Source organism: Pedobacter sp. (assembly GCF_037719805.1).
Classification (GTDB): domain Bacteria; phylum Bacteroidota; class Bacteroidia; order Sphingobacteriales; family Sphingobacteriaceae; genus Pedobacter.
Genome location: NZ_JBBJLZ010000003.1, coordinates 230,687 through 461,372, shown reverse-complemented (window position 1 = coordinate 461,372; position 230,686 = coordinate 230,687). Strand labels below are relative to the sequence as shown.

The window sequence follows — 230,686 nt, the reverse complement described above, 5'->3', positions numbered from 1 at the left end:
TAAAAAAACCTTTTTACGCTTAAAGCTGCAGGAGGTAGCGGCAGATGAAGATCTTGCGTTGTTAAACGTACAAGCTAATAATGCGGATACTGCTAACAAAATACAGGTCATCACTGGCTTATATGACCAGTATGAGATCAGAATGCTCGCCTCAACCAGGATGAAGCACTATCTTGATCTTGCCTTCCAGGCGTTAGCTAAGATTAATACTTCTGAAGAGCGCAAAACTGAGCTCATAAATATCGCAAACCTGTTAATGAACAGAGAGCAGTAGCGCTGAATCCTTTTAAAGAATTTCCTGCTACACGAAAAAGCCCTTAACACATGATGTGCTAAGGGCTTTTTTATGATTTAGACTAGCTTATATTGCTTGTGTAGCTTTTTCAGTTTCTTCAGTTTCTTCAGCTTGAACTGCTTCTGCAGCAGTTGCTTCAACAACTGGTGTTTCTTCAACAAGTGGAGCCTCAGCTTCTGCAGCTAGAACAGCGACAGGGATTTCAGCAGCAACTTCTTTAACAACAGCAGTAGGAAGAATAGAAACGTATGATTTGTTGTCTTGTTTCTTTTTGAAGATAACAGTTCCGTCAACCAAAGCGAACAATGTATGGTCTTTTCCAATACCTACTCCTTTATCAGGATGGTGTTTTGTACCGCGCTGACGTACTAAAATGTTTCCAGCGATAGCTGCTTGTCCACCAAATATCTTGATACCTAAACGCTTGCTATGGGACTCGCGTCCGTTTCTGGAACTACCGGCTCCTTTTTTGTGTGCCATGATTTATATTTTATAAATTACCTGTAATGGATAATTTGTGTTAATAACTAATTATAAACTGATACCAGAGATCTGGATTTTAGTGAAATACTGACGGTGTCCGTTTTTCTTTTTGTAACCCTTTCTACGTTTCTTCTTGAAAACGATCACTTTATCACCTTTCAAATGAGACACGATCGTAGCGGAAACTGTTGCGCCGGTTAATGCAGGAGCTCCTACAGAAATGACACCACCATCTTCAACCAACAATACATTGTCAAATTCAATACTAGCGCCTTCATCTCCTTGTAAACGGTGTACAAAAAGGTGCTGGTCTTTTGCAACTTTGAATTGCTGCCCTGCTATATTTACTATTGCGTACATTGTTAATTATTTATTTTTTAAATTGTTTATTTTTAACGAGGTGCAAATATAGAATTTATTTTATAAAATACACAAGCAATATTATTATTTACCATAACGCTCTTCTGCGTCGTTAATGCTTTGGGTAATCAATTTCTGCATCTGCGCTGCAACATCCCTAAGCTTAGGCATTTCATTGTAGTTCGTCATGTAAAGCACCTTCTTCGACTTCCTCTTGTAATTGAACTGAATCTCGTAGCGTAAGATCTTGTCAGACTTCAGATTCTCCCCGTCATTGGCAATAACCTCAGGAAAATTCCACAAGCCCAATTCATTGGCTTTATTGTGAAGATAAATGATATCATTGTGCCTCAACTTGACATTCGTGTGGATCAAAGAATCTCTATTGTCAACATACTGATAGTTTCCAGTAGCGGAATCGTAAGTGTTTTGCAGTACTGGACCTACGCCCCATCTGAATTGCAAAGACACAAATTCATTGGATCTGTACTTCGCATTCTTAAGCATTGGCGTATAATAAATTACGCAATAGATCAGGAAAGGAAGTACAATGGTTAACGCAAGAAAGATTTTTTTACCCCTAAAAGTCATGTTTTATATATCTTATTCTAATTAATCTGATGCATCGGTTAGTTCACCTTCCCACTTACTTACCACTGCAGTGGCTAAACTATTGCCAATTACATTGGTTGCAGATCTACCCATATCCAACAATGGATCAATCCCGATCAGTAAGGCTAAACCTGCTTCAGGGATATTGAATGTAGCTATGGTGCCTGCAATTACTACCAGCGACGCGCGGGGTACACCTGCAATTCCTTTACTGGTAAGCATCAGAATCAACAACATCGTGATCTGCTGTTCAAAAGACAGATGGATACCGTAGGCCTGGGCAATAAACAACGACGCAAAGGTCATATAAAGCATAGAACCATCCAAGTTAAAAGAGTAACCCAACGGTAATACGAAACTCACAATTTTATCCTTACAGCCAAATCGTTCCAGCTGCATCATCGTTTTCGGATAGGCAGCTTCACTGCTGGCAGTACTAAAGGCCAGCATTACTGGCTGTTTCATTCTGTTGATCAGGTTGAATACACGCTTCTTTAAGACAAAGAAACCTACAAGGATCAGCAGGCCCCAAAGAAGTAGCATGGTAAAGTAAAACTCGCCAATAAATAGTGCGTAGGTCGACAATACACCCAGGCCCTGTTTGGCCACAATAGCAGCCATGGCACCAAAGACCGCGAAGGGTGCAAAATTCATTACATACCCTGTCACTTTTAAGATCACGTGTGCAACACTATCAAAAAATATAATGATAATTTGTCCCTTCTCCCCAATTGCAGCTGTAGCCACACCAAAGAACAAAGAGAATACAACGATCTGAAGTATTTCATTAGTTGCCATCGCTTCCACCATACTCTTTGGGAAGATGTGGGATATAAAGTCTTTCATGGACAAGGCAACCTTCTGTATTCCGGTATCTACATTACTTGGAGGCAATGGTAGATTCATTGCTTCTCCTGGCCGGAAAATATTGACCATGATCATCCCCAACACCAATGAGAGTAATGAAGCGCTCAAGAACCAGAGCATAGTTTTACCTCCAATTCTGCCTACTGCATTGATATCTCCTACTTTAGCTACACCAACCACGAGCGTGGTGAATACAAGTGGAGCTACAATCATCTTAATGAGCCGCAGAAAAATGTCACTCAATAGTGTTAATGGCTCCAGTTTTTTTTCCCTTAATACTTCGTTATCTTTTCTAATCTGTTCAGCGGCCTTTTTCTGAGCTATTAACGTGCTGTAAGCAACAGACGCGGTATCAGTCACTTTAAGCAATTGACCGTCGATGGCTTTCACCCTGACTTCCGAATCAGCGATCTTCTTATTAAAATCAGTAAATGACTGTACATTTAAATAGTATCCAAGTGCTACTCCAAGTATGAGTGCAAGGAAGATAAAGAACGTTAACCTGTTATTTTTCGACATTTAAGTTAGTTTAATTATTATCTCCGCCGTAAAACTACAATAATTAAATTATTCTATAAAGTTTGTTGAGAAAGCAATAAATTGCACAAGGCCGTAACAAAACGTCTCCGATGGCTTCTAAAAGAAACAAAGCATAATCAGTGGACAATAAGGAAAAGCTATTTAAAGAGATTTTCGACACCAATTCTAAGAAGATCTTCCATCTATGCTATGGATATACGGGAGATGAAGATTCGGCGAACGACCTCCTTCAGGAAACATTCCTTAAAGTCTGGCAGAACCTTGATAAGTTCAGAAACAAATCACTCATCTCTACCTGGATCTATCGAATAGCCGTAAATACTTGTCTTACCTATCTCAGATCTGAGAAAAGGCAGGCAAAAGATGAATTGACTGATAACATTATCGAAAACAGAGCAGAGGAATTCTCTGAGAAAAATGAGCAGGTTGCGTTACTTTACAAATCAATTGCTAAACTGGAAGAGAATGACCGTCTGATCATCACCATGGTACTAGACGAACTACCCTACCATGAAATCGCCGAAATTTCGGGAATCAGCGAAGGAAACCTCAGAGTTAGAATCCATCGCATCAAATCAAAACTTACGGAATTATACAATCAGCATGCAAGAATTTGATCACATACAATCGCTTTGGCAATCACATTCTGTTGAGGTAAAGATCTCATCTGAGGAAATGCTGCTGCAATCAAAGAAGGAAGTGTCAGGCATCAGGGCTAAATCACGCCTTAACCTGCTCGGAATGATTGGCTCATTAGCTACCCTCGGAGCGCTACTTTTATTTGCAGAGTTTCAATCATGGACTACGCTTGCAGGCTTAAGCATCATCGTTATTTTAGTCGCTACCTATACATTTATCCTCTATAAGGATTACAAATTGATCGCCAAAAACGACTTTACAGAACACCCGAGGGCCTTTTTAGATAATTTGAAAGCTTATCAGGTGAATAAATTCACCTTGTACAATAAGCTGTACTGGGTTTACATCACCGCTTTATCAATAGGAGTCATTCTATATGGTTATGAAAAGCTGAATCAGATGTCGCCTGTGATGCAGATCATCTTAATAGTCTTCACTATCTTATGGATGGTTCTTTGCGCAACGGTATTCCGGAAGGCCTATTTAAAAGGAGAGAAAGAACGTATAGCGCTACTGATTGAGAAATTTGAACGAATAAGCGAACAGTTTAAAGATAGCCATTAGACTTATTCCTCTACTTCAGAAGGTGAGAAAGTATTGCTGGATAACCTGTATTTTATTCGTTTAACATCACCTGCCTTTTCTGAGGTGTCCCTCGGATTTACAATTGGAAAGGCACGGAATAACTCCCCTTCTTTAATGGTAAACTTATCATTTCCAGCATAGATCTTCTTCATATTGTTACTTAAGCCAGGGAACGTTATCTTGTTGAAGCTACCCCCTGAGTACTCAAATACATTCAGATCAGAAAAATTCTTCCTGGTCTGGAGTTCAATGTAGATCTCTGGGTTGCCATCGTTATCCATATCCATATTCCATGCATCTGTGATAATCCCTTCCCGCTCGTTTGACAACGATTTATAGTTGTTTTTCAAAGAATCAGAAAGTAATACCAGATAGCCCCCAAGAGAATCCACTCCCTTGCCCCAACTTACGATCTCAAAATTCAGTCCCGGACGGATTTGTATATCTTTATAAAACGGGAATTGATCTTTTTTAGCGGGGGCTACATCTTGCCGGCTTGCGGTTGACGTTTCTTTACCCCCATCGCTACAGGACGCCAATAAAAATACTACCGCAACAACTGCATAGGCACTCGATATCATTTTAGTCATTTTCATTCTCCTTATTTTGCTTTTTCATCTGGAGCACCATTATTCATAACGGTCTCGGTAACCACACTTGTTCTGCTTCCCTGCGTAATCACAATGGTTTTCAATACCCTCTTACTCCCTGCCGGCACTGTTATTTTTAACGGTGCAGTGTACAAGGTCGCATTGTGCGATGGTCTTGAGAGATCAAGTGTATAGTAAATCTTTGAACCTGGCATTGGCTCCTTTAATGTAATCGTAAAATTGTCACCAGTCAGCACTTTATCAGATTGCCCTATCGGAGTTGGCACCCAGTAATTCGTGTTTGTTTTATCCAGCCTGCTTAAATGAACGGGTAAACGTTCTTCAGTAAAATTGACAAGGTCTTTTCTGGCAACAGGACTCCAGGCTATTTCAGATAAAGCAAACATTCTTGGTATAATCATGTACTCTACTTTTTCTGGTGTCCTGATATATTCCGTCCAGACATTCCCTTGAACCCCGATAATGTGAGATTGCTGCTCAGGAGTCAGATCTTTTGGGACAGGATCATAGCCATAGATGATGGAATAGTTGGAGAACCCTCCAATATTTGTCGGTTCGTCTTTCGAATTAGATTGCTTATTATCCAAGTATAAGCCGATTGGTCCACTCGGACTCATAATTACATCATGATTTTGTTTTGCTGCTGATATCCCTCCTTCAGTGCCCCTCCATGACATCACAGTAGCATTTGGCGCTAAGCCACCTTCCAAAATCTCGTCCCAGCCAATTATAGACCGCCCTTTACCATTTATGTATTTTTCAATTCTTTGGATGAAATAGCTCTGTAGTTCATGTTCGTCTTTTAAGCCAAGTTTCTTTATCAGGTCCTGACAAAATGCACTTTCTTTCCAAAACTCTTTAGGACTTTCGTCTCCTCCAATATGGATGTACTTAGAGGGAAACAGTGCAATCACTTCATCTAATACATTTTCCAGAAATTTGAAGGTGTTTTCAGAGGGCACGAAAACGTCTTGATAAACACCCCAGGTCTGTTGAACCTGTTTACCTTTTCTTGACCCGGCCCAGGTGGTCCGATCACTCACAAAGGTATCTCTGTCAGGAAAGCAGCTTAGCTCCGGATAAGCTGCTATTGCCGCGGAGCTATGCCCTGGAAGTTCAATCTCAGGAATAACATTTATAAACCGTTGGCTCGCGTAGGCAACGATGTCTTTAACTTCATCTTGTGTGTAAAAACCTTTATAAACAATGTTATCGTTACCTGTTCCCGGATAGTTACCTATGATCGTACCATTCCGGCTAGAACCAATGGTAGTTAGTTTAGGATATTTCTTGATTTCAATTCGCCATCCCTGATCTTCCGTAAGGTGCCAATGAAAATTGTTGAGCTTATATTGAGACATCAGGTCGATGTACTTCTTCACAAATGCAACCGGAAACATGTGTCTTCCTACGTCAAGATGTAATCCACGGTATTTAAATCTAGGATAATCATTGATCTCCGCAGCATTAATCACTACAGTACCGCCTTTTTGAGCTGGATCAGGCATGAGTTGCATAGCGGACTGCAGACCATAAAATAGTCCTGCGCCTTTGCCAATAATTGTAAACTGTTTGTTGGTGATGCTGATTTTATATCCCTCTGCTGGTAGTTGATCTGCACCTGTAGAAGTAAGCACTATAGCCTTTGCACCGGGGGTGATTACCTTGGTTTCCCTTAATGCAAATCCTGCTTTAGTAAAAATGTAGGCATTTAATAAATCTGCGATCCTGGCATTTGTGGCATCTGCTGAGACTAAAACCACCGTTTTATCAAGAATAAAATTCCCTTGCTTTTTTACAATCGATACGGGAACGGGAATAATCCCCATGTTGACATCAGTTTGTGCGACCGCGGCAACTGAAATAAAAAAGAGTAGCGTGAAGGATAAGATTTTTTTCATACTATGGTTCTTGTCTTATTGGATATTAAGCCCAATATAACAAAAACCATAGTAATTCAGTTAATGGCTAACTAAAGTAACCAGATCTTCCTTAGCAGCAAGGTAGCGTTCCGCATCTAAAGAAGCCATACAGCCAGAACCCGCAGCAGTAATCGCCTGGCGGTAATAATGGTCCTGCACATCACCGCAAGCAAAAACACCTTCAACATTTGTTTTTGTAGTACCTGGAATGGTTTTTAAATAGCCAGTCTCATCCATATCCAACCATCCTTTAAAGATGTCTGTATTTGGTTTATGACCAATTGCTACAAAGAATCCTTCCACGGGAATATCAGACTCCTCACCGGTTTGATTATTTAAAACTCTAACCGCAGTAACGTTCTTACCATTACCTATGATCTCCTTTGTCTCTGTATGGTATATAATTTCTATGTTAGGTGTATTCAGCACCCTGTGTACCATAGCTTTAGATGCTCTGAATTCATCTCTCCTAACCAACATATAAACTTTTCTACAAAGTTTAGCGAGATAAGTCGCCTCTTCGGCAGCGGTATCACCTGCGCCAACAATAGCTACGTCCTGACCTTTGAAAAAGAATCCGTCACATACTGCGCACGCAGATACACCAAAACCATTGTATTGTTGTTCACTTGGCAAACCAAGCCATTTGGCAGTAGCACCAGTAGAAATGATAACGGTATCAGCAGTGATCGTTTTGATCTCATCTACCACAACTTTGTGCGGCAGGGAAGAGAAATCCACAGAACTCACATACCCAAAGCGAATGTCAGTACCAAAGCGTTCTGCTTGTTTACGGAAATCTTCCATCATCTCCGGACCTGTGATCCCCAAAGGATAACCTGGAAAATTATCAACCTCAGTGGTCTGGGTAAGCTGTCCACCTGGCTCCATACCTGTGTACATTACTGGTTTTAAGTCAGCACGGGCTGCATAAATCGCTGCTGTGTAACCTGCGGGACCTGAACCTATAATTAAACAGGGTACGTGTTCTATTTCTTGAGACATATCTATCATTGTATAACGGTACAAATTTACGCTTTATCCAACTTCAAATCAAGCGGCAAATAGCCCCAGACCTAAGAATGTGATACGCCCATTATAATTGTCTCAGGTTTGGATCACTCCAACGTTAAACTTCTTTATAATAGGCGACTGATTAGCCGCTTCGATGCCCATAGAAATAACTGTTCTCGTTTCTAAGGGATCAATAATTCCATCTACCCAAAGCCGTGCAGCGGCATAATATGGAGTGGTTTGAGAATTGTATTTATCAGTCACCTCCCTAAGCATTTCTTCTTTATTTTCAGGAGTAATGACCTCGCCTTTGGCTTTTAATGAGGCCTCTTGTATTTGCAGTAAAACCTTTGCAGCCTGGGCGCCTCCCATGACTGCTATTTTAGCGCTTGGCCAGGCGTAAATCAGTCTTGGATCATAGGCTTTGCCACACATCGCATAATTGCCGGCACCATAAGAATTGCCTATGATAATAGTAAACTTAGGAACCACTGAGTTGGCTACCGCATTAACCATTTTGGCACCATCTTTAATGATCCCACCATGCTCTGACCGGCTACCGACCATAAAGCCAGTGACATCCTGTAGAAATACCAGTGGAATCTTTTTCTGATTGCAGTTCATGATGAAGCGCGTCGCCTTATCGGCGCTGTCGGAGTAGATCACGCCTCCAAACTGCATCTCGCCTTTCTTAGACTTTACAACTTTACGTTGATTGGCCACAATACCTACCGCCCAACCATCAATGCGGCCTAAACCACATATGATACTTTGGCCGTACAGTTTTTTATACTCTTCGAACTCAGAATCGTCTACAAGCCTGTGGATCACCTCAAGCATGTCGTAAGGCTTTTCTCTACTATCCGGTAGCAGTCCGTAGATTTCGTCCTGATCTGCTTTAGGCAGTACTGCCTTGATACGGTCGAAGCCAGCCTTATCAGGCGCACCGATCATGCTCATAATATTCTTGATACTGTCGAGGCAAGCCTGGTCGTTCCGATGCTTGTAGTCGGTAACCCCGGAAATCTCACAATGTGTGCTGGCACCCCCTAAGGTTTCGTTATCAATATCCTCTCCAATTGCAGATTTAACCAGATAGGAACCTGCCAGAAACACAGATCCGGTACCTTCAACAATCATAGCCTCATCGCTCATAATTGGCAAATACGCGCCACCGGCGACACAGGAGCCCATGATAGCAGAGATCTGAACGATCCCCTCTGATGACATCATTGCATTGTTTCTGAACATCCTTCCAAAGTGCTCTTTGTCGGGGAATATTTCATCCTGCATTGGAAGGTATACACCGGCACTATCCACCAGGTAGATCACCGGGAGTCTGTTCTCCATGGCAATTTCTTGTGCCCGAAGGTTTTTCTTGGCTGTCATAGGAAACCAAGCTCCGGCCTTAACCGTCGCATCATTTGCTACGATCATGCACTGTCTACCGGAAACGTATCCAATTCCGCATACGACCCCAGCAGAAGGGCATCCTCCTTGCTCAGCATACATCCCATCGGCAGCAAAAGCCCCCACTTCTAAAAACTTAGAACCTTCGTCTATCAGGTAATCTACACGCTCACGTGCAAGTAATTTGCCTTTTTCTTTTTGCTTTGCTGCACTTTTTTCTCCTCCCCCGAGATAGATCTTCTTGAGCTTCGTTTTAAGCTCATAGACAGACTGTTTATTAACATCCTCGTTTTTATTGAATTCTATATCCATTAGGTTTGGGGATCAAAGTATATACAAGAAATAATTCAGGTACCTGGGACCGGGGTTTAAGCCTCGTACTTCTTGAATATCGATGTTGCCGTATGGCCACCGAATCCAAAAGTATTGTTTAAGACGTAATTAACAGGCTGATGTATTGATTTCCCTAAAATGATATTTAGTCCCTTAGGAATTTCCGGGTCAAGTGTTTGCGTATTTATTGTTCCAGGTATGGTACTGTTCACAATGGACAACACACTGATTACGCTTTCAATCGCACCTGCACCACCTAATAAGTGACCGGTCATCGATTTGGTAGCACTAATAGCAACTGGAAGATCACCGAATATTTTTTTAATGCCATTTAATTCGCCAACATCACCTAAACCGGTAGAAGTAGCGTGGGCATTGATGTAGTCAATTTTATCAGCGGAAATACCAGCATCCGCTAGGGCTTTAGAGATTCCTAGAGAAGCGCCCAATCCATCCGGAGGTGTACCTGTTAAATGGTAAGCATCAGCGGCCATACCGCCACCTGCCATTTCTGCATAAATGTGTGCGCCACGTGCAATCGCGTGTTCGAGTTCTTCTAAAATTAAAGCTCCTCCACCTTCTCCAATTACAAAACCATCTCTTTCTATGTCAAATGGTCGTGATGCAGTTTGAGGATCATCGTTGCGTTTTGAAAGCGCATGAGCGGAATTGAACCCTCCTACCGATGACTCGGTAATTGCAGCTTCAGAACCTCCGGCTACCATAATTGTAGCTTTTCCTAATCTTATGGTGTCAAAAGCATTTATAATTGCTGTATTTGAAGAAGCACAAGCGGAAACAGTGGCATAGTTTGGACCATGTAATTTATGACGGATAGAAATGACCCCGGCAGCGATGTCGACAATCATCTTTGGTATGAAATAAGGACTGAACCTAGGTGTTCCATCTCCTAAGTGATAGTCCTTTAATTGTTGTTCGAACGTACTTATACCGCCATTTCCTGATGCCCATATTACACCAACTTCATAACGTTCTACTTCAGGCATGGCTTCAAAATCCAACCCAGCATCTTTAATCGCCTGATCGCTGGCCGCAATTGCATATTGAGTATATAAGTCGTACTTTTTTATTTCCTTTTTATCAACATATGCTGTAGCATCGAAATCTTTAACCTCAGCAGCAAAATTGGTTTTAAATTTAGATGTATCGAATTTGGTGATCAACGAAACACCACTTTTACCCGCAACTATATTATCCCAAAATTCATTTACAGTATTACCTAAAGGGGTTACGGCACCTAAACCTGTTACTACTACTCTTTTCATATCCACTATTTATTGATTAAATCTCCTGCGGAGGTTTTCATATATTTTATAAAATTAAGGCTTTTTAACCGTAAGTAGCAACAGTTGATTTCAACAACATCTACAAAGCGCTTGATCAGTTCAGTTTCAGCAATTTAAAACTTTTAGAATCAGCTACAAGGATGTCGGCTCCGCCTGCTGCTTTGGCAAATTTAATCCCAATCAAACCTGTCACACGTGGTGAGACCTTGGTATTGGAGTTGTGCACATGTAATACATACTGCAACCTGCCCGCCTTATCTACAAATAAATCCCCGTGCCCGCTTCCATTCAATCCAAGCATCTTACGGGAAATTATCGGATTTCCGGAATACTTTTTCCAAGGTCCCAATGGAGAATTCGAAGTTGCATAGCCTACTGCATAGTCCTTACTTCTAAAGTCATTTGCAGAGTAGATTAGATAATAAAGATTTTGATGCTTAACTACCGTAGGTCCTTCGGTTACTGGCCAACTGGTTTTCTCCGTGTTCTCCCAAAGCTCCGTTCCAACTATACATTCCTTTTCCGTCCCCGGGATTACATCTGAAAGATCTGGCTTCATCTCCGTCACAAAGATCCTGTTGCCATTCTGCAATTTAACATGGTACAAGTACACTTTGCCACTGGCATCAAAATAAACAAAGGGATCTATCTGTTTGACAGTACTGGAAAGTGACTTCAAAACCGTTTGTTGAAACGGCCCAAGCGGACTGGCGCTCGTCGCAATTGCAATCTGCTCATCAGCGGTATAAGCCATGTAATACAGTCCCTTATGTTTAAATACTTGTGGAGCCCAAAAGCCCTTACTGCCAAAGGCCTCACCTTTTCGAAGTACAATCGATTCCCTAATATCTTTAGGTGCAGACCAATTTTTAAGATCTTTAGATAGATAAGCCTGGAAACCTTTGTCACTACTTGTACCATAAAGATAAAAGGTCCCTTTGTCTAAAAAGATCGTAGGATCTGCCATCAGTAAAGGTTTTTTAACGTCTAGACTATCTTCAACGGAAACCAAATGGCCTTTGATCATCCAGATTTCGCTTCTGTCCGAGAAAGCATTCGTACTTGCAACCGCGATGATCGTATCATCTTCCAACACTGCAAGACTATTCCATAAGCACGATTTGTCGGCGGGTATAACGAACGGCACTGATTTGGCTCCGAAGTTCCGCGCCTGGCCATTGCCGACCACAACCTTCATATCAGCATTTTCCATCTTATTGATTCTTCCTTCGGTTCCCTGATAGGAAAGTATCGTCTCGCCACTTCGTAGTTGCCTCAGGTAGGGCGCCCCCGCATAAATTCTTTTATCGATCTGTTCTATTAAAGCATATTCACGATTTTTACTTTCAGCACTGACCACCCTTGACCAATTGTTTTGTAAACTGTTCCGTATGATATAAGGCTTAAAATTCTCATAACCATTGTCCTCTATCGCAAAAGCTACCTCCTTATTGTTTTTTAGCAGTATTGGTGCCGGCATGCCATCTCTTGACCCTTTACGGAAGCTAATAATTTCTCTATTTTTCGTCCAGGTTTCGCCGTTATCCACCGACCGCAACATTGAAATATTTTGCTCGTTCGAGTTCCTATAATCAGATTCATTAGCAAAAAACACCTGAGTCTCGCCGCTAGGAAGCTGCACTGCAGAAGGCTCCCAGCATCCATTTTCGAACTGCCAGTCGGCGTCATAAAGGACTTGTTCTACAGACCAGGTCTTACCATTATCATCACTCATTTTGCACCTGATGCCAAACTTCTTTTCCGGCGACTTTTGCCCAGGTCTTGGGTTGTAAAAAATGATTAACCTACCGTTTCTTAGTTGGATTATGTCTGGAACAGCCTTACTTATCCCATCGTAGCGGGCAGCTACGGTAGTTGCTGGAGACCATGTTGAGCCGAGGTCATTGCTCTTAACCATGACTGTGCTACCGGAAGATTCGTAAACGCAAATCAACGATTTATTATGCAGCTGGATAATGCGACCATAACCACTATGCTTTTCCCCTTCAGAGGAAGACACTTTACGAAGTGTTTGTTGATCCCATACAATATGTTTCCCTTTAGAAGGAGTCTTATCTAGAAAAATTGGCTTGCTGTTACTACTGAATGCCGGTAATAAAATAACAGATAAAATGAAGAGTCGGGTAACAATAGACATTATGAAAATCTTTATCAAATAAAGATATTGGTAATGGATACAATTAGCAACCGTCAATGTCGTTAAACTTGCTACACTCACATCTATTCACTTCTCCCGATCGCAATATGTCTTAAATTAATTTATCAACAGTGATTGGAAGATGCCTGATTCTTTTACCAGTGGCATGAAATACCGCATTGGCAATGGCAGCAGAAAATCCAATCATCCCGATTTCGCCTAATCCTTTTGCTCCGATGGGATCTAATACCCAATCATCTTTGTCAATGAACTTTACTTTTATATTAGGTACGTCAGCGCAAACGGGTACATGATAGTTTTCAAGGCTATTATTTACAAATCCTCCAGTACGATGGTCAATAATACCTTCTTCCATTAGTGCCACTCCAATTCCCCAAACAATAGATCCAAATACCTGACTTTCCGCTGTTTTGGAATTAATAACCCTTCCACAATCCACTACAGTAACTACCCTGTTAACCTTCACAGTACCAGTTAATGGCTTAACTAAAACCTCCACGAAATTAACGCAAAAGGATTTTCCAGAATGTGTCTTTTCTTCTGTCCCAGCTTTTGATTCTTTGGTAACGACCAATTCGCTTAACCGATTTACTTTAAGTACATCTGTAAAAGATATTTTTTCTTGACCATTTTTCACCTTTACAAATCCTCCAACTGCAGTCAGATCATTTCTCAAGCGTCCTTTAAACTTGGAATTTTCGCTTGAAATACTCAAGTCAATTAAGCGATCTTTCAACGCCAGGCAAGCATCATGAATAGCAGATCCAACTGAAGCCGTAGTATGCGACCCAAATTGTCCAGGCGCTGGCGGGAGATTTGAGTTTCCCCATTGGAAATAAATGTTAGTAACCGTTGTATCCAATCTTTGAGCAGCAATCTGAGCTAAAACTGTTGCTGATCCTGGGCCAGTATCGGCTACAGATGTTTTAATAATAAAGGTTCCATCCGCATTAATCTGCGCACTAGCGGTCGCCGGCTCCCGAGTAGATTTATAAATTCCGGCACTCATTCCCATTCCCAGTAAATGACCTCCAGAAGTCATAGAACCAGGCTCTGGGTTTCTTTTTTCCCAACCGAATAAAACCGCACCCTCTTTATAGCATTCTTTTAAGTGATTACTGGTCCAGGGAATATTCTTTTCAAAGTCTCTTTCGGCAAAGTTTTTCAGCCGTAACACAACAGGATCCATTTTTAATGCATACGCGAGCTCATCAACGGCAGATTCCAGCGCAAAAGACCCGGTAGTTTCACCTGGTCCACGGGTATGGGTAGGCGTACTTACATCTAAGGGAATAAGTTGATACCGTGTTTCCAAATTAGCACAGCGGTACATTGATTTTGTTGGATCAGTTATGCGCTCTACGAATTCCTCATAGGTAGATGTCATTCCAACCGCTTCATGTTTTATCCCTATGATTTCTCCAGTTTTTTTAGCGCCTATACTAAACCGCTGAACAGCATAAGGCCTATAGCCGACCATATTAAAAACCTGTTCTCTTTCCAGTGCAACTTTCACTGGCCTGCCAACTTTTTTCGCTCCAAGGACAGCAGCCATTTCATGCGGCCACACCCTGGATGCACTGCCAAAGGCACCACCTACAAATGGTGAATGTACTTCAACCTTATCATTAGCTAAATTAAAGTAATTGACAAATGCATCTTTAGTAGACTGTACGAACTGGGTTTTGTTAAAAATCAACAACTTACCCGAAGGAAGCCAGTGGGCGGTTGTTGCATGAGGCTCCATACTGTTGTGCACTTGGATAGGCGTATGGTATTCCTGGTCGATTTTTACCTCTGCGTTCTCCCACGCATTTGCATCACCGCGTAGAGAGTCCGAAGAACGATGTGGGGTAGTTCTGAAAGCTAAATTTTCCAGCAAATTTGTTTTGTGTGGCTCCTTAATATAATCAACCTCTACCAATGTAGCAGCGTAGGTTGCCTGCTCCAACGTTTCAGCAATGACTAAAGCAACCGGCTGATTATGATGGTATATTTTTTCATCATAGAACAAGCGATATTCCTGTCCGTAGTATCTCGTCTTCGTCTGATCAACTGGTTTATTATACCCAGGCACCTCCGGTCGGTTTAAATGACTCATTACCTCTATAACGCCAGCAGCTCTTTTTGCTTTCCTGGTTAGTATTGAACGGATTGATCCATTTGCAACTGGACTTGTGATGAAAACACCATATGACATGCCACTTATTAGGTATTCTGCAGCATACTTAGCACTGCCCGTAACTTTCAATACGCCCTCGATCCGGTTTGCGGGCTCACCGATCTGCTTATATGCAGTGTTATCGAAATCTTGTGTTACCATTTTTAAGATGAGTTGGTTTATACGATGCTTCTTATTTGGATCAACATTTCATTTCTTAAGAATGTTTCCTATGCTGTCGGCAATTTCAGTCCATTAGGAAACATCTAAGCCGAACTGTTATTGCGTTTTCTCACTCCCTTTATAAATTAATTAAATAAAATGATAACTTCGAATTTGACAATAGTGCCCTAACACCTAATAAACACATACAATGAAAAAAACAATCTTAACCTTCTGCATTGCGTCGCTAACCTTAACAGGTTTTGCACAAAAACCAGCAGATAAGAAAACTTCCGGCAACCCTATATTTCCGGGCTGGTATGCTGATCCCGAAGGTGCAATATTTGGAAAAGAATACTGGATATATCCCACCTTTTCCGCAAAATATGAAGAGCAGATTTTCATGGATGCTTTCAGTTCAAAAGACTTGGTTACCTGGACAAAACACCCGAATATTTTAAGTAAGGACAATGTTAAATGGGCTAATAAAGCCATGTGGGCGCCTTCAATAACGAAAAAGGGCAATAAATACTACTTGTTTTTTGGAGCTAATGATATTCAAAACAATAAAGAACTCGGCGGTATAGGCGTGGCGGTTTCCAAAAAACCAAGTGGTCCGTTTAAAGACCATATCGGCAAACCACTGATCGACGCCTTTCATAATGGCGCACAGCCTATCGATCAATACGTCTTCAAAGACAAAGACGGACAATACTATCTTTTCTATGGCGGTTGGTCACACTGTAACGTCGTGAAATTAAGCGACGACTTCAAAAGTGTCGTTCCATTTCCTGATGGAACCACTTACAAAGAAGTAACACCTAAAGGCTATGTGGAAGGTGCTTTCATGTTTATAAGGAACGGAAAATACTATTTTATGTGGTCTGAAGGCGGATGGACTGGCCCAAACTATTCCGTTGCATACGCCATAGCTGATTCTCCATTAGGTCCATTCAAACGTATTGATAGAATCTTACAACAAGACCCTAAAATCGCAAGAGGTGCAGGACACAACTCTGTACTCAAAAACCCAAAAACGGGTGAATATTACATGGTGTATCACCGCAGACCACTTGAAGAAACCAATGGCAACCACCGTGTTACCTGCATCGATAAGATGGAATTTGATGAAAATGGCTTAATCAAACCTATCAAAATCACTTTCGAAGGGGTTGCCGCAAGTCCGATGAAATAGTAAATAAGCGTGACCGCGGTCACTATTTGAGGTAACTCAAATCATTTCATAACTACCTCTTTCTACCCACTTTTGGGCTATAGAAATGGGTATGTTAAATGAAACAGAAATCATAACAAGGGCGCAATGTTTTCACTGTGGTGAAGACATTGCTTCTAATGTTTATCAGGCAGACGATAAAGGTTTCTGTTGCCTGGGCTGCCAAACAGTTTATCAGGTTCTCCAAAAACATCAGCTTTCAAGCTACTACGTTTACAATGACGTTCCAGGTCAGACTCAAAATAAGGAACAAGTCAACTTTGATTACCTGGATGTAGTAAGCATCGCCAACCAACTCGTCGACTATCAGGACGAAAGGGTAACTGTCATCACCCTCTACATTCCTTCTATCCACTGCAGTTCCTGCATCTGGCTTCTTGAAAACCTACATCAGCTAAACCCTGCCATTTCTGGATCCAGGGTAGACTTCCTTAAAAAGCAGGATGTCATCACCTTTAAAAACAAGGATGCTTCTCTTAAGGAGATCTTTCAAACGCTAAGTTCCATTGGTTATGCACCTACGATCAGCCTCCAGGATGTCGTAAAAGAAAACCAAAACACCAATCCAGAACGTACACTAATCACTAAAATAGCGGTGGCCGGCTTCTGCTTCGGAAACGTAATGTTACTTAGTTTTCCCGACTACTTTGGTCTGGGTGAATTTGAAAATAACTTTAAAAGTTTCTTCGGCTGGCTGAACCTCGCATTTGCGGTACCAATCGTATTATACAGTGGTACCGATTACTTCAAATCTGCCTACACCAACCTCAAAGCTAAAAGGCTAAACCTTGATTTCCCTTTGGCCCTAGGCATCGCTGTAATGTTCATCCGGTCGGTCTATGAAATCCTGCTTCAAACAGGACCCGGTTTCGTGGACACCTTATGCGGACTGGTTTTCTTTCTGCTCATTGGTAAGTGGATGCAACAAAGAACCTTCCATCATATCTCTTTTGAACGGGACTACAGGTCTTATTTTCCGGTTGCAGTAACAACAATCAACAAAGACATCGAGCAGACTATTCCTTTAGCGGAACTGAAAAGAGGTGATCGCATTCTAATCAGGAGTCAGGAAATAATTCCTGCAGATGCGATCCTCCTGAATGGAGCTGCGGAGATCGACTTTAGTTTTGTAACTGGTGAGTCCCTTCCCGTGAAAAAGGTTTATGGAGAGATCATCTATGCTGGCGGTCGCCAGCTTGGGGGCGTACTCGAAATGGAAGTGATCAAGCCGGTAGCCCAAAGCTACCTCACACAGTTATGGAATAACGAAGCATTTCAGGCACCTAAAAACCCTATAAAAACTTTTAGTGATACGGCTAGCCGTTACTTCAGCATTGTCCTACTGAGTATAGCTTTCGGAGCCGCGCTTTACTGGTCGTTCAGCGATGGTGAAAAAGCACTCGCCTCATTTACTGCAGTACTCATTATCGCCTGTCCATGTGCTTTGGCGCTCAGTTCTCCTTTTACCCTTGCCGCAGTGGTAAGCGTATTTGACAAGAATGGCTTCTACTTAAAAAACACTGCCATTGTAGAGCAATTGGCAAGGATAAACACGTTCGTATTCGACAAGACAGGGACTATTACCAATCCTCAGGCCCAGGGCTTATCGTTTGTAGGCAATATTGATGACGCAGAAAAGCAACTCGTAGGTGATCTCGCCCGCAATTCAGGGCATCCGCTAAGCAGGGAGTTAAGTAGATACCTAAATAGACCGCTGAAGTATGGGGTCGAGAATTATATAGAAAAGATTGGCAGAGGTATCAGTGGAACGATCAACGGAAATATTGTAAAATTGGGAAGTTCTGCATTCCTTGGTCTTCCACTGAAAAACTCGCCAGACAACAGTACCATTCACATCCTGATCAACGATCAGTATCTCGGTTATTTCTTAATCAAACAGCAATGGAGAACAGGGTTTAAGGAAGTGATTTCCAAATTAACCAGATGGGCAACTACCTATCTCCTATCGGGAGACAGCAACCGGGAGTCAAATGCACTGGTCCCCTTCTTTAAAGATTCCGCATCGTTACACTTCAACCAGTCACCACAGAATAAACTGGACTACATTTTAGCGCTTCAAGCCAAAGGAAATAAAGTTGCAATGATCGGCGACGGACTAAATGATTCTGGCGCCTTGAAACAAAGCGATCTTGGTATCGCCGTAACAGATAACATTAACAATTTCTCTCCAAGCTGTGATGCCATTCTTGATGGCAAGAATTTCCATAAGATCCCTCAGTTTATACAACTTGCAAAAGACGGCGTAAAGGTGATCTACTTTTCCTTTGCCATCTCCCTAACCTATAACGTGACCGGCTTGTACTTCGCCGTTCAGGGCATCTTATCACCGCTTATTGCCGCAATACTAATGCCGCTAAGTACCATCACCATTATACTATTCACCACGATTGCCGCGCGTGCATATGCGCATAAAAACAAACTTATATGAACATGATCTTCGTTTTAATCGGTTGCAGTATCCTCCTGGCTCTAATCTTTCTAGCCGCCTTCTTTTGGGCAGTTAAGAGCGGGCAGAACGACGATACCTATACCCCCGCAGTACGAATCTTATTTGACGATGAAATAAAAGACCAAACCAATGACTGAAAAATTTTACTACGACAATAAGACCGTCAGAAACTTTGCAATTGCCACCATAGTTTGGGGCATAATAGGCATGACGGTGGGACTACTGATCGCCCTGCAGCTAATCAAGCCCGCAGCTAATCTGGGTTCTCAATACACTACTTTCGGCCGGATCCGCCCATTACACACCAACGCGGTGATCTTCGCCTTCGTAGGTAATGCAATTTTTATGGGGGTATATTACTCCTTGCAACGCTTGCTCAGGGCAAGAATGTTTAGTGATGTGTTGAGCAAGATCCACTTCTGGGGATGGCAGTTGATCATCGTATCCGCAGTGATCACGCTTCCACTAGGCCTGACTTCTTCACATGAATATGCAGAGCTGGAGTGGCCAATTGACATTGCCATCACCCTGATATGGGTTGTGTTCGGTATCAATATGTTTGGAACCATTATCAAGCGAAGAGAACAGCACATGTACGTAGCGATCTGGTTCTACATTGCCACATTCGTCACAGTGGCCGTTCTTCACATCGTTAACTCCTTCCAGTTACCAATTTCTGCATTTAAAAGTTATTACCTGTATGCAGGCGTTCAGGATGCCTTGGTGCAATGGTGGTATGGCCACAACGCCGTAGCGTTTTTCCTCACCACGCCTTACCTGGGAATGATGTATTACTTCCTTCCTAAAATGGCAAACAGGCCTGTGTACTCCTACAAGCTAAGTATCCTCCATTTTTGGTCGCTCATTTTCATCTATATCTGGGCTGGTCCTCACCATTTGTTATACACTTCATTGCCCTCATGGGCACAATCATTAGGCGTGGCTTTCTCGATCATGCTGATTGCACCAAGCTGGGGAGGTATGATCAATGGCTTACTCACTTTAAGAGGCGCCTGGGATAAAGTAAGAGAAGAACCAACACTTAAATTCATGGTAGTTGCACTAACCGCTTACGGTATGGCAACTTTCGAAGGGCCGATGCTTGCGCTGAAACAGATCAATGCCATCGCACATTATACCGATTGGATAGTAGCTCACGTGCATGTTGGTGCATTGGGTTGGAATGGCTTCTTAACGTTTGGTGTTCTTTACTGGTTGATCCCCCGAATCTACAAAACGGATTTATACTCTAAAAAACTAGCATCCTTCCATTTTTGGATAGGTACGCTGGGAATGATTTTTTATGCCGTTCCATTGTATTTTGCCGGATTTACTCAAGGTCTGATGTGGAAAGAGTTCACAGAAGAAGGGCTTCTTAAATACCCTAACTTCCTGGAAACGGTACTACAGATTATTCCAATGTACATCCTGAGGGCTGCTGGTGGAGCAATGTACCTGGCAGGTGTATTGGTAATGACTTATAACTTAATTAAAACGGTTAATCAAGGCAAACTAGTGGCCGATGAACCCGCTGAAGCGCCTGCACTTCCTGTAAACTATACACCACAGGGTACAGATAAGAAAATGCACCGCTTTTTGGAAAGAAAACCCTTGTTATTCATGGTGATTTCTCTCGTGGTGATTCTGATTGGTGGTATGATAGAGATGATGCCGACTTTCACGATCAAATCTAATATTCCTACTATAAGCACAGTCAAACCTTATTCTCCATTAGAGTTGCAAGGTCGTGACCTTTATATCAGAGAGGGTTGTGTAAACTGTCATTCGCAAATGATCAGGCCGTTCCGTTCTGAGACTGAGCGCTATGGCGAATACAGCAAAGCAGGTGAGTTTGTGTATGATCACCCTTTCCTTTGGGGATCGAAACGTACAGGACCTGACCTGGCAAGGGAAGGCGGCAAGTATTCAAATGCATGGCATTTCAACCACTTGCTTGATCCACAAACCATGTCGCCGGGCAGCATTATGCCTCCATATGAATGGTTGATCAATCAGAAGCTGGATACCACCACAACCATCTCTAAAATAAATGCGATGCGCACACTCGGAGTCCCTTATGAAGAAGGCTATGAGCATCAGGCAAATGCAGATTTGCAAGAGCAGGCCGCAGCAATTGCTGCAGACTTAAAACAAGGTAACCTGAGGGTACAAAGTGACAGGGAGATCATCGCCATTATCGCATACATCCAACGTCTCGGAATAGACATTAGAACTAAATAGAACGCTATGTTTAAGCAATTTTTAACACAGGTCACAGATAGCCAGGTATATCTAATCACCTCTCTAGGCATATTTATGCTGTTTTTCTTATTGGTAGGTCTGTTGCTCATCTTCATGAAAAAAGACGAGATAGATTATATGAGTTCACTCCCTCTTAACGACGACGACAATGGCAATGACTGATATATTTATTTGCTTGTTGCTGCTTACCGCAGTCCTGCTCTTTTTAGTATCCTTACTGGTACTAAGGATTATCAAGGTTTATGCACAGGAAGCGTTAAGTCCAATCCGCTTTTCAACTGCAGAAGAGAAAAAAGTTAGGGCGTTAGAGCTTGAACAGATTGAATCTGCCAAACCACCCAAACCTTCTCTTTGGCTGAAGATAATGAGTCTGAAGCCTATTGATCAAGAAAAGGAGCTGGTGATGGAGCATACCTTTGATGGCATTGAAGAGTTAGACAACCCCACTCCTGCCTGGTTTATGGTACTCTTCTACGGAAGTATCCTCATCGCAATTGGCTATCTGCTTAACTATCACGTTTTCAATTACGGCAAGTTGCAGGATGAAGAATATGTGATCGAAGTTCAACAAGCTGAAGAAGCTAAAACAGCGATGCTGATGAAGCCCGGAAATGCAGCTAACCAAATCAATGAAAACAACGTCACCGTCTCAAAAGACAAAGCACAATTTGCAGACGCAGCTATACTATTTACGAACGCCTGTACCCCATGTCATGGACAACATGCGGAAGGAATAGTTGGACCAAACTTAACCGACGAATACTGGCTCCATGGTGGTACTGTTAAAGACATCTTTAAAACCATTAAATATGGGGTTCCGGATAAGGGAATGATTGCCTGGGAGAAAACAATGAGACCAAAGCAAATTGCTGCAATGGCAAACTACATTTTGTCTCTGCAGGGAAGTAATCCAGCCGGAGCGAAAGCACCGCAAGGAAAAAAACTATAGACAATGCCACAGCCTAAAAGAACATGGATCTACCCTAAAATAATTAAGGGAAAGCTGTACAAATACAGGGCGCTGCTTAGCTACTTCTTATTAGCTGTGTTGTTTTCAGCGCCTTTTGTTAAAGTAAACGGCGAGCAAATGATCTTGTTAAATGTATTAGAAAGAAAGTTCGTGTTCTTTGGCCTGGTGTTCTGGCCGCAAGACTTCTACTTGTTTGTACTTGCGCTGCTTACCTTCATCGTGTTTATTGTGTTGTTTACTGTCGTATTTGGAAGGGTATTCTGTGGCTGGGTTTGTCCGCAGACCATATTCCTCGAAATGGTATTTCGGAGAATTGAAAACTGGATAGAAGGTGACAGAAACCAACAACAAAAGCTCGACAATGGTCCCTTAACGGCCAACAAATTCTTTAAAAAGGCATCAAAGCATACCTTGTTTCTAGTCATTTCATTTCTTATTGCCAATACCTTTCTTGCTTACGTGATTGGCTCAGATTCGCTCATTACCATTATCAGCGAGCCGGTAAATGCTCATCTGTCTGGCTTCGTTTCTATAGGGATATTTTCGCTGTTGTTCTATCTTGTATTTTCCAGAATGCGGGAACTCGTGTGTACGGTTGCCTGCCCATATGGCCGACTACAAGGTGTGCTGTTAGACAACCAGAGTATTCTGGTCGCCTATGATTATGTACGCGGAGAGCCTAGAGAGAAGATTAAAAAGGGAGTAGAGCGTAACCATGGAGATTGTATCGACTGTAATTTATGTGTGCAGGTCTGTCCAACAGGAATCGACATCCGCAACGGTACGCAAATGGAGTGTGTGAATTGCACCGCTTGTATCGACGCCTGCGATATGGTTATGGAGAAGATCAACCGGCCCTCCCGGCTTATTGGCTTTAAATCTGAGACGGAAATAAAAACCAACTCTTCTTTTAAAGTCAGCACGAAGATTTACGGTTACACCGGCGTTTTACTCTCGCTGGTATTCATTCTCTTATTCTTATTATTTACAAGATCTCCAGTTAAAAATAACATCCATCGGGCAAGTGGGACATTGTATCAGCTAAACGACCGCGACGGAACTGTAAGCAATCTGTATACTGCAGAAATGGTGAATAAAACCAATAGTACCATCAGCTTTACTATTGTACCAGATAGCAAATCTGCGAAGATTCAATACATCGAAAAACCGGATAGTATTGTGTACGGAGGAAGAACTAAAACAACCTTCTTTCTTGTGCTGCCACAAACAGGCATTGCCAAATATAAAACGTCGGTAGGCTTTAGGATTCTATCTAACGGAAAGGTCCTTGATCGCTTTGAAACAACTTTTATTGCACCACCAAAACTTTAAGATATGAACTGGGGAACTAAATTAATAATAGGAATGCTTTTATTTATGGCCTTTATTGTTGTTCTAGGCATACTTATGATTAGAAGCGATAGCGATGCCCTGGTAGAAACAAATTACTATGAGAAGGGCCTCAACTATGATGACGAATATGCCGCTAAAACTCAGGTCGGTAAAGACCAGGCTAGTCCCGATGTCAATATCGATGCAACAAGCATCAGCATTATCTTTAAAACGGCTGTGAAAGGACAAGTGAAACTAACCAGAAACGACAGCAAGTCGGCTGATACAACCGTTCGTTTCCTAACAAAAACAGGTAAGCTTAATTTAAACATCAGCAAACTCGCTAAAGGCCGTTGGCACATGATCACCTCCTGGGAGAACCTGGAAGGAATTAAATACTTAAAAGATGAGGAGATTTACCTGCCATGAGTGCTGACCGTTTAGCCTTTTTTATTGGCCTGTTGGGATCGCTGCATTGTATAGGCATGTGCGGCCCTCTGGCATTTGCTGTTCCAGTTCGTCAACCGGGATGGCTGAGCATGATTTGGAATAAACTCCTTTATCAAATGGGGCGAATTATCTCCTATACGCTTTTAGGAGCCTTAGTCGGCCTATTGGGTAAGCAAATATGGCAGGCAGGTTTTCAACAAGGCGTAAGCATAGTCACGGGTTTACTGATCCTGACGGCGGCGCTATCTAAAATACTAAAGCTGAACTTGTTGAAAGGAAATCCAACATTTCTATTAAAGCCAATTACCAACTTGTTTAATTACGCCTTTAATCATAAAGCGAATCATTTGATCATCGGAATGATCAACGGAATCCTACCTTGCGGCTTCGTCTACCTGGCATTGGCTGGCGCGATTAACACGGCAACTATTCAAGAAAGCATGAGTTATATGTTCTGGTTTGGTGCAGGTACTACGCCGCTGATGTTCGCGGCCACCATGATTGTAGGCTTTTCGGGGATGCCATTCCGGAAGCGATTAAACAAATTTGTACCTTATATGATGTTGTTTTTAGGACTTTGGTTCTTCATGAGGGGGCTGGAATTGAATATTCCTTATTTAAGCCCCCAGCGCCCGATGTCTACGACAGTTGAATGTATGTAGCCTTAATCGGCCATGCTAAACAGTTGTTCAGAGAATTTGCGATCCCAGAGTCGGACATCAAATGCCATGCAGATGTTCCTTAGAAACCGCTTACCATGGCTGGTAACCTGTAAACTTTCATCGGAAAGCAGTACCAAGCCATCATCGGCAAGCGCTTCTAAGCGCTGAATAGCGGTAGCTAGTTCCGGAGAAATCTCCTCGGCCGACCATTCCGTAGTTCCTTTACACATGATGTCTAAGATATGTTTACGGATGACCAGATCCGTTGCAGTTAAGATATGTCCCTTAAAAACAGGCAATCTTCCTTCGTTAACGATCTTGACATATTCTTCCACGGTCTTCACATTTTGCGCAAAGCCAGTCCAGCAGTCGCTGATCGCGGAGACACCCAATCCAATCAGTATTTTACTCGGTTGCTCGGTATATCCCATAAAATTACGGTGTAATCTACCCTCTTGCTCTGCCTGGTATAAACTGTCTGTGAGTAACGTGAAATGATCCATGCCTATCTCGAGGTAACCAGCACGGGTTAGCATCCCCCTACCCATTTCATACAAGCTCTTTTTAAGCTCCGCATCTGGAAGATGCGCTTCAGTGTACCTCCGCTGACCAGGTCTTACCCAAGGCGTATGCGCATAGCTATAAAAAGCAATGCGGTCAGGCTTAAGCCGGATTACTTCTTCAATGGTTGCCGACAAGCCTTTCAAGGTTTGCAAGGGCAAACCATAAATTAGATCATAGTTGATAGAATGATAGCCAATTTCGCGGGCTAGATTAGTCGTACTTTCTACCGATTCAACCGTTTGAATCCTGTTGATAATCTTTTGAACCTCCAGATCAAAATCCTGTATGCCTAGGCTAAGCCTTCGGAAACCGAGATTGAAGAGCGTCGTTAAGTGTTCTTTAGTCGTATTGCCGGGATGAGCCTCAAAACTAAACTTAGCTTCCGGGAGAAGTTCCGACTGCTCAAGAATTCCGCAGATGAGCATTTCCAGGTTCTGGGGACTAAAAAACGTTGGTGTGCCTCCTCCGAGATGGATCTCCATGATTGCAGGTACCGAATTCAACTTAGTCACATATAAAGACCATTCTTTTAGTACCGCCTCGATGTAAGGGATCTCGACACCGTGGTTCTTAGTAATTCGAGTATTGCATCCACAGTACGTACAAAGACTTTCGCAAAAAGGCAGATGGATGTACAGACTCAACCCCTCCGGCGAGTTTTGGAAGGAACTCACCAACGTTGCACTCCATTTCTGCTCATCAAAAGTGCTTTCTTCCCAGTAAGGTACGGTTGGGTAACTGGTATATCGGGGTGCAGCAACCCGGTATTTCTCAATTAGCTGATCAATGTTCATGAGCACCTAAATTAGCGGCCGCTGAATCGCATGCTTTGGAGCACACACAAGCATCGCCTAAACACCTCTTGCCTTGCCACTTATCAAGGTTGTTTATGGTCTCGGTAGCCAAAGCCAAAGGAATATCTGCTTCAGACAATCCTACGAAAGCCATTTGCGGAACATTGGCGATCTTTATGTTTCTAATTCCCGCAGCCTCTGAATCGATATGTGATACGTCATTAGACCGAGACGCAATATACTTTACACCGAGATCTGCCAGCTTATCTATCACCTTTGCCGATACTTCATCGCTGGTAAATACGATCACAGCCTCTTTGCCTTGAGCGAAGGAAACGGTTTCAATTGATAAAGCGTTAGATATTAACGTAATCTCATGCTTCTTATGATTCGCGATCGCAAGGGGTTCCTTTTCTGCGGACGTGATACTATAGGCTACAACTCTCATACTTATGATTTGAGTGTCAAAAGTAGCGGCTAATAGAAAGTCAAACAATGAGGTCTGTCACCGACAAACAGTGATCTTCATCAGTTTTTCATATTTCTTAAACGGATGCAGTCTAAAATAACAATCTTACTTCCCGTGCGCTCGATCAAGCCCTCATCCTTGAAGTCACTCAAAATCCTGCTCACCGTTTCCGTTGCAATACCCGCCATAGACGCAAGGTTATCTCTTGATACATTTAAGGACAGTTGACTGTTCTCTCCCTCATCCCCTTTTAGCCGCAAAATAACTTCAGCCATCCTTTTTCTAACGGAATGATAAGCCAACTGTAGAAGCTGCACTTCGTTCTGAAGCACATTATTAGCGAGAAGTTTTATGAATTGTCCGGAAACGTCAGGATATTTGTTCAGTAGCAGCTCCATAAGATCTCTTGGAATAAGGCAAAGCGATGTGTTCTCTACCGCCTCAGCAGTCTCCATGTAGTTTTCTCCGGCTAAAAGCGCAGCGGTTCCGAAATATTCTTCCGGTCCATATAAGCCGGTAAGCAGCTCACGGCCATCTTGTGCAACTTTAAAAGTCTTTACTTTACCTGAAAGGATCAAGTAGAGGCCATTGGCAGTGTCTCCTTCATAATAGATCACTTGTCTCTTCTTAATTTGTCGCACTTTACGTTCAGCGATGTGCCTCTTAAGCTCATCAAGACCGTTTTTACTTCCTATCAAATTGCTTAGATGATCAAGCGAAGGACTATTTATAACCTTGTGGTTCTGGTGCTTTTTTAATCTGATCTCAATGGCATTAAACAATTCTACATCGTCAAACGGCTTAGTCAGATAGTCATCGGCACCCATTTCCATCCCTTTACGCATGTCTTGCCGTTCAGTCCGGGCGGTTAGGAAGATGAAAGGAATGACTGCAGTTTCAGGTTTTTTACTCAGCAGATGCAATACACTGTAGCCGTCCATTTCAGGCATCATAATATCACAAAGAATCAGATCTGGTAAGTCGCTGATCGCCCGGGCAACTCCTTCCTTCCCGTTTACAGCCTGGACAACCGCGTAATTCGCAAGCTCCAATATCTCCGCAGTACTCTCCCGGATATCATCATTATCTTCAATTATTAAAACCCTGATCTTATCCATACCTGCTATTGTTGTCTATTAAATGATATTGTGAATCTTGCCCCTTTATTAACCTCACTCGAAAAGTCTACTGTTCCGTTCATTAGTCGGGCATACCTCAACACGATGTTTAAGCCCAACCCGGTACCTGGAATATTCCCGGTGTTGTTGGCTCTAAAGAAAGGCTGAAACAAGTTTTTCTGGTCGAGGTCAGGTATTCCGATTCCATTGTCGCTCACGGTAATGATATAAGTAGCATCCTGAATCTCCGTGTTGAATTCAATAAAAGTATGCTCTCCCGAGTATTTGATTGCATTTGAGATGAGATTAATCATGCAGTTCCGCAGGAGGTTTTGATCCAGATCTACTAACCGTTCTACTCCCGTGTGCTGATAGATGATATTTTGATCTTCTTTAGCGATCATTTGCATTTCTTCGGTAATTTCTTCTGCAAGTTGAACCAGATCGAAGGATTCTGCCTTAGATTGAACGTTTCCGGCCTCTAAGCGTTCCAATGATAAGAAGTCGTTTAAGATTGTTGTCAGGTTACCAACTGCACTTTTGATCTTGTTAACATGTTTCTTAATGTTTTCATTCTCAAATGGTGCCGCATATTTTTCTATTAGAACGGAAGATAGCTGTACAGAGCTAAGCGGAGTACGGAACTCGTGCGAAGCCATGGAGACGAAGCGGCTCTTCATCTGGTTAAGCTCTTTTTCTTTGATCAGCGATAAACTCACTTCTTCTTTAGCCTCCGATAGGGCGCTTACCAACTTTTTAAGAGATTTCGTACGCTCTTCTACCAGCCCTTCAAGTTCTGCAGCATATTCTTTTAAACGGCGCTCTGCTTCTTTTTCTTTGGAAAGGTCGTGTATGAAACCCGTGTAAATTATACGCTCATCGTATTTAACTTCGCTCACTGCCAATCTGAAAGGAAAAGTAGTGCCGTCTTTTCTCAGCCCTCTTACTTCCCTTCCCTTGCCGATAATCCGTTTCTCTCCAGTATGCTGGTAACGGCTGAGGTACCCGTCATGGCCGCTCTTATCTGGTTCGGGCATCAACATGGAAATGTTTCTACCGATCACCTCTTCCATTTCGTAACCAAAGAGTTTTTGTGCTGCCGGATTTAAGCTCTCCACCTTTCCCCTATCGTCAATTGTAATGATGCCATCAATTGCAGTCTCAATAATCGCCTTTAGAAGTTTAGCGCTTTCCATATTGTGTGTTTTAACAAATATAATCAAACCTTGAGCTTAACGTCAGTTAACATCGTCATGCTGAATTTATTTCAGCACCTTGAACTACCATTGCATCGACACCGAGGTACCGGCGTCCGCCGACATAACGTGCGTTGCATGACGTGCGTTGCCATCCCTCGCCCCCACTCTTACCCCTGCAAAATTGAAACTTAGATCACGAAAAAAACATGACCACCGTCACATTTTTACCCCTCTTTTCTCCACTACTTTGCTAACGAAAGCTAAATCAATAATCATGAATCATACCTTCCACATCCCAGTACTGGGCTTAGGCTACTCCATAGATACCCCTTTAAAAGTTGCACGCTTCGGCATTTCGTCGGTCGTTTCAATTGTGGATGATGAACTGATCGAAAGAATGAGGCAGCACATCTGTGAAATTCATAAAGAGCCTTATCAGGCAATCTTAAAGACAGAGCCTGATGCCAGGGCGAAACGAATCACAGCATACCTAAACTTATTATCCGAGCTGGTTGATGAGCAGATCTCTGCCCTTAAGCTTCAGAGTTTCGAGCCAGAAACGGATCTAAGCAAGTACTTTGACTTGCTACCAGAACACGCTGCCCTTAAAAATTCTTACCATCTGATGCTAAGTATGCCTGCAAGCTATGAGAAAATCGTGTTAGAAGAAAAACTACGTAGCAGCATTGTCGCAGGGAATATTGATGTAAACATCATGTCTAAAGTCGACAAGGCAAACTACCTGAAAGGTGCTTACCTGGGTGATGAAAACACCGATGCGCTTGCAGCATTAAGAGGATTTGCAGATAGCAAGTTAAACTCATCCATTGTGATCTCCGCCGGATTAAACCCAAGACTGTTCTCTTATTTAGAACAGTTCCCTGATTTCCAACCGTCCCAGGACGGAACTTTCAACAAACAAATCATTTTGAAAGTGAGCGACTATCGTTCGGGACTAATTCAGGCAAAAGTGCTGGCTAAGAAAGGCTTGTGGGTATCAGAATTTAGAATTGAGTCAGGATTAAATTGTGGCGGACACGCTTTTGCCACAGAAGGTTTCCTTATTGGTCCCATCCTGCAAGAGTTTAAGGACAATCGAAAAGCGATGCATGCAGAGTTACTTCGACTCTATAGCGCCGCCCGACTAGCAAAAAATGCAATACACTGCCCTATAAATCTACACCATAAAATCACAGTGCAAGGTGGAATAGGCACCGCAGAGGAGCATCGCTTTCTGCTAAATTATTACGAGCTTGATGCCGCCGGGTGGGGCAGCCCCTTTCTCCTGGTCCCTGAGGCAACTAATGTAGACCGCGATACGCTCAATGATCTGCAAAACGCTGACGAAGAAGACTTTGTTATAAGCAATGCATCCCCTTTGGGTGTACTGTTCAACAACTTTAAAAAGAGTTCAGCAGAAATACAACGGCAACAGCGCATTGACAATGGTAAACCAGGAAGTCCCTGTACAAAGAAATATCTATGCACCAACACGGAATTTACTACCGAGCCTATTTGTACTGCCTCTAGAAAGTATCAAACCCTTAAGATCAAACAGCTCAGTGAAACAGAATTAAACCCGGCTCTTCTGAAAAACAAGATTGATCTGGTGACAGAGAAAGTGTGTTTATGCGTAGGCTTATGTACCTCAGCTTACAAGAAATATGATTTGTTAAAGCCAAGGGAAAATACGGCAGTGAGTATTTGTCCGGGACCAAACCTGGTGTATTTCGATAAACAGTACACCCTGAAGCAAATGATTGATCATATTTACGGCCGCAGCGACGTATTGGCCGGAAAAGACAGGCCAAACCTATTTACCAAAGAGTTCACCCTCTATGTTGATTATTTAAAAAAGGAAGCGGAAGGTCTTGTATTAGAGTTTAGTGAAAAGAAGGCAAAATATATCAATAAATTCCAGCAGCAAATGGACAATGGTATTGAGTATTACAGGCACCTGATGGCTGATATCGATCCCATGCTGAACTTATGGAATGAAGATCAGATTGAAAAGTTTGAAGCAGTAGCTGATCATTTCAAACGATTGTTCAGAACGGTATCTCCCGTGAGCTAAGCAAGATCTAATCTCCTGATGAGCTCCGTACTTTGCAACTTGCCATGATTCAGCTTGTCCTTGAAAAACAGTTTTGTGGCATCAAAATGCTGCTTGTAACCATTCATATCGCCGTAACCAATCAAGGAAGACCATTCCCTCACAGCAGAGTGGAATTCAAGGTCGTCGGCACGGATGCTTTTATCATAAAGTGCAGTCTCAATGGACTCTTCCAGCAGGTCATCGTTTTGAAACAGCAATTCCGCAATTCCCAGTCTCAATTTAAAGGGAGGCGTTTCGCATATTAAGTTGTGATATGGATTGATCCCAAGTTGGCACCACGCATCAACCATACTCAACAAACTCAAGTGGGAATTTGGTTTTCTTAAGCCCGAATCCGTAGCAAGTGAAAACTCCTGAATAATCTCGTTACTCAGCATAATCTGCTTATTTTGCTTATCAAATACGAAATCGCGGGCTTTATATAAGCGAGCTTTGAACGCTGCTGCCTCTTCTTTAATCATCAGTTTAAATAGTTCAGATTCCGATTGCGCATATTGCCGCACTTGAGCAGAGGCATAAGGATTTAAGATGGCCAAACCCGCATAGATATGTGCCTTGCTACTAAAAATCCTCAGAGTAGTCAAAATTTTAATGTTGTCAATCCCTCCGTTATAGGAATCATTTTCCCACGGGAAGAACCCTGCTTCCTTCCATGCAGTACCCATACTCTCAAAGCCGAAATGAGTCACTGCCTGTGTATCGGCAACTATTTTATCATGATAGTGGTAATCAGAAATCTCTACAATCTCCGATTTTAATGTTGCAAGAACACCCAGCATTCGTTGGTAAGCTTCATCTGAAGTACGGTGCGGAATGACGATCAGCTTCTGGCCAGTGGTATCGATAACCGGACCATGCAAAGAGTGACAAGGGATAATGTGAACATCCTTTGGAAGGTATTTTTCCATCGCTTCTATCTCAGGATGCTTTACGGAAGTCTGACCAGCCACTATTGCGCCGTATTTTGTGGAAGAACCGTACTGCCTGACTACATCAGCTATCTTTTCTGCTTCTACAGAATAGAAGATCACATCGCATTGTCTGGAGACTTCTTTGCCGTCTTCTATTAGTTCGATATCAAATGGTTCAAGTTTTTCTCTGAGCACTTCTAATTGTTGGGGTAAATCACAGCCGTAAACCTGGTAACCTGCTTTCGCAAAGGATATGGCATATAAGCAACCCATATCTCCCAAACCAATCATTCCAATTTTCATATTTTAAAGGTAAGGTATTTCGTGGAGTGAGAGAGAAGTTGTTTGCTTTAGCCATATCGTATTCGCCCCCGTCTCGTAGCACCTAAAACCGCTTAGTTCATCAACGCTCTGGGGAGAAGCTCTACACTCTTTCTATACACGTAAAATTACAATAGACTGTAAATGAGCCCAGTACCACAAATATGGTCTACTGGCACCATTATGAAGTATAGCTTCATCGTAATTGAGATCAATTACTTAATTAAATCACTAAAATAAAAATTATGAAAAAGATCATTTTATCAGCAGCATTTTTAGCATTAGCAGGATTCACTACAGTAAACGCAAACGAGATCAAAGCAAATACATACACAGTTGCGGTTACCCAAGACAGTACCACTAAAACACCGGTTGAGTTGAAAGATCTACCTGATTCAGTAAAAGCCACCCTTGCATCGGAACCAGTAAAAGTCTGGACACCTACTGCAGCTTTCTTGATCACTAATCCAGATAAAACGTCTTATTATTTAATAAACGTTAAAAAAGAAGCAGAAGAAGGTCAATTGAAAATTGACAAAGACGGTAAAATCATACAATAATCCCAATTGATATATACCCCAGTAAAGCCGGACTTGTCCGGCTTTTTTTATGTCCCAAAATCATCATACCTATACTTTTTCTACCCCTAGCTCGTTGTCTAGGCATATCTATGAAAGTAAACTGCCTCCTTCTCCTTCTCCTAATCCCAAAGCTTGCTCCGGCTCAATCCTTCAAATACCCTTCCGCACCTGAACAAGGCAGAACTATAAAGTCGCTCTTGCCTGCTCAGTGGAAAGTTATTGATTCCATAAAAGGAGATTTAAATAATGATAAATCAGAAGATATGGCTCTGGTATTAGAGTTCTATGCGGCGGTAAAAGAAAGCCGTGCATATGGTGATAATGACACAGAGATTGTCAAGGAACTGCAAAAACCACGTATGCTCGCTATCTATTTTAAACAAGGAAAGAATTACAAACTCGCCCTACAGAATAACAATTTCATTCTACGATCTGAAGAAGGAGGCGCACTGGGGGATCCTCTGAGACCAATGGCCATAAAAGCAAACACGCTTGTCTTAAATTACGAAGGTGGTTCAGGATGGCAATGGAAACTAAGTTATGCGTTCAAGCACATTGGAGGCGCCTGGCAGTTAATCAATGCTGTAAATCTGTCTTTTCAGGATGGATCAGACCAAATGATAAAGAACGAATATGATTTTCTAAACCATAAAAGGAAAGTGACCATCGGGAAAACAACCAATCACGATACCGCAAACCAAACAGAAGAACATGCGCTTACAGGCCTCAAACCCCGAACATTTGCAACGTTTAAAAAACCATGGACCTGGGAAATACGCCCGGGAGAATTTCTTTAGTCCCCAAAGAATGCTGGTTTATTAAGTGAGGTTTCGGTCTTTAAACCAAACTTCGTCCGGTACAGCATCAAATTTATTCATCTTGTCAATCAGTACAGACGCGTCCGACTCATTGAAAACAAGCGCACGGTTTGCCGGCTTTAAAAACCGATGCTCCACCATCATGTCCATTTGCGCAAAGAGTGGATCATAAAACCCACCCACATTTAGTACACCCACAGCCTTACCATGAAGACCAAGCTGCAGCCAGGTTAGCACTTCAAAAAACTCTTCCAAAGTTCCAAAACCACCGGGCAATACAATAAAGCCATCTGAAAGATCTGCCATTGCCTTTTTGCGCTCATGCATATTATCGGTAACAATCATTTGCGTTAAAGACCGGTGACCTACCTCCTTGTCCTGCAGGAATTTAGGAATCACGCCAGTTACTTTTCCATTGCGTTTCAGAACTTCGTCCGCAATAACGCCCATGACGCCAACACTGCCGCCGCCATATACTAAAGTAATATCCTGGTCGGTCATTACTTGCGCTAAATCTTCAATGGCGGCCCTTAGTATAGGATCGCCATTGAAATTAGAACCGCAATAAACACATACTGATCTCATGCTTAATGAATTTTAACGTGAATAATTTGGGGCTTCTTTAGTGATGGAAATATCATGCGGGTGACTTTCTCTCATACCTGCAGCAGTAATGCGAACAAACTTGGCCTTTTGAAGATCATCGATCGTCGCCGCTCCACAATAGTGCATACCTGCTCTTAAACCACCAATGTACTGGTAAATAACCTCCGCTAACGTTCCTTTATAAGGTACGCGACCTACAATTCCTTCCGGAACCAATTTGGTAACAACGTCTTCTTCATCTTGAAAATAACGGTCTTTAGAGCCCAGTTGCATTGCTTCAACGGAACCCATACCACGGTAAGACTTAAACTTTCGTCCTTCATAAATGATAGTTTCACCTGGTGATTCCTCTACTCCTGCGAATAGCGATCCAGCCATAATACAGCTTGCTCCTGCCGCGATCGCTTTTACAATATCACCCGTTTGTTTGATACCACCATCTGCGATGACCGGAATTCCTGTGCCGATTAACGCCTGGGCACATTCAAAAACCGCATATAATTGTGGTACACCAACGCCGGCAATAATTCTGGTGGTACAGATAGAGCCCGGACCAATTCCAACTTTAACTGCATCAGCACCTGCTTCGGCTAAAGCTCTTGCACCATCAGCTGTAGCGATGTTGCCGGCAATTACTTGCAAGTCCGGGAATCTTGCCTTAATGGCTTTCACCATATCAATAACCCCCTTCGAATGCCCGTGTGCAGTATCAACTGTGACTACGTCAACTCCTGCCTCTACAAGTGCAGCAACACGGTCTATATTATCGGCAGCAACACCAACAGCGGCTCCGACACGCAGTCTTCCACGCTCATCTTTACAAGCTTTCGGGTAGTTTTTATATTTTTGAATGTCTTTAAAAGTGATCAGACCGGCAAGGCGACCGTCATTGTCGACGACAGGAAGCTTTTCTATTTTGTAGTCCTGCAAAATTTCTTCTGCCTGTAAAAGGGTCGTACCTTCTGCTGCAGTGATCAGGTTTTCTTTGGTCATCACCTCAGAAACCGGACGTTGCATGTCTTTTTGAAAACGAAGATCTCTGTTGGTGATGATTCCTACCAGTTTATAATCAGCGTCAATTACAGGTATTCCCCCAATTTTAAAGTCTTTCATGATTTGAAAAGCGTCCGCAACCTTCGCTGTAGCACTTAACGTTACCGGATCCTGGATCATGCCGCTTTCAGAGCGCTTTACCTTGCGAACTTGCTCAGCCTGACGCTCAATGGACATGTTCTTATGGAGCATACCAATACCCCCAGCCTGGGCAATGGCAATCGCTAAGCCTGCTTCGGTTACGGTATCCATAGCTGCAGAAATTATAGGGACATTGATGCGGATTTTCCTGGTCAGGTAGCTTCCGGTGTCAACATCACGCGGTAAAACTTCAGAGTAGGCAGGTACTAACAATACGTCATCGTAAGTCAGTCCTTCTGCAATAAATTTATTGGGATCGAGTTGCATAGCAAATAATTTAGGAGTTACTATTTGCGAGGCAAAGATACGATTCTAAACCTGATTACACAATAAGGTTCAGAAGATAGACTGTAGGCGTGGGAAAGATTACACTAATATTAAAGAGTCAAAACCATACACATCCAATTATAAAGCTTATTATTGTTATAACCAACCAAACAAACTAATATTAACGCCCCATCTCATGCTCAAAACGCTCCGTTCTGCCCTGTTTGCCGTATCGATTACTTTAATCTGCTTATCCGCCTTCGGAAGGCAAAAAGAGGGAAAAGTAACACCCTTTAAGTATGGTATAATAGACCCGGCCCATTTCGACCTTAAACTCAGTGGCACAGATTCAGCTGCATCCGCGATAGCGATATTCGATATCGGAAAGGGGTACTTTCAGTATACACAAGATAAAACTTCTTATGTAGTTGAAAGGCACACCAGATATCTGATCATTAATAAACAGGGATACGATTATGCAAATCTCGAACTTCAGACGTATAGAGCAAACGGTGAGGCAACTTTTGTATCCCAGATGGAAGGTGCGACCTACAACCTTGAAAATGGGAAGATTGTGGTGAGTAAAATAAGTAAGGATGCCAAGTTCACTGAAAAGCAGGATAAAAACTATAGTATCAAAAAATTCGCTTTGGCAAATGTTAAAGAAGGATGTATAGTTGAGTTTAAATATACCATCAAAACGGATTTTATATTCAGGCTTAGGCCATGGTCCTTTCAACGTCCTATACCTACACTTTATTCGACTTATACGCTTGCTATCCCAAATGAATTTAAGTATAAAGTGAACTCCAAGGGTTACGAGAAAATAACTTCAGAGACTCTAAAAGGAACAGATGAAGTGCTTTACAGGTATTCTGCAGTAAATGTTCCGGGATTAAGGAAGGAGAATTTCACGACTACCATGAATGATTATGTCACACAAGTTAGCTTCGAACTTGCATCTATAAATAATGATTACGGGACCTCTACTGATTATACCTCTAGCTGGCCCAAAATTGCAAAGAGACTGAAAGAAGAGGAAACGTTCGGCGGATTTATAAACAAAAGCGCTTTCACGAAAACACTGCTCCAAGTGATTTTGAAGGGAGCCACTGACCCGGATTCCATTGTAACAAAAGTATTTGAGTACGTGAAAAATAACATCAAATGGAATAAGGAAGATGAATTCTATGCCTCTGTACCCAATCCTAAAACAATCTTGGAGAAGAAAGTTGGCAACACTGCTGACATCAATTTGTGCCTGCTGATTTTACTGAGGGCCGCAAAAATAGAGGTATCGCCAGTACTCATGAGCACAAGGGACAATGGCGCCCATCCTGGAACGCCTTTGATCACAGGCTTCAATTCGGTTATTGTTGAGGCCGTGATTGGTGAAAAACATTTGCTGCTTGATGCAACAGATAAGAACCATTGTGTGGATATGATCGGCTACAACAACCTCAATCATGAAGGCCTTTGCTTAGATCTGGCGAATGAAACTACCAAATGGATCTCCACAGAGAGAAAGAAATCAAGCAGCAAGGTCTTCAACTATTTGTTAAAACTAGATGAAGCTAACAAGCTGGTAGGGCGATTGTTCATTACCTCGACCGATTATGAAGCCATGAAAGTAAGGAACAAGTACTTGTCGGCGACAAATCAAGCTGAATTCCTAAAAGATTACAAGGGTGATAAACCCGGCCTGGTACTAAAAAATTATGAGATTTTAAATTTAAACAACCCTTATGAACCACTTTCTGAGGCTATGGATGTGGAGATTGAGGACAACGTGGAAGAGGCTGGGGATTTAGCCTATTTTACACCGTTGCTTTATGAGAAAACCAAGGAAAACCCATTCTTATTAGAAGACCGGAAGTTTCCTGTTGATTTTGCATATCCTGTGGAAGAGATCTATCGGATTACCATAGAACTGCCTAAAAACTATAAGGTAGAGAAGGCCCCAAAAAATGAAAAACTAGTACTTCCCAATCAAGATGCTACGTTCTCATTCGTTTTTAGTCAGATAGACAATAAGATCGGACTGATCAGTAGAATATGCATCAATAAATCGATATTCTCACCTGAAGAGTACTTTGACCTAAAGGAGCTTTTTAAAAATATCGTCAGGAAGCAGGCGGAACAAGTAGTCATTAAAAAATCTTAACATGAAACCTACGCTCTTATTTATTTTCCTTTTCTCAATTACTGTAAGCGTTAGTGCGCAAAGCATTTACGATATAGGTAAAATTCCAGAAAACCTCTTGTTAAACGCTTCAGTCGTGGTTAGGAATGAAGAACAAACCTACGATATCAAAAGTCCGGGATCTGCATCTTACACCTTTAAAACAGCGATTACAATCCTGAACAAAAATGGAGAAAGCGCAAGTAATATGAGCGAATATTACGATAAGTTCTCTAGCGTTTCGAACTTGAAAGCAACACTTTACGATGGTAAAGGCATAAAGATCAGAGAGTATAAAACGTCAGATTATAAGGATAGAAGCGCGATCTCAAACGGGTCATTGTACGAAGACAATAGGATCAAGTTTTTGGAAGTGCTGCACACCAGTTACCCTTACACCATTGAATATAGCTATAGTGTAGACTATACCGGAATCCGATTTTATCCGTCATGGAATCCCGTCTCCAACTGGGGATACGCAGTGGAAATGTCCAGCTATATTTTCAAAATACCAGAAGGCATGACTTTTAAATATCTGAAGAGCGAAGGTTTGCAAATAGATTCAAATAAGGTTAAAGACAAAATGAATTATAAATGGTCCTGCAAAAACATCCCTGCCGTTGAATATGAGCCAATGAGCACGGGCTTGTCGGCCATTACACCTTGGTTAAAACTCGCGCCTAACCAATTTGAATATGACGGCTACAAGGCGAGAATAGAGAACTGGAGCAATCTTGGAACCTGGTTGTTCGAACTCAGTAACGGATTACAAGTACTACCAGCTGCTACTAAATTGAGGGTACTGGATTTAGTGAAGGAGGCAAAGACCCAAAAGGAAAAAATAAAGATTTTATATAACTTCCTGCAGTCAAATACCCGATATGTTGGTGTTCAGTTAGGCATCGGGGGTTATCGCCCGATTTCCGCAGATAAAGTTTCAACCGTAAATTATAGTGATTGTAAAGGTCTTTCCAACTATATGAAAGCCTTGTTAGCCGCAGCGGACATCAAGTCTGACCTGGTAGTGATAGGAAATGACAGACCTTCCCTTAATCCCCTATTTGCAAGTTTAACACAAGCCAACCATATGATTTTGTGTGTCCCCATGGAAAAGGATACCACCTGGCTGGAATGCACCAGTCAGTATGTACCCATGGGCTTTATTGGGAATGGAAACTCTGATAGGACAATATTGCTTATCGGTGAAGCGGGTGGAAAGCTTGCTCAAACGCCTAAGTATTCACCAGCTAATAATTACCTAAAGAGACGTACGGACGTGTTGCTTGACGAAGAAGGATCTGCGTTGATCAATATTACTGCCCTATATGGCAGCGCACAGTACGAGGACAATATGGATATGATGGTCATTGAGCCATTAGATCAGCGCAAAAGGGTCATGAACAGCTATACAATTCCCAATATGGAAATTGATAAACTGAGTTATAACCAGCCCAATAAGCAGGAGGCTGTAATGGAGGAAAAGATCAGCCTGAAGTCCTCTCAACTCCTTAGCAAGGGAGGTGACAAGATGTTTCTCACCTTAAATCTGCTGAACCGACAGGGAGGAACTGCCACTAATGTGGAGAACCGCAAAACAGGATTCTCTGTCAATTACAGCTACAATGATGAAGATGAGATCGTATACACTATTCCAAAAGGGTTTAAAGTAGAGTTTTTACCCAAGGATGTTTCGATTGAGTCGGAGTTCGGAAAGTATACGGCGAAAGCGATTGCCAGTGGAAATACCATTACGTATACGCGTACTAAAATGATCACTAATAAAAAATATCCACCTGAAAAGTACAACGAGTATGTCGTGTTTTCGAAAAAAATTTACCAGGCAGATAAATCCAAAGGTATCCTGATTAAAGGCGAATAGCTCCCGTTACTTTCTACCAGCAACTACCTTCGTAAAGTCATCTGAATCCAGGTATTTATGCGCTAGCATTCTCAGGTCATTTGAATCAATACTTTTAACCGTATTGATGTAGCGTTCGTAATAACTGTAATCCAAGCCGGAGAAGTACAGATTCTTAAACTTATCCGCATGCGAAAACGCATTTTCAAGACTTCCCAATAAAGAACCTAGCATGTAGCTTCGTACCAGTTCCAGCTCTTTTTCAGGAACAATATCCGTCTTTAACAAGTTGATTTCCTTGTCAATTTCATTTAAAGCGGACTGACACACGTCAGCCCCAACTTCTGTAGCGATAAAGAAGTAGCCCGTATGAAGCAAAGAAACTACTCCTGAGCCGATGCCATAGGTATAGCCTTTTTCTTCCCTGATGTTCGACATTAACCTGGAGCCAAAGTAACCCCCTAAAACACAGTTCAAAACCTGTAGACCAGCGAAGTCTTCATGACTTCTATTAATGGTTAACATTCCCATTCTGATCGCTGACTGCAAGGCCTCTGGTTTTTCAATCAGGAGCTCGGAACCGATCGCTGAAGAGAATTCAAAGTGATTGTTTATGGAAGCCCCGTTATTTGCCCAGTCTTTACCCACAATCGCGTTTAAAATACCGAACTCTTTCTCTTCAAACTTCCCAGCGACGAAGATCGTACAGTTCTCAGGCTTGTACGCGGAATGAAAGTAATCTAAAAGATCTTGTTGTTTAATGGCGTCATAATGCTCAGCAGAAATATTTGAGCCATAGGGCGTGTCACCAAAAAGTGCATTTGCAAACTCTTTTCTAGCTAAATAGTCATTCTTCTGAAGGCTAACCGATAACGATTGCTTTTGATTTTGAATGAATATGGAAAGTTCCTTTTCCGGGAATATACTGGCGTTTAAGATGGAATAGAGAATAGGTAAAACCTCGGCGAGGTGCTTATTCAACGAGTACAGTTTTACCGTGCACTGGTCAGCACCATATTCCGTCTGCAAAAAAGCACCATAAAAGTCTACCTTTTCAGCGATTTCCTTTGCAGATAGCTCAGGTGTTCCATTGTTGATAAGATGGCTCACCGTAAGTGCCTGAAGTGGTTTTGCCACATCCCAGTTGACGTTTCTGAAAACGAACTCTATGCGGACCAGCTCCTGTTGTCCTGCGTTAACAGTAAAAACAGGGATACCATTATCAAGGTGTTGAGCGATAGGTCTTAAAAAATTTATCTCGGAAACCTGTTTTGACTCCGGGGCCAGGGTACGATTAAGCATCTTGTGTAGTTAAATAATACAAGGTAGAAGATTTTTGTTTCTTGAAAGTATCTTTAGCAGCTGTTAAGATCCGCTGCGGCGTAACTTCCAGGTACTTGTCAATCTCGGTGTTTAAGGTCGCGGCATCGCCCAGAAGCTCGTAATAGGCAAGGTTCATCGCTTTATCCAAAAGGCTCATCTCAGCAAACACCATGATAGATTCAGACTTGTTTTTCACTTTGGTCAGCTCATCCGCTGTAACTTCTTCCTGTGTAAGTTCAAACAATTGTTCCCATACAGCTGCCTCAGCTTCTTCTACAGAAACACCTTCCAGCACTTTTCCTTCCACAATAAACAAGCCTTCATCAATACTGCTGGTGATATAGGCATGAATATCACTAAAAAGCTGTTGTTCTTTTAAAAGACTATTGTATAATCTGGAGGATTGTCCCTGCGAAAGTATATCAGCCATTAAATCATAACATTGATATTCAGAGTTAGCCCTATCAGGCATTTTAAAGGCTATATATATAGCGTTCAAAGGGACTGAAGCATGAACGGTTTCCTGTCTGGCTTCAATTTGTGTTTCTTCTTTAGGTAAGTTTCTATTGTATTTATTTCCTGCCGGAATAGGCTCAAACCACTTTTCTGCCAATGCTTTGACCTCTTCAGTTTTGACGTTTCCGCCAACTACCATGATCGCATTCTGAGGATTGTAATGTTTATGGAAGAATGCTTTTACATCCTCCATCTTAGCTTCTTCGATCTGTTTCAAATCCTGTCCGATGGTGGCCCATTGATACGGATGTTTTTGATAGGTCAATGGCCTCAACTTAAGCCAGACATCACCATAGGGTTGATTAAGGTAACGCTGTTTAAACTCCTCACACACCACATTACGTTGAGTTTCCAAGCTTTTCTCTGAAAAAGCAAGGGATAGCATACGATCACTCTCCAGCCAAAAAGCAGTTTCCAGATTGACAGATGGGAGTGTGATGTAATAATTGGTGATGTCGTTACTCGTAAAGGCATTGTTTTCACCACCTACTCTTTGCAATGGCTCATCATAACTTGGAATGTTGACTGATCCACCAAACATTAAGTGCTCAAATAAGTGCGCGAAACCAGTTTTACCAGCCTCTTCATCACGTGCACCAACATCGTATAAAATATTCAACACTGCCATGGGGGTTGTATCATCTTCGTGAACTAAGACCCGAAGCCCGTTGGCTAATGTGAAACGATTAAAATCTACCATATTTTAGTAATAATGGCGCAAAGATAGGAAATTAAGGTAAGGGCAATTGTGATAATCATGTGAAATAAAAAGAAAAGAAGTAATGGTATATTTGTCCTATGGAAACTGCCGAATTATTAGAAAGGGCCTTGCATTTCGACTTCTTAACCAAAGAAGAAGGCGTTTTTTTATATCACAATGCATCAACCGCTGAGTTGGCTTTTGTAGCAAATGAGCTTCGAAAAAAGCAAGTGCCAAGCGGCAAGGTCACCTGGCAGATCGACAGGAACGTAAATACGACTAATGTTTGTATTGCGAACTGCAAGTTTTGCAATTTCTTCCGGAGACCAGGACATGAAGATAGCTACATCACCGATATTGAGACTTACAAAGTCAAGATAGAGGAAACGTTCAGACTTGGTGGCGATCAGCTGTTATTACAGGGCGGTCACCATCCTGATCTTGGCTTAACTTTCTACGCTGATCTTTTTAGCAAGTTGAAAGAACTATATCCTGATCTGAAACTTCATGCATTAGGTCCGCCGGAGATTGCACACGTAGCAAAGCTGGAAAAATTGAGCCATACGGAAGTTCTTGCAGCTTTAAAAGCTGCAGGGATGGATTCACTACCTGGCGCAGGTGCAGAGATCCTGAACGACAGGGTAAGAAGGTTAATCTCTAAAGGCAAATGTGGTGGTCAGGAATGGTTAGATGTGATGCGTGCTGCACACCAGCTGGACATCACTACCTCAGCTACCATGATGTTCGGGCATGTTGAAACTATTGAAGAACGGTTTGAACACCTGGTATGGATCAGAGAGGTTCAAAGCGAAAAGCCTCCTCATGCAAAAGGCTTCTTAGCCTTTATTCCATGGCCATTTCAGGATGACGGAACCCTTTTAAAAAGGTTAAGAGGAATCAGCAATAACGTCTCCGGCGACGAATATATCAGGATGCTTGCCTTAAGTAGAATCATGCTTCCAAATGTTAAGAATATCCAAGCTTCCTGGCTAACAGTAGGGAAAAACGTTGCTGAATTGTGTTTACATGCTGGAGCAAATGACTTTGGATCTATCATGATTGAAGAGAACGTAGTTTCTGCAGCTGGAGCACCACACCGTTTCACGGCAAAAGGCATCCAGGATGCAATTAAAGAAGCCGGGTTTGAACCACAGCTAAGAGGTCAACAATACAATTATAGAGAAATGCCTGCTGAATTAGAGGAACAGGTCATCACCTATTAAGAGAAGGATACTTTGGCGAAGCGTAATGTCACGATCGTGAAGTTTTGCGTAACTGAGATACATAAATAAGGGAGGGTGCGTAAAGCGCCGCCTCCCTTATTGAACTTAACCTGAGAACGATTACGATAATCTAAACGCAGGTTTTATAAACAAGTTGGCAATAGTTACAACTTCAGCTTTTGTTAGGAACTCATCAAAGCTCTCTGCAGCTGCGACTGCCGTAACTCCTGTAGCGATACCTGTAATAGACACGCCTAACTGAGTAACCGTGTTTTCACGAGCATAAACCGGATCTACCTGTGATACACCAGTATCATTAGATATCCCACCAGCTCCTATACTAATCCAAGGTTTCAAACCTGATGCACCAGTTACATTCGCAGCAACCATCTGACGTAAGTGTGAGGCGTGACGAGCTTCCACAGAATGGATTTGTAGCGCTGTAGTAAGTACAGAAAGGCCTTTCAATACTGGGGCCTGGCCTTTATAAGCTCTAACACCAGTATCTTCAAATGCCAATGCAACCTTTAAGAAGGTTTGGTAATTAGTATATACATCTCCAAAGGTTCCTCCGGCAGTAAAATCAAAATTATCATAAGCTAAAGGTGTCCCGGCAGCTCCACCTAATGCAGCAACTAGTAGCTTTACATGTGCGTCCTCATGATCCCGGATCGTTGTTATAGCTCCATGGGCAGCATTACCTGGAACCAGGTTAGTGGCTAAGCCTGGGGCTGCTCGCAGCGCATGATTGTAAAAGTGATATTCCAGGTATTCTAACGCCAAGGCAAATTTAAGTACATCCTGAACTGGAGTTGGTAATGTCTGTCCATAAGCCTTATTGAACATTGATCCCATTGCCAATGGTAAAGCTGCCATTGATATCTTTTTTCCCACGTTGAAAAAATCCTTCATTGCAGACCTTCTTGGGCTCAATCTATCATAGATTTCCCCGTCAACTTTTTCTATTTCTGTTAATATATTTACAATATTCATGATGTTTATTTTAAGATTAAAGGTTGATAACGTTCACTTTGGTTTTAATATATTTACCAGCTATGGCAAGTACTTTATCTGGTGTTAGTGCCTGATCCAAACCGTTTGAATCAACTACTTCAGAATTGGCAAAACTGCCGTTCGAAATAATATCTCGAATGTAGGCTGCATGACGCGCCTCAACAGATACAATCTGTCCCGCAGCTACCAAATACTTATCATCTTTAATCCTTACCCCAGCACCATTGTAAGCAGCAACTCCTAAATCTTCAAAGGCTTTCGCGGTAGCTAAAACGCTGGTTCTATCAGAGAAACTTATGGATGAGAAATCAACCTCCAAACTACCAATACCTGCACTGCCTAACGCTTTTTTAAAGAATTCTCTGTGTGCAATCTCATGAAGCCTGATGTCATCTAATTTTGCACGCTCAGCTGGGGAGAATCCAGACGCGAAGCTAGAAGCCACCTGAATATAAAAAGCTGCTTCTAATTGCTCTAATGCATATGCATAGTTCAAAACACCGAAGTCATCTTTAAAATCTAAAGTGACACCTGCTGATGGAGCAGCTACAATGCCGTCATCCTTAGTACATCCTGCCGCTAATAATGCCGCACCTGCCAGACCTGCTCCTGCAAACTGCAAGAAAGATCGGCGCTGTAGTGGAGCAGTTAATAGGCTCCTTTCTTCTTGCTCTTCTAATTGTTGTAAGTTTTTCATAGTGATTAAGTTTTTAATTAATTGGTTATTAGGGTCAAACGAACTAGTTATTCTTCCTAGTTGTGTCTTTATAGTGTCACATACGAAGGAATAAAACTTTCGGTTTTCTCAATTAGAAAAAAAACGTTGTTAACCATTCTTATTTTTTGATAAATTCACCTTCTAATATAAGCTATGGCACTTCATGCAATTATTGTTGACGATGAGGAATTCGCACGTTCATCCCTATACTTTCTGCTTCAGGAAAACTGCGAAAACATCCAGATTACCGGTATTGCAAAATCTGTAGCAGAAGCTAGAAATCTTCTCGCACAACATCCCATCGACCTTATCTTCTTAGATATCGCCATGCCTGGCGAAAATGGTTTCGAATTAATAGGTAATGCAAGAGACAGCAAAGCACATGTGATTTTTACAACAGCTTACGACCAGTACGCACTGAAAGCCATCAAAGCAAATGCCCTTGATTATTTATTAAAACCAATCGATATTGATGAACTGAAACAGGCAGTGGACAAGGCCGTTGAATACATTTCTTTGAAAAAAAATGGCCTTGCGCGCAATGATAATCTACAAAATTTAGCTCAACAATTACACGACCGTACAGAGATCCGTAAAATTAGTTTGCCCAATGGACAGGGATATAGCTTGACCAACATTTCCGATATCGTACACATCGCAGCTGATAGCAACTATTCTATTTTCTACCTGGTGACCGGAGAAAAAATTACAGTTTCAAAGGTCCTGAAAGAATATGAAGAGATCCTCCCCGTCAATCAGTTTATCAGAGTGCACAAATCAAGTATTGTCAACCTCGATTATGTATTAGAATATAATTCCAGAAACGGACTGGAAGTAACCCTAAAGAATGGTGACAGAATCGCGGTATCAAGAAGGCGTGCGAGCGACTTCCTGGACAAAGTAAAATCATATACCAGTTTTGAAAGTGAAAAGTAGAACTCAACGCTTCCTGTTTTTCTCTTTATTTATGCTGGCTGGCTTTATCAGCAGCAATTCCTACTCCCAATCGGTGTTTTTGCAACACTTCAGTACCAAGAATGGGCTTCCGAGTAATAATTGTTATTACTCGCTTCAAGATTCAAAAGGATACATCTGGATCGCTACTGATGCCGGCGTTAGCCGATTCGATGGTCGTGTTTTCGAAAACTTCTCGATTGACGATGGGCTGCCAGATAATCAAATACTTCAACTAAAAGAAGACCGAAGTGGCAAGATTTGGTTTCTCGCCTTAAACGGTCAGATCAGCTACTTTTTTAACGGCAAGATCTACAACCAAAGTAACAGTGAGCTGCTCCGACTACTCAGATTCAACTCCATTGTCGTTTCCTTCTTTCAAGACACTAAAGGCAGGATATGGTTTGGAACCAATAGGAACCTTTTGGTGATGTGGGACGGCAAAAGTATCATGAAATACATTTCTGCAAATGAGGACAGGCAATTTATAAATTCATTCATACACGAAGATGCTCAGGGTAAAATATGGGCATATAGCAATACAAGCGTTAGGGTATTAGAAGGAAAGTCCTTTAAAATTGTGCCTCATCATTCCCTGCCAATCTCCTATAAAACGGCAATGAACCTGCCTGATAAAAGCCTTGCTTTTCTTGATAAAACCAGACTCAATGTTCGCTATGGCTACACAGAGACTTTCGAAAGGTCTATTCCAGGGCGAACACTAACAGGAGACTTGGGATATTTTTATCTGGATGAGGATAATGGAATATGGATCCCCAACAATTCAGGAGTACATCATATAGAAAAAAATGGTTTAACCTATGATTACGTGCCTAATATTGCGGCCAGCCAGGTCATAAAAGATGCTAAGAATAACATGTGGTTTACCACCGCTAATGGAATGTACATGCTGCCACGGCGTGATGAACGGCTGTATATTGTCGGGCAAAGAGAAGGCCTCACTCAAGATGCCGTAAAGAGCATCACCAAAGATAGAAACAAGTTCTGGCTGGGGATGGATGACGGAACGATAAACATCCTCAGCGCCCCAGGATACAGGGTTAACAACATCAAATTACCTAACACCGAAAAATATAATGTAATCAAGCAGATCAACTATGATAGCCTGCATAATGCCATCTACTTTTCCAGTGAATATGGATTAGGAAGAATCAACAATGCCGACAATCTAAACTCGCCCATTGATTACCTAAAGGAAAGTAACAACTCGATGTTTGTTATTAAAAGTTTCAGCATCTCTAAAAAAGGAAGCTTGTCGCTCGCCTTATCTTCCGGAGTAGTTATTCTGCCCAACAGCAGTGCTAAATTCGAATTTAACTCCTTCTCTTTCAAAAGAGGCGCCGATTTCTTTCCTGGAAGGGCTTATTGTGTTTTTTACGACAATAAGCAGAATCTTTGGTTTTCCAGCATCAGCGGCTTATCCGAGCTGTCAGACGGCAAAGCATCTAACCATTATAAAACGGATTCACTACTCACCAGAAGGATTAACGACATCCAGCAATTGGAAGATGGAACCATCCTTCTTGCCACTGACGGCTATGGATTGGTTTGTATAAAAGATGGGCGCATTACGAAAGTGATTAGCCAGAAGGATGGCCTGGCTGATAACATCTGTAAAAAGCTGTTCGTTAAAAACGGAAAAATTTGGGTGGTTACTAACGAAGGCATTAATAAGGTGTCGATAAACAACAATGAAACAAGCATCGAAACTTTTGAGTACACCAACTCCTTGCTTAAAGATGACGTCAATGGCCTTTATATAGAAGACCAATACGCCTATTTCGCGACAAACAGTGGCGTTGTTTATTTCCAGATTGCGCCGGTCAAGCCTTACGTTGAAGCGCCAAAAGTCTACATTACCTCTATCGTAAATAACCAGATCAAGCTGGATATTGGTAACCCGGATTATGTGCTTAACCCATCCAACAACAGCATTTCTTTCTACTACAGCGCTGTTGACTTTCAAAATAGGAACATTACCTACAGGTACCGTTTGAAAAGTGACGCCAGCTGGACGGAAACCAGAACGAGACGACTGGAGTTTAGCTCACTGGAACCCGGAAAGTACAGCTTTGAACTCAGCGCTAAGAGCACCGACAGCAGTTGGAGTAAACCTGCCATCGTAATCTTTGAGTTAGAGAAACACTTTTGGCAATCTTTATGGTTCATAGCGCTCCTATTCGTAATCGGGGGACTTATCCTTTATAAAGCCGCAGTTACCGTAACCCGAAGGCAAAAGAATAAAGAGCAGGAAGAGTTGTTGTTAAAGAACAAAATTCTGATGCTCGAACAGCGTGCATTACAGGCAATGATGAATCCTCATTTCGTATTCAATGTAATGAACTCGATTCAACACTACATCAATACGAAAGACACGGGATCAGCAAATAAGGTACTGACGGGTTTTGCCCGGTTAATCAGAAAGAATCTGGAGATCTGTACCAAAAGCTACATCAGCGTTGAGGAAGAAATTGAATACCTGGAGCTTTATTTAAGTCTTGAAAAGAAGAGGTTCGGCGGGAAACTCAACTATAAGATCACCGTTGACCCGCTTATTGATCGGGAGGAGACGCTTATTCCGTCCATGATCCTGCAGCCATATATTGAAAACGCGATATGGCACGGCATTATGCCAAAAGAAGAGGGCGGAACAATAGATGTGGTTATTTCATTAACTTCTAATGACAAGCTGTTGATCCAGGTGAAAGATGATGGGGTGGGAATTGACAATTCTCTGAGAGAAAAAAAGGGCGAACACATCAGTAAAGGAATGAGCTTAACAAAAGAGCGTATCAATTTATTAAATCAAGTAGGCTCAAATCCGATACAGATGGACATCCGCCAAAACGGTGATTCCGGCACTTTTGTATCGATTGAGATCGCCTTTTAAGGTAAAAATACCGTTTACTCAGTGATGTATACCACTTACTAAGTATAAATGAATCACTTTAAGATTTGCCTTAAACTTGTTATAGATATTAAAACAAACCGAGTGTTTGTAAGTACGTTCTTAGAGAATTGATCAAAGATATTTTACCTAACCTAAAACTATATCTCAATTCAGGTTTCATTTGTGTGTTAAAAAATGGTAAAGTCCAAAGCTTTACCATTTTTTTATGCCCTAAATTCTCGCTCAAATAATCTTTTATAAATAAAGTGTTCTAACAAGTTGATTTTTGTTTTATTTTTGGGAACACAAAAAATCTAAATGCGGAGCCGGCATTTTTAAGATGATTTGTATTTTTAATGGTAAGTGCAACCCCTGTAATTTTATTGCATATGAAAACTCCAAACAAACCAGTTACTAAAAGTCCAGCAGAAGATCCCGAAGATGAAATGGACGATTCAATCGAAGAGACTACAAAGGACAAATTTGATGATGATGATGACTTCGACGTCCCTCTGGACGACCTTGAAACATTCGATGCATACCCTGCAGACGATGATGACGACGATTATTAATTAACTATCATTATACGATAACCTATTTTACAGCATCCCCAGGGATGCTTTTTAATTATCATACCATCTGTACTGCATGACCATCAAACCCGTTGAAGATAGAATTAGTAAAAAGCAATTTTTAGACGTAGCACGTTTTCTGTATAAAGACGACATAAATTGGATTTGTCCACTTGACAACGATGTAGAAGACATTTTTAACCCGCAGAAGAATACGTTTTTTAAGCACGGCAAGTGTACAAGATGGATCCTTGAAGACGATAACGGCCAGGTCATCGGTAGAATTGCGGCCTTCATTAATGATAAGAAAGCTTACCAGTACGAAGTCCCAACCGGAGGGATAGGTTTCTTCGAATGCATTGATAGTGTAGAAGCAGCAAACAGATTGTTTGATGAAGCGAAAACATGGTTGATGAGCCATGGAATGCAGGCGACAGACGGACCAATCAACTTTGGAGAGAACGATTCTTTCTGGGGCTTGCTTGTAGAAGGCTTCACCCCTCCTTCTTACGGCATGAACTATAATTTCCCTTACTACCTCGACCTTTTCAAACAGTACGGTTTTGAAAAAGTATACGAACAAATTACCAATCACCTAGCTGTACGGAACCCTTTTCCGGAGCGTTTCACTAAAATAGCAACATGGGTAGCGAACAAACCAGGATATAGCTTCGAACATTTCTCTAAGAAGAATGCCGACAAATACGTGAACGACCTAATGGAGATCTATAACGACGCCTGGAAGGACTTTGAGAACTTCGTTCCCGTAAAAAAAGAAACGCTCTTAGAGAGCTTCAAAAAGATGGAAACCATAATGGATGAAAAACTGATCTGGTTCGCATACCTTAACGGAGAACCGGCATCCTTTGTGGTGATTATTCCTGATGCCAATCAAATGATTAAGGATTTTAATGGAAAGCTGGGTCTTATTGAAAAGCTAAAGTTTGTCTACAAGCGCTGGGTGGGCGTAAACAGAATGCGTGCCATTGTGATGGGAACAAAGCAAGCCTATCAAAAACATGGCCTGGAGTCTGCACTTTTTATCAAACTGAAAGAGTATGTTCTGCCCATGAACCAGTACGATGAACTGGAACTATCGTGGGTAGGTGATTTTAACGACAAAATGCTTGCAATTCATCAAGCAACAGGTGCCACCTTTGGTAAGCGGCACCTTACGATGCGGAAGATTTTCTAAGGCTATCTCTCTCTAATTTCTTCGTAGAGATCAATCACTTTCTTTTGAAGCTTAATGATTTCCTCCTCGCGTAGAGAAAGCTTTTCCTTTAATTTGTTTATCTCTTCAGAATTCAACGATTGTGGGTTTTCTCCCTCTTTAGAGATGATATCCATCGTAGAGACTTCGAATAATGTAGCGATTTGATCTAATCTGGAGATATTAATATCGGTAATACCCGTTTCAATCTTGGAAAACGCAGGAATGGAAATACTTAGGCGTTTGGCTACCTCCCCCTGACTCCAACTTTTCTTTTGACGCAATTGCCTAATGTTCTTACCTATGGTATTCATATTTCAGTTTTAAGTTGATACTTTAATGTGTTACCCAAAGGTATTCAACTCACGTGCCAAATTACCAAGATCTAACCCGCTGTAACTCCCGGAACTCATCATCAACAAGTTTGTATCCTGATAACTCATGCTTGTTAAGTAACTTTCCAATAAAGCAATTTCATCAAAAAACACAATTCTATCATCGTTAAACGCCGATTGTACATCTTCTTCAGTGAAGGGCTCCATTTTCTTATGCAGAAATGTTTTTTTATCTATAAAAACAATTGCCACATCAGCTTTTGCCATACTACTGTCGTATTGGCTTAGAAAACCTTTGTTCAGACTACTAAATGTATGCAACTCAATACAGGCTACAAGCTTCCTTTGTGGGAACTGCATTTTCACTGCTTCAATGGTCGCCTTTAGCTTCGAAGGTGAATGTGCAAAATCCTTATAAACATTGGTATTGTCTCTGATGCTAACGATCTCCAGGCGCTTAGCCGCCCCGGTGAACGAAGAAATCGCCGTATGGAAATCATCTTCTGAAACATCAAGCAGCTGACACACCAACTTAGCTGCATTAAGATTCATCAAATTATGGTCGCCAAACACCTCCAATGGTGTTTCACTTGGAAGAAGGTAAGTAATACCATTGTCGATCCTGTGATCCGGAATGTTATAAGGGATCTTAGTAATAGCTGCCGCAGAGGCTTTAGCAATGACATTCAAATCCTGATCAGCCTCACAGTAGATTAAGGTGCCATTTGGTTGTATGGTATCAATAAAGAGCTCAAATTGTCTGGTGTAGTCGGCGTAGGTAGGAAATACGTTAATGTGATCCCAGGCTATTCCACTGATTACGGCGATATTAGCCTTGTACAGGTGGAACTTTGGTCGCCTGTCTATCGGCGAGGCAAGGTATTCGTCCCCTTCTATAATAATTACCGCCGCATCTTCGGTGATCTTAACCATCGTATCGAAGCCGGCTAATTGTGCACCTACCAGATAATCAATATCTCTGCCGTAATAGTTCAACACATGAAGTATCATCGAGGTGATTGTCGTTTTACCGTGGCTACCGCCAATCACTACCCTGAGCTTGTCTTTAGTTTGTTCATAAATATACTCCGGGTAAGAGTATATCTTAAGGCCAAGTTCTTGAGCCATTAGCAGCTCCGGATTATCGGTCAGCGCATGCATACCTAAGATTACCGCGTCAAGATCTGCTGTAATATTCTCCTTGTACCAGCCCATCCTTTCCGGCAGCAAGCCATAATTAGCCAGACGGGTGCTTGAAGGTTCAAAAATAGCATCATCCGAACCACTTACCTGATACCCCTTTTTATGTAATGCAATAGCAAGGTTGTGCATTGCACTCCCTCCTATCGCTATAAAATGTATGCGCATATATTAGTTTTTAGTAAAGTGGGCGGCTACCCAATCACCTATTATCTTATGGTTGATGTACCCGATTGAAAACTCCGCACAGGCCGCCTTTATCATATCCAGATCCGGATGCTCATAAAAGCCGCTAAAGTAAATGGCGCCGCCTGCTTTAAGCACCTTTGCATAGTCAGCGATCTGATCCAGTAAAATATTTCTGTTGATGTTTGCGAGAATGGCATCAAACTGCTGCTCTGGGATGACTTCTTTTCCACCACATATGGCTTTAATATTGGTAATTTTATTTAAGGCAGCGTTTTCCAGCGTACTCAAGTAACAAACGTCATCATTGTCTATCGCTACCAGGTCTCCTGCACCAAGCTTTGCAGCCAGGATTGCTAAAATTCCCGTACCGCAGCCCATATCCAGGATGGATTTCCCAGAAACATCTGCACTTAAAAGGTATTGCATCATCATCGTAGTTGTTTGATGATGTCCCGTTCCAAACGCCATCTTTGGATCAATGACGATCTCGTAAGGGATTTCCGGCCTCGGCTTATGAAAAGTAGCTCTCACATAACATTGCTCGTCGATTACCAGTGGCTCAAAGTTTTTCTCCCATTCTTCGTTCCAGTTCTCAGCAGCGATCTCAGATACGGTAGTAATGCAGTTTAGATCTGCATCCAATGCAGCAGTAACGGCTTCCAATTGATCCGCGTCATAGGAAGCCAGGTCAATAAAAGCAGCAAAACCACCGGTTACATCCTCGAAAGTGTTGTAACCGATGCTGCCTAGTTCGTCAACCAACAAGTCCTTTTGATACTCTTCAATAGCACTGAACTGGAAAGTAACTTGTATGTATTGCATTAAGAATTGAAAGTTTTAATGATATCCAGGAAATCTCTTGATTTCAAAGATGCTCCACCGATCAAACCACCGTCTATATCCGCTTGCGCAAACAGTTCAGCAGCATTTTTTGGGTTACAGCTTCCACCGTAAAGGATGCTTGTCTCTTCCGCAATTGCAGCATCATATTGTGCAGCGATTTCCTGGCGGATAAACGCATGTACTTCCTGAGCTTGCGCTGATGAAGCCGTTAAGCCTGTTCCTATAGCCCAAACTGGCTCATAAGCAATAACGATCTTAGAGAAATCTTCGCTGGATAAAGCGAACACGCCATGGAGTAATTGTGATTTTAACACCTCAAAGTAGCTGCCGTTATTTCTTTCATCCAGGGTTTCACCGATACAAAATAGTGGCGTCAGGCCGTGCTGCAAGGCAAGAACGGTCTTTTCAGCCAACAATTCATCAGATTCTGCAAAATACTGACGTCTTTCTGAATGGCCAATGATCACATACTCACAACCAACCGACTTAATCATTTTAGCAGAGATCTCTCCAGTGTAAGCACCACTTTCTTTTTGATGACAGTTTTGAGCACCAATGCTCAATGCGGTACCGCCTAGTTTGGCAAGACTGTGTAAATGAATCGAAGGCGCGCAGATAATTGCAATCTGATCACCTTTTTTCTCGTCTTTTACCATGTTAACGATTTCCGAGAACAATGATACGCCTTCCGCATAATCAAGGTTCATTTTCCAGTTTCCTGCTACTATTTTCTTTCTCATAATATGTTTGAATAAATTGATAACGACAATAGACTCTTTAAAAGTGTCGATGGATTTTAGTGTCTGTAAATATCTGTGTTAGTATGTCTTTTTCTACCTGATCAAATAAAAGATCTCTACGCTCGAAGACTTTTGTTGCGGTCTCGAACATTTTGTTTAAGCTATATACCTCAAAGCCTTGTGCCCCTCCCCATGCAAAGTCAGGGATGAAATTCCTTGGAAAACCTGCACCAAAAATATTGGCACTTACCCCGGCAACCGTTCCTGTGTTGAACATGGTGTTAATCCCACACTTGGAATGGTCGGCCATGATCAATCCGCAAAATTGCAGTCCGGTCTTCCTGAAACTGGTCGTTGTATAATCCCAAAGACGAACCTCGGCATAATTGTTCTTCAGATTTGAGTTGTTGCTATCTGCTCCAATATTGCACCATTGTCCCATTACCGAGTTGCCAAGATAACCCTCATGACCCTTAGACGAATATCCCCAAATCACCGCATTGTTGATCTCACCACCCACTCTGCTGAATGGCCCTATCGTCGTTTTCCCATAAATCTTCGTTCCCATTTTGACTTGAGAATCATGGCAAAGGACAAAGGAACCGCGAATGTTACTGCCTTCCCAAACTTCTGAGTTGGCACCTATGTATATTGGTCCGGCAAGGCTGTTGAACGTGGCGCATTCTGCCTGTGCACCTTCTTCCGCAAAGAAATGATCACCAATAAATGTATTTGTGCTACTGAGCGGAGCGGAAGTTCTTCCGGAAGTGATGAGGTTGAAGTCCTTACGGATCTCTTCATCATTGAACTTAAAGATATCTTCAGGATAGGTAATTCTGATGAAGCTTTTCGAATAAGCTACAGGTTGATATTGTGCGGTATCGAAAGTCTTCGAAGCGCCATCTGCGTCGCTCTTATAGACCAGTAAAGTTTCTGCAGCGTATAATGCTTGTCCTGCCTGGAGTTGATCGATGGCTTCTAAAAGATCGGCATCCGGACAAACACTTCCATTTATAAACAGTTCCGCATCGTTTGCCTGAGGATATTTTACCTGGAGATAATCGGCGGTAACAAAGCCAGCTTTCGCTTTTAGGTGCTTTTCCCATTTTTGAGAAATCGTTAAGATCCCTAAGCGTAGATCTGCAACCGGTCTGGTGAAGGTAAGAGGAAGCAGGGTCTGCCATGCAGCATCATCAAACAAATTGATTGTCATAGGCAACAAAAATAGAAAAAGTCCCGATGCAACAGCAAGGGGACTCTAAAAATAATTTGTAAAATGGTAAGATTACTTCTTAGCGTAACGAGTTTTGAATTTATCGATACGACCAGCTGTATCAACCAATTTCATTTTACCAGTATAAAAAGGATGTGAAGTATGAGAAATCTCTAACTTGTAAAGAGGATATTCTTTACCATCTTCCCACTGAACAGACTCTTTAGTATCTACACAAGATTTAGTTAAGAAAGAATATTCGTTTGACATATCTTTAAATACTACAAATCTATAGTTTGACGGATGCAGATCTTTTTTCATATTGTTATATACTTATTTGTCGCTTATTTTCAAAGATGCAAATATCAAGATTTTATTTTTAATTTACAAGGAGGTGTATTAATAAATTCGTAATTGTGTCATATTGCACATCCGTTTGCTCATTGCTTTGCATAAAGCAGCCCCCGATTTTCGTTCGTGGGAACAGGGAGCCTTAAAATTGCTAGCCATTTTCTTCGCCATAAGGTTAGGTCTGCTCGAGTCTTGCTTTGGGTGAGGCCGCCGTGCGGCCGCAGTGAGGCCACGGTGAGGCCGCCTTTTGTTAGAGAAAAGGCGGCCTCACCGTGGGAGCGTGATACGATTACGGCAGCAGCAACCAAAGCGTGACTAGACCCTGGTCCGATCCTGGCACAGCTCAATCAGAACTCCGTTTGTTCCCTTCGGGTGAACAAAACACACCAACTTGTTGTCCGCACCTGGTTTGGGTTGCTCATTCAGCAATGTGAATCCTGCTGCTTTAAGTCGTTCCATCTCTTTCAAGATATCCTCGACTTCAAAAGCAATATGATGGATTCCCTCGCCTTTCTTATCAATAAATTTAGCGATTACACTTTGTTCATCGGTTGCGCTTAGCAACTCGATCTTACTGTCTCCTACCTGAAAAAAAGCCGTTTGAACAGCTTCAGAAGAGACGACTTCAGTCTTGTAACAGGGCACACCAAGTAGCGTCTCATACAGGGCAGAAGACTGCGCGATATCTTTTACGGCTATACCTATGTGCTCGACTTTCTTCATATGGCTTTGAACCGTTATTTGAATGTAAAAATGCAGCTTTTGCCTATAGGCGCATAGCTAAAAATTATAACTATTGGGATACTTTTTACGTATCTTTGTGTATTATTAAGATATATAAAAATAATGGAACTTCCTATTTACTTAGATAATAACGCTACTACGCCTCTAGATCCTAGAGTATTAGATGCGATGCTACCATATTTCACCAGCAAGTTCGGTAATGCTGCTAGTCGTAACCATGCTTTTGGCTGGGTTGCGGAAGAGGGCGTTGATTATGCGCGTGAACAGGCTGCAAAATTGATCGGATGTACTGAAAAAGAAATCATTTTCACATCAGGAGCAACTGAGGCAGATAACCTTGGAATTAAAGGTGTTTTTGAAATGTATGCAGAAAAGGGTAATCACATTATCACTGCAACTACAGAACATAAAGCGGTACTGGATACCTGTAAGCATTTGGAAAAGCTTGGCGCGAGAGTCACTTACTTGAATGTGAAAGAAGACGGACTTATCGATCTTCAGGATTTAGAAGCTGCAATGACCGAACAAACTATTCTGGTTACCATCATGTATGGTAATAATGAAATCGGTGTAATTCAGCCAATTAAAGAAATATCAGCAATCGCGCATAAGTGGGGTGCATTGTTTATGACGGATGCTACACAGGCAGTAGGTAAAATTCCTGTTGATGTGAATGCAGATGGCATAGACCTTTTAGCATTCTCCGCACACAAAATGTACGGTCCGAAAGGTGTTGGTGTTCTTTATGTAAGACGTAAAAATCCAAGAGTTAAAGTTACGGCTCAAATGGATGGCGGCGGTCACGAACGTGGTATGCGTTCCGGTACATTAAATGTACCTGGAATCGTTGGTTTAGGTAAAGCTTGTGAACTATGCCGTCTAGAAATGGACAGCGAAGCAACGCGTTTATCTGCCTTAAGAGATAAACTGGAAAGCTCACTAACCGTGATGGAAGAGAGTTATGTAAACGGAAACGTTCAGCATCGCTTACCGCACGTAGCAAACATCTCTTTCAAATATGTAGAAGGTGAAGGCTTAATGATGGCAATGAAAGATTTGGCAGTTTCTTCGGGGTCTGCCTGTACATCCGCGTCCTTAGAACCGTCTTACGTGTTAAAAAGTCTTGGTTTATCAGACGACTTGGCACACTCTTCGATACGATTCGGCTTAGGTCGCTTTACTACAGAAGCAGAAGTGGATTACGCGATTGAAAATACAAAGAAAGCAGTAAATCACCTGAGAGATCTTTCTCCACTTTGGGAGATGTTTAAAGAAGGTATCGATTTAAGTAAAATAGAGTGGGCAGAACACTAATTAAAAGAAAATAATATGGCTTATTCAGAGAAAGTAATGGAACATTATACCAACCCAAGAAATGTTGGTACTTTAAATAAAGATAGCAAATCAGTTGGAACCGGATTAGTTGGCGCACCTGAGTGTGGAGACGTAATGCGTCTTCAGATCGAGGTTGATGAGAACAACGTGATCACTGATGCTAAATTCAAAACATTTGGTTGCGGATCAGCAATTGCTTCTTCTTCCTTAGCAACAGAGTGGTTGAAGGGTAAAACCGTAGATCAGGCAATGGAAATCGATAACATGGACATCGTTGAAGAATTGGCATTACCACCAGTGAAAATTCACTGTTCTGTATTGGCTGAAGATGCGATCAAATCAGCAATAAACGACTTCCGAGTTAAAAACGGTTTGGCGCCATTAGTATTGGCGAAGTCACATCACTAATAAATACCAATACTATGATCACGATAACTGATAAGGCGAAAAGTAAAATTGACCATTTGATGCAGGATGCAGCTATGGACGAGCATTATTTCTTGCGCGTTTCTGTTAAGGGTGGTGGCTGTTCTGGTCTTTCTTATAATCTTGATTTTGATAATGAAGAACAAAAAGGAGATCAGTTTTTCGAGGACAGAGGAATAAAGATTGCTTTAGACATGAAGTCTTTTCTCTATCTCGCAGGCACTGAACTTGATTTCTCAGATGGTTTGAACGGAAAAGGTTTTGCGTTCAATAATCCAAACGCAAGCCGCTCTTGTGGTTGCGGAGAGAGTTTCTCAGTTTAATATTCATTTACTATATTTGAAAGGGCACTTCGGTGCCCTTTTTTTGTTATACAGATAAACCGTTTTAATACATTAACCGAGCTAATTAACATTTATATGGTATCATTTAATGATTTTTCTACCGTTCCTGGTCTGCTTAGGAACGTTGTTGAGAATATTCATAAACCAGAAGAGACATTTTTAATTCACAAAAAAGGCGATAATTGGGAAGAGATCTCCTACCGGACAACTTTGGATGCTGCTGATGCAGTTTCTGCTTTCTGTATAAAAAGGGGCATAGTTAAAGGAGATAGAATGGGCCTGATGATTGAAAACTCCACTGAGTATGTGTATTACGATCAAGGTATTCAGCAAATAGGTGCCATCAATGTTTCAATCTACCCCACCCTATCGGAACATGAAGTGGAATACATCATCAACGATTCTGGAATCAAGGCGATTTTAATAGGTAATGCCTTTCTGTTAAAGAAAGTATTGAAGATTGCAAACAACTGCAAAGATCTGCTTTATATTATTCCCGCTTTTGAAGAGTACACTAAAGTGACGCTAGCTCCCGATCTAAGGGCAAAGGTCCTTTACTTCAATGATATAATAGCGAACCAAGGCAATTTAGAACCTGAGATTCTTGAACAAATAAATAACCTCAGAACCTCCATAAGACCGGCTGACACTTCTTCTTTGATCTATACTTCAGGGACGACCGGTACTCCAAAAGGAGTCATGCTTTCTCACAATAACTTTGTTCGGAACGTCGAGGTATGCTTGCAGCAAATCCCGGTGATCGACGAAACAGAGACTTTTTTGTCGTTTTTACCACTATCGCATGTGTTTGAGCGCACCGCAACTTACCATGTTTGCTGCGCACAAGGATGTAAAATTGCTTTCGCACAAAGCCTGGAACTCCTGGCTAAGAATATGGGAGAAGTCAGGCCGACGGTAATGAGCTGCGTGCCGAGGTTACTGGAGAAGATCCACGACAAAGCGATTAAAGGCGGAACAGCTGCAGGCGGAACTAAAGCTAAAATCTTTTTGTGGGCACTGGATATCGGACAACAATACCGCCAGAAGAAGGAAGCAGGTACAAACCCTGGAATCCTACTTTCGCTTAAAAAGGCGATCGCGGAAAAACTGGTGTTTAGTAAAATAAAAGAGAAAACCGGTGGCAGGTTGAAATTCATGATCTCTGGAGGTGCAGCCTTACCAAAGAATGTTGGGGAGTTTTTTGGAAATTTGGGCATAAAGATTTTGGAAGGTTTTGGTTTAACCGAAACCTCACCTGTGATGTCGGTCACAGAATACCACAGACAGGTGTACGGAACCGTGGGTCGTGTGATCCCTGGTATAGAAATAGGCATACAAGATATAGACAGCAAACATATGGTAAGCGTGCAAACGCATGAAACCTTCAATGAAGATTTTACCTGCGAGGAAGGCGAGATCATTGTAAGAGGACATTGCGTGATGCAGGGCTATTTTAACAAGCCAGCAGAAACGGCTGAGGCAATTGATAAGGACCAATGGTTCCATACCGGAGATATAGGTAGGTTTTACAAGGGCAATCTCCAGATCACCGATCGCTTAAAAAACATGATCGTTAATGCCTATGGCAAGAATGTATACCCTACTCCGGTAGAGAACATCTACTTAAAAAGCTTGAAGATCGATCAGTTGTTTTTGATTGGAGATAAGCGAGAATATTTAACTGCCATCATTATTCCCAATCACGAAACGTTACAAGAAGCCTTCAATTTGCCAACATCCTTCTTTGCTAAATCAGACGTATTTATTGAGGAAAAAGAAATCGTGGACTGGATTGCAAAGGATGTAAAGAAGTATGCGGCAGATTTAGCCAAGTTTGAGCGCATCAAAAACTTCAAGATTAAACGAATGCCTTTTAGCATGGAAGCCGGCGAAATCACGCCAACTATGAAACCAAAGAGGAAAGTAATTGAAAACAAATATGCAGCTGCAATAAATGATATGTATGCAGAATCTGTCGAGGCGGATTAAATGTAAATGTCTATTTTTGCAGAAATTCGGCGGTAAGCCGGTTACACCACATATATGAGTACAGGACTATCAGAACAAGAAGTATTACGTCGCAGTTCGCTGAATCAGTTGCGCGAACTGGGCATCAATCCTTATCCTGCTGAGGAATTCGAGATCAATGCAAATGCAGCAGGTATATTAGCTAACTACGAAGGTAACAATTCAGCATATCAAAATATTAGTATCGCAGGGAGAATTATGACCCGCCGGATCATGGGTCCTGCTTCTTTTGTTGAACTACAAGATGCGACTGGCAGAATACAGGTATACTTAAAAAGAGATGAGCTTTGTCCTGATGAAGACAAAACGCTTTACAACACAGTTTTTAAGAAACTGATGGATCTTGGCGATTTCATAGGTATAAAGGGATACGCTTTCACTACCCAAACTGGTGAAATATCCATTCACGTTACCGAGCTTACCTTGCTTTCAAAATCATTAAAACCGCTTCCTATTGTTAAAAGAGACGAAGAAGGGAATATATACGATGGCTTTACCGATCCGGAATTGCGTTACAGACAACGTTATGTGGATCTAACGGTTAATCCTGATTTCAAGCAGATCTTCATTAACCGCTCAAAGGTGATCAATACCATGCGGGCATATTTCGATGAGCAAGGATGGATGGAAGTAGAGACGCCGATCTTACAGCCAATTCATGGTGGTGCAGCGGCCCGTCCGTTCAACACCCATCATAATACCCTGGATATGCCTTTGTACCTGCGTATCGCCAACGAATTGTATCTGAAAAGGTTGATCGTTGCTGGTTTCGACGGAGTATACGAGTTTGGGAAGATGTTCAGAAATGAAGGTATGGACCGCACACATAATCCAGAGTATACGTCCATGGAAATCTATGTGGCCTACAAAGACTACATCTGGATGATGGCCATGGTAGAGGCGTGTTTTGAGAAGATCGCGGTCGCTATTCATGGATCTCCAATAGTTACTGTAGGTGAACATCAAATCAACTTTGAAGGACCTTATGAGAAACTCACGATGTATGAGTCTATCGAGAAATACACAGGCATCGATGTTTCAGAAATGACAGAGTTGGAACTTCAGGACATCTGCAAGGGTCTGGGCATTGAGATCGATGCAAGTATGGGTCGTGGAAAGCTGATAGATGAGATATTCAGTGAAAAAGTAGAAGCAAACTTAATCCAACCCACATACATTACCGACTACCCTTTAGAGATGACCCCTTTAGCTAAGAAACACCGTAGCAAAGAAGGTCTGGTAGAAAGATTTGAATTATTCATTCTAGGTAAAGAGATTGGAAATGCTTATTCAGAGCTTAATGATCCAATTGATCAACGCGAGCGCTTTGAAGATCAGCTGAAACTGGCTGCTAGAGGCGACGCAGAAGCAATGGCAATGGATGAAGACTTTATCAGGGCTTTGGAGTATGGAATGCCTCCTACCTCAGGCTTAGGAATTGGAATTGACCGTTTGGTAATGCTGATGACTAACCAGTCGACCATACAGGAAGTCTTATTTTTCCCTCAGATGAGGCCGGAGAAAAAAGCAAAAGTGACCACAGATGAGGACTTCATTAATGAAGGCGTAGCTGCAGAATGGGTCCAGGTGATCCGAAAAATGGGAATTAACAGTATTGAGGAGTTAAAAAGTGCAAATCCAAATAAGGTCTTCTATGACCTGGGCGGGATGCGTAAGAAACTAAAGTTAGACCTTGTGATGCCTTCGAAAGAAGAAGTAACTGCCTGGTTCTCTTAACATAAACATAACAGAAGCTTAAAGCCCTGCCGCATTTATTGTAGCAGGGCTTTCTTAATTTAGGATGTACAATAATTCAATATATATGAACATCTCTAGTCTCGAAATAACCGACAACGAATACTGCATCAAATTGAGCAAAGACTCATTTGACCTTACCCTGATCAGACAGTTGATCAAAAGAATCCAGTCAGAACAACTGTTCTTTACAAAGAGGAACGAATATATGGAAGACGATGTGATCAGCAGATCATCGGACTATGTCATCAACGAAAACTTTGACAGGCTTAGCGAAAAGTAAAAACCACACTTTCCGGGTGTGGCTTTTATATCTTCTATCTGTATCTGATCTGTTGTCTGTCCATTAAGACCATCTGGTCTTTCATCTGTTTAATCTGATCTGCCAGCAACTTGTTCTTATCGGCTTTCTTAGCTTCTGATAGGTACATGGTTGCTTCTCTTTTGTTTCGCTTACCCATTGCTATTCCGGCCAGACTCAGCTTTGCCAATGCAATGTTATGATCCATATGTAAGCCCAGGGATACTGCCTTCTTGAAATACTTCTCTGACTGCATCGGTGCTTTCCTGGATTCAATCAATCCTATTAAAAGGTTGTAATAACCGTGTTGTACACGAATCAATTGCTTTTCATAATCAGTGATCCTTTTTAAGAAGCGCTCTGCTTTTGGCATATCGTCTTTTCTAAGAAACCATTGCGCTAATAACATGTTCTCATTGAAGAAGAAAGTTACGAAGACCAATATACTGATAAAGACACCTAAAATACCCCATCCCCAGAAACCGAAGATCATCAGGGCAATTGAAGCTCCTAATAAAACAAAACCTATAATAAGACGAACTATGTTTGGCATAACCACTATTAATTTTGGGCAAATATCGTGTATAATTACTAAATAACAGATTTAATATTTTTATTTCATCAAATAAATACCTGCTATGAACAGCGTACAAACGATTCATGAAAAGACCATGTTGGTCGGTGATTGTACATTGGAAGGCCTGATTGCTTTCCCCGGTTTTACACACTATTACGATAAAGAAAACGATGGCTACCAGCCTGACGAGGAAACGATAGGGGCGCTTAAACCGTTGGTTCAGGGGTTGAAGATCGTCATTGTTATGGGGACCTGGTGTGGGGACAGCCTGCGGCAGGTACCACGCTTTCTGAAAGTAATCCAAGAGCTGGAAATTCCCGAAAACGATGTTAAGATTATTGCGGTTGATCAAACAAAGCGTAGCTTTGAGGAGCAAGTGGCAGTGCTAAACATTGATAAAGTGCCGACGTTTATCTTCTCATTTGATGGCAGGGAAGTTGGAAGAATTGTAGAAATGCCTATGGAAACCTTGGAAAAAGATTGGTATTACCTTTTAACTAACGAATAAAATATGTCCATTGCATTGGAAAAAAGCTGGCTTAAAGCGCTTGAAGGAGAATTTCAAAAGGATTACATGGTCAAGCTAAAAGCATTCTTATTGGAAGAGAAGCAAACCGGGCATACTGTTTATCCAAAAGGATCAGACATCTTTAACGCGCTTAACCATACACCCTTCGACAAAGTAAAGGTGGTAATTTTAGGACAGGATCCCTATCATGGACAAGGACAAGCTCATGGGCTTTCTTTTTCTGTTCAAAAAGGAGTCGGAATACCACCATCGTTAAAGAATATATATAAGGAACTGGTAGATGACTTCCCCGGATATAGGATGCCTGCTCATGGAGAGCTTACCAAATGGGCAGATGAAGGTGTTTTACTTTTGAATGCAACGCTAACGGTAAGGTCCCATGAAGCTAACTCTCACCAGGGTAAAGGCTGGGAGATCTTTACGGATCGCATCATTATGGAACTTTCTGAAAAAAGGGAAGGAATTGTTTTTTTGTTATGGGGTAAGTATGCGCACAATAAATCTGCGCTGATAGATGGGAACAAGCATGTGATCTTAAAAGCGCCACATCCTTCACCTTTTTCAGCGCATACCGGTTTCCTTGGCTGCAAGCACTTCTCTAAAGCAAATGAGATTCTAGAAAAAGAAGGTAAAGGGCCAATTGACTGGCAAATTGTCTAGTACGCTAAAGGTACAATAGGCTCTTTCTTAGTAGTAGACATGATCATCATGGTCTGAAAGGTTTTAACTACAGAGATTTTACTGATCTTATCCATGATCAGACGCTCATAAGCTTTAATGTCATTGACATACACTTTAAGAAGAAAATCCGCCTGCCCTGTTACATGGTGACATTCTGTAATCTCTTTAATCTGGTTCACTTCGTCCAGGAAGATTTGTATGGTGTTGTTTTTATGGAAATCCAGTTGAACCTGAATGAACGTTTTAATGCCCAGACCAAGCTTTTCTTCGTCAACCAAAGCATGATAGCTTTTGATATAGCCCGACATCTCCAGTTTACGCACGCGTTCAAGTGTTGGAGCAGGAGACAATCCGATTTCCTGAGACAATAACAGGTTGGTAATCCGCCCGTTCTCTTGAAGAAGTTTTAGTATTTTAAGGTCCGTTTTGTCTAATTCTACCGCCATCTGAAATTATTTATCATCAAAGATATAACATCAATGGCAATTCGTCCAAATTTAATTCTATAAAATGAAACAATAAATGTCTTTTATTTGTTGACATATTTTTTAGATATCTCTAAATTAATTGTTAGATTTACTTTAATGCAATCAAATACCGAGGAGAACTATTTAAAAGTAATTTATCATTTGTCGCTTTCAACTGAAGGACTGATCACTACAAATTCGATAGCTGACAAAGTGCAGACTAAGGCAGCTTCCGTGACAGATATGATGAGAAAGTTAGCGGAGAAGCAGCTTGTAAATTACCGAAAATATCAAGGAGTTACCTTAACGGAGACTGGAAAAGCTGTTGCAATAAACATCGTGAGGAAACACCGCTTATGGGAAGTTTTTCTGGTTGATAAGCTTCATTTCAAATGGGATGAGGTTCATGATATTGCGGAAGAACTGGAGCACATCAACTCCTCAGAATTGGTGGAGCGACTGAATGAGTATTTAAAATTTCCAACTAATGATCCACACGGGGACCCGATCCCTGATAAGAATGGCAGGTTCGGCAACGAGATATTTATAAAACTCAGCAAGCTTGACCCCGGGCAGGAAGGAATCATTATGGGTGTCAGTGAACACTCCTCCCCTTTTTTAAAACATCTTGAAAAACTTCAGCTCACCTTAGGAAAGCGCATCAGGCTTTTAGAAATCATAGACTTTGATGGCTCCGTAGAGCTGCTTTTAGAAAGCAATAAGATAAATGTAAGTCGTGAGGTAGCTAAGCATCTTTTGATAAAAATATAATGGCAAATAAAGACAACTCAAAGCATTCTGATTCACTGAGTGAGGTACATAATAGCGTTGACACCAGCAAGAGGACCGGCTGGAAACGGATATTATCTTTCCTTGGTCCCGCTTACCTGGTAAGTGTCGGCTATATGGATCCCGGTAACTGGGCCACGGATATAGCTGGGGGTAGCAAATTCGGCTATCAGCTGATATGGATCTTATTGATGTCCAACTTAATTGCGCTGCTGTTGCAGTCACTAAGTGCGCGACTGGGGATTGTTAGGGGATTGGATTTAGCCCAGGCATCCCGACATGCCTATCCTAAATGGGTTAACTTTCCATTGTTTGGTTTGGCACAAACGGCTATTGTTGCTTGTGATCTGGCCGAGATCATTGGTATGGCAATCGGCTTAAATCTTCTGTTTGGACTTCCTTTGATCTGGGGAATCAGCGTCACGATCTTCGACACCATTCTCCTATTGTTTTTGATGAACAAAGGGATGCGAAAAATGGAAGCGTTCATCGTGTCGATGGTGTTTATCGTTGGTCTCTCCTTTCTTGTAGAAATGTTCATAGTTGAACCTTCATTTTTGGAGATCGCAAAGGGATTTGAACCGTCAATGCTTTCTGGTGATGCTTTGTATATCGCGATAGGAATCATTGGTGCTACTGTAATGCCTCACAACTTATATCTTCACTCATCTTTAGTTCAAACGCGAAAGTTTGAGCGTGACGAAAAAGGGATTAAGGAAGCGATCAAATTTAACTTCATTGATACTGCTGTAGCGCTCAATCTTGCCTTTTTTGTAAACGCGGCAATCTTAATATTAGCTGCCGCCGCCTTTTATACTAACGGGTTGCATGAGGTTGCTGAGATTCAGGATGCACATATGCTGCTTCAAAACATCTTTGGTAATGTAGCTCCAACTTTATTCGCCATCGCGTTGATCGCTGCCGGACAAAGTTCTACAGTAACAGGAACTCTGGCTGGACAGATTATAATGGAAGGTCACCTGAAGCTTAGAATTCAGCCATGGCTAAGGAGAATGATCACCAGGCTTTTGGCGATTATACCTGCATTTTTTACCATCCTCTATTTTGGAGATGATGCTTTGGGTGGCCTATTGATCCTAAGTCAGGTCGTGTTGAGTCTACAGCTAGGTTTTGCGGTGATCCCATTGATACATTTCACTTCGGATAAGAAACTGATGAAGGGATTCGCAATTAAACCATGGGTAAAAATATTAGCCTGGGCTAGCTCGATTGTTATTGTCTCTTTGAACGTAAAACTGGTTATTGAGGAAATTACGACCTGGGGCGCAGATGGCGGATGGTATGTGTATTATCTGATTGTTCCTCTGGCTGTTATGATTGGCTTGTTGCTTGTTTATATATTTGTGTATCCTTTGTTAAAGGAAGCGCGAGCGGAACAAATCATTGCACCACATGGCAATGCACTTAACATCGATCAAATCGAGAAAATAAATTACAAAAGAATAGGGATCACCGTTGATTTCTCTAAACATGATAGAAACACCATCAGACATGCATTGATTCAAGGTGGTAAAGATGCGGACTACTACCTGATCCACGTTGTTGAAACCGCTGTTGCGCGCTATCACGGAAAATCAGCTATGGATCACGAGACAAAAAGCGACGAGCTCAACCTGGAGAAGTACAAATTGAACCTGGAAGAGCTGGGTTACACTTCAACTGCACATATCGGATATGGTGGTACGGTTCAGGCAATCGTTGAAATAAGCAACAAAAATCATCTTGAGCTGTTGGTTATGGGCGCTCATGGTCACAAGGGGCTTAAAGACGTTATTTTGGGCACCACTGTCAACTCTGTTCGTCATAGGGTGACTATCCCTGTCCTTATTGTGAGATAAAAAAACGATATTTGCGCCATTGCTATGAAGAACGATATACAGATAAAAAACAAGAGAGCATACTTCGATTACACTATAATTGAAAAATACAACGCAGGGCTGGCATTGCTTGGTACAGAAATAAAGGCCATCAGGCAGGGCAAAGCGAATATGACTGATGCTTTCTGTATGTTCATTGGCGATACCTTATATGTTAGAAATCTGCATATCTCTGAGTATAGCCACAGTTCTTTTCATCATCATGATATAAAAAGAGACCGTATTCTTTTGCTTCAAAAGAAGGAACTGAAGAAACTAAAAGTAAAAGGAGAAGAAAAAGGCTACACCATTGTGCCTTTAAGGATCTTTACCAATGAAAGGGGTTTTGCAAAAATCGAGATTGCTCTGGCAACTGGTAAGAAAGAGTTCGACAAAAGGGATAGCATTAAAGACAGAGAGTCCAAAAGAGAAATGGACCGGGCAATGAAGGTCTAGTTTTACCAGGCCTGATCACCTACCAGAGGCACAAATCTAAAAGTGTCAAGTTCGATCCGATCAAAATCTGACTCACTCACACGAATTACAGTTACCATTTTCTGTGTACGCTCGTCGCCAACAGGTATAACCAATACGCCTCCTATCTTCAACTGTTTCAAAAGTATCTGTGGAACAAAGGGTGCACCGGCGGTGACAATGATTTTATCATAAGGGGCATGGTCGGCTATTCCTCGTGAGCCATCACCAAAGAAGAAGTGAGCGTTATAACCCATTCCCGGAAGAACTCTGATGGTATGTTTGTAAATGCTTTCCTGTCTTTCGATCGTGTACACATTTGCGCCAAGTTCCATAAGTACGCAGGTTTGGTAGCCTGATCCGGTACCAATTTCGAGCACCTTATCCCCTCTTTTGATATGAAGCAACTCACTCTGATAGGCTACGGTATAGGGCTGAGAGATGGTTTGACCGTCGCCGATAGGGAAAGCGATGTCTTTGTAGGCCTGGTTCCAGAAAGTCTCATCAAAGAAAAAGTGTCTTGGAATTTTACCAATCGCTTTAAGCACATTCTTGTCTTCAATTCCCCTGGATGCAAGGTGTAATACCAGCTTTTTTCTTGCCCCCTGTTCTCTGTAATTATCAACAAATTTGTATGCCATAGCAAGTCAAAAATAGCTTTTTGAAATCTATTAAACGCACTGATGCTCCCTCAACGGCGCAACTTAATTCTAATTCGCACAGAATCAATCCCAATAATTTAATATGGATCTACGTCGATCTGGAAGTTTACACCCCGATATTCTTTTTCGGTCTGAAACTGAAGCACGACTTCTTTGAGAACAGATTTTACTTTCGTAACCGATGTAGTTTTATCGCTTTTAATGATCACCTGCTTAATATAGTAGTTTCTGATTCTCGCGATCATAGGCTGTTCTGGTCCGAGCACGCGAGAGCCAAGGTGTTGCCTTAAGGCTGTGGCAAACTTTTGCGCAGCAACGTTGAGTACATCTGCATCCTTGTGCTTGATATTAATAAAAATGAGTTTGGTAAAAGGCGGATAGTGGAATCGTTTTCGCTCTTCCAGCTCATCATGGTACATTTCCAGATAGTTATTCTCAATAACCTGTCTGATGATCCTATGATTTTGATCATAGGCCTGGATGATGACCTTGCCTTGCTTGTCACGGCGACCAGCCCTGCCCGCCACCTGCGCAAGCAACTGGTAACTTCGTTCAAAGGCCCTGAAGTCTGGGAAGTTGAGCAAGGTATCTGCATTAATAACGCCGATGAGCGTTACATTGTCAAAATCGAGACCTTTGGCCACCATTTGAGTTCCAATCAAAATGTCTGTTTTCTTCTCCTGGAAATCCGAGATAATCTGTTGCAGTCCGTTCTTGGTTCTTGTGCTGTCGACGTCTAGCCGGGCAATTTTCACTTCCGGGAACAGCAGACTCAGTTCTTCCTCTACGCGTTCTGTTCCAAAGCCCTTCTGCTCAATATGTACGGAACCGCAAGCCGGACAAATGTTGATACTGCTCTGATGATACCCGCAGTAGTGGCAGTGAAGTTTTCCGCTCGTCTTATGGTAAGTCAAGCTCACGTCGCAGTTAACGCATTTTGGAGCATAACCACAAGTTGCACAGATAAGAATCGTCGCGTAACCTCTTCTGTTCTGGAACAGAATCACCTGCTCCTTATTCTCCAGGGTAAGGGTGATCTCGTCAATAAGTTTGCTGGAGAAGTACGACACCATCTTTTTACGCTTAGTTTCTTCGGCGATGCTGATGACCTCCTGAATAGGGAGTTCGACACCTCCGAAACGCTGGTTTAGCGTGACCAATCCGTACTTACCTGTGGTAGCGTTGTAATAGCTTTCAATGGATGGCGTAGCTGAGCCCAGAACAACCTTCGAATGGTGAAGGTGCCCCATATAGACTGCGGTATCTCTCGCCTGGTACCTTGGCGAAGGATCATGCTGCTTGTAAGACGATTCATGTTCCTCATCAACGACAATTAATTTAAGTTCCTTGAAGGGTAGGAAAACTGCTGATCTTGCGCCTAAAACCACTCTATATTGGCCATTTAGCACCTTATTCCAGATCTCTACACGTTCATTATTGTTAAATTTCGAATGGTAAACGCCGATAGCATCACCAAAATATCGTTGTATTCGCTCAACTATTTGAGTGGTTAACGCAATTTCAGGAAGTAGAAACAGAACCTGCCCGCCTCTTTCTATCGCCTTTTCAATGAGCTTGATATAAATCTGCGTTTTTCCAGAAGCGGTTACTCCATGAAGTAAAACGACATCTTTATCTATGAAGGATTCTTCTATCTGATTCAGTGCTGCATCCTGGCTTTCACTAAGCTTGAAATTCAAGATAAAATCATCTGAATTGTCTTGCAATCTGCTTACCGGTCTTTTAGTCACCGTGAAGATCTCCTTTTCCTGAAGTGCTTTGAAGGCGGGGTTTCCGCAGTCACTTGCGTCGAGCAGTTCCTGCTTGGATATAAAAGTTTGTTGCTTGGATAGTTTTAAGTATGCAAGAAATGCGTTCAGTTGTTTTGGTGCTCTTTCCAGCACACTGAATAGTTGCTTAAGATTTTCCTCATCCTTATAAAAGGGGTTTAATGAAACAAAAGCTTTTAGCAATGGCTTATACTTTTCCATTACTTCTTCAGCGATGTAGACCATCCCTTTGCCAAGTAACGAATTAATGATAGGATAAACGGTTTTTTGTCCAAGCAAGGCAGACACATCGTCTATGGTTAACCTTGGCCTGTTCCGAAAGGCATCTAAAATAGTTTGTTCCTTCTCCGTGAAGACGAGCTCATCAGGATAAGCATCTTCTTTTAATACAATGATCGTTTCACTGGCAAGCTTTAAACCGGTAGGTAAAGCTGCAGACATGACGTCTCCTTCATTACATAAGTAATAGGTAGTCATCCATTCCCAAAGTTGAAGCTGACTTTCTGTAATAATGGGATGAACGTCTATTACATCAATAATATATTTCGCCTCGTAAACTTCAGGCGCATTGGCACTTATAGCTTTGATCAGGGCTGTATAGATCTTGTTCTTCCCGAACTGAACAACCACCCTCTTCCCTACTGCAATTTGATCATTAAGGTCAAATGGAACCCTATAGGTATAGTTCATAGCCAGGGATAGTGGCAATACGACTTCTATAAAAAGGGTTTCGCGTTCGATAAAATCAGGTTCATGGAGCTCGAGCATTTGTTATTTCTTTAAGGCCGACAATAACAGCATGATCCAGCCTATGATTAGCAATAGTCCACCTATAGGAGTGATCGGTCCAACGTAATTAACAAATATAATTTCTGTAACAGACCTTGTAGCCAAAAGGTATAAAGAGCCAGAGAAGAAAAGTATACCGAAGCTGAAAAAGCCGAATGCAAATTTAGTCCATTTGTTCTCTTTTAGCTGTGACAAAAAAAGCAATGCAAAGGTGTGGTAAAATTGATATTCTACTCCTTTCGCCCAAATTGCCAGTGCGTCTGCAGGAATTATATTCTTTAAGCCATGGGCTCCAAAAGCGCCTAAAACAACCGCTACAGCACCAAACAAAGAGGCGGTAATTAATATCTTTCTGTTCATAACAACCTACTTTTTACAAGGCAAACTTATGTAAAAATGTCTTCTAACACCTACTAAAGACAAACAAAATCTCTAAGTTTGTCTACACAGCACATGAAAAAGATTGGATTTATAATCGCCGCGTTATTTATTGCCATCGTAACCATGGCCTACTTGTATTTCTCAGGGTTAAGTTCGGAACATAAAAAAACTCAGCATAGTTTATACGTAGCAGCAGCCCATTCACCTCTAATTTTTTCGTTTGAAAACGAGCAGAGCATAGTCGACATTTTAAAAGGTCAGAATGTTTTACAAGATCTAATTGGAGAAGAGAAAATTGATCAACTCACAGCTTTAACTAACAATGTGTTAGGTGTTCCTGGCGTACAAAAATTCTTTGAGCGACAAAGTGTTTACATTTCACTTCATCCTGGCGACAACAAGTCGTTCTCCTTCCTTTACAGCACACAGATCAATCCTGACTTTACAACGGAACAGTTGTTACAGACGCTTGCGATTGGGAAAGTGGTCCTGACGCCTGATTTAGGTATCTTCAAGATGTCTCTTAATGACAGTACCAATTTTTTTATCGGAATGGAGGGAAATCTGCTTCTTCTATCAACAGAAAGCAAGTTGGTAAAACGTGGTCTGACGGTATCGAGAGATCAACAGAATAAGTTTGCGGAATTTATCCAAGCGAATAGCAGGATTGCTAAAACAAGTCTGGCAGAGCTCTACTTAAATATTGAAAAACTCCCTCATCTGTTAAAAGTTATGATGCCTGGGAAGCTTCCTGTTGAGCTGACTACCTTGGATCGTCAAAATGCTTACGCTGCTTTAGTCTATAACTTCAGCAAAGAAAAGGTGCTGCTGACAGGGACAACTGTACCTCAAAGTTCAGGCAATTACTACTCCATATTTGCAAATGAGACTTCTCAGAAGATTGACATCACCAACATTTTACCAGACAACACTGCGATTTATACTGCCTATGCGGTAGCCAATCATTTATCATTTAGAAGGGCTTTAAAACAATGGTTTAAAGAAAATCAGGAAGTTAAAGAGATTGACAAGACAATTGAAAATATCAACACCACTAATCGGATAGATTTGGAGAAAGTCTTACCGGCTTACTTTAGAAATCAATTCATCACTTTTCAGTTGAGTAGTTCCGAAAAACTTGCTGCAGTGAACCTAACTAACGGAGATAAACTGGATCAGTTGCTGTTGGAACTGAGCACAAACTATTCCGATGAGATTAAGCGGCTTAAGGTCGCTGGTCTTTTATACGCGTTCTTCGGTGAGCCCTTCCGGAATTTTCAAAGACCCTACTATTTAATTATAGACAACTATATGATTATCGCGAACAGTCCAGAGACTTTAGCGTCCTTTAGCCACAGCTACAGAAACAATGAGCTGCTGATTAACAATGGCGATTTTAGCAATGCGGTAGAACAGTTATCGGCCGGCTCGAACATTGAGGTTTACGTAGATTTCAAAAACTCTGCAAACATTGCACAGAAGAATATATACCTGCCTTTCTTTAGGCACATTTATTCTAAAGAAGGCCTTAAAGACTACTCTTCGCTTTCTTATCAATTGAGCAGTGACAATAAGAAGTTTCTAACGAACCTTTTGATGGTTAAAAAGCAGGCTATAAGCGCTCCGGATTCATTGTCCATCATGAAGTAACACAAAAAATTATTTAACTTTATTGTGTTACTTTTAAATATGCTGAGACAATACGCAATAATCCTCGTACTATGTTTTTCATTTGGTCGAGTCGATGCACAACAATTCGGGCTTTTCAACACGAATACGATGTTTGATGGATTTGAAAACCCTGCGCAAAAGACATTTCAACTTGACTATTCGAAGCAATTCAGTTCTAACTTTCTATTGCCAACCTTCGGAGTCACTGGATCAAACAAGGGTAACAACGACTTTATCCGCAAATTAGTTGGCGAAGGGATATACAGTACAAACAATATTGCGCTTGGTGCGAATCAGTTCAACAGGATCTCTGTAAGTTCAAACATCTACCTGGCGACACTTAGGATTTTTCATTCTTATAAATACCAGAAAGAAATTGGCCTTTCCTGGCAGGTGAGATCAGAAGGGTGGGCAGACTTGACTAATGAAACTCTGGCAATTTTCGACTCTTTCCGAAGGTTTGAGCAAAATGGCTTAACAAACATTGACGGAGCATTCAATAGCAAGGGGCTGGCTCAAAGCTACCACCAGTTTAGTTGGAGCTATCGTGAGAATTACGATAAGCAACTTGCTTTCGGCGCGAAGCTGAGTTTTTTAAGCGGGATCAACTATAACAAACTAGATATTACAGAATCCAGCTTTAGTCAGCCAGGAGTGGGCGAAAATATTGAGGTAAAACTTAACGGAACTTACCGGGCCAGCTTCTTAATAGGTGACGAATTTGAGAGGAACGACCTCAATCCATCTTTCAAAAACCCCGGCTTTTCGATAACATTGGGAACTGCCTACACTGCTAAAAACGGAACTTTTGTGATGGCAAACCTAAAGGATTTAGGTGTAATCAGATGGGGAAAAACCTCAGCGGTAACGAGCTTTAACCACATTATACCTGTAGAACTTGGCCCTAACACAACTTCTAAAGATGTTGAAAATCAGATCACAGATGCTGTTTTACAAGACTCGACAAGGAAGGCATTTTATGCCCCTACCAACGCAAAAGTAGACTTTCTTATTTCTAAGACTTTTGGCTTCTATACACCAAGCATTATACTCTCCAAGAATCTGTTCTATAGAGGTGGCGACGTTGCCTGGGTGAATAAATTTGACTACAATGATTTTTCTTTAAGTGCGGTTCCCAATTACAATATAGACGGTTTAATGTTGTTTGGAATGCAAGGGATGTATAAGACGCCCAACTTCGAGATATACCTTGGTTCAGACAATCTATTTAAAACGATTTCACAATATAACAGTATCACTGCCCAAGATGCCACCATTGGATCAGGGTACAACAGCGCCTCATTTTATATGGGTGTAGGCATAAAATTTGGGAGAATTGTTGAGCACCCGCAAAACAGCAGTACGATGCCCGGAATCAACGGCAACGAGTCCAGCTTTTTTGGACGTATATTCAATATCTTTTCAAGAAGAAGATAAGCCTTACTTTGCTATCTTGGGAGTGGTTAAGACGAAGTCTTTAAGATAAAATGGCTCGAAGTAAGCAAGGTCTTCAAACCTTTGGCTTGAAAATGCTTCGAATGACAGCTGACTCATATTTACTGCTGAATTGAAGTTCTGGTTGGAGAAGCGTGCATTCGGATGAGTGATGGCCACTTTACATTTTTCAGCACCATCGCCAATGAAAGTTACCGGACCTTGTTCCAGTCTGTTTAAAAAGCTTTGCTCATCAATAATTTTTGCTGACACCTCCTCTACCGTTGACAAAGAAGCATCGTACACTGAAGTAAAGACCTCCATCCTTCTGGCATCGATCATAGGACAAACGAGGCCGTCAAAACCGCGGTTCGCCTCCATAAATCCTTTAGCCATCATCTCCAATGTGCCTATTGCGATCAGTGGCTTATCTAATGCGAAACATAACCCCTTGGCAGTGGACACACCGATCCTTAATCCGGTATAAGACCCTGGACCCTTACTCACTGCAATAGCATCTAAATCAGCGTAAGAGAAGCCAGCTATTGTCATCACTTCCTGGATGAATAGTGTAAGACTTCCAGCATGGATGTTACTAGCCAGAAGTTCTTTGACGGCAATCGTTTTACCATTTTGCGACAACGCGGCTGAACATACCTGAGTTGCGGTTTCTATTTGAAGTATTATTGCCATGATGCGAAAGTAACAGTTTTATTTAAGGAACCGGGTCATGGCCGTGACCTCCCCAGGGGTGGCAGCTACCGATACGTTTTAAGGTAAGCCAACCGCCTTTAAAAGGCCCGTATTTTTGGATAGCTTCCAGGCCGTATTGAGAGCAAGTAGGCGTATACCGGCAACTGGCGCCGAGCAATGGGGATAATAGCCACTGATATAGCTTAATGACTCCAATAAGAAGCCATCCGAGCAATGTTAACAAGCCTTTATAGATTCGATAAAGGGGATTCATTAACCGTTATGTTGTTAAGTAGCTTTTTAAAAACACCTGAAAGCTTTTTCTCGAAAAAAGAGTAATCATATATCTGTTTACCAATAAACTGGACAGATAACAACAATAGTTTATCAGAATGGAGGATTGAATTGTAAAGCTGAGCCTGCTTTTGGAGGCGATATGCTTCGCGTGTTCTCCGCTTAATTAGATTGCGGTCCACTGCTCTCTTATAACGCTTCTTTGAGACGTTAATAACAACCTGCACCGGAAAACTGGATGGTGTTTCTGTGAGCAGGTAGGAAACCCGGAAAGGGTATAACAAAAAAGAAGAACCGTTCTTAAATAGCAAATCGATTGACTTTCTGCTACATAACCGTTCTTCTTTAGTGAATGTATTCATATTTTGACTGCAAGCTTGCAGATGTATTAAACTGCTAACATCAACTGCTGCAATCAAGAATTATGCTTTATGACGGCCTTCGCTTGAAACCGTTAATCTTTTTCTTCCTTTTGCACGACGTGAAGCTAATACTCTTCTACCGTTTGCTGTAGCCATTCTTTCGCGGAAGCCATGCTTGTTTCTTCTCTTTCTTTGCGAAGGTTGGAATGTTCTTTTCATAACTGTATTATATCTTAACTATTTTTTTAAATAAGAGGTGCAAATATAGTTTGATTATTTTCTAATTGCAAATAGAATTTTAATTATCTAAAGGCCCAACGCAGCCTTTAATTTACCATATCCTGTTTTGCTAACTGGCAGCCAAATATCTGATTTTAATAGGACAACATAGCTGTCCTTCTCTTTAAGTTCGATTTTGGTAACCTGGGCCAGGTTGATAATATAGGAACGGTGAATCCGGATAAACTGCTCTGTATCTAACGTTCTTTCAAAGAAGCTCATGGTCTTGTTTTTATGGTAAATACCCTCTGTTGTACTCAGTTTGACATAGTCATCATCTGCCTCCAAATAATGAATATCAGAGACAGCAATGATTTTAATGACCCCGTTCTTTTTGACAACTACCCTATTGTGTTGTGCCGGACTCATTGCTGCAGATTCTAGCAACTCATCGTTATTAGCTAGATCGGTTCCAGCATTCAACCTCAAAGGCAGCTTCTGCATCGCAAGATCAAACCTGCTCTTTTCAATGGGCTTTAACAGATAATCAACGGCATTGACTTCAAAAGCTTTGATTGCATATTCATCAAATGCAGTGGTAAATATTACTGCAGGTGGATTCTCAACTAACTCCAGCATTTCGAAACCATTGATCTTAGGCATTTGAATGTCCAGAAATATAAAGTCAGGCTGGTATTGAGTTATTGCTTTGAGTCCTTCAAATCCATCACTGCATTCTGCAACCACCTCAATATCAGGGAAGCTACTCAGGTAATGTTTAACAATGTCTCTCGCAAGTGATTCATCGTCAATTAGTATGGTTCTTATCATGGTGCTGAGGGATTTGTAGCGTGGTAATAAATAGTTTGTCTTCGGTGGTGTTAGTCTTCAATAGGTGTTCATCAGCAAAAAGCAAGTAAAGCCTTCTTCTAATTGCAGTAAGGCCGAAGCCCGTACCTCCCGTTGCCTTCATTTCAGGGTCGTAAGGATTTGTTACCTGGATGGTTAATACCTGATGCTCAACTTTGACGTGAATAGAAATAGTGATGGCTGAAGATGTGTTGTAAAGGCCAAACTTAATGGCATTCTCCACTATCGGCTGCAACAAAGTACCAGGTAAGCAAAGTGGCAGACTGTCTTCGTCGATCACAACATCTATACTAAGCCTATGACTGAATCGTACTTTCTCTATGTCTAGATAAAGCTGGATATATTCCATTTCTTCTTCGACATTAACCCAGACTTCATCATCGCGTTTCAATGTTCCGCGTAAGAAAGCCGCTAACTTAGTGATCATCGTTCCTGCTTCTTTAGGATTAACGATCGTTAACGCATACACAGAGTTGAGGCTATTGAAAAGAAAATGGGGTTGTAACTGATGTCTAAGCTTGTTCAGTTCAGCTTCTTTAGACAGATTTTGAGCTGTTAGCAATCGTTGCTGAGTGGCAGACTGTTCTTCCAGTCGGTACCAGAGAATATTCGCAAGAGCACACCAGGCGAGAAAGACAAATATAATGATGAACCTGATGATCACAGAAAGATCGAGGAAGCTCTGATACGTGACATCGTCTGGAAAGAGCATATTCAGCGCAACCTTACTCACTACGGTGATGATAAGGCCTAACATAATGGTCAGGACAAACACAAACAGTATGGTTTCATTTTTAGGCTGATAGTAGCCAAGCAAATTGCTCAGGATGATGCAGCCAATAGCGAGCAGGCCATTGGTAATTAAGCTATCCACAAAAGATATCAGTAAAGTAAAATTGAGCGAGTAATGAAATAAAAATACAAAAACTGCCACCCATACCGAAAATATGATGGCAGCAATTTGTTGAATTCCGGGTACGGACAGTGGTCTGGTTGTCACGGCTTCAAGGTTTAAAAGTTTCGTATATCGACACCGCCGAAAAGAGCAACACCTTTCACTATAAATATCTTTCTTGATCCCAGAGGAGACACTGGTCCTACGGCACGCTTGTCATCCATCCCTCCGAATATTGCTGTAACCTCAGATTTCACTTCCCATCCAGGGGGTACTATGATTTTACAGCCCCCGAAGATAGCGACCACATCCAGGGTTATGGTATTATTGAAGTCCGCCTGTGTAAGATTGATATCACATCCTCCGAATATCGCAATGACATCTCCCCCTTTGAAGTTTTTAGAGAAGATGCGCTGGTGACTTCCTCCGAACACATTTACTGAATCTATAATATCATTGTCTTCTGTATCAGTAGGTATGTAAGCCTGTTCTGGCTGTTCCGAAGCATCTAAAGCAGTAAAATCTGCAGGTGCTTTCTCACGCATCGCTTTTGCTCTCCTTTTACTTACTCCTTTGGGCTTAAAAATAAGAAAGAGTCCAAGGGCGATAAATGCAATTGAAAAATAGTATTTTGATAAATTGTAATCAGTTATTTTTCCCAGTGTAAAAAAGCCGCCTATTAGTACCATTGCTAACCAGCCCCCACCATGAAAATTACGTTTGTATCCAACTAATAAACCAATTGCAATTAATAACATTGGCCAGCTTAGGATCCATCGTGGAATATCCAGCCCCTGATTTCTCAGAAACAGCACCAATCCGATGAATATGATGATTACCCCTGTCCATATTCTACTTGAATTATTATTTGTGAACTTTTCCATATCTGTGCTTTAAATATATTATTTATCCTTAACTATTTGATTAGACTAGAATATCGTTTGTTTGAAACGATTTATTCCGTTTTTCTAATTCAAATGTAGGCGGTAGCATGATCGCCGGCAACGCTTGCCATTTCTATAGCTGCTAATTATCGGTGAAGCCCATTATTTAATCGGTAAAAAGAAACCGTTTATTTGAAGCAAGAGAAAGCTTCCCATGGCTAATATTTGTTGCAAAGAGATGCAGAAATGCGGTAAATCAGGTTGAATTAACGCGATCAGATAGACTTTGTCTTTAACAAATCTCTTATCTCTGTCAGAAGTATTTCCTCCTTCGTTGAAGCCGGTACGGTAGGTGCCGCGGCAGCTTCCTTCCGTTTAAGAGAATTTATTCCTTTTACAAGCAGAAAAACAGCTAGTGCCAATAGAAAAAAGTTTATTGCTACTGTTATGAAATTGCCATAGGCAAAGATTACAGCATTTTCAACCTTCCTGGCTACCTCAATTGATTCGCCATCCTTCACAACTCCTTTCAACACAAGGTACATGTTACTGAAATCTACAGAGCCTATCACAGAGGACACCAATGGCATAATTAAATCCTTCACTACGCTATCAATGATTTTACCAAAAGCACCACCGATGATAACGCCCACAGCAAGATCCATTACACTTCCTTTGACAGCGAATTCTTTAAACTCTTTAACAAACCCCATTTCTATAAATTTAGACGCAAACTATAGAAAACTCTTCGTAATACAAAAATAATGGTCGGCATGATAGGTCACAATTACTTTAACGCCTGAGAAGGCAATATAGAACCTTTGTAAAATTATGTCTGGTTCAGAACTCTTGACCCTTCAAAGGCTACTTTTGCGATCTTTAAATTCGAACATGAAAAGAAAACTCAACGTCCTTCCATTACTCGCGATCGCGATCATTTTCTTTTTACTAAATTGGTATGTTTTATCCGGCTTTGAGCTTGCCTTTAGAAGCGCTTCGACGCCACTTTTCTTCTGGACTTTTATTGCGTTTTCTACCGCATTGTTAGTGTACGCTATAGCCAGGATCCAAAGCCAGGGAATGGGGCTCCTGTTTAAATTTGCGACGCATCTTTTTCTTGTATTATTTGCTACGGAGCTGTTGTTTGCACTTCTCCTCATCATTGGAGACGCTTATGATTTAATCGCCCAAGTTCCCCGCAGTATAATCTGGATCAAATTTGACCTGATTGTTGCTGGTTTATTAATACTCGTCTTCATTTATGGTATGGTCAGAGGCAAATATGCTTATCGTGTTTTAAAGCACACGCTTTACTTCGACGACTTGCCAGAAAGCTTCGATGGTTTCACCATTACTCAAATTTCAGACGTGCACGCTGGAAGTTTCACGAACACTAAAGCAGTACAAAGAGGAATTGAGATGATCAAAGCGCAAAATTCAGATGTTTTTGTCTTCACGGGCGACCTTGTCAATAATAAAGCGGAGGAGATTAAGCCCTGGATAGCGCATTTTAGTCAGATTAAAGCCCCCTTCGGTCAATTTTCCATTCTGGGTAATCATGATTACGGTGATTACGTAAAGTGGGAGTCAGAACAAAGCAAGCATAAAAACCTTGACTTGTTGAAATCTTATCATAAAGATCTAGGTTACAAACTGCTACTTGATGAACATGTGGAAATTCATAAGGGAAATGAAAAAATCGTGTTAGCGGGAGTAGAAAATTGGGGTATTGGATTTGGGGAACGGGGTGATCTTAAAAAGGCACTATCCGGAACCGCTACAGATGCCTTTAAAGTTTTATTGTCTCATGACCCCTCACATTGGGAAGCAGAAGTAATTAAATACAGCTCAAAAATTCAACTTACCCTCTCCGGTCACACTCATGGTATGCAATTTGGTATAGAAGCATTCGGGTTGAAATGGAGTCCGGTTAAATATCGGTATAAACATTGGGCTGGAATAAAGTACCTTGATGGTATGTATCTGAACATCAACCGTGGCTTTGGATTTATCGGCTTTTCTGGACGTGTGGGTATTTGGCCAGAAATAACGGTCATTGAATTGAAAAGAAAAGAAGGAACAAGTTAAATTATATATTTTTGTACCGCTGTAAAAAAAGCAGAACTGCACATCCGAATGGAAAACAACATAGTGAAAGATATTGACGCAGCCTCCGATGCTGCAACCGGTACTTTAAAGAGAATATTTCAAGATAGAAAAAGAACCAATATATTAAGTATCCCGGAGCAAGCAACAATCTCATATCTCGTAAAGCGGGTTCCTGAGTTTATTTCTTCCAATATGCTTACCGTAATTGGTACTGCAGGCTCATTTCTTGTTCTAGCTGGTTTTATCTTGGCAACATACGTTGATAGATCTTATCTGCTCCTTGGTATCTTAGGCCTGGCTATTAATTGGTTTGGAGATTCTTTGGACGGTCGGATTGCTTATTATCGCAATATTCCAAGAAAGTGGTTCGGATTCTCTCTTGACATCATCATGGATTGGGTTGGCACGGTGCTAATTGGACTTGGATATATGGTCTATGCGCGCAATGAATTCGAGCTTATCGCATTCGTCTTTGTTGTTTTGTATGGATGGGCTATGATCATTTCACAATTGCGGTATAAGATTACAGATATCTATAGTATTGACTCTGGACTGGTCGGCCCGACGGAAGTCCGGGTAATTCTTGCAATTATCTTCACAATAGAAGTTATTCAGCCTCACCTGATTGAATATTTTGCAACGGGTATGTGTATTATTCTTTTCATTATTAATGTTGTGGATACCAGAAAACTTTTGAAACTGGGAGATATCCGTGATAACGCAGAACGGTTAGAAAAACTTGCAGGTAAGAATGCGCTTAATGAATAAAGGCAGCGCTATTTACGTTTTCGTTAAGGCTCAGCTTTCTGCTTTTCTAGGGGGGCTGATTGATTACGGGGTAATGATTTTTTGCACAGAAGTCTTTGGCATATACTATCCCATTTCTATAGCAATCGGTGGAGTAATCGGAGCTATATTTAATTTCACGGTAAACAGGTATTGGACATTTAATACTGAAAAAGCAAGTAAGGCCCCGGTAGGAGCCCAACTTGTAAAGTTTATGTTTGTAGTTGCAGGTAGCATCTTTTTAAAAAGCACTGGAACTTTTTTGTTTACCAGTCGGCTTAACATCGATTATAAAATCTCAAGAATAATTGTAGACATTATAGTTTCACTTGGCTTCAATTATCTTCTGCAAACTTACTGGGTCTTTCGGAAACACCCAATCTAAGCTTACTTTCTACCTAGGGTGGTGTCTGGCCAGGCGTCCGTTTTAAAAGGTGATGCTGGCAATCCTGAGCCATCAACCAGGTTACACACGGGATTATTCGCCCAGGCATACCTTACAGAAACAGGATTAGCTACCGCAGCACTACTTACGACAATCTGATTGCCAATAATTTTCGCTTCTGCCCAATGAAATTTCTGGTCTGAACCAGCAACAATGAATCCTTTAACTTCGCCCCCATCTTTTGTCTTCAATCCGCTTTCAACTCCGATAAAAGTCAGTTTAATGGAATTACCTGTTATCAGCTGCGACTTGTAGACCGGACCTGTAAATGGGATTTTTACTCCATAGTCTTTGGCTAGCGCAATAAGTCCTAATCTCTTTCCAACATCTTGCTTATTCTTTGGGTGGATATCCAGATCGTTACCAACGTCAATCGCAACCGCCATTCCGGTATGTGGCAACGATAGTGTTTGCCTTTGGGCATCTCTCAGTTCCGCCCAGGCAGAGGCCACCGGCTTAGTTTCTACTTTCATGAAATTAGCAAGTTGAACAAAGTAGAATGAAAAGTTAGGCTGGTTCCAGCTCTTTCTCCAGTCTTGAATCATAGCAGGAAATAAAGTACGGTACTGATTGGCACGATCTGCATTACTTTCGCCCTGATACCAAATCGCTCCTTTAATAGGAAATTGTAAATAAGGGTTAATCATCGCATTGTATAAAACAGTTGTTCTGTTTGGCCCATCATTACTTCCTGGCATAGGCGCAATCTTCTTAAAGTCAAGCCCTAGTTTCAGTTTCCACTCCCCATTTAGTGAAATTTCCTCACCATCTGACGATGATAAAGAAAGTACATTTTGTCCACCGTACATACCCCCTCCACCACCAGTGTCTGTTACTCTAATTGCGATAACTAAAGGGCCTGTTTTGACCTTGTCTGCAGATATCACATATACTCTGTCATTTCCATAACCTACAGTCTCGCCAACCTTAAGTCCGTTGACAAAAGTTACGTCATTGTCGTCAATAGGACCAAGATTCAGCTTAAGCTCTTTTCCCGCCCATTTTTCAGGGATAGTAACACTTTTCCTAAACCAGACTACGCCATCCAAATTGTCCATTCCATTGCTTTCCCAATTTGCAGGTAAAGTAATAGATTTCCAGGTACTAGCGTCGAATGAAGCAGATTGCCAACCTGCATTGCCGCCTTGAAGCCCTGCATCGTTAGCTAAAACCAACTTGCTCCAGGTAACCAGCTGTTCCTCCATGGAAGGTGCAGCAGTAGCTTCTGCGGAGCGTTCAATCTTTTTAACCGCGTCAACAAAATCCGGAATAGTTTTTAAAGTCGCTGCACTAGTCCATGCTTCCGCAATTGTTCCACCCCAACTGGTATGGATCAAGCCAATTGGAATGCCTGTCTTCTTAAAGACTTCTCTTGCAAAAAAATAGGCTACTGATGAAAATTCAGGGATGTTTTGTGGTGTACAAGTCCGCCAACCTCCCTCCCATACCTTCGCGTCAGCTAATGGAACGTTACTAGTTACGTGATCTGCTTGTAAAAGCCTTATGTTTGGATAGTTAGCATCTTTGATCTCCTTCTCGTAATTGTCAATCTTACCCCAGCCTGCGAGTGGCATTTCCATGTTCGATTGTCCAGAGCAAATCCAGACGTCACCGATTAATACGTCATTCAACACAGTTTTTTCCCCATCATCAATGGTAACGGTATATGGTCCGCCAAACGAAGGTGTTGTGATACCAACTTTGAAATTGCCGCTTTTATCTGCGACTGCGGAAACTTTTGATTTAGCCCAACTAGCATTCACGTGTACAGTTTTGCCAGCATCTGTCTTACCCCAAATCGAAACTTTAGTCTTCTGTTGAAAAACCATATGGTCTGCAAAAACGGAAGGTAATTTCACTTTTGCCTGGCTGGCTTCGAAGGTTAGGAGTATAGGAAAAAAGAAGAGTCCCGCCCGGAGACTCTTAAGAGATTTATTGCTCATACTTATCAGGTTTACAATATAAACTTACTATTTAATTTCGTCTATTTGTAACACCACACTTGTCCTGCTGGAATTGACATTAGGATTAAAGCCAATTTTCATTAAGAAGTCTCCTGTGTAGGATTTGCTTGCATCAATCATTGAATTCGTCCCGGGATATACATTCAGTTCTTTTACTGAATATCTTTTATCACCATTGAGTCCTTTGAACTTAATAGGCGACTTACTGCTTTCATCATATCTGTTGTTTACCAGGTAGTTAAAAATTACTCCGGATGTTTTCTCCACATTTAAATACAGCATGGACGCTACACTTCCTTCTCTTGGATTTGCGAGTCGATATTGATCTCCGTGCCAGATAATTGGCTTTATAACATTGTAAGTCTTTATAGCCTCCTGGCAGTACTTGAGTTCATTGTCTTTTAGATGACTGACCACAATATCAAAACCCAGTTTGCCCATCATAGCCACATCTGTACGAAACTTAATCGGTTGCTTACCCCAATCCGTCACATGGTTAGAGGAGGTGATCGCCGGATAAAAGTAAGAGTATTCCCATTGTATATAAATACGCTCCAGTGGGTCAGTATTATCACTCGGCCAAAATTCAGTAAAGTACTTTAACGCAGCATAGTCGACCCGTCCGCCGCCTCCTGAACACAGCATCATTGGGACTGTAGGGTATTTTGCACGTATCCTCTCTAGCACTTTGTATAGGCCGCGCATGTACTCGATGTAGAAATGGTTTTGATTACCCAGGGTAGCAGAATAAGCATTGTAAATAACTGCATTACAATCCCATTTGATATAGGCAAGCTCCGGGTTTTTTGTAAACAGGTCATTGACGACGCCAAATACAAAGTCCTGCACTTTGGGGTTGGTCAGATCCAGCACAAGCTGGTTTCGGAAGTAATACTCTTCCCGCTTCGGCTGTTTTACCACCCAATCCGGATGTTTTTCATAAAGCTGACTTTTTGGGTTAACCATTTCTGGCTCAATCCAAATTCCAAACTTCACATCGTTATTTCTTGCTTCCTTAACTAAAGAAGCAACACCATTTGGAAGTTTTGTCTTGTTCTCCTCCCAATCCCCTAACCCTGCAGCGTCTCCATTCCGGGGATATTTATTTGCGAACCAGCCGTCATCCAATAGAAAAAGATCTACGCCTAACTTTTTGGTGTCTTTTAAGAGTTCAAAAAGCTTAGGTTCATTGAAGTCAAAATAAGTCGCTTCCCAATTGTTCAACAAGGTAAGGCGCTCACCTTTCCCGTCTAGAATTCTGTAGTTTCTTGCCCAATTGTGCATATTTCTACTGGCATCTCCTTTTCCGGTTGTTGAAAGTGTATACAGAAATGCGGGGTTAACAAATTCTTCATTCGGCTTTAAAGAATAGGGTGAAGCATAGTTATTGATCCCAGAGATGATTTTTAAATTATTTAAGTAATCCAGCTCAATATCAGTTCGGAAATTGCCGCTGTAAGCCAATGAACCGTATAAAACGGTACCTTCATCTTCTGTAGCGGGTCTATCCATTGAGATCATGAATACAGATGGTTGGAATAGGTTTGCCCGAGTACCTAGTTTGGTATCCAAAGTCTTTATTCCGTGAGTGATCCTGGATTCTTCCGGCTGCATTTCTTTAGCCCAGTCTCCATGATATTGGTTTAACCAAAAGCCACCTGCTTTTAGGTAAAGATTTGCAGAAGCGTATTTCTGTAAAAGAACAGTTCCTTTTTCTTTATGCTTAATTACGCTCCATTGTTCCACCACATCATCTTTATAATAAGACTTGTAAAAAAGTGTTACTTGGAAGTCGTACACAGGATCTTTTAAAATAATACTAAGCAGGGAGACATCATCACTTTCTTTCTTAACGGTATGGCTAACATATCTTAAGTCAAGAGAATTATTGCCATCCGCATGTGTGACTGTGATTGCTGGTTCCAGCAGGCTCTTTGAACCTGATGACGTGTATGCAGAGTTCAAAACCCCTGTATATTCTGACGATTGCTTAAACTGCGACGGAATCAGTTGATATTCGGCAGCACTGTTAAGCTTTTTACCGAAATATATCGTGTTTAGGTTCTTCTTATCGTCTGCCTGTAATACAAGAGCATTACTTTTAGTCTCAATGGAGATGTTTACATTCTGGGCATTCACCTCACTCGTAAACAGTATGATAGCGATTGCCGAACCATGTAAAAGGTTAACAAAAAATGGTTTTTTGAAGTTCATTGTGTGATTATACTTTGGCTGTGTATTTCAAATTTAGTCTTAACTACCCAACTTTTATGTATCGAATTGGCATATTGATATGAAATTTTGCCCCTAGATGTGGCACATCATAAATTACCAATGACCGGAAGCATTTTTACCACCGTCTTGCCGGCGGATGCCGCAACCTCACTTATCAATGTAAAAGGTTTGGCTGAAAGCGCCATTTGCCGCGATGTCCCAGGCTTCTATCCTCACCCATGTACGCCCGCTAAGCTTTGCTTTAAATTGAAACAATTTATCACCAAATGCCCGGGTATCAGAAAGATCAATTTTCTCGTGATAGACCTTTGTGCCATCACCTGATATCACTTCTATAAAGTTCATTGGAAAGGTCCAGTTTAACTTAAGTTTGACACTGGCTCTACCGGTCTTATCAAGGGTAATCGTTTCTCCTGAGATCTCGTTATTGATGGTTAATTGCGGCATTAGTACCTCCCCTGTGCTGGAAAAGAATTTTCCCTTTTGCATCGCCGTTAATACTGGTTGCCAACCCTCGGTATAGGCAGGCATTTTGTCCATCATTAAATAATTAACATTTAAATGTGCATACATTTCATTCTCGGGAGTAATCGTAAACAGATCCGCTTCCGTAATAATTGTTTTCTTTTCTCCCCAATTGTTCATGTCATCGAGCAGATCCAACACCCTTTTACCAAGTTTCGGCTCTGAAAGATCTGCAGGCATCGCTTTCCAAGCAGCACCCATAAATTGTTTGGATTTAAAGAATGCTTCCTCTTTATAAACGTCGGGTGCATTAACGGATCCTTTAGTACGTGCGTGAGCGGTCCAGGCTAGTCCATTTTCTGTCTCCAGAAGTTTCAACATGTCGTCTTTATCTCCAATATGATATATCCGACCATAAACCGGATGGTTCTCAAATAAAGGTTGTCCCTTCTTCCGGGACATAATCCAGTACACTTCTTTTGGAAAAAACTGTAACCAGTGCCCACCAAAGAATTCATTGGGTTCCTCCCCTGGTAACAGCAGCAGTTGGCTATCAGAATATTTTTTACACATCTCAAATAACATTTTCAACTCGAGCAATCTGAGTTCGTCTGGACCTTGAGGGTGAGCGGTATAATGAAACTCTGCAAGATGCACGATATCAATTCCCGTTTTCTTAAAAACTTGAACAAAGTCAGGTACATCAGGCATTTCTTTATTTGCCATCATTACCTTCATCACAAACTCATTATGGAAGTGACTGGACATGGTTTTGAATCCAGGCAACTTCACGTAACTATCATCATGAGTGAACTTCTTAATATTTGTAAAGGCGGACTGCTCATCTTTGTCGCTCAGATAGCAGAAAAAATTTAGTCGTTGCTTCGTTAGTGGCGGCGCATTAAACCATGGAACATATCGATTGTCTCCTTTTAGATCTTGTCTAATTCCTATACCGAAGCCATCGATCATGTTTCGGTAGTTGCTGCCGTACCAGGTAAATTTGAGATTAAATGCTTCGTCAAGAGGATAAAAGTATTGGTGTGGAGCTGGAAAAATAGCGATAGCGCCGTGCTCCCCCTTTGCGGCAACTGCGCGGTATTTAACCGCAAGGTTCCTGGCAGTATCAGCAGAACTTACTGCGCTTGTAGCGAACTGATCACTTGTATTTGTCCAGGACACGTTCTTCCAATTGGACTTCTTGTCAATTAAACCTGCATCATAAACTATAGCAGTGGCATCCTCGCTAGTGCTAACTACGGCTGCGATATTAAATAAAGCGCTACCATTGTAAAACGTAATCTCCAGGTGCCCGGAGAATTTGTCTGCACTTAACGACGATATTTTAATCACCGTTCTGCTGCCTACCGTGATGATCTCTGCATTGGTTTTCTTTAAAACAACGGGATAGGTTTTATACGGTTTAAGCGGTACTCTATCAAAAAAAATGTTCCAACCATTTTGAGATAACAAGTCCCTTTTACCTATACTTAATAAGAAAGCGGGGTCAAGATCAGTCGAAATGACTTTAGCAGCTCCGTCTGTAATTAAACTTAAACTTTTAAACAACGGCTCCGCAGGGTCCATGTTAAGCACAACCTAGGCAATACGCTTGTCTTCCGATGGCCATTTAAAACGGAGTAAATTTCCGCTGGCACTAAAAGTAGCCTCATTTTTACGGTTAAACTTTGTTGTGTTTACTTTTACCTGAGCAAGGAGTATTCCTGGAAGTATAAGGAATAAAGATAAGACGAGTTTGAGCTTCATATCTGGTTATTAAGAATCTCTAACATACGACTTTTGCTTAGATTCCTCAAATCAAGCAGGTTGTTCGCTCTTATTGTTGCTGCTGCTGTTGCTGTTGTTGCTCAGAAATAGCATCCATATAACGCTGATAGCTATTCTTTATAGGCATATTTACGCTTGGTTTATTATAATTTACTTCTTTTGGTTGAACATAAGTGTCTGTATCAAAATCTTCATCTTCAAGACCGTAACCAACTGATACATTTACTTCGAGAACGTGACTTAAACCACCCTTATAAACCCCTTTTACAGGTGAACAGTCGCTAAAATCTCTACCAACAGCGAGTCTGACATGCTTTTCATTCGCAATACAATTATTAGTTGGGTCTAAACCGAGCCATCCGTAGTCAGGCAGATATGCTTCTGCCCATGCATGTGTCGCCCCTTCGCCCCGCATCCCATCTTTATTCGGACAAATGTAACCGCTAACGTATCTTGCAGGTATACCGGCAAACCGCAGCATCGTCGTTAACAAATGGGCAAAATCCTGACAAACGCCTGCCTTTAGTCCAATAATCTCTTCAATGGTTGAATCTACAGTAGTTACTCCTTTGATATAATCAAAATTTGAGAACACATAATTACAAAACTTTACGGCCAGCTTGTATGGTGTATCTTCATTGCTGCGCATATCTTTACAGGCATTCAGCAATAGTTCAGCACTTTCAAATTGGCTTTGCTTTAAATAGTCAAGAAACTGGACCTCGCCGCTGATCATATCCAGCATTCCCCATTGCTCCGATAAAAAAATATCGTCTTGAGGTAGCGGTCTTGCTGATGTCTCCACATAGATCTTCGAATATATTTTCAATTGTGTATGTGGCTCAGTTTGCGTAAAAACGCCAACCTCATTTCCGTAATAATCTAAAAAAATGTCTACATCCGGCGTATTTGAAATGTTCAGGTCATGCAGAATTACTTTTTGAAATTCATCCTTGATAGGGAACAAGATGATTTGATTTGCACTGTCCCTAACAGGTGTTTCGTATTTGTAATTGGTAATGTGCTTTATTTTAAATACAGGCATATGATTAGGATTTGGCAAAATAATATACATCAAGCAAATTGGCTATTCCGTAGAGCTCATTGCGTATTTTTAGCAGATAGTTGTGCAGGCCCTCAGACTTCATTGCATTAACGGAATTGTAGGTCACAGTACTCGTCAACCTACCAATGTTAAAGGAAAGGTTATTATAGTGTTGAATGTTTTTGTCACTTTTCAAACGGACAAAATATCTTTGGATATTATGAACTGCATAAATTGCCGACCGGGGGAAATCCCGGTTTAGCATAACCAATTCGAGGATGTTGTCGGCAGTAAATCCTTCCCTATAAGACTTCAAATACAACTCGTAACCGCCAAGGGATAAGAGTAAATGCTTCCAATAAGAAGTATCTGTAAGCAAGTCGGGATCTGAGCTGACCGAGTTAAATTTGGTGTCTAAAATATCAATGGACTGAATACTGCGCTCCAGATATTTGCCGATACTCATAAAGCTCCTGATTTCGCCACGCTCCATTGTACTATCTGCGGTACCATAATAAAGCATTACTTGTTTGACGAGGATATCCAGCGCTGTAAGCGGATCATCTTTTTGTACATACCATAATAGCTTTGGATCTTTGACGGTATGGTAGTAGTCATTCAAACACTGCCAAAGGTCTTTCGCGATATGCTCCTGAACGCTCCTTGCATTTTCCCGGGCCAATGTAATTATATTCAGAATTGAATTTGGGTTGTTGCGACTGAACAATAAATACTCGATTACCGATCTGCTATCGGTCTTGATCCGTGATATATCCTCTTCATCTCCGCCGCTAAATAACCTGATAACGGGGTTCCAGGTAAACTCCTGAATTGTATCCTGAGAAGAAGCATAATTAATCTTAATCATCCTTAAAATACCATCACTACGTTCAACGTAACGACTCAACCAATATAAACTTGAGGCAACTCTACTTAACATATTTTTTATTTTAAGACGATAAAACCCAGGTATCCTTACTCCCGCCACCCTGAGAACTGTTTACAACCAGTGAACCTTCCTTTAATGCCACACGGGTTAAACCCCCAGGAACAATAGAAATGCCATCTGGCCCATATAAAGCATATGGCCTTAAATCTACCCTTCTGGGTTGAAGCTTGCCATTCATGTAGCATGGGGCGCTTGACAGACTGATCGTAGGCTGGGCAATGAAGTTCCTTGGATCTTTCAATATTTCGATTTTATATTCGTCAATCTCTTCTTCTGTTGCCGCATGACCCATCAACATCCCATACCCTCCGCTTCCATTGGTCTTCTTGATCACCATTTTATTAATGTTTTCAAAAACATAAGCCTGTTCATCAGGACTATCTAAACCAAAGGTCGGTACGTTCTTAAGCAATGGCTCTTCATTTAAATAATATTTGATCATGTCAGGAACATAACTGTAAACGGCTTTATCATCAGCTACGCCATTACCAACAGCATTTATGATCGCAACGTTACCTTTCCTGTAAGCACTCATCAAACCTGCCACGCCTAAAACACTCGATGGATTAAACACCAATGGATCAATAAAGTCATCATCCACCCTGCGGTATATCACATCTACCTGTTGCAGGCCAGTAGTAGTTTTCATAAACACTTTGTGATCACGAACCACTAAATCTCGTCCTTCTACCAGTTCTACTCCCATTAACCTTGCCAGTGTCGTATGCTCATAATAAGCAGAGTTATACATTCCCGGGCTCAGCAATACTATTGTAGGATTTGATACTGCTCTTGGAGAAAGAGAAAGTAGATTTTTATAAAGTATCGATGGATACTCTGTTACGCTTCTTACCTTACATTGAGGAATCAGATCTGGGAACAATCGTTTAGTGATCTCCCGATTCTCCAACATATAGCTTACACCGGAAGGCGTTCTTAGATTATCTTCGAGAACGTAGAACGTACCATCAAAATCTCTGATCAAATCTATCCCTGCAATATGGGTATAAATATCATGAGGCACCTTTAGTTGATACATTTCCCTCAGAAAATGAGGACACGAGTAGATTAAGGATGCAGGAATAACACCATCTTTAATGATGAACTGGGTACTGTAAACATCCTTTAAAAACAAGTTAAGCGCTTTCAGCCTTTGCTTAATCCCTTTTTCTATAAATGACCATTCAGTTGAGGTAATCACCCGCGGAATAATATCGAAAGGAAAGATCTTCTCAATACCTTCGCCACTGTCATACACTGTAAATGTGATACCCTGGCTCATAAAAAGACTCTTTGCAAGCTCTTCCTTTTTATTCAAATCATTCGCAGATTCTTTTTCAAGATAACTGATAATCTTATGATACTGTTCTCGAAGATTATTATCCGAAATATACATTTCATCCCACGTATTTGGAACATTTTGGTAATTATTCAGCTCTATTGTACTCATACCCTAAAAATATTCCTAATAATAAGACATTTTACATTAGTAAAACAAGAAGTGGCTTAAAAAAATGATTTTTTAAATCAATAAACGTGAATAGGAAACTATAATTTCCTGCCTGTATTTATCACGCTTACTCCATTGAAGCGGGTTGTTGCAGAACCATGAGAAACCGCACTTACCTGTCCGGGCTGTCCTTTACCATCAGAAAAGGTTCCGCCAAGTCGATAATCAGATTGACCGCAAAGTTGAGTGCAGGAATTCCAGAACTCCTGCGTATTTGACTGATAAGACGCATCTTTTACCATTCCCACTATCTTCCCTTCTTTTACCTCGTAGGCCAGCTGTCCGCTGAACTGAAAATTATAACGTTGCTGATCTATAGAATAAGAATTACGTCCGAACATGTATATGCCCCTTTCGACGTCTTTAACCATGTCTGCTGCTGTTAAAGCGTCATTTCCCGGGGCCAGGGAAACATTTGGCATTCTTTGAAATTGAATGCTATCCCAGCTGTCTGCGTAACAACAACCCTGGGATTCAGTTAATCCAATGATGTGCGCCTGATCTCTGATTGTTTGATAATTTACAAGCACACCATTTTTAATTAGATCCCATTTCCCACACTTTACACCCTCATCATCATAACCGACTGCACCTAAAGAACCTGTTTCTGTCTTATCAGCTATGACATTTACGAGCTTGCTACCAAAGTTAAACTTCTTGCTTTGCCATTTATCTAACGTTAAGAAACTAGTGCCCGCATAGTTTGCTTCATAGCCCAGTACCCTATCTAATTCCGTTGTATGCCCTACAGACTCATGTATGGTAAGAAATAGATGAGAAGGGTCCAAAATAAGGTCCCACTTACCGGGCATTACTGGCTTTGCTTTTAGTTTTTCGTCAACGTGTGCTGTAGCTTCTCTTACATCCTCGAGGATATCGTAACGCTTTTTGTATAAAGTGACAGGCCCACCTTTGATCTTTTCTTCTTCTTTAGGTGTAAGATATTCAAAACCCATACCCATTGGCGCACTTAGTGCGTTTCTGGTTTCAAATTTACCACCGAGGGCATCTATCTTTGTGACCGTAAAGTTAGGCCAGATGCGGTGGATGTCCTGATCAATATAAGAACCATCAGTTGAGGCAAAGTATTTCTGCTCATTGACCATAAATATACTCGAGTTTACATATTTTGCTCCTAACTTAATCGCTTCGTTATTGACGTTTAGTAGTAGATCAACCTTCTCTTTTATTGGAACTTCAAAAGCATTTCTCTCAATTGGGGTCCTCCAATTTACTTCACCAAAACCTTTTTGAGCGGCAAGTTTCACCGGCTCCAACATCAATTTAGAATTTCCTTTTGCAATCGCAACCGCAGTCTCTGCTGCCTTTGCAATACTATCGGTACTCAAATCGTTTGTAGCTGCAAAGCCCCAACTACCGTTTGCTATTACCCTAACACCGAGCCCGTAGGATTCTGAATTTCCTATGTTTTGAACTTGCGCTTCCCTGGTGGAAATTACCTGGTTTAAGTATCTTCCGATTCGAACATCAACATAGGCAGCGCCTTTAGACCTTGCAGCGTTCAATGCAATATCCGCCATCTTCTTTTTGAGTTGAACATCAACCGGAATAAGCAATTCTTCCACACTTATTTGCCTGCCAAGAACTGAAGTCGTGTTCAGTACGGCAGCGCCCACACCCATACCACTTATATATAGAAAATCTCTTCTTCTCACCTTAATAGTATTTAGTAAAAAAGCGATGGCAGTTTGCCATCGCTGTAGTTTTAAACTGCATCAGAGAGCGATGTAAAGGTGAAATCTCTGATCTTCATAGGAGGAATCATTCCGCTCCCAGTTCTGACAGGCTTACCTAATGCTTCAACGTTATTAAGCATTATTACCGGACTTTCATTGAATCGGAAATTCTTAACAGGAAATTTGATTTCTCCATTTTCAATGTAAAATGTGCCGTCTCTAGTCAAGCCCGTTAGCAATAATGTCTGAGGATCGACAGATCTGATGTACCAGAATCTCGTAACAAGAATCCCTCTTTCGGTGCTCTTGATTAACTCCTCTAAAGACTGAGTGCCACCTTCAACAACAATGCTGCGATTAAAAGGAAGGGGTTGCACTCCTTTTTGCTCAGCCCAATATCTGGAGTAAGACAGATTCTTAACCACTCCTTTTTCTACCCATTGGGTCCGTTTTACCGCTAGTCCATCGCCATTCCATGCAGCCGAAGGTAGTTCTGGATTTACAGGATCGGAATAAATATTGACATTTTCCGAGAAGAGTTGCTCTCCTATTCGCGTTCCTCCGCCTTTCTTACTCATAAAGCTTCTACCCTCGTCCGCACTTCTTGCATCAAAGCCTCTAAACATGTTGCCAAGCATATCACTTGCAGCTAAAGGTTCAAGAATAACAGTATACTTACCTGGCTCTATTGCTTTGGCCGATGCAGAACCAGTTGCTTTTGAAGCAGCAATTTTACTAAGTGCTAACGTGTCCATTTTATCCAGGTCGTTGAAACTTTGTTCAACGTAGCCAGAACCAGTCCCTTCTTTATTTCGAATCGTTACGGAAAATGATACGTCCGTACTTTTATTGTATGCAAATAGGTTCTTTGAATTCATAACCGCGTTGAAACGAGTAGAATTTTCTAAAAATCCAGCTGCCTCTAAATTGGCCGCTTTAGAAATTTGTAAGCTTTTGCCAACCATTTCCGCACGGGTATCAGGGGTTATAGCAGCGGTCTTCTCATTGTATGTAGGTGTCTCTATAAAAGTTTGCTGACCCAATAGCGGCATAAATTCAGGATTTTCAGGAGCAAGCATGGCGAGCTCTTCGGCCCTTTTAACCACTTTCTGCAAGGAAACATCATCAAATTCATTAATGCTCGCCGAACCCGTCTTTTTTCCAAAGGTTGAACTTACCGAAAGGTTCATTACACTTATTTGTCCGGCAGTTGAAACGGCATTCCTGGCATATCTAATGTTGCCACCATCGGATCCCGTTAAATTGATTTCACAAGAATCGGCTTTAGAATAACCTAATACTTTCTTTAAAATTACCTGCGCTTCTTCTTTACTTAATATGGCCATATTAGATTTTTCTAGCTGTGTTAATAACATTTACTCCATTGAAACGAGTAGTAGCACTACCATGTGAAACAGCACTGCTTTGCGCAGGCTGACCTTTACCATCATTAAATGATCCACCTAGACGATAATCACTTTCATCGCAAATTGCGGAACATGAGTTCCAAAATTCCTGTGTATTAGATTGGTAGGCGACATCATTCAACATACCGACAATCTTACCGTTTTTTATCTCATAGTAAGTTTGTCCACCGAACTGGAAGTTATAGCGCTGCTGATCAATAGAAAAACTGCCGTTTCCAATGATGTAAATACCTTTCTCTACGTTCTTAATCATGTCATCGACACTTAACTTTTCTTTTCCCGCCTCTAAAGAGATATTTGGCATGCGCTGAAACTGAACGTCATCCCAACCTTGAGAATAACAGCACCCCTGAGATTCCGTCAACCCAATAATATGCGCCTGATCCCGTATCGCCTGGTAGTTTACCAGGATGCCGTCTTTGATAATGTCCCACTTCTTACACTTAACGCCTTCGTCATCATATCCTACAGCGCCCAAAGAATTAACTTGTGTTTTGTCGGCAATGACATTGACTTTATCGCTACCAAACTTAAAGTTTTTGCTCTTCCATTTATCCAGTGTAAGGAAGCTTGTACCCGCATAATTGGCTTCGTAACCCAATACGCGGTCTAGTTCGGTCGGATGACCAACAGACTCATGGATAGTAAGCCACAAATGCGATGGATCTAATACAAGATCGTATTTTCCTGGTTCCACCGATTTAGCCTTTACTTTTTCACTGGCATTAAGAGCGGCAAACTTCACGTCTTCCAACATGTCATAACGCCCTTTATATCTTGGTACAATGCCCGCCACCCTGTCTTCTGGTCTGGCGTTCATATATTCATAGCCCATGCCCATCGGCGAACTTAATGATGATCTGGTCTGGAATTTACCAGATTCACGGTCGATTTTGGTTACTCCAAACGAAGGGTAAATCCGATGAACATCCTGATCTATGTAAGATCCGTCCGTGGATGCAAAATACTTTTGTTCATTAACTGCAAACATGACTGAATTAACAAAGCTAGCTCCGTTTTGCAATGCGATGTCATTTACATTTAAAAGCAGATCTACCTTTTCTTTTACAGGAACTTCAAATGCGTTGATTTCAATAGGTGTTTTCCAGCTAACTTCACCGAAACCCTTTTGGGGAGCCAACTGAACAGATTCACCCTGAATTTTAGAATTGGCTTTGGCAACAGCGACCGCTTGTTCGGCAGCCTTGGCGATAGCATCCTTTGTAACTACATTCGAAGCTGCAAAACCCCAACAGCCATTAGCCAGCACACGTATGCCAACGCCAAAGGATTCTGTATTTGCAACACCCTGAACTCTTTTTTCACGTGTTGAAACAAATTGGTTTAAATAACGGCCAATGCGAATATCGGCATAGGTTGCCCCTTTGCTTCTAGCAGCGTTCAGCGCTACATCAGCAAGTTCCTTTTTTATTTTTACATCAACTCCTTCCAGAGCTTGTAAGGGATCAATGGGATTGCCAAAAGCAGAAAGATCAGGTAGGATCAAAGCTGCTGCACCTAATCCGGAGAGATACAGAAAGTCTTTTCTTTTCAATGTGGTATAGTTTAGGACGGTTAATAATAATCCCAATTTAAAAATTAATAGCATCGAATACTACAACTTTTAATAACATTTTAGTTTCATTACTGATTTCTAAGCAATAATTTCGGTTCTAACCACAAAAAACCAACTGAAAAAAGAAAGGATATAAAAAATATCCATAAAGGCAGTTTTTTATCAGTCATTCTAGCAATTCCATTAACATCACTAATTGATTCAGACAAGCTAGAAACAGAAACATTCAAAATAGAAGTATTGTTGTTCTTCAGATCCTGCCAGGAGCCCTTGTCAAACACAAAAAAAGATGCTTGTTCCCCATTGATATCTATCTTATTCCAGCCATGTTGCACCGCCAAGCTGATTACATCCCACTCAAAAGGTAAAGCCACATTCTGCCGTGGTGCCAATAATTCTTCATTAAGTTTTATGGTTGGCACATCATTCTTCGATTGCCTAACTACTATACGTATGGGTTCTCCTGATAATGGTACTTGAGGAGATATTTCGTATTGCACTTTATTTGGTTTTATCCGTGCTAAATCGCCTACTACCCCAGACCAGTAGGCATTATACATAGCGGCCTTACCTGCAAGTAACCAGGTGTAAGTATTTAACAACACAGATCCCGCAACATTCCCTCTTCCATGCAAAGTACGCTCAGTTAAAACTCTTCCCAACTCATCTTTCCTAATTTGCAAACTGGCACTAGAAGACTTCAAAAAGAGTTTTTGCTCGTCTTTGTCGCTCATTCCAGGGACCTCATACCTCAAAAATTGTGTAGTAAGATTGGCACCCTTAGGTTGCACTCCTTCTGAAATTCGCACAAGCAAACCCATTCCTTCAGACACCGCCTGCTCAATAAGTCTGGACTCCTGGCTATTCATTAATAAAAATTCTGTCTCATCACCTATTAAAACATCGACTTTGTTTAGCATAGGACCGGTGATCCTATTGAGATCCAAAGGTTTCACATTCAAGAAATCGAAACTTAACGCATTTCTGCTGATACGACTTCGAAGCATTACCGAATGACCTTCGTCAAAAAGCCAGTTCTTTAAGAACTTGTATTCAAAGTCTGGATTAGAGGACAGGAGCAAAATATTTAATGGTTTTGACTCAACCACTTCTATTGGGACCATTTCCCGGGTAAGTAATTGTTCTTGTGAGAAGGCTTGAAGTTCAAAGATTGCTTTACCTGACTGCTTTGGAATACCACTCAGCGAAAACTTAAACGTCTTACCTACTGGAATTCGCACGGAATCCAGGTTAGTACCAAAACCACGAAGTATCAGCCTAACTTCTCGGGAAGAAGAATTCACATAGGTTCCCTGTAGCACTAGCTTCTTGGTGTATATAATTCTCGTATTCCAGTGCACTGAGATTAAGCCTTTCGGCTTCGTAGGATAGTAATGAAAGTCATACCTACTCGTCTGTTCAAGATCTGACGTTTTCAACCCATAACCGAAGACATTAATGCTTTTAATTTCAGGCCTGCCTTTCAATAAATAAGACAGATCAGGAATAGCTTGTATCGCATATCCACTTTTATAGGCCTTTGGTACAGCATCCGAGTCGGTGCCTTCCGTAAAAATATTTAATGATTTAGCGCTCACTGTCTCCACTTTATAGCTTAGGGGAACGATTAACAAAACGAGGCTAAGCACCGCGACGACATTTGCTATGATTCTCCATAGCAAATTAGCTTTATTCAAACGCCTGGCCTCAAACAGAAGGAGAACAACGAGTAAAAATACGCCGGAAAATATTACTACATAATGCTTATAGTCCGTCATTCCCCACCCCTTTTTAGATTTTTATAATAACTGTTATAGAGAGAAGAACCAGGCGCACCTTCGCCCCTCACAGGCTTGGCCAGATCCTTCTGTATCAACTTGATGATCGCATGTTGCAAGGTTGAAATTTCACCGTCGGTTTGCGGGCTTCCGGTCATTAATTTCCTAAGGCCTTTCAATGCTGGTAAAAACATTGCAGGGTTAGTGCTTGCAGACACTATAAGCTCGCCTCCAACCCTTCTCAAGGTTTCTAAATGCTTTTCGCTTAAAAGTAAACCAGATTTTTTAATCTCCAATATAGCAAGCGACTGCCTAAGCATCAATTCCCGGTCGTCTCCGCCTTTTAATTTTTCGCTTAAAACGGGACTTAAAATCTTATCTAACTCACCGGACAACCGCTTTTCAAGTTTCAACTGCGAAGTTTTAACTGTCGTTTTAGCAACATAAGCTCTTGATTTCTGTTGTAAATCCTTCAATAACCGAAGCGCTTTATATTCATACGGAAGTGCATCCTGCGGCTTGTAAGTCCTTAGACGAAGCTCAGATCCCCACATTTCTGTAAGCACCGCTTTAAGCTGCATCTTAAGTCCAGGTTCAAAGAAGGTAGCATCCTCTGCCACATCATGCTTATGGGCATATTGATCCATGATCGCCTTCACGTCACCAAACTTTTGTTCGCTCTGATCCTTTTCATCATGATCTCCATCTTTATGGTCATGATCAGCACCTATTTCCGTATCAGACTCCTCCCCTAAAAATTTACCATACCTTAATCTTAAGAGTTTCTGGTCTATACCTATTTCGTTACTCCTTGCCTTGAATTGCTGATCAGGGATGCTTGACTGCTCTTTAAGCAGTTTTTCAGTATCGATGATTATCTGACGCTGGCTCCTGAAATATTCAGGAACAAGATTAACACCGTTACTCATTCCTGCAAGACTCATTAACTCGGTCGTATCAACAATGGACACAAAGTAAACGTCAGAACGACTGGTTTGATCCTTATTATCCGTTGAGCTGACATAAAAATACAGTTCATCACCAGGCTTCATTCCTAACGACCTTAAATCAATTACCTTAGTCAAATCTGCACTGACTTGATTTTTAAAGCGGAAGTCAAACATTACTTTCTTTTCGGTAAAACTGACCCCTTCACCTTTTCCACTTGCCATCGTCGCAGCAATAAACGCGTTAGTAATCCCATAATCATCAACCAGAGATACCTTTAAAGTTACTTTTTGAGGTTGTCCTACATCAATTGTTGTATGCTGCTTTGGTGAACTTACTTTTATACGGACGGGAAGATCAGCGATAATTTCTATCTGATATAGGTCTGACTTAACACCATCTATTTCGATCTGATAAAAGCCTTGTTCAGTTATTTTTCTTTTTAGCTTCCATTCGTTCGGGGAGGCAGCTGTTGTCCGTAAAACAACCTCCTGACTATTGTTAAAAATGAATTTCATATTTTTAACTGGCTGGCTTGTCTCAACTCTCCAGTCGACAACAGACCCTGATTCCACTTTGATTGACAGTTGCTTTTGTGACTTAATCGGACTTCTCGTGTAAGCGGGAGGGGTAATAACAACCCTGAAACTGGAAACTACTTTTGGGATATTATCGTTTATTAGGGGTTCTTTTTTCGCCATCTGAACCGTTGTTTCAGCCCTAAAAGCAGGTATAGAAGGAACAAACGATAGGAATGCGTATACCAGAAGTGAAAAGCAAAATAACCAACCCGCCGTATAAATATTTCTGTTGGGGAAGAAGGGGACTTTCAGCTCTTCTAAATGAACACCTACTTTTCCTTTTTGAAGCACCTCCAATCCAGTTAGCTCGTCCTCTGGCTTTATTAATAATCCAGAACTTTCTTCTAAAACAGGATATGTATGATCAAGAAACCTGATTACTCTTTGATCTTTTATTTGCCAAAAGTTGTTTGCAATTGCCAAAACAAGCAATATCACCAAGAACAATGGCCCCACCCAGTATGGCGTCAATTTGTCAAAAAAAATACAAATAGCGACAATAACGACTGAGATTGCAAGGCTGATCAAACAAGATTCGATTAGCCGAGCGATCCGCCATCTGCTCTCAATTAGTTGTAATTGCTTATTTGAGACCAGTTTATTCATTTGTTGCCTCCCTTCTCTTTATCAATGACAGATAACGTTCTAAACAAAACAATAAGAAAGCAAAAAACCAGAAAGGAAAACTTAGACGTTCCTTAATTAAAATTTGCGTATCAGACTTTTTACTATACTCATTACCGGGCTCAGGAATCTTAATTTCTAGTATTCGCGGGTCCCCAGAAACATTTACGTAACCAAAGTTCTGGTAGGCGGAAACTTCCGGACTAACAATGGGAATCAGGGATCTAACCAATTGGTCTTGCCAAACTAAACTTGTCCAGCTTCGGTCAAAGCGGGTATACAACTTATACAAATCATGACCTCCCTTGCTTTCCTTTGTTAACAGCGGTGTGCCCTGATAATCTGACCAGATCGTAGCACCAAGATAGTTATTGCCAACAATGCGCTTATGCAAAGAGGGATCGTCATTTACTTGACTTCCGTCTTGCAGGCTAATAAAAGAGTTAAGGCTAGCGACTTTACCGGTAGCGTAAGCGAAAATTCTGGCTTGCTTTTTAAAGCTCCCTATAATTTTATCGGACAGGTTTTCAGGCGAAAGCCAAAATATCAAGTCTGCATCACTGAGTCGACTAACGTTCCTTACATATTTTAGCTCAACTTTGAATCCTCTATAAGATGCGATAGACTGAACTGCCGATGCCAGGTACTTGGAGTCAAGGCTATTTGACTCCTGGAATATAGATACATGAGTAACCCCGGTGTCTACCCCAGGTAGCCGTTGAAAGCTGATATAGAAGGGGCTTAACTTCGCCGAATACATTCTTTCCCCATATTTAATCGTGGTCGTCTTCGACTGATCAGCTGTAGCCGAAGAATTCCAGATCAAGCTGATTCTCAGTGGAGGTAAAGGCTCGTTTATCGTTTGAACTGTCTTCTCAGCGTATAAAACCACCGGAAAACCGTTACCAAGTATAGAGTTTAATTGTTTTACAAGTGAAATTGGTTGGATAAGGGGGGTGTCGGGCTTAAACAGTTTAACAGTATCTTCAACGCTTAGTTCATCAAAGCCAAATCCAAAATTGTGAATCTTGTATCCCTTATTTAAAAGCGAATCAATAGTCTTTCTATTCGTAGTATAAACTTGTTTTAAACGAGGCGCAGCAATCATAACCCACCCCTTTTCTTTTGGACCATCCTTCTTGGCTGAAAAGTATGGGTCACATATGGTAAGCGTAAGCATTATTAGCAATAAGCATCTAATAACAAAAAGAAGCCAATCTTTAATTCTAAAACTATTAGAACTTAATTTGGAACTTTCCCCGAGCAGGGCAATACTTCCTATTCGTAACTTTTTTCCCTCCTTTACATTCCATAGATGAATCAGTAATGGTACAACTAATGATACCAGTGCCAATAAACCTAAGGGAGACAGTAACTGCACAGTTTAAACTTTTAATTTATTTCTTTGATTCAAAAAATCCCGCAAGGCAGTGTCTAAGGGTAGGTCTGTTCGTAACATTCTATAAAATATTTTCCGATCTAACATCGAAGTACGAATCCTATCAAGATAAAGCTGCAAATTGTTCTGGTAAGCAGCACGTGCACTGTCCTGATCTATCTGAATCGAACTTCCAGTCTCCATATCCTCGAAAGTGGTATATCCTTTAAAATTTAGTGAAAGCTCATTTTCGGATAGGAGATGAAAAACGACAACCTCATGTTTAAGTGTGTTTACTGCATCCAGAAATGTAAATATTTCCTGGTCTGACTGGTACATATCGGTAATGAAAACCAGCAATTCCTTCTTTTGACTTCCGGCATAAAGCTCTTTATAATGAATTGGCGCTATAAACCGAGCCTTTGGTTTGATCTGCTCTAATTGGAAAAAAATTCTTGATAGATGTTGGTAGTCCAACTTTGGAGACATCGAATAAATGCCCGTTTCGTTTAGCACATATAAGCCAATCGCATCCCCCTGCAAATTTGCAAGATAAGCAAGCGACGCTGCAAGGTACCTGGCGTAATCTATCTTAGTAAACTTTCCATCCTGATGATCCATCGACGCGCTTGCATCAATTACAAATCGAATAGAAACGCTTGTTTCTATTTCTGATTCACGAATGTAGTAGCGATCAGAACGAGCAAACATCTTCCAGTCTAGAGATCTAAGATCATCTCCTGGCTGATAACTTCGGTATTGGCTGAACTCCATCCCCTGACCTTTTATAGTACTTTTATTAATACCACTCATAAAGCCGTCAATAGTCGTTTTTGCCGCAATGGACAAATCCTTTATTGCCATCAGAATCTTAGGATCCAGTAGCTTACTCATTAGTTAAAAGCCTTACTTCTTGTGACTAATTTCAAAAGTTCCGAAGTAACATGATCCGTAGTTACTTCCTCTGCGTCTGCTTTAAAATTCATAAGTATTCTATGTCTTAGAACTGGGTAAGCCATAGTATGAAGATCTTCCATCACAACCGAATACCTTCCATAGATCAAGGCTCTAGCTTTTGCTGTTAATATCAAGGCCTGTCCAGCCCGCGGTCCGGCACCCCAACGCACCCATTCTTTTACGAAGCTTATGCCAGTAGTATCGGGTCTGGTTGCTCTAATGATATCACTAACATAATGAACTAAATCTTCACTAATACTCACCTGTCTGGTTAAGCCTTGAAGATATTTAATTTCCTCGGCACCGATTATCGGATTGACTATTTCCTTCTTTAAACCAGTAGTGCTGGTTAGAATTGCGACTTCTTCTTGTGCGGTAGGGTATCCAATTTTTATGTACAACAAAAAACGATCAAGTTGAGCCTCTGGCAAAGGATAGGTTCCGGCCTGCTCAATGGGGTTTTGGGTAGCTAAAATAAAAAAAGGGCGATCAAGAGGGTAAGTTTGGCCTGCATAAGTTACCTCAAACTCCTGCATTGCCTCCAAAAGTGCAGACTGAGTCTTCGGTGGCGTTCTATTGATCTCATCAGCCAGAACAATATTGGCGAATAAGGGGCCTTTATTGAATTTGAAAAATCGTTTACCTGTAACGTGATCTTCCTCCAAAATCTCTGTCCCTATAATATCTGATGGCATTAAATCAGGCGTAAATTGAATCCTCCGAAAGGATAAATCTAATGCTTGTGATAGCGTTCTAACCATTAGCGTCTTCGCCAAACCAGGCACACCCTCCAACAAACAATGGCCTCCAGCAAGCAATGCTACTAACATCTCTTCGATAATGATGTCCTGACCGACAATAACTTTTTTAATCTCCTTTTTCAGTAGTGATATCTTCTGAACAAGGCTCTGGACATTAGTTTCTGAGATTTCCAAGACAACAGATTTAATTAAGTAAGAATAATGATGTCAATATAGGAGATATGAGCTTAAAAAAAGGTGGTGACATTCAGAATATCGAAAAAATTACAAGATTTAATGGCGCCAAACTAGCTTGTAAGAAAAAATGAAGCTATTTTAGAAGAATGGAACAGGAAAAATTCACTTTCGCACGTATAAAGTATAGCTCGGGTGATTGGGACACTGACCAACGTATGCCTGCCAACATCTTAAACTCATTATTAGAATACACAACAATACCGTTAAACCCGGTAGAAAAGATTATTGAACTGGGGAGCAATGATATATTTTCGTATCCATTCTGCTATTTAAGCGGACATAAGCTTGTTCAATTTAACAATCAGGAGGCCTTAAACTTTAAGAAATACGTTGATAATGGAGGCTTTGTATTCGTAGACGATTGCAATCATGATATTGACGGGCTGTTCGCTAAATCATTTGAGAAACAAATGGACCAACTTTTCGGTCCTAATTCACTGAAGAAAATCCCAAATAATCACAAGATTTATTCGTCGTTCTTCAAGTTTGAAAAAGGTCCGCCTACAACATCATTTGAACTAAACGGTTGGGGCGACGATCTGGTTCATGACTATCTGAAAGCGTTTTCTATAAAGAATAGAATAGCAGTGCTATACAGCAATAAAGACTACGGCTGTGAGTGGGATTACGATTTCAGGAACAAGAGATTCTTAACCGAAGATAATACCAAGTTTGGCGTAAATATTATTCTTTACGCCATGGGAGTAAATAATGTGTAGCTAATCGTTCTAGTTCACGTCAGTAAGCTCAACGGTAAAATCAAGAACGGAATTTGCAGGAATCCCAACTCTAGCCTGGTTGCCGTACCCATAAAACGATGGCAGAAGTAACCTGATTTTTCCACCTTTTTTGATCAAAGGTATTCCGGCTTGCCACCCTGTTATTGCATTGCTTAAAGGAAAAGTAACCGCACTGGTCTTGGCGTCAAACGTCGTACCATCCAGCAGCCTACCAGCGTAAATTACTGAAATGTTGCTTAACGCATTCACTTCAGCTCCAGAACCTGGTGCAATGATTTGGTAAAAAAAATTATACTGAGCGTCTTTCACCACTGGGATGTTATTCGCGAGAGCAAAAGCTCGAATCGCGGTAGTATCTTTCTTAAACTGCCCTTCCACATCAAAATCTTCGAAGCCATAGTCCTTTTTACAAGCCGAAAAACATACAGCGAAGCAAACAAACAGCATTAAATATTTTATCTTTTTCATAGTTATACAAATATAACTTTAAAAAATTGCCTTAAAAATTTTTTAACACTTTAACAAGGGCTTGCGAAATTAGGTCATATCCTTCATCTGATGGGTGTAAACCATCATAAGTGATCTTCACAGCTGACTGTGGATAAGGGATTCATCAGATGGCGAAAATGGTATCTTTGTATACTCCGGATAGGAGTAGTTTTTATAAGCTCCGGTTGAAGGGTCTTTTAATCGTTTGTAGGCAACAAGATCCTTAATACCCATACCTTTTTTATGAAATAGATCGATAACTTTTAAGTGCTCCTTTTCACCTATCTTAACAATTGCATTCGCGAAACTTTCTAAAGACTGACCACTTTTATCCTTATACGATCCCCACGCATGATTCGTTTTGTCCAGAAGATATACAAAATCTGTACGCTGCATAGGTGTTATCAAAATAATTTCTGCATGTGGATTTAGGTTCTTCAGCCTATCTATGATAATCCGAAAAGATCCGTAAAGGGTTTTATTGCCCGTGCTGTTCTCATAATCCGTCAGCTCACCTTTAGGAATACCAGACCACCAATCGTTGGTCCCCAAAAAAACAGAATATACATCCACCTTGACAATACCCAGCTTGTCGATTTCATTTGCTATACCCGAAGACGTCCAGCCATTATGTCCCTGATTAATAAAGTTGACGTTTGGAAGCGCTTCCTTAACTCTCGTCATATACCCTTTAGTGACTCTGTCACCCGTTTCAGCAAGATGATCATTGAGGTAGGTAATGGAATCGCCTATCGCAATCCATGTTATTTCCTTACTTCTGAACGAGCCAAGAACAACAACGGCGAACAGACATGCAATTTTTATTAGTGTCCCATTTAACGGCTTCTTCATAGGTAATTGGTGTTTGTTTGACTTCTGAAATTCGAACCATATATTTTTTTGTCCAAACCCCAATTAGCGGCGAAAGAACTATTGTAGGTAAGAGCCAAGCGATTATTCCTGGCATAATGTGATTATTAACCACTATAAAAGCCGTGGCTGAAGCAATATAGCTGCCTACCATACGCTGCAGGTGAGTGGTGAGCGCACGGGTCTGTTGGTACACTAAAATACAACTATTTTATAAAGTTATCATACAAAATATTTGTAGCTGATGCTAAAAATTCGTTGTATCCATTGGTATAAAGTGGATTGCATCCGTTAGTGATTACAACAATGCCAAACTTTTCTTTTGGGTGAAAAAACATCATGCTGTATAAACCATAAGCAGAACCAGTATGGCCCTTCATAATTTTACCCGGAATCAAGTCTGATACCGTCCGAATAGCGAGTCCATATCCTTCTTCTTCGGAAATCTTAGTTTGCATAACCTTGGCACTCTTCTTCGAAATTATTCTAACACCCTTATAATTCCCCTGGAACATATGCATTGACATGTACTTTGCAAGATCGGTTGCAGATATCTTCATCCCTCCTGTAGGAGAAAATATAGGTGTGCTATAACCCATCACATAGCTTTTAATTTCGTCAGTCCTTGGGTTGTAAGCCATAGGTGCTGCAGTGAATGCTTTAGTCTCGCTACTATACTCATATAACGTGGCAAACCTGTTAGCGTCCAGGTCATCAACCCAGTATCCTCCGTAAAGCTTTAGCGGTTCCAGAATGTGGTTTTTGACGTATTTATCAAAACGCTCACCGGAAAGCTTCTCGATCACTGTCCCCATCATATTGTAATTGAGGTTGCAATATTGATAGCCTTTTCCAGGTTCATAGTCATTATAGCATTTCGCCCAATTCGGATTCTTCTCCGGATTAATCACGTCTAAATTGAAATAGCCCTCGCTGTCATTAATGCTGGAGGTATGGGACATCACCATTTTCAAGGTGATAACCGTTTGCCGGAATTTTGGATTCCTTATCGTAAAGCCAACTACCTTACTGAAGTCATCAGTTAATTTAAGCTTTCCCTTCTCAATGAGTTGAAATATTGAGGTAGCTGAAAATGATTTCGAAATGGACGCTATTCTGAATATATCCGTATCGGATAAAGGTGTTGTGTTTTCTATGTTCTTCAATCCAAAAGAATGGGTGTAAATAATCTCCCCATCCTTAACAACGGCAACCCCCAAACCAACTGCTTGATACTTTTTCATCAAAGTGTTGATCTGGTCCTCTGCCTGGCCGGCTTGTCCAAACACTAATGAGGGGATAAAAATAGTCGCTATGGCTAGTCTTTTAAAAATTGATATAAGGGACATCATCTGGAATTTATATTATAAGAATTGATTTAGTAATAGAACTCCAAGTAGGCCAAGAACCGATACAATCGTTTCCATTGCAGACCAGGTGCTAAATGTTTCTTTAAGCGTAAGATGAAAATATTCCTTGAACATCCAGAAACCCGTATCATTAACATGAGAAAACAGCAAACTTCCTGCACCAACAGACAATACCATTAACTCTGGAGAAGCCCCAACTCCTATTAAGGGTAGTACGATTCCAGAAGCTGTCAAAGCGGCAACAGTTGCAGAACCCAATGTGACTCTTAATGCTCCAGTGATTAACCAGGCCAGTAGCAAAGGGGATAAGTTCAATGTGGATGTTAATTCTTTAACAGTATTCCCAACACCACTATCAATCAAAATTTGTTTAAAGCCACCGCCTGCAGCTATAATAAGGATGATCATTGCTATGCTTTTTACCCCCTCCGTGCAGGAAGCCATTGCTGCTGTTATCTTCAACTTCTGTATAAAGATGGTCAACACAACTGCTATGAGTAAAGCAACCGTTGGGTCGGCTAAAAAAACAAAGATACTTTTGAGTGGATAATCAAAAGAAACCGCTCCACCAATCGTCCCTAAAATTATTATGAAAACTGGCAATAAAGCAGAACTAAAGCTACTCACCGCAGAAGGCAACGAACTGTCGTCTGGAATCAAAAAAGGCGTATCGAATACCTGCCGGTCTCTCTTAATGATCATCCTTGGAAAGAGGACACCGGCAACTATTGCAATGGGCAAGCTTAACATTAAACCATAAAGAAGCGTCTTTCCCATATCTGCATGAAAAATAGCCGCCAAAGCCACTGGTCCTGGATGCGGTGGTAAAAACCCGTGAGTAACTGAAAGTGCGGCAGCCATTGGGATGCCTACATAAAGCTTGGGAAGTTTAGTTGTCGAGGCAATCGCAAACACTAATGGAATCAGTACAACAAATCCCGCATTATAAAATAACGGGATTCCAACTAAAAAACCGGTTAGCAAAACAGCCCATTGAATGTTTCGCTGCCCAAAAGCCTTGATCAGGATAAAAACGATCTTTTTAGCAGATCCACTATCTTCAATTAGCTTGCCCATCATAGCTCCAAGTGCCAATACCAGCACCATACTACCCAGCGTACTTCCCACACCAGAACTTATCGAAGTCATTACCTTGTTTGCAGGCATTCCTAGCAATAAACCGGTTACAATAGCTACAATGACCAGCGCTATCATTGGGTTCAGCTTCTTTACGATCAGCACCAGCAACAATAGTATTCCTAAAAGCACGATAAATAAAGACATCTCTTATTCGTTCAAACGGTGAAGCTTTTTCATAAGGGGACTCAAAGTCTGATAAAGCTCTTTAAATATGAGAAATATTTTTTGGTACGCATCATGTTTAGCTGCGTCAGGCAGAATCGTCCTTAAATCGGTTTTTGACTTTGACATACTAAGCTTTAAGATATCTACGGCAAGAAAGACCGCTCCAACAGCAGACGCATCCTCATCTTGAATGAGAACGAGCTTTTTACCAGTTATGTCTGCCAGCATTTGCACCCAGACTTCAGACTGCACAAAACCACCACTGATGTTCAGTTGGGTAATAGGATCGCTATTACTTTCTACAACACGCATTACATCATACAGCGTGAAGCATATTCCCTCCAACAGCGCTCTGCATAATTGAGATCTATCATGTTGAAGCCTCAGACCAAAAAAAGTTCCGCAACTTTCCGAATCCCATAATGGGGCACGCTCTCCTGACAAATAGGGCAAGAATAACACACCATCACTACCTGCTTGTACCTTATCTATACTTTCAAATAATTGATGATAAACAGCTTCATTCAGCTCCGACTCCTGTAATACATTCTTAAGCAGCCACTGAACCGCAGACCCACCATTGTTTATTGGACCACCACAAATGAAAAAATTCTTTTCGAGTACATAATTAAACGTCATTGTATCATATTGGATGATAGGCGTTCGACTAGCAACCCTTACAGCCCCGCTGGTGCCAATTGTCAAAGCAGCTATCCCAGGCGCTGTTGCAAAGCTCCCCAGATTTGCCAGGCAACCATCGCTTGCACCAATAACGAATTGAGTTGAAGAGAAGATTTTAAGACTTTCGTCTTCCAGATCACCTCCAGACCGGATATATCTTGTTGATACAAGACTTGATAGCTGTTCAGAAGAAATCCCAGCCAAATGCAGCGCCTCTGAATCCCAGTTAAGGTTAATAATATCAAAGAGGCCTGTAGAAGAAGCAATGGAATAGTCGACGACAAACTCGCCGAAAAGCTTAAACCATATGTATTCCTTGATGGACAAAAACTTACGAGCCTTACTGAATACATCGGGTTGATTTTCTTTATACCAAATGATCTTACAAAGAGGCGACATGGCATGTATGGGAGTGCCTGTACGTTCGTATAGGTTTTTACCCATCGGGGAGTTTCTGATTTGCGAGGCAATGATTGCACTCCTTGAATCTGCCCACGTAATCAGTTGAGAAAGCAAGTTGGAGCCATTATCAGTTAGAATCAGACTATGCATTGCACTGCTCAACGAAATAGCAAGAGGTGGCAAACCAAGCTTGTCATTAATTGCAAGCAGGCATGTTTTGAAGGCATCCCAGATTAATTCTGGATCCTGTTCACTAAAGCCTGCCTGAGGAGAGTTGGTTTCATAATAACTCTGATGCACAGATATGGTTTCCCCCTTTAAGTTGAGCGCGACAGCTTTCGTACTGCCGGTTCCAATATCAATGCCGATTATGTATTCCATCGCCTAAATTTAGTATTAAAAGGCAAGGATTAAGGTTTGCCATCTTAAAAATTCAACTTTACTACGGTATCCAGGCTTTCCGCAGATGCGTCTGCCAGATTAATGATTACGTTAGTTTTATCCTGCTTAAACTTCAATTTCGTTCCTCCATCCAGTAAAGTAGCTGATTTTACTTTCTTTGATCCTACAGGAATAGTGACGCTTCTATTGTCCGGTAAAGAAAGTATGTGCGTATACCACGTATTGTCAGTTGACGTCACAACGCCCCAGGGCTGTGCCGCTACAACATTTCCTCGTGTGCCATAAATGCTTTCACCATTAATTTTAATCCATTTTCCAATCTTTTGCAGTGTATCGGTGAATTCCGGTTGGATCTTTCCGTTAGGCATCGGACCTACGTTTAAGAGAAAGTTGGCATTTTTAGCTGCAGCATTTACCAGGTAATGCAAAAGTTGCTTTACAGACTTGTAATTCCGGTCATTGATATTGAAACCCCAACTTCCATTCATTGTTTCACAAGTCTCCAGTGGGATACTACCAATTTTCGCGTCAGCACTAAATCCAGCGGTATTGCTTCCGGGGAGATCTTTTTCGAATAGTTGAAAGTCTTCACCAGCTTTAGGTGAAAGATGGTGGTTATTCCCAATCATGATCTCGGGGTTTAATTTATGGATCAATGCATAAATCTCATTATAGTGCCAGTTGACATCTTTACGCTCCCAATCACCATCGAACCAAATTCCCTTTATGCTTGGATAATTAGTGATTAATTCTGTCAACTGCGTCTTCATAAAATTTATATAGCTATCCCAGTCTCCTTTTTCGGGCTTACCATTAGTTATTTTACTACCATAAGCATAATCATCCCTACCCCAGTCCAGTAATGAATAATAAAATCTAAGTTCGATCCCTTCTTTAACACACTCGTCTGCAAGTTCTTTTAAAGGATCCTTTTCATACGGTGTTGCATCTACAATATTGTAAGGAGAAGCTTTGGTTTTGAACATACTGAAGCCATCATGGTGCCTGGATGTAACAGTAATATACTTCATGCCTGAGTTTTTGGCTAGAGCAACCCATTCCTTAGCGTTGAATTCTTGAGGGTTAAAAAAATCAGCAAGTCTTTTGTAATTGAAATAAGGTATTTTTCGAGTATTCATAATCCACTCTCCATCTGCAAGAATACTGTATACCCCCCAATGAACAAACAAGCCAAACTTCATGTCCAAAAACTTCTCCCTAGCTTTCAGGTTTGATGCAGAAGGAACATAGTTTGAATATTGTTGAGCGTCTGCGTTAGTTAGTACTAGTAGCAGGGCAATGATTAATACATTCCGTTTCATATGATTACATTTGGTTTTGGAAAATTAGTGTTTTAGCAACATGTTATCTTACATCCTTTTATCAAATATGTATACGATATTGGCGTAACGATTAAGAATATTGAAGCCATTACTTTGGCAGCCAGCTCAAAATACTTCAGCGAGTCCTAAGAAGAAACCTCTGGCGCCGTACTTCCCAAATGCGTAATCCAGGCACAAATTTGTGCGAATGTCCTTGTTAAACAATACCCTCAATCCGGCCCCAGCACCTGGCTGCCATCTTTCGAATAATTTAGTCCCTTGCATATCATTCGCAGTTTGTACGTTGACAAAAGTAACCCCGCTGAGAAAGTGATTTCTGGTTATCGGGAAACGATGCTCGAGTTCAGAATAAAAGTATTGTGGTGCTTTGAAATACCCGATAGTATAGCCTCTGCCACTTCTGGAGTAAGCATCTTTCCCGGTACCAGGTAATTCCAGATAGGGCAGCGCACCACTCACCAAATAGGAGCCCCAGTTCCAAAAAGCCAGGACATGCTCCGGATTCTTTGCACTTAAACTCCAATACTTCCTGAAGTCTGTGTTGATCTGGACCGCATTTTTGGAACTACCTAACCAGGTTTGATTGATCCGAATTCCAGCATCTGCATATATACCTTTATAGGCTCTGTTCTGATGATCTCTGGTGGTATACTGGAGATTAAAAAGCAAGCCATTTGACTGGTAATGACTCCTGTCGAAACCATACCTGTCATTATAAATATTATAAGGCGTCAATTCATGAGCTGTTGTTCGATCTTCGATATTTCTTCTGATATCAAACGAAGCACCTGCACCAGCAAAGAGGTTCTTGTAAACCTGCTTGTAGATTTTCTCTCTAAAACTATAATATTCTGCATGAAGAACGTAGCCATTTCGATCGGGATTACTCAAAGCCAAATCTGTAGCGCTTCCATTAGCTGCATTACCAATACCTAATCCAAAATCCGGCGTCACTGTTCTCGCAGCAACTAAACTACCTTGTAAATTGTAAGTGTTTCCTGACGTGTAAACATTGTGGTTAAGGTAAAAATACAAGATCCCTTTGGTTGTAATCGAAGCTGCAGTAGCTGCAACGGACATCAGTGTGTTTGGTTGTTCTCCCAAAATCTTTCCAACGACAGCTTTGATACCAATTTGCGCACCAATACTGGGATTATAAGCCACATTAGGAATTACAGTCACCCCAGATGGTTCACGTTTGATATCAACAGTTTTATTAGGACGAAAAGTACTTCTGAAAAAATCCGCTACGTCATATTGGAAGAGAACCGTATCTTTCCTTATAGAATCGGTGCCCTTTGCAACAGTAGACTGGGCATGACCTAATGCAGGACTAGTGAAAAAGGCAATGCTAAAAGTCAGAAAAGACCCGATCAGGCTTCTTCTAAATAATATACTTTTGAACTTCACTTTCGAATCTTTTTCCAAATGTAACACGAGTCATTGGAACGGCTATGTCTTCAAAAGAAAAATGAAAATTCAAAGACTTATCAGATCCAGCACTAATTTTCGACACCTTTACACCGTTCAGTTTGTGGATGTTAAAACACATATTTTTGACAAACATAACACCAGGTGTACCGTTGTTTACTATATATACTAACCTAAATTATTATGTCATTAATAAAAGATAAAGTATCCGTAGTTCCTGGAGCGGGTTCAATTGTGAACATAGCGTCCATCCATGACCAAGTAGCGGCGCCAAATTACCCGGCATATATCGCTCCTAAACATGCGGTGGTAGGATTAACAAAGAATATCGCTGCTGAGTATGCTCAGAAAGGGATCAGATGTAATGCGGTTGGACCCGGGTATATGACATCATCTCTGGTGGCGGCTACACAGCAATTTGATTAGTATGACGGCACTTGTTGTAAGTATAGCAATCCTAATTATAGCTGGGTACCTTCTATTTAGAAGAAGAAAGACTCAAGCCCCCGACATCCTCGAGTCGACAGTTAAGTATGCGGGAATCCTGAATGCAGAAGTAGCTTTTTATCAGAAACTTGATGATGCTGGCAAATCTCGATTTGAAAATCTAGTAATTAGTTTTCTTAGCGAAACGCGGATTGAAGGTGTAGGCACAGATATAACAGAACTGGATCAGGTATTAATTGCTTCAAGTGCTGTCATTCCTATATTTGGTTTTCCTGAGTGGAAGTACAAAAATCTTAGTAACGTAGTTCTTTATCCACATACCTTCAATAGCGATTTTCAATATGAAGGAGATAGCCGAAATATTATGGGCATGGTCGGTTCAGGCTATATGAATGGGCAGATGCTTCTATCAAGAGATGCTTTACTTGCAGGTTTTTCAAACACTGCTGGAAAAGAAAATGCTGCGGTCCATGAGTTTGTGCACTTGTTAGACAAATCAGATGGCGCGACCGACGGTGTTCCAGAAAACTTTCTGGCACCAGAATTCGCGACCCCATGGCTAAAGATGATGCATAAGGAAATGCAAAATATTGAATCCGGAAACTCAGACATCAATCCTTATGCGATAAGCAATGAAGCAGAATTCCTTGCCGTTGCTGCCGAATACTTCTTCGAAAAGCCTGAAAAGTTTGAGAAAACGCATCCAGACCTTTATGAGATGCTAAGTCGCATCTTCGCCCAAACTCCGGGCTCCTCCGTCACTCATTAAGTGTCGGAGAAACAGCTTCGGATTGTTTAAAAAAGATTTGGTAAGCGTGAAGTGCTCCGTTTCCTCATAAGTAGTTTCCCTAACTCCTTCTTCATCAAACTGATAAATCACCGCGCCCGGATAGCAGATAAGAATAGGTGAGTGTGTAGCTATTATAGACTGAGCCCTCCCGCTCTTATCAAGTTCGTCTATAACAGACATAAATGCCATAATTCTCGCAGGAGAAAGAGCCGCTTCCGGCTCATCAAGGATGTAAATTCCTGACTCAAACTGGTTATTGAATAGCGAAAGAAAGGACTCCCCATGTGACTGTTCGTGAAGTAACCTACCGCCGTAAGCCTCGAGCATTCTCCCACTTGTATCTTCCCTCACAAGATCATCAATGTAGGAAGCAAAATTAAAAAAGCTTTCTGCTCTTATAAAAAAGCCATCGTTAATTCTGCGAGGAGTCCATGTAAGCGCTAACGTTCGGGTTAATGGTGATTCATAGCCATTAAAGCGGTAACCTGTATTCAAATTATGATTGCGGTTACCTCCCCTTAAATTAAAGCCGCATTTCTCTGCAATACCCTCTAGTAAAGTAGACTTACCAGAGCCATTTTCCCCAACAAAAAACGTTACATTCTTCTTGAGTCTTAGTTGCAAACCCTTATTCAGACTTGGAATGTTCTGGAGGTAACTGCCGTCGTCAAGAGGCGGTAGTGATATATTAGATAAGGCTGGCATGTGTGAAAATAAAAAATTAAGTTTGCATATAACCATCTGTTGTTGAAAAAGATTATCGCGCTCACTCTCTTATTCATTTGCGGTAGTATGCTGCAAGTTTTAGCACAGGCAAACCGTAAGGTATCCGGTTCTGTCATCGATTCAACAAATACGATCATACCCAATTCCAAAGTTAGAATCATTCTTGCTAAAGACACGATGACAACGCAGTCAGATGAATATGGCGCCTTTAGCTTTTCAAAGATAAACGAGGAAAAGTTTACCCTTGAAATTTCTAATATTGGCTATCTACCCTACAAGGCCACTTATTCCTTCGCCGAAAAAGAGAAACACAAGAGACTGAACAATTTGATTTTGAAGCCGTCTAGTCAAATGCTCAATGAAGTAGTTATTACCGCCAAACCCAATCCCGTTAGGTTTATGCAAGATACCACTGAATATAACGCCGCAGCATTCCGAGTTAACGAAGGAGACAATGTAGCAGACCTAATTAAACAGTTTCCTGGAATGGAAGTAGATGATCAGTATGGTGTGAAAACGATGGGTAAAGAGATGGTAAAGCTTCGTGTGAATGGAAAAGATTTTTTCACGAGCGATATCAAAGATTTCATTGGAAAACTACCAGCAGGAATCGTATCTAAAATTCAGGTTATTGATGACTTTGGGGATGAGGCCAATTTTACGGGTATCAAAATCGGTGAACCAAGGAAAATGTTAAACATTGTCACAAAGCCAGGAATGGATAACGGAGGATTTGGCGGGGTATCTGGAAACGCCGGAACGAATGAAATGATTGGCAGTGGTGCACAGGTCAACCTATGGAACGGTGTAAAGCAAAGTTCGGCTAATCTTAATGGCAATACCTCAAATAATGGCGCTGGAACTAATCGATCGGTAAGTCTTGGACTAAGTCATAACAACAAGATTACCGACAATATGCGTGGTGGAATCGGATACAATTTCAACAATAATAGGAACGCGTTTTCAAGTGAGCAAGTAATTGAGTCTGTGAATAGCGGAGGAAATTTCATTAACAATTCACAAAATACCGGAGACGATGGAGGCAGTGTTCATAGTCTAAATTCGAACCTGAATTTCAATAATAAAAAGATGTACCTGGACGGCTTTGTAAATGCAAACTATAATAACTCCGCTAATCAAAATGTATCATATGCCCGCCAATCAGGCGTCATTCGTCAGGACCTAAGCAATAGCAATAGTGCCAACACGAGTTCTCCAAATATAAATACGGGATTCAACTTTTCGAAAAAACTGAAAAATTTAAAGAATTCCTTTTCAGGTCGGGCTTCCTTTTCAACATCAAAATCTAATAGCGACCAAAATATCAGAACAAATACACTTTATTATAATAAAGAAACCGGCGTTTTGCAGAAGGATTCGTTGCTAAACAGGGAACTAAACAGCAGTACCAACCAGCAGAATTTTGGAATAGGTTTGAGTTATAGTATTGGGTTAAAAAAAGCTAAAGATACGTTAGGGAAAGGTAGCCTGAATTTTGGTTATAATGCTTCTGGTTCAGTATCAAGCAACCTGGTATCAACGTTTGTGTTTGACAATACCAGCGATAAGGTCTCCTTTGTTGACTCCCTCAGCACTTCTTTTAACAGTACATCATTAAGCCAAAGTGCAAGCTTGAACTACAATTACACTTCCAGTAAAGCAAGGTATAATATTGGGTTAAATGCTAGCCCTAACATGCTTTCAAATAAAGACCTTAGATTAAATCAAACTACACATAACAACACTTTTAACTATTCCCCTTCTATCAACTTTAGTAAAACATTGAAGCAGGGTAAACGTATCTCTATGAACTACCAGGGATCAAATTCGAACCCAACAATTCGCCAGATTCAACCGATTAGAAATAGTCAGAGCCTGCAGAATATAGTAATTGGCAATCCGGATTTAAAACCATCATTCAATCACAACCTGAATGCTAATTTCAACTATTCACAAATTAAAACGGGTAGAAGTTTACAAATAGGCCTAAACGGCTCGGCGACCCAAAGGGAGATCGTAGATAACGTATCACTGATTCCGGATACGCTGAACAGTTTAAAACAAATTACCCGGTATGAAAATGTCAACGGAAACTATCAGGTCAATAGCAATTATACTGTCCATATCCCAATCACGAAAAACAAGAGTGCCATCAGTTATTCAGGTTCTGTCGGATTCTCCAATCGAGCAATCATTTTCAATAACGAAAAAGCCTATGGCAAAGGAGTGAATTTTTCTCAAAGGCTAAGCAGCAACCTTACTTTTAAAAAGGTTTCTCTAAACGCTGACATCAGTTATTCAGTGACCAGCAACAACAATGCAAATAACCTGTATAGGTATTCACAATATCAACCTATTGGAATCGGCCAGATAGGGGCACCAGCTTTTTTTAGAACGAAGACTCTTGGAGGATCATTAAACAGCGGACTTAGGTTGAAAAACTTAAGTCTCGATGGAGGCTTGAATTTCAACACCAATCATAATGACGGTGCAGAAACACAAACGATCCAGGATGTGACTAACCTCCACATGAATATTTTTGGACGCTTGACCATAAGAAAATCATACTACGTGAATTTCTCTGGCAACAAACGAATGAACTATGGGTACTCTTTAGCTAACGCAAATCCTCTGGTAATCAATGGTGGGCTAGAGAAAAGCTTTTTTAAAGACAAATCATTAAGATTCGGTCTTAACGCAAATGATATTCTTGGACAAGGAAACAACCTCTCCAGAACAGTTTCTGGTAATACTATTATAGACAATAGGAACAAGCAGCAAACAAGAGTCTTTACGATGACCCTGAATTATAATCTCTCAAGATTTGGTGGCAGGAATTTCCGGGTTGACGCAGATTAACACTACAAAATCACTATTCCAATACAATAGTGGAAATGGAGCGGGGAGGTAATAATATTGGTTTATCAATCCCGTTTGCCAACTCTGGTTTCATATTTATATCGTCGGCAGACGTGGTTAAATATCTTGTAAAACCACGGTATTTCCGCTTTGCATTTTTTATACTCAGTTTTAGATCCATCTTGACGTTCCCGTAATTAATAGCAACTAACACTAATTTATTATTCCGGTCTAAATAGGAAGAGACCATTAGATTTTTAGCTGTTTCTGAACCTGCATCTTCTTCATGGTCAGTTAGGATCCTAGTCATGCCTGGACGAATAAATCTACTGTAATGCCCAAGTGCCCAAAGATTCTTTGTCACACTAAATTCTCCATTTTTAAAATCTGGTTCGGGGTGGAGCGCAATCAGATAATACCTGGTGTTAACCTTAGCCGGCCCTGGCTCATAAGCATTCCAAAACTGCCATGCTGCAGCATTGCCCACGGTTAGATCGTTATGAATAACCTTTGATAGAAACAACGCACAGTCCATACCACTTCTTGGCCCTTTCTGACCGTCCCTGAATCCATCAGCAAGCATCGAATATTCGGACTGCCAGTACTTTAAGCCGAAAGCCTTTGCCGTATCTGCTAGTTGTTTCCTGATACCTACCAACACATCATCATTAGCCTCAGTAAAATAGCTGTGTCCAGCAATTAGCTTCGGCACATGAGCGAAATTACCCATATACATTTCACTTTTTGGATTGAAAAAGTTCTGGATTTGCCTTGAAGAGCCCCCCGAGCCTCCATATAAATAATTCAGAGCGCCAGCCTCCGGGATTAGAATCTTGCTTTCTAATTTTCGACGCTTCAATGTTGAATCCAAGACTTTAACAATGCTAAAAATCTCTTCATTTCTCCATGGACTTCCTTCCTGATCCGCCTGCATATACTTGCGGGACCAATCCCATTGTGGTTCATTTACGGGACTTACATAGCCAAAGTGGAGATTCTGCTGATCAAAATGCTTAATCACATCACTTAAAAAAGAAGCATATGCAAGGTATGAATCCCCCTTAAGGTTAGACCGGTAATCTTTCTCGGTCTTAAACCCTAAACCGTTTTTAGTAAACTGCACCGGAGGGGAGTTTGAAAAAGCAATAAGGGTTTCTACTCCGTAATCTTTGGCCTTTTGTAGAAAGAAGCGCTGCCCTGCCTGCTTATTCCAATCATAGGAACCGTTAGCATTAAGAAAGGAATCAGACCTTTTCCGGAAATCCTTGATACCACTGCTATCGCCCTGTTCCATCGTGCCTGCACCAATATTGAACCTCCATGCAGATAACCCAATCCCCAGCGGTTGTCCGTTAGCATCTAATTTCTTGCTAAAAAGCAATTCGGCAATTTTTTGCCGCTTTACCTCCAGCCAATATTTCCCTATCCCTTCCGAGTACCAGCAACCTGATGATCCAAAATTGTCGATATTTTGAGCTTTTCTTTTCAGATCGATTTTAACAGTGATTAGCGTGTCAAAAGGCATCATGGCTTTCAACCCTGTTACTGACGATAAGCATAAAGTCAAAGAAACAAGGCAAATCCATATTTGGCAAGGAGTGTATTTTAACAACATTAAGTGGGATTCAAGTAGCCGGCATAACCATTGCAATATAGCCTTTCGTATAGATTTGCTCAAGCTAAGAAACTATTATTCCAATCACTCTTTTGGGCAAGAAATTTCTACATTCATACAGCGTTTAAATCGTATTTGCTAGGTTAAAGATACTATCAGGATAGACAATTAGTATAGGACGAAGTTTGGTAGTAATGCACTCAAGTCCAATGCAAGTCCAATGTAAATCCAATGCAAGTCCAATTTAACCAGTTAAATATTGGACTTGCATTGGATTTTAGTCCCTGTTATTTTGGTTTTGACGAGAGGTCATACCAACCCTAAACGTAAAAAGGCCGGACAACCGTCCAGCCTAATTAATTACTACTAACTCTAAATTTATTTAAGGGCATCCACCCAGTCAAACAAAATTTCTATTTAAAAAATGCATCCAAACCACTTTGTAGAAACACCGCATAATCGCCCGCATTAAAGATCGCACCCTGCGGTGTAACCAATGGCTTCAAATCATGACCTGCCAATACATAAAACGGTTGTGAATTGGTGTTGTAATTTGTCGCCTGGAAATCTGCATTCCACCAGCCCAGGTCGTCCGTCTTGTGTTTCAAAATCTTTGAATAATGGATCTTATCTGCTGGCATCTTGGTCTTACGCTCATCAACATACAATTGAATCAAAACGTATTTCTTGATTAGATTGCCTACTTCAGGCTTGATCCAAACATTGTCCTCCATCTTGCGACAGTTCACACAGGCCCAGCCTGTAAAGTCGATCATTACCGGTTTATTGACTTTCTTGGCATAGGCCAGTCCTTCTTCCAGGTCAAAGAAAGGCGTAAAGCCAACAGGCTTTTTAAACACCTTGTCGTATTTTACTTCCGTTGGAAAATTGGTATCTGCAGGAGCTGAAGCTGAGCCACCTGGAGTGAGGATGAAGTCCTGGGTATTCATTGGTGGCGCTAAACCACTTAATACGCTAACAGGCGCTCCCCATAAACCGGGGATCATGTAAATTGCAAATGCGAAGGAGAACATAGCTAAAAATAATCTTGGAACAGATACAAAAGGTAAATCACTATCATGTGAGAATTTCAGTTTTCCCAGCAGGTAAAAGCCCATCAACAGGAAGATCACGATCCACAGGACCAGGAAAACCTCTCTATCAAACCATTCCCAGTGCCATACCAGATCTGCGGCAGAAAGGAACTTCAAAGCGAAAGCAAGTTCAAGGAAACCAAGGCATACTTTAACGCTATTCAGCCATCCGCCTGATTTAGGCATGGAACTTAGAAAGCCCGGGAAGATCGCCGAAATGGTGAATGGTAGTGATAGTGCTAAAGCAAAGCCAAACATGCCCACTGCCGGACCTAACAACGTTCCTTTGGAGCTGGCCTCCACAAGTAAGGTACCGATAATTGGACCTGTACAAGAAAAGGAAACCAGGGCCAGTGAAGCCGCCATAAAGAAGATACCGCCTAAACCTTTACTGGTATCGGCTTTCTGGTCTATTTTATTAACAAAAGCACTTGGTAATGTGATTTCAAAAGCGCCAAAGAAAGAAATCGCAAAAGTGACCAGAACAAGAAAAAAGAAGAAGTTAAACAGGCCACTGGAACTAAAAGCGTTCAAACCTGCGGAACCAAACAATACCGTGATCAGCAAACCAAAAGCAACATAGATCACAATGATAGAAAGGCCGTAGATCATGGCCTGACCTATACCCTTTTGCTTACTGCCTGCACGCTTGGTAAAATAACTGATTGTCAAAGGTACCATTGGAAAGATACAAGGCATAATGAAGGCTAAAAAGCCGCCTATTAATCCGGCAATGAAAGTTTGCCAAAGGGTTTTCTGAGCCTCTTGTTTTAATGAAAGTGGCTTTACTTCCGCTCTATCCTGACTGTCTGAGACAACTGTTGTGCTAGCTTCCGCTACCGTATCAGTGCTGGTTGTATCTGCAACGATCTCCGTAAATTCATCATTTGATATCGTTGTATCCGTTTGCGAAAAAACGGTAGAAGTGCTACCTAAAAAAAAGAGTACCCCGATAAGGAGCACTCTAAATGTATTTTTGAAATGTAATGTGATCATTGTATTAGCTTACCGGGATTGAAAACTCAACTGTCTCTGGAGGTAAACATTGATGGTCATCACAGACCATAAATTCTACGGATCCTTTAATAACAGTTTTGCCACCTACCAGCTTCACTTTTTGTTGAAAGGTAACCGACTTCTCAAAAAAAGCAACATTCATATCAAAGGTCTTCTCAAATTTACTGATCGGCTTTGGCTCAACAGTTTTACCTACCAAAGAAAAAGCTTTTGCAGGCTTGAAGCTGAATGAAGTTTTAATCGGACCACCATCCGGAACAGTCTGAGAATAGATATGCCATCCATTATCAATCGTTGCTCTGATCAGAAGAGTTGCCTCAGTCTTTGAAGTTTTTTTAGCTAAATAACTCCATTTAACCGGCTTTAATATTTGGCTTTGTACAGCACTTAAGGATAAGAGCATAAGGACTGTGAGCATAAGTTTTTTCATTGTTGGTTGTGTTGGTTTTAGTATGTAGTTGATTATTATTTTAAACGACTAATGGGGTGATAGGTTATAAATTCTGTTTCAGTGGACACGTAACCATCCTTAACCGGCTCTTCCTTCATTAAGTCTGTACTTAAATATTTTTTATTGCTGTCTGAAAAGATAGTGACTACGCAACTTTTGATACCTAGTCTACGCTGTAGTTTAATTGCACCAATAACGTTAGCCCCGGATGATATTCCCACTGCTAGCCCCAATTGCCTGGCAAGTTTCTGAGCCATTAAAATGGCATCGCCGTCATTTGCCTGAATAACTTCATCCAACTGATCCAACTTTACTATCGCTGGAATAAACTCGTCAGATATACCCTGAATTCTATGGCTTCCTACTTTATATCCTGTAGTCAGTGTTGGTGATTCGGCTGGCTCAAGTGGATGGATCTTTACCTTTGGATTCTTGCTTCGAAGATACTTACCTGCACCCATAATGGTTCCGCCAGTGCCTACGCCGGCTACTAAGGCGTCAGGTGTTAATCCACTATTTTTTAACTGCTCCCAGATTTCCACGCCGGTCGTCTGCTCATGTGCGCAAACATTGTCATTGTTATCGAACTGTCGGGGCAAAAAAGTGTTGCCATTTTCAAGAGCCAGCGATTCCGCCAGTCGGATGCTACCTAAAAATCCTCCCTCTTCTTTACTAACAAGGACTACCTCAGCACCAAGACTTTTAATGATGTCGACACGTTCTTTACTAAGCCAGTTGGGCATTATTATTTTTACCGGATGCCCCATCGCCTTACCAATGGCTGCAAATGCGATGCCTGTATTGCCACTTGTAGCTTCTATGATCTCGTCGCCTGGCTTGATCATTCCTTCCTTATAAGCATTGAAAAGTGTGTATAATGCGATCCTATCCTTGATACTGCCAGTAAGATTATAGTGCTCGCATTTCACATATATCCTACCCGGGATACCCTGATAAGTATATTGAAGTTCAAGCATTGGCGTGTTTCCTACCAGATGCCAGAGGTGCTCAAATTTGCGCTCAAGTGCTTCTGTCAGGTTCGTTGTATCGTTGGCTATCGCAATCATGTAGACATTCTATTTTCGGTAAAAATCGATATCCATAACCCATATATCAATATATTACATAATAATCAAGTAATTTTATGGCTATTAACCAAAAAATTGCGATTATTTTCGAAACCACTTCATTTTTTCAATGGAAACTGATAATTTTCCAGTCTAAACAATAGATATGATTAATTCCGAACTGGATCCCACGGATCTTGAGATCCTAAGATTGATGCAGATAGATGCAACAATGACCAACAAAGAACTCGCCTACAAACTAAACAAATCATTAGCGACCGTTCACGAACGGATCAGGAGATTAAAGGAGCATGGTTACATCAAGAAAATCGTAGCTATTTTAGACCGTAAGAAAATTGATCTCGGACTTATGGCTTTTTCACAGGTCCTGCTAAAAGACCACACTTCGGATACGCTATATGCCTTTGAGAACGAAGTTTCAAAATTTGAGGAGGTGATGGAATGTTTGCAAATGACTGGTGCCTTTGATTTTATTTTGCGCATTGCTACCAAAGACATGGACGCTTACCATTTATTTCTAAGGAACAAACTTGCCACTTTACCTAATATTACGACTGTTCAAAGTTTCTTTGTGCTTTCGGAGCCAAAGAGCGACACAGCCTATCCTTTGTAAAACTTTTTAACTCCAAAAGCATTTTGAATATGTTCAGTAAGTATGAACAAGAACGACAGACCATATGTGATTTGCCTGATGATGACTTCCATTGATGGAAAAATACTATCAGATAAATGGGGCAATAGTCCTGAAATTAAAAAGCTGGTTAAGAATTTTGAAACCGCTCATGACTCTTTAGGATTCAAAGCATGGATTGTAGGTCGCACCACAATGGAGAAAGATTTTACCGACTTCGCAAAGCCTGTTATCAAAAAAAATTCGCCGCAGGTTGACCGCATCGATTTTGTAGCAGACCACCGTACCGATTCCTTTGCGATCGCCATTGATGGACATGCTAAACTTGGCTGGAACCAGCCCACAATGCAAGGAGACCACGTAATCACAATTTTGACGGAAGCCGTGGCGGATGGATATCTCGCGCACTTGCAGGATATGGGTGTATCGTATATATTCGCTGGAAAAGAGCAGCTGGATCTGAATCTTGCACTTGCGAAATTGAAAGCTTTGTTTGGTATCGAAACCCTCATGCTGGAAGGCGGCGGGCATATCAACGGCAGCTTTTTGAACGAAGGACTGATCGATGAACTTCATCAGTTGCTTTTGCCTATTGCCGATGGTACTATTGAAACCTCCAGTCTCTTTGAAATTGCTGCTGATGTCAAAAAGGAAGGTGCAACATTACTCAAACTTGAGAAGGTTAAACAAATTGAAGACGATGTGCTTTGGTTGACGTATAAGGTCAATTAAGTATTACTATAAACATAAATTATCATCATTATGCTGGCTCAAATCGCGACAAAAACCTTAAACATCCTGGCAATGATTGCCTTGGCGTCCAGTACTCATGCAGTAGCCCAAAACACGGAGACCGCGTATTTCAAGGATGTCACTGCTACCAGTTTGCCGAGTGATCCCGAAGCGCATCCTTTAGACGTCGTTTTGATCGATGTCAACGGTGACTCCCACTTAGACGCTGTACTTGCAATGGAAAACGCACCTAACCGTTTGTACTTAAACGATGGCAAAGGAGTCTTTACCTGGAAAAAAGGCGTTTTTGCTGAAAAAAAACATGATACCGAACATGTACGTGCGGGAGACTTCGATAAAGATGGCAAGTTAGATCTTGTTTTCGTCGCTGAGGATGACCAGAACCATGAATTTTACCTTGGAAACGGGGATGGTACGTACAGAGATGCGAGCGATCGCCTCCTGGCAAAAAGTGAAGGTAATGGACTTGATATCGGAGATGTCAATGGGGACGGGTTACTGGATATCATTGTAGGGAACACTGGTCCCTCGCCTCATAACTTCCTCTGGTTAAATGACCCTAAGCGGCCAGGGTATTTTATTGACTTTACAAAAGAAGGTCTGCCTGAGCTGAAAACGGAAACGCAATCAGTGAAGTTGGTCGATCTTAACGGCGACAAACACCTCGATTTGATTCTTGGTAACGAAGTTCCTCCAAACCGCCTCTTTTTAAATGATGGAAAAGGTCATTTTAAAGAGCATCCAGAAAAGCTGGAGCTGTTGGTACCTTTACATACCAGGGAGGTCTTGACTTTTGATGCGAATGGCGACAAGCGCCTGGACATTTTATTTCTCAACTTAACAAGCAATGGTGGAGCTTTTGAGAAGGATCCTTCTGCCCGTTTGTTGATAAATGATGGGAAAGGAAGCTTTAAGGATGAAACTGCCAAGCGAATACCAAAGCAGGAATATTCAACCTATGCGGGAATCATTATCGATTTTAACCATGATGGTAAACCAGATATCATCTTTAGCGCAACAAAGATTCCTAAATTCGATCCAATGCAGATGCAAGCTTTGCAGAACGATGGAAAAGGAAATTTCAAGTTAGTTACTTCAGATGTTATCCCTCAATCTACAGTTGGACGAAGCTGGGGTATTGCAGCGGGTGACGTTAATAAAGATGGTAAGCTAGACCTTTTTATAGGTCAATGGGGAACCCAGGCGAGGCTGCTGCTTGGCAAATGAAGCGTTTTAGAAACAGATAATGAATTGGCAGATACCTACACCTATGGAGAGGACGAATCTGTAGATCCTCCGCTGCTTAGCATAGTTTCAATTAAATGACTTCCTAAAGTTATTCGGTGTCATCTCCGTATAGCGTTTAAACAACTTGTTAAAGGATTGAGAGTGTTCAAAGCCCAGGCCATAAGCAATCTCACTAATTGACAAACTCGTAACCGACAGCTTCTCTTTCGCTCTTTCAATCAATTTATTATGAATATGTTGTTGCGTGCTTTGTCCTGATAGCATTTTCAATAAGCCGCTTAAATAATTCGGCGACACATTCAAAGTGTCAGCAACATACTGCACCGTTGGCAAGCCCTTTTTACTCAATGAATCGTTATCAAAATACGCTGCGAGGATCTTATCTAGATGAGCTAAAACAGAATGGTTCGAGATTTTCCTGGTTATGAACTGGCGATGATAAAACCGTTCTGAGTAAGTCAGCAGTAGCTCCAGTTGAGCAAGCATCACATTCTGACTAAACTTATCAATGTTTGAATGATATTCCTGCTGAATGTTTTGCATGATTCCTGCAATAGTTTGCTCCTCTTTATCTGACAGGAACAACGCCTCATGAACCGAATAGTCGAAAAACTCGCTTTGCCTAATTATTTTTGACAGGGGCGTATTCCATAGGAAGTCGGGATGCACCAATAGCATCCATCCCGACTGGTCAATTGGTATATCTTTTCCTACCTCAATACGAAAAATCTGTCCTGGCGCAATAAAGAACATGATGCCTTCGTCAAAGTCATACTCCTGCTGCCCATAGCGCACTTTGGCACCAAAGTTTCTTTTAAGGGCGATGGAATAAAAATCTAATATAATGCTGTTCTCACCTGGAGGCATGTTTTTTACGTCCGCTAGGTTTATAACGCTGATCATCGGATGTTCCGGCTTCGGTAATCCTCTAAATTTATGAAACTCACTAATCGTTTTAAACTTATGAAACAGGATGTTTGCCATGCTCTAAAATAACTATTCCTGACTAAAAGCAGCTGCAAATTCTTTTGCATAGTCTGTCATTTTTACTTTACCCATAACTTCGGGTTTGTTTTGATAATAATCCTGAGCTAGTAAACCACTTCGTAGACCAGCATACATTTCCACTAAACCAGCTGCAATCTTAGGATTCATCCCAATTGACAACAAACCATTTAGAGTCTCCTCATCCGAAACTACCACCCATTTCAGATCAGGTTTACCGATGGCTTCCCCTAATATTCTTGCAGTGTCGTTTCCTGACAGGTCTTCACTTGCTACAGAACGGGAATTTCTACCATGAAAAGGTGTGGTCAGCTCCTCGGCGATCGCCGCAGCAATGTCGATCGGAGAAACCCATGGGATTACATTATCCCCTCCGTAATTTGCTGCGATCATGCCAATTGTCTTAATCATTGGTATATACCCAAGCAAATTGTAGTAAAACGAGTTTGGACGCATGTGCGTAATGGATACGTCCGAAGGTAATTCGTTTAACAGAAGCTCAACATGATGTGCACCGATTAAAATGCCATTCCCTTGTGCTAAATTACCTCCAATTGTACTCAGGTTGACCACTCGCTTAACGCCCGCTTCTTGAATGGCTTTTGAGTAATTGTTACCTAACTCGATATAATAAGCCAGTAAATCAAGATTAGGGTCCATGTAGTTTCCCGGGGGCACCATTGTATAAACGGCATCGGCGCCGGCAAAAGTTCTGCTTAAAAAGTCAATGTCTTTTAAAGAGCCTATCGCGGCATTAGCGCCAATTGCTTCTATCTCGTTTTTCTTTTCAGAATTGCTGCTCACAACAGTAACAACATGTCCTTTCTGCGCTAATTCTGTTGCTAAGGGTTTGCTGATATGTCCCAAAGAACCTGTAATTGCTATTTTCATATTTAAGTGATTTTATGATTCAAAGGTCTGCACAAACAAGATGGTAAATGGAGCCGAATCTACTTTGGTTGTAGCCAAAATGTAACTCCTATGTCAATCAAAAATGAAATAAGTCACAGATATTTTCGGGTATATATACTAATAGGCCAGTCCTATAGACCGTAGTTTCATTAAAAATCAGGTGTTTTGCCTCTGAACTTTTATAAGCATTGCTAGTTGTATTAGGAAACTTATCTATTTATTCATTAATAATCATCCCTATGAAAAACTACATTAATTGTCTATTAATTGTGCTAGCTGCCGGAACGGCAACTGCTCAAACTACAACTCAGAATCCGGCATCCTCCATTACCGCAGACCAATTTATTAATCAGGCAGCACTAAGTGGGATGAAGGAAGTCGCAACTGGAAACCTTGCTAAACGAAAAGCTCAGGACAAAAAAGTTAAAGACTACGGATCCATGATGACAGTGGATCACGGCAAAGCAAATACCGAGCTGATGGCATTGGCAAAAAGAAAGAACATAAAACTTCCTAGACAAAGCGACATCATGCCAACAAGCACTGGCACGACAAACACCGGAACTGGAACAATGGGTACGACCGGTACAATGGGTACCACTGGTACAACCGGAACTACTGGTACAACAGGCACTATGGGAACAACCGGTACTACAGGTACTACTGGCACAACAGGCACAACTGGCACAACTGGCACAACCGGCACAACTGGCACAACAGGCACAACTGGCACAACCGGCACAACTGGCACAACCGGCACAACTGGTACCATGGGCACCACTGGTACTACTGGTACTACTGGTACTACTGGAACAACCGGCACAACAGGTACTATGGGCACCACTGGCACAACTGGTACAACAGGGGGACAGATGAATTCTAACGATATGAAAGGAATGAATAGCACTGCCAGTTCGTTAAAAATGCTGTCTCCAGTAGACATCACTTCTGCAGTTCAAGAACTTAATGCTTTAACTGGTACTCAATTCGATACGGCTTATACTCAAATGATGGTTATGGACCATCAAAATGCAGTGGCCTTATTTGAGCGTGGTGCAGCATCTTCAGATGCAGACGTCAAATCTTTCGCAACAAAACACCTTCCTACTTTGCGCAATCACTTACAACAAATTCAAAGCATAGCAGGTACTAGTAATCCGGGACAACAAACTACTCCAGGCGGCAGTACTGGAACTAGTAACCAATAATCTTTATTTCTTTTAATGTTATAAAACAAAAGAAGCCTTATGTAAGGCTTCTTTTGTTTTATAACAATCTTGTTTTAAGTAAGTTGACTTATTTATTTTTTCGGCTACAACATTTTATCAATCGTCACAGGTAGTTGGCGAATCCTTTTTCCTGTGGCATTGAAAATCGCATTTGTAATAGCCGGAGCAACTCCTATAATCGCAATTTCTCCGATACCTTTAGTTCCTATAGGATCTACGATATAATCTGGCTTGTTCACGAAATGTACTTCTATTTCAGGAACATCTGCGTTGACAGGCACATGATAATCTGCGAAATCTTTGGTGATATATCTGCCATATCTGTGGTCCATCACTGCGTCTTCTAAAAGCGCCATTCCTATACCACCTGTTACACCGCCAATCATTTGATTACCGGCTGTCTTAAGGTTGATAATAGTGCCTGCATCAGCGCAAGTAACGACTTTCTTTACCCGGATCACTCCTGTCACCTCATGAACATGCACTTCTGCAAAATGAACTGAATAAGAGTATTTCGAATAGCCTTTGCCCCCATCACCAGGTTTAGCCGATTTAGTCGTCTCCAAGTGAGGTGTGCCACTTTTCTGGAAGGCCTCCTTAAAAGTGATCTTTGAGTTTTTCCCTTTAAGTTTCATGACGCCGTCTTGGAATTCCACCTGATCTGGCTTTGCACCTCTGAATTCAGGAAGGCTAATAGAAGCTAAAACAATTAGTTGTTCTTTCAACCCTGTACATGCAGCTACTACTGCTGGACCAACCGTATTTACTGTCGAAGATCCACCTTGACTGGGAGCCATAGGGAATGTAGAATCTCCAAGTTCAAAAGTAATCTGTTCCGGTGCCAGTCCAATCGCATCAGCCGCTATCTGTGTCATTGCCGTTCCTGTCCCTGGTCCGATATCTGTAACGGCACTGTGAAGCACCAAAGATCCATTTGCAGTAAGGCGCGCCCTCACGGAAGCTTCTCCACGGTTTGCTCCAAACGTACCGACAGCCATTCCATAACCAACCTTCCAGCGCCCTTCGTTCAGGCTACCAGCTTTTAGCTTTCGTTTGTTCCAACCAATGGCCTTTGCACCCATTTCAAAACATTCCTTAAGGTATTTTGTAGACCAGGGCATGTTTTTTTCTGGATCAGAATCAGTATGATTTAAGACTCTGAAGGCGATCGGATCAATATTTACGGCATAGGCAATTTCATCAATGGCGCTTTCAAGTGCGAAGGCTCCGGTTGCTTCACCAGGACCTCTCATCCATATCGGCGTACTTACATCCAAAGGCAGTATCCTATATCTGGTACTTACATTCGGCGCAGTATACATCATGCGGGTTTGTTGCAGCGTACTCTCTGTGAATTCTTCGTAGGCTGAGGTCTGCCCTATTGAACTATGTGAAATACCTACTAACTTTCCCTCGTTTGTAGCACCGATACCAATCTTTTGCCACGTTCTTGGTCTATATCCGACCATGAAAAACATTTGCTCTCGCGTAAGCATCAGTTTAACGGGCTGTTTAACCATTTTTGCAGCTATAATTGCTGCGGTTTCGTGAGGCCAGTTGTGCAGTCCGTTTCCAAAGGCACCACCCACGAACTTTGCGATTACTTTTACATTTTCTGGTGGCAGCTTCCATTCCTTCGCAAAATTTCTCTGCGTTGGTTGGGTCCCCTGTACTTTATCATATAAAGTTAACCTGTCATCCGCTTCCCAATGTGCGATGATGGCTTGTAATTCCATCGGGTTGTGCATTTCTGAGGAATGTTCGTATTCCATCTCTATCTTCACTGGCGCATTTTTATAGCCATCAACTTCTCCCCGATCATAATCGGCAAGCGGTGATTTTGCGTTCTTCTTTGCCGATGCTGGCAAGACAGCTTTATCCATATTCTTGCTCAGATCCGTCTTATGTTCGGCTTTGGCGTACTGCACTTTTATTAATGATGCCGCATAGGTAGCACGCTCAAATGTATCTGCAACCACCATTGCTACGGGTTGACCATTGAAATAAACCTTATCATCGTAAAAAACACGCAGGGGCCGACCTGCCGTAGAAGGTTCCGTAGGATGTTCATTGTCTGCCGGATAACCTGGAGGCCTGATCGCATTCGTATGAGAAATTACTGCAATAACACCTGGAGCACTTTTCGCGAATTTGGTTTCTATTGATTGGATACGGCCCTTAGTGACTGTACTACTTACCAGCACTGCAAACTTGGTATCCTTCAACAAATATTCTGCAGAGTACTTTGCAGCGCCCGTAACCTTTAACCTACCATCAACCCGGTCTAAGGGCTCGCCTGCTGCATTTAAAATAGTTTCCATAATGATCTAAAAATAGTAGCCTAAATTCCTGAAGCAATCCTAAGCGCTTCAACAATGCTCTTAGGGCCCAGTTGTAATTTAAAATTGTTGTCTCCATATCCTTTAGCTCCCTGCATAGCAATAGCTGCTGCCTGTTCAAAAGCTTGAACAGAAACCTGCTTTCCTTTCAGATCCGCTTCGGCCGCAGCTAAACGCCATGGTTTATGTGCCACGCCACCCATCGCCAAACGTGCTTGCACAATTGTTTTTCCCTTCAATTGTAGCCCTGCAGCTACTGATATCAGTGCAAAGGCATAAGATGCGCGATCGCGGATTTTTAAGTAATGTGCGTGCGTAAGAGAAACCTGAGGTATCGTTACTTCAGTAATCAGCTCGTTTTTATCAAGTACGGTATCTTTCTCCGGATGTTCGCCAGGCAGTCGGTGGAAATCCTTAATCGGAATAACGCGTGCTCCTTTAGGGCCGACGACGTGTACCATAGCATCTAAGGAAACTAGTGCAACGTTCATATCGCTCGGATTCACAGCAATGCATTTTTCATTCGCGCCAAAAATAGCATGCATACGATTGAAACCTTTTAGTGCCCCACAACCGGTGCCAGGCTCTCGTTTGTTACAAGGCATAGCTGTATCATAAAAATACGGACAGCGGGTACGTTGCATGAGATTACCACCGACGGTAGCCATATTTCTCAACTGTGCCGATGCCCCCGCATTTAATGCCTGCGAAAGCAATGAATACTCTTTACTAACAAGTTCATGATCTGCAACATCGCTATTCAGGGCCAGTGAGCCGAGGCGAAGCAGATTGCCATCTTTCTTGATTTCATTCAGAGGAAGCTTTGTGATATCTACCAAACGATTGGGTTGCTCCACATTGCGTTTCATAAGATCAAGCAGGTTTGTACCTCCTGCAATAAATTTCGCTGTAGGATCCTTGGCAATGGCGATTATAGCAGCTTGCTGTGCCGATGGGCGGACGTATTGAAACTGTTTCATATCGTTTGCCCTCCTCGTTTCGCTTCCTGTATCGCATCTACAATATTAGGATATGCTCCGCAGCGACAAATGTTGCCGCTCATAAATTCTCTGATTTCGTCTTCACTGTCTGCATGCCCTTCTCGAACGCATGCAACCGCCGACATAATTTGTCCTGGCGTACAATATCCACATTGAAAACCGTCATGTTTTATAAAAGCTGCCTGCATAGGATGTAGTTGATCTCCGCTAGCCAGGCCCTCTATTGTAGTTACCTTCTTTCCATCGGTCATGACTGCAAGCGTAAGGCAGGAGTTTACCCGTCTTCCGTCGACATGCACCGTACAGGCACCGCATTGGCCGTAGTCACAGCCTTTTTTTGTTCCGGTAAGATCTAAACGTTCTCGTAGAAGGTCCAGCAAAGTAACTCGGGGATCGATTTTCAAACTATGCGACTTGCCATTTATTTCGATGGTACAGGCAACATTTTCAAATGTTTCGGCAAAACGCTCGTCATATTGCTTTTCAGCGGCGGACACTGCGATTGGCGGGATGAGTGCAACCGCTGTCACTACACCAGACTTTTTAAGAAAGTCGCGGCGTGAATTGTGGGTATTATTTTCTTCCATTTATAGACGGATTATGTATTATCTACAATGGTGAGCGTGTATTGTTTTAGATTAGGAAAGAGGTTTTTCAATAACCTTTGGGCATGGCATTCAATTGTTTAATTTGTATATCCTTATAAAAAACCTCTGCAGCTTCACTTTGAATCTGGATTTTTCCTTTCGTCAAAGGAATTTTCTGGCCGTCTTTCACGTAGTGCGAATTTTGGAGCACCATAACAACATGGCCGTTAACGACATGGAAGCTCTTGCCCTCAAACGTGATCAGTTCAATTGTTGTCCAACCGTTATCAGCGGTCTCCCGGTTCTCCGATCTCAAACAGAGTCCTTGTTCATTGCCATGCCCAAAGCCTAGAAAGGGTTGCTTAGCGTTTGCCACACTATTCATTTTGTCTTCTGGCAAGAATGAACGGATCTCAATTGCCGAAGCCCCGACATTCCAATAATCTCCGATGTGGCCCTCCATGATTTGAAATTCTTGCGACAACATCCATGAACGCCAGTAATCAACACCGCTGTCTCCAATGGAATGGTAAAGGATCCCTGAGTCTTTTAAGAGGTTTTGCCTTGGTTCAAACTTCTTCGAGCCCCATTTCACTTTCAATTTTAAGTGATAATTCTCAAATTCTTGTTTCGTGTACAAAGAGCCATAAATCTCTCCACTTACCCTTAACACGTTCTCTCCATCCATTTTTACTAATGAGAAAACTTTCGTTAGATCTTTGTTGTATCCGATCGGAGGTATTTCCTTACCTAGTTCATCAACGGGTATTTTGCCGTTGTATCCAAGCTTATGCCTGTAGCTTAGGTAGTTTTCCCATTTTGAAAGCCTGGAATCTATCAGATTCGTCCAAGGTTGCTCGTTAGTCTTTGAAATCACTAGTTTGGCTGGCAGGCCAAGCGATGCTTGTAAAGAGTTAAAAGTGAGGCTTAGCGGCAGGATAACCGGAAAAATAAACAAGCCTAATGCTTTTGATATCATTTTAATTGCGTCAAGTATATGCCTAATATACTACCAATACTGATGTTATAGTGTTTTTTGTTTAGCAGATTGTTCAATAACTTTAAGACCAATCGTTAAACCGGAGATGACGATCGTAAAACGCTTTCTCTGATAGATGATTTCTACACTTCTTGCTATCAAATGAATTCCTTGAACCTTTATTTTTTCATATGTGAAACAGGATTGTGCTTTTGTGCTTCCGCGTCAACAGTCACATTTTCCCCTGCAGTCAGCAACCATTTGCCATTCTGTTTCACAAAAACCAACAAGGCCATGTTATCATTGCCTGGCATTTTATGTCCAGCGGGCGTAGTAAATTCGCTCACATAACTTTTGAAATGTACAATTGCGGTCGTTGCGCCGATCATACGCACCGAGACTGCCTTTTTAGTCATGGTTGTATTTTTAAACATATTGTCATGATAGAACTGATGAGCGTACTTGACTTCTTTTAAACCTTTCCATACCATACCCACAATGTTAACCCAGCTACAGTCTGCCACACTATAACTTTCCATATCACTATAATCATGCCTGTTCCAGCTATTAACTATCTGATCAACCTGTTTCTCGATCGCTCCTGTATCTGCGTTTTTCACTTGTGCCTGAACAGACATCGCTGATAAAATAAATCCTACTAAAAATAATCTGTATTTCATGATGAAGTTTTTTTTATAAAACTAATTTATAGCCATGGGCATAAATAGTATAAAAACGACATCTTATATCCGCAAGTGCTCCTGTAAGAGCGCAGGAGCGTTACTAATTTGTTTAGCCAGTGTTCCGGGAAGTTCGCCTGCAAACTCTTTGAAATCTCTAATCAAATGCATCTGATCGAAATAGCAACAGGTATGGGCAATGCTAGTCCAACTCAATTGGGGCTGTCGTTCCTTCAACCGGTAAGCCTTCGAGAAACGAATTATTCTGGCAAAAACCTTCGGTGAATAGCCCATGATTTCCTTAGCTCTCCGTTCATACTGACGAAGACTTAGGCAAGCTAAAGAAGCCGCATTGTCTATAGAAAGATTACCTTGCAATTGCCCTTTCATAGCAAATTCCCAGGGCAGTAATAAAGAATACTGGAGTTTGCCCATCAAATAGCCTTCTACTACATTTTTCATTTCTAACGCTGTTTGCGCTTCTTGTAACCGTTCATTCACTTCCGTTATTTCTGGGCCCAACAACAAGGTGGCATCAAAGGGTATATCATACAATTCATGCATCGGCATTTTTAGCAACCTGTGCATACCACCGGGCATGAACGCTACCGAAACAATAACGTGGTGCTGACCCATGCTCACATTAACCTGAGTAACTTGCGGACCTATGATCATGCTTGAAGGCGACTTCTGACTGATATTCCTGCTGTCGCGTGTGACGATTGGATCTCTGGGATAAAAATGTATCGCATGCTGCGGAGTGGGCGGAAAGGGGCTGAACTTAGGTACTGCCTTATCAAACCTGGCCTCGACGACCATAATATGGCTAACGTGATTTTGTAATGCAGGATGAGGAGCATAAAAAGACGGCATCATGTTCATATACCTAATATACAACAATCAAGTAAGTTCTTGATACCCAGATACAATATTAGCACTTTTCAATTTCCTAAAAAAGGGTTAGCGGTTTTCCCGCTAACCCTTTTTCATTAATATCTGGGATTTTGCGTCAAATTTGGATTCAAATCGATGTCCCTTTGAGGAATCGGATAGTATTCATTTCGACCTACGACAAACCCTGTAAAGTCAGCATCTCTACTCGCGAGTGCTGGACTCAAGTCGCCCCAACGTAAGAGATCAGCCCACCTCCATGCTTCACCCGCCAATTCAGTCACACGCTCGTGCTTTAACTGAGTTAAGAATTGTGCCTGATTTAAACCAGGTTTAGCAACACTTAAGCTAGCTAAACCCGCCCTTTGTCTCACCCTATCAACAAATTGGTAAGCTTCGGCAGTTCTGTTTAAACCATTCAGACTTTCTGCATACATTAAAAGCACATCAGCATACCGGATTAGGCGGTAATTATTTGGGGAGCGGAAACCCTCTTCATTTTTCCAGTGATCGTTAAGCAATTTACGGAACCAAACTTTTTGCGCGTCAGGTCCGTTGCCATAACGGCTTGCAAATGTTCTACCATAAACGATAGTTGAATCGGGCCCGTCAGGATCAGTATTATTGAATATAAATGAAGCGGCTAAACGCGGATCCTGAGTGTTTGAAACAGTTCGTTCTTGTAAAAATTCATCAATTAACCACCTGCGAGCTCCCCCATCAGCATAACCTACTCCCGGAGGAGCAAAGAACTGAGGAATAGACGTACCTGTATTGTTAATTCTCGATTCATCGACATCGTCATCAGTATTTTCAGCTTGATTTTCACTAAACTGAATTTCAAAAATAGATTCGCTGTTATTTTCCTTACTGATGATAAAATTATCTCTATAATCAGCAGTTAAACGGTAAGTAGAAGCACCGGCTCCGGTAACCAGGTAGGCGAATGCATCTGCAGCTTGCTGATAGTTCCTTTGTTGAAGGTAAGTTTTGCCTAAAAGTGCATAAGCAGCCCCTTTGGTTGCCCTGCCTATGTCAGTAGCCGGATAACTTACAGGTAAATCTACGACAGCTTCAGTTAAATCTTTAGCCACTTGTGCATAGGCTTGTTCTGTTGTAGCATTTGCAGGAGCGGTCGTTAGTTCAGATGGTTCCAACAGCAATGGTGGGCGGCCGTAGTAAAGTGTCAGGTTAAAGTAGAAGAGCGCCCTTAAAAACTTAGCTTCCGCAATAATTGCCTTCTTTTTTGCTTCATCCATATTAATCGACGGAACATTAGCAATGACCTGATTAGCCCTGAATACTCCAACATATAAGGTAGACCAGGTATCAGCCGTTAAGCCGTTATTATAATCCGTTTGGTTGAAACGCATTAAATTGTTCAGATTACCGTCACCCCCAGACCCAAAACCTTCATCCGACTTCAAAATTCCGTGATAGAATATGACACGAGAGTAAAGACTTGCCGTACGGTAGAACGTACTATACACAGCATTAATTCCTTTTGTAGCATCATTACTGGTCGTCCAAAAAGTTACAATCGCTGGTGCATTTGGATTAAGTTCATCAAAATCTCTCTTACAAGCTGCAAATACGATAAGTACTGCAGTCAATAGGTATATATGTTTTTTCATTACTATCTTATTTAATTAAAATCCTACGCTTAAACCAAATGATATAATCCTTGATGATGGATAATTTCCATTGTCTACTCCCGGCTCAAGATTAGGATTTGCACCAACTACGTCCGGATCAAGACCACTATATTTGGTAATGGTAAATAAGTTTTGGCCACTTATATAAAATCTAGCGTTACTGATATTTGCTTTTGTAAGCATTTTTGAAGGAAAATTATAGCCTAGCTCCACATTACGCATTCTGAAGAAAGATCCGTTTTCAATCCAACGGTCGGTATTTCCTCTAGCGTTCTCATTGATTCCCCTATCATTTTCAGCAAATTGATATCCTAACCTAGGAAAGCTGGTATCAGTATTAGTTGGCGTCCATGGATTTATATCGCTGCGATAATTTGAATTCCCATAGCTGTCCAACTCCCTTAACACATCGTTATATAATTTCTGTCCGAACGCACCATACAATTGAATGGAGAGACTAAAGTCTTTATATCTCGAATTAAATTGTAGTCCTGAAGTGAACTTCGGAAATGGCGAACCGGCAAACACACGATCTTTATCATTAATATCGTCGTTTGTACCCCCATCGATTGTATTAACATAGCGGATATCTCCAGGCTTGGCATAAAGACTTTGCGCTCTATGTGCATTAACTTCTTCCTGGCTTTGAAAAATACCATTGGTTTTTAACACATAGTACTCCCCTATTGATCTCCCAACCTGAGTTCTTGTGTTGCCTGATTGGATAAAATCCTTGGGCAGGCCGGTCTCTAAGTCGATACCCAGGTTACCCAATTCCAGCACCTTATTTTTTACCGTACTGATGTTTGCTGAAATATCCCATGTAAAATCACCTTCGATCTGTGGACGATAGCCCAAATTAAGTTCTAAACCTTTATTTTCAATAGAACCGATATTTACGATTGGATCTCCCTGTAGATTACCGAGGTAACCAGGCAAGGGCTGTCCCAATAATACGTCTTCAGATATTGACCTAAAAACGTCGAAATTGACTGTAACCTTATTTTCTAAAAGCGATGCGTCAAAACCTAGGTTGGTCGTCTTTTTCTTTTCCCATCTTAAATCACCCGAAGCTAGTTTGGCCTGAATCGCACCTGCATTGGTTACTTGGTCGACGCCAAAAACAGCGTTAGGTGCCTGGTTTAAAAACCCTATGTATTGATAAGCGCTTAGTGTATTTACTCCAAGAGCGCCATAGGAACCTCTAAGCTTCAAGTCTGAGATCCAATTTACCTTGAAAAAATCTTCGTTTGAAATTCTCCAGCCAAGAGCCGCTGATGGAAAATACCCTGTCCTGTATTTTGGCGAGAAGCGAGAATCTTTGTCAGACCGGAAAGTCAGGGTCACTAGATATCTATTATCATACGTGTAATTTGCTCTACCCAAATAAGAGTCCAGTAAGCTCCTAAATAATGTCCCTGATGAGTTGCGGCCTTCTCCAGCGGTAGAGGTCAGCGTAGTAAAATAATTGCCACCAAACTGTGCTAGTCGGATACCGCTTCCCGAAGTATTTTCGGTTTGGGTAGTTTGCTGAGTATATCCAACTACTCCATTGATGCTGTGCTTCCCTATTGTATAGTTATAGTTCAACGTATGTTCCAATAGATAATTTAAAAACTGAGAACGGTTATCGTTCAATTGGCTAAAATCAGGGGATTGGTTTTGGTACCAAGAACCTTCCTTTCTCACTGACTTACTTTTATCGAAACTGGTCTCAATACCGGCATTGAATCGATAATTTAACCCTTCAATAACTTTGAAATCCACATAGGCATTACCCAGAATCTTTGAAAAATTAGATTTCACAGAAGTAAGATTGGCAATGGCTGATTGATTACGGGAGAATGTGTTAATGCTTGCATTTGATCCATAACCCCACCCTCCAGGGTTGTTGGTGCCGATTAAAGAATTATCCTGCACAGGAATTAGTGGAATGCTGGTAAACATATCATACCATGGGTTTCCTGCAAAAGCTCCGCCCTGAAATGGTGATTGAGAAGTAGATGACGTAATAGCAAGGTTCTCTCCGAATTTAAATCTTCCTTTCGTAGACTCCGTGTTGACTCTGAAAGACGCGCGCTCAAACTCCCTGGCAATCAATACGCCTTTATCTTGGAAATAGCCTCCTGAAACCAGGTATCTCGATCCATTTCCGCCACCTGAAATGCTCGCATTATAATCTTGTACTGCACCGGTTCTCAACGACTCGTCAATCCAATCCGTATTAACAGCGCCATTGTAATTTGCAACTCCGGGCTGAACAGCAACGCCTGAGGCCTGATATGCACGGGCATTTGTAGCTGCATATTCTGCAGCATTCATCATATCATAAGTTTTAGGCACCTGAGAAACACTGTATCTCGAGGAGACAGCTATTACGGCCGGGCCTTCTTTACCCTTTCTTGTGGTAATTAAAATCACACCATTACCTGCCCTCGAGCCATAAATTGCCGCAGCAGAGGCATCCTTTAAGATCTGAACATCCTCGACATCATTAGGATTAATTGTCGTATTTGCATCCGCGATCATCCCATCAATAACATATAGCGGACTTGCGTTGCCAAAAGTGGCCAAACCGCGGATGTTCACCACGGCCTCTTGCCCTGGTGCACCCCCGGTGCGTACGGATACACCTGGAGCCTGCCCTTGTAAGGTCTCAGGCAATGAGCGAGATACCAGTCGTTGAGTATTGCCGGTGTTAACTGAACTAGTCGCACCAGTAACATCTCTCCTTCTGACAGTCTGATAACCAATAACAACCACTTGATCCAGTGAAGTGTCGGAAGACTCCAATACAACGTTGATCACAGGGGTTGTTCCAACTGGAACCTCCTTGGTAGTAAACCCGATGTAACTAAACACCAAAGTTGAGTTTTCAGGTACAGAAAGGGTGAATCTCCCACTAGCATCAGTGACTGCACCTCTGCCACCGCCTTTTATAGTTACCGATACCCCTGGTAGAATTCCTCCACTAGCGTCTTTCACAACCCCGGTAACTTGGATGTCCAGCCTCAAAGCGTTAATTTCGAAAGGGTTTTTGCTAACTCTTGAGGCGTGAACAGGCGTAATAACCGCAGCCATTATTACAGACACGGCCAGCATACGTTTAAGGCTATCAGCCTGATGAGCATGAAATAAATCAAGTAAATTTTTTTTTTTCATAACTTTTACATTTGTTTAGGACGATAATTTTGAATGGGAAACAAGTTTCCATTTACATTGTCGCTGTAGACAACTCGGATATTCTTCATAATCAGCTAAATTTATATGGTTAGTGTTGCTAGTTTACAGATAGCTTTAGTAAACTCATTTAAAAAAAATACTACCAATCTCTCTTACATATTGTTTCAAAAACTTCTTACAAATATTCATTGCGGACATATGATCGAAGGGAGCGCAATTGACTGTTATATTTTCTGATTATAAAGTTGCATAAGAATGAGTAATAATTAACTTTGTAATACAAAGTACTTTTACGATGATAACAAAGGCTAGTTTAGAGGAATTACATGCAAAAGTTAGAAGTAACAGGTGGATGCGTTATTTCACAACCTTCACCCGCTTTGCATTGATGGCGGGCTTTCTTCCTGCAGGATATGTTAAAATCACAGGAGAACGCTTCACTGACCTGCACAACAATCAGCCTATGGGACATTATCTTGAGGCATTGTTTCATACCGGCTATTATTACACATTTGTGGGTTATGCCCAGATACTTGCAGCGCTTCTATTACTGTTCCCCCGGACCGTAGTGTTAGGAACTTTGATTTATCTGCCTATTATATTTAATATTTGCATTTTATCTCTGGCGGTGAGGTTTGAAGGTTCCTTGCTAACCGCACCATTAATGGTAATTGCCTGTATCTATCTGCTGTGCTGGCACTACGACCGGATCAAGTACATTCTACCATTCTATGAACCGATGTCGGAGCCTCTGGTACAAACGAACAAGTTTCCCGTCTGGTTTTTTAGCGGTGTACTTGTCACTTTCTTGGCTGTGGGCTTTACGGTCACCCACTTGTATAACATCATGCCCCGAAACACATTATCGGACTGCGAAACGCAGTGTGATGACAGCAAAAACCCGGAAGCCTGCAAAATATTTTGTGAATCAATACATGTTAAGGGGCAAGATCTGGATAAGTCGCTGGATGAGTACGAGCAGGCCAAATAGTCACTCTCCCACCCACTGCATCAGAGGCTTCTAAAAGCAGTACCGACTTGCCTGCTGCATTTAGTACTTTAGCAGCGGTTAACCCGGATAACCCGGCACCTATAATAATTACCTCCGCATCTTTCATAAGTTACGCTTTGGCGTTAATAGAATCTTCTTTCAAATGAGGCTCGACCCCCGGCTTGGCATAAGCCAGCTGTCCAACCGGATTTGGAAGATAATAAGTGTCCAAGCCGGCTACCGTCATAGTCATTGCTTTGCTATGGTCAACGGTGCCGTCGGCCGCAATTAAAAGACTTTCAGTCAGGATGTGGACAATTTCACCGATAATAAGGGTTGTATTATTAATTTTCATATCAATCACTTCCCGCAGTTCCAAGCCAATACGGACATTTGACTCCTTAACAAATGGTGCCTTAAAATCTTTTACATAGTGTTTATTGAAACCGCATGCGTCAAACTCAGAGACACCCGAAGGGTAGCTGGCACTGGTTTGATGAGCCTGCATATACCAATCGGGTAAAATATTATTTAGCGTATACTGCCCCGTTGATTTAATATTGCGCAAAGTATCATTATGCTCGCGTTCGGGTCTGATAACCAATTCAATCAACGGCGGGTTTGCACCAAGGTGAAAAGTAGAACTTATGATACATAAATTAGTGACCCCCTTAGTACTTGTTGTACCAAGCAGGTTTAATGAACGGTAACCTATCAGGCTATTAATGAGGCTTATTCTGTAACCTTTTTCTAGCTGACTGATCTGCTCACTATTAATATTATCCATTTAACTTGTTTTTAATTTACCTAAACCACCATCGAGACCGATCACTTGCCCGGTTACCCAATTGCTGTCATCAGAGAGCAGATAAGCTATAGCGCGGCTAATATCTTGCGGCTGACCAATCATTCCCAAAGGATGTCGTTTGCCCATTGCTTCCCGTTTTTCGGGTGTGCTAAGCATGTTTTGAGCTAACGGCGTATCGGTTAAAGAGGGTGCCACCACATTTACCCTGATCTGCTGCGAAGCGAGTTCTGCTGCCAAGGAAAGTGCCAGTCCCTCTACGGCACCTTTCGCCGCAGCGACGCTGGCATGGTAAGGCATTCCTATTCTGGCTGCCACGGAACTGATCAGCACAATGGATGACCCTCCGGCATTTTTAACAGACTTCATACATTGCTGGATCATCCCGACCGCGCCCAAAACGTTCAGGTGAAAATCTTTCAAAAAATCTTCAGCAGTTAATCTCGTAAAGGGTTTGAGGTTAATACTGCCCACCGAATAGACCAGCCCATGCAATTGCTGTGGCAAAAACGTTGCTACAGCATCGAGGTTTCCGGTCACATCAAGTTTGAGAAATTGAACATTAGCCGGCCAGTCCTCAGATGGCGATCTGGATACCACGTAAATATTCGCATTTTGCTGGTGTAGCAGCTTAACAAGTGATAAGCCAATTCCGGAACTGCCGCCGACTACCAAAATATTTTTTCCATCAAAACTCATGATCCTATATATTTAAAAATTCATTCCGAGTTTCTGTGCTTAAAACTTTTCATGATTTATGTTTTATACGGGATACAACAGCAATTGTGGTGCAAGGTTATACCATATCCAAAAATAATACTACTGCTATCGTCCTGCCTGCGGATGAAGGCAGCTTTTCGTTCAGCATTTTTCAAGATTGTTCAAGCAAAAATAGGAATGTAACCTAACCAATTTAGAAGCCTGTAGTGAGTAGGAATTGAATTATTTTCTACTTCAATAGCTTTCTTGCTTCGTCAAGCGCCTTAATATTCTCAAAAAATGCCATCTTTTGGCTTGCGAGATAATTCCCTAAGAATAAAGCTTTACTGAGCAATTGATTTGAATTGTACTTATCCTGCATGCCTCTTTTTACCTTGGCTAAATCGACCAATAAATTAATTACGTTACTCAAATCAGCGCCTTTCAGTTTCTTTTCCAGTAGCACATCTAAAAAGTCTTCGTTCGTTAAGTTTGCAATATCCTGTAAATTAATCCCAATTACTGCCTTCATCAATTCGTCGATTTCCGCAACTTCGATATCAGTAGCGTCACTTTCTTTCAACAAAGATACTTTTGAACGTAGTCTTCTTAGTGCCTCTCCGAAAGCCTCAAGTTGCTTTAATAAATAGTCGCGATTTTCCATGGAATAAATTATACTTTATTTGGCCGTATCTGATCTAGGAGCGCTTTGTTTTACTACCTCCTCTAAAAAAACTTGAAAGGTTTTAAGACTCATGTCTGTGTTGTCTAGTTTAACGATTACTTTCCCACTGCTATCTATAATATATTTGAAAGGGTAGCCCGTGACTGAAGAGAAAGCGTTTCTTTATGCATAAGACGTTGTTTACAAATCAAATATATAATATTTCCGTTCACTTTTGATTGCTAATACGGGTGATTTATTGAATCATGTTTTTCCCGGGTGAATACCCATACAGAGAGGCAATGAAACATCGGTCTAAACTGTCGAAGCATGCAGATAGGAAGAACTTCAATGAGAGCAGAAATACATTCAATAGTGTAGATGCGGTGGGCTCCAGTCATGAAATAAAAACGTATTTCCGGTCAAATAATTTATCTTTACTGCGGTAATATCTAGGATCTATAGTATTGATATAAAGAAGCTGGATGAAATAAACTTATTAAATAACCTGCTGCCTCCAATCCATATATATTAAATGAAATCTAAAAATATAGGTATAGTGCACAATACCTATTTGCTTATGGGAGGTGAAGATCTGGTAGCCGAAAACGAGTACAATTTACTCAAAGAACAAAACCTGAATGTTTTCTTTTTAAAGTTTCAAAACCCTGAAAATACAGTAGTACAGTTTATCGGTTTTCTGTTTTCATTCTTTAACCTTATTTCCTTCTTTAAATGTATAAACTGGCTAAAAAAGAATAAAATAGAGGTTATGCATGTGCATAATTGGTTTTATCTGGCATCGCCGTCTATATTCTGGGCGGCGAAGTTTTGTAAGGTACCGATTGTGCTTACTCTACACAATTACCGTTTAATCTACCCTTCGGGTGTGCTTTCACATGATAGTGACACTTATTTAAAGAACTTGAGTAGCCCATTTCCGTGGGATGCGATCAATGATAGAGTATATCGAAATTCCCGAATATTGACATTTATACTAGCGTTCACTGTCTGGATAAACAAAAAAGTGGGAACATGGAAGCTTATTGATCAGTATATAATTCTTACAGAGCAATCTAAAGAAATCTTCCAGAAGAGCAGCTTCCATATTGAACCTCAGAAATTTAAAGTAAAACCGAACTTTGTTATCCGCGCAAGCGAAAGGAAGCAATGCGTACAACAGGAACATTTTTTATATGTCGGACGTCTATCACAAGAAAAAGGAGTTGATTTTCTCTTGGAAGCGTTTTCAGATTCTACCTATAAACTAAAAATTATTGGTGACGGGCCTTTACAAAGCAGGGTAGAAAAGTTTGTAGCAAATAACCCAAATGTTTCCTACCTGGGTTTTCAAAATAGAGAAGCTATTGAGAGGGAGCTATCTTTATGCAGCGCAGTGATATTCCCGTCTATTTGTTCAGAGACTTTTGGACTGGTAATCATCGAAGCATTCGCTTCATCAACCCCTGTTATCGCCTCCTCTATAGGAGGATCTGGTTCAATTGTAAAGGATCAGTTTAACGGATTACATTTCGAAAAATCAAACTTATCCGATCTACGGTCTAAACTGAAATTTTGGACATCTTTAGATGATTCTGAAAAAGCCCGCTATCGCACAAATGCCTACAATGATTATCTGCAAAACTATAGTCCCAAAACAAATATCGAACAGCTTCTTCAGATTTACCAGTCTACCTCTGGACAGAACTAACAGACTGTAACCTATAAGAATTATGAGTTTTATCAAGCAAATTACTACAAGCTGGGATGATGGACATCCGTTAGATTTTCGCATTGCGGACCTCTTAGAAAAATATAATCTTAAAGGTACATTCTATATACCGAGAACAAACACGCAGAATATAGTTATGGTTGAGGATGATATTCTATCATTATCACGGCGATTTGAAATAGGCGGTCACACATTAAACCATGTTAACCTCAGAAAATGCTCTTCCACCCAGCTAAGGGATGAAATAAAAGGAAGTTATGATTGGCTGGCGGAATTAACCGGCAGATCACCATCATCATTCTGCCCTCCTTTCGGGAAGTATACTAAAGAGGCTCTTGAGGTCATCTATCAATCTGGTTTTAAAACAGTAAGAACAACGGTCCTTCTTTCACCACATACAACATTGCCAGTAATGGATACCACCATGCAGCTATATAATCATTCTGCGTATACCTACACTAAGCACCTTTTTATAAGAAATAGATGGTCAGATCTAAAACTTTGGCTTGGTTCAGGTGCAACAGCAGATACATTTAAGCTGGTGAATTATTATCTGGATTATATTGAAAAATATGGAGGATGCTTTCATCTCTGGGGACACTCCTGGGAGATAGAGAAGTTTGGCTTGTGGAATCAGTTAGAAGCGTTGTTTAGCTTAATGGCAAAGAGAGAGCTATTCAGTTATGTTGAAAATAAAGATATAAAAGGATGAGTGGTAAGTTGATTACCCTTCCTAAATAGTCGTCCTTCTAAGATAAGGTTCTGAAGTCAAAGAGGAAAGGGTTGCTTTTTTATGAGCAACCCTCTCAGATTTTGGGCCTCCAAATGATTTGAGCGGATGATGTTCAATGTATTGAAATTCTAATTTATCAAATAGTGAATTTAACTCATGGATTAAATATCAACCAAGTTTACTAACATTGCCGGTACTTAAAGTACTCCTTATATTTTAAATCTTTCAAAGAGGTTCTCCATCGCATCTGCATCGTTATGGTTCATGAACAATGTTTTCGCTCTGTCCAGACCTTCTATATTCTGCATTTCATCAAGGGTAAGGCTAAAATCGAATATGTTGATATTCTCAACCATCCGGTCTATATGAGAAGATTTAGGAATGACGATTACGCCGCTTTGAATTAAAAATCTAAGCGCTACTTGTGCCGGAGTTTTGTTATACATCTTACTAATTTCTACTAGAACCAGGTTGGTAAATAGTTCAGTACCACCCCGTGCTAGAGGAGACCAGGCTTCCATCACTGTATCGTATTTTTCATGGTGTTTTCGTATTTCTTTTCTCTGATGAAATACATGGGCTTCCAATTGGTTCACCGCAGGCTTAATTTCACTAAATTTAGCAAGGTCCGCAAATTTGTCAGGATAAAAATTACTCAATCCGATCGCTTTGATTTTTCCTGACTTGTACGCTTCTTCCATCGCCCGATACGTTCCATAATAATCATTATACGGTTGATGTATCAAGAGTAAATCGATATAATCTATTTGCAGTTTATGAAGGGATTGTTCTATTGATGCTCTGGCTTTTTCGTACCCTGCATTTGTAATCCACACTTTAGTTGTAATAAAAAGTTCTTCCCGTGGCACACCGCTTTTTACAATAGCGTTGCCCACGCCTTCTTCATTGTAATAAGCCTGCGCTGTATCAATAGAACGATAGCCAACACTGATGGCATCTAATACACAGCGCTCACACTCTTCAGGAGAAACCAGAAAGACACCGTAGCCTAACATTGGCATTTGTACGCCGTTATTTAACTTTACGTATTCCATAATTTTTATTCTATTGTTTACCTATTCTATTTTTTTGAAGATTTCCAGCATTGTTTCTTCATCAATGCTTGCCATATCTATTAACTTTAATGACTTTACCATTTTAAGTGTAGCTGTTTTGTAAAGCTGGAAATGTGGTGTTTGCAAATGCGACTGATAAGCAGCTTTGTTGGCGTACATTTCAACAATGCGTATTTGCGTTGGGTTTTCCTTTTGATACATTGGAAAAATAGCGATTACACCTGGCTCGATCTTTACAGAGGAAGCAGCTTCTTCTTTCAAAATACCAATATATTCATCCAAATATTCTGGAACAATTTCAATTTCCGAAATTCGAACCATCATATCCTTTTCGATTACCCGAACAGTTGGCTTTGACAATAATTTTCTAAGAGTATTTGCCTGTATTTTACCAATATAATTTTCAATCAATTCTGAAACCTGTACCAATTGGCTTTCTACAAGTCCGGTATTCTTTCCCATTGATAAGTGGGATTGCAATTGCGATTCTACACCTGTCATTGCAGACAATGCTGAAATGGTAGCAAGTTCCCTTTGTTGAAAAGTTAGAACATCGCTTTCAAAAACATCCCCAAACAGATGTTCTTTTAGAAATGCGTCAATACGAGGTGCAAACTTACCAAACCCTGCTGCTGGTTTCAATTGCGGAGTTTTGGAAAGTGTTTCCAAAACTTTTTTCCCCTGCTCGTATTTATCAAAATTGTTTTTTATAGGGGTTGCTTCTTTGCCTTGTTTGTCTGAAATTCCTTTTGCTTTTCTTTCCTGGATCACATTCATGAAAGTATTAATACCGTTAAGGCTTCTTGGAAAACCGCAATAGGCATACATCTGCACAAGTAGTTCCTTAATTTCGTTGATAGTTAGCCCTGAATTAAGACCAATATCCAATGCACTTTTCAACTGAGGTATATCTCCTTTTGCTGTTAATGCTGATATAGCAACGATGCTCTGCTGCTTTGCATCTAAAGCTACATTGTTGTTATTATTATCCTGTGCGTTCATGTTGGTGAAACTAAATAATGAAACCGTGAGTGTTATCAACACTTGAAATATGCTTGTTTTCATTACTTAATGTTTAAGTATTCTAGATCTGTTACTTTTTGCAGCCATGTCACGATGCCTTTCTCCGTATTTGGATTGATAGCCATATGTGTCATCGAACGGGTAGGAGTTGCACCGTGCCAATGCTCCGCATTTGGCAGGCATTTAATGACATCTCCTTTATGGATTACCTGTATTGATTTGCCTCTTTCCTGGGTATAACCTCTGCCTTCAATGACAATTAAAATTTGTCCTGCTGGATGGGTATGCCAATTGCTTCTTGCGCCTGGTTCAAAGGTCACACTTCCTATCATAGAATTAAATGTTGTATCATCAGCAACTAATGGTTGCAGCCATGCAGTGCCTGTAAAGTATTCACTTGGAGTTCTATTTCCTTTAGGAAAAAGCGTATCAGAACTGTTTTTGCTTGTTTGTGCAGAAACATTACAACTCAATAGGAGCGCAATGCCCAACTGGAGAGTGAATGCTGTTTTTATGCTTGTCTTTTTCATGATTTGCTGTCAATATTTTAACCCGTATAACTTATATCTTGTTTTTGCAATTTTTAGTGTGAAATGTTTGTCTGATCTGCACTTTTAGATGGAATAGCTATTTTGACAATCATTGCTGCTACCTGCACTCCTATAAAAACTCCATATGAGCCACTTGCATCAAAATCCAACTCATTTATAGCTCTTCCACCAGAATTCGGGTTCGCATAGATATGGATATTACTCACTCCTTTAAGCAAATTCTCTGCAACATTTGTATGTTTTAAGATGGCATTATCACCTTTTTGGGATAAATCACTTGCCATAAGGGGAAGTGCAGCAGCAGCAAGACTGGCATTATATATAAATTTTCTCTTTGTCCAACTGGTAAATGTCTTGGTAGATTCAATTGGCTGTCCTTCTTTTTTTTGCCTGTTCATGTATATTCCAGTCATTATTTGTGACTATGAGTAATATTCATTTCACTTATTTGCACTTCTGAGTTTATAATTAATATGTCTTTGTCGGTAATGGTGTGTTTCCGTTTGTACCCTTGGAGCTGGCACCAAGGTTAGCGCCTAAATCATGATTGGCTAAAAGTTCCTTGGAAGCCCTTGCTCCATGAACCCCAATTCTTGAAAATTCCTGGTCGATTTGTTTAAGATCATCTGCTGTAAACTCCACTTGCAGCGCATTTAAGTATTCCTCTAAGTGCTTTATTGAGGTTGTACCTGGAATGGGTACAATAAACGGATGCTTTGCCATTAACCAGGCGAGTGCTACCTGTGTCGGTGTTGCATACCTTCTTTCGCCAATGCGTTGTAGCAAGGAAACTATCTTCCAGTTTGCTTTTATATTTTCTGGCGTAAAACGTTCTGTGTTATAACGGACATCCAACTTTAGCTCTGTATAAAAATTGGTTACTATTCATCATCCCAGCAACAATAGGCGCAATTACAGCTATGCCAGTAATAAAGACCAGTGGCTTTGTTCAGTTTTACCCGGTAGACCGCGGTACTTGGGTCGGTTTTAGAAATTAATTTCCACCCGAATGTGGATTTTTTATTATTCTGTCTTGCAAAATCGCTTTTGTAGGCTAGCTTAGTTTCTCTAAGCAAGTCGTGCACTTCTACCGAGTTGTCAACATGAAACTCCAAGTAACCCTTTTTTGACGGTACCTCTATATAAATAAAACGATCTTTTTTTACTTTCACCTCACCGGGAATAATTTTAGCACTCGATACTCTTTGTTTTGGAGTTTTGGATGATTCACCGCCCTTCTGAGCTGAAAGATTTAAGGTGCCTATTACAAGAATGCATGCAATGGTCAATGCTCTTACAAATGTCTTTTTTTTCATAACTAAGTTTTTAAATTAATCCGCATTACCGTTATTGATAGCGGTCATTTTTTATTTCTTTTATTGAGAAATTAAATGTTAACAAAACGCATATTTAATTGGAGAAGAATTCAGTGAAAAGGATAAAAAGTAAAGTAATATGTATAAATGCCAATCGTTCGAGGTGTGACTTAATTGTTGCGTGAGTTGACTAAAGTCCTATCAAAGGTCTCCGGATCACTTCCGCCATGTTATTGTTTTTCAATAGTGTTTAGTATGTTCACCTCTTTCCGCGCAAGCTCAAAACCAAATATCTTCAAATTGCTTGCGATGCGGTGATGAGGAACGTATCTAGGAATGACCGCGACACTATTCAGAAGATGCCAGCAAAGTACAACCTGCCCAGGCTGAATGGATTTGCTTTTATCCTTGGTTAGCATTTCTTTAGCTGTCTTAGTTTGGCGTTTAGTATTAACTGAGGCCGGAAAAGTTTTAAAAGGATTCATAGTTCAAAGATCAGTACATATAGATTCTCTGGAATTAGACGTACTACTTTATTTTTTACCATTATTACTGTATTTGTCTCTCTTATAAATCACTACATACTTTAATAGCTAAATTTGTATAACGAAAAGGCTTTAAACATGGTAGAAACAATTGTTTTAGACAGCATACACAAATACAACGCTTTTGGGGGAAAGAACACCTTACACCCAATGGTCAGCGTTTTGGACTTAGCCGAGGCACCACCTACAAAATATAAGCGTTTAGTGATGGACGTTTACTGCATCATGTTTAAGAATACTGCTTGTGGGGATTTGCGGTATGGTAAAGGCCATTATGATTACCAGGATGGCTCCCTTTTATTTTTTGCACCGGGCCAGACCGTAACAGTAGAGGACGATGGCGAATGGCATCACCCTAAAGGATATTGCCTTGTTTTCCATCCTGACCTTTTAAGAGGGACCTCGCTCAACAAAGGCATGCATGAGCATTCCTTCTTTAATTACCAGATGCATGAGGCACTGCATCTCTCTATTGATGAACAGAAGATCATACTGGAAGCTTTTGCAAAAATCGATATTGAGCTCAGGCGTCCAATCGACAGGCACAGTAAAAAGCTCATCGTGTCAGATATTGAGCAGTTGCTTACCTATTGCACACGTTTCTATGACAGGCAATTTATCAGCCGCAATGACACCCACCAAGGTGTATTGGAGAAATTTGAGCAATTAGTAAATGACTATCTTCTTTCAGGCAAAGGGGAAATATTAGGGTTACCTTCTGTAAACTATTTTGCAGGCGAATTATGCTTGTCGCCTAACTACTTCGGCGACTTAGTTAAAAGAGAGACTGGAAAGTCGCCTCAGGAATATATTCAGTTGAAGTTGATTGAAACAGCTAAAGAAAAAATATTTGATGAATCCAAGCCGCTGGGCCAGATTGCATCTGAACTGGGCTTTAAATATTCTTCTCATTTTACCCGGTCATTTAAAAACAAAGTAGGAATGACCCCACTTGAATACCGAAATTCAAACTAGTGGTACTGCATATGGTCAATAGTCTTGGCTTTTCGATCCTACTTATCTTCAATAGTCGTTAAACACCCTACGGCAGACCGCTTTCGTCCTGCCAAACTTTGTGCAGGCCTGCGGGTTGCAAAGGCAATGGCTCTGTTGGCCATTAATTGCTGGGGGCATCCTTATCAAAAGGCAAAATGACATGCATGCGAATCGCGTCGCGGAAGCACTTATCGCTGAAGAGGTATCCTAACCTGTAAAAAGGGTTATCATCGCCGTAAAATGTATAAACTTGAAGTTAGGGCCAACTATTAACTTTGGAAGTGAAAATAACGGTGAAACTAGTGGTAGTAGGGATAAGCAAACTTAACGGGATAATCTGTACTTCAATAATATAATTATTGAACAAGCCGTTCCTCTTGCCTGTATCTCAAGCTCCAGAGCAGATAAGGATCTATCAGCCGTTTGCACATAACACAAGAATAAATAATATCTGCATGGAAATATCATTTAAAAATAAAGTAGCGCTGGTAACCGGGGCAGCATCGGGAATCGGACTGGAAACTGCGAAAGCATTTGCCAAAGCGGGTGCGTCAGTAGCATTAGCAGATATGAATGAAGCAGCCGTCAAAGCGGAAGCAGAAAAACTGATATCGGAAGGTTACAAAGCTATCGGCATCAAATGCGACGTCACTAATGAACAAGAAGTTAAAGCTATGGTTGAGCAAACAGTGGCTGAATTCGGCAGACTGGATGTAGCCTATAATAATGCGGGCATGCATGTAACGGTTGCTGAGACCGCCGACGCTGACGGTGAAGAATTTGACCGTGCCATAGCAGTCAATCTTCGTGGAATATGGAGCTGCATGAAATATGAATTGCAACAGATAAAACTTCATGGTGATGGTGGGGCAATTGTCAATTGCTCTTCTCAAAGCGGATTGGTCGGTACTGCTGGATTAGGCGCTTATACTGCTGCCAAACATGGTGTAGTTGGGCTTACGAAAAGTGCCGCGCTGGAATATGCACCGCGAGGCATACGAATCAATACCATTTGTCCCGGAACAACTGATACGCCGATGGTTGCCAATGCGGTTGCACTTGCACCGGAGCACATGGCAGCCATCATTAAGAGCATTCCAATCGGACGCCTGGGTCTGGCATCAGAGATTGCAGATACTGTGTTATGGCTGTGCAGCCCGGGTGCAGGATTTATAGTCGGCCAGGCGGTGACGACGGACGGCGGTTATACAGTCGCCTAAATAAAAGATTAACATCAAAAGAAAAATATGAAAAGAGAAATATAGGAAGCCTTGAAGTTTCAGCTGTAGGCTACGGTTGCATTGGCCTTAGCCACGCATGCGGCATAATACCCGAAAGGAAAAACGCGTTAAGTATTTTACAGCAGGCATTTGACTTAGGCTGCAATTTTTATGATACCGCCGAAGGCTATGGGAATGGCCATAATAAGGAACTTGTAGAGGAAGCATTCCATTTTACACGAAATGAGGTCATCATTGCTACGAAGTTAAATATCCCCGGTGAACGCATCTATTCCAGAGCTGCTTTACTTAACGAAATCAGAGCGCATCTGGATGCTTCGCTGAAAAGATTACGCACCGACGGGATAGATCTCTATTAACAACATCGCGTCAACAAGGATATCGCTATAGAAGACGTTGCCTGGTGCATGGGTGAGTTCATTAAGGAATGTAAGATACTAGGCTTGAGCCAGTCCCAGGCAACAGAAGATGAATTGAGACGTGCGCACGCTGTAACTCCACTGACCGCCATCCAAAGCGAATATTCTTTGATGGAACGGATGTTTGAAAAGGATGTGATTCCTGCCTGTGAGGAACTGGGTATTGGTTTTGTCGCATTTTCCCCCTTAGCGAGCGGGTTTTTGTCTGGTAAAGTACAGGCCAGCGATAAATATTCTGGTGATGATGTGAGAAGAGCTATTACCCGTTTTGATGATACTAATACTTCAGCCAATCAGCGGCTTTTGGATTTACTAAATAAGATTGCACAGGATAAAAATGCTACACCTGCACAGATTTCACTTGCTTGGATGTTAAATAAAAAAGACATTATCGTGCCTATATCGGGAGGACGGACTCTAGATAGCGAATAGTCTTATTCATATTTATTTGGTTCAGGAAGCTAAATTTACTATCCTGATAATGGTAGATGACCCTGCACAATGAAGATTAGTATAGATACTCTCAAATATCGCTATCTGAAACGCTGCCTTTTGCTGCTAGCTGTATGGCTTCCTTTATCCGTAAATACGTTCCACAACGGCAGATATTTCCTGCCATAGCATCATCGATATCCTGTGATGAAGGACTTTTATTTTCCTTTAATAGTACAGCAGCTGACATGATTTGCCCCGCCTGGCAATAACCACATTGGGATACGTCCAGTTCCAGCCAGGCTTTTTGTAATGGATGGCTGTTTGTTTCCGACAATCCTTCAATGGTAACAACCTTCTTGCCTTGAGCACGGCTTATTTTCGTAACGCAAGAACGGACAGCTTCGCCATCCAGGTGAACCACACATGCTCCGCATTGTGCAACCCCACACCCATATTTGGTTCCTACCAGTCCAATATTATCACGTAATACCCAAAGTAATGGTGTGTTAGGATCCGCATCCACTTTGTATGCCTTTTTATTTATATTTAAAGTAATCATATGATTAGATTGATAGATTAGAAATTATGCACTAGGAATCTCAGACTTCTGTAAAAGAAACGGCTGTTGATAGAAACGTCTTCCGTAGGCTTTATAGAGCGCATTTGCTACAGCACCAAATACTGGTGGAAAGGGCGGTTCCCCCAATCCAGTAGGATCAATATCGTTTTGTACAAATGATACTTCCACCTTCTTAGGAGCCTCATTCATACGGATAATCCTATATTTATGGAAATTGTTCTCTTCAACTACGCCATCTTTATGCGTTAACCCGCCATATAAGCTATTACCAATTCCGTCAATGACAGCTCCTTGAACCATATTTGTTGCTGCATCTGGATTGACCACGATACCACAATCAATAGCAGAAAACACCCGTTCAACATAAGGTTGTCCGTCTCTCATCGTCATATCAACCACATGGGCAGCGTAAGAATTGTGGCAAAAATAGGCAGCAACTCCCCGGCTAAATTTACCGTCGTCAGCGCCAGCCCATCCAGATTTTTCCTTTACCAATCTCAGCACCTCGGCATACCGCTCCGGATCGTACTCATTGTTTTTGCCGACAGGATTTTCTTTAGCTCTTTTCAGTAGGTCCAAACGAAATTCTATCGGATCTTTTCCCATTGCCTCCGCAAGTTCATCTAAAAAAGATTGCTCTGCTGCAGCGTTAAAGTTAGACCTTGGAGCTCGAAAAGCACCAATGGTAATGTTAGAAGGGATTGCCCAACCTTCAGCTAGGTAATTGTCAACCGCACCGGCAGGAAATCTGTTTGCGTGAATAGCGTGTTCCGGGATACCGCCACCTTTAACATGAAAGGCGATCAAGTTTTTATTGTAATCAAGTGCCGCTTTATAAGTAGCAGTATACATTGGACGGTAGATTCCATAGGTAGAATCATCTTCACGACTGTAAATAAGTTTAATAGGCGCCTTTGCCTTTTTTGAAATTAGTGCGGCCTCTGTTAAGTAATGGGTGTAAGCACGACGTCCAAAACCTCCACCCATCCTTGTCATTTGTATTTCTACTTTGTCAGCTGGAAGATTCAATAACTTGCAAAGCGTAGGTTCAGCAAGTCCTGGGGCCTGCAATGGCCCCACCAGCAATGCTTTTTCATCTGTAACATGCGCAAAGAAATTCATGGGCTCCATACAATTGTGCGCCAAAAATGGTGCATCATACGTACGCTCAATGATCTGTGCAGCGTTTTTGAAGGCTGTCTCCGGATCACCGTCCCTTCTTAGTTGCTGAGCTGGCTGCTTGGCAAACTCTCGCATTTTTTGCATTTGTTTTGCGGTAGTCTCTAATTCCCCTGGAACAATAACTTCCTTCTTGCCACCCCTGCCTCCCATCGTATCTTTCACATCTCCTGCAGGCATCCACTCTACAACAAGTTTCTTACGGGCGTTCATCACTTCCCAGGTCGTTTTTCCTACTATCACAAGCAGGTCATTGAATGATCGTACATCAAAACCGGCTTGTTCAAATCCATCCTCATACATCTTTAAGCTAAAGACGTTTTTTATGCCTGGCATCTTTGAGGCTACTGAAGCATCAAATGATTTAAGCTTCATACCGAAGGCTGGTGGATGATGAATCATCGCGATCAGCATTCCGTCATGTCTGTAGTCTAGCCCAAAAAGCGGTTTACCGCTGATGATCTTGGTTCCCTCAACGTTCTTCTGAGAAGTCCTGACAACCTTGAAATCTTTGACTTCTTTTAGCTTTATGTCTTTAGAAACAGGGATTGCTGCTGCTTTGGAAGCAAACTGTCCGTATGTCCCTTTTTTACCACTTTTTTCGTGATATAGATTTCCCGACCTGGTGGTTATTTCAGCTATTGGGACAGCCCATTGCTGTGCTGCAGCCTGCATCATCATGTTTCGGGCTGTTGCACCTGCCATTCTCAAAGGCTTCCAGTAAGATCTTACCGAATTACTTCCTCCCGTAAATTGGGAACCTAATTTGACACTGTCATGCGGTCCCATTTCAACGACAACTTTATTCCAGTCCACATCCAGTTCCTCGGCAACGATCATCGGCAAAGAAGTCATTACATTCTGTCCAAACTCAGGATTAGGACAAATTAACGTAATAATATTTTCAGGGCTGATCTTTACATAGCCATTAACTTCAACTAATTGAATTAGCGGAGCTTCGGCATTGCGGGCAGGAAGGGCAAGTTTAGCAAGACCACTAAAATGAATCATTAAGCCACCCCCAGCGAGTAATGAGGTTTTTAGAAAGGTTCTCCGGCTATTGTCTTTGGTCGTTTCCATACTATATTTATGACATTGTTAGTATTAATCTTGAGGTGCAAAAGCCCCGGTGTTCAACCAGGTGATCCATGCCTTTTTAAATTCTGCATGGCTCAAAGGAGGAAGTGTTCGCCCCTCTCCCATATTCCAACCGGCCAGCACCAAATCATCATCAGCATGTTCGATAAGCTTCTTGATGTCTTTATGCCCGTTTTGTTTAGGATCAACCAACTGTTTAGCCAATTGCTTAGCTGATCTGCCTTCAAATACCATTTTCATATCTGCTGGAGGTAAATGCCAATTGGGATTACCAGGAGGCGTATGCAGTCCGGGCGTGTTGGTTGGTTGGTGGCAATTGGAGCATTTCATAGCATAAACTCCCTTTCCCTCTAGCCCTCTTTTAGGAAGCATAGTATGAAGGTGACTATCATCTCCCTGCAGTGGAACATCTCCTGATGGATGACAATTCATGCATCGGGGACTCATTAATACGGCATAAACTTTTTTAAAAGCATTGACCGAAGCAACACTATCCTTTTCTTTGCTTTCTTTGACTAGTTTGATCGGCCTTCCATTTTGTGGTAAGTCAGACGCAAATGCCATAATAGCTATAAACAAAAATAAACATCCCAATACAAAGAAGGTCCTTATAGCACCATTGGGCTTTTTATCATTAAACTGAATAATACTCATTTATCCTCCTGTATTGTAGTTGTTATGAAATATACAAAAATATCTATATTTGAAAACATGTATTTGATTTATCGTCAATAAGTTACATACTTTCATCATTATTAGTTAACCACCAATTGTAATCATGCTCCGATTATGAATATCCTGGATATCGATCTGTTCAAATGGTTTATTCAGCTGTCCCCCAAGTTCTTTTTTCTTATTCCAAATAGAGGCCTGAATCAAAGGAAGAACTGGTTGATTATTTCTTAAAGCGGTTAGCAGATCAGTTTCCTCCTCACTAAACAGACAGTTTTTAAGTTTGCCATCCGCGGTTAATCGCATTCGGTTGCAGGTGCTGCAAAAGGGAGCAGTCATGGTACTAATGATTGCAAAGGAACCTCTATGTGAGGGAATTGTAAAATGCTTCGCGGTATCATTGGGATTTCCCTTAGCAGGAAAAACAACAAAATCTTGCTGAATCTCTGATAAAATTTCTTCAAGTGAAAACATCTTATTGCTGGTCCATTTATTTCCGGTGAAAGGCATAAACTCAATAAATCTGATCTCAATGGCCTGGTCTTTTGTCCAGCCTATAAAGGCTTTGATTTCATTATCATTAAGCCCCTTCATCACCACCATATTTATTTTTACCGATATGTGATGTTGCAATAGCAAGTTGATATTTTCCCGTACCTGCTCAAACGCATCACGTCTGGTAATGAGTAAAAATTTTTCCCGCTGTAAAGTATCCAAACTAACATTAACAGTTTTTATACCTGCTGAAATCAGTACGGGTAACATTTCGGCTATTCTTGTGCCATTTGTGGTAATAACCAGTTCAACCGGGAGTTTACCAAGTTCAGCAATAATTAGCGCGGCATCTTTGCGCACCAGAGGCTCTCCACCTGTCAGCCTGATCTTTTTCACGCCCTGCGCTACAAAGATTTTGGCCAACGCTAAAATTTCATCTGGCTGCATTAGCCTGGATGCAGGAGTAAAATGGTAGTCCTCTTCAGGCATACAATAGAAACAGCGAAAATTACAGTTATCAGTAAGTGATATCCGCAGATAGTCATGTACACGTCCAAAAGAGTCTTCGATCATAATATCAACTTAAATGTGTGCTACAAACTTCATGATTCTTAGTATTAGTGTAGTTATACGGATTACTGCAATGCTTACCAATTTCACTGATTAGAGCTAAGTCTCAGCAATTATTCCAAGGCAAGGTCATATTCTGCATCATTAACCGGTTTCAACCAAAATGTTCCGGTTTCAGGCTTCCCGGGAACAATCGCCAAGTGGACCATCTCGCTGTCATGCGAGGCGCCGTGCCAGTGCTCTGTATTAAATGGGATCTTGACTAAATCTCCCTCCCTAATTACCTGCACAGGCTTCCCTTTTTCTTGATAATATCCGGTGCCGCTTGTAACTACTAAAATCTGTCCGGTAGGATGAATGTGCCAATTTGTTCTGGCTTTTGGCGAAAAAGTAACCTTGCCCAGTGTTGTTTCATAACCATCTTTTGACGAGACAGGAATATTGGTGAACACTGTTCCTGTGAAGTTCTCTTTTGCCCCTGCAGTTCCTTGGTTGATAATACTCGCTGTATTTTCTGAAAGTTTCGGTAAAGGCGTAATTACATTGTACATTTTATCAAGTGCAGAATGAATTGCCAAAGCTTCTTTATTCCCAACTTTGGCACCTAAAGTAACTGCGATACTACGAAGTTGCGCTTGAGATAGACCGATATTTTTGCCGACGCTTAGATGGGATCCAAGTTGTGCCTCGGCACCATTCAGGGAGGCCAAAGCAGCAATGGTTGCAATCTCCCTTGTTTGATAATCCAAGTTATTCCTATCAAAAATATCAGCGAACAAATGTTCTTTTAAAAACTTGTCGAGCGCTGGCGCAAAGGCATTGGCGCCTTTAAGCTGTGTTTCTTTTACGCCGGTAAGCTTTTCAAGGGTTTCTTTGCCCCTTTGATATTTGTCTCCATTGCCAGGAGCGTCAGTGGGCTCTACCCCTGCCGGGTCAGTAATTCCGTTAGCCCTACGCTCATCCAGTACAGTCATAAAAGTATTAATCGCATTCAGGCTTCTTGGAAAACCGGAATACGCGTATAATTGTACCAAAACTTCTGTAAGCTCTGAAATGGTTAGTCCGGCATCAAGTCCACGGCCGAGCGCTGCCTTTAATCCAAACTGATCTCCTTTGGCTGTGAATGCTGCAGCAGCAACAATCCCTTGCTGTTTAGGCGTTAATATATTTTCCATAATGATTCTTTCTTGCGCTATGAGGGGGGAATAAATAACACTGCTCCAGAAAAGTAATGCTGATAAAAGTAGGTTTTGTCTGGCCATCTTTATTTTTTAATACCAAGGCCCGAAAGCCATTTTGAAACCTCTGCGTTAGTGGTTTCCTTTTTTTCTCCCTCCATAACAAAATAGATTTTGTTCCGCTCTATTCCACCTGTAAATGATACACCTTTCAGCACAGTACTATTTGGAGATAAACTTTTAACCTGATCGAATGAGCTACCAATTCCGTAACCTGCATTTGTATTGAAGGGGATGATTGTTTTGCCTTTCAAATCGTAATTCCTAAGAAATCTTTTGATTGGGGGAGGCAGTTGCATCCCCCAGGTAGGAAAGCCTATAAAAATCGTATCGAACGTCTCAATGCTATCGATCTTTGTCTTAAGAACCGGTAAAAATCCAGTGTTATTTTCCGCGGCTACCTGATCGACAGCCGTCTGATAATCCTCCGGATATGGCTTTTCCAGTTCAAGAGACACCAACTTTCCACCAACATTGCTATGAATCATCTCTGCTACAGCTTTAGTGTTACCTGTTCGGGAAAGATATACGATAAGGGTCTTAGAACTACTGATTTGTTTTTGTTCAGGTGCTATTGACTGTGCGTCTGAGCAGCCATAGGTGAAACCTATGAACATGCTCAATATTAATAATCTTCTTTTTGCTTTCATTGTCTTTAAGTATAATTAGAACTAAGCATCCTGCGATGCTGACTCTGGCTTCCGTACACCCATAAGTTGAATTTTCTCAAGCTCGGTGCGGAACCTTTGAAGTTCTGCTGGAGTAAATTTTACGGCCAGGGCTCCAAGATCTTCTTGAAGATGATGCAGTTTTGTTGTTCCTGGTATCGGGACAATCCATGGTTTTTGCGCCAGTAACCAAGCCAGGGAGAACTGGACAGGAGTGATTCCTTTCTGATCTGACCAGTTTCGAACTAAATTCAGCAAAGCCATATTATTTTTTATTGCCTCGGGGGAAAAATATGGAATAGCAGGAAAGCGGGACTCCGTTGCAAAGCGGCTGTATTCATCAAATTTATCAGCCATAAATCCCCTTACTACTGGACACCAGGGCACAAAGCCGATACCTAGTTCCTCGCATAAATCCAATGTCTTGTTTTCGTGTACCCTCTCCACAAGCGAATATTCATTTTGCAAGGCTGCAACCGGATACACTTGGTGCGCCTTGCGGATATTTTCGTGAGACGCTTCAGACAAACCAAAGTGCAATGCCTTTCCTTCTTTGATTAGTTCCGAAACAGTACCCGCTACATCCTCTATGGGCACCTGAGGATCTACGCGGTGCAAATAAAGCAAATCAATGCGATCGGTCTGTAGACGTTTAAGCATGCCCTCAACTGCTTTGCGAATGCTTTCGGGTTTTGAATCCCTTCCCACATTCTTTCCGTCCTCAAACTTGAATCCCATTTTACTGGCTATTACCACCTTATTCCGTACCGGTCTGAGTGCCTCGCCTACAATTTCTTCAGTTCGGTACGGACCATAAACCTCTGCTGCATCAAAGAATGTTACCCCCTTATCTACTGCCCCACGAATTACTTTTACCATATCGGCCATAGGTCTTGGCGGGTTATAACTATTACTTGCCATACTCATACAGCCAAGCCCTAAAGCAGAGACTTCAAGCTTGCCCAGCTTACGCTTATCTGCAGCAGGCGGCATGCTGGTACCAGACGTGAATCCCAATCCTGAGACAGCGGCTGCTGATGTGAATAATGCTCCTGTGGCCAGAAAATTCCGGCGGTCAATCTTACTATTTTCCATTTTTTAGTATTTAGTAACTCCTATTACCTTGTTTCTCATCTAATCAGTGATTATATTATAACAACACAAAGTTGGGGTCTCGACTTCGCTAATTGCTTATACAGATTACTGTAATGCCTACCAATATCACTGATCGGCAATCAGTTGCTTTCTGGCCCGTAAAACTATCCTTAGCTTTGCTTAAGTAAAAAGAGAAAAAGATGGACGAGTTAACTAACTTTGATACAATTACCCAGTATAATAATTACAACAAAAACGCTACCCCTCACCCACTGGTAAACGTGGTAGATTTATCTAAAGCGGATCCCCGGACACACCATCGGCAGCGTTTTGGATTTTACACCATCTTTCTGAAGGAAATCAAATGTGGCGACCTTCGTTATGGCTGTAATTACTACGATTATGAAGAAGGTACAATGGTATTTGTTGGCCGTGATCAGGTTATTGGTATAGAGAATAAAGAATACTTTCAGCCTCAGGGTAAAGCACTGGTTTTTCATCCCGACTTCATCCGTGGCACCTCTCTTGGCCGCCAGATTCAAGAGTACACTTTCTTTTCTTATGAAGTACATGAAGCGCTTCACCTTTCAAATTCAGAACGAAAAGTTATTCAGGACTGCATAAACAAAATTGAAACAGAGCTGCAGCATCCAATTGACAAACACAGTAAAACTTTAATTGTAAGCAACATTGAGCTGTTGCTCAAATATTGTATCCGATTTTATGACAGACAGTTTATTACAAGAGATGTAGTGAATAAAGGGGTACTTGAAAGATTTGAAGATGTACTTGGCACTTACTTTTCCTCTGAAGAACTACAATTAAATGGCCTTCCAACTGTTGCTTACTGCGCAGAAAGGCTAAACCTCTCGCCTAATTACTTTGGGGATTTAATCAAAAAAGAAACTGGAATATCAGCTTCTGACCACATTCAAAACAAACTGATGGATTTGGCAAAAGAAAAAATGTTCGATCCAAGAAAATCTATCAGTGAAATCGCTTATGAACTAGGCTTTAAATACCCTCAGCATTTTACAAGGGTTTTTAAACAAAAAGTCGGTTCAACCCCTTTAGACTACCGTAAATTAAATTAATTCCTTGCTTAGATTAAGGTTTAAATATCACTAAAAGGGCCCTTTTTTCTCAAAAAGGGCCCTTTCCATTATCTATCTTATTTGATAGTGTTAGGCAACATCCAAAATGCTATTATTCCTAACTTTTTAAGGAAGCCATATCGATTGCGCCTGATGTAGGTCTGAATGGCAGATCCCGCAATACAGGATATCAAATTCTACATCGTAAGGAGTTAATATCCTGCGCTATATGCTCATTTCTTTTAAAAGTTCTTTAGCCCCTGTTGTACCGTAAGCTTTAATATTCTTTGTTTCCATAATTCATTATTGTGGTGAGTTTACACCAATGTTTGTTTTTGAAAAGGTTTCAGGTGAGTTAATGATATCAGTAATTAAAGTGGCTAATGCTTTGCGAGCGATCGTACCACCTTTTTCAGGGGTGCCTTTGGGCGTGGTTTCATACCGTATATCATTTGAGCTGCTGAACCACTCAGGTCTTAAAACCGTATAATCCAACCCGGAGGCCTCTATGACATCAGCCCCTCTGCGGTAAGGCTGAAGTACAGACTTTAATGGAGTTTCGTAAATACCAATAGAGCTAATAAATATGACCCTGTTAACTCCAGCTTCCTTCATTACGGAAACTATGTTTTTATTCATCCCTTCCAGATCACCCGCTAAATTTATATAGACAATATCCTGGCTTTTCATAGCAGTTTTTAGCACTGCTTTATCATTTGCATCACCCTCAATTACTTTACACTTGCCCAATACATTTCCATTAAGCCTGTTTGATTTACGAAGGAACAAGGTAAGGTTGACAGCACCCTGATCAATCAATATATCGGTGACAAGCCGAGCTATACCACCACTTGCTCCTATAATCAGTACATTTTTCATTCTTTAAGATTTACTTCCCTACTCTGTTTTGTAAGTGCGAAGGATAGCGATCTCCCTGAACATTTGTCTCTGCAAAAGCATTATCAATTGCCTGCACATCTGTAGCCGATAGATTAACTGACGCACCTCCGATGTTCTCTGTCAACCGGTGAGATTTAGTCGTTCCTGGTATAGGAACTATCCATGGCTTTTGTGCCAACAACCAGCCTAGGGCAATTTGCGCAGGAGTAGCATTCCTTTGCATTGCTATGTCGCCTAATAATGAAACCAAGAGCTGATTGGCCTTTCTGTTGTCTTCTGAAAAACGGGGTACTACGTTTCGAAAATCTTTAGGGTCAAATTTTGTAGTTTCATTTATAGCACCCGTCAGAAATCCTTTACCTAACGGACTAAATGGAACAAAGCCAATTCCCAGTTCTTCAAGTGTCGGTAGGATTTCTTTCTCTGGTTCTCTCCACCAAATTGAGTACTCACTCTGTAAAGCTGTTACCGGTTGAACGGCATGTGCTTTTCGAATCGATGCAACACCTGCTTCTGAAAGTCCAAAGTGCTTCACTTTGCCTTCTTGAATTAGTTCTTTAACAGTTCCTGCGACATCTTCCATTGGCACATTTGGATCTACTCTGTGCTGATAAAACAAATCAATAACGTCGGTCTTCAATCGTCTTAATGACTCTTCAGCAACAGCTCTTATTCGTTCTGGCCGGCTGTCCTGCCCTTTGCTGGCATCCCCATTTGAAAAGCCAAATTTGGTAGCAATAACCACTTGGTTTCTAAACGGCGCCAATGCATCCCCTACCAATTCTTCATTAGCAATACCGTAGGCTTCAGCAGTATCGAAAAAGGTTATTCCTTCTTCGTAAGCTTGTCTAATAAGCGCAATGGCTTCCTGTTTGTCGGTGGCTGGTCCGTAGCCATAACTTAGCCCCATACAGCCCATTCCCAGAGCCGAAACTTCTAATCCGTTATTTCCTAATACTCTCTTTTCCATAGTTTTATATTTTTAAAGTAATTAAAATGTAGTAGCTATCGAATTCAAAAAAATCCATTTTCCATTTCGATTTTCTAGTTGCATCACCTGTTGCAAACGCCACTTATTTCTTGATCCCCAAATCCGGGCATCAAGCACATTCTGCCCGATGAAAGTCGCCTTTTCCCCTTTTATTTCTACAGAAGTCTTCACTTCTTTATAGGAGTAATATTTCATCCGTTCATTTGCAATCTCAGAGAACCACTCTTTTTTTGATTGTACATAACCCGTCATATGTGTGAGCGTAAAATCCGGAGCTAAAATTTTGTTTAGCTCCACTGTGTTCCGGTCGATCATCAGCTGTGTTAGAAGGCGGGTTACTGCAAGTACTTGAGTTTTATTATTGTCCGATTGATTCGCTTCCATTATACGTTGTGCTTTTGCATTCCCTACGAATTGCGCTAAAATGATCAGGAAAAATAAGGTTGCATTTTTCATGGTCGTTCGCATTGAGTGTTATTCATTTATTTGATCATTTTCGAAAACCACTTAATTATGGCCGGATCGCGATGACTAAAAAATAGGCTTTGATGAGTATCAAGGGATTTAACCGCCTGCATATCTTCTTCAGACAGTTGAAAGTCAAATACATTCAGGTTCTCTTTTAGCCTTTCTTTCCGTACTGATTTTGGGATTACAACCACTCCTCTTTGAATAAGCCAACGCAAAATAACCTGCGCCACTGACTTTCCATATTTCTTTCCAATAGTATCAAGCAGCTCGTTTTTGAACATATCGTTCTTTCCTTCTGCAAAAGATGCCCAAGATTCCATTCTAACACCATTTTCGGTTAAAAAAGCAAGGTCTTCTTCACGTTGGTAAAAAGGATGGGTTTCAATCTGATTAACAGCAGGCGCAACTTTATTATTGACGATAAGATCCATTACCCTGTCTGTATGAAGGTTGCTAACACCGATTGCACGCACTTTCCCATCTGCATAGAACTCTTCCATCGCTCTCCACGACCCATGTACATCACCATATGGTTGGTGAATGAGATATAGATCCAGGTAATCTAATTGTAGTTTATTCAAAGACAGCTGAAATGCTTTTTTTGTTCCTTCATAGCCGTTATCTGCAATCCAAAGCTTTGTGGTGATGAAGAGCTCCTCTCTTGTTATGCCGCTCTCTTTAATAGCTGCGCCCACTGCTTCTTCATTCTGATAGCCAGATGCAGTATCGATAGAGCGGTATCCAAGTTCTAATGCATCCAAAACAGTTTGTTTACACTCGTTGTAATCGGGTATTTGGTAAACGCCTAGCCCTAAAACTGGCATTTCGACACCATTATTTAATTTCACATTTTGCATAATTGAATGTTTAATTAGTTGTGTATTTCTTTCTTCTCTTCCCAGGCAACAGTTGCAATACGTTTTGTAATCAACCAATTGTTATCTTTTTTTAGATATTCATCCTGATAATTCGAGTAGATTGTCCTTAAGTAGATTCTACCACCAGCACTCTGTCTACTATAAATTTTTCTTCCATTTTACTTATCTCTTGATTTAAGGAACAGCATGCTGATTACTCTTCTGAAAGGCCTAATAGCCCTGCATCCAGGCGTTCACCTTGTATATTTATTTCTGACAACCTGGTGTCAATCTCTTTCAAGTCTTCTGTAGTCAGTTCGAGGTCTACCGATTTGATGTTATCATCGATGTAATCGATTTTATCCATACCTGGGATAGGCACGATCCATGGTTTTTGTGCCAGTAACCAAGCCAATGCAATTTGAACCGGATTGGCATTTTTCCTGGCAGCAATGTCACGCAACATTTCCACAAGTGGCATATTGGCTTTGATCGCATCAGGCGTAAAACGGGGAAAATTGGCACGAAGGTCAGTAGCAGCATCGAACTTTGTATCGGCCGTTATATTACCAGCAAGAAAGCCGGTTCCAAGCGGACCCCATGGCACAAAGGCTATGCCCAACTCTTCGCAGACAGGAAGCACCTTTTCTTCAGGTTCCCTTGTCCAGATTGAATACTGGTTCTGCACTGCAGCTACAGGATGTATTGCATTTGCGCGGCGGATGGTGTCAGCCCCTGCTTCGGAAAGTCCGTAATGTTTAATCTTGCCTTGTTGTATTAACTCTTTTAGTGCACCAGCTACTTCTTCAATAGGTACATTCGGGTCAACACGATGCTGGTAATACAAATCGATGTAATCCGTTCTCAGTCGAGTTAAAGATTCTTCGACTACCTTGCGGATATGTTCAGGTTGACTATTGATGCCTGTATCTGAAATCATACCAAATTTGGTAGCAATAATAACATCTTTCCGGAAAGGTTGAAGCGCCTCGCCAACCAAAAGCTCATTGGTTAATGGACCGTAAGCTTCCGCGGTATCAAAAAAGTTAATTCCTCTTTCGAAGCCTGCACGAATAGTTTTTACGCCATCACCAGTGTCAACGGCCTGGCCGGTACCAAAGCTAAGGTTCATACAGCCCATACCCAACGCAGATACTTCCAATCCGCTGTTTCCTAATTTTCTTGTTTTCATGTTATCTTAAATTAGTGAATGTTACCTCAATTATTTAACAGTACAAATGTGAGGTGTTAACAGATATTACAACTTATACAGGTTACTGTTTCACTTACCAATATCAATGGTTGACCTAATTATTTTAAGATTTTAATGACTTTTACACTTTACACGAAGTGCACTACATTACTATTTGCATTATTTGATTAATGAAAACCGTATTCAATGGCATATGTTTAAATATTACCCTTCGTCTATACCCAAAAAGATAAATTATTAAACCTCCTATGACAGAACAATTTTTGTATTTCTTAAGTCTGATTATTGCTATTGTAGCTCTTGTAATGATTGCAGAAAAGATCAAGGTTGCTTACCCAGTTGTATTGGTTGTCGCTGGAGTATTGATTAGCCTCATACCTTCAATACCCCAGATTCATATTGACCCGCAGATAATTTTTATCGTTTTCCTGCCACCTCTACTTTATGAGGCAGCCTGGGCAATTTCCTGGAAGGAAATGTGGCGTTGGCGCCGGATCATCAGCAGTTTTGCCTTTGTAGTGGTATTTTTAACCGCTTTATCTGTTGCCTTTATAGCCAATTGGTTTATTCCAGGATTTTCATTGGCCCTGGGCTTTCTGCTTGGAGGGATAGTCTCACCACCTGACGCGGTAAGTGCAGGTGCAATTCTAAAGTCTGTTAAGGTACCCAAGCGGGTTTCTTCGATCTTGGAAGGAGAAAGCCTGCTTAATGATGCCTCATCACTGATCATATTCCGGTTTGCTTTGATTGCCATAAGTACCGGTCAATTCCTATGGTATAGTGCAGCACTAAGCTTTGGCTGGATGTTAATTGGTGGCATTGGAAGTGGACTTATTATTGGTTGGCTTTTCATTAAGGTGCACAAGTTACTTCCAACGACTGCTAACATAGATACGGTCCTTACGCTAGTTACGCCGTACCTGATGTATATAGCGGCAGAAGAGATACACAGTTCCGGAGTACTCGCTGTGGTGAGTGGTGGATTACTGCTTTCTACAAAGCGGCATTACTTTTTAAATAGCACCTCACGTTTGCAGGGCGTGAACGTATGGGAGAGCTTATCATTTGTATTAAACGGGCTTGTGTTCTTGTTAATAGGCCTTGACCTCCCCGAAATTACAGCAGGACTTGAAAGCGAAGGAATTAGCCTGAACACTGCAATAGGTTACGGTCTAATAATCACCTTAGTACTAATTATTACAAGAATTCTGTCTGCCTATGGTGCTGTTTTTGTGACATTGATTGCAAGAAACTTCATTGAGGTAGCTGACGCTCGTAATCCTGGTTTTAAAACCCCCTTGATACTTGGCTGGACTGGAATGCGTGGGGTTGTATCTCTAGCAGCTGCATTGTCAATACCTGTTAGTTTGAATGGAGCACCATTTCCACATCGAAGCTTGATCCTGTTTATAACCTTCATCGCTATTCTTGGAACCTTGCTACTTCAGGGACTTACCCTGCCGTTTTTGCTTACGAAGTTTAAGATGCCGAATTTTACGGATTACATTTCGGAAAGTGAGGCAGAAAGCTACATTCAAAAGGCGCTAGCCAAAGAGTCTTTAAAGCATCTTAACAGCAAATATAACGGCTTATGGAAAGATTCGCCTTTGTTGCGACAAATGGCAACCAAATGGGAGGATAAAGCCCTTATTGATAATGAAGTTCCTATTTCTTTAGATAGTAAAGATATTTACTTGGACATATTAGACATTCAACGACATTGGCTCATCGAAAAGAATGATACTGACAAACTCTTCGATGAGGATTTAATTCGTAAGCACTTAAGGCTGATTGATATTGAGGAGGAAAAAATAAAATCGATTTAAGATGTTAGCCTCTCGGGCATTGAAGATCTAAATTTCTGCTATAATGAAAGAAAAAGACGTGGAAGAGATGATTAGTTTTGATACAGTAGGCCAATATAGAATGGAAAGGCAAACCACATAGATTACCTTAACAAGGATAAACTACCACTAATCTCTTGGCAATTCGCGCCTAGTTTAATGACATAATAATAAGTACCTGAGGGCAACAGCTCTCCACCTTTTGTTCCATCAAATGCAGTTGCATAGTTGTTAGCGGTAAATACCACAGTACCATAACGATTAAAAAGAGTAAGTGTTAATTTTGGGAATTTCTCTATGTTTTTAATTACCCATTTATCATTTATACCATCGCCATTAGGGGTAAAAGCGGTGGGCGCTTCAATACCATCCTGTACTACCTTAATTTGTATGGGAGTTCTTTCGCTCTCACACTCGGCAAAAGCATAAGTCATGTACAGCGTTTTGTTATCTATAATATTTAGGTTAAACCTGCCCGTTTTATTGGTTATAATTGGGGTAACTGAATACAGGCCATCATATAATCTATAAGTTCCTGTTGTAATGTTAGCAGCAATAATCGTCGACTCCCCAAATGCGCAAATATTTACAGGTTCTACATTTGGCATAGGTGGCGTATCATTAATGTTCGAAATAACAACGGTTGCAATTTCGGTATTACAGGGATTGCCACTGGCATCGGTAACCGTTAAAGTGTAAGAACCCTGTTTCACTTTAGTTAAAACCAGCTGATTGCTAACCTTTACGTTAAATTCGTTTTTCCACTCATAAGTATAGGGTTTTACCCCACCAGTAACTGCAAGCATGGTTACGGCAGCCTTTCCACTTTCACATTTATCCATTTGAATCCCTGCATGGTTAATACTAACATCAAGTGGCTCTATTCGATCTATGCTGTATTTCTGATAAAAACTTTCACAGCCATTAAAATCCGTAAGGTATAAATCATAATCACCATCCGTCAAACCTGTAATTTCGAGTGTATGACCAATTGTTGATTTAGTTGGTCCTACCCACTTTATAGTTTTGATCAATGGAGTATTTGGTCCTGGTGTTATGCTAATGCTTCCATTATTTAGATTACAAGAAGCAGAAGATTTTGAAAAGGCAAAAACGGGATAAACAGTAGGCAACTGCTTTTTAATGGGATATTTTTTGCTGTCTTTAAAACAGGTGCTATTAGCTACCCTTAGGTAATAAACTCCTGGTTTGGCGTTAAGCAATTGTGAGGCATTGCTAACAAGGGTATTTGTTTCATCAAACCATTGGTAAGTGAAGTTGGCATCTGTAGAAGAAGCGCTAATATTGCCAATTTTACCGTTGTTTTCTGCGCAGCTGGCATCGCTTAATTGTATAGCGTCCTCATTAAGCTCAATGCCATTAAATTCGGGAATAGTATAGGTGGTAATGGATGTACATACACTTTCGTCCTTAACTTCGAGTTGATATATGCCTGCAGGCATACCTATTAGATCTTTGGTAGAACCAACTACATCTTGTTTTTCATTTCTCCATTGATAGCTAATTGTTCCAGTACCTGTTACGTTAATTCTTTTAATGCTTCCAGTGGCTGATGAACAATTAGAATGAGTAACTTGAATTGTTGAAACATCTATAACTGGGGCACCAATGCTTTTGATCTGTACCGGACCATAAACTACTTCGCAGTCATCTGTAGTTACGATTTTTAAAGTGTAAGTACCTGCTTTTAATTTTGTGATAGAAAGTGTATTTCCCTTTACTTCGTTTAGCTCATTTGTCCAGGTTAATGTTCGGATGTCATAATTGCCTGCATTAAATAATGATAATCCCTCAATAGATCCATTTTCATCATTACAGCTAGCGTCTATCTTTGAAATGAGGCTGTACTCTACCTTGGGTTGTGCGTCCAGAACGTTAAAGAAACGTTTTTCTGTCTTGCAGTTAGGACCCATATAGGCCGTAAAAGCATATTTACCTGATTTAAGGCCTGAAATATCGAGGTTGCCGCCAATATTGTTACTATCTTCATTTAACCATTCATATTTAGTAGCTCCAGCAACCTGAATACCTGTGATCGACCCGTTTGCTAGCCCACATGTAGATTTGTTAATAACTACATTGCCAAAGTTTACGCTTAGGCCCAAAAACTGTGAAGTTCTATTATTTAAGGTTGCCGAAGCGGTATAACCTGTATTGTTGCCTACCGCCATAGACCAGGTTCCATTCGCCGCAGCGAAGGTCGTGCCTAGGTATGTTTTTGCTTCACATTGCAGACATTCTCCATCAGAAAAAATTTCTATTTCGGCATTAGGGGTTGCGGTACCTGTAATGATGCCATTGTTGTAGCCTACAATTTCTATTTTAGGTATCTCTACCTTTGAATCAAGGGAACTGTATAGAATGGGGGCCTCAGAAACGCAATATATGGAATTTCTTTCTATTAGGATATCACCACAATCACGTGCATATATCCCGCTGGTTCCAGCACCAAAATTTACTCGGTAAGCCATTACATTAGCCTCACCTAAATTTTTACCGCCAATTTTGATTTTGTTGCAATTTTGCAATTCAATCATCGAGTAACAATAGGCTTTGGTCATGTCGCTATTTAACCCTAATCTATTGCCTTGTATCAGCCCAGATGTTGAGATGTTTTTTAAGCTGAACCCGCCACTTAAAACTACCTTATTGTCAACAATTTCAATTCTTTTAAAATCTTGAAAATTATTAGAACTGCCTATTCCCGAAGGAAGTCCCTCTGTACCGAAATTATTATTTTTAACTTTACAAAGCTCACCTATACTTTCTACAGCTTGCGTAGTTGGGTTAATTCCAGAAATATTCACACCATAGTTTCTGTAACCCCATGAATTTCCTTCTGCCTTTGTTTCTCCGCCTAACATGATGTTGTCACACAAGCGAAGATCAACTGTACCGCCAAAAGCAGTGCCAACCACATTAGTTTTATCTGCCGTAATACCAAACCAATTCGATGAAATTTTAATCCTGTTGGTTCTGAGCATGTAGATATCATAGTCACAAGAAAGAAATATGTTTCCTTTTCCTACACCCCCAACTGTAATGTCTGCACTGCCCGTGATATTGATTGTTCTTATTCCTCTTTGGCCGGAGCCAAAATTTGAAAAACAAAGGCCATAAATTTCTACACGATTAATGTTTGAACCATTAAAAGCGCCCGTTTGATTGCTAACATATTCATTTAGGGTTTCTATGGTAACTTTAGCATCGGAAATACCCAGTTTGGCACCAGGGAAACTTGTGCCATCTATCACCAAAGAAGAGGATAAAATTAATGGACTCGTAGTACTGATTTTACCAGCCGTTAGCGCAAAATAAATATAATCAGTTTCTGTAGTACCGTTTGCAGCTGCTAAACTTAATGCTTCTCTTAACGTTCCTGAACCGCTATCTGCACCACTTGTAACTGTAAAATTAGCCGGTTTTACATTTAATGCAGAGAATAGAAGGGTAAGCAAAAGTGAGAGGCGAAACATAGATCGTTAATTTGCAATTTTATTTTGACAAGTGGATTAACCAAAAAGAAGTAATCGTCTGAAACTACCCCTCACCTGCAAAAAGAATCTCTATCATTTGCGCTATTTCAATTCAGCCTACGGCTTCTAACCCCCGCTGGTACTGAAACAAAAACTTCGTTTTTGGGCGACAGAGGCACCTAGCTAAAAATAAAAACCCTCTCTAAATGATTTAGAGAGGGTTGTACCCAGCGCCGGAGTCGAACCGGCACGGTTTCCCACAGGTGTTTGAGACCAGCGCGTCTACCAATTCCGCCAGCTGGGCATTTGCTTATTAGCGGGACGCAAATGTATCAATTGACCCGATAACTACCAAGTTTTATTTGAATTATCTTCTTTTAACTTTTTATCTACCCAAAATGGTGCGAAAGGAAGCAACGAGGCCCCTCCTATTAAAAACACCTTCTTAAAATTCCATTTATACTCCATCCAGCTCATAATCAGAAAGATCATGTACAACACAAACAGCAACCCATGTGCCCAGCCAGTGTATTTAACCGCCAGCGGCATGTCTGCCCAATACTTTAAAGGCATCGCAATAAATATTAAAGCGATATACGAAATCCCTTCCGCAACAGCTATATTTCTAAATATCGATAGTGTAGTCATTCAATAAACCTGCTTTAAGAAGCCGAAGCCTTATCTATACTTTCTTTGATCCGCAGCAAATACTTGCTCCGGTAATAAAGGTCTTTAATGGCGCGAAGTAGAATAGCCTGCTCGGCCTCCGACTTACTTTCAAACGATTCGGTAAGCGCATCAATCTCTGTCTGAATGCCATTGTCGACAGCCGAGACATCAATTTTTACAGCAGCAAGCTTTTCCGCATCAGGATCAAATTGTAAGTCCATAAGGGCTTCATTGATTTCCATCATGTCCATCAGGAAATCCTGAGGTAACACATAATGTTCTCCTTCCGCCAGCTGCCCTTTCAATTCTAAAATATATGGCAAACGTTTCTGAGGACTACTCAGTACCTGGTAAGCCTTGTTGTTAATCGTGCTCAGTTCCAAGACCTCCGCCTGTTTCTCCTCACTTTCGTTAATAAAAAAGTCAGGATGATACTTCTTGCTAAACTCGTAAAACTTTTGTTTAACAACCGCAGTATCTGGATCAAAGCTGACCGGTAAGCCGTAGAATTCAAAGTAATCAATCATACCAGTTTAATTCATTACCGCTTTAAAAATATCGTTTCCGAGCACAAATACCATCAACGATAGCAAGATCACAAAGCCAGCGATCTGTGCCCGCTCCATGAATTTATCTCCAAGTGGCTTTCCTTTAACCATCTCAACAAGCAGGAACACAACATGACCACCATCCAAAGCTGGAATAGGTAACATGTTCATAAAAGCCAAGGCAATCGAAATAAAGCCTGTAGCTGCCCAGAACTTCTTCCAGATCCACTCACCTCCATAAACCTTTCTTGCGATCTCTACAGGACCTGAAAACGCTTTGTTTGCTTTAATCTTTCCAGTCAATACTTTCCAGATGCCTTTTCCATTGTCGGTGAAAACCTTTAATGCCTGGTTTGCCCCTAAAGGAAGGGATTCAAAGAAGCCAAACTTGACGGTCTCTTCCCTAAACTCATTTGGTTTGAAGAACACGCCCAACGCACCAGATGTATCCAGAGGAAGATTATAACTTAATCTCTCCGTACCGCGAATAACATCAAGCTTAATCGTTTTACTTTTATATTTTGGAATGATAGAACGCACCTCCGCATCATACTTAACAGCTACATTATTTACAGCAGCAATGCGATCACCTTTCTTTAACCCTGCTTTTTCAGCGATTCTTCCTGGAGCAATACTGTCCAGGGTGGATGTTCCTAAAGGCATTCTACTAATGAACTCGTCAATCCCTAAGTCAGATACTTTGTTCAAAATATTATCAGGCACTTTAATGTCTATCGCTTTGCCATCACGCATAACGGTTAGCGTAGTGTTACCCAACAAGACTTTGGTACTGATCAATTCATCAAACTGAATAACTTTCTTACCATTAACAGCGACAACTTTATCGCCAACGCGTAGTCCAATCTCTTTACCGATCACACCCGGGTTAATTCCAATTACTGAATTATTCGGGATAAACGTCTCTCCGTATTTGAAAGTCAGCATCCAAAAGATCAGGATCCCAACAACAATGTTTACAAATACACCTCCTAACATTACAATTAGACGCTGCCAAGCCGGTTTTGATCTGAATTCCCAGGGCTGAGGTGGCAAAGCCATCGCCTCCGTATCCATCGATTCGTCAATCATTCCAGTGATCTTCACGTATCCACCCAGTGGCAACCAACCAATTCCGTACTCACAATCCCCTCTTTTAAAGCTGAAAAGTTTAACTCCCCAGGCATCAAAAAACAGGTAAAATTTCTCTACTTTAATTCCAAAGGCCCGGGCTGCTATAAAGTGCCCAAACTCATGTAAAATTACTAGTATCGATAACCCCAGAAGTAACTGGGCCGCCATAATCAGTCCGCTCATATATTATTCTAATATTTTATTTTTTGATTCTATTTAACTTGTTTTGTTACCAATTGATGAGCAAATATACGTGTCTCCTCATCGGTTTCTAAATAATTGTTCAGGCTCGGTTCCGCAATAAATTGTATCGTGTCCATGCAGGATTCAATTACATCACTCATTTCCAGAAAGCCAATCTGATCTTTTAAAAATGCACTTACCACAACTTCATTCGCCCCATTGACGATGCAAGCCATGTTTCCACCCTTTCTTAATGCCTGATAAGCCAGGTCCAAATTACGAAATGCAGTACTGTCTGCCTGTAAAAAGGTCAGCTCCGGATAATCCATAAAATTAAAACGCTTAAAGTCGCTGCTTATTCTCGCAGGATAGGCAAAAGCATAATGAATCGGCAACTTCATATCAGGCAATCCCATCTGTGCCTTCATTGACCCATCATGGAACTGCACCAGAGAGTGCACGATCGACTGTGGATGCACAATCACGTCGATTTGATCAGCTTCCAAATCAAATAGCCACTTTGCCTCAATTACCTCCAGCCCTTTGTTCATTAAAGAAGCAGAATCAATCGTGATCTTAGCCCCCATCACCCAGTTTGGATGCTTCAACGCTGCACTCTTAGTAACCGTTCGTAGAAACTCCCGGTCTTTCCCTATAAAAGGGCCTCCTGAGGCAGTCAAATAGATCTTCTCTACAGAATTCAACTCCTCTCCTACCAGGCACTGAAAGATTGCGGAATGTTCTGAGTCTACCGGAATAATTTTAACGCCGTATTCTTTAGCAAGACGGGTCACCAGATCGCCAGCGACAACCAAGGTTTCCTTATTTGCCAAACCAATATCCTTTCCTGCTTTGATTGCAGCAATTGTCGGCCTTAAACCTGCAGCACCTACAATCGCCGTAAGTACAAGATCCGCCTCGGGAATACTTGCAGCGTCACAAAGGGCGTCTGCACCCGCTAACACTTCTATATCGGTATGTGCTAATCCCGATTTCACTTCCTGGTAACGTTCCGGATCGCAGATAACCACCATAGCAGGTTTGAACTGGAGCGCCTGACTAATCAACAATTCAGTATTGGACTGACCAGTGATTGCGCAGACCCGATAAAGCTCTGGATTTGCCGCTATTACGGATAAAGCTTGTGTTCCTATGGATCCTGTAGACCCTAGTATGGAGATATTCTTCAAATTCTGTAGCTGCTTAAATCATTTGCAATCTTTCTATCGTTCGATAGTCTTGGAACTTTATTCTGTCCGCCAAGTTTCCCCTGTCCCCTCATGTAGTTTACAAAAGCTTCCTTTTGTAACGTGCGAATAATTAACGGTTGAAGGATCTTTCCTTCAATGAGGTCAAAATAGTAAATATTCTTTTTTTGCAATGCCTGATCTACTTTTTTGCTAAATGCGATCAGATCTTTAGGTGGCTCCGAAAACTCCACAAACCATTCATGGTACGGAAGTTCCCCTGCAGCAGTCTCCACTTGTGGTGCAACCGTAAATTCTGTAATACCAACCTGCTCTTCATTAGCAACACTTAACAATGCATGTTCAACCTCTTCCCCAATAACATGCTCACCAAAAGCAGATATAAAATGTTTAATCCTACCGGTAACAAGAATCTTGTAGGGGTTAATGGAGACAAATTTAACGGTGTCTCCAAGACTGTATCCCCAGAGACCGGCATTGGTATTCAAGATTAAAGCGTAATTTTTGTCCAGCTCTACCTCTCCAAGACTCAATCTGGTAGGGCTATCGTTATAATATTCGTCTGCCGGTATGAATTCATAAAACATACCTGCTCTCACAAGTAACAAAAGGCTTTTGTCAGACTGGCTATCCTGGTAGGCTATAAATCCTTCAGAGGCAGGATAGGTCTCGATCGCAGCAATCTTCCGGCCTATACTATTTTCAATCTTTGCACGGTAAGGCTCATAATTCACCCCTCCGTAGACAAATAAACTAAAGTTTTTAAAAATGTCTTTTATCTTCTTGCCATCCGACTTTTCACTCAATTTATCAAAGTACATTTGAACCCATGGTGGGATTCCAGAGATGAGTCGCAAATCTTGTTGCCTGGTTTCGGCAACAATCGCATCTACTTTCTGTTCCCAATCTTCTATACAATTAGTTTCGTAAGAAGGCAGTCTGTTCTTTTGTAAATACGCCGGCACAAGGTGAGCGACGATGCCAGACAACCTGCCAACATCGATCCCATTCTTTCTAGTCAGCACCGGGCTCCCTTGCAAAAAGATCATCTTACCGTCCACAAAGGAGGCATCTCCGGTTTCATGAATATAGGTCAACAAGGCATTGCGTGCAGCTTTGACGTGCTCAGGCATGGACTCCTTAGAAAGTGGAATGTACTTTACGCCTGAGGTAGTGCCCGAAGTCTTCGCAAAATAACGGGGCTTACCTTTCCAAAGAACATCAGCTTCTCCTGCGACAACCCTATCAACATATGTTCTAAGGCTTTCGTAGTCACGGATAGGAACCTGCTTTTTGAAGTCACTATAGTTCTTGATCTCAGAGAAATTATGATCCCTGCCAAAAGCGGTATTCTGAGCCTCTTTTACGAGCATAGCCAACATTTCTTGCTGTGCCGGGACTGCATTCTTTTTCCATTTGTTAATGCCTTTTAAAACAAAGGCAGCAAATGGCTTACTCAATGCTGCTTTTAAGCCCATTATAATTTAAATCAGGTTATGAATGATATCCGGCTCACCTTCTGTCTGATACTCCAGCATCATTTTACGGTATGCGATAGTTAAAGCTACACTGGAAAGTGGAACAATGATAAATGAACTCAGAATATTTACAAAGAAGGCAACAAATGGCCAATGAATTAAGCTGAAGAACAGGTTTAATAAATGGAAGCCTCCGAGTACCAATAATAGTAGCAGTATTTTGGTGAAATTCCCTTTTGTTGTCGCAAGGCTATATTTGATCGAAGCAAACGAACTCAGGTTCTTGTCAATAATGAAGAACGGGAAAAAAGAAATCCTGATCCAGGTAATGAAAATAGCCACTAAGCCGACAGGGATAGCAACACTTGAAACCTTTTGCAGGTCAATACCAGCGTAAACAAACGGGAGGCCCAATAACATGACGACAGAATATACGCCGATGATACAAAGTATGAAATACAGTGTAGCGACTAAAAAGCGAATAATCTGTTGGCGGGTCGGGATCGTGCTCACAATACTAACATCATGCTCTTCATCGTCCAACAAGTGAAAGATGTACTTAAAAAGAGATAAGTTGATAGTGAAAAAGAACATAATGAAGATAAACGCCATCAGTGCGCGTAATCCCCAGTTCACATCTTTCAGAAAGAAAGCCATTAATCCGGATGCAGAGGAGGTAATGAACATCAGGAAGGAAAGCGTAGCGATCGAAAAGTAGTTTCTTTTCGTAACCTGCCATGCCTTGCTAATCACCTCGTTGACAGCAAACGTACTCTCTTTTAAAAAATCTATCATTATTATTTTAGAACTACTTTTTTTATAAAATCCTGCATGAAACCAAGTCCATAACCGGTAAGCTGTATGAATGCAGCGATAATGCTCAAAAATGCAACTTTAAATGATTTGTTGGTTTGCCAGGAGTGAAAAAATACCAACATAAAGTATACCAATAGAATTGAATTGCAGATATAAGCCAAAGGTGCGTAAAAACAATTCATAATAAGGGTAAATATAACTCCACAAGTAAAGACCGCAGGAAAGAAGTGTACTAATTTTAGTTCTGCAGGAAAATGCTTGTAAATGTTAATTCTCGCCCTCCCAAAAAAGTGGACTTGCTTATAAAACTGAACGAAGCTGGTGCGCCGCTTATGAAACACCTTTGCTCCTGGAATCAGCCCTATCTTAAAACCATTCTCATGGATGCGAATGCTATATTCGATATCCTCGCCGAGTCGGGTTAAGATGAATCCACCTAACTTTTCAAATACTTCTCTAGAAACACCCATGTTGAAACTACGCGGATGGAACTGACCAATATGTTTACTGTTACCCCTGATTCCTCCGGTTGTAAATGGAGAAGTCATAGCGCTGCTGATTGCTTTTTGAATCGGCGTGAAACTTTCATGGGCGGCATCAGGACCACCATAAGCATCCAGATTATGCTCAAACAAATAGTCCTTAACCGTCTCCAGGTAATCAGCTGGGATGATACAGTCGGAATCAAAGATCACAAAGTAATCTCCTTTTGCCCGTTCAAAACCATAGTTCCTTGCGAATCCTTGTCCGGCATTAGGTTTGACAAAATATTTCAGGTCAAGCGTATTTTCATATTTCGCTACTACAGCTTTGGCATTCTGGATGGAGCCATCCTCGATAACCAGCACTTCAAACTGCAAATAAGTCTGCTTGGTTAAGCTGAGTAGAAGTTCATCAATTTCTTGCGGACGATTATATAGCGGGATGATTATTGAAAAGAACATGGATTAAAGAATCTCCTTTTCTATCAGGTACTGGTTACGTTCTGGTGCGCTTCTGGAAACCAACTCTGCCACGAAGCCAGTCAGAAATAGTTGTGAGCCCAATATAATAGCTACTAAGGCAATATAAAATAGCGGTTGGTCTGTTACATCTCTTTTCAAAGGTATACCCATTGATATATCATATAGCTTAACGCCAATCAGCCATACAACGAGGACCGCTCCAATGAAAAAGCTCAAAACCCCCATTGTTCCGAAGAAATGCATAGGCCGTTTGCCAAATTTGCCTACGAAAAATATAGATAGTAAGTCTAATAGCCCATTAATAAAGCGGCTCATCCCAAACTTGGTTACACCATATTTGCGGGCACGGTGTTCAACGATTTGCTCCCCTATTTTAGTGAATCCAGCCCATTTTGCAATTACAGGGATGTAACGGTGCATTTCGCCATAAACTTCAATGTTTTTAACCACCTCCTTGCGATACGCTTTAAGCCCGCAATTGAAGTCATGAAGGTTATGAATGCCGGACATCCGTCTCGTCGCCGCATTGTAGATCTTTGTAGGTATTGTTTTACTTAGGGGGTCATACCGTTTCGCCTTCCAGCCAGAGATCAGATCGAATTTTTCTTCCCTTATCCGTCTGTATAATTCAGGGATTTCATCTGGACTATCCTGCAAATCAGCATCCATAGTGATGATGACATCGCCTTGAGCAGCCTTGAAAGCGACATGTAGCGCGGCAGATTTGCCGTAATTCCTTCGAAACTTGATTGCTTTTACATAGGGAAACTGAATCTTTAGTTCTTCAATTACTTCCCATGACCTATCGGTGCTTCCATCGTCGACAAATAGCAATTCGTAAGAGAAGTTATGTTCAGCCATCACCTTTGCAATCCACGAAGTCAGTTCAGGTAGTGATTCGTCTTCATTTAATAATGGGATGACAACAGAAATATCCATGTGCGATTACAATTCGATCCGCAAACTTAGAAAAAATATTCGTGATCCGCCATAAAACCGCCGTGCTCCGCATACATGATATAGAGAAGCTTTAAAATATTCGGTTTTTTTATAACTTTGAATATACCATAATTAAAAACACAGAATGACAAACCTACCTAAGAGCTTAATTGTTGCCTCGTTAATGATTGGAGGAATCAGCATGGCTAACGCGCAAGAAAAAACCAAACCTGAGCAAACTGAAGTTTACACGCCGGTACCGCCGGTAGTGGTAACTAAAGAAGTGACTATCGCTCCGCCATCGGATGCCATTGTTTTGTTTGACGGCAAAGACCTGAGTAAATGGGTCATGACTAACGACAGAAATCAGCCCGCAGCCTGGACTGTTGCAAATAATGTTTTCACGGTAAATAAGAAGTCAGGAAACATTGAGACCAAACAAGCCTTTAACAACTATCAGTTACACATCGAATGGCAAGTGCCTGCTAAGATTGAAGGAAAAGGTCAGGGAAGAGGAAACAGCGGTTTATTCCTAGCCTCTATTGGCAAAGGTGACGATGGTTACGAATTACAAATCCTTGATTCGTACAAAAATGACACGTATACAAATGGACAAGCGGCTAGTATCTACAAGCAAATTGTACCTCTGGCAAACCCAACCCGCAAACCAGGCGATTGGCAAGCATATGATATTATCTGGACTGCACCAACCTTTAACGCAGATCAGACAATTAAAACTCCTGCCAGAGTTACCGTTATTTTCAATGGTGTAGTAGTTCAGAACAATGCAGAGCTTAAAGGCCCAACTCAATATGTTGGTGATCCGGCTTACAGAAAAGCACACGGACCTTCTCCAATTAAGTTGCAATCTCATGGCGACCCAAGTCAGCCATTGAGCTTCCGCAATATCTGGGTAAGAGAGTTGTAGAATTTCAACCATATACAAAAAGGCCCGCCATGGAATTTCTCCTGGCGGGCCTTTTTTATGTAATAGATTTATTCTTCCGCAAATTTAACAGGCGGCTTTTTCTTCATGATCGCAGCTAAGATCAAGGCGAATACGCCAAATACCGCTAGCGAAATACCAAAGTCTGTTACCACATTTTTTGGTGTAACTTTCAGTTTACTTTCAGCGCTTCCTTGCTTAGCCATAGCCTCATCAATTTGCTCCTGCTGCATACCAAATTTAGCCATCATCGCCTGTGCATTCTCATCAGTAGCTGCACCTGCTTTGGCAGGCAGATCCGGATCGATAACTGTTCTTAACACCACATTGTAAACAGTAGATAGCGCAGTAATGATTAGCCCCATGATTAGAAATGATTTGAAAGCTTCCCCAAAAGTCCAAAATCCGCCAAGATCCGTCCTTATAGTTTTACCTGCGTACACCAGCAAAGCTATAAATACCACCATAAGCACCAAACCAACCCACCAGCTGGTAAACAGCATTAATGGATCAATAAAGTGAATGACGAGTGACAATACCACGCTAACCAAGCCAATGATTAAACCGTTTTTGGCTGATAAGCCATTTAACAACTTTTGTCTTTCTTCCATAATTTCTTTAACGTTAATTTAAGTTAAAAGTAGCAATTAATGTGTAAACAGCAATATCAAATTCCTTATTTGCACTATAGTCTTCTAACTCTTTAATTACCTGAATACTAGACTCTGGCTGATGGAAAAACACCATGAATGGCACAAACAACTCTTCCATTTCTTCACTTACGTCAATCATGCCTTTATGACTACAGATATCCTCAACACTAGACTCAACTAATTGTTGATTGCTGATCAGGTCTTCATAGATATGAAATTCATCCTGAAACTCATCTTCTTCAACCAGTAAAAATTCTTTTAAGAAGTCGCCCAATTCTGGTGCAATTTTCTCATCGCGACACTCATTGATATAAAGCAACAGGTTCATTAGCTCGGTACCTCTCTCAATGGTCTCTTCTTCAATGTCAGCCCATTCCTCGCTGTCTAAATAATCCTCTTCTAATTTGTTAATATCGCTGGCGAAGAAGTTGATCATCAAGAGATCAAAATATACCTCTCTTAATTGTTCGAAAGACGGGTATTCATCGAATACTTCATCGAACTCTTCTAATTTCTCGATGAAACCAAGGTCTTTACTAAATACCTCTACCAACGCTTCTTCCAGCTTTACCGAATCTGTGCCTGATACCTCTGCAAACTTATCTAATGATGCAATTAAGGCAGTTTTTACTGTATTATCCATAAGATTGTATTTGATTATTATTAACAACCAGCTTTATTTTACCGGTAAGTGTCTTGTTTAAAAGTGGTGAATTGGCAGACTTTGAGTGGTTATTTGCAAGATCATAAGTCCAGCTTTCTGTAGGATTGTAAACCGTGAAGTTAGCACCTTCTCCTTCTTTTATGGTCGGTACCGCTAATTTTAAAAGCTTACGCGGATTTACAGCTAATTTTTCTGCTATTAACTCTGCGGATAACCCTGCCTTCAATAACAATGGCAGAACGGTCTGCAACGCGATGATGCCGAAAGCAGCGATTTCAAACTCCACATCTTTGTGTTCAATTTCATGCGGACGATGTTGTGAAACTATTGCATCGATCGTTCCATCTTTCAAGGCCGCTATCAAGGCTTTAACATCACTCTTACCCCGTAATGGGGGTTTTACCTTATAGTTGCTATCGAAGCTATTTAAGAGCTCCTCTGTGAAGACAAGGTGGTGTGCTGCAACATCGCAACTGATCTTTACGCCATCTTTCTTAGCTCTCTTTATGAGCAGCACAGAACCAGCAGTCGAAATGTTACTAATGTGCAGAGGCGCATTATGGTAAGTCGCCAAAAATATATCCCTGCTGACCTGCATTTCTTCAGCCAGCGCAGGCAATCCTTTCATTCCGAGCAATACACTAGTTGCGCTCTCATTAATTTGAGATTTACCCGCAATAGCTGCGTTTTCAGGATAGACCATGATCAAACCCTGAAATCCTTTTGCATACTGCAAGGCCCTGCTCATAAAGCCATCATCTGCAATGGCTTTGTTCCCATCTGAAAAAGCTATGGCACCAGCCTGTTGCATGTCGTATAGCTCCGCGAGTTCTTCGCCTTTCATATCGCGACTAATCGCGCCTATTGGATGGACATCAACCAGGTTGTACTTAGCGCGATTAATGATATATTCAACCTCCCCTTTAGAATGCACCACAGGCTTAGTATCTGGCAACACTGCTATTCCTGTAAACCCACCAGCTTTTGCAGCATTGGTCGCAGTGTTAATGTCTTCTCTTGTTTCATATCCCGGATCTCCAATTGAGCAATTCAAGTCGAAAAAACCTGGTGATAATATGCAACCCTTTCCAGCAATAGCGTTCTTCCCGCCTTTTGAACCACTGCTGACTATCTCCGTAATTACGCCATCTTCTACGCTTACATCACAGTTCATTTGATTAAACTGACTATTAGGGTCTACAATGGTTATGTCCGTGATGAGAAGGTTCATGCTGTTTTTAGGGTTTTTGTATTATTAAAAAATTTGATCAGTAAAATCTCAATGGCCAGGAACAATAGCGCTAAAATAACGCAAAATTTCCAAAGCTCAACGCTGTTGCTCCTGGCGGTCACTTGCAACGACTGGGCGTCTTTCTTAGAATTGATTATACTCACATTTTGTTTTCCAGATAGGCTTTTCAGCTCAGCGTCGCTGGCATAGTGCATATCTGATTCTATTCGATTGTCGTTAAAGGCCATCACTGCTAAAGTCGAGTCGCCCTTTTTCAGATCATAGAAACCGGCCTTTTTTATTTGATCGGCAACATACAAAAGGGTGCTCGCCGGAGTCTGGCGAAGGTCCGGAATCGCTTCAAACTGGTCTGATACTAGTGTAAGCGATTGGTTCTTGAGCAAATTGATCTTCTGGCTTTCCAATACATCACTTGTTCCCGTAGTGTAGTACAACGGAAAGGATCTTGAACTGCCAAAGGCAATTTTAAAAAGGATTGGAACAAATACCGGATGCCTGGCCAAATTTCCGTCTTTCGGGTCTAAGGAGGTGGCCGACAAGTATATTTTGCCAGCTCCAATATTATATCTCGCTAGCAAAAATTTGTTTAATGGAAGCTGTAGCACGTCCTGCCTCGACGACCTGTTTTGAGACGTATAGCTGAAGTACCTGTTTACCACTGGCAGATCGAGATTCTTAGGAACCTGATCAAAAACGTCTTTAAAAAGTTCGTTCTTTATATCCAGCGTACTTGAAACAGGCGTACCTGCATTGATCTGCTCAATGGCAGGGAGTGATAAACCTGTCAAAAAAGGAGAATAAAGCGACGCTCCCGCTTCCAGATTTGGAAAGACAACCAGGCTACCACCGTTCTGTACAAATGCTTTCAACTGCTGCGCCAATCCAGATGATGGCTCTTTGAGACCCGTTAATACAATTAGATTGTAACTGGCAAACATGGAATATTTTATATTGCCTTCTGGCATCTCTGTTAGTTTGAAATAGGGATCCGCAGCAAATAATGACCTGATGTAAAGTTGTGAAGGATCACCCGCAATATGCAGGACATTCATTTCCCTACTTACCTGGAAGCTGAAGTTAAGTGCATCGTCAAAGGTCAGCGGGTAATCTTTAATGGTCAGGATCCCTTTTTGCCAACCCGGACTAAGTCCGCTAAAACTCAATGTATCGTTAACTGATTTGCCGGCGGGAACCGCAACATTACCAATCGCTTTCTGCTGACCGTTAATGCTCAACTTCAGCGGAACATCTTTGGCGTCCTCTTCGCCGAAGTTTTTTAGCCGGACAACAAATTTTTCGCTTTGATTGGGCTGATGAACCGGTGATAAACTCCAAATACTGTCGGCAGATATATTAGGCAGGCTATTCGCACTAAGTTTGACAAACGATATGCTAGCGTTGCTGTCTGCCTTGATCGGTTGCGTTCCACTAAAGTTCTTTTGAAAATCCGAGAGTAAATAGCTCAAGTGATTGTTATTGTCGCTGGCATCTGCTTGTTGCCGGTTAATGACTTGTTGTAAAGAACGGCTCGCCGCCGAAATTTTCAACTCTTCCAGCTGTTGAACGAATTCATCTTTGTTCACAAATCGCTGATGTTTACCTTCAAAGTCATTCGTCAGCAGTTGAAACTGATCGTTTAATCCATAACTCGATGCAATTTCCTTTGCTTTTCTTTTAGCCTCATCGAACAGGCTTCCTTCCCGATTGACGGTCTCCATGCTGTAGGAATTATCTACATAAATGCCGATCACGTTTCTTTGGGAGGGATTGTTTGTCTTGCCAGAAGGGATAAAAGGTCTGGCGAAAGCCAGTACCAGAAAGATAATAGCAAGTATTCTGCTGAACAATACCAGCAGGTGTTTAAGCTTTTCACGGGAAGAATTCTGCTCCTTAGCCTCTTTTAAGAATTGTACATTACTAAAATATACTTTCTTGAACTTCCTGAAATTAAATAAGTGAATTACAATAGGAATGGCTATCGTCAGCAGCGCAAAAAGAAAACCTGGGTATAGGAAATTCATTAAAAACCAAAGTTAGAACTTTTACATGAATTTCCTCATTGCATCATATAAAGTTTCATCCAGTTGGTAAACGTCCGGTCTGAATTGTACCGCACCATTTTGCGCCCATGCAGTTAGGTAGTTAATAACAATAGGTACCCGTTTTTTGACGCCAAACCATTTGGGCTTAAGTTGAAAAGTATTTACTGTATCCGCTTTCTTAGCCAGCTTACGTTGGTAGCGTTCCATTTTAGTAGTGTCAATGGGCGGAAGATTAACTTCCATCCTGAGCAGATCGTATTCATCTTTGTCTTTAACCAGATTTTCTGCAAACTCCAAAGGCCGTTCCACCCGCACACATCCATGACTTATGGCACGATTAGCATTTCTAAAGGCGGCCTTGTTGTTGGTATCATGGAGATATACACTTGAATTGTTATCAAAAATGAACTTAAATTTACCCAGCGCGTTCCGACCTCCTGATCCTTGCTTGAACTGGAATGGCAGCTTCTCTCTGGAATATTTATCCCATTGTATGGTGTCAGGATCAAATACCTGTCGCCCTTTGTAATATACTTTAATATTGTTATTAGACAGATAGTAGGGATCTCTTCGCGCCAGATAGTAGATTTCGCTTCTTGCGATACTAAGGGGAATGTTCCAGATCGGATTTACCTGCACTGCATTAAACTTGCTGTAAAGTATTGGTGTTTCGTGATTCTTAGGCTTATCATCCAGGTTTCCAGTTTTCAGGTACTGCTGAATCTTTGCTTTATAATCATCCTCACGTCTTCCGCCAACGCACACTTTCATATGCGATAATGTGTCTTTCTTATCGAACCAGGTCAGGGAGAAATCGGGAATATTCACTTCAACATATTCCTCTCCCAATTTAGGAAGCTTCCAACGCTGGCGCTCCATGTTCACTAGTATTGTTCTTTTAGCCGGCTGATCTTTAGATGGACTCTGCTCGTACCTTGCCAACGCCTGTTGCAAAACGGTATAAGCTTCAGCTTTCGGCTGAACATCCTGCAGCAAGCTAGTTAAAGATTTTGTGTGAAGGACATTCATGGTGCTCAAACTATCCGGTCTGACAACAGGGATATAATATCTGTTCAGGAGCCTTCTTGGATTTAAACTTCCAAAATTGACAAAATTGTAATATTTGATTGCGGAGGTAGCCGCCGTCAATTCCAAATCGGCAATAACAGGATAGACTTCATTGATGCTTTTGAATTTGTTTTCAGCCAATTCTTGAAGTATTCCTTTGAGCTTTTCGTTGTTAAAGATCTCCGGATTGTAACCATGCACCCTGCTGTTGGAAATGTAATGTTGGAGACTGTCTAATTCGCCGTCAAAGTAAAACCTGGTTACCCAGTCAGGATTCTGATTGTTAATTTTATAGAAAGACTTCAACCTTGAGCTGTTAGGCAATTCTTTGGAAACCGAATCAAAGTGGTTAAGGAAAACCTGATTATATACCGCTGTATCAAAATCCTTGTACAACTTATTTTTAAAGCGCTTTTCCAGCAATAAACCGATCTCAGGCGTCTCAACGAACCATTTACAGGAAGAAAGAGAAAGGATAATTGCAGTTAATGCAAAGAGTAATTTTTTCAACAGTTTTATTTTGTACAAAAATAGCAATTTAAGTGCCATGATAGTTCGAAAACGCTAAGCAGCTCAAATCAACTTACTGATATTCTGAAATTTAGTCGTTCAACTCAGAAAACGTACATGAACAGAAGAAGATTAACAAAGAAGCACTAAAAACAGGTTATGTAAACCACTATCAGGAAGACAAAATAAAGTTGTAAACCCAGTACAGTAACAGTAAATTCAATAGTAAACACAGAGTAGTAACAAAACTTTTAGTGTAAACTTAACTTTGTATAGGACAGTCCATTAGTAGTAGGTTGAACCGGGGTTGGTCCGGCGTTGGTTCGGGGTTGGTCCGGTATTGATTCGTCCTAAGCCGAACCAACGTCGGCCCAATACCCTGTCAATAGCGGTCGACATACAAACTGATATTAGGTTCAAATGATGCTGGGCAAGAAGTTTTGTAGTAATTTTTGATTTGTCATTTGGATAGCTATATTTGCAACTCCTCATAATGCTTGTCATTATTGAACGAAACAATTAAAATTAAAATGTTTACAACTTTGAATCATCACTTACATTTGCACCATCGCCAGTTGGCGATGTATATGTAATGTTTTGTACTTCAAAACTTGTTCCGACCAATTTTCATGTTTCATTCAATAATTCTAAAAGCACAAATTGAAAACACTTAAAATAGCTATCCAGAAATCGGGTAGGTTAAACGAAAAATCAGTAGAGATACTTAAAAATTGCGGCCTGTCGTTCGAGAATTACAAGAGCTCTTTAATCACAACTGTAACCAACTTTCCTTTAGAAATCCTTTTTCTTAGAGATGATGATATTCCGGAATACGTTCAGGACGGCATAGCCGACCTGGGTATTGTTGGAGAAAATGTGATCGTTGAAACCGGTGCTCAGGTCACGTATCTGCAGAAGCTGGGCTTCGGAAAATGCACCTTAAAAATTGCGATTCCTAACGAAAGTAACATTACAGAAATCGCACAATTAGGCGGTAAAGCAATCGCTACTTCGTACCCCCTGATCCTTGAAAAATACCTGAAAGAAAACAATGTCGAAGCTGAAGTAAGAACCATTTCTGGGTCGGTAGAAATCGGTCCGGGTTTAGGACTTAGTGATGCCATCTGTGACATCGTTTCCACAGGTGGAACCCTTAAAAGTAATGGACTAAAGCCATTCGCTGAAGTAATGAAATCTGAGGCGGTTCTAATAGGGAAAGCAGGATCTGATCTCTTGCCGGAAGTACAGGAATTGTTGCAACGCATTCGTTCCGTATTGAGAGCTAAGGAGACAAAATATGTCGTACTTAACGTCGCAAAATCCAACCTTGAAAAAGTGGTTGCTCTTTTACCTGGTGTAAAAAGCCCAACCGTTGTTCCGCTTTTTGATGAGGAATGGGTTGCTGTACATTCAGTAATTACGGAACATGATTTTTGGGAAAAGATCAACATTTTAAAAGCAGCGGGAGCCGAAGGAATTGTGGTCATGCCAATTGAAAAAATCATTGTTTAGCAAAAGGAAACATCGTCCTTTTACTGCCATAACGGCTGTTAGGCGATTAACCATTAGTTAACACTAAAACATAACATATTGAAAATCTACAGCTATAAGGATTTATCTGAAGCACAAGTTAAAGAGCTGTGTTTACGTCAGCTTGAAGACGATGAAAGCATTAAAGGCAAAGTGTTTGAGATCGTTGAGCAGGTAAAACTGCATGGTGATGAAGCATTAAGGAGCTATGCGATTCAATTTGATAAGATTGAATTGGAGAACCTTTTCATTGATGCAGAAGAGATTTTAGAAATTGCAAGTACGATACCCGCCGAAGCAAAAGCTGCAATCGATGTCGCCTATGAGAACATTAAACTGTTCCATTCTACACAGGCTTTTACGGAGCCTAAAGTAGAAACGATGTCTGGCGTAAGTTGCTGGAGAGAGAGCAGAGCCATTGAAAAAGTTGGTTTGTATATCCCTGGTGGATCAGCCGTTTTGCCAAGTACATTTTTGATGTTAGGCATCCCGGCAGTACTTGCAGGGTGCAAAGAAATTGTGGTCTGCTCCCCCCCTCAAAAGGATGGAAAAACCAATTGTTATGTTGCGTATTGCGCGGTAAAATTAGGCATCGAAAAGATTTACCTGGCAGGCGGTGCACAGGCAGTCGCGGCCATGGCATATGGCACGGAAAGTGTCCCTAAAGTTTACAAGATTTTCGGCCCCGGAAACAGGTACGTTACGCAGGCAAAACAGTTGGTTCAGTCGGTGACCATGACGGCCATCGATATGCCGGCCGGACCATCAGAAGTATTGGTGATCGCTGATGAAACTGCCAATCCTGCCTTCGTTGCATCAGACCTCTTAGCTCAGGCGGAACACGGTGCAGATAGTCAGGCGATACTGGTTGCCACTTCTCAGGAGATCATAGATCAGGTCCTTCAGCAAGTGGAGCGGCAACTCGAATCCCTGTCGCGGAAAGAAGTAACAGCTAAGGCCATCGGGAACTCCTATGCAGTGCTTGTTGATAACCTGTCGGAAGCTGTGTCTTTCAGCAATACCTACGCTCCGGAGCATTTGATACTTGCAACCACTGCTTATGAGTCTTTGATTCCTTCAATCGTTAATGCAGGTTCTGTCTTTTTAGGAAACCTAACTCCTGAAAGTGCAGGCGACTATGCCTCGGGAACAAACCATACCTTGCCAACGAGTGGTTATGCGAAAGCCTACTCAGGAGTTTCCCTCGATTCTTTTGTTAAAAAGATTACCTTCCAGTACATCACGGAGCAAGGTTTGCAAAACATTGGTCCAACCGTAGAGGTTCTCGCAGCAGCGGAAGGTCTGGATGCACATAAGAATGCAATAAGTATCCGTTTGAAAGGTTAAGCCGAAAACCTGCCTATCATTTAAAAATATTGAAATGGACATTAACAGTTTACAAAGAGAAAATATTAAGAATCTGAAGCCCTATTCTACGGCTAGAGATGAATATAAGGGTCAGGCCAGCGTATTTTTGGATGCTAATGAAAACAGCTACGGATCGCCCCTGGAAAAGAACTATAACCGATACCCTGACCCATTGCAGCTGGATCTTAAAGATGCAATCAGTAAAATCAAAGGAGTTCCGATTGAAAATACTTTCCTGGGAAATGGTAGTGACGAGGCAATTGACTTGCTATTTCGTTCATTTTGCGAGCCTGGCAAAGACAATGTGATCATCTTACCTCCTACTTATGGTATGTATGAGGTTTCTGCAAACATCAACAATGTAGAGATTAGAAAAGTGAATTTATTGTCCAACTTCCAATTGGACCTGGACGGTATTGCAGAGGCAATTGACGAGTTCACTAAGCTCATCTTTATCTGCTCCCCCAACAATCCAACAGGTAATTCCATCGTACGTACTGATATTGAAACCGTATTGGCAAATTTCGGCGGGCTTGTCATCATTGACGAGGCTTATATCAATTATGCAAAACAGCAAACCTTTATTAAAGAACTTACTGAATACCCCAATCTGGTAGTGATGCAAACTTTCTCTAAGGCGTGGGGTTTAGCAGCATTAAGATTAGGTATGGCATTTGCGGCACGACCAGTTATAGATGTGCTTAACAAAGTAAAGCCGCCTTATAACATTAATCAGGCGACTCAGGACATCGCTATTCAAGCCTTGGAAAACATTAGTCAGGTGAACGATTGGATAAAAATTACCGTACAGGAACGGGATCATTTGAGTACTGCCTTAGCCGCCTTACCAATGGTTAAGAAGGTTTATCCATCTGATGCAAATTTTATATTGGTTCAGGTAGAGGATGCTTTAAACACCTACAAGACCTTGGTTGAGCAAGGTATTATTATAAGAGACCGCTCGAAAGTCACGCTGTGTGAAGGCTGTTTGAGAATTACTATAGGTACTGCAGCTGAAAACGAGACGCTGTTGAACGCATTAAAAAACATTTAGATCATGAAGAAAGTACTGTTTATAGATAGAGATGGAACACTAATCAACGAGACCGAAGATGAGCAAATCGACGCCATAGATAAGTTGAGTTTTTATCCAAAAGCTCTCTATTACATGACCAAGATTGCTTCTGAGCTGGACTATGAGTTGATCATGGTTACCAATCAGGATGGGCTTGGAACAACTTCACACCCCGAAGAAAACTTCTGGCCAATTCATAATCTGATCATGAGAACCCTTGAAGGTGAGGGCATTCAGTTTAAAGAAGTCATCATAGACAAAACCTTTGCTCACGACAATGCGATCACCCGCAAACCTAATACAGGTTTATTACTCCATTTCCTGGAGGAAGGGTACGACATGAAGAATTCTTATGTAATAGGCGACCGACTGAATGACGTGATCCTGGCTAAAAACCTTGGAGCGAAAGCAATCTGGCTACGTAATAATGACTTGCTGGGTGTCAATGAGATGATGGAAAAGGCGGAAACCTTGAGTGAATACATTGCTTTGCAAACGCAAAACTGGGTGGACATTTACACCATGCTAAAGGCAGGCTCAAGGACTGTCACCCATGAACGAAATACCAATGAGACAAAGATCAGTATCCACCTTGATCTCGATGGTACAGGAAAAGCGGAAATATCAACAGGTCTAAACTTCTTTGATCACATGCTCGATCAGATCGCAAGACATGGAAGCATGGACCTGAAAATCAAAACCAACGGGGATCTGCATATTGATGAACACCATACCATTGAAGATACGGGAATTGCTTTAGGCGAGGCTTTTGCTAAAGCAATCGGCAATAAATTGGGTCTTGAACGTTACGGTTTTTGTTTGCCGATGGACGACTGTCTGGCCCAGGCTGCAATAGATTTTGGCGGTCGTGCCTGGTTGGTATGGGACGCAGAATTTAAGCGAGAGAAGGTCGGAGACATGCCAACTGAGATGTTTTATCACTTCTTTAAGTCCTTTAGTGACGCGGCCAAATGCAATCTGAACATTAAAGCGGAAGGTGATAATGAACACCATAAGATTGAATCTATCTTTAAGGCTTTTGCAAAGGCGATTAAAATGGCCATCAAAAGAGATGCAGAGAAATTGGTGCTACCGAGCACAAAAGGAATGTTGTAAATGTTTATGCTATGCAAACGGGAGTTCTGAGCGCTGAAGATTTGGAGCTTATTGATAATAAGATAAGACCAAAACATAAGAAGTATGCTGCCTACGTATTTTTAGGACTTTTGCTAGTCAGTACTGTTAGCCCATTTTTTTCAGGCAGGTGGTTTAATAATAGACCATCAGCCTATGAACAAGGCAGGTACCCTTCTGGTTTTATGATCGCAATGCTCATTTTCATGCCGTTGGCTTTATACTTTTATTATCGTATCGTTATTTGTCTTAATAGGGATGTTAAGGATGGAACAAAATACATTGTTCAAGTTCCTATCCTGTCGAAGAAGATGATTGATGACTCCAACTACGAAGTCGTACTGGATAGAGGAAAGCTAAACATTGATAAGATAGTAACAATCCCAAAACGCGATGTTTACAAATGGATTAAAAATGATTTGGTAGAAGTTCATTTTTTGAAAAGAAGTGGAACGGTATTGAGTTATAAAACGGAAAGTTAAAATGATAGGAATTGTGAATTACGGAGCGGGAAACATATTTTCCTTAACCTCGGCACTTGAACGGTTAAACCTTCCCTACGGGATGGTAAATTCTGAGGCCGACCTTGAAAAATATACGCACATTATTATACCGGGGGTTGGTCACGCAGGGGCTGCCATGCGTAAGTTGCAGCAGACTGGCTTGATTGAACCTATCAAGGCGCTTAAAAAGCCTGTCTTAGGTATTTGCGTAGGGATGCAACTAATTACTGAACATTCTGAAGAAGGGGATGCTGAAATGATGAACATTGTACCGGTTAAAACACGCTTATTCAATAAGGATCAGGGAATTAAAATTCCGCATATGGGTTGGAATAACATTGAACATAAAAACAATCCCTTATTTGAGGGTGTTGAAAACGGAGCACAATTTTATTTTGTTCATTCGTACTTTATTGAATATAACCCTACTTTTGACATCGCTGCTGCTAATTATGGAATGCCATTCTCAGCGGCAGTACAAAAAGACAATTTCTATGGCGTACAATTCCATCCTGAGAAGTCTGGAATCGCCGGTGAACGCCTATTAATGAACTTTTCAAACTTAAAACAGTAAAATGTATATAATTCCTGCAATTGATATCTTAGATGGAAAAGTAGTGCGCTTGAGAGAAGGCGACTATAACCAGAAGACGGTTTACGATGTTTCCATTGCGGAAATGATTGAAACTTACCGTTCAAATGGCACCGAATTTATACATATCATTGACTTAAACGGTGCTAAAGGTGATTTCAGCAATCAAGCTGAATTGTTCAATATTATCAAGAAAACAGACATGAAAGTGCAGTATGGTGGAGGAATTCGTACCATCAAACAAGTAACCGATCTATTGGATGCAGGCATCCAAAGGGTTATTGTCGGCACTCAGGCAATTACTAACCCAGACTTCTTACAGGAACTAAGTACTGAAGTAGGCAAAAAATATGATTATGCAAATAGGATTGTAATTGCTATAGACGTGCTTGACGAAGTGATTAAGTACTCGGGTTGGATGGAAAGTTCACCGATAAAACTGATGGATTACGTTGATAAATGTTTGCAACTTGGGTTCTTCAGATTTCTATGCACGGACATCAATAAGGATGGTAAGCTAGGTGGTGCAGCAATAGACTTATATAAAAAGTTGTTGGAACACTCCCCTTTCATTAAACTAATTGCATCTGGTGGTATTAGCTCCATGAGAGATATCGAAGATCTTGCTGAACTTGATATCCGTTCGGTAGTAGTAGGTAAAGCAATTTATGAAGACAGGATAAGCATTGAGGAGATTAAGCAATGGAATTTGAGACAAATGACTTCTCTCTAAGCTGATGCTGAGTAAACGTATCATCCCTTGTTTGGATGTTAAAGATGGAAGAACCGTTAAAGGCGTTAATTTTGTCGACCTGAGAGATGCCGGTGACCCTGTAGAACTCGCCTGGCAATATGCACAGCAGGGAGCTGATGAGCTGGTCTTTCTGGACATTACTGCAACACACGAACGTAGGGGTACCACCATTGAAATGGTAAAGTCTGTAGCGCGTCAGCTCAACATACCATTTACTATTGGGGGAGGGATTACCTCCATTGCCGACGCAGAAGCGCTGTTAAGCTCAGGAGCAGATAAAATCAGCATTAATTCCGCAGCTGTTAGAAATCCTGCGTTAATAGAAGAACTGGCCAAAGCATTTGGGGTTCAGTTTGTAGTACTGGCCGTCGACACTAAATTAGTCAATGGCAAAAACATGGTGCATCTTAACGGTGGTCGTCTGATTACCGAACTGGAAACGGAAGATTGGATTAAAAAAGCAGAAGGTTTAGGTGCTGGGGAGATCCTATTGACTTCAATGGATCATGATGGTACGAAGATTGGCTTTGATTGCCACTTGCTAGACAAGGTTTCCAAGTCCATTAATATCCCTGTTATTGCATCCGGAGGAGCTGGAACAGTAGCACACTTCACAGAAGTATTTCTAGAGACTGGAGTTGATGCGGCATTAGCGGCATCAGTATTTCACTACGGTGAGATCCCAATCCCTTATTTAAAACAAGAATTAAAAAAACACAATATACCGGTTAGGTTGTAAGATAAAAGGCATGACAAATATAGATTTCGATAAAACTCAGGGCTTGGTTCCTGTCATTATACAGGACGTACAAACACTTGAAGTTTTGATGCTCGGCTATATGAATCAGGAAGCCTGGGATAAAACACAGGCTGAAGGAAAAGTTACCTTCTACTCGCGTTCTAAAGGCAGACTTTGGACTAAAGGTGAAGAAAGCGGGAATTTCCTGTATGTCAAGGAAACTCACATTGATTGTGATAACGATACAATTTTGATCAAAGCGACTCCTGTTGGGCCCACCTGCCATACGGGTTCACGCAGCTGTTTCCAAACAAACTACAACCAAAACTTTATTTTTGAATTGGAAAAAATTATCGCTGACCGCTATGACAATCCAACTGAAGAGTCTTATGTAAATAAATTGCGTAAGAAAGGCCTGAACAAGATTGCACAAAAGGTTGGCGAAGAGGGTGTTGAAACGGTTATTGCGGCCCTTGCGGAAACTGACGAGGACTTCATCAACGAAAGTTCTGATCTGATGTTTCACCTCTTGGTTTTGCTGAAAGAAAAAGGCAAATCGCTTTTAGACATTGGCGTTAATCTGGAAGGAAGGCACCTCCAAAAGCCATAACTCAAAATGCTAAAGCATTTACATACATTAACCGGGCACCAGAATCCAATATATGCCTTAAGCGATGGCTTAAACAGCGATACTTTCTATAGCGCTGGTAACGATAAGGGCGTCGTAGAATGGTCTTTAGAACGTCGTGCTTTTGTGAAAGTGTTATTGCCTGTACAAAGTTCTGTTTATGCGCTTCATCGGTTAGATAATCTTTTATTTATAGCGCAAAGAAGTGGTGTTGTACTTGTTTACGACCTGGTAGAAAACATCATTAAAGCAACGCTTTTATTCCATAAAAAAGCCGTTTTTGACCTAAAGACGATTCCTCATAAGCAAGAGCTAATCAGTACCGGTGAGGATGGAAATGTAGCGATATGGTCGCTGAATGACTATTCGCTATTGTATAATTTTACAGTAATCAACGATACCGTTCGAGTAATCGCAGTTAGCAATGATGAAGCCGAAGTTGCTTTAGGTTGCAAGGATGGAATTATTCGAATTTATAATTCATCGGACTTCGGATTTCAACGTGAACTGACAGGTCATAAACTACCTGTTACCGCATTGAAGTACAATCCAACAGGAAATCTACTGGTGTCAGGCAGCCGGGATGCACAATTGAAATTCTGGACTTTGCCTGGTTATGACCTACAAAACCAGGTGGGTGCCCATATGTTTAGTATCTATGGCATCGCATTTCATCCAACTGCCCAGTATTTTGCGACTTGCAGTCAGGACAAAAGTATCAAACTCTGGGGTGCTGAGGACTTTAAGCTTTATAAGATCTTAAGCGTGGAAAAACAAACAGAGGGCCATTTTCACTCCATCAATAAGCTCATGTGGAGCGCTGATGGTAGCTATTTGATTTCCGCAGGTGATGATAGGCAAATCATGATCTGGCAGTTGCAGCCATAATTGATCGCATTAGATCAAACGCTTGATTATTCTAAGTTTGTGGGTGTATTTTCCGAGCTCTTCATTAAAGATGCCCTGACTGTCTATAGGATCAATTTTAACTTTCGATGAGGAATGAATGATCTCTGAAGAATTTAACATGATTCCGACATGTGTAATCCTTCCTTCGTCATTGTCAAAAAAAGCAACGTCTCCGGGCTGCACCTCCTGGAGGAAGTCAACGACTTGCCCTTGCTCAGCCTGTTGCCAGGCATCCCTCCTCAATGGGAATCCGTTGAGTTTAAATACATTTTGTACAAAGCCAGAGCAGTCTATCCCAAAAAACGACCTTCCGCCCCAGAGGTAAGGGGTATTTAAAAAAAATCGGGCACTAAAGATAAGCGCATCAATATTTGTCCACCGCGGAATAATTGGCTCAAACAGAACTTTGTACTGTTGGTTACCAAGAAAGCAATAGCCATCTTTAAAATTAGGAAGATTGCTAGCCGCACTAAGATATAGCTTGTTGTCCTGTGGATCAATCAAAATGTTCATCGCCTGCGCTGGCGCTAGGTACTGCAAATTGTTCGACTCTAAATAATCTGCTTTTGAAGTCAGGGTAAGCTGCCTGAAGTCTACCCAGCCTTCATAGCCTTCAAAAGAACTCCTGATGTACCACCATCGCTCTTGCTGTTCAATTACCTCGACAAAATCTCCGAATAACAACTGTGATGAGTTTTCAGCTTTGTCGGAAGGCTCAGATCTCATAGGGGCGATCGACACCCTGCATATACCAAATAATTGCTCCATAACTCTTTCAGTAGCATAAAAGTAAACTTTTAAATGACTTAATTTGTTGTTAAATTATATTGAAACTTAATTATAGAAGATATGCATCCCAGAAAAATCCTTATTGCTGTAGATAATAGCACTTGCTCTGAAAAAGCTGCCAAGGCGGGATATGATCTCGCTAAAACATTTGATGCAGAGGTGGCGCTTGTAAATATAATCGAGCCGGTTCCTGCAAATATTAATCCCGATCTATCACTCGCGCCGGTGTTTTTGGATACCTATGACAATAGCGAAGAGAACAGCCATGTGCTGCTGAAAGAAATTGAGCGGAAATATGGTCACTGAGTGCCTACCATTTATTTAAGTGTTATAGATAGTGCAGCACATGGAATTATCCAGCAATCTGACGAGTATGGATCTGATCTGATCGTTATAGGTACTTATGGAAGATCCGGATTGTACCACTTTTTGATGGGAAGTGTGGCTGAACACGTTGCAAGAAAGGCGGCATGTCCTGTTCTCATTATTCCTAATAAGTACGAAGAGGTGATATAAAAAAAGGGCGTTCAAATGAACGCCCTTTTCTGTAGATATTGTTAAGCTTATCCTTCCTGATGTAACCAGGTTTTCTTAGCTAAAAGTTCATCTTCTGTTTCACGGACATCCTCATCATCCACGCAACAATCTACCGGACAAACTGCAGCACATTGTGGCTCGTCATGAAACCCTTTACACTCCGTACATTTGTCTGACACAATATAGTACACTTCATCAGATATTGCATCTTGTGAAGACTCTGCCTCAATCTGCTGATCGCCAAAATCAATAATACCGTTAAGGTTGGTACCATCAGAAAATCTCCAGGCCGTGCCTGCGTCATAAATCGCATTATTGGGGCATTCAGGCTCACATGCTCCGCAGTTAATACATTCGTCTGTTATTTTAATAGCCATGGTCGTCTAATTCTATTTGCTAAGTTTACCTTTGCAGCGCAAATATAACACATAAACTTTAAAATTGTTGGAATATGCTGAGCCTTACCATTGAAAAACTAATTATTGCATTCAATAAACTTAGTCTGTTTCTTGCAGATCCGGATCACGATTTCAAGGAGCTGATTACCTCAGCAAGAAATAGCAACGCCTGGTTTACAGAACAGGAAGTTTACAGGTCCTTAAATGCATTAAGTGAAATGCTGAAGGAAGACGAACTGAGGATTTGGTTTCAAGACATTAAAATTACCACAACTCCTAAAAGAGTGGGACTCATTCTTGCAGGAAACATTCCTTTGGTTGGTTTTCATGATGTGATATCTGTTCTTGCAACTGGAAACATTGCATTAATAAAGCTGTCCTCCTCAGACGATAAGTTACTACCAGCAGTTCTTCATCAGCTTTGTACAATTGAGCCTGCATTGCAGGAACAGATCATTTATGTAGAACGGCTTAAAGATTTTGAGTCAGTTATCGCTACAGGAAGCAACAATACATCCAGATATTTTGAATACTATTTCGGGAAAGTCCCTAACATTATTCGGAAGAACCGGACAAGTGTTGCGGTACTTACGGGAAAAGAGCTTCCCGAAGATATCGCTAAACTGGGTCATGATTTTTTTGATTATTTCGGCTTAGGCTGCAGAAATGTTTCGAAAGTTTACCTACCTCAGGACTACGATATCAAGAATTTCTTTGAGCCCTTAGAGCAATACAACGACATTATCAATCATTTTAAATACAATAATAATTACGACTATAACAAATCAATCTATCTGGTTAATAGCGCAAAACACTATGACAATGGTTTTCTTCTACTTAAAGCCGATACTGGATTTTCATCGCCCTTGGCCGTGCTCTATTTTGAACGTTACCAGGAACTTGAGGAAGTAGAAGCTGCACTGAATAGTAATCGCGAGAACCTTCAATGTGTAGTTAGCAACGCAGATTTGCAAATTGGAACTGCGATCCTTGGTTTTGGGGAGAGTCAGCATCCAAAACTTTGGGATTATGCGGATAATATTAATACCATTGAATTTCTCAATAGTCTTCAGGCCGGCTAACAATTATTAAAAACAATTTCATTTTTTTAGGTTATATTGAAGTTCATCAGTCATTGTGATTCAATCGATCTTACATACCAGAACTTTTGCATTAATTTCGATATTGATGTTAATGGCTCTTTCGTCGAACGCTCAGGTATGTGAAGGTTCTCTTGGTGATCCTGTTGTAAACATTGACTTTGGAAGAGGCGGCAGCCGAGGTCCGAGGCCAAATATAATTACCAGCTACAGTTTCTTAGCTACTGGCAGTCCATTTGGCGAAGGTCAATATGCTATAGCGCAAAGTACTACGGGGATGAATGGCGGATGGTATGATATCTTTAACCACACTCCGAATGATTTTGACGGCCATATGATGGTAGTTAATGCTGTTCCTGACCCGGGAGTGTTTTATGAATCCGCTGATGTAATTGATCTTTGTCCGAATACCACTTATGAATTTGCGGCCTGGATAGTTAATTTATTGAGAAGTGTGAACGGCATCCGACCTAATGTAACCTTCACGATTCTGGATATGAATGGAAACGCGATCCGATCGTATAATACTGGGGACTTACGTAACGGAAATCCAGTTTGGGAACAATTTGGGTTTGAATTCAGAACAAACAATGCTGGTCGTGTTAAAATTCGTATGACGAATAATGCGCCGGGTGGCGGAGGAAATGACTTGGCAATTGACGACATTACTTTCCGCGCATGCGGGCCTGTGATCGCTTCTGGGATCGACAATACTACTTTCAGAGAACAAAGCATTTGTGAGAAGAGCGAAAGTACCTTTAAGTTGTCTGCGGAGGTTACTGGCAGCAGTACATTGAAATACCAGTGGCAAATCAATACCGGCACAAATTGGGAAGATGTTCCTGGAGAGACAAGTACTGCTATGGAATATAAGTTTGAGAACGCCACACCAGGTGTTTATCAATTCCGATTAACTGTAGCGGAGCCAGCAAACTTCGCATCTCCGCTTTGTCGTACGGTATCCCCTACCTTAACCATTAACGTAAACAAATACCCTGTTCCCAGGGCGATCAGTAACCTGCCCTGTTTGGGAAAAGACCTCATTCTGGATGTCGCAGATGCAGATGGAACGTATATCTGGTTTGATCCTCAAGGAAGAAAAATATCCGAAGAAAGATCGCTCACCATCAAATCAGCTACTTTCGCAATGATGGGAAAGTATCGGGTTACCGTAACGAGCGGAGGCTGTGCATCAACTTCAGAGGTCGACGTAGCTGTTTTACCTCCACCGTTAGCTAAGGTGGAAAATGCCAACCTGGCGGTCTGTGAAGGATCTTCGGTGGCGTTGAAGGCTAGTGGTGGAACTACGTACGCCTGGTCTCCAGCAGCCGGTTTATCTGCAACCAATATTGCTAATCCTATGGCTTCGCCACTGCGAACAACAACCTATACCGTAAGGGTTGCAAACGGTTCATGCGAAAGCTTTACTTCGGTAAACGTAGTGGTAAATAAGATTCCTGTTGCAAACGCTGGCGAGGACAAAAAGATCGTTTTAGGTGGCAGTACAACGCTTAATGGCAGTGCCACTGGAGATCAGGTGAGCTTTTTCTGGTTGCCCGCGATTGGCTTGGATGACCCAACAAGCTTGACTCCTACCGCTTCGCCCTCGGAAAGCACCAACTACACATTAAATGTCGTATCCAGTCTTGGTTGCGTTACTGCAATAGATACAGCTTTCGTACTAGTTTATGAAAAACTGTCTATCCCGGCCAGTTTTAGTCCTAACGGGGATGGTACAAACGACTTATGGAACATAACTGCTATTGAAACCTACGCACGACCGAAGGTATCGATCATGAACAGGTACGGAGAGTTGGTTTACGAGTCGGTCGATTATTACCTGAAGCCCTGGGATGGAAAGTATAAAAATGTTGACGTTCCGGTAGGCGTCTATTACTATCTGATCTCTTTAGGGCTGGGAGGCAAACCTCTTTCAGGATCGGTTACGCTGATCAGATAAACGTCCTCCATACCACAATTCTCAATTTGAAATACTATTTTTGACTAATGTATATTATAAAGGTAAAAGGCATTGCCAAAATACCAGACTATGTTCAGCTCAGGGACGATAAATTCACTTTGCTTGCTTATTTTAGGGTAGACAGACCAGATAAATCATTAGATAAACTAGGTCTCGGCGATAGATTGCCTTTTATTATGGAATTTGTAAATGATTTGCCCTTCGGTAAAATCGCTAAAATTGATCTTTAAAATGGCGGAAAGCACGGTTATAAGTTTAAGAAACGTAGATGTATTTCAACAAAAGCATCTCGTTCTGTCTAGTGTTAATCTAGATATTACCAAAGGTGAGTTCGTATTTCTTATTGGCCAGACCGGCTCTGGGAAAAGCAGTTTGCTTAAAATAATTTACGGTGACTTACACATTGGAAATGGAGATGGTCTGGTTGCGGGATTTGATCTAAAGAATCTTGCAATTAAAGATGTTCCTTTTCTACGAAGGAAGCTCGGCATTGTATTTCAGGATTTTCAGCTCTTAACGGACCGGACCATAGAGAAGAACCTTGAATTTGTTTTAAAGGCGACAGGCTGGACGGACAAAGCGCTTATTGACGAGCGAGTTAAGGATGTATTGGAGAAAGTGGGACTTCGTTCCAAGATCAGAAAAATGCCTCACGAGTTATCTGGTGGCGAGCAGCAAAGGGTTGTTATTGCAAGGGCATTATTGAACAATCCTGAGATCATTCTTGCGGATGAGCCAACCGGTAACCTGGATCCAGACACCTCTGAAGAGATCGTAATGCTCTTGAGGCAGATCAGTCTTGGCGGTACCTGTGTACTGATGGCGACTCATGATTACCACATTATCCGCACGTTCCCTTCGAGGATCATCAAATGTGAAGGTGGTGTTGTGCATGAAGATGCACAGATTGTGTAAATTATAGGGCTGACAAAAATTTCCTTTTGCGTCACTTTGGTCAGTCTATTCTATAAAAATCTGACAGCATGACGGATATCACGTATTGGCAAAGCATTTGAGTTTACATCAAAAAATTCTACTATACCATGTTTAGCAAGAAGAAGAAAACCATTAACCAAGATCTACCTGTGGAAGAAAACGCAAACGAACAAATAAATACGCAAGATGAACAGTTTCATGTTGAAAATGAGGAGAGTACGCTGATCCCTGAACAAGAAATAGTTCCTGAATTGTCTGTAGAAGAAAAACTACAACAAGATAACGCAGCCTTAAATGATAAATACCTACGGTTATTTGCAGATTTCGACAATTACAAACGTCGTACACAGAAAGAAAGAGTAGAATTGTTGCAGACAGCAGGTAAAGATGTGATTGTTTCTTTACTTTCTATACTAGATGATTTTGACAGAGCGGATAAAGCGATGGAAGGTGCTACAGATGTAGCTGCAGTCCGCGAAGGCATCAACTTAGTGCACACAAAGCTAAAAAGTCTACTTGCACAGAAAGGTTTAAAAGAGATGGAAAGCATCAACACTGTTTTCAATACAGATAACCACGAGGCTATTACTAAAATACCTGCTCCGAATGAGGATATGAAGGGAAAAGTGATTGATGAGCTGGAAAAGGGTTATACATTAAATGATAAAGTGATCCGCTTCGCTAAAGTGGTTGTGGGAAGTTAATATGAGTAAGAGAGATTTTTATGATGTGCTTGGTGTAACCAAAAGTGCATCTGCCGAAGAGATTAAAAAGGCCTACCGTAAAATGGCCATCAAGTACCATCCTGATAAGAACCCCGGCGATAAACAAGCTGAGGATAACTTTAAGGAGGCTGCAGAAGCTTATGAGATTTTGAGCAATGCAGAGAAAAAGCAACGCTATGACCATTATGGTCATGCCGGTGTTGGAGGTGCTTCAGGAGGCGGTGGTGGTGGCTATGGCGGCGGCGGCATGAACATGGAAGACATTTTCAGCCAGTTCGGAGACATTTTTGGAAACGGCGGCGGCGGTGGCGGTAGTCCATTCGACAGTTTCTTCGGAGGCGGAGGACAGCAGTCCCGTGGTGGCAGACGTGTAGCTAAGGGTTCTAATCTTCGCATCAAAGTCAAGCTTACTTTGGAAGAAATCGCGAATGGTGCAGAGAAAAAGATTAAAGTAAATAAGCAGGTTTCCTGTAAAACCTGTGACGGCACGGGCGCTAAAGATAAAGCATCGGTAAGTACTTGTAAGACTTGTAATGGTAGTGGAGCGGTACGCCGGGTAACCAATACCATTCTTGGCCAGATGCAAACGAGTTCAACTTGCCCTACCTGTAATGGAAGTGGTCAGCAGATTACTTCAAAATGTACGGTTTGTCATGGTGAAGGTACTACCCGTGGTGAAGAGACCATTTCAATTAACATTCCGGCAGGCGTAAGTGATGGAATGCAGTTGAGCATGAGTGGCAAAGGAAATGCTGCCCCTAATGGTGGTGTTCCGGGTGACTTGATTATCTTAATTGAGGAGATGCCACACGAATCTCTTAAGAGAGAGGGTAACAATGTAGTTTATGATTTGCACGTTTCTATTATTGATGCAGCCTTAGGTTACAGTGCTGAAGTGCCAACCATTGACGGTAAAGCTAAGATCAAGATCGAACCAGGAACGCAAAGTGGAAAGTTGCTTCGTTTAAAAGGTAAAGGTATTCCAGAGGTAAATTCTTACCACAGAGGTGATGAGATTATTCATGTAAATATCTGGACTCCCAAAGCCTTGAGCGCTGAAGAAAGATCTCTCCTTGAAAAACTAAGAGAGTCACCAAACTTCAAACCTCAGCCTGGCAAGAATGACAAGAGTTTCTTTGAAAAAATGAAAGAATACTTCGAGTAATTTTTAAAACATAAAAAGTTAAGCCACCTTCAGGGTGGCTTTTTTGTACATTTAGGTTTTTAAAACGCCACAGAATGACTGCAGCCGTAATAGATCTGGGAACAAACACTTTCCATTTAATCATAGCAGAACTCTCGGCTGAAGCGCCTCAGGTTCTTTTCAAAACAAATTTACCGGTAAAGCTGGGGGAAGGCAGAATCAATGACCACATCATCATTCCTGAGGCATTTGAGCGAGGCATCAACGCCTTGAAAGGATTTAAAGATGAGATCAATAAATATAACGTTGATGTCGTTAAGGCCATTGGCACATCCGCAATAAGAAGTGCAGAAAACGGACAAGATTTCGTAGACGCGGCCTACCAACGCGCTGGAATTAACATCACAGTTATTGATGGAGATCAGGAAGCTGCCTATATTTATGAGGGAGTCAAGGCAACCGGACTCATTGACAGGACCTCTCTCATCATAGACATAGGTGGTGGTAGCACGGAGTTCATCTTGTGTAATTCAGATGGCGTTCTATGGAAGAAAAGCTATGACATTGGGGCGGCAAGATTGCAACAGGCATACTTCAAATCTGATCCAATGAGCATGCAAGATCAGGAAGCAATAAACCAACGGCTCGAGACGGAACTTGGGGATCTTGAACAAGCTTGCCTACTTCATACACCTTCACAACTTATTGGTTCTGCTGGAGCTTTTGAGAGCTTTGCCACAATGATTCATGGGCAGACTGACATCAAGCAACTAAAAGGAATGCCCATCGATATTAAAGGCTATTCAAATCTGGCTACTAAATTAATCAGTTCCACACATAAAGAACGGGAAGCTTTTGAAGGTTTGATTAAGCTTCGAGTTGATATGATCGTTATCGCCTGCTTAATCACCAACTACATCCTCCATATGATGAGCCCTGAAAGATTAAGTGTATCAACATACGACCTTAAGATGGGCGTGTTATCTTCGTTAAAGGTCTAAATGCTTAGTAGCGCCTGATAAAGCTTTTCAGTGGGCAGGCCCATCACGTTTGTGTAGGATCCTATTATCTTTTCCACACCAATCAATCCTATCCAATCCTGAATGCCATAGGCACCAGCTTTATCAAAGGGATTATAGTTTTTGATATAGAAGTTGATCTGCTCCCTGGTGAGGTGATTGAAAAACACTTCTGTTACGTCGAAGAATGAGGCAGTATGACCGCTGTAAGAAATGCTGACCCCAGTATAAACCTGATGATTAGTTCCTGAAAGCTTTTCAAGGATCTCCATGGCATGAGTAGCATCCTCCGGTTTACCAAGGATTTCTGTTTTGTAAGCAACAATGGTATCCGCTGTAATAACGATATTATCCATACTCTGTTCCAAAAAAGCCGCAGCTTTCTTTTCAGCGATGTGAACAGCGATCTCTGCTGGTAATAAACTATCGGGGTAACTCTCCTCTACATCCTTGATAAGTACTTTAAAATCGAGATTCATTGATTTCATTAATTCTTGTCGGCGTGGAGATTTTGAGGCAAGAATAATTGGTAAGCTTTGCTGATACATGGGGCAAAAATAATAAAAGCGACCTAAAGTCGCTTTTATTATTTGATAATGTCATGGATTATTTGGTTCCGGCGGGACGTTGGCCTCCACCTTCTTGTCTTTTCTTCATCATCTCTTTACGTTCTTCTTTCCAGGCAGTAAAAAGCTTTTTCTGATCAGCCGTTAATAATGCTTCAATTTTAGTTTCAGTAGCTTCATTACCCTTCATCATCACTGCTCTCATTGCTTCTCTGTCATCTCCGACCGAATCACGAAGCTTTTTCATCTTTGCACTCTGCTCCAAATAAATTGCAGAAACTTTAGTCTGTTGATCTGCAGTTAACGTAAGCTTTTCAGTAAGCATGCTGACGCTTCTTTTGGCTCTTTCTTCAGGAGTACCCATTTGGCGTCCACCTTGTCCCTGCTGTGCTTGTGCGAAAGTAGCTACACTAAATAGCAACGCGCAGATAATCAATAATTTTTTCATACTCTTTTAGTTATGTTGTATGAATTAGAGACAAAAGCCAGCTATAAGTTTAATTGGAGTTTGTAACATGCGCGTTGCAGAGAACAGCTATTTTCCAGAATCAGAAGCAAGGGGGTTTTCGTCGAACCAGGTCTTTTGAATTCTCATCACCTTCTCGATGATATCTCTTACTGCCGTTTTACCGCCGTCAAATGGGGAAATATACATAGAGATCGCTTTAACATCTGGTACAGCATCAGCGGGACAAGTGGGAACACCCACTAAACCCATAATCTTCAGATCAGGAACATCATCTCCCATGTAAAGCACCTCAGTTGGTTTGAGGTTATACTTAGTTATTAATGAAGTGTAGATTTCGACTTTATCTGATGCGCCTAAAAACACTTCTTGCAGGCCTAGACCCTCGAAGCGTTTCTCCATTGCGGCGCCTTTACCACCAGAGATAATGCAGACCAAATAGCCTCTTTTAACAGCAAGCTGCAAGGCGTAACCATCTTTTATGTTAAAGCTTCGGAGGAGCTCTCCAGATTCCGAAGCGATTATAGTGCCATCGGTTAGCACGCCATCCACATCAAATAGGAACGTGGTTACCTCCTTAAGCCTCTCCAGAAACATTACTTAATCTTGGTTATCTCTCCACTCGTAAACCCAGGCAGATTGAATTTGTTCAAGATGGCCTTCTGTGCTTTCCTCTCTTGTTCCTTTGAAGTTAGGTATCTCCAAAACCCAATTTAACAGTTCAGTAAAGCGGATGCGGTAAATTTTAGCCTCATTGAATTCGTCGCCAAATTTCTCATATAATTCCTGAGCGATGTCTTCATGATCAGCCCAATGTATAGGTAAAGCAAATTTATCTTGCATGTTTTTTGTATTAATAGTTTAATTAGTGTCCTAAGAAAGCAGATTGGTCTGGAATAGTGATTTCTATATCACCATCTAAGACCACACACTGACAGCCTAGTCTGGATGTAATTCGTGGACGAACGGCCCTATCGATAAAGTCTTCTTCTTTGTCTGAGATTTCCTGAAGGTTATCCATTCCTTTCAGCACATAGACATGGCAGGTACTACAGCCGCAAACGCCACCACAGTTATGTTGAAGCTCTATATTATTATCCAAACAAACATCTAAGACATCCTGACCGCCTGCAATAGGAAGTTCAATAGACGCTTTGCCTTGTTCTTCAAAATTTATCTTTAATTTATAAATACTCATAATTATGTTTCAAAAATAAGCACCAAAAACCGCAATCCTTGCTATTGATGTGATTTTTTAATGCTATCACTTAATGTCTGATAAATGTTTTTTAGTTCAGGCTGACTCTCTAGCAGCTCCAAATGCGCCTGAAGCGTCTTTTTGTCGTTACGAACGGCCGGTCCTGTTTGTGCCTCAATTGGTAATATGTACTGTACTTTCTCAGCAGTCTCCGCAATCAATGGCCTTAGTAGATCAAAATCCAGGTGATGCTGTGCTAACAGGTCGTTACTCAGCGCGTAAAGTTGATTTACGAAATTACAGGCAAATGTTGCCGCAAGATGAAGTATCTTTCTCTTGGCTGAATCTACGGAATAGACAGCGCTGCTCAGACTTTCTGAAAGGTCTTTAAGCAAAGTTAGCGTTTCTTCGTTATTGGCTTCAATGCAAAGTGGCACCCTTGTAAAATCAAGTGCTTTACTTTTTGAGAAGGTTTGCAGCGGATACAACACCCCATGTCGTTTGAAATGAGACAATGCGGCAATGTCCGTGGCTCCTGAAGTATGGACAACTATAGCGTTGCTTACCAATTGAGAAACCAGGTGACTGATCGCATCATCTTTCACTGAGATCATTATTAAATCTGCTTCTTCGCTAATGTCTGACAAACCATGAATGGGTTCGGCATCAACCGCTTCGGCGAGGACTGCTGCATGCTCAAAAGTAGCGCTCCATACTTGCAATACGGTATGTCCAGAGGCTTTAAAAGCTCTGGCCATGTGCGAGGCAACGTTCCCTGAACCCACTAGAACAACTCTCATTAAATCGCTTTAACTTCCTTTTGTCGTCTGAAGATCGAGATCAGAAATCCAATCACCATTACAATTGTCCCAGCCCAGTAGAGATTAATATAAGGAAACTCGATTGATTTAAACACTACCCAATCTTTGGCTTGTTGCGGCTTCTCATACACCTGTAACTCCATCTTTCCCTGTTCTGGGAGAATCTTAGTGAATCTAATCCTTAACCCTAATTCATCAATATTTCGTGCAAAGTCAAAGATATTGTTCCCTTTTACAAGAAATATTGGTTCTGTTTTGAAGATTTTTCCATTAACATCAATCTCAAGAGGAAGGCCTACAGCAAGGTCACCGTCATTCAATATAAGATCTTTGGCTGCTGGTTTATTGTTGAGCGCCTTGACAGTCAAAATGCCGCTACTGGTATGCAGGGTATCCCCTACGGCCAATTGTACAATCCGCGGTGCTTTATAATTTTCTTCCTCAGAATGACCCTCATGGTCATAATCTTCGTCTGCTTCTTTCACAGGAGCGCTGGTCACATGAGTGTAGATGTCATAAGTGAGGTAATGTTTCGTATCCGGGGATGCGATGAGTCCCATTTTATCGTTCGACTGGATATGTGGATTTAGCTCAAAGTCTTCTTTAACAGCGCCTGTCTGCTCATCATAAACTTTAAAATTAAGTTTGTAAAATGTATTTGGAGCAACCGTCGTATCGCTCACATAGGTAACTGTATAACGCCCCATTTTCTTAGGTTCGTTTCTGTAAAGTACAATATTCTCCCCTGGCTTCTCCGCCTTTTCAAAATCTTTTACCGGAATAAAGTTGGAAGCGTTCAATGAGATCGGTTTGTTTGTCGCAGCTGCCACCAAGGCACCTAATAACAATAAAGCAAAGCCTATATGGGCAACTGCAGCTCCAACCAGCTTCTTCTTCCCTCCAAATACTGTAGCTAGTATTTTAGCATTGGAAATTACCGCAAACAGACAGCTGAACGTTAAGAGAACGAACATCAGATTGTGATATACATTTGTCAGGTATACAAATCCGGCAGTTAAGACAGCAGAGATAATTACGGAAGCGAGTATACTGCTGTAAAACTTCCTGGACTCTGTGCGCTTGTATTTCATGAACTGAGTGAAGCCAGATATAATGGTCACGAGCACTGCAAAAGGAGCCTGCCATTGGTTATAATATTTTACAGCGTCAATTGGCGGAGCGAAATTAGTACCAAAAGCCGCATTGAACACCGGTACAGAAGTTACAAAGATGACTTGAATACATGCAATTGTAATTACCAATGAACCGATAAACATCCAGAATTCGCGGGAATAAGTTTCTTCATCTTTGTTAGTTATCGGAAGCTCCTTCCAACGAAGAACCAGCAGGATTATCGGAATTGCGAGGAATACAACGTTATAAAGGATAAGATGGCCAAACATACCCAGGTCAGTAAAGGCATGTACGGAAGTCTCTCCCAGGATTCCGCTTCTTGTTAAAAATGATGCGTATAGCACCAGAATGAAGCTCATGGCGACCAGCACAATAGCTGTAAAGTAGGCATGACCAGTGTTTTTAAAGGCAATCATTACGTGGATACCAGCTATCAAGGTAAGCCATGGAATAATGGACGCATTCTCTACCGGATCCCAGGCCCAGAATCCACCAAAGTTAAGCGCTTCATAAGCCCAGAAAGAGCCCATAATGATTCCCGTTCCCAATATCATGACTGCAAATAGCGCCCATGGCATTGCAGGTTTGATCCACTCTCTATATTTTTTCAACCATAATCCGGAAACTGCATATGCAAAAGGCACAACCATACTTGCGAAGCCTAAAAATAAGGTTGGTGGGTGGATAACCATCCAATAGTTCTGCAATAGTGGGTTTAGTCCCCGGCCATCGGTAATAAACTTTAAGTAGTTTTTGTAATTCTCAGGATCAGCAAAGACAACCGGAGCCATTTCCTTTAAATTTACCGCATCTCTTAGCAGGATGAAAGGCGAGCTTCCAATGCGCTGACCGAAGAACTGCACCCCTAACAACATGGAAGTTAAAAACACCTGAGAGAAAGAAATCACAGTCATTACTCCGTTTTCCCAGGTTCTGGATTTCCAGATCAGTAAAGCGCCAAGCAGTGATTGCCAGAAAGCCCAAAGCCAAAAGCTGCCCTCCTGACCCTCCCAAAAGGCAGAGACGATATAGTAAACAGGAAGTGCCTTCGAAGAGTGTGTATAGACGTAATAATATTCGTTATAGTGATTAAGAATTAAGAAAAACAAGGTGCTTCCTATTCCAATAACAGCAACCCAATTCAATAAAAACGCTACCCGACCGATTCTGGTCCAGGATTGATCGGCAATATCTTTGTTTTTTGCAGCAAAAAAATAAGCTATTGTAGACAACAATGATGCTCCAAACGCAAGAACGATAAAAAATTGTCCGATTTTACCAGGAAGGAGATTCTCTCCAATAAACTGAATATCCATTAAGATTAATTGTATTTTTCCACTTTGCCGTCCTGCTTAACCTCCACAAGGTCATTGTTATACTTGGAGGGGCACTTCATCAAAATCTTAGATGCGTAAAATGTGCCTGATTTCATCTCTCCAACCAATACCAATTTTTCGGAGCGTTCGAAATCCTGGGGTTTGGTACCGTTATAAACCACCTTATTGACGGCGCCTTTCTCATCCTTCATAAAAAAAGAGAAGTGATTGGCATCCTTTTGTGCGTCATAGTAAGTGCCTTTTTCCTTCGCCCAAAAACCCATTACATGAAATTCCCTTGCATCTCTGGCAGCTTCAGAAAACGTAGAATAGCTACTTGTATCCGCATTCAGACTTACAAGGAAACAAACACATATCGCTATCGTGATCAAACCAATGATTGCACTCTTTCTCATCTCGTTATATGGATTTTAGATGATGCAAAGATAAAAAATATAAGTGCCGATAATCTGTAGGCGGGAGGCAATTCCCCGAGATGGCTGTTTATTGATAGTTCTCTGACAATTAATCGTGGTATTCAGATTTGATGAGTTGAGGCATTGACTTTCTCAATTTCAATACCTTAGGCCTGGAAACATTTCTGATATAGGGATCCCAACTATTACGCTTGTAGTAATCCTGATGATCGGTTTCGGCCGGATAGAACACTTCAAAAGGAACGATTTCGGTTGCAATAGGCTTGCTGGATTTATCATTTAGATTTCCAACAATTTCCTTAAGGACTTCATACTCCTCGTTGGATCGGTAAAATGCAACAGACCTGTAGTCGGAACCAAGGTCTGGGCCTTGTCCATTAACCTGAGTGGCATCGTGCGAATGGAAAAATGCGCTTGCAAGATTTTTATAACTAATAACCTTCGAATCATAGTAAACCTGAACTGACTCCGCATGACCAGTAGTTTTCCTTAGTACCTCTTCATAACTTGGGTTTTTAGTGGTTCCACCTGCATACCCACTTAGCACCTTATTTACGCCTTTCAGTTCGACCATACATTCCTGCATCGCCCAAAAGCAACCACCAGCAAACGTAGCTACAGCCTCTCCTTCTTTAGCAGTAGGAACTACCGCATACCCATTTTTACTTTCCAGCTTCTGTCCTTCCTTACAAGAAAACAGACCTAAGGTGATCAGCAGGATTGATATGGCTTTAAGGTTCATTTTATATTTTAATTACATACGACAAATTACAGGAAACGATTCCCCGATCTGGTTTGTTAGCAATTCGCTGACAAAAAAAAACACAATGCTTACACATTGTGGTTCAAATATATCGTGTGTTGCCTTATGGCCACACACCAAGGGTCATGTAAGAAACCGCGATCTTATCGATCGAACCTACAAATGCTGCGGTTCTCAACGTAGTTACACCAGGTTTATTGACTAAATTCTCTCTGATCTCATGATATGAGTGAATCATCGTGTCTTCTAACCCGGAGTTCACCAATTCAAGTTCTGATGCACCTTTAACAATCATCAGTCGGTTCTCCGCAGGTATTGTTTTACCGGTAAGACCCTCAAGCGTATGTATAAGGTTGGCATTGGAGTTCTCTGCATAACGTTTCTCCATGCGACCGAACGCCACATGCGAAAGGTTCTTCAACCATTCAAAATACGATACCGTAACACCACCTGCATTACAATACATATCAGGAATGATGATACCTCCCATTGCTGTAAACAATTCTTCAGCTTCGGGAGTAGTTGGCCCGTTAGCACCTTCTGCAATGATTTTAGCTTTAATATTTCTGATATTGAATTCAGTAAGCTGGTTTTCTAAAGCTGCAGGCACCAAGATATCGCAGGGTTGCTCTAAGCCTTCCATTGAATTTTTGAAGTCTGTAGCCCCAGGGAATCCCAATATAGAGCCTGTATTGTTACGGTGAGCAAAAACCTCGTCAACGTTTAATCCGTTTGCATTATATATAGCACCTTCAAATTCACAAAGTCCAACAATCGTTGCACCAAATTCTGTCAGATACTTCGCTGAATGATAACCAACGTTACCTAGTCCTTGTACGATAACACGTTTGTCTCCCAGACCGGCTTTCAGACCTATCTTTTCCATGTCCTCAGCAACGCCTACACATTCCCTTACCGCATAAGCAACGCCACGGCCAGTCGCTTCTTTTCTACCATGGATGCCGTGTAAGGCGATGGGTTTACCGGTCACACATCCAAGGGCGTCAAGCGAACCTGGATTCATAGTCATATAAGTATCTGCGATCCAACTCATTTCGCGCTCACCTGATCCGTAATCCGGAGCCGGGACATCAATTCCAGGACCTATGAAGTTCTTTTTGATCAGCTCAGTGGTGTAACGACGGGTTATGGTTTCCAGTTCCGCAATGGTATAGTTCTTCGGGTTGATACAAATACCACCTTTAGCTCCACCGAAAGGAACGTTAACAATGGCACATTTATAGGTCATAAGTGCGGCCAGTGCCATCACCTCATCCTCATTTACCATATCACTGTAACGAATACCCCCTTTTGTAGGGCTCATGTGATGGGAGTGTTCTACGCGCCAGGCATCAATTACTTCAAAACCATTGCCTCTGCGGATCGGGAATTGAAAACGATATACACTGTTACAAGCTTTTATCTGGTTTAAAAGACCTTCCGGATGGGAAGTAAACCGTGCTGCACTATCAAAATTTTTACAGACGTCTGCAAAAAAGCTGATGTCATTTGCTGTATTAGCCATGAGTTATTTTTTATGAATTGTAGTAAGTTAGTATTTACACGCGCAAAATTGCATTAAAAAAAACGATTATTGCAAATGCAAATGCCCTTAGTGTATCTGGCACACTAATCAAACATACAGCCAAAAACACCTTTTGTGTGATTTAAATACTATTTAGAGGAGTTATTTTTCTCTAACTTTTTTAATCGTTTATCTAAGAAAAACAGGTAAACAAGCAAACCCAGAAGAATAATTACAATGCAAACCACTACAACATAGATTTTGCCACTACTCCGCAACGTATCTGCCATTTCAATTCCGTTGTCCTGCGCAAACACAGCGATCGAGTTGATCAAAAGAAATAAAGCAATTGTAATTTTCTTCATGTTAAGAGTTGTGTTTTATTTCGAGCGAACGTATTCTAAAGCGAAGGGTGTAGATCCAGTACCCAATTATTGACCACCCAATAAATGCCGGGTATAAAACCGCCCGCATCCGGCTATCCAGATCGTAACTATTGAAGCCTGGATTACCACCATTCCCCGGATGTAATGAGTCTTTAAGACGAGGAAGTACCATGATCAGTACAACCATCATTGGAAACGCAAAAATATTATAGATCGCAGAGATTTTCGCTCTCTTTTGTTCCTCATCAATGGAATTTCGCAATACGAGATAGGCAAAATACAGTAGGATAGCAATTGCTGTAAAATTCTGTTTCACGTCGAAGCTCCAATATTGGCCCCAAGTAAATTTCGCCCAAATCGAACCTGTAACTAATCCGAGCAAACTAAAGACAATGCCAACGTTGACACTTTCAACAGCCTTAAGATCGTCTACCTGATCTGAACTGAGCAGATATTTTATACTATACCAAACCGAAATGGAGAATAAAGTGAGCATCCCAAACCACATGGGAACATGGAAATACAGATTTCTGATGGTCTCATTGAGAATAGCTAAACGGGGAACTCCTAAAAGCAAACCCCCAATAGTAGTGTAGATCACTAATACTGAACCCAGGATCTTCCACCAACTCTTATACATCTTTCATCAATTTAGTCACGCATGCAAAAGTAACAACTTACAGTTTAAATCCTAAATAGATAGTTAGTCTTTCCAGAGATAAGGAAACAAGATCAGCGAAGCAGCTATAGTCATGATATTAATAAGCACCAAAATTCCAACCTCGTCCAGGCTAACACTTCTATCAAGCCCATCTATTGCATTTTTCGACAACTTGATCAGTATAATCAAAACTGGAATGATCAGTGGGAAACTAAGTACCGCCATTAACATCCCTCCGTTACCTGCCTTTGCAGCAATAGCTGAAACCATAGTAAATATGGTGGAAAAGCTTAAGCTCCCCAGGATGACTGCCAGGTAAAACATCAGAAAATCTGGTGGAGAATAACTGAAAACGACGATGTAAACTGCCAGGGCAATGGTTGTTAAAATAACCATCATCAACACGTTATAAATGGTCTTTGCTAAGATGATTGCAGCGGGACTTGCAAGGATATAATTATAAAGCTGCCTCCCTTTGCTCTCTTGCAAAAAGCTTTTTGATACACCATTAATAGAGGCGAAAAGCATAATGATCCAGAACAACGCATTCCAGGTGATCTTATTTTCCAAGGTCACAAATGAAATAAAGCATACAAAGATCGTCGAGACAACATACAGCAAGATGCCATTGATGGCATACTTAGAGCGCCATTCTAACAATATTTCCTTGTACAACAAATGCTTAACTTCTTTTGCAAACTGCATAAGAAGCAAAGATATGCTACATTTACTACAGTTTTAAAGCTTTTGAAAAAATGAATCCGGAACACTGCTCAACGCTAGAGACACCAATTGGTTTGATCACCATACTGGCAGATGATCAACTAATCTCAGAAATCACTTTCGAAGCGCGGGACAATGAGGATAAGCATGAGAACGAGCTCACCAAACTCGCTGCACAACAACTTACCAGCTACTTTGCAGGCACTTTAAAAACATTTGACCTTCCTTTAAAGCAGACTGGAACAGATTTCCAACAGGATGTTTGGCGATCACTTCTCTCCATTGACTATGCAACTACCCTTTCCTATGCCAGGTTCTCTGAACACAAGCCGTTGGCAATACGGGCTATCGCAGCTGCAAATGGTAAAAATAAGTTAGCAGTCGTGATACCCTGTCATCGTGTGATCGGCAGCAACGGCAAGCTTGTTGGTTATGCCGGGGGCCTCTGGCGAAAAAAATGGTTATTGCAACATGAACGCGATGTTGCACAACAAGGTCAGACTGAACTTAAATTCTAAAAAATGAATCCCTATTTAGACATCGCCCTACGAAGTGCCGCGGTATATATTTTCATGCTGATAGCCATCAGGCTAAGTGGAAAGAAGGAACTGTCGCAACTCAATGCGACCGATGTTGTGCTCATACTGTTGATCAGCAATGCCGTGCAAAATGCAATGGTTGGCCCAAACACCTCTTTGCTGGGCGGGATTGCCGCAGCAACGGTGCTCTTTCTGCTAAATTATATATTAAAAAAATGGCTATTTAAGAACAAGCGCTTCAGAGAACTGGTAAACGACAAACCACAAATCCTTATCCACAATGGAAACTTAGATTTTGTGCTCCTGGGTAAGCTGGGTATAACCAACGACGAGCTGCATGAATCTATGCGTGAGCATGGAATCGATCATTTTAAGGAAGTCAAGCTGGCGATGCTAGAGGTGGATGGCAACATTAGCATCATCAGCAATGATGAGCATCTAAAACATATCCAGATCAAAAGTAAAAGGAAACATAAGTCGCTTAGCGATCTCAACTAATTGCTAAACTACTTTTGCTACCCTAGGCTTTCTTACTGTGAACAAAATAAATGCACCGGCAACAATCACATACCAACCCCATTTGTATTTTACCAATCCGGCAGCAAGGTTTACTATCTTTTTAAAATGCAGGAAACTGAAGGAGTCATGCGATTTTAGGTAGACACCAAGCAAGGTAATCAGTACCAGTACAACTGCAGCAAAACCCGCAAATCGGATAACGCCTAATTTCCTCGTAAAGGATCCAATCAATCCTACAACAACCAACACATAAAATGCAATCGCCAGGCGCATGTCTAGATCAAAATAGTTCCAATTACCCACAATTGGAACATGAATAAGTGGGCTTAGCCCGCCTACTGCCATAAGCGCAGCACCTATAATTCCCTGCGTTCTCATTGATTAACCTTGTGTATTAACACCCATTTTATCGGCAAAGTGCGCACAGTAGTCACGAAGATCTTCAACGATAAGTTTTTCACCTGTAGCTTTCAAAAAGCTGTCGCCCATAGTCTGCAGGGTTTCATAAAAGAATCTTTTCATCTCATCAACCGGCATATCTTTGGTCCACAGGTCAATACGTAAAGAGTTTTTATAGTTGTGGTCCCACAAGGCGAGCATCATAGATTTGACTGCTACCTGTTCTTTCGTTTCAGAATCTGTAGATTCCCACAAAAGAGTTTCTGGAACATTATTGTCATCTAACTGAACTGTAATTTTTATTTCTGCTGTCTTCATTTAGCGGATACTTGTTTTTATAATTAATATTAAAATGAGGATGAAGATGACAAGAACGCCCTCTACAACCCATAACTTTTTCAAACTTGGTATAAACTTCCTGAAAATTTGATCGGAAAGGAAAGAAATGATTGCCGCAAGAACCGTTAAACCAGCCATTAAATCAATAAGTGCATCTGGAGTCGCCTGTAAACTCTGCTTTTTGTTCACGAGTAACAAAATTGCAGCTGTCAGACAGACAGCGGACACAATGTTCAATGGTGTGAGTTTAACCTTCAAAATTCCGTGCTTATTTTTTAAACTTCTTTGTTTTCCAGGAAGGCTGATTATTGGTCTTATTACGAGCGGCAGCTGCTATTGCAGCAGCATGTTTTTTCTCATGAAAAGCGCCTTTAAAGTCAGGGTCGTCTCTACGTTTCTGATCATCGATCGCCCTGTTTATCGCTTGTTTCTCTTCATAAGGGGTCTCTTCGATAAAAACTTCCTCTGGCAAAGGTACAACAGGAATTTGTTGCCTAATCAGCTTTTCTATTTTCTCAATGTAATATTTTTCAGCATCGGTACACAACGTTAGTGCGTCTCCTTTAGAGAAAGCCCGGCCGGTTCTCCCGATTCGATGAACATAATCTTCAATTACAATTGGTACATCGAAATTGATGACATGACTAACTTCAGAAACGTCAATGCCTCTGGAGGCAACGTCTGTAGCAACCAGCACCCTAATGTTCCCGTCTTTAAAATCATTTATCGAGTTGATCCTGGTGTTTTGGCCCTTGTTGGCATGAATAACGCGTACCGCTTCAGCACCAAACTTCCGCTCAATAAAGGAGAAAATATTGTCGGCAACAGTTTTTGTTTTGCAGAAGATGATCAATCGGGTAAACTCCTCAACGTTCTTCAACACATGAGCAAGCAAGTTGATCTTAGTTTTGAAATTGGGTACATAATATAAACTCTGAGTCACCGATGCCGCTGGTGTCGCCTGTTGAGCTACCTCTATAATTGTCGGGTTTTTTAAGAAGTCACCAGCGATCTTCTGAACCAGGTCGCTCATTGTGGCCGAGAACAAAAGATTTTGCCGCTTTCGTGGAACCACCTCCAAAATCCTATGGATGGAACCAATGAAACCCATATCCATCATCTTATCAGCTTCATCCAACACAAGAAACTTGAGGTATTGCGTATTGATGTGATTGGCAAGATAGATATCTAAGAACCTTCCTGGGGTGGCAACGATAATATCGACCCCCGCTTTGATTTGTTCAATTTGTGTCTTCGGGCCTAATCCCCCATAAACTACAACCGTACGCAAGTCAGTGTATTTTGAGAATATCTTTACATGCTCTGTGATTTGCATCGCCAGTTCTCGTGTAGGGGCTAAAATAAGCGCCCTTGGTGCATCGCCTTGTGCATATTTTAGCTGCATCAAAATTGGCAATACATATGCGGCAGTTTTACCGGTACCTGTTTCAGCAATACCAAATATGTCCTGGCCCGAGAGGACAGGTGCGATCGCTTTCTCCTGTATCGGGGTGGCAACTGTGAATCCTGCATCCGCTACAGCATTTAATATCTGACGATTGAGGTTGAACTCTTCAAATTCTTTGGGCATTTTGCAAAAATAGTCAAAATATATTTAGTGCATTGGCAGGCAGTCCTGTCGTACCAGAATCCTGCTAACCGCCTCCTTTATCCTAAATATTTTTTCTAAGTTTGAGCGAACAAAACGATCCTGGCATTAATGACAACAATCCTCATCAAATCGGCTTCAATTGTAAACGAAGGGCAAATCACCATCGGAGATGTATTCATTAAAGACGGCTTTATTGTTAAGATTGCTCCGTCAATCGATCTAAAGGCAGATCAGGAGATCAATGCGGAAGGCTTGCATCTATTTCCTGGAATGATCGATGATCAGGTACATTTCAGAGAACCAGGTTTAACCCATAAAGCAGATATCTTCTCAGAAAGCATGGCCGCTGTAGCCGGGGGAATTACTTCCTTTATGGAAATGCCAAATACAGTTCCCAATACGCTTACTCAGGAGTTGTTGGCTGATAAATACAGGATCGCTTCAGAGATGTCACTGGCCAACTATTCCTTTTTCATGGGCGCATCCAACAATAACATCGAAGAGGTTTTGAAAACTGATCCTCGCAATGTTTGTGGAATTAAAGTGTTTATGGGCTCCTCTACAGGAAACATGTTAGTGGATAGTCAGACTGTATTGGAGAACATTTTTAAAGAAGCACCCATGCTGGTTGCGACCCATTGCGAAGACGAGCACACTATCCAGCGAAATCTTGCTATCTATAAGGAGAAATACGGAGATGCACTGACTCCTTCTATGCATCCATTGATAAGAAGTGCCGAAGCCTGCTATATTTCATCTTCAATGGCTATGGATCTGGCGAAGAAGCACAATACCAGACTACATATCTTACACATTTCGACTGCAAAAGAGGTGGGCCTGTTTGACAATGCGACCCCATTAAAAGATAAACGAATCACTGCGGAAGCGTGCATACATCATCTCTGGTTCGATGATAGTGATTATGCAGAGAAAGGGAACTGGATAAAATGGAATCCAGCTGTAAAAACGGCGGAGGATAAAGCTGGTATCTTATCCGGGGTGTTGGATGATCATATTGATATCATTGCAACAGATCACGCTCCGCACACTATTGAAGAAAAAGAACAACCTTACAGTACTGCACCTTCTGGCGGACCATTAGTGCAACATGCCACGTCTGCCTTGCTGGAGCTGTATCATCAAGGGAAGATTACTCTAGAAAAGATTGCTGAAAAAACAGCACATAATGTAGCTATATGCTTCGACATCGATAAACGAGGGTTTATACGAGAAGGTTATTGGGCAGACCTCTACCTCGTTAACTTGAATGATCCTTATAAAGTGACCAGGCAAAATGTCCTCTACAAATGCGGATGGTCTCCTTTCGAAAGTACGACCTTCAAATCTGAAGTTACACACACCATTGTTTCGGGCAACCTCGCGTATATGAAAGGGAAATTTACGACAAATGAGACAGGCAAACGGCTAGCTTTTACCCGGTAATGGACAGAGCGTATAGGCGGAAAACCAAACAATTCCTAATCCTTTTAGCCACAGCGGGTGTGGTATTTTTGCTTGGGCTGAGCAGTTCTTTGGTAGAATATATTTATTCTGATCGCCTTTACCTATTCACTTCTATTGTCCAGCGGTTTGTTAGTTCTTTAGTCCCTTTTGCTATCGGGGACCTACTTTATGTTTTGTTTATAGGATATAGCTTGAAATGCATTGTAGCATTTTTAAAGAAGGTGTTTAAAGGCACGTTGAAAAGAACTGATCGCATCAATATACCCCTTGGTGCATTAAATTTCACTCTATTGCTTTATTTAACTTTTAAGATCTTATGGGGATTGAACTATTCGCGCCCACCTATAGCAGAGCAACTTGGTATCAACAATGAAAAGTATAACACAACCCAGCTTGTCTCCCTGGGAAGATTCTTCATACTCAAATTGAACAAGCTCCAGGCTGTAAACAAAACGAGATTTGACGTCCGCCAGCTAAGTGACATTGCGGTCAGAGGATACGCGAACATGGAGAAATCAAACCCCTTTTTTGACTACCATATTCCTTCCGTTAAGCCGGTAATGTTCAATTGGATAGTTACTAAGATAGGGATTGAGGGTTATTACAACCCACTATCTGGCGAGGCAAATGTGAACATGAGACTGCCTTCGGTTGCTTTACCCTTTGTCACTTGTCATGAAATAGCTCACCAACTGGGCGTTGGTCGCGAAGACGAGGCAAATCTTATTGGTTACCTCGTATCAAGCAACAGCAGCAATCCTTATTTCCAGTACTCGGCTAACTATGCAATGCTCAAGAGTATCCTATTTGAGATTAGAATCAAATCCCCTGAAGACTATGATAAGCTCTTTATAACCATCAACAAAGGCACCGTACGGGACTTCGAAGCAGACCGGGATTTCTGGCGCAAATATAACAATGAAATGTTTGGATATCTGGACGTGGCATTTGATAAATTTCTTAAGCTGAATAATCAGCCAAAAGGCACCGACAGCTATCAGGATATAGTACTTTGGCTTTACAATATCCATAAAAAAGATTTGTAAATTTGCCTCACTATGGCAAAAATATCCATCAATCTGGCAACAGGTTCTTTCCAACAAGAAGAGATTATTGTAGGTATCGATTTAGGTACTACAAACAGCTTGGTTGCCTTTATAAATCCGGAGAAAAACCCTCAGGTGATCAATGACACTGGCAAAGGGTTGTTAGTCCCTTCAGTAGTCCATTTTAATGCGCAGGGCGATGCCATAGTCGGTAACGAAGCCAAAGAATTCTTAATTACTGATCCCGCGAATACTATATTTTCAGTTAAACGCCTTTTAGGAAGGTCTTATAAAGACGTAGCCAACCACCAGGACACATTTTCTTACAAAATCATTGATGATGAAAGTGATTCGTTGGTTAAGATAAAATCAGGTGATCGCTTCTATACGCCCATAGAGTTGTCAGGAGAGATCTTAAAAGAACTGAAAGCCAGAGCGGAACACGCCTTAAAGACGCCTGTCAACCGTGCTGTTATTACCGTACCGGCCTACTTCAATGACAGTCAGCGTCAAGCCACAAGGGATGCAGGTAAATTAGCAGGACTTGATGTTTTGAGAATTGTGAACGAACCCACTGCAGCCAGTTTAGCTTATGGAATCGGTCTTGATCCGACGCAACAAAAAACAATAGCAGTTTATGATCTTGGCGGGGGCACGTTTGACGTATCTATACTGTCCATTCAGAACGGAATCTTTGAAGTGTTGTCTACCAATGGGAACACGTTCTTGGGTGGTGATGATTTTGACAGAGCCATTGTTCATTATTGGATTGAGAAGAATGAGCTGAATAAAGAAGCGCTCTCGGCAGATGGAAGTTTAATGCAATCGCTGAGGTTAAAAGCAGAGGAAGCAAAGAAAGCGTTAAGCAGTCAAAATCTTTTTAATGAGAAGCTGGGTGAAATCTGGTGCACACTGAATAGACAAGGCTTCGAGGCGTTAATTAAGAGTAAAGTTGAAGAAACTATTACTGCATGTAAAAATGCGTTAAGTGACGCAAAGTTAGATGTAGACGCCATTGATGAGGTGATATTGGTAGGTGGATCAACAAGAACACCATATGTTAAGCAGCAAGTTGAAAGCTTTTTCGGTCGTAAACCCCATGATCAGATTAATCCGGATGAAGTTGTTGCGTTAGGAGCAGCTATTCAAGCAGACATCCTTGCGGGCAACCGCTCAGATATCCTGCTTCTGGACGTTACTCCGCTATCTCTTGGAATTGAGACGATGGGCGGTTTAATGGATGTGATCATTCCAAGGAACGCGAAGGTGCCGACAAAAGGGGGCAGACAATATACTACATCTCTGGACGGACAAGTCAACATGAAGATCTCTGTATTCCAGGGTGAGCGTGATCTTGTTAGTGAAAACAGGAAGCTGGCAGAGTTCGACCTTAAAGGAATCCCTGCTATGCCAGCTGGTTTGCCGAAGGTGGATATTAATTTTCTTTTAAATGCAGATGGCATACTGACTGTTCAGGCTATTGAGTTGAGATCGGGCGTTAAGCAGGAGATTGACATTACGCCTAGTTATGGACTAACTGATGATACCGTCGAGAAAATGTTAATTGATAGTATAACCCACGCCAAAAGCGACGTAGAGCAGCGTATGCTGATTGAAGCCAGAAGCGAAGGTGAACAATTGGTTTACACTGCAGAACGATTCATAGACAAGCATTCGGAATTCTTAACGGCGTCAGAAATCAGCGAGACCCGTACTTACATTGAGACATTAAAAATTGCTTTTGCAGCCGTTTCAAAAGATGAGATTTTGAAAAGAGCAGATGAACTAAATGAATTTACAAGGCCATTTGCAGAACGCGTGATGGATGTTGCAGTGTCTGCTGCAATGAAAGGGAAAAGCATCGATAAGTAAATACTTCATGAGATTAAAGTAGAGTATTGCAGAGATGAAGAACTTCTTTATTTCTGCAATACTTGTGTTAGGCCTATTGATGTTCGGTTCCTGGGGATTCTTTGCACACCAGCACATCAACCGTTTTGCCGTATTCACTCTGCCCGTGGGTATGATTCGATTCTACAAATCGAACATTAGCTATATCGCTGACCACGCCGTAGACCCAGATAAACGCAGGTATGCAGACACGGCAGAAGCTCCGAGGCATTACCTTGATGTGGAACTCTATGAAAACCACATTGACAGCATCCCTGAGAAATGGGCCGATGCACTAAAAAAATATGGTCCCCAGAAAATGAGTGATAATGGCATTTTACCGTGGCAACTTCAAAGGAGCTATTACAAATTGGTGGAAGCCTTTGAGGAGCGGGATTCATTAAAAATCCTTATTTATTCGGCCTATATAGGTCACTATATTGCCGATGCCCACGTTCCGCTCCATACCACTCAGAATCATAATGGCCAGTTAACGAATCAGGTTGGTATTCATGCTTTCTGGGAAAGTCGTTTACCCGAACTGTTTTATAAAGAATATAGCTATGTCGTGGGAAAGGCGACCTACATTGAAAGCCCTTTAAAGCAGGCTTGGAAAATCGTAAAAAGCACACATTCCCTTGTAGATTCCGTACTAATTGGCGAGAAAGCAACGGCTAAATCCTTTGCAGGGTTCGAAAAACAAAGTTATTCCAAACGAAAAAAGATCGTGCTGAAACAGTACTCAAAAGAGTACTCCAGGGCGTATCATTCCTGGATGAATAAGATGGTAGAACGGCAAATGCGGTCATCCATTCTTGAGATCGGAAACTTCTGGTATACAGCATGGATTGACGCAGGTCAACCCAGCCTGGAAGGTTTTTAATCTATTTTAACGCCTTTTTTTGTGAACCTGGATTTGACAGCAGCGTAGATGGCTGGCACAAAAGTAACCACAGCGATCACCACAATTACCACATCAAAGTTCTTTTTAACAACCGGAATCTGGCCTAATAAATAACCTGCCATTAATAAGCTTGTAATCCACGCAACGCCGCCTATGATGTTAAATAGGGTAAATTTTCCGAAAGGCATTTTAGCCACACCTGCTACGAATGGCGCAATGGTTCTGAAGATTGGAAGGAAGCGACTAAAGATTATCGCTTTACCACCATGCTTTTCGAAAAACTCGTGAGACTGGTTATAATATTCGAGTTTGAGTATCCGATTGCTTTCCTTGAACACTTTGACCCCGAAGAAACTCCCCAGTTTGTAATTTAAGGAGTTACCTAATATCGCGGCTACGGTCAGTAGCAAAAGCATCGCCCAAATGTTCAATCCAGTATTGCCTCCGGCGATTAATGTACCCATTGCAAATAGCAAAGAATCACCTGGAAGAAATGGTGTAACTACGAAGCCGGTCTCAGCAAATATGATCAGAAAAAGTATGGCGTATGTCCAACCTTGGTAATCTTGAATGATCTCTTCAAGATGTTTATCGATATGTAATAGAAAGTCTACTAAGAAGTTTATGAATTCCAAGAGTTATAAGTTAAGCCCAAAAATAGAAATTAATTCTGAATAAGAAGGTTCCCATATAATTCTGTCCCAGTCGTTCCGTTAAAAAAGATAGTATAAATCTTTCCAGCTTTTAGGTTCGCATCGACAACCGGAGCGGTGACGACAAGTGTTGCTGCAACTTGAAACTTAACTCCCGGATCTACATCATAGTAAGATGAGGCATTGCCAAACCCTAATGCCGGAAACAACTGTCCACCACCAACGACTGAAACACTAAGCGAATTATTAAGAAAGCCGTTTAGGTGAATAAATCTTACTCTTGCTTTTCCTGAAGCAGGAGCTGTCATGTCATCTTCTTTAAGACCGGTAGCTGGAGCACCCTGAAGATTCTGAACATAAAAAAAAGTTGCATAACTTCCTATTACCGCATTATAAGGTATAATGTCACCATTAGGCGCACTCGTACCTGTATTGGCCATGGCTAAGTAATTCTGTCCGGAGTATAGAGAAAGGTAAGCAGTTGCCTGTCCAGCCGCCACAGGGGCCACATCTAACTTACCGTTATTCACATAGACATCCTGAGCCAGGGAGTTGCGAACCGCGTTGACAAACCGGATCTTTACTTCTCCTACAGGAACTTCAGTCTTTTTGACACAGGAGTTCAGAAAGATCAACAAGCCGAATCCTAAGATTAATAATTTTTTCATAGCAATTTATAGTTTAAACAACAATGGCCTGGTTTAATAACCAAGCCATGCTTATATCTTAAATAACAATTAGTTATAATTATTTAACATCACTGGCATAACCAGCATAAGAACGTTTTCATTCTCATCATTAGTATGTGGAATTAACAATCCAGCCCGGTTAGGAGTGGAAAGCTCAAGCGTCACTTCTTCACCACTTAAGTTTCCTAACATTTCAATCAGAAACTTAGCATTGAAACCAATTTCCAGATCTTCACCTTCATATTGACAACTCAAACGCTCATGGGCCTCATTAGCAAAATCAAGATCCTCTGATGATATGTTCAACTCACTTCCACTGATCTTTAAACGAACCTGGTGTGTGGTCTTATTTGCAAAAATAACAACCCTGCGAAGGGTATTTAAAAACAAGGCTCTGTCTATAACAAGCTTGTTTGGATTATTCGCAGGTATAACCGCCTCATAATCAGGATAACGCTCATCTATCAGACGACAAACTAGATTTATGTTTTCAAACTTAAAGAACGCACTGGTTGCATTGTAATCAACTGAAACGTTAACATCTGAGGACGGCAAAGCAGCCTTTAAAAGAGTCAGGGCTTTTTTAGGGAGAATGAATGAAGATGTTTTATCTGCCTTACTATCCGTACGACGGTATCTTACTAGTTTATGAGCATCAGTAGCCACAAAAGTAATGTGCTGATCAGAAAGCTGGCAAAATACACCTGTCATCGCTGGACGAAGTTCATCGTTACTTACTGCAAATATGGTCTTCGTAATAGCTTCTGTAAGAACTGACGCAGGTAAGTTAACAGATGAGGCATTTTCAACAACTGGAATCTTCGGGAAATCATCACCGTTTTCTCCACTTAATTTATATTTTCCATCTCCGGCACTAATCTCAATTGAAAAAGAATTATCATCAATATTAAAGGAGATTGGCTGATCTGGCAAAGTTTTCAAAGTCTCTAGTAAGATTCTAGCAGGAACAGCAACTTTACCACCTTCTTTAGATTCAACAGGCAAAGAAGTAGTCATACTGGTCTGCAAGTCAGTTGCAGATATCGTTAGGTTTCCGTCTTTGATTTCAAAAAGAAAGTTTTCAAGAATAGGCAAAACAGTACTGCTGCTTGAGGCACCATTCACTGTTTGCAAATGTTTTAATAACGTTGATGTGGATACAATAAATCTCATAATTTGATCTAGTCAGTTCTCAAAAATATAAAAATTACCTTGTATACTTACGACTGCGGTAATAATGTTGAAAAATCGCAAATGATATTAACATCGCAATTGGAAGCCCTATATTTAACATTTGCCAGGTTAGTTTTTCAGTTCTCAACTTAGCTCTGTCCAATAACCTGATCTTGACCTCTTTGTTCCTAAGCGTTATTAGACTGTGATCATTGGACAAGTAGTCAACAAAGTTCAGAAGCAACGCTTTGTTTCCAAAACTTCGCTGCGTATATCGATCAAATCCTAGCGGAAAGATGGAGCCATCTTTACTACTCACCTGATTTTTAAACAAATCACCATCTCCTAAAACGATCATTTTACCCGGCTTGCTTTGTGCAGGAACCTCGAAACTCTCTGTGATCCCGGCAGGGACAGATCTGTTTAAAAAGACAGATGGAAAACTTCCCTCTAATAAGATGCCGGTAGTTTCAGGACTGCTTAAGTACTCACGGGGATCAGGCTGCTCTGCAACCATTTGGAGCGACAATAGCTTGGGCGTATTGTGAACCTTATTGTAACCAGAGGTCTTTAGCAGCACACTCTTTTTCAATCCTTTAACCCCTATCGTATCTACTGTACTTACAAACTCCGACCGGATGCCATCAATATTTTTCACCAGGTTGCTCGATGAATCCGGCATAAGCAGCGGATAGTAAATCCAGGGTGCCATTTGAATTTGACCTTGGGCACCGCTGGTGCTTAATGGAATTTCCACACAATTGGCATCCGCGATTAAGTTATAATTTACTCTGGCACCATAGACAAAAAGCATATCATCAAGATTAAGCTTTCTATTAAAGGCCAGTTGTTCACCTGTCTTACTCATACTGTCGAGCTCTGCACCCACCTGGTCAATGCTCCACAAGACACTACCACCTTGCATAACAAAGTAGTTAATCTTATATTTCTGTGCTTCTGTAAACTCCTTTTGGGGTTTAGTAATCACCAGCATGTTCAATTTATCAAGCCCACCTTTATCAATGACATCCAAATTAACCCTCCCAACTTCATAGCTACCAGATAAAGTTGTTATCGCGTCACTGAGTTGCTGATCTGTCAACTCTTCATTACCTTCTGTAAAACCAATTCGTGGATGGCTGCCAGTTACCACTTTTTGAATCGCTGAAGTAAACAAGTACTCTAAATTTTCAATGGAACTGTTAATGTTCTCTTCATAGTCGCTCGCGGCATCGACATTCTGAAGTAATTTAATTGGGTAAGTCTGACCATTCCCTTCCACTAAAGCCATTGGAAATATGGTTTTCTGTGCAAAACCATTGGCGTTTTTGATATTTAAAGTTGTTGGTTCTACCCCTACCCGATAGAGGTTGTTAATAGTGCTATCAAGCGCTGCACCGGAAAGTCCAGCTATAGGATCCGCAAATTGGTAATGAATGGCATGACCGGCATCAGCGCTGTAGTCATTTAGCAAATCTTCTGTAGCATTCTTTAATCTTTTAAAGGCAGCAGGCAGATCCCCATCAAGGTATATGGTAATCGTAATGGGCTCAGTAATTTCTTTCATCACGGCCTTTGTCGCTGGATGCAATGTAAATCGTTTCTCTTTGGTGAAGTCAATACGAGTATAAAAGTATTGTGATGCTACATTTAACAAAATCAGCCCGACAAGGAAACTCAGTACATTGAAGAGCTTTTTATCCTTGGACTTCACCATTTTCGCCCTCCAATCACTAGCTTAGTTAAGCCTAAGAACAAAAGCACAAAGGTCAAAAAATATACAAGGTCTCTTGTGTCGAGAACCCCCCTACTGATGGATTGATAGTGTTGATTGATACTTAAGCTGAGGAGGTAATTCTCCAACGATCGCAATCCGAATATTTTACTAATGGCATCGAATCCGCTTAATGCGATAAAACTTAGAAATACTGCAATAGCGAAAGCAACGACTTGATTATTTGTTAAAGACGAACAAAAAATGCCGATTGCAGTGTAAGCACAGGACAATAAAAGTAAGCCTATGTAGGATCCAAGCACCGCTCCACTATCAATGTTCCCTACAGGATAACCTAAATTATAAATAGAGATATAATAGATAACGGTCGGAATAAGTGCAAGAAGCACGATCATCAGACATGAAAAGTATTTTCCTAATATGATCTGCCAGTCTGTAATAGGCCTTGTGGCTAATAGGACATAGGTTCCTTCTCTCCTTTCCTCGGCGAAAGAACGCATTGTTATTGCGGGGATCAGAAAGAGAAAGAGAAATGGGGCAAGGCTGAAAAAGCTGTTGAGCTCAGCGTACCCATAATCCAAAATAGAGGTGTCTGGAAAGAACCACAATAGCAAACCAGAAGCTAGAAGAAAAACGCCAATGGTGATATAAGCCATCAATGAATTTAGAAGACTAAAGAGTTCTCTTTTAAATACGGCGTACATGCTACCTTAAAAGTTGTATCCGGCACGAAGGCCTATGAAAGAACGGGTACCATTGCTTCGGGACCAACCTTCGTAACGTATACCTGCATCAACGCTCCCCTTATTGGAGACAGGAAATTCCACACCCAAAGTTGGGCTATACGCGAGTGCGGTGCCACTGCCGTTGCCGTTTGCACTGGAAATGACTACACCAGCTTCAGCACTCCCGTAGATATATTCAGACAGGAAGTAGCGCAAACCTGCCTTGATTGGTATAAATCCCTCTCTGTATTTGATATTTGCAAATACTGGGTCACCATTAAAACGAAGATAACCTACGTTAACAGTGAAATTTAGATTCTTATTGATAGGGCGCTGAAAAAGAGCTGAAGGTCCTACTCCATAGTTAACATTTGACCCGAAGTTGCCTAGCGGAAATGCAAAGTCAAGACCTATCCCTATCTTGGAAGTAGGGCGCTGGGCATAAGTAGAAGTTGCGATAAGGATGATAATTATCGTTGCGAATGCTTTTCTCAATGTATTTGTGTTTAGCTGTATTATCGTATCAAATATAAGGGAAAGTAATAAAAAACTTGTTGTTTAGATTACTCGTGTTCCCTGTTTTTCTTCGATAGGACAACAAGTGTCCAAGCTGAGGTTGGTTCCGGGTTGGTTCCGCGTTGGTAGCGGGTTGGTTCCGCCTTGCTACCGCTAAAGCAGAATCAAGGGGGTATCAAGGGGGACTAAATGAAGCTTAACCAAAAGGGTATGACAAACGTAGGTCATAAATGACAAAGGCCTCCTGTCTCCAGGAAGCCTTTAATAAATAGATGAGTGGACTGTTACAATCCGAAGTTGTAAGCCAATCTAAGTCCTACGAATCTATAAGTTCCATTGTTAGACCATGCTTCATAACGTGCACCAAGATCTATTGTGCTTTTATCAGCTACCGGAAATTCTACACCAATATGGGGAGTATAGATAAACCTTGTATCAGAACCTGAACGGGTTCCTATAGCAGCACCTAATTCACCTCCTGCATAAAAATTCTCAGCAATAAAATATCTTGCTCCAACTTTCAATGGAACCACTCCATAATCTGCCACTTTGATTACATTATTATCAACGTTCGCAATTTCCTTGCCTTGAAAATTCAGATATCCACCCGTCGCAATAAAGTTTAACTTATTTGCTATTGGAGTTTGAAACTGCAATGAACCTCCATATCCGAAATCATATCCATCACCAAAGTCACCTGTTGGAAAGGCAAACTCTGCACCGATACCTAATTTAGAACCTGTCATCGCTACATCTTTCGTTTGTGCGTTAACGCTACTAAATCCTAATATTCCTGCTATTGCTGTTACTAAAAATAATCTTTTCATGTTTTTTAATTTATTTATTCATTAAATTTATTGAACAGACATTTACAAAATCCAGGCCAATGGAGGTTTAAGTTCAGCCTCTAACCCTGAATTTTACAATAAGACGCTGGAACTAAGCCGTTAATTTTCTGAAAATATCTTCTAATGACAGTGCGTCATTATTCGATTTTATGCCACTGAGGGTGTCATGAGCAACGATAACGCCTTTGTTGATGATAATTACCTGGTCACATAGTGCTTCAACTTCCTGCATGATATGGGTCGACAGTATCACAGTACGCTCTTGCCCTAAGTCTTTGATCAGCTTCCGAATATCCGCAAGCTGATTAGGATCAAGTCCGGATGTAGGCTCATCCAGTATTAAGACCTTAGGGTCATTAATGATCGCTTGTGCAAGTCCAACACGCTGCCTGTACCCTTTT

At 41.2% G+C, this 230,686-nt stretch carries 220 protein-coding genes, 1 tRNA gene and 2 pseudogenes (2 of these 223 cut by a window edge); 79 read left to right on the top strand and 144 right to left on the bottom strand.

Annotation, left to right across the window (positions count from 1 at the left end; genetic code table 11):
- A protein-coding gene (locus WKF66_RS11745; RefSeq protein ID WP_489674645.1) for a polyprenyl synthetase family protein crosses the window boundary here: on the top strand, window positions 1–274 show its end. Its footprint begins 695 nt before the window's first position; 274 of the gene's 969 nt are visible here — the last part of the coding sequence; its start codon lies beyond the left edge, outside the window; the stop codon is at window positions 272–274.
- An 87-nt stretch (window positions 275–361) separates the two neighbouring features.
- Here WKF66_RS11745 and rpmA read toward each other — a convergent pair whose 3' ends face one another.
- From rpmA to WKF66_RS11725, 4 genes are all read right to left on the bottom strand, one after another.
- Window positions 362–775: a 50S ribosomal protein L27 gene (rpmA, locus tag WKF66_RS11740; RefSeq protein WP_489674644.1), complete on the bottom strand. Its 414-nt coding sequence runs from the start codon at window positions 773–775 to the stop codon at window positions 362–364.
- 51 nt (window positions 776–826) lie between these two features.
- A complete protein-coding gene (rplU, locus tag WKF66_RS11735) occupies window positions 827–1,138 on the bottom strand; it encodes a 50S ribosomal protein L21 (RefSeq protein ID WP_489674643.1) in 312 nt (103 codons plus the stop codon).
- An 84-nt stretch (window positions 1,139–1,222) separates the two neighbouring features.
- The gene (locus tag WKF66_RS11730; protein ID WP_489674642.1) at window positions 1,223–1,729 is read right to left on the bottom strand and encodes a hypothetical protein; all 507 of its coding nucleotides are present in this window, start codon (window positions 1,727–1,729) and stop codon (window positions 1,223–1,225) included.
- Between the two features lie 21 nt (window positions 1,730–1,750).
- Window positions 1,751–3,136: a dicarboxylate/amino acid:cation symporter gene (locus tag WKF66_RS11725; protein ID WP_489674641.1), complete on the bottom strand. Its 1,386-nt coding sequence runs from the start codon at window positions 3,134–3,136 to the stop codon at window positions 1,751–1,753.
- Window positions 3,137–3,276: 140 nt separating this feature from the next.
- On the opposite strand from WKF66_RS11725, the gene WKF66_RS11720 reads away from it, so the two are divergent.
- On the top strand, window positions 3,277–3,774 hold the full coding sequence (locus WKF66_RS11720) for an RNA polymerase sigma factor (RefSeq protein ID WP_489674640.1): 498 nt from the start codon (window positions 3,277–3,279) through the stop codon (window positions 3,772–3,774).
- A complete protein-coding gene (locus tag WKF66_RS11715; protein WP_489674639.1) occupies window positions 3,761–4,360 on the top strand; it encodes a hypothetical protein in 600 nt (199 codons plus the stop codon). Before WKF66_RS11720 ends, WKF66_RS11715 begins: the two co-directional genes overlap by 14 nt.
- Before the next feature lie 2 nt (window positions 4,361–4,362).
- On the opposite strand, the gene WKF66_RS11710 is transcribed toward WKF66_RS11715, so the two are convergent.
- The 7 genes from WKF66_RS11710 to WKF66_RS11680 all read right to left on the bottom strand — a co-directional run bounded on the left by WKF66_RS11710 (window position 4,363) and on the right by WKF66_RS11680 (window position 15,480).
- Window positions 4,363–4,977, bottom strand: a complete 615-nt coding sequence (locus WKF66_RS11710; RefSeq protein ID WP_489674638.1) for a hypothetical protein — start codon at window positions 4,975–4,977, stop codon at window positions 4,363–4,365.
- 5 nt (window positions 4,978–4,982) lie between these two features.
- On the bottom strand, window positions 4,983–6,893 hold the full coding sequence (locus WKF66_RS11705) for a beta-N-acetylhexosaminidase (protein ID WP_489674637.1): 1,911 nt from the start codon (window positions 6,891–6,893) through the stop codon (window positions 4,983–4,985).
- 60 nt (window positions 6,894–6,953) lie between these two features.
- A complete protein-coding gene (trxB, locus tag WKF66_RS11700) occupies window positions 6,954–7,919 on the bottom strand; it encodes a thioredoxin-disulfide reductase (protein ID WP_489674636.1) in 966 nt (321 codons plus the stop codon).
- A 102-nt stretch (window positions 7,920–8,021) separates the two neighbouring features.
- On the bottom strand, window positions 8,022–9,650 hold the full coding sequence (locus WKF66_RS11695) for an acyl-CoA carboxylase subunit beta (protein ID WP_489674635.1): 1,629 nt from the start codon (window positions 9,648–9,650) through the stop codon (window positions 8,022–8,024).
- 56 nt (window positions 9,651–9,706) lie between these two features.
- Entirely contained in the window at window positions 9,707–10,957 is a 1,251-nt protein-coding gene (gene fabF, locus WKF66_RS11690) for a beta-ketoacyl-ACP synthase II (RefSeq protein WP_489674634.1), read from the bottom strand.
- Window positions 10,958–11,072: 115 nt separating this feature from the next.
- Window positions 11,073–13,136 carry a family 43 glycosylhydrolase gene (locus WKF66_RS11685; RefSeq protein WP_489674633.1) on the bottom strand — a complete coding sequence of 688 codons (2,064 nt, stop codon included), beginning with the start codon at window positions 13,134–13,136 and terminating at the stop codon, window positions 11,073–11,075.
- A gap of 112 nt (window positions 13,137–13,248) precedes the next feature.
- Window positions 13,249–15,480 (bottom strand): xanthine dehydrogenase family protein molybdopterin-binding subunit, encoded by a 2,232-nt coding sequence (locus tag WKF66_RS11680; protein WP_489674632.1) that lies wholly within the window; start codon window positions 15,478–15,480, stop codon window positions 13,249–13,251.
- A gap of 211 nt (window positions 15,481–15,691) precedes the next feature.
- Here WKF66_RS11680 and WKF66_RS11675 point away from each other — a divergent pair, with 211 nt between their 5' ends.
- The 9 genes from WKF66_RS11675 to WKF66_RS11635 all read left to right on the top strand — a co-directional run bounded on the left by WKF66_RS11675 (window position 15,692) and on the right by WKF66_RS11635 (window position 24,860).
- Entirely contained in the window at window positions 15,692–16,675 is a 984-nt protein-coding gene (locus WKF66_RS11675) for a glycoside hydrolase family 43 protein (protein ID WP_489674631.1), read from the top strand.
- A gap of 91 nt (window positions 16,676–16,766) precedes the next feature.
- On the top strand, window positions 16,767–19,163 hold the full coding sequence (locus WKF66_RS11670; protein WP_489674630.1) for a heavy metal translocating P-type ATPase: 2,397 nt from the start codon (window positions 16,767–16,769) through the stop codon (window positions 19,161–19,163).
- Entirely contained in the window at window positions 19,160–19,321 is a 162-nt protein-coding gene (ccoS, locus tag WKF66_RS11665) for a cbb3-type cytochrome oxidase assembly protein CcoS (protein WP_489674629.1), read from the top strand. Before WKF66_RS11670 ends, ccoS begins: the two co-directional genes overlap by 4 nt.
- Window positions 19,314–21,425 (top strand): cytochrome-c oxidase, cbb3-type subunit I, encoded by a 2,112-nt coding sequence (gene ccoN, locus WKF66_RS11660; RefSeq protein ID WP_489674628.1) that lies wholly within the window; start codon window positions 19,314–19,316, stop codon window positions 21,423–21,425. The genes ccoS and ccoN overlap by 8 nt, the downstream gene beginning before the upstream one ends.
- 6 nt (window positions 21,426–21,431) lie before the next feature.
- Window positions 21,432–21,608, top strand: coding sequence for a hypothetical protein (locus tag WKF66_RS11655; protein ID WP_489674627.1), 177 nt, complete (start codon window positions 21,432–21,434; stop codon window positions 21,606–21,608).
- A complete protein-coding gene (locus tag WKF66_RS11650; RefSeq protein WP_489674626.1) occupies window positions 21,601–22,395 on the top strand; it encodes a cbb3-type cytochrome c oxidase N-terminal domain-containing protein in 795 nt (264 codons plus the stop codon). The genes WKF66_RS11655 and WKF66_RS11650 overlap by 8 nt, the downstream gene beginning before the upstream one ends.
- A gap of 3 nt (window positions 22,396–22,398) precedes the next feature.
- Window positions 22,399–23,748, top strand: coding sequence for a cytochrome c oxidase accessory protein CcoG (gene ccoG, locus WKF66_RS11645; RefSeq protein WP_489674625.1), 1,350 nt, complete (start codon window positions 22,399–22,401; stop codon window positions 23,746–23,748).
- Window positions 23,749–23,751: 3 nt separating this feature from the next.
- On the top strand, window positions 23,752–24,177 hold the full coding sequence (locus WKF66_RS11640) for a FixH family protein (protein WP_489674624.1): 426 nt from the start codon (window positions 23,752–23,754) through the stop codon (window positions 24,175–24,177).
- A complete protein-coding gene (locus tag WKF66_RS11635) occupies window positions 24,174–24,860 on the top strand; it encodes a sulfite exporter TauE/SafE family protein (RefSeq protein WP_489674623.1) in 687 nt (228 codons plus the stop codon). Before WKF66_RS11640 ends, WKF66_RS11635 begins: the two co-directional genes overlap by 4 nt.
- A 2-nt stretch (window positions 24,861–24,862) precedes the next feature.
- Here WKF66_RS11635 and hemN read toward each other — a convergent pair whose 3' ends face one another.
- The 4 genes from hemN to WKF66_RS11615 all read right to left on the bottom strand — a co-directional run bounded on the left by hemN (window position 24,863) and on the right by WKF66_RS11615 (window position 29,001).
- Window positions 24,863–26,218: an oxygen-independent coproporphyrinogen III oxidase gene (hemN, locus tag WKF66_RS11630; protein ID WP_489674622.1), complete on the bottom strand. Its 1,356-nt coding sequence runs from the start codon at window positions 26,216–26,218 to the stop codon at window positions 24,863–24,865.
- Window positions 26,208–26,666 carry a lactate dehydrogenase gene (locus WKF66_RS11625; protein ID WP_489674621.1) on the bottom strand — a complete coding sequence of 153 codons (459 nt, stop codon included), beginning with the start codon at window positions 26,664–26,666 and terminating at the stop codon, window positions 26,208–26,210. The genes hemN and WKF66_RS11625 overlap by 11 nt, the downstream gene beginning before the upstream one ends.
- 80 nt (window positions 26,667–26,746) lie before the next feature.
- Window positions 26,747–27,805 carry a response regulator gene (locus WKF66_RS11620; protein ID WP_489674620.1) on the bottom strand — a complete coding sequence of 353 codons (1,059 nt, stop codon included), beginning with the start codon at window positions 27,803–27,805 and terminating at the stop codon, window positions 26,747–26,749.
- A 5-nt stretch (window positions 27,806–27,810) separates the two neighbouring features.
- Window positions 27,811–29,001 carry a PAS domain-containing sensor histidine kinase gene (locus WKF66_RS11615; RefSeq protein WP_489674619.1) on the bottom strand — a complete coding sequence of 397 codons (1,191 nt, stop codon included), beginning with the start codon at window positions 28,999–29,001 and terminating at the stop codon, window positions 27,811–27,813.
- Between the two features lie 277 nt (window positions 29,002–29,278).
- Between WKF66_RS11615 and WKF66_RS11610 the strand changes: the two genes are divergently transcribed.
- On the top strand, window positions 29,279–31,078 hold the full coding sequence (locus tag WKF66_RS11610) for a hypothetical protein (protein WP_489674618.1): 1,800 nt from the start codon (window positions 29,279–29,281) through the stop codon (window positions 31,076–31,078).
- Here WKF66_RS11610 and WKF66_RS11605 read toward each other — a convergent pair.
- Window positions 31,075–32,334 carry a prephenate dehydrogenase/arogenate dehydrogenase family protein gene (locus WKF66_RS11605; protein WP_489674617.1) on the bottom strand — a complete coding sequence of 420 codons (1,260 nt, stop codon included), beginning with the start codon at window positions 32,332–32,334 and terminating at the stop codon, window positions 31,075–31,077. The two genes, WKF66_RS11610 and WKF66_RS11605, sit on opposite strands and share 4 nt — an antisense overlap.
- A 263-nt stretch (window positions 32,335–32,597) precedes the next feature.
- On the opposite strand from WKF66_RS11605, the gene WKF66_RS11600 reads away from it, so the two are divergent.
- Together WKF66_RS11600 and WKF66_RS11595 are read left to right on the top strand one after the other, a co-directional pair.
- Window positions 32,598–32,912: a hypothetical protein gene (locus WKF66_RS11600; protein ID WP_489674616.1), complete on the top strand. Its 315-nt coding sequence runs from the start codon at window positions 32,598–32,600 to the stop codon at window positions 32,910–32,912.
- Window positions 32,913–33,022: 110 nt separating this feature from the next.
- Window positions 33,023–33,730: a hypothetical protein gene (locus tag WKF66_RS11595; protein WP_489674615.1), complete on the top strand. Its 708-nt coding sequence runs from the start codon at window positions 33,023–33,025 to the stop codon at window positions 33,728–33,730.
- A gap of 21 nt (window positions 33,731–33,751) precedes the next feature.
- Here WKF66_RS11595 and WKF66_RS11590 read toward each other — a convergent pair whose 3' ends face one another.
- Together WKF66_RS11590 and guaB are read right to left on the bottom strand one after the other, a co-directional pair.
- On the bottom strand, window positions 33,752–34,336 hold the full coding sequence (locus WKF66_RS11590) for an LOG family protein (protein WP_489674614.1): 585 nt from the start codon (window positions 34,334–34,336) through the stop codon (window positions 33,752–33,754).
- A 12-nt stretch (window positions 34,337–34,348) separates the two neighbouring features.
- Complete coding sequence (guaB, locus tag WKF66_RS11585; RefSeq protein ID WP_489674613.1) at window positions 34,349–35,818, bottom strand: IMP dehydrogenase; 1,470 nt, start codon at window positions 35,816–35,818, stop codon at window positions 34,349–34,351.
- A 196-nt stretch (window positions 35,819–36,014) separates the two neighbouring features.
- Here guaB and WKF66_RS11580 point away from each other — a divergent pair, with 196 nt between their 5' ends.
- A complete protein-coding gene (locus tag WKF66_RS11580; RefSeq protein WP_489674612.1) occupies window positions 36,015–37,982 on the top strand; it encodes a DUF3858 domain-containing protein in 1,968 nt (655 codons plus the stop codon).
- 1 nt (window position 37,983) lies between these two features.
- Window positions 37,984–39,879, top strand: coding sequence for a DUF3857 domain-containing protein (locus WKF66_RS11575; RefSeq protein ID WP_489674611.1), 1,896 nt, complete (start codon window positions 37,984–37,986; stop codon window positions 39,877–39,879).
- Between the two features lie 6 nt (window positions 39,880–39,885).
- On the opposite strand, the gene WKF66_RS11570 is transcribed toward WKF66_RS11575, so the two are convergent.
- Together WKF66_RS11570 and WKF66_RS11565 are read right to left on the bottom strand one after the other, a co-directional pair.
- A complete protein-coding gene (locus WKF66_RS11570) occupies window positions 39,886–41,160 on the bottom strand; it encodes a M16 family metallopeptidase (protein WP_489674610.1) in 1,275 nt (424 codons plus the stop codon).
- Window positions 41,153–42,397, bottom strand: coding sequence for a M16 family metallopeptidase (locus WKF66_RS11565; protein ID WP_489674609.1), 1,245 nt, complete (start codon window positions 42,395–42,397; stop codon window positions 41,153–41,155). The genes WKF66_RS11570 and WKF66_RS11565 overlap by 8 nt, the downstream gene beginning before the upstream one ends.
- Before the next feature lie 98 nt (window positions 42,398–42,495).
- On the opposite strand from WKF66_RS11565, the gene WKF66_RS11560 reads away from it, so the two are divergent.
- Window positions 42,496–43,620 (top strand): CofH family radical SAM protein, encoded by a 1,125-nt coding sequence (locus tag WKF66_RS11560; protein WP_489674608.1) that lies wholly within the window; start codon window positions 42,496–42,498, stop codon window positions 43,618–43,620.
- A gap of 120 nt (window positions 43,621–43,740) precedes the next feature.
- Here the strand turns inward: WKF66_RS11560 and WKF66_RS11555 are convergent, their stop codons facing one another.
- Both WKF66_RS11555 and WKF66_RS11550 read right to left on the bottom strand, forming a co-directional pair.
- The gene (locus tag WKF66_RS11555) at window positions 43,741–44,613 is read right to left on the bottom strand and encodes a ferritin-like domain-containing protein (protein WP_489674607.1); all 873 of its coding nucleotides are present in this window, start codon (window positions 44,611–44,613) and stop codon (window positions 43,741–43,743) included.
- A 16-nt stretch (window positions 44,614–44,629) separates the two neighbouring features.
- A complete protein-coding gene (locus WKF66_RS11550; RefSeq protein ID WP_489674606.1) occupies window positions 44,630–45,331 on the bottom strand; it encodes a ferritin-like domain-containing protein in 702 nt (233 codons plus the stop codon).
- Window positions 45,332–45,505: 174 nt separating this feature from the next.
- On the opposite strand from WKF66_RS11550, the gene WKF66_RS11545 reads away from it, so the two are divergent.
- From WKF66_RS11545 to WKF66_RS11530, 4 genes are all read left to right on the top strand, one after another.
- The gene (locus WKF66_RS11545) at window positions 45,506–46,288 is read left to right on the top strand and encodes a LytR/AlgR family response regulator transcription factor (RefSeq protein ID WP_489674605.1); all 783 of its coding nucleotides are present in this window, start codon (window positions 45,506–45,508) and stop codon (window positions 46,286–46,288) included.
- Window positions 46,278–49,217: a ligand-binding sensor domain-containing protein gene (locus WKF66_RS11540; protein ID WP_489674604.1), complete on the top strand. Its 2,940-nt coding sequence runs from the start codon at window positions 46,278–46,280 to the stop codon at window positions 49,215–49,217. Before WKF66_RS11545 ends, WKF66_RS11540 begins: the two co-directional genes overlap by 11 nt.
- A gap of 389 nt (window positions 49,218–49,606) precedes the next feature.
- Window positions 49,607–49,789: a hypothetical protein gene (locus WKF66_RS11535; RefSeq protein ID WP_489674603.1), complete on the top strand. Its 183-nt coding sequence runs from the start codon at window positions 49,607–49,609 to the stop codon at window positions 49,787–49,789.
- 76 nt (window positions 49,790–49,865) lie between these two features.
- Entirely contained in the window at window positions 49,866–50,984 is a 1,119-nt protein-coding gene (locus WKF66_RS11530; RefSeq protein ID WP_489674602.1) for a GNAT family N-acetyltransferase, read from the top strand.
- A 2-nt stretch (window positions 50,985–50,986) separates the two neighbouring features.
- On the opposite strand, the gene WKF66_RS11525 is transcribed toward WKF66_RS11530, so the two are convergent.
- From WKF66_RS11525 to mce, 7 genes are all read right to left on the bottom strand, one after another.
- Window positions 50,987–51,316, bottom strand: a complete 330-nt coding sequence (locus WKF66_RS11525) for a helix-turn-helix domain-containing protein (protein WP_489674601.1) — start codon at window positions 51,314–51,316, stop codon at window positions 50,987–50,989.
- 30 nt (window positions 51,317–51,346) lie between these two features.
- A complete protein-coding gene (locus WKF66_RS11520; RefSeq protein WP_489674600.1) occupies window positions 51,347–52,705 on the bottom strand; it encodes a UDP-N-acetylmuramate--L-alanine ligase in 1,359 nt (452 codons plus the stop codon).
- 3 nt (window positions 52,706–52,708) lie between these two features.
- Window positions 52,709–53,548, bottom strand: coding sequence for a 50S ribosomal protein L11 methyltransferase (gene prmA, locus WKF66_RS11515; protein WP_489674599.1), 840 nt, complete (start codon window positions 53,546–53,548; stop codon window positions 52,709–52,711).
- The gene (tpiA, locus tag WKF66_RS11510) at window positions 53,548–54,309 is read right to left on the bottom strand and encodes a triose-phosphate isomerase (RefSeq protein WP_489674598.1); all 762 of its coding nucleotides are present in this window, start codon (window positions 54,307–54,309) and stop codon (window positions 53,548–53,550) included. The genes prmA and tpiA overlap by 1 nt, the downstream gene beginning before the upstream one ends.
- Window positions 54,310–54,346: 37 nt before the next feature.
- Window positions 54,347–55,522 carry a putative sugar nucleotidyl transferase gene (locus tag WKF66_RS11505; protein ID WP_489674597.1) on the bottom strand — a complete coding sequence of 392 codons (1,176 nt, stop codon included), beginning with the start codon at window positions 55,520–55,522 and terminating at the stop codon, window positions 54,347–54,349.
- A 72-nt stretch (window positions 55,523–55,594) separates the two neighbouring features.
- Complete coding sequence (locus WKF66_RS11500; RefSeq protein ID WP_489674596.1) at window positions 55,595–55,843, bottom strand: type B 50S ribosomal protein L31; 249 nt, start codon at window positions 55,841–55,843, stop codon at window positions 55,595–55,597.
- 345 nt (window positions 55,844–56,188) lie between these two features.
- Window positions 56,189–56,596, bottom strand: coding sequence for a methylmalonyl-CoA epimerase (gene mce, locus WKF66_RS11495; protein WP_489674595.1), 408 nt, complete (start codon window positions 56,594–56,596; stop codon window positions 56,189–56,191).
- A 123-nt stretch (window positions 56,597–56,719) separates the two neighbouring features.
- On the opposite strand from mce, the gene WKF66_RS11490 reads away from it, so the two are divergent.
- The 6 genes from WKF66_RS11490 (at window position 56,720) to WKF66_RS11465 (ending at window position 62,788) form a co-directional block, all read left to right on the top strand.
- Window positions 56,720–57,931 carry an IscS subfamily cysteine desulfurase gene (locus WKF66_RS11490; protein ID WP_489674594.1) on the top strand — a complete coding sequence of 404 codons (1,212 nt, stop codon included), beginning with the start codon at window positions 56,720–56,722 and terminating at the stop codon, window positions 57,929–57,931.
- A gap of 15 nt (window positions 57,932–57,946) precedes the next feature.
- Complete coding sequence (gene iscU, locus WKF66_RS11485) at window positions 57,947–58,360, top strand: Fe-S cluster assembly scaffold IscU (RefSeq protein ID WP_489674593.1); 414 nt, start codon at window positions 57,947–57,949, stop codon at window positions 58,358–58,360.
- A 14-nt stretch (window positions 58,361–58,374) separates the two neighbouring features.
- On the top strand, window positions 58,375–58,701 hold the full coding sequence (locus WKF66_RS11480; RefSeq protein ID WP_489674592.1) for a HesB/IscA family protein: 327 nt from the start codon (window positions 58,375–58,377) through the stop codon (window positions 58,699–58,701).
- Between the two features lie 96 nt (window positions 58,702–58,797).
- The gene (locus WKF66_RS11475) at window positions 58,798–60,711 is read left to right on the top strand and encodes an AMP-dependent synthetase/ligase (RefSeq protein WP_489674591.1); all 1,914 of its coding nucleotides are present in this window, start codon (window positions 58,798–58,800) and stop codon (window positions 60,709–60,711) included.
- A 54-nt stretch (window positions 60,712–60,765) separates the two neighbouring features.
- Window positions 60,766–62,487, top strand: a complete 1,722-nt coding sequence (gene lysS / locus WKF66_RS11470; protein WP_489674590.1) for a lysine--tRNA ligase — start codon at window positions 60,766–60,768, stop codon at window positions 62,485–62,487.
- An 85-nt stretch (window positions 62,488–62,572) separates the two neighbouring features.
- Complete coding sequence (locus WKF66_RS11465) at window positions 62,573–62,788, top strand: hypothetical protein (protein ID WP_489674589.1); 216 nt, start codon at window positions 62,573–62,575, stop codon at window positions 62,786–62,788.
- A 34-nt stretch (window positions 62,789–62,822) separates the two neighbouring features.
- Here the strand turns inward: WKF66_RS11465 and WKF66_RS11460 are convergent, their stop codons facing one another.
- Window positions 62,823–63,359, bottom strand: a complete 537-nt coding sequence (locus WKF66_RS11460) for a DUF2892 domain-containing protein (protein ID WP_489674588.1) — start codon at window positions 63,357–63,359, stop codon at window positions 62,823–62,825.
- A gap of 85 nt (window positions 63,360–63,444) precedes the next feature.
- Between WKF66_RS11460 and WKF66_RS11455 the strand changes: the two genes are divergently transcribed.
- Both WKF66_RS11455 and ung read left to right on the top strand, forming a co-directional pair.
- The gene (locus WKF66_RS11455; protein WP_489674587.1) at window positions 63,445–63,891 is read left to right on the top strand and encodes a thioredoxin family protein; all 447 of its coding nucleotides are present in this window, start codon (window positions 63,445–63,447) and stop codon (window positions 63,889–63,891) included.
- A gap of 3 nt (window positions 63,892–63,894) precedes the next feature.
- A complete protein-coding gene (gene ung, locus WKF66_RS11450; RefSeq protein WP_489674586.1) occupies window positions 63,895–64,572 on the top strand; it encodes a uracil-DNA glycosylase in 678 nt (225 codons plus the stop codon).
- Here the strand turns inward: ung and WKF66_RS11445 are convergent.
- The gene (locus WKF66_RS11445; RefSeq protein ID WP_489674585.1) at window positions 64,569–65,039 is read right to left on the bottom strand and encodes an Lrp/AsnC family transcriptional regulator; all 471 of its coding nucleotides are present in this window, start codon (window positions 65,037–65,039) and stop codon (window positions 64,569–64,571) included. The two genes, ung and WKF66_RS11445, sit on opposite strands and share 4 nt — an antisense overlap.
- A gap of 138 nt (window positions 65,040–65,177) precedes the next feature.
- Between WKF66_RS11445 and WKF66_RS11440 the strand changes: the two genes are divergently transcribed.
- From WKF66_RS11440 to smpB, 3 genes are read left to right on the top strand one after another with little or no spacing between them, the layout of a single operon-like run.
- On the top strand, window positions 65,178–65,831 hold the full coding sequence (locus tag WKF66_RS11440) for a metal-dependent transcriptional regulator (RefSeq protein ID WP_489674584.1): 654 nt from the start codon (window positions 65,178–65,180) through the stop codon (window positions 65,829–65,831).
- Window positions 65,831–67,708, top strand: a complete 1,878-nt coding sequence (locus WKF66_RS11435; protein ID WP_489674583.1) for an Nramp family divalent metal transporter — start codon at window positions 65,831–65,833, stop codon at window positions 67,706–67,708. The genes WKF66_RS11440 and WKF66_RS11435 overlap by 1 nt, the downstream gene beginning before the upstream one ends.
- Window positions 67,709–67,732: 24 nt before the next feature.
- Complete coding sequence (smpB, locus tag WKF66_RS11430) at window positions 67,733–68,182, top strand: SsrA-binding protein SmpB (protein WP_489674582.1); 450 nt, start codon at window positions 67,733–67,735, stop codon at window positions 68,180–68,182.
- A gap of 2 nt (window positions 68,183–68,184) precedes the next feature.
- On the opposite strand, the gene WKF66_RS11425 is transcribed toward smpB, so the two are convergent.
- From WKF66_RS11425 to WKF66_RS11415, 3 genes are all read right to left on the bottom strand, one after another.
- Entirely contained in the window at window positions 68,185–68,841 is a 657-nt protein-coding gene (locus tag WKF66_RS11425; RefSeq protein ID WP_489674581.1) for a protein-L-isoaspartate(D-aspartate) O-methyltransferase, read from the bottom strand.
- A gap of 98 nt (window positions 68,842–68,939) precedes the next feature.
- Entirely contained in the window at window positions 68,940–71,420 is a 2,481-nt protein-coding gene (priA, locus tag WKF66_RS11420; protein WP_489674580.1) for a replication restart helicase PriA, read from the bottom strand.
- Window positions 71,421–71,423: 3 nt separating this feature from the next.
- On the bottom strand, window positions 71,424–71,801 hold the full coding sequence (locus WKF66_RS11415) for a DUF423 domain-containing protein (protein ID WP_489674579.1): 378 nt from the start codon (window positions 71,799–71,801) through the stop codon (window positions 71,424–71,426).
- Between the two features lie 93 nt (window positions 71,802–71,894).
- Here WKF66_RS11415 and WKF66_RS11410 point away from each other — a divergent pair, with 93 nt between their 5' ends.
- Complete coding sequence (locus WKF66_RS11410) at window positions 71,895–73,472, top strand: hypothetical protein (protein WP_489674578.1); 1,578 nt, start codon at window positions 71,895–71,897, stop codon at window positions 73,470–73,472.
- A gap of 39 nt (window positions 73,473–73,511) precedes the next feature.
- The gene (locus WKF66_RS11405) at window positions 73,512–74,930 is read left to right on the top strand and encodes a DUF5723 family protein (protein WP_489674577.1); all 1,419 of its coding nucleotides are present in this window, start codon (window positions 73,512–73,514) and stop codon (window positions 74,928–74,930) included.
- A gap of 3 nt (window positions 74,931–74,933) precedes the next feature.
- On the opposite strand, the gene tsaB is transcribed toward WKF66_RS11405, so the two are convergent.
- From tsaB to mscL, 8 genes are all read right to left on the bottom strand, one after another.
- On the bottom strand, window positions 74,934–75,620 hold the full coding sequence (gene tsaB / locus WKF66_RS11400; RefSeq protein ID WP_489674576.1) for a tRNA (adenosine(37)-N6)-threonylcarbamoyltransferase complex dimerization subunit type 1 TsaB: 687 nt from the start codon (window positions 75,618–75,620) through the stop codon (window positions 74,934–74,936).
- A gap of 22 nt (window positions 75,621–75,642) precedes the next feature.
- Window positions 75,643–75,894 (bottom strand): membrane protein insertion efficiency factor YidD, encoded by a 252-nt coding sequence (gene yidD, locus WKF66_RS11395; protein WP_489674575.1) that lies wholly within the window; start codon window positions 75,892–75,894, stop codon window positions 75,643–75,645.
- Window positions 75,869–76,276 (bottom strand): ribonuclease P protein component, encoded by a 408-nt coding sequence (locus tag WKF66_RS11390; RefSeq protein ID WP_489674574.1) that lies wholly within the window; start codon window positions 76,274–76,276, stop codon window positions 75,869–75,871. Before WKF66_RS11390 ends, yidD begins: the two co-directional genes overlap by 26 nt.
- Before the next feature lie 60 nt (window positions 76,277–76,336).
- Window positions 76,337–76,495, bottom strand: a complete 159-nt coding sequence (gene rpmH / locus WKF66_RS11385; RefSeq protein WP_015807371.1) for a 50S ribosomal protein L34 — start codon at window positions 76,493–76,495, stop codon at window positions 76,337–76,339.
- An 87-nt stretch (window positions 76,496–76,582) separates the two neighbouring features.
- On the bottom strand, window positions 76,583–77,326 hold the full coding sequence (locus tag WKF66_RS11380) for a LytR/AlgR family response regulator transcription factor (protein WP_489674573.1): 744 nt from the start codon (window positions 77,324–77,326) through the stop codon (window positions 76,583–76,585).
- Window positions 77,304–78,365 carry a sensor histidine kinase gene (locus tag WKF66_RS11375; protein WP_489674572.1) on the bottom strand — a complete coding sequence of 354 codons (1,062 nt, stop codon included), beginning with the start codon at window positions 78,363–78,365 and terminating at the stop codon, window positions 77,304–77,306. Before WKF66_RS11375 ends, WKF66_RS11380 begins: the two co-directional genes overlap by 23 nt.
- An 11-nt stretch (window positions 78,366–78,376) precedes the next feature.
- Window positions 78,377–79,144: a LiaF transmembrane domain-containing protein gene (locus WKF66_RS11370; RefSeq protein WP_489674571.1), complete on the bottom strand. Its 768-nt coding sequence runs from the start codon at window positions 79,142–79,144 to the stop codon at window positions 78,377–78,379.
- 275 nt (window positions 79,145–79,419) lie between these two features.
- The gene (mscL, locus tag WKF66_RS11365) at window positions 79,420–79,857 is read right to left on the bottom strand and encodes a large conductance mechanosensitive channel protein MscL (protein ID WP_489674570.1); all 438 of its coding nucleotides are present in this window, start codon (window positions 79,855–79,857) and stop codon (window positions 79,420–79,422) included.
- A 178-nt stretch (window positions 79,858–80,035) separates the two neighbouring features.
- Between mscL and WKF66_RS11360 the strand changes: the two genes are divergently transcribed.
- Genes WKF66_RS11360 through WKF66_RS11350 form a run of 3 tightly spaced genes read left to right on the top strand, consistent with a single transcriptional unit; the run spans window position 80,036 to window position 82,424 of the window.
- The gene (locus WKF66_RS11360) at window positions 80,036–81,232 is read left to right on the top strand and encodes a metallophosphoesterase (protein ID WP_489674569.1); all 1,197 of its coding nucleotides are present in this window, start codon (window positions 80,036–80,038) and stop codon (window positions 81,230–81,232) included.
- 48 nt (window positions 81,233–81,280) lie between these two features.
- Window positions 81,281–82,021, top strand: a complete 741-nt coding sequence (locus tag WKF66_RS11355) for a CDP-alcohol phosphatidyltransferase family protein (RefSeq protein ID WP_489674568.1) — start codon at window positions 81,281–81,283, stop codon at window positions 82,019–82,021.
- Window positions 82,014–82,424: a GtrA family protein gene (locus tag WKF66_RS11350; protein ID WP_489674567.1), complete on the top strand. Its 411-nt coding sequence runs from the start codon at window positions 82,014–82,016 to the stop codon at window positions 82,422–82,424. The genes WKF66_RS11355 and WKF66_RS11350 overlap by 8 nt, the downstream gene beginning before the upstream one ends.
- Before the next feature lie 2 nt (window positions 82,425–82,426).
- Here WKF66_RS11350 and WKF66_RS11345 read toward each other — a convergent pair whose 3' ends face one another.
- From WKF66_RS11345 to WKF66_RS11275, 15 genes are all read right to left on the bottom strand, one after another.
- Window positions 82,427–84,427, bottom strand: a complete 2,001-nt coding sequence (locus WKF66_RS11345) for a sialate O-acetylesterase (protein WP_489674566.1) — start codon at window positions 84,425–84,427, stop codon at window positions 82,427–82,429.
- A gap of 27 nt (window positions 84,428–84,454) precedes the next feature.
- Window positions 84,455–86,662: an alpha-galactosidase gene (locus tag WKF66_RS11340; RefSeq protein WP_489674565.1), complete on the bottom strand. Its 2,208-nt coding sequence runs from the start codon at window positions 86,660–86,662 to the stop codon at window positions 84,455–84,457.
- Between the two features lie 168 nt (window positions 86,663–86,830).
- Entirely contained in the window at window positions 86,831–88,735 is a 1,905-nt protein-coding gene (locus WKF66_RS11335; protein ID WP_489674564.1) for a CehA/McbA family metallohydrolase domain-containing protein, read from the bottom strand.
- A 12-nt stretch (window positions 88,736–88,747) separates the two neighbouring features.
- A complete protein-coding gene (locus tag WKF66_RS11330; protein WP_489674563.1) occupies window positions 88,748–88,915 on the bottom strand; it encodes a hypothetical protein in 168 nt (55 codons plus the stop codon).
- Window positions 88,916–88,985: 70 nt separating this feature from the next.
- The gene (locus WKF66_RS11325) at window positions 88,986–89,981 is read right to left on the bottom strand and encodes a transglutaminase family protein (RefSeq protein WP_489674562.1); all 996 of its coding nucleotides are present in this window, start codon (window positions 89,979–89,981) and stop codon (window positions 88,986–88,988) included.
- A gap of 4 nt (window positions 89,982–89,985) precedes the next feature.
- Window positions 89,986–90,921, bottom strand: coding sequence for an alpha-E domain-containing protein (locus WKF66_RS11320; RefSeq protein ID WP_489674561.1), 936 nt, complete (start codon window positions 90,919–90,921; stop codon window positions 89,986–89,988).
- A 10-nt stretch (window positions 90,922–90,931) separates the two neighbouring features.
- On the bottom strand, window positions 90,932–92,380 hold the full coding sequence (locus WKF66_RS11315; RefSeq protein WP_489674560.1) for a circularly permuted type 2 ATP-grasp protein: 1,449 nt from the start codon (window positions 92,378–92,380) through the stop codon (window positions 90,932–90,934).
- A gap of 98 nt (window positions 92,381–92,478) precedes the next feature.
- Window positions 92,479–94,116, bottom strand: coding sequence for a TldD/PmbA family protein (locus tag WKF66_RS11310; protein ID WP_489674559.1), 1,638 nt, complete (start codon window positions 94,114–94,116; stop codon window positions 92,479–92,481).
- A 50-nt stretch (window positions 94,117–94,166) separates the two neighbouring features.
- Entirely contained in the window at window positions 94,167–95,483 is a 1,317-nt protein-coding gene (locus WKF66_RS11305; protein ID WP_489674558.1) for a TldD/PmbA family protein, read from the bottom strand.
- A gap of 1 nt (window position 95,484) precedes the next feature.
- Entirely contained in the window at window positions 95,485–97,119 is a 1,635-nt protein-coding gene (locus tag WKF66_RS11300) for a TldD/PmbA family protein (protein ID WP_489674557.1), read from the bottom strand.
- Between the two features lie 89 nt (window positions 97,120–97,208).
- Entirely contained in the window at window positions 97,209–98,918 is a 1,710-nt protein-coding gene (locus tag WKF66_RS11295; protein ID WP_489674556.1) for a hypothetical protein, read from the bottom strand.
- A complete protein-coding gene (locus WKF66_RS11290) occupies window positions 98,915–101,053 on the bottom strand; it encodes a hypothetical protein (RefSeq protein ID WP_489674555.1) in 2,139 nt (712 codons plus the stop codon). The genes WKF66_RS11295 and WKF66_RS11290 overlap by 4 nt, the downstream gene beginning before the upstream one ends.
- On the bottom strand, window positions 101,046–102,452 hold the full coding sequence (locus tag WKF66_RS11285; RefSeq protein WP_489674554.1) for a BatA domain-containing protein: 1,407 nt from the start codon (window positions 102,450–102,452) through the stop codon (window positions 101,046–101,048). Before WKF66_RS11285 ends, WKF66_RS11290 begins: the two co-directional genes overlap by 8 nt.
- Window positions 102,453–102,455: 3 nt before the next feature.
- Entirely contained in the window at window positions 102,456–103,343 is an 888-nt protein-coding gene (locus WKF66_RS11280; RefSeq protein WP_489674553.1) for a DUF58 domain-containing protein, read from the bottom strand.
- Entirely contained in the window at window positions 103,343–104,341 is a 999-nt protein-coding gene (locus WKF66_RS11275; RefSeq protein WP_489674552.1) for an AAA family ATPase, read from the bottom strand. Before WKF66_RS11275 ends, WKF66_RS11280 begins: the two co-directional genes overlap by 1 nt.
- 149 nt (window positions 104,342–104,490) lie before the next feature.
- Between WKF66_RS11275 and WKF66_RS11270 the strand changes: the two genes are divergently transcribed.
- The gene (locus WKF66_RS11270; RefSeq protein WP_489674551.1) at window positions 104,491–105,123 is read left to right on the top strand and encodes a DUF4159 domain-containing protein; all 633 of its coding nucleotides are present in this window, start codon (window positions 104,491–104,493) and stop codon (window positions 105,121–105,123) included.
- Window positions 105,124–105,132: 9 nt separating this feature from the next.
- Here the strand turns inward: WKF66_RS11270 and WKF66_RS11265 are convergent, their stop codons facing one another.
- The 7 genes from WKF66_RS11265 to WKF66_RS11235 form a co-directional block, all read right to left on the bottom strand.
- Entirely contained in the window at window positions 105,133–105,612 is a 480-nt protein-coding gene (locus WKF66_RS11265) for an FKBP-type peptidyl-prolyl cis-trans isomerase (RefSeq protein WP_489674550.1), read from the bottom strand.
- Window positions 105,613–105,729: 117 nt separating this feature from the next.
- Window positions 105,730–106,485: an SGNH/GDSL hydrolase family protein gene (locus WKF66_RS11260; protein ID WP_489674549.1), complete on the bottom strand. Its 756-nt coding sequence runs from the start codon at window positions 106,483–106,485 to the stop codon at window positions 105,730–105,732.
- A 224-nt stretch (window positions 106,486–106,709) separates the two neighbouring features.
- Window positions 106,710–107,855 carry a serine hydrolase domain-containing protein gene (locus tag WKF66_RS11255; RefSeq protein WP_489674548.1) on the bottom strand — a complete coding sequence of 382 codons (1,146 nt, stop codon included), beginning with the start codon at window positions 107,853–107,855 and terminating at the stop codon, window positions 106,710–106,712.
- Between the two features lie 12 nt (window positions 107,856–107,867).
- Entirely contained in the window at window positions 107,868–109,157 is a 1,290-nt protein-coding gene (locus WKF66_RS11250; RefSeq protein ID WP_489674547.1) for a GntT/GntP/DsdX family permease, read from the bottom strand.
- A 3-nt stretch (window positions 109,158–109,160) separates the two neighbouring features.
- Window positions 109,161–110,642, bottom strand: a complete 1,482-nt coding sequence (locus WKF66_RS11245; protein WP_489674546.1) for a gluconokinase — start codon at window positions 110,640–110,642, stop codon at window positions 109,161–109,163.
- 44 nt (window positions 110,643–110,686) lie between these two features.
- Window positions 110,687–111,985 carry an alpha-L-fucosidase gene (locus WKF66_RS11240; RefSeq protein WP_489674545.1) on the bottom strand — a complete coding sequence of 433 codons (1,299 nt, stop codon included), beginning with the start codon at window positions 111,983–111,985 and terminating at the stop codon, window positions 110,687–110,689.
- Window positions 111,986–112,111: 126 nt separating this feature from the next.
- Window positions 112,112–113,434: a BamA/TamA family outer membrane protein gene (locus tag WKF66_RS11235; protein WP_489674544.1), complete on the bottom strand. Its 1,323-nt coding sequence runs from the start codon at window positions 113,432–113,434 to the stop codon at window positions 112,112–112,114.
- A 186-nt stretch (window positions 113,435–113,620) separates the two neighbouring features.
- Between WKF66_RS11235 and WKF66_RS11230 the strand changes: the two genes are divergently transcribed.
- Window positions 113,621–113,863 (top strand): SDR family oxidoreductase, encoded by a 243-nt coding sequence (locus tag WKF66_RS11230; RefSeq protein ID WP_489674543.1) that lies wholly within the window; start codon window positions 113,621–113,623, stop codon window positions 113,861–113,863.
- Window position 113,864: 1 nt separating this feature from the next.
- The gene (locus tag WKF66_RS11225) at window positions 113,865–114,653 is read left to right on the top strand and encodes a M90 family metallopeptidase (RefSeq protein WP_489674542.1); all 789 of its coding nucleotides are present in this window, start codon (window positions 113,865–113,867) and stop codon (window positions 114,651–114,653) included.
- On the opposite strand, the gene WKF66_RS11220 is transcribed toward WKF66_RS11225, so the two are convergent.
- A complete protein-coding gene (locus WKF66_RS11220; protein ID WP_489674541.1) occupies window positions 114,606–115,379 on the bottom strand; it encodes an AAA family ATPase in 774 nt (257 codons plus the stop codon). The genes WKF66_RS11225 and WKF66_RS11220 overlap by 48 nt on opposite strands.
- 42 nt (window positions 115,380–115,421) lie before the next feature.
- On the opposite strand from WKF66_RS11220, the gene WKF66_RS11215 reads away from it, so the two are divergent.
- Complete coding sequence (locus WKF66_RS11215; protein WP_489674540.1) at window positions 115,422–118,259, top strand: outer membrane beta-barrel protein; 2,838 nt, start codon at window positions 115,422–115,424, stop codon at window positions 118,257–118,259.
- 13 nt (window positions 118,260–118,272) lie between these two features.
- Here WKF66_RS11215 and WKF66_RS11210 read toward each other — a convergent pair whose 3' ends face one another.
- The 4 genes from WKF66_RS11210 to WKF66_RS11195 all read right to left on the bottom strand — a co-directional run bounded on the left by WKF66_RS11210 (window position 118,273) and on the right by WKF66_RS11195 (window position 123,503).
- Window positions 118,273–119,787, bottom strand: coding sequence for a glycoside hydrolase (locus WKF66_RS11210; protein ID WP_489674539.1), 1,515 nt, complete (start codon window positions 119,785–119,787; stop codon window positions 118,273–118,275).
- 500 nt (window positions 119,788–120,287) lie between these two features.
- Window positions 120,288–121,964: a protein-disulfide reductase DsbD family protein gene (locus WKF66_RS11205; protein WP_489674538.1), complete on the bottom strand. Its 1,677-nt coding sequence runs from the start codon at window positions 121,962–121,964 to the stop codon at window positions 120,288–120,290.
- A 4-nt stretch (window positions 121,965–121,968) separates the two neighbouring features.
- Window positions 121,969–122,415 (bottom strand): protein-disulfide reductase DsbD N-terminal domain-containing protein, encoded by a 447-nt coding sequence (locus WKF66_RS11200; RefSeq protein WP_489674537.1) that lies wholly within the window; start codon window positions 122,413–122,415, stop codon window positions 121,969–121,971.
- A gap of 35 nt (window positions 122,416–122,450) precedes the next feature.
- Window positions 122,451–123,503 carry a PLP-dependent cysteine synthase family protein gene (locus WKF66_RS11195; protein ID WP_489674536.1) on the bottom strand — a complete coding sequence of 351 codons (1,053 nt, stop codon included), beginning with the start codon at window positions 123,501–123,503 and terminating at the stop codon, window positions 122,451–122,453.
- Window positions 123,504–123,669: 166 nt separating this feature from the next.
- On the opposite strand from WKF66_RS11195, the gene WKF66_RS11190 reads away from it, so the two are divergent.
- From WKF66_RS11190 to WKF66_RS11180, 3 genes are read left to right on the top strand one after another with little or no spacing between them, the layout of a single operon-like run.
- A complete protein-coding gene (locus WKF66_RS11190) occupies window positions 123,670–124,137 on the top strand; it encodes an Lrp/AsnC family transcriptional regulator (protein ID WP_489674535.1) in 468 nt (155 codons plus the stop codon).
- A 42-nt stretch (window positions 124,138–124,179) separates the two neighbouring features.
- Window positions 124,180–124,887, top strand: coding sequence for a RibD family protein (locus tag WKF66_RS11185; protein ID WP_489674534.1), 708 nt, complete (start codon window positions 124,180–124,182; stop codon window positions 124,885–124,887).
- A gap of 30 nt (window positions 124,888–124,917) precedes the next feature.
- Entirely contained in the window at window positions 124,918–126,135 is a 1,218-nt protein-coding gene (locus WKF66_RS11180) for an FG-GAP repeat domain-containing protein (protein ID WP_489674533.1), read from the top strand.
- Between the two features lie 87 nt (window positions 126,136–126,222).
- On the opposite strand, the gene WKF66_RS11175 is transcribed toward WKF66_RS11180, so the two are convergent.
- Window positions 126,223–127,140, bottom strand: coding sequence for a helix-turn-helix domain-containing protein (locus tag WKF66_RS11175; protein ID WP_489674532.1), 918 nt, complete (start codon window positions 127,138–127,140; stop codon window positions 126,223–126,225).
- 12 nt (window positions 127,141–127,152) lie between these two features.
- Window positions 127,153–128,052, bottom strand: a complete 900-nt coding sequence (locus WKF66_RS11170; RefSeq protein WP_489674531.1) for an NmrA family NAD(P)-binding protein — start codon at window positions 128,050–128,052, stop codon at window positions 127,153–127,155.
- A gap of 260 nt (window positions 128,053–128,312) precedes the next feature.
- Here WKF66_RS11170 and WKF66_RS11165 point away from each other — a divergent pair, with 260 nt between their 5' ends.
- Complete coding sequence (locus tag WKF66_RS11165) at window positions 128,313–129,281, top strand: DUF4142 domain-containing protein (protein ID WP_489674530.1); 969 nt, start codon at window positions 128,313–128,315, stop codon at window positions 129,279–129,281.
- A 104-nt stretch (window positions 129,282–129,385) separates the two neighbouring features.
- Here WKF66_RS11165 and WKF66_RS11160 read toward each other — a convergent pair whose 3' ends face one another.
- From WKF66_RS11160 to WKF66_RS11125, 8 genes are all read right to left on the bottom strand, one after another.
- Entirely contained in the window at window positions 129,386–131,623 is a 2,238-nt protein-coding gene (locus WKF66_RS11160; RefSeq protein ID WP_489674529.1) for a xanthine dehydrogenase family protein molybdopterin-binding subunit, read from the bottom strand.
- Between the two features lie 20 nt (window positions 131,624–131,643).
- Complete coding sequence (locus WKF66_RS11155; protein ID WP_489674528.1) at window positions 131,644–132,621, bottom strand: FAD binding domain-containing protein; 978 nt, start codon at window positions 132,619–132,621, stop codon at window positions 131,644–131,646.
- A complete protein-coding gene (locus tag WKF66_RS11150) occupies window positions 132,618–133,229 on the bottom strand; it encodes a (2Fe-2S)-binding protein (RefSeq protein WP_489674527.1) in 612 nt (203 codons plus the stop codon). The genes WKF66_RS11155 and WKF66_RS11150 overlap by 4 nt, the downstream gene beginning before the upstream one ends.
- A 67-nt stretch (window positions 133,230–133,296) precedes the next feature.
- Window positions 133,297–134,208 (bottom strand): 3-keto-disaccharide hydrolase, encoded by a 912-nt coding sequence (locus tag WKF66_RS11145; RefSeq protein ID WP_489674526.1) that lies wholly within the window; start codon window positions 134,206–134,208, stop codon window positions 133,297–133,299.
- 179 nt (window positions 134,209–134,387) lie between these two features.
- A complete protein-coding gene (locus tag WKF66_RS11140) occupies window positions 134,388–134,888 on the bottom strand; it encodes an SgcJ/EcaC family oxidoreductase (RefSeq protein ID WP_489674525.1) in 501 nt (166 codons plus the stop codon).
- A 63-nt stretch (window positions 134,889–134,951) separates the two neighbouring features.
- Entirely contained in the window at window positions 134,952–135,764 is an 813-nt protein-coding gene (locus tag WKF66_RS11135; protein WP_489674524.1) for an AraC family transcriptional regulator, read from the bottom strand.
- A gap of 113 nt (window positions 135,765–135,877) precedes the next feature.
- Window positions 135,878–137,413 (bottom strand): RagB/SusD family nutrient uptake outer membrane protein, encoded by a 1,536-nt coding sequence (locus tag WKF66_RS11130; protein ID WP_489674523.1) that lies wholly within the window; start codon window positions 137,411–137,413, stop codon window positions 135,878–135,880.
- Between the two features lie 15 nt (window positions 137,414–137,428).
- A complete protein-coding gene (locus WKF66_RS11125; RefSeq protein WP_489674522.1) occupies window positions 137,429–140,596 on the bottom strand; it encodes a SusC/RagA family TonB-linked outer membrane protein in 3,168 nt (1,055 codons plus the stop codon).
- Between the two features lie 316 nt (window positions 140,597–140,912).
- Here WKF66_RS11125 and WKF66_RS11120 point away from each other — a divergent pair, with 316 nt between their 5' ends.
- Window positions 140,913–141,608 (top strand): hypothetical protein, encoded by a 696-nt coding sequence (locus tag WKF66_RS11120; RefSeq protein WP_489674521.1) that lies wholly within the window; start codon window positions 140,913–140,915, stop codon window positions 141,606–141,608.
- Here WKF66_RS11120 and WKF66_RS11115 read toward each other — a convergent pair.
- From WKF66_RS11115 to WKF66_RS11100, 4 genes are all read right to left on the bottom strand, one after another.
- A complete protein-coding gene (locus tag WKF66_RS11115) occupies window positions 141,556–141,735 on the bottom strand; it encodes an FAD-dependent oxidoreductase (RefSeq protein ID WP_489674520.1) in 180 nt (59 codons plus the stop codon). The two genes, WKF66_RS11120 and WKF66_RS11115, sit on opposite strands and share 53 nt — an antisense overlap.
- Before the next feature lie 3 nt (window positions 141,736–141,738).
- The gene (locus WKF66_RS11110) at window positions 141,739–142,395 is read right to left on the bottom strand and encodes a flavin reductase family protein (protein WP_489674519.1); all 657 of its coding nucleotides are present in this window, start codon (window positions 142,393–142,395) and stop codon (window positions 141,739–141,741) included.
- Complete coding sequence (locus WKF66_RS11105; protein ID WP_489674518.1) at window positions 142,396–143,112, bottom strand: SDR family NAD(P)-dependent oxidoreductase; 717 nt, start codon at window positions 143,110–143,112, stop codon at window positions 142,396–142,398.
- 250 nt (window positions 143,113–143,362) lie between these two features.
- Window positions 143,363–143,776 (bottom strand): hypothetical protein, encoded by a 414-nt coding sequence (locus WKF66_RS11100; RefSeq protein WP_489674517.1) that lies wholly within the window; start codon window positions 143,774–143,776, stop codon window positions 143,363–143,365.
- A 535-nt stretch (window positions 143,777–144,311) separates the two neighbouring features.
- On the opposite strand from WKF66_RS11100, the gene WKF66_RS11095 reads away from it, so the two are divergent.
- A complete protein-coding gene (locus tag WKF66_RS11095) occupies window positions 144,312–145,487 on the top strand; it encodes a glycosyltransferase family 4 protein (protein WP_489674516.1) in 1,176 nt (391 codons plus the stop codon).
- Between the two features lie 22 nt (window positions 145,488–145,509).
- Entirely contained in the window at window positions 145,510–146,220 is a 711-nt protein-coding gene (locus WKF66_RS11090) for a polysaccharide deacetylase family protein (RefSeq protein WP_489674515.1), read from the top strand.
- Window positions 146,221–146,450: 230 nt separating this feature from the next.
- Here the strand turns inward: WKF66_RS11090 and WKF66_RS11085 are convergent, their stop codons facing one another.
- From WKF66_RS11085 to WKF66_RS11055, 7 genes are all read right to left on the bottom strand, one after another.
- Entirely contained in the window at window positions 146,451–147,296 is an 846-nt protein-coding gene (locus tag WKF66_RS11085; protein WP_489674514.1) for an aldo/keto reductase, read from the bottom strand.
- Between the two features lie 21 nt (window positions 147,297–147,317).
- Entirely contained in the window at window positions 147,318–148,382 is a 1,065-nt protein-coding gene (locus WKF66_RS11080; RefSeq protein WP_489674513.1) for a carboxymuconolactone decarboxylase family protein, read from the bottom strand.
- A complete protein-coding gene (locus tag WKF66_RS11075) occupies window positions 148,382–148,870 on the bottom strand; it encodes a (R)-mandelonitrile lyase (protein WP_489674512.1) in 489 nt (162 codons plus the stop codon). Before WKF66_RS11075 ends, WKF66_RS11080 begins: the two co-directional genes overlap by 1 nt.
- A 53-nt stretch (window positions 148,871–148,923) precedes the next feature.
- A complete protein-coding gene (locus WKF66_RS11070) occupies window positions 148,924–149,304 on the bottom strand; it encodes a hypothetical protein (protein ID WP_489674511.1) in 381 nt (126 codons plus the stop codon).
- A 55-nt stretch (window positions 149,305–149,359) separates the two neighbouring features.
- A complete protein-coding gene (locus WKF66_RS11065) occupies window positions 149,360–149,746 on the bottom strand; it encodes an aldo/keto reductase (RefSeq protein WP_489674510.1) in 387 nt (128 codons plus the stop codon).
- 26 nt (window positions 149,747–149,772) lie between these two features.
- Window positions 149,773–150,207 carry a hypothetical protein gene (locus tag WKF66_RS11060; protein ID WP_489674509.1) on the bottom strand — a complete coding sequence of 145 codons (435 nt, stop codon included), beginning with the start codon at window positions 150,205–150,207 and terminating at the stop codon, window positions 149,773–149,775.
- 230 nt (window positions 150,208–150,437) lie between these two features.
- On the bottom strand, window positions 150,438–150,692 hold the full coding sequence (locus WKF66_RS11055) for a hypothetical protein (protein ID WP_489674508.1): 255 nt from the start codon (window positions 150,690–150,692) through the stop codon (window positions 150,438–150,440).
- A gap of 138 nt (window positions 150,693–150,830) precedes the next feature.
- On the opposite strand from WKF66_RS11055, the gene WKF66_RS11050 reads away from it, so the two are divergent.
- The 3 genes and pseudogenes from WKF66_RS11050 (at window position 150,831) to WKF66_RS11040 (ending at window position 153,840) form a co-directional block, all read left to right on the top strand.
- Window positions 150,831–151,727 carry a helix-turn-helix domain-containing protein gene (locus WKF66_RS11050; protein ID WP_489674507.1) on the top strand — a complete coding sequence of 299 codons (897 nt, stop codon included), beginning with the start codon at window positions 150,831–150,833 and terminating at the stop codon, window positions 151,725–151,727.
- A 476-nt stretch (window positions 151,728–152,203) separates the two neighbouring features.
- Window positions 152,204–152,968: an SDR family NAD(P)-dependent oxidoreductase gene (locus WKF66_RS11045; protein ID WP_489674506.1), complete on the top strand. Its 765-nt coding sequence runs from the start codon at window positions 152,204–152,206 to the stop codon at window positions 152,966–152,968.
- A pseudogene (locus WKF66_RS11040) lies at window positions 152,893–153,840 on the top strand (aldo/keto reductase). Before WKF66_RS11045 ends, WKF66_RS11040 begins: the two are co-directional and overlap by 76 nt.
- 91 nt (window positions 153,841–153,931) lie before the next feature.
- Here WKF66_RS11040 and WKF66_RS11035 read toward each other — a convergent pair.
- The 7 genes from WKF66_RS11035 to WKF66_RS11005 all read right to left on the bottom strand — a co-directional run bounded on the left by WKF66_RS11035 (window position 153,932) and on the right by WKF66_RS11005 (window position 161,438).
- Window positions 153,932–154,402 (bottom strand): (2Fe-2S)-binding protein, encoded by a 471-nt coding sequence (locus tag WKF66_RS11035; RefSeq protein ID WP_489674505.1) that lies wholly within the window; start codon window positions 154,400–154,402, stop codon window positions 153,932–153,934.
- 24 nt (window positions 154,403–154,426) lie between these two features.
- Complete coding sequence (locus WKF66_RS11030) at window positions 154,427–156,682, bottom strand: xanthine dehydrogenase family protein molybdopterin-binding subunit (protein WP_489674504.1); 2,256 nt, start codon at window positions 156,680–156,682, stop codon at window positions 154,427–154,429.
- Between the two features lie 24 nt (window positions 156,683–156,706).
- Window positions 156,707–157,354: a hypothetical protein gene (locus WKF66_RS11025; RefSeq protein WP_489674503.1), complete on the bottom strand. Its 648-nt coding sequence runs from the start codon at window positions 157,352–157,354 to the stop codon at window positions 156,707–156,709.
- 105 nt (window positions 157,355–157,459) lie between these two features.
- On the bottom strand, window positions 157,460–158,440 hold the full coding sequence (gene moaA, locus WKF66_RS11020; RefSeq protein WP_489674502.1) for a GTP 3',8-cyclase MoaA: 981 nt from the start codon (window positions 158,438–158,440) through the stop codon (window positions 157,460–157,462).
- Between the two features lie 110 nt (window positions 158,441–158,550).
- Complete coding sequence (locus WKF66_RS11015; protein WP_489674501.1) at window positions 158,551–159,612, bottom strand: carboxymuconolactone decarboxylase family protein; 1,062 nt, start codon at window positions 159,610–159,612, stop codon at window positions 158,551–158,553.
- Window positions 159,613–159,701: 89 nt separating this feature from the next.
- Window positions 159,702–160,325 (bottom strand): flavodoxin, encoded by a 624-nt coding sequence (locus WKF66_RS11010; RefSeq protein WP_489674500.1) that lies wholly within the window; start codon window positions 160,323–160,325, stop codon window positions 159,702–159,704.
- A 21-nt stretch (window positions 160,326–160,346) separates the two neighbouring features.
- The gene (locus WKF66_RS11005; RefSeq protein ID WP_489674499.1) at window positions 160,347–161,438 is read right to left on the bottom strand and encodes an aldo/keto reductase; all 1,092 of its coding nucleotides are present in this window, start codon (window positions 161,436–161,438) and stop codon (window positions 160,347–160,349) included.
- A 200-nt stretch (window positions 161,439–161,638) separates the two neighbouring features.
- Here WKF66_RS11005 and WKF66_RS11000 point away from each other — a divergent pair, with 200 nt between their 5' ends.
- Entirely contained in the window at window positions 161,639–162,532 is an 894-nt protein-coding gene (locus WKF66_RS11000; RefSeq protein ID WP_489674498.1) for a helix-turn-helix domain-containing protein, read from the top strand.
- A gap of 303 nt (window positions 162,533–162,835) precedes the next feature.
- Here the strand turns inward: WKF66_RS11000 and WKF66_RS10995 are convergent, their stop codons facing one another.
- The 5 genes from WKF66_RS10995 to WKF66_RS10975 form a co-directional block, all read right to left on the bottom strand.
- The gene (locus WKF66_RS10995) at window positions 162,836–163,411 is read right to left on the bottom strand and encodes an NAD(P)H-binding protein (protein ID WP_489674497.1); all 576 of its coding nucleotides are present in this window, start codon (window positions 163,409–163,411) and stop codon (window positions 162,836–162,838) included.
- 10 nt (window positions 163,412–163,421) lie between these two features.
- Window positions 163,422–164,402, bottom strand: coding sequence for an aldo/keto reductase (locus tag WKF66_RS10990; RefSeq protein WP_489674496.1), 981 nt, complete (start codon window positions 164,400–164,402; stop codon window positions 163,422–163,424).
- 21 nt (window positions 164,403–164,423) lie between these two features.
- A complete protein-coding gene (locus WKF66_RS10985; protein WP_489674495.1) occupies window positions 164,424–164,879 on the bottom strand; it encodes a nuclear transport factor 2 family protein in 456 nt (151 codons plus the stop codon).
- A gap of 26 nt (window positions 164,880–164,905) precedes the next feature.
- On the bottom strand, window positions 164,906–165,751 hold the full coding sequence (locus tag WKF66_RS10980; RefSeq protein ID WP_489674494.1) for an aldo/keto reductase: 846 nt from the start codon (window positions 165,749–165,751) through the stop codon (window positions 164,906–164,908).
- A 214-nt stretch (window positions 165,752–165,965) separates the two neighbouring features.
- The gene (locus tag WKF66_RS10975) at window positions 165,966–166,943 is read right to left on the bottom strand and encodes an aldo/keto reductase (RefSeq protein ID WP_489674493.1); all 978 of its coding nucleotides are present in this window, start codon (window positions 166,941–166,943) and stop codon (window positions 165,966–165,968) included.
- A 269-nt stretch (window positions 166,944–167,212) separates the two neighbouring features.
- Between WKF66_RS10975 and WKF66_RS10970 the strand changes: the two genes are divergently transcribed.
- Window positions 167,213–168,790: a Na+/H+ antiporter gene (locus WKF66_RS10970; protein WP_489674492.1), complete on the top strand. Its 1,578-nt coding sequence runs from the start codon at window positions 167,213–167,215 to the stop codon at window positions 168,788–168,790.
- A gap of 122 nt (window positions 168,791–168,912) precedes the next feature.
- Here the strand turns inward: WKF66_RS10970 and WKF66_RS10965 are convergent, their stop codons facing one another.
- From WKF66_RS10965 to WKF66_RS10920, 10 genes are all read right to left on the bottom strand, one after another.
- A complete protein-coding gene (locus WKF66_RS10965) occupies window positions 168,913–172,305 on the bottom strand; it encodes a T9SS type B sorting domain-containing protein (protein ID WP_489674491.1) in 3,393 nt (1,130 codons plus the stop codon).
- A gap of 224 nt (window positions 172,306–172,529) precedes the next feature.
- A tRNA-Leu gene (locus WKF66_RS10960) sits at window positions 172,530–172,609 on the bottom strand.
- 44 nt (window positions 172,610–172,653) lie between these two features.
- Complete coding sequence (locus WKF66_RS10955; protein WP_489674490.1) at window positions 172,654–172,953, bottom strand: DUF3817 domain-containing protein; 300 nt, start codon at window positions 172,951–172,953, stop codon at window positions 172,654–172,656.
- A 14-nt stretch (window positions 172,954–172,967) separates the two neighbouring features.
- On the bottom strand, window positions 172,968–173,501 hold the full coding sequence (hscB, locus tag WKF66_RS10950; protein ID WP_489674489.1) for a Fe-S protein assembly co-chaperone HscB: 534 nt from the start codon (window positions 173,499–173,501) through the stop codon (window positions 172,968–172,970).
- A gap of 6 nt (window positions 173,502–173,507) precedes the next feature.
- A complete protein-coding gene (gene rseP / locus WKF66_RS10945; RefSeq protein ID WP_489674488.1) occupies window positions 173,508–174,836 on the bottom strand; it encodes an RIP metalloprotease RseP in 1,329 nt (442 codons plus the stop codon).
- Window positions 174,837–174,865: 29 nt separating this feature from the next.
- On the bottom strand, window positions 174,866–176,026 hold the full coding sequence (locus WKF66_RS10940; protein WP_489674487.1) for a 1-deoxy-D-xylulose-5-phosphate reductoisomerase: 1,161 nt from the start codon (window positions 176,024–176,026) through the stop codon (window positions 174,866–174,868).
- Window positions 176,023–177,522 (bottom strand): GH3 auxin-responsive promoter family protein, encoded by a 1,500-nt coding sequence (locus WKF66_RS10935; protein ID WP_489674486.1) that lies wholly within the window; start codon window positions 177,520–177,522, stop codon window positions 176,023–176,025. The genes WKF66_RS10940 and WKF66_RS10935 overlap by 4 nt, the downstream gene beginning before the upstream one ends.
- Window positions 177,523–177,528: 6 nt before the next feature.
- Window positions 177,529–178,317, bottom strand: coding sequence for a hypothetical protein (locus tag WKF66_RS10930; protein WP_489674485.1), 789 nt, complete (start codon window positions 178,315–178,317; stop codon window positions 177,529–177,531).
- A gap of 2 nt (window positions 178,318–178,319) precedes the next feature.
- Complete coding sequence (locus WKF66_RS10925) at window positions 178,320–179,282, bottom strand: glycosyltransferase family 2 protein (protein ID WP_489674484.1); 963 nt, start codon at window positions 179,280–179,282, stop codon at window positions 178,320–178,322.
- Between the two features lie 3 nt (window positions 179,283–179,285).
- Entirely contained in the window at window positions 179,286–180,242 is a 957-nt protein-coding gene (locus tag WKF66_RS10920) for a glycosyltransferase family 2 protein (protein WP_489674483.1), read from the bottom strand.
- 145 nt (window positions 180,243–180,387) lie between these two features.
- Here WKF66_RS10920 and WKF66_RS10915 point away from each other — a divergent pair, with 145 nt between their 5' ends.
- Window positions 180,388–181,170: a 3-keto-disaccharide hydrolase gene (locus WKF66_RS10915; RefSeq protein ID WP_489674482.1), complete on the top strand. Its 783-nt coding sequence runs from the start codon at window positions 180,388–180,390 to the stop codon at window positions 181,168–181,170.
- Window positions 181,171–181,238: 68 nt separating this feature from the next.
- Here the strand turns inward: WKF66_RS10915 and WKF66_RS10910 are convergent, their stop codons facing one another.
- Genes WKF66_RS10910 through WKF66_RS10890 form a run of 5 tightly spaced genes read right to left on the bottom strand, consistent with a single transcriptional unit; the run spans window position 181,239 to window position 187,377 of the window.
- Window positions 181,239–181,799, bottom strand: a complete 561-nt coding sequence (locus WKF66_RS10910; protein WP_489674481.1) for a DUF4199 domain-containing protein — start codon at window positions 181,797–181,799, stop codon at window positions 181,239–181,241.
- 13 nt (window positions 181,800–181,812) lie between these two features.
- The gene (locus WKF66_RS10905) at window positions 181,813–182,484 is read right to left on the bottom strand and encodes a hypothetical protein (protein WP_489674480.1); all 672 of its coding nucleotides are present in this window, start codon (window positions 182,482–182,484) and stop codon (window positions 181,813–181,815) included.
- Window positions 182,477–183,736 (bottom strand): dihydroorotase, encoded by a 1,260-nt coding sequence (locus WKF66_RS10900; protein WP_489674479.1) that lies wholly within the window; start codon window positions 183,734–183,736, stop codon window positions 182,477–182,479. The genes WKF66_RS10905 and WKF66_RS10900 overlap by 8 nt, the downstream gene beginning before the upstream one ends.
- Window positions 183,733–185,778 carry a BatA domain-containing protein gene (locus WKF66_RS10895; RefSeq protein ID WP_489674478.1) on the bottom strand — a complete coding sequence of 682 codons (2,046 nt, stop codon included), beginning with the start codon at window positions 185,776–185,778 and terminating at the stop codon, window positions 183,733–183,735. The genes WKF66_RS10900 and WKF66_RS10895 overlap by 4 nt, the downstream gene beginning before the upstream one ends.
- A gap of 21 nt (window positions 185,779–185,799) precedes the next feature.
- Window positions 185,800–187,377 carry a L,D-transpeptidase family protein gene (locus WKF66_RS10890; RefSeq protein WP_489674477.1) on the bottom strand — a complete coding sequence of 526 codons (1,578 nt, stop codon included), beginning with the start codon at window positions 187,375–187,377 and terminating at the stop codon, window positions 185,800–185,802.
- A 660-nt stretch (window positions 187,378–188,037) separates the two neighbouring features.
- Here WKF66_RS10890 and hisG point away from each other — a divergent pair.
- From hisG to WKF66_RS10840, 10 genes are all read left to right on the top strand, one after another.
- Window positions 188,038–188,889, top strand: coding sequence for an ATP phosphoribosyltransferase (gene hisG / locus WKF66_RS10885; RefSeq protein ID WP_489674476.1), 852 nt, complete (start codon window positions 188,038–188,040; stop codon window positions 188,887–188,889).
- A 78-nt stretch (window positions 188,890–188,967) separates the two neighbouring features.
- The gene (gene hisD, locus WKF66_RS10880; protein WP_489674475.1) at window positions 188,968–190,254 is read left to right on the top strand and encodes a histidinol dehydrogenase; all 1,287 of its coding nucleotides are present in this window, start codon (window positions 188,968–188,970) and stop codon (window positions 190,252–190,254) included.
- Window positions 190,255–190,288: 34 nt separating this feature from the next.
- Window positions 190,289–191,329, top strand: coding sequence for a histidinol-phosphate transaminase (hisC, locus tag WKF66_RS10875; protein ID WP_489674474.1), 1,041 nt, complete (start codon window positions 190,289–190,291; stop codon window positions 191,327–191,329).
- Between the two features lie 3 nt (window positions 191,330–191,332).
- The gene (hisB, locus tag WKF66_RS10870; RefSeq protein ID WP_489674473.1) at window positions 191,333–192,466 is read left to right on the top strand and encodes a bifunctional histidinol-phosphatase/imidazoleglycerol-phosphate dehydratase HisB; all 1,134 of its coding nucleotides are present in this window, start codon (window positions 191,333–191,335) and stop codon (window positions 192,464–192,466) included.
- Window positions 192,467–192,477: 11 nt separating this feature from the next.
- The gene (locus WKF66_RS10865) at window positions 192,478–192,966 is read left to right on the top strand and encodes a hypothetical protein (RefSeq protein ID WP_489674472.1); all 489 of its coding nucleotides are present in this window, start codon (window positions 192,478–192,480) and stop codon (window positions 192,964–192,966) included.
- A gap of 1 nt (window position 192,967) precedes the next feature.
- Window positions 192,968–193,561 carry an imidazole glycerol phosphate synthase subunit HisH gene (gene hisH, locus WKF66_RS10860; protein ID WP_489674471.1) on the top strand — a complete coding sequence of 198 codons (594 nt, stop codon included), beginning with the start codon at window positions 192,968–192,970 and terminating at the stop codon, window positions 193,559–193,561.
- A gap of 1 nt (window position 193,562) precedes the next feature.
- Window positions 193,563–194,312, top strand: coding sequence for a 1-(5-phosphoribosyl)-5-[(5-phosphoribosylamino)methylideneamino]imidazole-4-carboxamide isomerase (hisA, locus tag WKF66_RS10855; RefSeq protein WP_489674470.1), 750 nt, complete (start codon window positions 193,563–193,565; stop codon window positions 194,310–194,312).
- A gap of 4 nt (window positions 194,313–194,316) precedes the next feature.
- The gene (gene hisF / locus WKF66_RS10850; RefSeq protein ID WP_489674469.1) at window positions 194,317–195,072 is read left to right on the top strand and encodes an imidazole glycerol phosphate synthase subunit HisF; all 756 of its coding nucleotides are present in this window, start codon (window positions 194,317–194,319) and stop codon (window positions 195,070–195,072) included.
- A 10-nt stretch (window positions 195,073–195,082) separates the two neighbouring features.
- Window positions 195,083–195,682: a bifunctional phosphoribosyl-AMP cyclohydrolase/phosphoribosyl-ATP diphosphatase HisIE gene (hisIE, locus tag WKF66_RS10845; RefSeq protein WP_489674468.1), complete on the top strand. Its 600-nt coding sequence runs from the start codon at window positions 195,083–195,085 to the stop codon at window positions 195,680–195,682.
- 6 nt (window positions 195,683–195,688) lie between these two features.
- Window positions 195,689–196,588 (top strand): WD40 repeat domain-containing protein, encoded by a 900-nt coding sequence (locus WKF66_RS10840; protein WP_489674467.1) that lies wholly within the window; start codon window positions 195,689–195,691, stop codon window positions 196,586–196,588.
- Window positions 196,589–196,597: 9 nt separating this feature from the next.
- Here the strand turns inward: WKF66_RS10840 and WKF66_RS10835 are convergent, their stop codons facing one another.
- On the bottom strand, window positions 196,598–197,377 hold the full coding sequence (locus WKF66_RS10835) for a C40 family peptidase (protein WP_489674466.1): 780 nt from the start codon (window positions 197,375–197,377) through the stop codon (window positions 196,598–196,600).
- Window positions 197,378–197,458: 81 nt separating this feature from the next.
- On the opposite strand from WKF66_RS10835, the pseudogene WKF66_RS10830 reads away from it, so the two are divergent.
- Window positions 197,459–197,914, top strand: a pseudogene (locus tag WKF66_RS10830) (universal stress protein).
- 47 nt (window positions 197,915–197,961) lie between these two features.
- Here the strand turns inward: WKF66_RS10830 and WKF66_RS10825 are convergent.
- Entirely contained in the window at window positions 197,962–198,312 is a 351-nt protein-coding gene (locus tag WKF66_RS10825; protein ID WP_489674465.1) for a 4Fe-4S dicluster domain-containing protein, read from the bottom strand.
- Between the two features lie 74 nt (window positions 198,313–198,386).
- Between WKF66_RS10825 and WKF66_RS10820 the strand changes: the two genes are divergently transcribed.
- The 7 genes from WKF66_RS10820 (at window position 198,387) to WKF66_RS10790 (ending at window position 205,220) form a co-directional block, all read left to right on the top strand.
- The gene (locus tag WKF66_RS10820; RefSeq protein ID WP_489674464.1) at window positions 198,387–199,415 is read left to right on the top strand and encodes an acyl-CoA reductase; all 1,029 of its coding nucleotides are present in this window, start codon (window positions 198,387–198,389) and stop codon (window positions 199,413–199,415) included.
- 106 nt (window positions 199,416–199,521) lie between these two features.
- The gene (locus WKF66_RS10815) at window positions 199,522–201,393 is read left to right on the top strand and encodes a T9SS type B sorting domain-containing protein (RefSeq protein ID WP_489674463.1); all 1,872 of its coding nucleotides are present in this window, start codon (window positions 199,522–199,524) and stop codon (window positions 201,391–201,393) included.
- Between the two features lie 47 nt (window positions 201,394–201,440).
- Window positions 201,441–201,644, top strand: a complete 204-nt coding sequence (locus tag WKF66_RS10810) for a fructose-6-phosphate aldolase (RefSeq protein ID WP_489674462.1) — start codon at window positions 201,441–201,443, stop codon at window positions 201,642–201,644.
- A 1-nt stretch (window position 201,645) separates the two neighbouring features.
- Entirely contained in the window at window positions 201,646–202,329 is a 684-nt protein-coding gene (locus WKF66_RS10805) for a cell division ATP-binding protein FtsE (RefSeq protein WP_489674461.1), read from the top strand.
- 128 nt (window positions 202,330–202,457) lie between these two features.
- Window positions 202,458–203,054, top strand: a complete 597-nt coding sequence (locus WKF66_RS10800; protein WP_489674460.1) for a nucleotide exchange factor GrpE — start codon at window positions 202,458–202,460, stop codon at window positions 203,052–203,054.
- A 1-nt stretch (window position 203,055) separates the two neighbouring features.
- Window positions 203,056–204,240: a molecular chaperone DnaJ gene (dnaJ, locus tag WKF66_RS10795; protein WP_489674459.1), complete on the top strand. Its 1,185-nt coding sequence runs from the start codon at window positions 203,056–203,058 to the stop codon at window positions 204,238–204,240.
- 74 nt (window positions 204,241–204,314) lie between these two features.
- Window positions 204,315–205,220: a Ppx/GppA phosphatase family protein gene (locus WKF66_RS10790; RefSeq protein ID WP_489674458.1), complete on the top strand. Its 906-nt coding sequence runs from the start codon at window positions 204,315–204,317 to the stop codon at window positions 205,218–205,220.
- Here WKF66_RS10790 and WKF66_RS10785 read toward each other — a convergent pair.
- From WKF66_RS10785 to WKF66_RS10725, 13 genes are all read right to left on the bottom strand, one after another.
- Complete coding sequence (locus WKF66_RS10785) at window positions 205,217–205,786, bottom strand: Maf family nucleotide pyrophosphatase (protein WP_489674457.1); 570 nt, start codon at window positions 205,784–205,786, stop codon at window positions 205,217–205,219. The genes WKF66_RS10790 and WKF66_RS10785 overlap by 4 nt on opposite strands.
- Before the next feature lie 58 nt (window positions 205,787–205,844).
- Window positions 205,845–206,252, bottom strand: a complete 408-nt coding sequence (locus WKF66_RS10780) for a DUF4890 domain-containing protein (protein WP_489674456.1) — start codon at window positions 206,250–206,252, stop codon at window positions 205,845–205,847.
- A gap of 87 nt (window positions 206,253–206,339) precedes the next feature.
- On the bottom strand, window positions 206,340–206,867 hold the full coding sequence (locus WKF66_RS10775) for a KdsC family phosphatase (protein WP_489674455.1): 528 nt from the start codon (window positions 206,865–206,867) through the stop codon (window positions 206,340–206,342).
- Window positions 206,868–206,870: 3 nt separating this feature from the next.
- Window positions 206,871–207,113: a Fe-S cluster assembly protein IscX gene (gene iscX, locus WKF66_RS10770; protein ID WP_489674454.1), complete on the bottom strand. Its 243-nt coding sequence runs from the start codon at window positions 207,111–207,113 to the stop codon at window positions 206,871–206,873.
- Between the two features lie 22 nt (window positions 207,114–207,135).
- Window positions 207,136–207,468 carry a 2Fe-2S iron-sulfur cluster-binding protein gene (locus WKF66_RS10765; protein ID WP_489674453.1) on the bottom strand — a complete coding sequence of 111 codons (333 nt, stop codon included), beginning with the start codon at window positions 207,466–207,468 and terminating at the stop codon, window positions 207,136–207,138.
- A 41-nt stretch (window positions 207,469–207,509) separates the two neighbouring features.
- Window positions 207,510–208,268 carry a Rossmann-like and DUF2520 domain-containing protein gene (locus WKF66_RS10760; protein ID WP_489674452.1) on the bottom strand — a complete coding sequence of 253 codons (759 nt, stop codon included), beginning with the start codon at window positions 208,266–208,268 and terminating at the stop codon, window positions 207,510–207,512.
- Complete coding sequence (locus WKF66_RS10755; RefSeq protein WP_489674451.1) at window positions 208,268–210,739, bottom strand: heme lyase CcmF/NrfE family subunit; 2,472 nt, start codon at window positions 210,737–210,739, stop codon at window positions 208,268–208,270. The genes WKF66_RS10760 and WKF66_RS10755 overlap by 1 nt, the downstream gene beginning before the upstream one ends.
- 5 nt (window positions 210,740–210,744) lie before the next feature.
- Window positions 210,745–211,155: a cytochrome c maturation protein CcmE domain-containing protein gene (locus WKF66_RS10750; protein WP_489674450.1), complete on the bottom strand. Its 411-nt coding sequence runs from the start codon at window positions 211,153–211,155 to the stop codon at window positions 210,745–210,747.
- A 109-nt stretch (window positions 211,156–211,264) separates the two neighbouring features.
- The gene (gene msrA, locus WKF66_RS10745; protein ID WP_489674449.1) at window positions 211,265–211,918 is read right to left on the bottom strand and encodes a peptide-methionine (S)-S-oxide reductase MsrA; all 654 of its coding nucleotides are present in this window, start codon (window positions 211,916–211,918) and stop codon (window positions 211,265–211,267) included.
- 124 nt (window positions 211,919–212,042) lie between these two features.
- Window positions 212,043–213,464, bottom strand: coding sequence for a Glu/Leu/Phe/Val family dehydrogenase (locus WKF66_RS10740; protein WP_489674448.1), 1,422 nt, complete (start codon window positions 213,462–213,464; stop codon window positions 212,043–212,045).
- Window positions 213,465–213,613: 149 nt separating this feature from the next.
- Window positions 213,614–213,829: a CcmD family protein gene (locus tag WKF66_RS10735; RefSeq protein ID WP_489674447.1), complete on the bottom strand. Its 216-nt coding sequence runs from the start codon at window positions 213,827–213,829 to the stop codon at window positions 213,614–213,616.
- Between the two features lies 1 nt (window position 213,830).
- Window positions 213,831–214,490: a cytochrome c biogenesis protein CcsA gene (gene ccsA, locus WKF66_RS10730; RefSeq protein WP_489674446.1), complete on the bottom strand. Its 660-nt coding sequence runs from the start codon at window positions 214,488–214,490 to the stop codon at window positions 213,831–213,833.
- Between the two features lie 63 nt (window positions 214,491–214,553).
- Window positions 214,554–215,216: a heme exporter protein CcmB gene (locus WKF66_RS10725; RefSeq protein ID WP_489674445.1), complete on the bottom strand. Its 663-nt coding sequence runs from the start codon at window positions 215,214–215,216 to the stop codon at window positions 214,554–214,556.
- A 50-nt stretch (window positions 215,217–215,266) separates the two neighbouring features.
- On the opposite strand from WKF66_RS10725, the gene WKF66_RS10720 reads away from it, so the two are divergent.
- Both WKF66_RS10720 and WKF66_RS10715 read left to right on the top strand, forming a co-directional pair.
- Window positions 215,267–215,752 (top strand): methylated-DNA--[protein]-cysteine S-methyltransferase, encoded by a 486-nt coding sequence (locus tag WKF66_RS10720; protein ID WP_489674444.1) that lies wholly within the window; start codon window positions 215,267–215,269, stop codon window positions 215,750–215,752.
- A 3-nt stretch (window positions 215,753–215,755) separates the two neighbouring features.
- The gene (locus tag WKF66_RS10715; protein ID WP_489674443.1) at window positions 215,756–216,271 is read left to right on the top strand and encodes a DUF421 domain-containing protein; all 516 of its coding nucleotides are present in this window, start codon (window positions 215,756–215,758) and stop codon (window positions 216,269–216,271) included.
- Window positions 216,272–216,274: 3 nt separating this feature from the next.
- Here the strand turns inward: WKF66_RS10715 and WKF66_RS10710 are convergent, their stop codons facing one another.
- Genes WKF66_RS10710 through WKF66_RS10695 form a run of 4 tightly spaced genes read right to left on the bottom strand, consistent with a single transcriptional unit; the run spans window position 216,275 to window position 218,621 of the window.
- Complete coding sequence (locus tag WKF66_RS10710) at window positions 216,275–216,670, bottom strand: hypothetical protein (RefSeq protein WP_489674442.1); 396 nt, start codon at window positions 216,668–216,670, stop codon at window positions 216,275–216,277.
- 3 nt (window positions 216,671–216,673) lie between these two features.
- Window positions 216,674–217,009 (bottom strand): gliding motility protein GldC, encoded by a 336-nt coding sequence (gene gldC / locus WKF66_RS10705; protein WP_489674441.1) that lies wholly within the window; start codon window positions 217,007–217,009, stop codon window positions 216,674–216,676.
- On the bottom strand, window positions 217,010–217,288 hold the full coding sequence (locus WKF66_RS10700; RefSeq protein ID WP_489674440.1) for a hypothetical protein: 279 nt from the start codon (window positions 217,286–217,288) through the stop codon (window positions 217,010–217,012).
- Between the two features lie 10 nt (window positions 217,289–217,298).
- Window positions 217,299–218,621 carry a DEAD/DEAH box helicase gene (locus WKF66_RS10695; protein WP_489674439.1) on the bottom strand — a complete coding sequence of 441 codons (1,323 nt, stop codon included), beginning with the start codon at window positions 218,619–218,621 and terminating at the stop codon, window positions 217,299–217,301.
- Between the two features lie 129 nt (window positions 218,622–218,750).
- Here WKF66_RS10695 and WKF66_RS10690 point away from each other — a divergent pair, with 129 nt between their 5' ends.
- Genes WKF66_RS10690 through WKF66_RS10675 form a run of 4 tightly spaced genes read left to right on the top strand, consistent with a single transcriptional unit; the run spans window position 218,751 to window position 223,925 of the window.
- Window positions 218,751–220,085, top strand: a complete 1,335-nt coding sequence (locus tag WKF66_RS10690; protein WP_489674438.1) for a dihydroorotase — start codon at window positions 218,751–218,753, stop codon at window positions 220,083–220,085.
- Window positions 220,085–221,152, top strand: a complete 1,068-nt coding sequence (locus tag WKF66_RS10685) for a DUF3810 domain-containing protein (RefSeq protein WP_489674437.1) — start codon at window positions 220,085–220,087, stop codon at window positions 221,150–221,152. The genes WKF66_RS10690 and WKF66_RS10685 overlap by 1 nt, the downstream gene beginning before the upstream one ends.
- A gap of 12 nt (window positions 221,153–221,164) precedes the next feature.
- Window positions 221,165–223,024, top strand: a complete 1,860-nt coding sequence (hscA, locus tag WKF66_RS10680) for a Fe-S protein assembly chaperone HscA (RefSeq protein WP_489674436.1) — start codon at window positions 221,165–221,167, stop codon at window positions 223,022–223,024.
- Window positions 223,025–223,058: 34 nt separating this feature from the next.
- Window positions 223,059–223,925, top strand: a complete 867-nt coding sequence (locus WKF66_RS10675) for a zinc dependent phospholipase C family protein (RefSeq protein ID WP_489674435.1) — start codon at window positions 223,059–223,061, stop codon at window positions 223,923–223,925.
- Here WKF66_RS10675 and WKF66_RS10670 read toward each other — a convergent pair.
- The 8 genes from WKF66_RS10670 to WKF66_RS10635 form a co-directional block, all read right to left on the bottom strand.
- Window positions 223,922–224,581, bottom strand: coding sequence for a DedA family protein (locus WKF66_RS10670; RefSeq protein ID WP_489674434.1), 660 nt, complete (start codon window positions 224,579–224,581; stop codon window positions 223,922–223,924). The genes WKF66_RS10675 and WKF66_RS10670 overlap by 4 nt on opposite strands.
- Before the next feature lie 29 nt (window positions 224,582–224,610).
- The gene (locus tag WKF66_RS10665) at window positions 224,611–225,267 is read right to left on the bottom strand and encodes a DUF4397 domain-containing protein (protein ID WP_489674433.1); all 657 of its coding nucleotides are present in this window, start codon (window positions 225,265–225,267) and stop codon (window positions 224,611–224,613) included.
- 69 nt (window positions 225,268–225,336) lie between these two features.
- The gene (gene dnaN / locus WKF66_RS10660) at window positions 225,337–226,461 is read right to left on the bottom strand and encodes a DNA polymerase III subunit beta (RefSeq protein WP_489674432.1); all 1,125 of its coding nucleotides are present in this window, start codon (window positions 226,459–226,461) and stop codon (window positions 225,337–225,339) included.
- A gap of 34 nt (window positions 226,462–226,495) precedes the next feature.
- Complete coding sequence (gene gldG, locus WKF66_RS10655) at window positions 226,496–228,178, bottom strand: gliding motility-associated ABC transporter substrate-binding protein GldG (protein WP_489674431.1); 1,683 nt, start codon at window positions 228,176–228,178, stop codon at window positions 226,496–226,498.
- Window positions 228,172–228,900: a gliding motility-associated ABC transporter permease subunit GldF gene (gldF, locus tag WKF66_RS10650; protein WP_489674430.1), complete on the bottom strand. Its 729-nt coding sequence runs from the start codon at window positions 228,898–228,900 to the stop codon at window positions 228,172–228,174. Before gldF ends, gldG begins: the two co-directional genes overlap by 7 nt.
- A 6-nt stretch (window positions 228,901–228,906) precedes the next feature.
- On the bottom strand, window positions 228,907–229,416 hold the full coding sequence (locus tag WKF66_RS10645; protein ID WP_489674429.1) for an outer membrane beta-barrel protein: 510 nt from the start codon (window positions 229,414–229,416) through the stop codon (window positions 228,907–228,909).
- Between the two features lie 305 nt (window positions 229,417–229,721).
- A complete protein-coding gene (locus WKF66_RS10640; protein WP_489674428.1) occupies window positions 229,722–230,264 on the bottom strand; it encodes a hypothetical protein in 543 nt (180 codons plus the stop codon).
- Window positions 230,265–230,376: 112 nt separating this feature from the next.
- Window positions 230,377–230,686: the end of an ATP-binding cassette domain-containing protein gene (locus tag WKF66_RS10635; RefSeq protein ID WP_489674427.1), read on the bottom strand. It continues 398 nt past the right edge of the window; only the last 310 of its 708 coding nucleotides appear in the window; the start codon falls outside the window, past its right edge — the gene reads right to left on this strand; it ends in the stop codon at window positions 230,377–230,379.

Excerpts from the sequence above, each read along its gene's own strand:
- WKF66_RS11210 (WP_489674539.1), bottom strand. The coding sequence starts at position 119,787 with ATGATGCCTTTTGACACGCTAATCACTGTTAAAATCGATCTGAAAAGA.
- WKF66_RS11710 (WP_489674638.1), bottom strand. The coding sequence starts at position 4,977 with ATGAAAATGACTAAAATGATATCGAGTGCCTATGCAGTTGTTGCGGTA.
- WKF66_RS11575 (WP_489674611.1), top strand. The coding sequence starts at position 37,984 with ATGAAACCTACGCTCTTATTTATTTTCCTTTTCTCAATTACTGTAAGC.
- WKF66_RS11465 (WP_489674589.1), top strand. The coding sequence starts at position 62,573 with ATGAACATCTCTAGTCTCGAAATAACCGACAACGAATACTGCATCAAA.
- WKF66_RS10895 (WP_489674478.1), bottom strand. The coding sequence starts at position 185,778 with ATGAATTTCCTATACCCAGGTTTTCTTTTTGCGCTGCTGACGATAGCC.
- WKF66_RS10790 (WP_489674458.1), top strand. The coding sequence starts at position 204,315 with ATGACTGCAGCCGTAATAGATCTGGGAACAAACACTTTCCATTTAATC.
- WKF66_RS10805 (WP_489674461.1), top strand. The coding sequence starts at position 201,646 with ATGGCGGAAAGCACGGTTATAAGTTTAAGAAACGTAGATGTATTTCAA.
- WKF66_RS11475 (WP_489674591.1), top strand. The coding sequence starts at position 58,798 with ATGGTATCATTTAATGATTTTTCTACCGTTCCTGGTCTGCTTAGGAAC.
- WKF66_RS11715 (WP_489674639.1), top strand. The coding sequence starts at position 3,761 with ATGCAAGAATTTGATCACATACAATCGCTTTGGCAATCACATTCTGTT.
- WKF66_RS11200 (WP_489674537.1), bottom strand. The coding sequence starts at position 122,415 with ATGAAAAAACTTATGCTCACAGTCCTTATGCTCTTATCCTTAAGTGCT.
- WKF66_RS10920 (WP_489674483.1), bottom strand. The coding sequence starts at position 180,242 with ATGGATATTTCTGTTGTCATCCCATTATTAAATGAAGACGAATCACTA.
- WKF66_RS11350 (WP_489674567.1), top strand. The coding sequence starts at position 82,014 with ATGAATAAAGGCAGCGCTATTTACGTTTTCGTTAAGGCTCAGCTTTCT.
- WKF66_RS11095 (WP_489674516.1), top strand. The coding sequence starts at position 144,312 with ATGAAATCTAAAAATATAGGTATAGTGCACAATACCTATTTGCTTATG.
- WKF66_RS11370 (WP_489674571.1), bottom strand. The coding sequence starts at position 79,144 with ATGGAAAAGTTCACAAATAATAATTCAAGTAGAATATGGACAGGGGTA.
- WKF66_RS11140 (WP_489674525.1), bottom strand. The coding sequence starts at position 134,888 with ATGAAATACAGATTATTTTTAGTAGGATTTATTTTATCAGCGATGTCT.
- WKF66_RS10695 (WP_489674439.1), bottom strand. The coding sequence starts at position 218,621 with ATGCCCAAAGAATTTGAAGAGTTCAACCTCAATCGTCAGATATTAAAT.
- WKF66_RS10835 (WP_489674466.1), bottom strand. The coding sequence starts at position 197,377 with ATGGAGCAATTATTTGGTATATGCAGGGTGTCGATCGCCCCTATGAGA.
- iscU (WP_489674593.1), top strand. The coding sequence starts at position 57,947 with ATGGCTTATTCAGAGAAAGTAATGGAACATTATACCAACCCAAGAAAT.
- WKF66_RS10935 (WP_489674486.1), bottom strand. The coding sequence starts at position 177,522 with ATGGGCTTAAAAGCAGCATTGAGTAAGCCATTTGCTGCCTTTGTTTTA.
- WKF66_RS11680 (WP_489674632.1), bottom strand. The coding sequence starts at position 15,480 with ATGGTAACACAAGATTTCGATAACACTGCATATAAGCAGATCGGTGAG.
- WKF66_RS10755 (WP_489674451.1), bottom strand. The coding sequence starts at position 210,739 with ATGGATATTCAGTTTATTGGAGAGAATCTCCTTCCTGGTAAAATCGGA.
- WKF66_RS10690 (WP_489674438.1), top strand. The coding sequence starts at position 218,751 with ATGACAACAATCCTCATCAAATCGGCTTCAATTGTAAACGAAGGGCAA.
- WKF66_RS11265 (WP_489674550.1), bottom strand. The coding sequence starts at position 105,612 with ATGAAAAAGATAAAATATTTAATGCTGTTTGTTTGCTTCGCTGTATGT.
- WKF66_RS11525 (WP_489674601.1), bottom strand. The coding sequence starts at position 51,316 with ATGAATACCATAGGTAAGAACATTAGGCAATTGCGTCAAAAGAAAAGT.
- tsaB (WP_489674576.1), bottom strand. The coding sequence starts at position 75,620 with ATGGCAATAATACTTCAAATAGAAACCGCAACTCAGGTATGTTCAGCC.
- WKF66_RS10985 (WP_489674495.1), bottom strand. The coding sequence starts at position 164,879 with ATGAAAAATGCAACCTTATTTTTCCTGATCATTTTAGCGCAATTCGTA.
- WKF66_RS11695 (WP_489674635.1), bottom strand. The coding sequence starts at position 9,650 with ATGGATATAGAATTCAATAAAAACGAGGATGTTAATAAACAGTCTGTC.
- WKF66_RS10910 (WP_489674481.1), bottom strand. The coding sequence starts at position 181,799 with ATGGAAGAAAGACAAAAGTTGTTAAATGGCTTATCAGCCAAAAACGGT.
- moaA (WP_489674502.1), bottom strand. The coding sequence starts at position 158,440 with ATGATCGAAGACTCTTTTGGACGTGTACATGACTATCTGCGGATATCA.
- WKF66_RS11165 (WP_489674530.1), top strand. The coding sequence starts at position 128,313 with ATGAAAAACTACATTAATTGTCTATTAATTGTGCTAGCTGCCGGAACG.
- WKF66_RS10780 (WP_489674456.1), bottom strand. The coding sequence starts at position 206,252 with ATGAAAAAATTATTGATTATCTGCGCGTTGCTATTTAGTGTAGCTACT.
- rpmA (WP_489674644.1), bottom strand. The coding sequence starts at position 775 with ATGGCACACAAAAAAGGAGCCGGTAGTTCCAGAAACGGACGCGAGTCC.
- WKF66_RS11445 (WP_489674585.1), bottom strand. The coding sequence starts at position 65,039 with ATGGCGGTAGAATTAGACAAAACGGACCTTAAAATACTAAAACTTCTT.
- rseP (WP_489674488.1), bottom strand. The coding sequence starts at position 174,836 with ATGAGCGGACTGATTATGGCGGCCCAGTTACTTCTGGGGTTATCGATA.
- WKF66_RS11580 (WP_489674612.1), top strand. The coding sequence starts at position 36,015 with ATGCTCAAAACGCTCCGTTCTGCCCTGTTTGCCGTATCGATTACTTTA.
- rplU (WP_489674643.1), bottom strand. The coding sequence starts at position 1,138 with ATGTACGCAATAGTAAATATAGCAGGGCAGCAATTCAAAGTTGCAAAA.
- hscB (WP_489674489.1), bottom strand. The coding sequence starts at position 173,501 with ATGATTGATTACTTTGAATTCTACGGCTTACCGGTCAGCTTTGATCCA.
- WKF66_RS10975 (WP_489674493.1), bottom strand. The coding sequence starts at position 166,943 with ATGAAAACAAGAAAATTAGGAAACAGCGGATTGGAAGTATCTGCGTTG.
- WKF66_RS10715 (WP_489674443.1), top strand. The coding sequence starts at position 215,756 with ATGAATCCCTATTTAGACATCGCCCTACGAAGTGCCGCGGTATATATT.
- WKF66_RS10785 (WP_489674457.1), bottom strand. The coding sequence starts at position 205,786 with ATGTATCAGCAAAGCTTACCAATTATTCTTGCCTCAAAATCTCCACGC.
- WKF66_RS11570 (WP_489674610.1), bottom strand. The coding sequence starts at position 41,160 with ATGCTTAATCGTACCCTGGCCCCGGAGTCAAAACAGGTTTCCGAGATA.
- WKF66_RS11440 (WP_489674584.1), top strand. The coding sequence starts at position 65,178 with ATGCAATCAAATACCGAGGAGAACTATTTAAAAGTAATTTATCATTTG.
- WKF66_RS11500 (WP_489674596.1), bottom strand. The coding sequence starts at position 55,843 with ATGAAAAAAGATCTGCATCCGTCAAACTATAGATTTGTAGTATTTAAA.
- msrA (WP_489674449.1), bottom strand. The coding sequence starts at position 211,918 with ATGAACCTTAAAGCCATATCAATCCTGCTGATCACCTTAGGTCTGTTT.
- WKF66_RS11560 (WP_489674608.1), top strand. The coding sequence starts at position 42,496 with ATGGAAACTGCCGAATTATTAGAAAGGGCCTTGCATTTCGACTTCTTA.
- WKF66_RS11085 (WP_489674514.1), bottom strand. The coding sequence starts at position 147,296 with ATGGAATACGTAAAGTTAAATAACGGCGTACAAATGCCAATGTTAGGC.
- WKF66_RS10820 (WP_489674464.1), top strand. The coding sequence starts at position 198,387 with ATGCTGAGCCTTACCATTGAAAAACTAATTATTGCATTCAATAAACTT.
- WKF66_RS11220 (WP_489674541.1), bottom strand. The coding sequence starts at position 115,379 with ATGCCAGCCTTATCTAATATATCACTACCGCCTCTTGACGACGGCAGT.
- WKF66_RS10990 (WP_489674496.1), bottom strand. The coding sequence starts at position 164,402 with ATGGAAAAGAGAGTATTAGGAAATAACGGATTAGAAGTTTCGGCTCTG.
- ccsA (WP_489674446.1), bottom strand. The coding sequence starts at position 214,490 with ATGTATAAGAGTTGGTGGAAGATCCTGGGTTCAGTATTAGTGATCTAC.
- WKF66_RS11180 (WP_489674533.1), top strand. The coding sequence starts at position 124,918 with ATGCTGGCTCAAATCGCGACAAAAACCTTAAACATCCTGGCAATGATT.
- WKF66_RS11435 (WP_489674583.1), top strand. The coding sequence starts at position 65,831 with ATGGCAAATAAAGACAACTCAAAGCATTCTGATTCACTGAGTGAGGTA.
- WKF66_RS10665 (WP_489674433.1), bottom strand. The coding sequence starts at position 225,267 with ATGAAAAAATTATTAATCTTAGGATTCGGCTTGTTGATCTTTCTGAAC.
- WKF66_RS11250 (WP_489674547.1), bottom strand. The coding sequence starts at position 109,157 with ATGTCTTTATTTATCGTGCTTTTAGGAATACTATTGTTGCTGGTGCTG.
- prmA (WP_489674599.1), bottom strand. The coding sequence starts at position 53,548 with ATGCAATACATACAAGTTACTTTCCAGTTCAGTGCTATTGAAGAGTAT.
- WKF66_RS11045 (WP_489674506.1), top strand. The coding sequence starts at position 152,204 with ATGGAAATATCATTTAAAAATAAAGTAGCGCTGGTAACCGGGGCAGCA.
- WKF66_RS11125 (WP_489674522.1), bottom strand. The coding sequence starts at position 140,596 with ATGAAAAAAAAAAATTTACTTGATTTATTTCATGCTCATCAGGCTGAT.
- WKF66_RS11460 (WP_489674588.1), bottom strand. The coding sequence starts at position 63,359 with ATGCCAAACATAGTTCGTCTTATTATAGGTTTTGTTTTATTAGGAGCT.
- WKF66_RS10930 (WP_489674485.1), bottom strand. The coding sequence starts at position 178,317 with ATGATAGATTTTTTAAAAGAGAGTACGTTTGCTGTCAACGAGGTGATT.
- WKF66_RS11565 (WP_489674609.1), bottom strand. The coding sequence starts at position 42,397 with ATGGTAGATTTTAATCGTTTCACATTAGCCAACGGGCTTCGGGTCTTA.
- WKF66_RS10905 (WP_489674480.1), bottom strand. The coding sequence starts at position 182,484 with ATGGATAATACAGTAAAAACTGCCTTAATTGCATCATTAGATAAGTTT.
- WKF66_RS11155 (WP_489674528.1), bottom strand. The coding sequence starts at position 132,621 with ATGAAACAGTTTCAATACGTCCGCCCATCGGCACAGCAAGCTGCTATA.
- WKF66_RS11120 (WP_489674521.1), top strand. The coding sequence starts at position 140,913 with ATGATAACAAAGGCTAGTTTAGAGGAATTACATGCAAAAGTTAGAAGT.
- ccoG (WP_489674625.1), top strand. The coding sequence starts at position 22,399 with ATGCCACAGCCTAAAAGAACATGGATCTACCCTAAAATAATTAAGGGA.
- WKF66_RS11270 (WP_489674551.1), top strand. The coding sequence starts at position 104,491 with ATGGAACAGGAAAAATTCACTTTCGCACGTATAAAGTATAGCTCGGGT.
- WKF66_RS11415 (WP_489674579.1), bottom strand. The coding sequence starts at position 71,801 with ATGAACAGAAAGATATTAATTACCGCCTCTTTGTTTGGTGCTGTAGCG.
- ccoN (WP_489674628.1), top strand. The coding sequence starts at position 19,314 with ATGACTGAAAAATTTTACTACGACAATAAGACCGTCAGAAACTTTGCA.
- WKF66_RS11650 (WP_489674626.1), top strand. The coding sequence starts at position 21,601 with ATGACTGATATATTTATTTGCTTGTTGCTGCTTACCGCAGTCCTGCTC.
- hscA (WP_489674436.1), top strand. The coding sequence starts at position 221,165 with ATGGCAAAAATATCCATCAATCTGGCAACAGGTTCTTTCCAACAAGAA.
- WKF66_RS11240 (WP_489674545.1), bottom strand. The coding sequence starts at position 111,985 with ATGAAACGGAATGTATTAATCATTGCCCTGCTACTAGTACTAACTAAC.
- WKF66_RS11130 (WP_489674523.1), bottom strand. The coding sequence starts at position 137,413 with ATGAAAAAACATATATACCTATTGACTGCAGTACTTATCGTATTTGCA.
- WKF66_RS10980 (WP_489674494.1), bottom strand. The coding sequence starts at position 165,751 with ATGCAAAATGTGAAATTAAATAATGGTGTCGAAATGCCAGTTTTAGGG.
- hisC (WP_489674474.1), top strand. The coding sequence starts at position 190,289 with ATGGACATTAACAGTTTACAAAGAGAAAATATTAAGAATCTGAAGCCC.
- WKF66_RS10865 (WP_489674472.1), top strand. The coding sequence starts at position 192,478 with ATGCAAACGGGAGTTCTGAGCGCTGAAGATTTGGAGCTTATTGATAAT.
- priA (WP_489674580.1), bottom strand. The coding sequence starts at position 71,420 with ATGCTCGAGCTCCATGAACCTGATTTTATCGAACGCGAAACCCTTTTT.
- WKF66_RS11145 (WP_489674526.1), bottom strand. The coding sequence starts at position 134,208 with ATGATATCAAAAGCATTAGGCTTGTTTATTTTTCCGGTTATCCTGCCG.
- WKF66_RS10775 (WP_489674455.1), bottom strand. The coding sequence starts at position 206,867 with ATGTTTCTGGAGAGGCTTAAGGAGGTAACCACGTTCCTATTTGATGTG.
- WKF66_RS11175 (WP_489674532.1), bottom strand. The coding sequence starts at position 127,140 with ATGGCAAACATCCTGTTTCATAAGTTTAAAACGATTAGTGAGTTTCAT.
- WKF66_RS11595 (WP_489674615.1), top strand. The coding sequence starts at position 33,023 with ATGAAAGTAAACTGCCTCCTTCTCCTTCTCCTAATCCCAAAGCTTGCT.
- tpiA (WP_489674598.1), bottom strand. The coding sequence starts at position 54,309 with ATGAGAAAGAAAATAGTAGCAGGAAACTGGAAAATGAACCTTGATTAT.
- WKF66_RS11290 (WP_489674555.1), bottom strand. The coding sequence starts at position 101,053 with ATGAATAAACTGGTCTCAAATAAGCAATTACAACTAATTGAGAGCAGA.
- WKF66_RS11015 (WP_489674501.1), bottom strand. The coding sequence starts at position 159,612 with ATGGAAAATATATTAACGCCTAAACAGCAAGGGATTGTTGCTGCTGCA.
- gldG (WP_489674431.1), bottom strand. The coding sequence starts at position 228,178 with ATGGTGAAGTCCAAGGATAAAAAGCTCTTCAATGTACTGAGTTTCCTT.
- WKF66_RS11480 (WP_489674592.1), top strand. The coding sequence starts at position 58,375 with ATGATCACGATAACTGATAAGGCGAAAAGTAAAATTGACCATTTGATG.
- mce (WP_489674595.1), bottom strand. The coding sequence starts at position 56,596 with ATGAAGAAAGTCGAGCACATAGGTATAGCCGTAAAAGATATCGCGCAG.
- WKF66_RS11335 (WP_489674564.1), bottom strand. The coding sequence starts at position 88,735 with ATGGACCCTGCGGAGCCGTTGTTTAAAAGTTTAAGTTTAATTACAGAC.
- ccoS (WP_489674629.1), top strand. The coding sequence starts at position 19,160 with ATGAACATGATCTTCGTTTTAATCGGTTGCAGTATCCTCCTGGCTCTA.
- WKF66_RS11035 (WP_489674505.1), bottom strand. The coding sequence starts at position 154,402 with ATGATTACTTTAAATATAAATAAAAAGGCATACAAAGTGGATGCGGAT.
- WKF66_RS11340 (WP_489674565.1), bottom strand. The coding sequence starts at position 86,662 with ATGAACTTCAAAAAACCATTTTTTGTTAACCTTTTACATGGTTCGGCA.
- WKF66_RS11325 (WP_489674562.1), bottom strand. The coding sequence starts at position 89,981 with ATGCCTGTATTTAAAATAAAGCACATTACCAATTACAAATACGAAACA.
- WKF66_RS10955 (WP_489674490.1), bottom strand. The coding sequence starts at position 172,953 with ATGACTACACTATCGATATTTAGAAATATAGCTGTTGCGGAAGGGATT.
- yidD (WP_489674575.1), bottom strand. The coding sequence starts at position 75,894 with ATGAATCCCCTTTATCGAATCTATAAAGGCTTGTTAACATTGCTCGGA.
- WKF66_RS11280 (WP_489674553.1), bottom strand. The coding sequence starts at position 103,343 with ATGAGTAAGCTACTGGATCCTAAGATTCTGATGGCAATAAAGGATTTG.
- WKF66_RS11170 (WP_489674531.1), bottom strand. The coding sequence starts at position 128,052 with ATGAAAATAGCAATTACAGGTTCTTTGGGACATATCAGCAAACCCTTA.
- WKF66_RS11615 (WP_489674619.1), bottom strand. The coding sequence starts at position 29,001 with ATGGAAAGCGCTAAACTTCTAAAGGCGATTATTGAGACTGCAATTGAT.
- WKF66_RS11610 (WP_489674618.1), top strand. The coding sequence starts at position 29,279 with ATGAATCATACCTTCCACATCCCAGTACTGGGCTTAGGCTACTCCATA.
- WKF66_RS11135 (WP_489674524.1), bottom strand. The coding sequence starts at position 135,764 with ATGATGCCGTCTTTTTATGCTCCTCATCCTGCATTACAAAATCACGTT.
- dnaN (WP_489674432.1), bottom strand. The coding sequence starts at position 226,461 with ATGAGATTTATTGTATCCACATCAACGTTATTAAAACATTTGCAAACA.
- WKF66_RS10675 (WP_489674435.1), top strand. The coding sequence starts at position 223,059 with ATGAAGAACTTCTTTATTTCTGCAATACTTGTGTTAGGCCTATTGATG.
- WKF66_RS11535 (WP_489674603.1), top strand. The coding sequence starts at position 49,607 with ATGAAAACTCCAAACAAACCAGTTACTAAAAGTCCAGCAGAAGATCCC.
- gldF (WP_489674430.1), bottom strand. The coding sequence starts at position 228,900 with ATGTACGCCGTATTTAAAAGAGAACTCTTTAGTCTTCTAAATTCATTG.
- WKF66_RS11070 (WP_489674511.1), bottom strand. The coding sequence starts at position 149,304 with ATGACTGGAATATACATGAACAGGCAAAAAAAAGAAGGACAGCCAATT.
- WKF66_RS11320 (WP_489674561.1), bottom strand. The coding sequence starts at position 90,921 with ATGTTAAGTAGAGTTGCCTCAAGTTTATATTGGTTGAGTCGTTACGTT.
- dnaJ (WP_489674459.1), top strand. The coding sequence starts at position 203,056 with ATGAGTAAGAGAGATTTTTATGATGTGCTTGGTGTAACCAAAAGTGCA.
- WKF66_RS11160 (WP_489674529.1), bottom strand. The coding sequence starts at position 131,623 with ATGGAAACTATTTTAAATGCAGCAGGCGAGCCCTTAGACCGGGTTGAT.
- WKF66_RS11520 (WP_489674600.1), bottom strand. The coding sequence starts at position 52,705 with ATGCGCATACATTTTATAGCGATAGGAGGGAGTGCAATGCACAACCTT.
- WKF66_RS11705 (WP_489674637.1), bottom strand. The coding sequence starts at position 6,893 with ATGAAAAAAATCTTATCCTTCACGCTACTCTTTTTTATTTCAGTTGCC.
- WKF66_RS11600 (WP_489674616.1), top strand. The coding sequence starts at position 32,598 with ATGAAAAAGATCATTTTATCAGCAGCATTTTTAGCATTAGCAGGATTC.
- hisH (WP_489674471.1), top strand. The coding sequence starts at position 192,968 with ATGATAGGAATTGTGAATTACGGAGCGGGAAACATATTTTCCTTAACC.
- WKF66_RS10900 (WP_489674479.1), bottom strand. The coding sequence starts at position 183,736 with ATGAACCTTCTCATCACGGACATAACCATTGTAGACCCTAATAGTCAG.
- WKF66_RS11185 (WP_489674534.1), top strand. The coding sequence starts at position 124,180 with ATGAACAAGAACGACAGACCATATGTGATTTGCCTGATGATGACTTCC.
- WKF66_RS11410 (WP_489674578.1), top strand. The coding sequence starts at position 71,895 with ATGAAAAAGATTGGATTTATAATCGCCGCGTTATTTATTGCCATCGTA.
- WKF66_RS11000 (WP_489674498.1), top strand. The coding sequence starts at position 161,639 with ATGGACGAGTTAACTAACTTTGATACAATTACCCAGTATAATAATTAC.
- WKF66_RS11405 (WP_489674577.1), top strand. The coding sequence starts at position 73,512 with ATGCTGAGACAATACGCAATAATCCTCGTACTATGTTTTTCATTTGGT.
- WKF66_RS11550 (WP_489674606.1), bottom strand. The coding sequence starts at position 45,331 with ATGAAAAACTTACAACAATTAGAAGAGCAAGAAGAAAGGAGCCTATTA.
- WKF66_RS11355 (WP_489674568.1), top strand. The coding sequence starts at position 81,281 with ATGGAAAACAACATAGTGAAAGATATTGACGCAGCCTCCGATGCTGCA.
- WKF66_RS11730 (WP_489674642.1), bottom strand. The coding sequence starts at position 1,729 with ATGACTTTTAGGGGTAAAAAAATCTTTCTTGCGTTAACCATTGTACTT.
- WKF66_RS11225 (WP_489674542.1), top strand. The coding sequence starts at position 113,865 with ATGACGGCACTTGTTGTAAGTATAGCAATCCTAATTATAGCTGGGTAC.
- WKF66_RS11105 (WP_489674518.1), bottom strand. The coding sequence starts at position 143,112 with ATGAGTTTTGATGGAAAAAATATTTTGGTAGTCGGCGGCAGTTCCGGA.
- WKF66_RS11640 (WP_489674624.1), top strand. The coding sequence starts at position 23,752 with ATGAACTGGGGAACTAAATTAATAATAGGAATGCTTTTATTTATGGCC.
- WKF66_RS11050 (WP_489674507.1), top strand. The coding sequence starts at position 150,831 with ATGGTAGAAACAATTGTTTTAGACAGCATACACAAATACAACGCTTTT.
- WKF66_RS10750 (WP_489674450.1), bottom strand. The coding sequence starts at position 211,155 with ATGAGAAAGAGTGCAATCATTGGTTTGATCACGATAGCGATATGTGTT.
- WKF66_RS10765 (WP_489674453.1), bottom strand. The coding sequence starts at position 207,468 with ATGAGTATTTATAAATTAAAGATAAATTTTGAAGAACAAGGCAAAGCG.
- rpmH (WP_015807371.1), bottom strand. The coding sequence starts at position 76,495 with ATGAAAAGAACATTCCAACCTTCGCAAAGAAAGAGAAGAAACAAGCAT.
- WKF66_RS10800 (WP_489674460.1), top strand. The coding sequence starts at position 202,458 with ATGTTTAGCAAGAAGAAGAAAACCATTAACCAAGATCTACCTGTGGAA.
- WKF66_RS10740 (WP_489674448.1), bottom strand. The coding sequence starts at position 213,464 with ATGGCTAATACAGCAAATGACATCAGCTTTTTTGCAGACGTCTGTAAA.
- WKF66_RS11060 (WP_489674509.1), bottom strand. The coding sequence starts at position 150,207 with ATGAAAAAAAAGACATTTGTAAGAGCATTGACCATTGCATGCATTCTT.
- WKF66_RS11655 (WP_489674627.1), top strand. The coding sequence starts at position 21,432 with ATGTTTAAGCAATTTTTAACACAGGTCACAGATAGCCAGGTATATCTA.
- hisIE (WP_489674468.1), top strand. The coding sequence starts at position 195,083 with ATGACAAATATAGATTTCGATAAAACTCAGGGCTTGGTTCCTGTCATT.
- WKF66_RS10840 (WP_489674467.1), top strand. The coding sequence starts at position 195,689 with ATGCTAAAGCATTTACATACATTAACCGGGCACCAGAATCCAATATAT.
- WKF66_RS11590 (WP_489674614.1), bottom strand. The coding sequence starts at position 34,336 with ATGAGATCAGTATGTGTTTATTGCGGTTCTAATTTCAATGGCGATCCT.
- hemN (WP_489674622.1), bottom strand. The coding sequence starts at position 26,218 with ATGAACATTGATCAGCTAATTGAGAAATACCGGGTTGCTGCACCCCGA.
- WKF66_RS11115 (WP_489674520.1), bottom strand. The coding sequence starts at position 141,735 with ATGAAAGATGCGGAGGTAATTATTATAGGTGCCGGGTTATCCGGGTTA.
- hisB (WP_489674473.1), top strand. The coding sequence starts at position 191,333 with ATGAAGAAAGTACTGTTTATAGATAGAGATGGAACACTAATCAACGAG.
- WKF66_RS10970 (WP_489674492.1), top strand. The coding sequence starts at position 167,213 with ATGACAGAACAATTTTTGTATTTCTTAAGTCTGATTATTGCTATTGTA.
- WKF66_RS11620 (WP_489674620.1), bottom strand. The coding sequence starts at position 27,805 with ATGGATAAGATCAGGGTTTTAATAATTGAAGATAATGATGATATCCGG.
- WKF66_RS11205 (WP_489674538.1), bottom strand. The coding sequence starts at position 121,964 with ATGATCACATTACATTTCAAAAATACATTTAGAGTGCTCCTTATCGGG.
- WKF66_RS11390 (WP_489674574.1), bottom strand. The coding sequence starts at position 76,276 with ATGAATACATTCACTAAAGAAGAACGGTTATGTAGCAGAAAGTCAATC.
- WKF66_RS11100 (WP_489674517.1), bottom strand. The coding sequence starts at position 143,776 with ATGGAAAATCGCGACTATTTATTAAAGCAACTTGAGGCTTTCGGAGAG.
- WKF66_RS11605 (WP_489674617.1), bottom strand. The coding sequence starts at position 32,334 with ATGAAAATTGGAATGATTGGTTTGGGAGATATGGGTTGCTTATATGCC.
- trxB (WP_489674636.1), bottom strand. The coding sequence starts at position 7,919 with ATGTCTCAAGAAATAGAACACGTACCCTGTTTAATTATAGGTTCAGGT.
- hisF (WP_489674469.1), top strand. The coding sequence starts at position 194,317 with ATGCTGAGTAAACGTATCATCCCTTGTTTGGATGTTAAAGATGGAAGA.
- WKF66_RS10685 (WP_489674437.1), top strand. The coding sequence starts at position 220,085 with ATGGACAGAGCGTATAGGCGGAAAACCAAACAATTCCTAATCCTTTTA.
- WKF66_RS11055 (WP_489674508.1), bottom strand. The coding sequence starts at position 150,692 with ATGAATCCTTTTAAAACTTTTCCGGCCTCAGTTAATACTAAACGCCAA.
- fabF (WP_489674634.1), bottom strand. The coding sequence starts at position 10,957 with ATGAAAAGAGTAGTAGTAACAGGTTTAGGTGCCGTAACCCCTTTAGGT.
- WKF66_RS10640 (WP_489674428.1), bottom strand. The coding sequence starts at position 230,264 with ATGAAAAGATTATTTTTAGTAACAGCAATAGCAGGAATATTAGGATTT.
- WKF66_RS11725 (WP_489674641.1), bottom strand. The coding sequence starts at position 3,136 with ATGTCGAAAAATAACAGGTTAACGTTCTTTATCTTCCTTGCACTCATA.
- WKF66_RS10735 (WP_489674447.1), bottom strand. The coding sequence starts at position 213,829 with ATGAAGAAAATTACAATTGCTTTATTTCTTTTGATCAACTCGATCGCT.
- WKF66_RS11030 (WP_489674504.1), bottom strand. The coding sequence starts at position 156,682 with ATGGAAACGACCAAAGACAATAGCCGGAGAACCTTTCTAAAAACCTCA.
- WKF66_RS11345 (WP_489674566.1), bottom strand. The coding sequence starts at position 84,427 with ATGAGCAATAAATCTCTTAAGAGTCTCCGGGCGGGACTCTTCTTTTTT.
- WKF66_RS10720 (WP_489674444.1), top strand. The coding sequence starts at position 215,267 with ATGAATCCGGAACACTGCTCAACGCTAGAGACACCAATTGGTTTGATC.
- WKF66_RS11425 (WP_489674581.1), bottom strand. The coding sequence starts at position 68,841 with ATGGCATACAAATTTGTTGATAATTACAGAGAACAGGGGGCAAGAAAA.
- mscL (WP_489674570.1), bottom strand. The coding sequence starts at position 79,857 with ATGGGGTTTGTTAAAGAGTTTAAAGAATTCGCTGTCAAAGGAAGTGTA.
- WKF66_RS10760 (WP_489674452.1), bottom strand. The coding sequence starts at position 208,268 with ATGAGAGTTGTTCTAGTGGGTTCAGGGAACGTTGCCTCGCACATGGCC.
- WKF66_RS11195 (WP_489674536.1), bottom strand. The coding sequence starts at position 123,503 with ATGATTGCGATAGCCAACGATACAACGAACCTGACAGAAGCACTTGAG.
- WKF66_RS11075 (WP_489674512.1), bottom strand. The coding sequence starts at position 148,870 with ATGAAAAAGACAAGCATAAAAACAGCATTCACTCTCCAGTTGGGCATT.
- hisA (WP_489674470.1), top strand. The coding sequence starts at position 193,563 with ATGTATATAATTCCTGCAATTGATATCTTAGATGGAAAAGTAGTGCGC.
- lysS (WP_489674590.1), top strand. The coding sequence starts at position 60,766 with ATGAGTACAGGACTATCAGAACAAGAAGTATTACGTCGCAGTTCGCTG.
- WKF66_RS11380 (WP_489674573.1), bottom strand. The coding sequence starts at position 77,326 with ATGATAAGAACCATACTAATTGACGATGAATCACTTGCGAGAGACATT.
- guaB (WP_489674613.1), bottom strand. The coding sequence starts at position 35,818 with ATGCAACTCGATCCCAATAAATTTATTGCAGAAGGACTGACTTACGAT.
- WKF66_RS10925 (WP_489674484.1), bottom strand. The coding sequence starts at position 179,282 with ATGTTCTTTTCAATAATCATCCCGCTATATAATCGTCCGCAAGAAATT.
- WKF66_RS10825 (WP_489674465.1), bottom strand. The coding sequence starts at position 198,312 with ATGGCTATTAAAATAACAGACGAATGTATTAACTGCGGAGCATGTGAG.
- WKF66_RS10725 (WP_489674445.1), bottom strand. The coding sequence starts at position 215,216 with ATGCAGTTTGCAAAAGAAGTTAAGCATTTGTTGTACAAGGAAATATTG.
- smpB (WP_489674582.1), top strand. The coding sequence starts at position 67,733 with ATGAAGAACGATATACAGATAAAAAACAAGAGAGCATACTTCGATTAC.
- WKF66_RS11545 (WP_489674605.1), top strand. The coding sequence starts at position 45,506 with ATGGCACTTCATGCAATTATTGTTGACGATGAGGAATTCGCACGTTCA.
- WKF66_RS10815 (WP_489674463.1), top strand. The coding sequence starts at position 199,522 with ATGTTAATGGCTCTTTCGTCGAACGCTCAGGTATGTGAAGGTTCTCTT.
- WKF66_RS11625 (WP_489674621.1), bottom strand. The coding sequence starts at position 26,666 with ATGAGAGTTGTAGCCTATAGTATCACGTCCGCAGAAAAGGAACCCCTT.
- WKF66_RS11090 (WP_489674515.1), top strand. The coding sequence starts at position 145,510 with ATGAGTTTTATCAAGCAAATTACTACAAGCTGGGATGATGGACATCCG.
- WKF66_RS11005 (WP_489674499.1), bottom strand. The coding sequence starts at position 161,438 with ATGGAAAATAGTAAGATTGACCGCCGGAATTTTCTGGCCACAGGAGCA.
- WKF66_RS11255 (WP_489674548.1), bottom strand. The coding sequence starts at position 107,855 with ATGATGTCCCTTATATCAATTTTTAAAAGACTAGCCATAGCGACTATT.
- WKF66_RS11305 (WP_489674558.1), bottom strand. The coding sequence starts at position 95,483 with ATGGCCATATTAAGTAAAGAAGAAGCGCAGGTAATTTTAAAGAAAGTA.
- WKF66_RS11010 (WP_489674500.1), bottom strand. The coding sequence starts at position 160,325 with ATGAAAGCAAAAAGAAGATTATTAATATTGAGCATGTTCATAGGTTTC.
- WKF66_RS11635 (WP_489674623.1), top strand. The coding sequence starts at position 24,174 with ATGAGTGCTGACCGTTTAGCCTTTTTTATTGGCCTGTTGGGATCGCTG.
- WKF66_RS11190 (WP_489674535.1), top strand. The coding sequence starts at position 123,670 with ATGATTAATTCCGAACTGGATCCCACGGATCTTGAGATCCTAAGATTG.
- WKF66_RS11150 (WP_489674527.1), bottom strand. The coding sequence starts at position 133,229 with ATGGAAGAAAATAATACCCACAATTCACGCCGCGACTTTCTTAAAAAG.
- WKF66_RS11675 (WP_489674631.1), top strand. The coding sequence starts at position 15,692 with ATGAAAAAAACAATCTTAACCTTCTGCATTGCGTCGCTAACCTTAACA.
- WKF66_RS11360 (WP_489674569.1), top strand. The coding sequence starts at position 80,036 with ATGAAAAGAAAACTCAACGTCCTTCCATTACTCGCGATCGCGATCATT.
- WKF66_RS11505 (WP_489674597.1), bottom strand. The coding sequence starts at position 55,522 with ATGACAATCAATTTGTTTGATGATGCTGCATGGCAGACCCTGCTTCCT.
- WKF66_RS11530 (WP_489674602.1), top strand. The coding sequence starts at position 49,866 with ATGACCATCAAACCCGTTGAAGATAGAATTAGTAAAAAGCAATTTTTA.
- WKF66_RS11315 (WP_489674560.1), bottom strand. The coding sequence starts at position 92,380 with ATGAGTACAATAGAGCTGAATAATTACCAAAATGTTCCAAATACGTGG.
- WKF66_RS11080 (WP_489674513.1), bottom strand. The coding sequence starts at position 148,382 with ATGAAAACAAGCATATTTCAAGTGTTGATAACACTCACGGTTTCATTA.
- ung (WP_489674586.1), top strand. The coding sequence starts at position 63,895 with ATGTCCATTGCATTGGAAAAAAGCTGGCTTAAAGCGCTTGAAGGAGAA.
- WKF66_RS11245 (WP_489674546.1), bottom strand. The coding sequence starts at position 110,642 with ATGGAATACATAATCGGCATTGATATTGGAACCGGCAGTACGAAAGCT.
- iscX (WP_489674454.1), bottom strand. The coding sequence starts at position 207,113 with ATGCAAGATAAATTTGCTTTACCTATACATTGGGCTGATCATGAAGAC.
- WKF66_RS11490 (WP_489674594.1), top strand. The coding sequence starts at position 56,720 with ATGGAACTTCCTATTTACTTAGATAATAACGCTACTACGCCTCTAGAT.
- gldC (WP_489674441.1), bottom strand. The coding sequence starts at position 217,009 with ATGAAGACAGCAGAAATAAAAATTACAGTTCAGTTAGATGACAATAAT.
- WKF66_RS10965 (WP_489674491.1), bottom strand. The coding sequence starts at position 172,305 with ATGTTTCGCCTCTCACTTTTGCTTACCCTTCTATTCTCTGCATTAAAT.
- WKF66_RS11330 (WP_489674563.1), bottom strand. The coding sequence starts at position 88,915 with ATGAAGCTCAAACTCGTCTTATCTTTATTCCTTATACTTCCAGGAATA.
- WKF66_RS11455 (WP_489674587.1), top strand. The coding sequence starts at position 63,445 with ATGAACAGCGTACAAACGATTCATGAAAAGACCATGTTGGTCGGTGAT.
- WKF66_RS11025 (WP_489674503.1), bottom strand. The coding sequence starts at position 157,354 with ATGAGTATTATTCAGTTTAATGATAAAAAGCCCAATGGTGCTATAAGG.
- WKF66_RS11260 (WP_489674549.1), bottom strand. The coding sequence starts at position 106,485 with ATGAAGAAGCCGTTAAATGGGACACTAATAAAAATTGCATGTCTGTTC.
- WKF66_RS11110 (WP_489674519.1), bottom strand. The coding sequence starts at position 142,395 with ATGGATAATATTAATAGTGAGCAGATCAGTCAGCTAGAAAAAGGTTAC.
- WKF66_RS11685 (WP_489674633.1), bottom strand. The coding sequence starts at position 13,136 with ATGTCTATTGTTACCCGACTCTTCATTTTATCTGTTATTTTATTACCG.
- WKF66_RS10810 (WP_489674462.1), top strand. The coding sequence starts at position 201,441 with ATGTATATTATAAAGGTAAAAGGCATTGCCAAAATACCAGACTATGTT.
- WKF66_RS11670 (WP_489674630.1), top strand. The coding sequence starts at position 16,767 with ATGTTAAATGAAACAGAAATCATAACAAGGGCGCAATGTTTTCACTGT.
- WKF66_RS10915 (WP_489674482.1), top strand. The coding sequence starts at position 180,388 with ATGACAAACCTACCTAAGAGCTTAATTGTTGCCTCGTTAATGATTGGA.
- WKF66_RS10995 (WP_489674497.1), bottom strand. The coding sequence starts at position 163,411 with ATGAAAAATGTACTGATTATAGGAGCAAGTGGTGGTATAGCTCGGCTT.
- WKF66_RS11555 (WP_489674607.1), bottom strand. The coding sequence starts at position 44,613 with ATGAATATTGTAAATATATTAACAGAAATAGAAAAAGTTGACGGGGAA.
- WKF66_RS10710 (WP_489674442.1), bottom strand. The coding sequence starts at position 216,670 with ATGAGAACGCAGGGAATTATAGGTGCTGCGCTTATGGCAGTAGGCGGG.
- WKF66_RS11230 (WP_489674543.1), top strand. The coding sequence starts at position 113,621 with ATGTCATTAATAAAAGATAAAGTATCCGTAGTTCCTGGAGCGGGTTCA.
- WKF66_RS11295 (WP_489674556.1), bottom strand. The coding sequence starts at position 98,918 with ATGACGGACTATAAGCATTATGTAGTAATATTTTCCGGCGTATTTTTA.